This is a genomic window from Pandoraea soli, assembly GCF_902459595.1.
Taxonomy (GTDB): domain Bacteria; phylum Pseudomonadota; class Gammaproteobacteria; order Burkholderiales; family Burkholderiaceae; genus Pandoraea; species Pandoraea cepalis.
Window position 1 is genome coordinate 113,973 of record NZ_CABPSG010000004.1, and the last position, 226,148, is coordinate 340,120.

At 64.0% G+C, this 226,148-nt stretch carries 211 protein-coding genes, 1 tRNA gene, 1 other RNA gene and 3 pseudogenes (2 of these 216 cut by a window edge); 143 read left to right on the plus strand and 73 right to left on the minus strand.

Annotation, left to right across the window (positions count from 1 at the left end):
* The 3 genes from PSO31014_RS09105 to PSO31014_RS09115 all read right to left on the minus strand — a co-directional run.
* Window positions 1–1,663 carry the 5' portion of a molybdopterin-dependent oxidoreductase gene (locus PSO31014_RS09105; protein WP_150551339.1) on the minus strand. The gene continues 680 nt to the left of window position 1, outside the view, so 1,663 of the gene's 2,343 nt are visible here — the first part of the coding sequence; it begins with the start codon at window positions 1,661–1,663; its stop codon lies off the left edge, out of view.
* Window positions 1,660–2,562: a PCC domain-containing protein gene (locus tag PSO31014_RS09110; protein ID WP_150551340.1), complete on the minus strand. Its 903-nt coding sequence runs from the start codon at window positions 2,560–2,562 to the stop codon at window positions 1,660–1,662. Before PSO31014_RS09110 ends, PSO31014_RS09105 begins: the two co-directional genes overlap by 4 nt.
* A 72-nt stretch (window positions 2,563–2,634) precedes the next feature.
* On the minus strand, window positions 2,635–3,528 hold the full coding sequence (locus PSO31014_RS09115; protein WP_150551341.1) for an IclR family transcriptional regulator: 894 nt from the start codon (window positions 3,526–3,528) through the stop codon (window positions 2,635–2,637).
* Between the two features lie 253 nt (window positions 3,529–3,781).
* Here PSO31014_RS09115 and PSO31014_RS09120 point away from each other — a divergent pair, with 253 nt between their 5' ends.
* The 6 genes and pseudogenes from PSO31014_RS09120 to PSO31014_RS09145 all read left to right on the plus strand — a co-directional run bounded on the left by PSO31014_RS09120 (window position 3,782) and on the right by PSO31014_RS09145 (window position 10,299).
* Window positions 3,782–4,603, plus strand: coding sequence for an SDR family NAD(P)-dependent oxidoreductase (locus tag PSO31014_RS09120; protein ID WP_150551342.1), 822 nt, complete (start codon window positions 3,782–3,784; stop codon window positions 4,601–4,603).
* Window positions 4,604–4,729: 126 nt separating this feature from the next.
* On the plus strand, window positions 4,730–5,488 hold the full coding sequence (locus PSO31014_RS09125; protein WP_174976456.1) for an SDR family NAD(P)-dependent oxidoreductase: 759 nt from the start codon (window positions 4,730–4,732) through the stop codon (window positions 5,486–5,488).
* 35 nt (window positions 5,489–5,523) lie between these two features.
* On the plus strand, window positions 5,524–6,693 hold the full coding sequence (locus PSO31014_RS09130) for an acetyl-CoA acetyltransferase (protein WP_150551344.1): 1,170 nt from the start codon (window positions 5,524–5,526) through the stop codon (window positions 6,691–6,693).
* Complete coding sequence (locus PSO31014_RS09135) at window positions 6,690–8,288, plus strand: acyl-CoA synthetase (protein WP_150551345.1); 1,599 nt, start codon at window positions 6,690–6,692, stop codon at window positions 8,286–8,288. The genes PSO31014_RS09130 and PSO31014_RS09135 overlap by 4 nt, the downstream gene beginning before the upstream one ends.
* A 191-nt stretch (window positions 8,289–8,479) precedes the next feature.
* Window positions 8,480–8,914, plus strand: a pseudogene (locus PSO31014_RS09140) (Fic family protein); the annotation flags it as partial.
* 176 nt (window positions 8,915–9,090) lie between these two features.
* Window positions 9,091–10,299 (plus strand): hypothetical protein, encoded by a 1,209-nt coding sequence (locus PSO31014_RS09145; protein ID WP_150551347.1) that lies wholly within the window; start codon window positions 9,091–9,093, stop codon window positions 10,297–10,299.
* 361 nt (window positions 10,300–10,660) lie between these two features.
* Here PSO31014_RS09145 and PSO31014_RS09150 read toward each other — a convergent pair whose 3' ends face one another.
* The 7 genes from PSO31014_RS09150 to PSO31014_RS09180 all read right to left on the minus strand — a co-directional run bounded on the left by PSO31014_RS09150 (window position 10,661) and on the right by PSO31014_RS09180 (window position 21,081).
* Entirely contained in the window at window positions 10,661–12,022 is a 1,362-nt protein-coding gene (locus PSO31014_RS09150) for a Fic family protein (RefSeq protein ID WP_150551348.1), read from the minus strand.
* Window positions 12,023–12,415: 393 nt separating this feature from the next.
* Window positions 12,416–12,774: a transfer-messenger RNA gene (ssrA, locus tag PSO31014_RS09155) on the minus strand.
* Window positions 12,775–12,804: 30 nt separating this feature from the next.
* Window positions 12,805–16,809: a DUF748 domain-containing protein gene (locus PSO31014_RS09160; protein WP_150551349.1), complete on the minus strand. Its 4,005-nt coding sequence runs from the start codon at window positions 16,807–16,809 to the stop codon at window positions 12,805–12,807.
* Between the two features lie 111 nt (window positions 16,810–16,920).
* Window positions 16,921–17,646: an HAD-IA family hydrolase gene (locus tag PSO31014_RS09165; protein ID WP_150551350.1), complete on the minus strand. Its 726-nt coding sequence runs from the start codon at window positions 17,644–17,646 to the stop codon at window positions 16,921–16,923.
* A gap of 1 nt (window position 17,647) precedes the next feature.
* Complete coding sequence (ubiG, locus tag PSO31014_RS09170; RefSeq protein WP_150551351.1) at window positions 17,648–18,346, minus strand: bifunctional 2-polyprenyl-6-hydroxyphenol methylase/3-demethylubiquinol 3-O-methyltransferase UbiG; 699 nt, start codon at window positions 18,344–18,346, stop codon at window positions 17,648–17,650.
* A 209-nt stretch (window positions 18,347–18,555) separates the two neighbouring features.
* The gene (gene ald / locus PSO31014_RS09175; protein ID WP_150551352.1) at window positions 18,556–19,689 is read right to left on the minus strand and encodes an alanine dehydrogenase; all 1,134 of its coding nucleotides are present in this window, start codon (window positions 19,687–19,689) and stop codon (window positions 18,556–18,558) included.
* Window positions 19,690–19,794: 105 nt separating this feature from the next.
* Window positions 19,795–21,081 carry a D-amino acid dehydrogenase gene (locus tag PSO31014_RS09180; RefSeq protein ID WP_150551353.1) on the minus strand — a complete coding sequence of 429 codons (1,287 nt, stop codon included), beginning with the start codon at window positions 21,079–21,081 and terminating at the stop codon, window positions 19,795–19,797.
* 104 nt (window positions 21,082–21,185) lie between these two features.
* Here PSO31014_RS09180 and PSO31014_RS09185 point away from each other — a divergent pair, with 104 nt between their 5' ends.
* Window positions 21,186–21,674, plus strand: a complete 489-nt coding sequence (locus tag PSO31014_RS09185; RefSeq protein WP_017234859.1) for an Lrp/AsnC ligand binding domain-containing protein — start codon at window positions 21,186–21,188, stop codon at window positions 21,672–21,674.
* A 58-nt stretch (window positions 21,675–21,732) separates the two neighbouring features.
* Here PSO31014_RS09185 and PSO31014_RS09190 read toward each other — a convergent pair whose 3' ends face one another.
* The 5 genes from PSO31014_RS09190 to PSO31014_RS09210 all read right to left on the minus strand — a co-directional run bounded on the left by PSO31014_RS09190 (window position 21,733) and on the right by PSO31014_RS09210 (window position 26,673).
* Window positions 21,733–22,860 (minus strand): PA0069 family radical SAM protein, encoded by a 1,128-nt coding sequence (locus tag PSO31014_RS09190; protein ID WP_150551354.1) that lies wholly within the window; start codon window positions 22,858–22,860, stop codon window positions 21,733–21,735.
* A gap of 188 nt (window positions 22,861–23,048) precedes the next feature.
* Window positions 23,049–23,984, minus strand: coding sequence for a Rossmann-like and DUF2520 domain-containing protein (locus PSO31014_RS09195; protein WP_150551355.1), 936 nt, complete (start codon window positions 23,982–23,984; stop codon window positions 23,049–23,051).
* A 9-nt stretch (window positions 23,985–23,993) separates the two neighbouring features.
* Window positions 23,994–24,443, minus strand: coding sequence for a TM2 domain-containing protein (locus PSO31014_RS09200; RefSeq protein WP_150551356.1), 450 nt, complete (start codon window positions 24,441–24,443; stop codon window positions 23,994–23,996).
* Window positions 24,444–24,452: 9 nt separating this feature from the next.
* A complete protein-coding gene (locus PSO31014_RS09205) occupies window positions 24,453–25,271 on the minus strand; it encodes an META and DUF4377 domain-containing protein (RefSeq protein ID WP_174976457.1) in 819 nt (272 codons plus the stop codon).
* 196 nt (window positions 25,272–25,467) lie between these two features.
* Complete coding sequence (locus PSO31014_RS09210) at window positions 25,468–26,673, minus strand: PQQ-dependent sugar dehydrogenase (RefSeq protein ID WP_246176562.1); 1,206 nt, start codon at window positions 26,671–26,673, stop codon at window positions 25,468–25,470.
* A gap of 199 nt (window positions 26,674–26,872) precedes the next feature.
* Here PSO31014_RS09210 and rpsP point away from each other — a divergent pair, with 199 nt between their 5' ends.
* The 6 genes from rpsP (at window position 26,873) to PSO31014_RS09240 (ending at window position 31,218) form a co-directional block, all read left to right on the plus strand.
* Entirely contained in the window at window positions 26,873–27,124 is a 252-nt protein-coding gene (gene rpsP / locus PSO31014_RS09215; protein WP_017234865.1) for a 30S ribosomal protein S16, read from the plus strand.
* Window positions 27,125–27,253: 129 nt separating this feature from the next.
* The gene (rimM, locus tag PSO31014_RS09220; RefSeq protein ID WP_246176563.1) at window positions 27,254–27,904 is read left to right on the plus strand and encodes a ribosome maturation factor RimM; all 651 of its coding nucleotides are present in this window, start codon (window positions 27,254–27,256) and stop codon (window positions 27,902–27,904) included.
* 60 nt (window positions 27,905–27,964) lie between these two features.
* Window positions 27,965–28,735, plus strand: a complete 771-nt coding sequence (gene trmD, locus PSO31014_RS09225) for a tRNA (guanosine(37)-N1)-methyltransferase TrmD (protein WP_150551358.1) — start codon at window positions 27,965–27,967, stop codon at window positions 28,733–28,735.
* A 103-nt stretch (window positions 28,736–28,838) separates the two neighbouring features.
* Window positions 28,839–29,225 (plus strand): 50S ribosomal protein L19, encoded by a 387-nt coding sequence (gene rplS / locus PSO31014_RS09230; protein WP_130025501.1) that lies wholly within the window; start codon window positions 28,839–28,841, stop codon window positions 29,223–29,225.
* Between the two features lie 232 nt (window positions 29,226–29,457).
* Window positions 29,458–30,144 carry a CoA pyrophosphatase gene (locus tag PSO31014_RS09235; RefSeq protein ID WP_246176564.1) on the plus strand — a complete coding sequence of 229 codons (687 nt, stop codon included), beginning with the start codon at window positions 29,458–29,460 and terminating at the stop codon, window positions 30,142–30,144.
* 135 nt (window positions 30,145–30,279) lie between these two features.
* Window positions 30,280–31,218 (plus strand): CobD/CbiB family protein, encoded by a 939-nt coding sequence (locus PSO31014_RS09240; RefSeq protein WP_150551359.1) that lies wholly within the window; start codon window positions 30,280–30,282, stop codon window positions 31,216–31,218.
* An 87-nt stretch (window positions 31,219–31,305) separates the two neighbouring features.
* Here the strand turns inward: PSO31014_RS09240 and rsgA are convergent, their stop codons facing one another.
* Together rsgA and PSO31014_RS09250 are read right to left on the minus strand one after the other, a co-directional pair.
* Window positions 31,306–32,247 (minus strand): ribosome small subunit-dependent GTPase A, encoded by a 942-nt coding sequence (rsgA, locus tag PSO31014_RS09245; RefSeq protein WP_174976458.1) that lies wholly within the window; start codon window positions 32,245–32,247, stop codon window positions 31,306–31,308.
* Window positions 32,244–33,491, minus strand: coding sequence for a M48 family metallopeptidase (locus PSO31014_RS09250; protein ID WP_150551360.1), 1,248 nt, complete (start codon window positions 33,489–33,491; stop codon window positions 32,244–32,246). The genes rsgA and PSO31014_RS09250 overlap by 4 nt, the downstream gene beginning before the upstream one ends.
* Before the next feature lie 103 nt (window positions 33,492–33,594).
* Between PSO31014_RS09250 and orn the strand changes: the two genes are divergently transcribed.
* Window positions 33,595–34,233, plus strand: coding sequence for an oligoribonuclease (gene orn, locus PSO31014_RS09255; protein ID WP_150551361.1), 639 nt, complete (start codon window positions 33,595–33,597; stop codon window positions 34,231–34,233).
* Window positions 34,234–34,328: 95 nt separating this feature from the next.
* On the opposite strand, the gene mog is transcribed toward orn, so the two are convergent.
* Entirely contained in the window at window positions 34,329–34,949 is a 621-nt protein-coding gene (gene mog, locus PSO31014_RS09260; RefSeq protein ID WP_150551362.1) for a molybdopterin adenylyltransferase, read from the minus strand.
* Window positions 34,949–35,554, minus strand: coding sequence for a ribosome biogenesis factor YjgA (gene yjgA / locus PSO31014_RS09265; RefSeq protein WP_150551363.1), 606 nt, complete (start codon window positions 35,552–35,554; stop codon window positions 34,949–34,951). The genes mog and yjgA overlap by 1 nt, the downstream gene beginning before the upstream one ends.
* A gap of 115 nt (window positions 35,555–35,669) precedes the next feature.
* Here yjgA and pmbA point away from each other — a divergent pair, with 115 nt between their 5' ends.
* The 6 genes from pmbA to PSO31014_RS09295 all read left to right on the plus strand — a co-directional run bounded on the left by pmbA (window position 35,670) and on the right by PSO31014_RS09295 (window position 41,831).
* Window positions 35,670–37,028, plus strand: coding sequence for a metalloprotease PmbA (gene pmbA / locus PSO31014_RS09270; RefSeq protein ID WP_150551364.1), 1,359 nt, complete (start codon window positions 35,670–35,672; stop codon window positions 37,026–37,028).
* Window positions 37,029–37,246: 218 nt separating this feature from the next.
* Entirely contained in the window at window positions 37,247–38,398 is a 1,152-nt protein-coding gene (locus PSO31014_RS09275; protein ID WP_150551365.1) for an ABC transporter substrate-binding protein, read from the plus strand.
* Between the two features lie 130 nt (window positions 38,399–38,528).
* Complete coding sequence (locus tag PSO31014_RS09280; protein ID WP_150551366.1) at window positions 38,529–39,410, plus strand: branched-chain amino acid ABC transporter permease; 882 nt, start codon at window positions 38,529–38,531, stop codon at window positions 39,408–39,410.
* Window positions 39,411–39,423: 13 nt separating this feature from the next.
* Complete coding sequence (locus PSO31014_RS09285) at window positions 39,424–40,299, plus strand: branched-chain amino acid ABC transporter permease (protein WP_150551367.1); 876 nt, start codon at window positions 39,424–39,426, stop codon at window positions 40,297–40,299.
* Between the two features lie 18 nt (window positions 40,300–40,317).
* Window positions 40,318–41,121 carry an ABC transporter ATP-binding protein gene (locus tag PSO31014_RS09290; RefSeq protein ID WP_017234880.1) on the plus strand — a complete coding sequence of 268 codons (804 nt, stop codon included), beginning with the start codon at window positions 40,318–40,320 and terminating at the stop codon, window positions 41,119–41,121.
* Window positions 41,118–41,831: an ABC transporter ATP-binding protein gene (locus PSO31014_RS09295; RefSeq protein WP_017234881.1), complete on the plus strand. Its 714-nt coding sequence runs from the start codon at window positions 41,118–41,120 to the stop codon at window positions 41,829–41,831. Before PSO31014_RS09290 ends, PSO31014_RS09295 begins: the two co-directional genes overlap by 4 nt.
* A gap of 161 nt (window positions 41,832–41,992) precedes the next feature.
* Here the strand turns inward: PSO31014_RS09295 and PSO31014_RS09300 are convergent, their stop codons facing one another.
* Window positions 41,993–42,724, minus strand: coding sequence for a helix-turn-helix transcriptional regulator (locus PSO31014_RS09300; RefSeq protein WP_174976459.1), 732 nt, complete (start codon window positions 42,722–42,724; stop codon window positions 41,993–41,995).
* A gap of 598 nt (window positions 42,725–43,322) precedes the next feature.
* On the opposite strand from PSO31014_RS09300, the gene PSO31014_RS09305 reads away from it, so the two are divergent.
* Genes PSO31014_RS09305 through speD form a run of 3 tightly spaced genes read left to right on the plus strand, consistent with a single transcriptional unit; the run spans window position 43,323 to window position 46,494 of the window.
* A complete protein-coding gene (locus PSO31014_RS09305) occupies window positions 43,323–44,720 on the plus strand; it encodes a coproporphyrinogen-III oxidase family protein (RefSeq protein WP_150551369.1) in 1,398 nt (465 codons plus the stop codon).
* Between the two features lie 6 nt (window positions 44,721–44,726).
* Complete coding sequence (locus PSO31014_RS09310) at window positions 44,727–46,013, plus strand: MFS transporter (RefSeq protein WP_150551370.1); 1,287 nt, start codon at window positions 44,727–44,729, stop codon at window positions 46,011–46,013.
* Window positions 46,014–46,056: 43 nt separating this feature from the next.
* Window positions 46,057–46,494: an adenosylmethionine decarboxylase gene (gene speD / locus PSO31014_RS09315; protein WP_174976460.1), complete on the plus strand. Its 438-nt coding sequence runs from the start codon at window positions 46,057–46,059 to the stop codon at window positions 46,492–46,494.
* Here the strand turns inward: speD and PSO31014_RS09320 are convergent.
* From PSO31014_RS09320 to PSO31014_RS09330, 3 genes are read right to left on the minus strand one after another with little or no spacing between them, the layout of a single operon-like run.
* On the minus strand, window positions 46,479–46,967 hold the full coding sequence (locus PSO31014_RS09320; RefSeq protein WP_150551372.1) for a dihydrofolate reductase: 489 nt from the start codon (window positions 46,965–46,967) through the stop codon (window positions 46,479–46,481). The two genes, speD and PSO31014_RS09320, sit on opposite strands and share 16 nt — an antisense overlap.
* Complete coding sequence (locus tag PSO31014_RS09325) at window positions 46,964–47,758, minus strand: thymidylate synthase (RefSeq protein ID WP_150551373.1); 795 nt, start codon at window positions 47,756–47,758, stop codon at window positions 46,964–46,966. The genes PSO31014_RS09320 and PSO31014_RS09325 overlap by 4 nt, the downstream gene beginning before the upstream one ends.
* Window positions 47,759–47,817: 59 nt before the next feature.
* Window positions 47,818–48,927, minus strand: coding sequence for an ABC transporter ATP-binding protein (locus PSO31014_RS09330; protein WP_150551374.1), 1,110 nt, complete (start codon window positions 48,925–48,927; stop codon window positions 47,818–47,820).
* A 311-nt stretch (window positions 48,928–49,238) separates the two neighbouring features.
* On the opposite strand from PSO31014_RS09330, the gene PSO31014_RS09335 reads away from it, so the two are divergent.
* From PSO31014_RS09335 to PSO31014_RS09375, 10 genes are all read left to right on the plus strand, one after another.
* Window positions 49,239–50,960, plus strand: a complete 1,722-nt coding sequence (locus tag PSO31014_RS09335) for an ABC transporter permease (protein ID WP_150551375.1) — start codon at window positions 49,239–49,241, stop codon at window positions 50,958–50,960.
* A gap of 156 nt (window positions 50,961–51,116) precedes the next feature.
* Complete coding sequence (locus PSO31014_RS22825; RefSeq protein ID WP_281349082.1) at window positions 51,117–51,245, plus strand: hypothetical protein; 129 nt, start codon at window positions 51,117–51,119, stop codon at window positions 51,243–51,245.
* A 305-nt stretch (window positions 51,246–51,550) separates the two neighbouring features.
* Entirely contained in the window at window positions 51,551–52,462 is a 912-nt protein-coding gene (locus tag PSO31014_RS09340; RefSeq protein ID WP_150551376.1) for a LysR substrate-binding domain-containing protein, read from the plus strand.
* A 181-nt stretch (window positions 52,463–52,643) separates the two neighbouring features.
* Complete coding sequence (locus tag PSO31014_RS09345) at window positions 52,644–53,720, plus strand: ABC transporter substrate-binding protein (RefSeq protein ID WP_150551377.1); 1,077 nt, start codon at window positions 52,644–52,646, stop codon at window positions 53,718–53,720.
* A gap of 128 nt (window positions 53,721–53,848) precedes the next feature.
* Window positions 53,849–55,867 carry an aconitase family protein gene (locus tag PSO31014_RS09350; RefSeq protein ID WP_150551378.1) on the plus strand — a complete coding sequence of 673 codons (2,019 nt, stop codon included), beginning with the start codon at window positions 53,849–53,851 and terminating at the stop codon, window positions 55,865–55,867.
* Between the two features lie 12 nt (window positions 55,868–55,879).
* Window positions 55,880–57,163 carry a CaiB/BaiF CoA transferase family protein gene (locus PSO31014_RS09355; RefSeq protein WP_150551379.1) on the plus strand — a complete coding sequence of 428 codons (1,284 nt, stop codon included), beginning with the start codon at window positions 55,880–55,882 and terminating at the stop codon, window positions 57,161–57,163.
* Window positions 57,164–57,265: 102 nt separating this feature from the next.
* Window positions 57,266–58,348: a CaiB/BaiF CoA transferase family protein gene (locus PSO31014_RS09360; RefSeq protein ID WP_150551380.1), complete on the plus strand. Its 1,083-nt coding sequence runs from the start codon at window positions 57,266–57,268 to the stop codon at window positions 58,346–58,348.
* Between the two features lie 211 nt (window positions 58,349–58,559).
* A complete protein-coding gene (locus PSO31014_RS09365) occupies window positions 58,560–59,258 on the plus strand; it encodes a hypothetical protein (protein ID WP_150551531.1) in 699 nt (232 codons plus the stop codon).
* 176 nt (window positions 59,259–59,434) lie between these two features.
* Window positions 59,435–60,565 (plus strand): DNA polymerase IV, encoded by a 1,131-nt coding sequence (gene dinB, locus PSO31014_RS09370; protein WP_150551381.1) that lies wholly within the window; start codon window positions 59,435–59,437, stop codon window positions 60,563–60,565.
* Between the two features lie 88 nt (window positions 60,566–60,653).
* The gene (locus tag PSO31014_RS09375; protein ID WP_150551382.1) at window positions 60,654–61,163 is read left to right on the plus strand and encodes an MgtC/SapB family protein; all 510 of its coding nucleotides are present in this window, start codon (window positions 60,654–60,656) and stop codon (window positions 61,161–61,163) included.
* A 251-nt stretch (window positions 61,164–61,414) separates the two neighbouring features.
* Here PSO31014_RS09375 and PSO31014_RS09380 read toward each other — a convergent pair whose 3' ends face one another.
* Complete coding sequence (locus PSO31014_RS09380) at window positions 61,415–61,870, minus strand: hypothetical protein (RefSeq protein ID WP_150551383.1); 456 nt, start codon at window positions 61,868–61,870, stop codon at window positions 61,415–61,417.
* Window positions 61,871–61,967: 97 nt separating this feature from the next.
* On the opposite strand from PSO31014_RS09380, the gene PSO31014_RS09385 reads away from it, so the two are divergent.
* Window positions 61,968–63,464, plus strand: a complete 1,497-nt coding sequence (locus PSO31014_RS09385; RefSeq protein WP_150551384.1) for a cryptochrome/photolyase family protein — start codon at window positions 61,968–61,970, stop codon at window positions 63,462–63,464.
* A gap of 287 nt (window positions 63,465–63,751) precedes the next feature.
* Here PSO31014_RS09385 and PSO31014_RS09390 read toward each other — a convergent pair whose 3' ends face one another.
* The 3 genes from PSO31014_RS09390 to PSO31014_RS09400 form a co-directional block, all read right to left on the minus strand.
* Window positions 63,752–64,690 carry an urea transporter gene (locus PSO31014_RS09390; protein WP_150551385.1) on the minus strand — a complete coding sequence of 313 codons (939 nt, stop codon included), beginning with the start codon at window positions 64,688–64,690 and terminating at the stop codon, window positions 63,752–63,754.
* Between the two features lie 274 nt (window positions 64,691–64,964).
* Window positions 64,965–66,683, minus strand: coding sequence for a glutamine--tRNA ligase/YqeY domain fusion protein (locus PSO31014_RS09395; protein WP_150551386.1), 1,719 nt, complete (start codon window positions 66,681–66,683; stop codon window positions 64,965–64,967).
* 109 nt (window positions 66,684–66,792) lie between these two features.
* Window positions 66,793–66,990 carry a hypothetical protein gene (locus tag PSO31014_RS09400; protein WP_150551387.1) on the minus strand — a complete coding sequence of 66 codons (198 nt, stop codon included), beginning with the start codon at window positions 66,988–66,990 and terminating at the stop codon, window positions 66,793–66,795.
* A 154-nt stretch (window positions 66,991–67,144) separates the two neighbouring features.
* Between PSO31014_RS09400 and PSO31014_RS09405 the strand changes: the two genes are divergently transcribed.
* The 9 genes from PSO31014_RS09405 to PSO31014_RS09445 all read left to right on the plus strand — a co-directional run bounded on the left by PSO31014_RS09405 (window position 67,145) and on the right by PSO31014_RS09445 (window position 77,870).
* A complete protein-coding gene (locus PSO31014_RS09405; protein WP_150551388.1) occupies window positions 67,145–67,660 on the plus strand; it encodes a hypothetical protein in 516 nt (171 codons plus the stop codon).
* A 561-nt stretch (window positions 67,661–68,221) separates the two neighbouring features.
* Window positions 68,222–68,455, plus strand: coding sequence for a hypothetical protein (locus PSO31014_RS09410; RefSeq protein WP_017234901.1), 234 nt, complete (start codon window positions 68,222–68,224; stop codon window positions 68,453–68,455).
* 101 nt (window positions 68,456–68,556) lie between these two features.
* Entirely contained in the window at window positions 68,557–69,045 is a 489-nt protein-coding gene (locus tag PSO31014_RS09415) for a GNAT family N-acetyltransferase (RefSeq protein ID WP_150551389.1), read from the plus strand.
* 86 nt (window positions 69,046–69,131) lie between these two features.
* A complete protein-coding gene (locus tag PSO31014_RS09420) occupies window positions 69,132–71,063 on the plus strand; it encodes an ATP-binding cassette domain-containing protein (RefSeq protein WP_150551390.1) in 1,932 nt (643 codons plus the stop codon).
* A 295-nt stretch (window positions 71,064–71,358) separates the two neighbouring features.
* Window positions 71,359–73,338 (plus strand): DNA topoisomerase IV subunit B, encoded by a 1,980-nt coding sequence (locus tag PSO31014_RS09425; protein ID WP_150551391.1) that lies wholly within the window; start codon window positions 71,359–71,361, stop codon window positions 73,336–73,338.
* A 121-nt stretch (window positions 73,339–73,459) separates the two neighbouring features.
* Window positions 73,460–73,864 (plus strand): DUF4399 domain-containing protein, encoded by a 405-nt coding sequence (locus tag PSO31014_RS09430; RefSeq protein WP_150551532.1) that lies wholly within the window; start codon window positions 73,460–73,462, stop codon window positions 73,862–73,864.
* Window positions 73,848–74,810, plus strand: a complete 963-nt coding sequence (locus tag PSO31014_RS09435; protein WP_150551392.1) for a lytic transglycosylase domain-containing protein — start codon at window positions 73,848–73,850, stop codon at window positions 74,808–74,810. Before PSO31014_RS09430 ends, PSO31014_RS09435 begins: the two co-directional genes overlap by 17 nt.
* A gap of 259 nt (window positions 74,811–75,069) precedes the next feature.
* Complete coding sequence (parC, locus tag PSO31014_RS09440; RefSeq protein WP_150551393.1) at window positions 75,070–77,406, plus strand: DNA topoisomerase IV subunit A; 2,337 nt, start codon at window positions 75,070–75,072, stop codon at window positions 77,404–77,406.
* A gap of 11 nt (window positions 77,407–77,417) precedes the next feature.
* On the plus strand, window positions 77,418–77,870 hold the full coding sequence (locus tag PSO31014_RS09445; RefSeq protein WP_150551394.1) for a CopD family protein: 453 nt from the start codon (window positions 77,418–77,420) through the stop codon (window positions 77,868–77,870).
* Window positions 77,871–77,889: 19 nt separating this feature from the next.
* On the opposite strand, the gene PSO31014_RS09450 is transcribed toward PSO31014_RS09445, so the two are convergent.
* The gene (locus PSO31014_RS09450) at window positions 77,890–78,810 is read right to left on the minus strand and encodes a LysR substrate-binding domain-containing protein (RefSeq protein WP_150551395.1); all 921 of its coding nucleotides are present in this window, start codon (window positions 78,808–78,810) and stop codon (window positions 77,890–77,892) included.
* 131 nt (window positions 78,811–78,941) lie between these two features.
* On the opposite strand from PSO31014_RS09450, the gene PSO31014_RS09455 reads away from it, so the two are divergent.
* A complete protein-coding gene (locus PSO31014_RS09455) occupies window positions 78,942–80,210 on the plus strand; it encodes an MFS transporter (RefSeq protein ID WP_150551396.1) in 1,269 nt (422 codons plus the stop codon).
* A 130-nt stretch (window positions 80,211–80,340) separates the two neighbouring features.
* Here PSO31014_RS09455 and PSO31014_RS09460 read toward each other — a convergent pair.
* A pseudogene (locus tag PSO31014_RS09460) lies at window positions 80,341–80,715 on the minus strand (substrate binding domain-containing protein); the annotation flags it as partial.
* A 16-nt stretch (window positions 80,716–80,731) separates the two neighbouring features.
* On the opposite strand from PSO31014_RS09460, the pseudogene PSO31014_RS09465 reads away from it, so the two are divergent.
* Together PSO31014_RS09465 and PSO31014_RS09470 are read left to right on the plus strand one after the other, a co-directional pair.
* Window positions 80,732–80,935: pseudogene (locus PSO31014_RS09465) on the plus strand (SDR family oxidoreductase); the annotation flags it as partial.
* Between the two features lie 35 nt (window positions 80,936–80,970).
* Complete coding sequence (locus tag PSO31014_RS09470) at window positions 80,971–81,762, plus strand: SDR family NAD(P)-dependent oxidoreductase (RefSeq protein ID WP_150551397.1); 792 nt, start codon at window positions 80,971–80,973, stop codon at window positions 81,760–81,762.
* 152 nt (window positions 81,763–81,914) lie between these two features.
* On the opposite strand, the gene PSO31014_RS09475 is transcribed toward PSO31014_RS09470, so the two are convergent.
* From PSO31014_RS09475 to PSO31014_RS09495, 5 genes are all read right to left on the minus strand, one after another.
* A complete protein-coding gene (locus tag PSO31014_RS09475; protein ID WP_150551398.1) occupies window positions 81,915–82,370 on the minus strand; it encodes a RidA family protein in 456 nt (151 codons plus the stop codon).
* Between the two features lie 132 nt (window positions 82,371–82,502).
* Window positions 82,503–83,693: an aminotransferase-like domain-containing protein gene (locus PSO31014_RS09480; protein ID WP_150551399.1), complete on the minus strand. Its 1,191-nt coding sequence runs from the start codon at window positions 83,691–83,693 to the stop codon at window positions 82,503–82,505.
* A 140-nt stretch (window positions 83,694–83,833) separates the two neighbouring features.
* Complete coding sequence (locus PSO31014_RS09485) at window positions 83,834–84,730, minus strand: DMT family transporter (protein WP_150551400.1); 897 nt, start codon at window positions 84,728–84,730, stop codon at window positions 83,834–83,836.
* A 73-nt stretch (window positions 84,731–84,803) separates the two neighbouring features.
* Window positions 84,804–85,490, minus strand: coding sequence for a VOC family protein (locus tag PSO31014_RS09490; RefSeq protein ID WP_150551401.1), 687 nt, complete (start codon window positions 85,488–85,490; stop codon window positions 84,804–84,806).
* A 54-nt stretch (window positions 85,491–85,544) separates the two neighbouring features.
* Entirely contained in the window at window positions 85,545–85,898 is a 354-nt protein-coding gene (locus tag PSO31014_RS09495; protein ID WP_150551402.1) for a DUF2917 domain-containing protein, read from the minus strand.
* A 211-nt stretch (window positions 85,899–86,109) separates the two neighbouring features.
* Here PSO31014_RS09495 and PSO31014_RS09500 point away from each other — a divergent pair, with 211 nt between their 5' ends.
* The 4 genes from PSO31014_RS09500 to PSO31014_RS09515 all read left to right on the plus strand — a co-directional run bounded on the left by PSO31014_RS09500 (window position 86,110) and on the right by PSO31014_RS09515 (window position 91,016).
* Complete coding sequence (locus PSO31014_RS09500) at window positions 86,110–87,555, plus strand: aminotransferase-like domain-containing protein (RefSeq protein WP_150551403.1); 1,446 nt, start codon at window positions 86,110–86,112, stop codon at window positions 87,553–87,555.
* Window positions 87,556–87,809: 254 nt separating this feature from the next.
* Window positions 87,810–89,696 (plus strand): molecular chaperone HtpG, encoded by a 1,887-nt coding sequence (gene htpG / locus PSO31014_RS09505; protein WP_150551404.1) that lies wholly within the window; start codon window positions 87,810–87,812, stop codon window positions 89,694–89,696.
* A gap of 211 nt (window positions 89,697–89,907) precedes the next feature.
* Window positions 89,908–90,516 carry a chorismate--pyruvate lyase family protein gene (locus PSO31014_RS09510; protein WP_150551405.1) on the plus strand — a complete coding sequence of 203 codons (609 nt, stop codon included), beginning with the start codon at window positions 89,908–89,910 and terminating at the stop codon, window positions 90,514–90,516.
* A complete protein-coding gene (locus PSO31014_RS09515; protein WP_150551406.1) occupies window positions 90,504–91,016 on the plus strand; it encodes a DNA-deoxyinosine glycosylase in 513 nt (170 codons plus the stop codon). The genes PSO31014_RS09510 and PSO31014_RS09515 overlap by 13 nt, the downstream gene beginning before the upstream one ends.
* A 101-nt stretch (window positions 91,017–91,117) precedes the next feature.
* Here PSO31014_RS09515 and PSO31014_RS09520 read toward each other — a convergent pair whose 3' ends face one another.
* A complete protein-coding gene (locus PSO31014_RS09520) occupies window positions 91,118–91,798 on the minus strand; it encodes a methyl-accepting chemotaxis protein (protein WP_150551533.1) in 681 nt (226 codons plus the stop codon).
* 409 nt (window positions 91,799–92,207) lie between these two features.
* Between PSO31014_RS09520 and PSO31014_RS09525 the strand changes: the two genes are divergently transcribed.
* Complete coding sequence (locus PSO31014_RS09525) at window positions 92,208–93,050, plus strand: class I SAM-dependent methyltransferase (RefSeq protein ID WP_150551407.1); 843 nt, start codon at window positions 92,208–92,210, stop codon at window positions 93,048–93,050.
* 112 nt (window positions 93,051–93,162) lie between these two features.
* On the opposite strand, the gene PSO31014_RS09530 is transcribed toward PSO31014_RS09525, so the two are convergent.
* The 4 genes from PSO31014_RS09530 to PSO31014_RS09545 form a co-directional block, all read right to left on the minus strand.
* Window positions 93,163–93,501, minus strand: a complete 339-nt coding sequence (locus PSO31014_RS09530; protein ID WP_150551534.1) for a DUF2322 family protein — start codon at window positions 93,499–93,501, stop codon at window positions 93,163–93,165.
* 93 nt (window positions 93,502–93,594) lie between these two features.
* Window positions 93,595–94,791 carry a benzoate/H(+) symporter BenE family transporter gene (locus PSO31014_RS09535; protein WP_150551408.1) on the minus strand — a complete coding sequence of 399 codons (1,197 nt, stop codon included), beginning with the start codon at window positions 94,789–94,791 and terminating at the stop codon, window positions 93,595–93,597.
* A 79-nt stretch (window positions 94,792–94,870) separates the two neighbouring features.
* On the minus strand, window positions 94,871–96,046 hold the full coding sequence (locus PSO31014_RS09540) for a vWA domain-containing protein (protein WP_150551409.1): 1,176 nt from the start codon (window positions 96,044–96,046) through the stop codon (window positions 94,871–94,873).
* Window positions 96,047–96,059: 13 nt separating this feature from the next.
* Complete coding sequence (locus PSO31014_RS09545; protein ID WP_130025543.1) at window positions 96,060–96,902, minus strand: AAA family ATPase; 843 nt, start codon at window positions 96,900–96,902, stop codon at window positions 96,060–96,062.
* Between the two features lie 281 nt (window positions 96,903–97,183).
* Here PSO31014_RS09545 and PSO31014_RS09550 point away from each other — a divergent pair, with 281 nt between their 5' ends.
* A complete protein-coding gene (locus tag PSO31014_RS09550) occupies window positions 97,184–97,549 on the plus strand; it encodes a c-type cytochrome (RefSeq protein ID WP_150551410.1) in 366 nt (121 codons plus the stop codon).
* A 25-nt stretch (window positions 97,550–97,574) separates the two neighbouring features.
* Window positions 97,575–97,988, plus strand: a complete 414-nt coding sequence (locus PSO31014_RS09555) for a c-type cytochrome (protein WP_246176565.1) — start codon at window positions 97,575–97,577, stop codon at window positions 97,986–97,988.
* 233 nt (window positions 97,989–98,221) lie between these two features.
* Here PSO31014_RS09555 and PSO31014_RS09560 read toward each other — a convergent pair whose 3' ends face one another.
* Entirely contained in the window at window positions 98,222–98,653 is a 432-nt protein-coding gene (locus PSO31014_RS09560; protein WP_150551411.1) for a DUF1841 family protein, read from the minus strand.
* Window positions 98,654–98,856: 203 nt separating this feature from the next.
* Here PSO31014_RS09560 and PSO31014_RS09565 point away from each other — a divergent pair, with 203 nt between their 5' ends.
* A complete protein-coding gene (locus tag PSO31014_RS09565) occupies window positions 98,857–99,753 on the plus strand; it encodes a DMT family transporter (RefSeq protein WP_150551412.1) in 897 nt (298 codons plus the stop codon).
* Window positions 99,754–99,844: 91 nt separating this feature from the next.
* Window positions 99,845–100,438: a malonic semialdehyde reductase gene (locus tag PSO31014_RS09570; RefSeq protein WP_150551413.1), complete on the plus strand. Its 594-nt coding sequence runs from the start codon at window positions 99,845–99,847 to the stop codon at window positions 100,436–100,438.
* Between the two features lie 117 nt (window positions 100,439–100,555).
* Here the strand turns inward: PSO31014_RS09570 and nth are convergent, their stop codons facing one another.
* A complete protein-coding gene (gene nth / locus PSO31014_RS09575) occupies window positions 100,556–101,200 on the minus strand; it encodes an endonuclease III (RefSeq protein ID WP_017234932.1) in 645 nt (214 codons plus the stop codon).
* A 65-nt stretch (window positions 101,201–101,265) separates the two neighbouring features.
* Window positions 101,266–102,153, minus strand: a complete 888-nt coding sequence (gene rsxB, locus PSO31014_RS09580; RefSeq protein WP_246176566.1) for an electron transport complex subunit RsxB — start codon at window positions 102,151–102,153, stop codon at window positions 101,266–101,268.
* Between the two features lie 103 nt (window positions 102,154–102,256).
* Between rsxB and PSO31014_RS09585 the strand changes: the two genes are divergently transcribed.
* Complete coding sequence (locus PSO31014_RS09585; protein ID WP_150551415.1) at window positions 102,257–102,895, plus strand: TetR/AcrR family transcriptional regulator; 639 nt, start codon at window positions 102,257–102,259, stop codon at window positions 102,893–102,895.
* Between the two features lie 109 nt (window positions 102,896–103,004).
* On the opposite strand, the gene PSO31014_RS09590 is transcribed toward PSO31014_RS09585, so the two are convergent.
* Both PSO31014_RS09590 and PSO31014_RS09595 read right to left on the minus strand, forming a co-directional pair.
* Window positions 103,005–104,246, minus strand: a complete 1,242-nt coding sequence (locus tag PSO31014_RS09590) for a polyhydroxyalkanoate depolymerase (protein ID WP_150551416.1) — start codon at window positions 104,244–104,246, stop codon at window positions 103,005–103,007.
* A 218-nt stretch (window positions 104,247–104,464) separates the two neighbouring features.
* Window positions 104,465–105,664 (minus strand): amino acid aminotransferase, encoded by a 1,200-nt coding sequence (locus tag PSO31014_RS09595; RefSeq protein ID WP_130025547.1) that lies wholly within the window; start codon window positions 105,662–105,664, stop codon window positions 104,465–104,467.
* A 320-nt stretch (window positions 105,665–105,984) separates the two neighbouring features.
* Between PSO31014_RS09595 and uvrB the strand changes: the two genes are divergently transcribed.
* The 12 genes from uvrB (at window position 105,985) to iscX (ending at window position 116,918) form a co-directional block, all read left to right on the plus strand.
* Window positions 105,985–108,072 carry an excinuclease ABC subunit UvrB gene (gene uvrB, locus PSO31014_RS09600; protein ID WP_150551417.1) on the plus strand — a complete coding sequence of 696 codons (2,088 nt, stop codon included), beginning with the start codon at window positions 105,985–105,987 and terminating at the stop codon, window positions 108,070–108,072.
* Complete coding sequence (locus PSO31014_RS09605) at window positions 108,069–108,545, plus strand: low molecular weight protein-tyrosine-phosphatase (RefSeq protein WP_174976461.1); 477 nt, start codon at window positions 108,069–108,071, stop codon at window positions 108,543–108,545. Before uvrB ends, PSO31014_RS09605 begins: the two co-directional genes overlap by 4 nt.
* A gap of 79 nt (window positions 108,546–108,624) precedes the next feature.
* A complete protein-coding gene (locus tag PSO31014_RS09610) occupies window positions 108,625–110,733 on the plus strand; it encodes a site-specific recombinase (protein ID WP_150551418.1) in 2,109 nt (702 codons plus the stop codon).
* Window positions 110,734–110,849: 116 nt separating this feature from the next.
* Window positions 110,850–111,377 (plus strand): Fe-S cluster assembly transcriptional regulator IscR, encoded by a 528-nt coding sequence (gene iscR, locus PSO31014_RS09615; protein WP_017234962.1) that lies wholly within the window; start codon window positions 110,850–110,852, stop codon window positions 111,375–111,377.
* A 30-nt stretch (window positions 111,378–111,407) separates the two neighbouring features.
* Window positions 111,408–112,631, plus strand: coding sequence for an IscS subfamily cysteine desulfurase (locus PSO31014_RS09620; protein WP_150551419.1), 1,224 nt, complete (start codon window positions 111,408–111,410; stop codon window positions 112,629–112,631).
* Between the two features lie 18 nt (window positions 112,632–112,649).
* Window positions 112,650–113,057 carry a Fe-S cluster assembly scaffold IscU gene (iscU, locus tag PSO31014_RS09625; protein WP_017234964.1) on the plus strand — a complete coding sequence of 136 codons (408 nt, stop codon included), beginning with the start codon at window positions 112,650–112,652 and terminating at the stop codon, window positions 113,055–113,057.
* Window positions 113,058–113,088: 31 nt separating this feature from the next.
* Window positions 113,089–113,412 carry an iron-sulfur cluster assembly protein IscA gene (gene iscA / locus PSO31014_RS09630; RefSeq protein WP_017234965.1) on the plus strand — a complete coding sequence of 108 codons (324 nt, stop codon included), beginning with the start codon at window positions 113,089–113,091 and terminating at the stop codon, window positions 113,410–113,412.
* The gene (locus tag PSO31014_RS09635; RefSeq protein WP_150551420.1) at window positions 113,378–113,623 is read left to right on the plus strand and encodes a DUF3565 domain-containing protein; all 246 of its coding nucleotides are present in this window, start codon (window positions 113,378–113,380) and stop codon (window positions 113,621–113,623) included. The genes iscA and PSO31014_RS09635 overlap by 35 nt, the downstream gene beginning before the upstream one ends.
* 190 nt (window positions 113,624–113,813) lie before the next feature.
* Window positions 113,814–114,344: a Fe-S protein assembly co-chaperone HscB gene (hscB, locus tag PSO31014_RS09640; RefSeq protein ID WP_150551421.1), complete on the plus strand. Its 531-nt coding sequence runs from the start codon at window positions 113,814–113,816 to the stop codon at window positions 114,342–114,344.
* Window positions 114,345–114,430: 86 nt separating this feature from the next.
* The gene (gene hscA / locus PSO31014_RS09645; RefSeq protein WP_150551422.1) at window positions 114,431–116,308 is read left to right on the plus strand and encodes a Fe-S protein assembly chaperone HscA; all 1,878 of its coding nucleotides are present in this window, start codon (window positions 114,431–114,433) and stop codon (window positions 116,306–116,308) included.
* Window positions 116,309–116,331: 23 nt separating this feature from the next.
* Window positions 116,332–116,673: an ISC system 2Fe-2S type ferredoxin gene (gene fdx / locus PSO31014_RS09650; protein ID WP_017234968.1), complete on the plus strand. Its 342-nt coding sequence runs from the start codon at window positions 116,332–116,334 to the stop codon at window positions 116,671–116,673.
* A gap of 53 nt (window positions 116,674–116,726) precedes the next feature.
* Window positions 116,727–116,918: a Fe-S cluster assembly protein IscX gene (gene iscX / locus PSO31014_RS09655; protein WP_017234969.1), complete on the plus strand. Its 192-nt coding sequence runs from the start codon at window positions 116,727–116,729 to the stop codon at window positions 116,916–116,918.
* Window positions 116,919–117,037: 119 nt separating this feature from the next.
* Here the strand turns inward: iscX and PSO31014_RS09660 are convergent, their stop codons facing one another.
* Window positions 117,038–117,748, minus strand: a complete 711-nt coding sequence (locus PSO31014_RS09660) for a glycine zipper 2TM domain-containing protein (RefSeq protein ID WP_150551423.1) — start codon at window positions 117,746–117,748, stop codon at window positions 117,038–117,040.
* Window positions 117,749–118,076: 328 nt separating this feature from the next.
* Between PSO31014_RS09660 and PSO31014_RS09665 the strand changes: the two genes are divergently transcribed.
* Complete coding sequence (locus PSO31014_RS09665) at window positions 118,077–118,679, plus strand: DUF1444 domain-containing protein (RefSeq protein WP_150551424.1); 603 nt, start codon at window positions 118,077–118,079, stop codon at window positions 118,677–118,679.
* Window positions 118,680–118,717: 38 nt separating this feature from the next.
* Here the strand turns inward: PSO31014_RS09665 and lysS are convergent, their stop codons facing one another.
* The 5 genes from lysS to PSO31014_RS09690 form a co-directional block, all read right to left on the minus strand.
* Window positions 118,718–120,262 (minus strand): lysine--tRNA ligase, encoded by a 1,545-nt coding sequence (lysS, locus tag PSO31014_RS09670; protein ID WP_150551425.1) that lies wholly within the window; start codon window positions 120,260–120,262, stop codon window positions 118,718–118,720.
* Window positions 120,263–120,278: 16 nt separating this feature from the next.
* Entirely contained in the window at window positions 120,279–120,758 is a 480-nt protein-coding gene (locus PSO31014_RS09675; RefSeq protein WP_017234973.1) for an Ivy family c-type lysozyme inhibitor, read from the minus strand.
* A gap of 3 nt (window positions 120,759–120,761) precedes the next feature.
* Window positions 120,762–121,866 (minus strand): peptide chain release factor 2 gene (gene prfB, locus PSO31014_RS09680; RefSeq protein ID WP_174966640.1). Its coding sequence is split into 2 segments (ribosomal slippage): window positions 120,762–121,793 and window positions 121,795–121,866, totalling 1,104 coding nucleotides; the frame shifts between segments, so codons are not numbered across the junction.
* A 171-nt stretch (window positions 121,867–122,037) separates the two neighbouring features.
* Window positions 122,038–123,735 (minus strand): single-stranded-DNA-specific exonuclease RecJ, encoded by a 1,698-nt coding sequence (gene recJ / locus PSO31014_RS09685; protein WP_150551426.1) that lies wholly within the window; start codon window positions 123,733–123,735, stop codon window positions 122,038–122,040.
* The gene (locus PSO31014_RS09690) at window positions 123,732–124,811 is read right to left on the minus strand and encodes a regulator (protein WP_150551427.1); all 1,080 of its coding nucleotides are present in this window, start codon (window positions 124,809–124,811) and stop codon (window positions 123,732–123,734) included. The genes recJ and PSO31014_RS09690 overlap by 4 nt, the downstream gene beginning before the upstream one ends.
* Before the next feature lie 216 nt (window positions 124,812–125,027).
* On the opposite strand from PSO31014_RS09690, the gene PSO31014_RS09695 reads away from it, so the two are divergent.
* The 10 genes from PSO31014_RS09695 (at window position 125,028) to ftsB (ending at window position 137,165) form a co-directional block, all read left to right on the plus strand.
* Window positions 125,028–126,281 carry a lipoprotein-releasing ABC transporter permease subunit gene (locus PSO31014_RS09695; protein ID WP_130025562.1) on the plus strand — a complete coding sequence of 418 codons (1,254 nt, stop codon included), beginning with the start codon at window positions 125,028–125,030 and terminating at the stop codon, window positions 126,279–126,281.
* Window positions 126,274–127,011: a lipoprotein-releasing ABC transporter ATP-binding protein LolD gene (gene lolD / locus PSO31014_RS09700; RefSeq protein ID WP_246176567.1), complete on the plus strand. Its 738-nt coding sequence runs from the start codon at window positions 126,274–126,276 to the stop codon at window positions 127,009–127,011. Before PSO31014_RS09695 ends, lolD begins: the two co-directional genes overlap by 8 nt.
* Window positions 127,012–127,220: 209 nt before the next feature.
* Complete coding sequence (locus tag PSO31014_RS09705; protein ID WP_150551428.1) at window positions 127,221–128,096, plus strand: TatD family hydrolase; 876 nt, start codon at window positions 127,221–127,223, stop codon at window positions 128,094–128,096.
* Between the two features lie 44 nt (window positions 128,097–128,140).
* Window positions 128,141–131,116, plus strand: a complete 2,976-nt coding sequence (locus PSO31014_RS09710) for a DNA internalization-related competence protein ComEC/Rec2 (protein ID WP_150551429.1) — start codon at window positions 128,141–128,143, stop codon at window positions 131,114–131,116.
* Between the two features lie 304 nt (window positions 131,117–131,420).
* On the plus strand, window positions 131,421–132,251 hold the full coding sequence (locus tag PSO31014_RS09715) for an alpha/beta fold hydrolase (RefSeq protein ID WP_150551430.1): 831 nt from the start codon (window positions 131,421–131,423) through the stop codon (window positions 132,249–132,251).
* A 186-nt stretch (window positions 132,252–132,437) separates the two neighbouring features.
* On the plus strand, window positions 132,438–134,096 hold the full coding sequence (pyrG, locus tag PSO31014_RS09720; RefSeq protein WP_150551431.1) for a CTP synthase: 1,659 nt from the start codon (window positions 132,438–132,440) through the stop codon (window positions 134,094–134,096).
* A 37-nt stretch (window positions 134,097–134,133) separates the two neighbouring features.
* Complete coding sequence (gene kdsA, locus PSO31014_RS09725) at window positions 134,134–134,988, plus strand: 3-deoxy-8-phosphooctulonate synthase (protein ID WP_150551432.1); 855 nt, start codon at window positions 134,134–134,136, stop codon at window positions 134,986–134,988.
* Window positions 134,989–135,141: 153 nt separating this feature from the next.
* Window positions 135,142–135,303 carry a hypothetical protein gene (locus PSO31014_RS22385; protein WP_174976462.1) on the plus strand — a complete coding sequence of 54 codons (162 nt, stop codon included), beginning with the start codon at window positions 135,142–135,144 and terminating at the stop codon, window positions 135,301–135,303.
* Window positions 135,304–135,377: 74 nt separating this feature from the next.
* A complete protein-coding gene (eno, locus tag PSO31014_RS09730) occupies window positions 135,378–136,661 on the plus strand; it encodes a phosphopyruvate hydratase (protein WP_150551433.1) in 1,284 nt (427 codons plus the stop codon).
* Between the two features lie 72 nt (window positions 136,662–136,733).
* Window positions 136,734–137,165 carry a cell division protein FtsB gene (ftsB, locus tag PSO31014_RS22830; protein ID WP_343039577.1) on the plus strand — a complete coding sequence of 144 codons (432 nt, stop codon included), beginning with the start codon at window positions 136,734–136,736 and terminating at the stop codon, window positions 137,163–137,165.
* 87 nt (window positions 137,166–137,252) lie between these two features.
* On the opposite strand, the gene PSO31014_RS22390 is transcribed toward ftsB, so the two are convergent.
* The 3 genes from PSO31014_RS22390 to PSO31014_RS09745 form a co-directional block, all read right to left on the minus strand.
* A complete protein-coding gene (locus tag PSO31014_RS22390) occupies window positions 137,253–137,696 on the minus strand; it encodes a hypothetical protein (protein ID WP_174976463.1) in 444 nt (147 codons plus the stop codon).
* Between the two features lie 113 nt (window positions 137,697–137,809).
* Entirely contained in the window at window positions 137,810–138,745 is a 936-nt protein-coding gene (gene hslO / locus PSO31014_RS09740; RefSeq protein WP_150551434.1) for an Hsp33 family molecular chaperone HslO, read from the minus strand.
* Window positions 138,746–138,913: 168 nt separating this feature from the next.
* Window positions 138,914–139,438, minus strand: a complete 525-nt coding sequence (locus PSO31014_RS09745; RefSeq protein WP_150551435.1) for a gamma carbonic anhydrase family protein — start codon at window positions 139,436–139,438, stop codon at window positions 138,914–138,916.
* A 49-nt stretch (window positions 139,439–139,487) separates the two neighbouring features.
* Between PSO31014_RS09745 and PSO31014_RS09750 the strand changes: the two genes are divergently transcribed.
* From PSO31014_RS09750 to PSO31014_RS09795, 10 genes are all read left to right on the plus strand, one after another.
* Window positions 139,488–140,432 (plus strand): ferritin-like domain-containing protein, encoded by a 945-nt coding sequence (locus tag PSO31014_RS09750; protein WP_150551436.1) that lies wholly within the window; start codon window positions 139,488–139,490, stop codon window positions 140,430–140,432.
* Between the two features lie 81 nt (window positions 140,433–140,513).
* Window positions 140,514–141,404 (plus strand): alpha/beta fold hydrolase, encoded by an 891-nt coding sequence (locus PSO31014_RS09755; protein WP_150551437.1) that lies wholly within the window; start codon window positions 140,514–140,516, stop codon window positions 141,402–141,404.
* A gap of 88 nt (window positions 141,405–141,492) precedes the next feature.
* A complete protein-coding gene (locus PSO31014_RS09760; protein ID WP_150551438.1) occupies window positions 141,493–142,350 on the plus strand; it encodes a 3',5'-nucleoside bisphosphate phosphatase in 858 nt (285 codons plus the stop codon).
* 12 nt (window positions 142,351–142,362) lie between these two features.
* Window positions 142,363–142,989: an L-threonylcarbamoyladenylate synthase gene (locus PSO31014_RS09765; RefSeq protein ID WP_130025573.1), complete on the plus strand. Its 627-nt coding sequence runs from the start codon at window positions 142,363–142,365 to the stop codon at window positions 142,987–142,989.
* 73 nt (window positions 142,990–143,062) lie between these two features.
* Window positions 143,063–143,728, plus strand: a complete 666-nt coding sequence (locus PSO31014_RS09770) for a site-2 protease family protein (RefSeq protein WP_150551439.1) — start codon at window positions 143,063–143,065, stop codon at window positions 143,726–143,728.
* A gap of 25 nt (window positions 143,729–143,753) precedes the next feature.
* On the plus strand, window positions 143,754–144,956 hold the full coding sequence (locus PSO31014_RS09775) for a tryptophan--tRNA ligase (RefSeq protein WP_150551440.1): 1,203 nt from the start codon (window positions 143,754–143,756) through the stop codon (window positions 144,954–144,956).
* Window positions 144,953–145,591, plus strand: a complete 639-nt coding sequence (locus PSO31014_RS09780; protein ID WP_150551441.1) for a class I SAM-dependent methyltransferase — start codon at window positions 144,953–144,955, stop codon at window positions 145,589–145,591. Before PSO31014_RS09775 ends, PSO31014_RS09780 begins: the two co-directional genes overlap by 4 nt.
* Before the next feature lie 15 nt (window positions 145,592–145,606).
* Entirely contained in the window at window positions 145,607–146,524 is a 918-nt protein-coding gene (gene dapA / locus PSO31014_RS09785; RefSeq protein ID WP_150551442.1) for a 4-hydroxy-tetrahydrodipicolinate synthase, read from the plus strand.
* Window positions 146,525–146,575: 51 nt separating this feature from the next.
* The gene (gene bamC, locus PSO31014_RS09790; RefSeq protein WP_150551443.1) at window positions 146,576–147,718 is read left to right on the plus strand and encodes an outer membrane protein assembly factor BamC; all 1,143 of its coding nucleotides are present in this window, start codon (window positions 146,576–146,578) and stop codon (window positions 147,716–147,718) included.
* Window positions 147,719–147,726: 8 nt separating this feature from the next.
* The gene (locus tag PSO31014_RS09795) at window positions 147,727–148,518 is read left to right on the plus strand and encodes an MBL fold metallo-hydrolase (protein WP_150551444.1); all 792 of its coding nucleotides are present in this window, start codon (window positions 147,727–147,729) and stop codon (window positions 148,516–148,518) included.
* 120 nt (window positions 148,519–148,638) lie between these two features.
* On the opposite strand, the gene PSO31014_RS09800 is transcribed toward PSO31014_RS09795, so the two are convergent.
* Together PSO31014_RS09800 and PSO31014_RS09805 are read right to left on the minus strand one after the other, a co-directional pair.
* Entirely contained in the window at window positions 148,639–148,875 is a 237-nt protein-coding gene (locus PSO31014_RS09800; protein WP_083902237.1) for a hypothetical protein, read from the minus strand.
* 175 nt (window positions 148,876–149,050) lie between these two features.
* Window positions 149,051–149,914 carry a ribosomal protein uL16 3-hydroxylase gene (locus PSO31014_RS09805; RefSeq protein WP_425494865.1) on the minus strand — a complete coding sequence of 288 codons (864 nt, stop codon included), beginning with the start codon at window positions 149,912–149,914 and terminating at the stop codon, window positions 149,051–149,053.
* Between the two features lie 66 nt (window positions 149,915–149,980).
* Between PSO31014_RS09805 and PSO31014_RS22865 the strand changes: the two genes are divergently transcribed.
* On the plus strand, window positions 149,981–150,379 hold the full coding sequence (locus tag PSO31014_RS22865) for a hypothetical protein (protein ID WP_343039579.1): 399 nt from the start codon (window positions 149,981–149,983) through the stop codon (window positions 150,377–150,379).
* 25 nt (window positions 150,380–150,404) lie between these two features.
* A complete protein-coding gene (locus tag PSO31014_RS09810) occupies window positions 150,405–150,938 on the plus strand; it encodes an FKBP-type peptidyl-prolyl cis-trans isomerase (protein ID WP_130025580.1) in 534 nt (177 codons plus the stop codon).
* Window positions 150,939–151,089: 151 nt separating this feature from the next.
* Here PSO31014_RS09810 and PSO31014_RS09815 read toward each other — a convergent pair whose 3' ends face one another.
* Both PSO31014_RS09815 and mutS read right to left on the minus strand, forming a co-directional pair.
* The gene (locus PSO31014_RS09815) at window positions 151,090–152,469 is read right to left on the minus strand and encodes a hypothetical protein (protein WP_150551446.1); all 1,380 of its coding nucleotides are present in this window, start codon (window positions 152,467–152,469) and stop codon (window positions 151,090–151,092) included.
* Between the two features lie 11 nt (window positions 152,470–152,480).
* Window positions 152,481–155,204 (minus strand): DNA mismatch repair protein MutS, encoded by a 2,724-nt coding sequence (gene mutS / locus PSO31014_RS09820; RefSeq protein WP_150551447.1) that lies wholly within the window; start codon window positions 155,202–155,204, stop codon window positions 152,481–152,483.
* Between the two features lie 308 nt (window positions 155,205–155,512).
* On the opposite strand from mutS, the gene PSO31014_RS09825 reads away from it, so the two are divergent.
* The 24 genes from PSO31014_RS09825 to PSO31014_RS09940 all read left to right on the plus strand — a co-directional run bounded on the left by PSO31014_RS09825 (window position 155,513) and on the right by PSO31014_RS09940 (window position 178,067).
* Window positions 155,513–157,483 carry a sensor domain-containing diguanylate cyclase gene (locus PSO31014_RS09825; protein ID WP_150551448.1) on the plus strand — a complete coding sequence of 657 codons (1,971 nt, stop codon included), beginning with the start codon at window positions 155,513–155,515 and terminating at the stop codon, window positions 157,481–157,483.
* A gap of 146 nt (window positions 157,484–157,629) precedes the next feature.
* Window positions 157,630–158,001, plus strand: a complete 372-nt coding sequence (locus PSO31014_RS09830) for a response regulator transcription factor (RefSeq protein WP_150551449.1) — start codon at window positions 157,630–157,632, stop codon at window positions 157,999–158,001.
* A 424-nt stretch (window positions 158,002–158,425) separates the two neighbouring features.
* Window positions 158,426–159,430, plus strand: a complete 1,005-nt coding sequence (locus PSO31014_RS09835; RefSeq protein WP_150551450.1) for an NAD(P)H-quinone oxidoreductase — start codon at window positions 158,426–158,428, stop codon at window positions 159,428–159,430.
* 148 nt (window positions 159,431–159,578) lie between these two features.
* On the plus strand, window positions 159,579–160,379 hold the full coding sequence (gene tpiA, locus PSO31014_RS09840) for a triose-phosphate isomerase (protein WP_425494866.1): 801 nt from the start codon (window positions 159,579–159,581) through the stop codon (window positions 160,377–160,379).
* A 93-nt stretch (window positions 160,380–160,472) separates the two neighbouring features.
* Entirely contained in the window at window positions 160,473–160,841 is a 369-nt protein-coding gene (gene secG / locus PSO31014_RS09845) for a preprotein translocase subunit SecG (RefSeq protein ID WP_150551539.1), read from the plus strand.
* A 143-nt stretch (window positions 160,842–160,984) separates the two neighbouring features.
* Window positions 160,985–161,069, plus strand: a tRNA-Leu gene (locus PSO31014_RS09850).
* Window positions 161,070–161,199: 130 nt separating this feature from the next.
* Window positions 161,200–161,559 (plus strand): NADH-quinone oxidoreductase subunit A, encoded by a 360-nt coding sequence (locus PSO31014_RS09855; RefSeq protein WP_017233013.1) that lies wholly within the window; start codon window positions 161,200–161,202, stop codon window positions 161,557–161,559.
* Window positions 161,560–161,606: 47 nt separating this feature from the next.
* Entirely contained in the window at window positions 161,607–162,086 is a 480-nt protein-coding gene (locus PSO31014_RS09860) for a NuoB/complex I 20 kDa subunit family protein (RefSeq protein WP_010807413.1), read from the plus strand.
* 12 nt (window positions 162,087–162,098) lie between these two features.
* Window positions 162,099–162,698: an NADH-quinone oxidoreductase subunit C gene (locus PSO31014_RS09865; protein ID WP_150551451.1), complete on the plus strand. Its 600-nt coding sequence runs from the start codon at window positions 162,099–162,101 to the stop codon at window positions 162,696–162,698.
* Window positions 162,699–162,707: 9 nt separating this feature from the next.
* On the plus strand, window positions 162,708–163,961 hold the full coding sequence (locus PSO31014_RS09870; protein WP_150551452.1) for an NADH-quinone oxidoreductase subunit D: 1,254 nt from the start codon (window positions 162,708–162,710) through the stop codon (window positions 163,959–163,961).
* A 171-nt stretch (window positions 163,962–164,132) separates the two neighbouring features.
* A complete protein-coding gene (gene nuoE / locus PSO31014_RS09875) occupies window positions 164,133–164,633 on the plus strand; it encodes an NADH-quinone oxidoreductase subunit NuoE (protein ID WP_150551453.1) in 501 nt (166 codons plus the stop codon).
* Complete coding sequence (gene nuoF, locus PSO31014_RS09880) at window positions 164,630–165,922, plus strand: NADH-quinone oxidoreductase subunit NuoF (protein ID WP_150551454.1); 1,293 nt, start codon at window positions 164,630–164,632, stop codon at window positions 165,920–165,922. Before nuoE ends, nuoF begins: the two co-directional genes overlap by 4 nt.
* 29 nt (window positions 165,923–165,951) lie before the next feature.
* Window positions 165,952–168,264 carry an NADH-quinone oxidoreductase subunit NuoG gene (gene nuoG / locus PSO31014_RS09885; RefSeq protein ID WP_150551455.1) on the plus strand — a complete coding sequence of 771 codons (2,313 nt, stop codon included), beginning with the start codon at window positions 165,952–165,954 and terminating at the stop codon, window positions 168,262–168,264.
* Window positions 168,265–169,329 carry an NADH-quinone oxidoreductase subunit NuoH gene (nuoH, locus tag PSO31014_RS09890; RefSeq protein ID WP_150551456.1) on the plus strand — a complete coding sequence of 355 codons (1,065 nt, stop codon included), beginning with the start codon at window positions 168,265–168,267 and terminating at the stop codon, window positions 169,327–169,329.
* A 23-nt stretch (window positions 169,330–169,352) separates the two neighbouring features.
* Entirely contained in the window at window positions 169,353–169,844 is a 492-nt protein-coding gene (nuoI, locus tag PSO31014_RS09895) for an NADH-quinone oxidoreductase subunit NuoI (RefSeq protein WP_017233020.1), read from the plus strand.
* Window positions 169,845–169,923: 79 nt separating this feature from the next.
* Window positions 169,924–170,559, plus strand: a complete 636-nt coding sequence (locus tag PSO31014_RS09900) for an NADH-quinone oxidoreductase subunit J (RefSeq protein WP_150551457.1) — start codon at window positions 169,924–169,926, stop codon at window positions 170,557–170,559.
* A 9-nt stretch (window positions 170,560–170,568) separates the two neighbouring features.
* The gene (nuoK, locus tag PSO31014_RS09905; RefSeq protein ID WP_017233022.1) at window positions 170,569–170,880 is read left to right on the plus strand and encodes an NADH-quinone oxidoreductase subunit NuoK; all 312 of its coding nucleotides are present in this window, start codon (window positions 170,569–170,571) and stop codon (window positions 170,878–170,880) included.
* 17 nt (window positions 170,881–170,897) lie between these two features.
* Window positions 170,898–172,943, plus strand: coding sequence for an NADH-quinone oxidoreductase subunit L (nuoL, locus tag PSO31014_RS09910; RefSeq protein ID WP_150551458.1), 2,046 nt, complete (start codon window positions 170,898–170,900; stop codon window positions 172,941–172,943).
* An 18-nt stretch (window positions 172,944–172,961) separates the two neighbouring features.
* On the plus strand, window positions 172,962–174,443 hold the full coding sequence (locus PSO31014_RS09915; protein ID WP_150551459.1) for an NADH-quinone oxidoreductase subunit M: 1,482 nt from the start codon (window positions 172,962–172,964) through the stop codon (window positions 174,441–174,443).
* A gap of 20 nt (window positions 174,444–174,463) precedes the next feature.
* Window positions 174,464–175,933, plus strand: a complete 1,470-nt coding sequence (gene nuoN, locus PSO31014_RS09920; RefSeq protein WP_150551460.1) for an NADH-quinone oxidoreductase subunit NuoN — start codon at window positions 174,464–174,466, stop codon at window positions 175,931–175,933.
* A gap of 102 nt (window positions 175,934–176,035) precedes the next feature.
* Window positions 176,036–176,350: a DUF2818 family protein gene (locus tag PSO31014_RS09925; RefSeq protein ID WP_150551540.1), complete on the plus strand. Its 315-nt coding sequence runs from the start codon at window positions 176,036–176,038 to the stop codon at window positions 176,348–176,350.
* A 76-nt stretch (window positions 176,351–176,426) separates the two neighbouring features.
* Window positions 176,427–177,020, plus strand: a complete 594-nt coding sequence (locus PSO31014_RS09930; RefSeq protein WP_150551461.1) for an NUDIX domain-containing protein — start codon at window positions 176,427–176,429, stop codon at window positions 177,018–177,020.
* 65 nt (window positions 177,021–177,085) lie between these two features.
* Window positions 177,086–177,559, plus strand: coding sequence for a DUF1178 family protein (locus tag PSO31014_RS09935; protein WP_150551462.1), 474 nt, complete (start codon window positions 177,086–177,088; stop codon window positions 177,557–177,559).
* A gap of 52 nt (window positions 177,560–177,611) precedes the next feature.
* Complete coding sequence (locus tag PSO31014_RS09940) at window positions 177,612–178,067, plus strand: MaoC family dehydratase (protein ID WP_017233029.1); 456 nt, start codon at window positions 177,612–177,614, stop codon at window positions 178,065–178,067.
* A 52-nt stretch (window positions 178,068–178,119) separates the two neighbouring features.
* On the opposite strand, the gene PSO31014_RS09945 is transcribed toward PSO31014_RS09940, so the two are convergent.
* From PSO31014_RS09945 to PSO31014_RS09975, 7 genes are all read right to left on the minus strand, one after another.
* On the minus strand, window positions 178,120–178,455 hold the full coding sequence (locus tag PSO31014_RS09945) for a YegP family protein (RefSeq protein ID WP_150551463.1): 336 nt from the start codon (window positions 178,453–178,455) through the stop codon (window positions 178,120–178,122).
* Between the two features lie 253 nt (window positions 178,456–178,708).
* On the minus strand, window positions 178,709–179,401 hold the full coding sequence (locus PSO31014_RS09950; RefSeq protein WP_150551464.1) for a glutathione S-transferase N-terminal domain-containing protein: 693 nt from the start codon (window positions 179,399–179,401) through the stop codon (window positions 178,709–178,711).
* Window positions 179,398–180,672, minus strand: a complete 1,275-nt coding sequence (locus PSO31014_RS09955) for an acyl-CoA dehydrogenase family protein (RefSeq protein ID WP_150551465.1) — start codon at window positions 180,670–180,672, stop codon at window positions 179,398–179,400. Before PSO31014_RS09955 ends, PSO31014_RS09950 begins: the two co-directional genes overlap by 4 nt.
* Window positions 180,669–181,817: a phosphotransferase gene (locus tag PSO31014_RS09960; protein ID WP_150551466.1), complete on the minus strand. Its 1,149-nt coding sequence runs from the start codon at window positions 181,815–181,817 to the stop codon at window positions 180,669–180,671. The genes PSO31014_RS09955 and PSO31014_RS09960 overlap by 4 nt, the downstream gene beginning before the upstream one ends.
* Before the next feature lie 110 nt (window positions 181,818–181,927).
* The gene (locus PSO31014_RS09965) at window positions 181,928–182,686 is read right to left on the minus strand and encodes a histidine phosphatase family protein (protein ID WP_150551467.1); all 759 of its coding nucleotides are present in this window, start codon (window positions 182,684–182,686) and stop codon (window positions 181,928–181,930) included.
* 103 nt (window positions 182,687–182,789) lie between these two features.
* Window positions 182,790–183,569: an oxepin-CoA hydrolase, alternative type gene (locus tag PSO31014_RS09970; RefSeq protein WP_150551468.1), complete on the minus strand. Its 780-nt coding sequence runs from the start codon at window positions 183,567–183,569 to the stop codon at window positions 182,790–182,792.
* A gap of 16 nt (window positions 183,570–183,585) precedes the next feature.
* Entirely contained in the window at window positions 183,586–185,142 is a 1,557-nt protein-coding gene (locus PSO31014_RS09975; RefSeq protein WP_150551469.1) for a 3-hydroxyacyl-CoA dehydrogenase, read from the minus strand.
* A 589-nt stretch (window positions 185,143–185,731) separates the two neighbouring features.
* Here PSO31014_RS09975 and PSO31014_RS09980 point away from each other — a divergent pair.
* Window positions 185,732–186,388, plus strand: coding sequence for a glutathione S-transferase family protein (locus tag PSO31014_RS09980; protein WP_150551470.1), 657 nt, complete (start codon window positions 185,732–185,734; stop codon window positions 186,386–186,388).
* Window positions 186,389–186,496: 108 nt separating this feature from the next.
* Here the strand turns inward: PSO31014_RS09980 and PSO31014_RS09985 are convergent, their stop codons facing one another.
* Both PSO31014_RS09985 and PSO31014_RS09990 read right to left on the minus strand, forming a co-directional pair.
* On the minus strand, window positions 186,497–187,693 hold the full coding sequence (locus PSO31014_RS09985) for a pyridoxal phosphate-dependent aminotransferase (RefSeq protein WP_246176568.1): 1,197 nt from the start codon (window positions 187,691–187,693) through the stop codon (window positions 186,497–186,499).
* Between the two features lie 139 nt (window positions 187,694–187,832).
* Window positions 187,833–188,345 carry a putative toxin-antitoxin system toxin component, PIN family gene (locus PSO31014_RS09990; RefSeq protein ID WP_150551471.1) on the minus strand — a complete coding sequence of 171 codons (513 nt, stop codon included), beginning with the start codon at window positions 188,343–188,345 and terminating at the stop codon, window positions 187,833–187,835.
* A 47-nt stretch (window positions 188,346–188,392) separates the two neighbouring features.
* On the opposite strand from PSO31014_RS09990, the gene yaaA reads away from it, so the two are divergent.
* Together yaaA and PSO31014_RS10000 are read left to right on the plus strand one after the other, a co-directional pair.
* On the plus strand, window positions 188,393–189,172 hold the full coding sequence (gene yaaA / locus PSO31014_RS09995; protein WP_150551472.1) for a peroxide stress protein YaaA: 780 nt from the start codon (window positions 188,393–188,395) through the stop codon (window positions 189,170–189,172).
* A gap of 65 nt (window positions 189,173–189,237) precedes the next feature.
* Window positions 189,238–190,386, plus strand: a complete 1,149-nt coding sequence (locus PSO31014_RS10000) for a M14 family metallopeptidase (RefSeq protein ID WP_150551473.1) — start codon at window positions 189,238–189,240, stop codon at window positions 190,384–190,386.
* Window positions 190,387–190,430: 44 nt separating this feature from the next.
* On the opposite strand, the gene PSO31014_RS10005 is transcribed toward PSO31014_RS10000, so the two are convergent.
* Window positions 190,431–191,102: a BspC domain-containing protein gene (locus tag PSO31014_RS10005; RefSeq protein WP_150551474.1), complete on the minus strand. Its 672-nt coding sequence runs from the start codon at window positions 191,100–191,102 to the stop codon at window positions 190,431–190,433.
* 313 nt (window positions 191,103–191,415) lie between these two features.
* On the opposite strand from PSO31014_RS10005, the gene trmB reads away from it, so the two are divergent.
* Entirely contained in the window at window positions 191,416–192,105 is a 690-nt protein-coding gene (gene trmB, locus PSO31014_RS10010; protein WP_150551475.1) for a tRNA (guanine(46)-N(7))-methyltransferase TrmB, read from the plus strand.
* 101 nt (window positions 192,106–192,206) lie between these two features.
* On the opposite strand, the gene PSO31014_RS10015 is transcribed toward trmB, so the two are convergent.
* From PSO31014_RS10015 to PSO31014_RS10040, 6 genes are all read right to left on the minus strand, one after another.
* Window positions 192,207–193,385 carry a DUF2863 family protein gene (locus PSO31014_RS10015; protein ID WP_017233045.1) on the minus strand — a complete coding sequence of 393 codons (1,179 nt, stop codon included), beginning with the start codon at window positions 193,383–193,385 and terminating at the stop codon, window positions 192,207–192,209.
* A gap of 134 nt (window positions 193,386–193,519) precedes the next feature.
* Window positions 193,520–194,083, minus strand: coding sequence for a methylated-DNA--[protein]-cysteine S-methyltransferase (locus tag PSO31014_RS10020; protein ID WP_150551476.1), 564 nt, complete (start codon window positions 194,081–194,083; stop codon window positions 193,520–193,522).
* Window positions 194,080–195,567: a DNA-3-methyladenine glycosylase 2 family protein gene (locus tag PSO31014_RS10025; RefSeq protein WP_246176569.1), complete on the minus strand. Its 1,488-nt coding sequence runs from the start codon at window positions 195,565–195,567 to the stop codon at window positions 194,080–194,082. Before PSO31014_RS10025 ends, PSO31014_RS10020 begins: the two co-directional genes overlap by 4 nt.
* Window positions 195,568–195,773: 206 nt before the next feature.
* Window positions 195,774–198,482, minus strand: coding sequence for an aconitate hydratase AcnA (acnA, locus tag PSO31014_RS10030; protein WP_150551478.1), 2,709 nt, complete (start codon window positions 198,480–198,482; stop codon window positions 195,774–195,776).
* Window positions 198,483–198,692: 210 nt separating this feature from the next.
* Complete coding sequence (locus PSO31014_RS10035) at window positions 198,693–199,190, minus strand: hypothetical protein (RefSeq protein ID WP_130025609.1); 498 nt, start codon at window positions 199,188–199,190, stop codon at window positions 198,693–198,695.
* 573 nt (window positions 199,191–199,763) lie between these two features.
* Entirely contained in the window at window positions 199,764–200,747 is a 984-nt protein-coding gene (locus PSO31014_RS10040) for a malate dehydrogenase (RefSeq protein WP_150551479.1), read from the minus strand.
* A gap of 340 nt (window positions 200,748–201,087) precedes the next feature.
* Between PSO31014_RS10040 and PSO31014_RS10045 the strand changes: the two genes are divergently transcribed.
* The 24 genes from PSO31014_RS10045 to PSO31014_RS10160 form a co-directional block, all read left to right on the plus strand.
* Window positions 201,088–201,930, plus strand: coding sequence for a UTRA domain-containing protein (locus PSO31014_RS10045; protein ID WP_150551480.1), 843 nt, complete (start codon window positions 201,088–201,090; stop codon window positions 201,928–201,930).
* 192 nt (window positions 201,931–202,122) lie between these two features.
* Window positions 202,123–202,536: a succinate dehydrogenase, cytochrome b556 subunit gene (gene sdhC, locus PSO31014_RS10050; protein WP_026131781.1), complete on the plus strand. Its 414-nt coding sequence runs from the start codon at window positions 202,123–202,125 to the stop codon at window positions 202,534–202,536.
* Between the two features lies 1 nt (window position 202,537).
* On the plus strand, window positions 202,538–202,903 hold the full coding sequence (gene sdhD / locus PSO31014_RS10055; protein WP_150551481.1) for a succinate dehydrogenase, hydrophobic membrane anchor protein: 366 nt from the start codon (window positions 202,538–202,540) through the stop codon (window positions 202,901–202,903).
* Window positions 202,904–202,906: 3 nt separating this feature from the next.
* Complete coding sequence (sdhA, locus tag PSO31014_RS10060) at window positions 202,907–204,682, plus strand: succinate dehydrogenase flavoprotein subunit (protein ID WP_150551482.1); 1,776 nt, start codon at window positions 202,907–202,909, stop codon at window positions 204,680–204,682.
* A 12-nt stretch (window positions 204,683–204,694) separates the two neighbouring features.
* On the plus strand, window positions 204,695–205,399 hold the full coding sequence (locus PSO31014_RS10065) for a succinate dehydrogenase iron-sulfur subunit (protein ID WP_150551483.1): 705 nt from the start codon (window positions 204,695–204,697) through the stop codon (window positions 205,397–205,399).
* 10 nt (window positions 205,400–205,409) lie between these two features.
* On the plus strand, window positions 205,410–205,682 hold the full coding sequence (locus tag PSO31014_RS10070; RefSeq protein WP_026131783.1) for an FAD assembly factor SdhE: 273 nt from the start codon (window positions 205,410–205,412) through the stop codon (window positions 205,680–205,682).
* Window positions 205,683–205,711: 29 nt separating this feature from the next.
* Entirely contained in the window at window positions 205,712–207,013 is a 1,302-nt protein-coding gene (gene gltA / locus PSO31014_RS10075) for a citrate synthase (RefSeq protein WP_150551484.1), read from the plus strand.
* 281 nt (window positions 207,014–207,294) lie between these two features.
* Entirely contained in the window at window positions 207,295–208,704 is a 1,410-nt protein-coding gene (gene leuC / locus PSO31014_RS10080) for a 3-isopropylmalate dehydratase large subunit (RefSeq protein ID WP_150551485.1), read from the plus strand.
* A gap of 55 nt (window positions 208,705–208,759) precedes the next feature.
* The gene (locus PSO31014_RS10085) at window positions 208,760–208,888 is read left to right on the plus strand and encodes an entericidin A/B family lipoprotein (RefSeq protein ID WP_017233060.1); all 129 of its coding nucleotides are present in this window, start codon (window positions 208,760–208,762) and stop codon (window positions 208,886–208,888) included.
* Between the two features lie 121 nt (window positions 208,889–209,009).
* Window positions 209,010–209,660: a 3-isopropylmalate dehydratase small subunit gene (gene leuD, locus PSO31014_RS10090; RefSeq protein ID WP_150551486.1), complete on the plus strand. Its 651-nt coding sequence runs from the start codon at window positions 209,010–209,012 to the stop codon at window positions 209,658–209,660.
* 24 nt (window positions 209,661–209,684) lie between these two features.
* Window positions 209,685–210,752 (plus strand): 3-isopropylmalate dehydrogenase, encoded by a 1,068-nt coding sequence (gene leuB, locus PSO31014_RS10095; RefSeq protein WP_150551487.1) that lies wholly within the window; start codon window positions 209,685–209,687, stop codon window positions 210,750–210,752.
* 60 nt (window positions 210,753–210,812) lie between these two features.
* On the plus strand, window positions 210,813–211,943 hold the full coding sequence (gene asd / locus PSO31014_RS10100; RefSeq protein ID WP_150551488.1) for an aspartate-semialdehyde dehydrogenase: 1,131 nt from the start codon (window positions 210,813–210,815) through the stop codon (window positions 211,941–211,943).
* Between the two features lie 125 nt (window positions 211,944–212,068).
* Window positions 212,069–215,098: a motility hub landmark protein FimV gene (locus PSO31014_RS10105; RefSeq protein WP_150551489.1), complete on the plus strand. Its 3,030-nt coding sequence runs from the start codon at window positions 212,069–212,071 to the stop codon at window positions 215,096–215,098.
* Between the two features lie 97 nt (window positions 215,099–215,195).
* Window positions 215,196–215,996, plus strand: coding sequence for a tRNA pseudouridine(38-40) synthase TruA (truA, locus tag PSO31014_RS10110; protein ID WP_150551490.1), 801 nt, complete (start codon window positions 215,196–215,198; stop codon window positions 215,994–215,996).
* Complete coding sequence (locus tag PSO31014_RS10115) at window positions 215,993–216,649, plus strand: phosphoribosylanthranilate isomerase (RefSeq protein WP_150551491.1); 657 nt, start codon at window positions 215,993–215,995, stop codon at window positions 216,647–216,649. Before truA ends, PSO31014_RS10115 begins: the two co-directional genes overlap by 4 nt.
* Window positions 216,650–216,706: 57 nt before the next feature.
* Window positions 216,707–217,909 carry a tryptophan synthase subunit beta gene (gene trpB / locus PSO31014_RS10120; RefSeq protein ID WP_150551492.1) on the plus strand — a complete coding sequence of 401 codons (1,203 nt, stop codon included), beginning with the start codon at window positions 216,707–216,709 and terminating at the stop codon, window positions 217,907–217,909.
* A gap of 162 nt (window positions 217,910–218,071) precedes the next feature.
* Window positions 218,072–218,944: a DNA-methyltransferase gene (locus PSO31014_RS10125; RefSeq protein WP_150551542.1), complete on the plus strand. Its 873-nt coding sequence runs from the start codon at window positions 218,072–218,074 to the stop codon at window positions 218,942–218,944.
* Window positions 218,898–219,722, plus strand: coding sequence for a tryptophan synthase subunit alpha (gene trpA, locus PSO31014_RS10130; protein ID WP_017234684.1), 825 nt, complete (start codon window positions 218,898–218,900; stop codon window positions 219,720–219,722). The genes PSO31014_RS10125 and trpA overlap by 47 nt, the downstream gene beginning before the upstream one ends.
* A gap of 129 nt (window positions 219,723–219,851) precedes the next feature.
* Complete coding sequence (accD, locus tag PSO31014_RS10135; protein ID WP_017234685.1) at window positions 219,852–220,727, plus strand: acetyl-CoA carboxylase, carboxyltransferase subunit beta; 876 nt, start codon at window positions 219,852–219,854, stop codon at window positions 220,725–220,727.
* 189 nt (window positions 220,728–220,916) lie between these two features.
* Window positions 220,917–222,215, plus strand: coding sequence for a bifunctional tetrahydrofolate synthase/dihydrofolate synthase (gene folC, locus PSO31014_RS10140; RefSeq protein ID WP_150551493.1), 1,299 nt, complete (start codon window positions 220,917–220,919; stop codon window positions 222,213–222,215).
* Between the two features lie 45 nt (window positions 222,216–222,260).
* The gene (locus PSO31014_RS10145; protein WP_246176570.1) at window positions 222,261–223,277 is read left to right on the plus strand and encodes an SPOR domain-containing protein; all 1,017 of its coding nucleotides are present in this window, start codon (window positions 222,261–222,263) and stop codon (window positions 223,275–223,277) included.
* A 1-nt stretch (window position 223,278) separates the two neighbouring features.
* Window positions 223,279–224,160: a CvpA family protein gene (locus tag PSO31014_RS10150; RefSeq protein ID WP_246176571.1), complete on the plus strand. Its 882-nt coding sequence runs from the start codon at window positions 223,279–223,281 to the stop codon at window positions 224,158–224,160.
* A 55-nt stretch (window positions 224,161–224,215) separates the two neighbouring features.
* Complete coding sequence (gene purF / locus PSO31014_RS10155) at window positions 224,216–225,736, plus strand: amidophosphoribosyltransferase (RefSeq protein WP_150551494.1); 1,521 nt, start codon at window positions 224,216–224,218, stop codon at window positions 225,734–225,736.
* A 225-nt stretch (window positions 225,737–225,961) separates the two neighbouring features.
* Window positions 225,962–226,148, plus strand: partial view of an O-succinylhomoserine sulfhydrylase gene (locus PSO31014_RS10160; protein ID WP_150551495.1) — the 5' end (the start) only. 1,001 nt of this gene lie beyond the right edge of the window; 187 of the gene's 1,188 nt are visible here — the first part of the coding sequence; it begins with the start codon at window positions 225,962–225,964; its stop codon lies off the right edge, out of view.

Consider the following 226,148-nt stretch of genomic DNA (forward strand, 5'->3'; position numbering starts at 1 on the left):
GATCGACCATACCCACGTCGCGGAAGCTGTCGAAGTCCGGTAACGCGATGTCGGCGCGCGCATAGCGCTTGCGCGTCTCCTCGTACATGTGCCTTAACCACTGGTCGGCGTCGCGGCCCTCGGTAAATTCCGCGAAGACGCCGAGTCGTTGCGCGAGACCCGCGAAGACGGTGAAGTCATCGCGCGATTCGCCGACCGGCTCGTCGATCTTCGCCATCCACATCAGGATCGCTTCCTGTGACGCGTAGCCGAGGTCGTCGCGCTCCAGCGACGTGGAGATCGGCAGCACGATGTCGGCGTATCGCGCGGTTGCAGTCCACGATTGGTCGTGGACGACGATCGTGTCGGGCTTCTGCCAGGCGCGCAACAGACGATTGATGTCCTGGTGGTGGTGGAACGGATTACCGCCGGCCCAGTAGATCAGGTGCGTGTCGGGATAGCGATAGCGCTTGCCGTCGTAGTCGAACGGCTCGCCGGGCTTGAGCAGCATGTCGGCGATGCGCGCCACGGGAATGAACTCGCTGACCGGATTGCGGCCTTGCGGCAGCGTGGGTCCGCCGAGTTTGTCGTGCGGCGTGCCCAAGGTGTTCACGCAGCCGTAGCCGACGCCGAAGCCGCCGCCGGGCAGGCCGATCTGGCCGAGCATCGCCGCGAGGGTGACGACCATCCAGAACGGTTGCTCGCCGTGATGCGCGCGCTGCAACGACCATGCGACGTTGAGCATCGTGCGGCTCGCGTGCATGCGGCGCGCGAGGGCGGTGATCGTGTCGGCTGACACGCCGGTGATCGGTTCCGCCCACGCGGGCGTCTTCGGAATGCCGTCGACATGTCCGAGCAGATACTGCTCGAATTCGTCGTATCCCGTGCAGTGCGAGGCGAGGAACGCGGGGCTGTGCAGGTTTTCGTGACGCAGCACCCACGCGAGCGCGAGCATCAAGGCCGTATCGGTACCGGGGCGCGACGCGACCCATTCGACCTCGCCGCCGGTGTCGAGATTGTCCGAGACCGGGCCGACGTTGACGAACTTGACGCCGGCATCGTGCATCGCGCGCAGCCCACCAGGAACGCGGTGACGCCCGACGCCGCCCGGTGCCGACTGGGCATTCTTCTGTGGCACGCCGCCGAAGGTCACGAAAAGTTCTGTGTGTTCGGCGAGCACGTCCCACGAATGGTGATAGCTGATCAACTCGTTCATGTCGTCAACGACATGCGGCATGATCACGTGCGCCGCGCCGAGGCTGTACGAATCGCGATGGCGGACGTAACCGCCGACACAGTTCAGGAAACGATGCACCTGGCTCTGGGCGTGGTGGAACCGTCCCGCGCTCGCCCAGCCATAGGATCCGCCGAAAATCGCCGTGTTGCCGTAGGTCTCGCGAACCCGCGCAAGTTCCTTCGCGACGAGATCGAGCGCGACGTCCCATGGCACTTCGACGAAGGGCTCCTTGCCGCGCAGATGCGTGGCGCTTCCCGGTCCATTCTCTAGCCAGCCGCGCCGCACGGACGGACGGCGAACGCGCAATGCGCGCAGCGAATCGGCGGTCTGGTACGTGCCGATTGGCGAAGGGTCGCTGTCTTTCGCATACGGGCGCAGACGGGTCTTGCCCGTATCGTCGACGCCGGCCTCGTAGATGCCCCAGTGCGAGAGGGTGTATCGCGTCATGCGGCGCTCTCGACGGCGAGGGACTCCTCCAGGAACAGTTCGAAGCAGATCAGCACCGGATTGTCGCCGCGTGCCAGGCGGCCCTGATGAATGTTGCCGCGCGGGTCGATCAGTGCGATATCGAGCGTCGCACGCGGTCCGTTCGCGGCCTCGGCAACGACACCGTCGAGCACGAAGATCTCGGTGGCGATATCGTCGACCGGTGCGGCATTCTCGAAGCGCGCGCCGACGATGCTGCCGACACTGCCGCGAATCGTTGCCGCGCGCAGACCATGTTCGCGGCAAACCTGCTCGATGCTCTGCACGAGATCCTCGTTGGGACGAATGCGCGCGACCACGCATCGGCGGTCGGTAGACGTCGACACTGGCTTGCGCGGGGCCTCGATGGGCACCGGGCGGAACAGCGTGAAATTGGTTTCGGCATCGAAGTCCGCGCGCATCTCGGCGTTGGCGACGCCCCACGCGCGCGCCTCGGTGTCCTGCGCGACGATCACCTGGTCGGAGAAGATATGGCCCCCCTGCCAACGACCGTCGGCAGTGCGCCACATGGCGTGGCAATGAATGAACGGTCCGCCGTCGCGGCGTCCCACGGTCGCGCAGGCCAGCTCGATGGTGACGGGGTCGTCGATACGGTGCTGCTCGCTATAGAACGCCACGTGCTCGTCGTCGGGCGACGCCGCTGGGCGGACATAGCGCATCGAGCGCAGTCGCAGGCCTTCGATGCGCACGGTCGCTGCGGCTATGCCGGCGGCTTCGAGCGGCCCGAGAATGGCATCGCGCAAGCTTTGGCCTCCGGCCAGGGCGAAGGTGAGCGACAGGGCATCGCCGGCGATGGATTCGATCCGCTGCGCAGCTGGGGGGCCAGGCTGCTTCAGGTGTCGATGGGAGGGCAGATTCAAGGTGTCTCCAGGCGTTTTGTTGGCGCGTGCGAGGGGCGCTCGTTGTCGTCGCCGTCCGGCGACGGGCCTTGCTTACTTCGCGCGGCGACCGGCGCGAACTGCCGTCACCGACGCGTCGGCGGGGCGGGCGTCTGACCGTTGTTTCAGGCGTGTCTCGATATTGCGTACCTCGGACTGCAGCATGCGAACCAGCTTTTGCTGACGGTCCTCGCCCATTCGGCTCTCGATCGCGCCGATCGAGAGTGCGCCGGCCGGGGTGCCCGATTCGTCGTGGAACACGATGCCCAGGCCCCATGAGCCGGGGTGAACCAAGCCGCGATGCATCGAGTAGCCTCGTTCGCGCGTCTCGCGCACCAGCGCCCACAGCCCCTCGGGCGTGATCGACGGGTAATGTTCGCGATAACTCGCCGCGTTCGCGCTCAGCGTTTGCTCGACCTCGTCGTCGTCCAGTGCCGCCAATAGCGCGATGGCGCCGGCGCCCACGCCGAGCGGGTGGCAGTCCCCGATCGTTAGCACCTGCGCGCGCACCGGATACGCGCCCTCCTCACGATGGATGCAAACGGCGTAATCGCCGCGACGTACGGTCAGAAAAGCGGTGTCCTCCGACTGATGGGCGAGCCGCACCACGCTGCCCACGGCGATGCGATGCGCGCCGAAGCGCTCGGCCGCCAGCGTGCCCAACACGTAGCTTTCGATGCCCAGGTGATAGCGCTTGCTTTGCGGATCCTGCTCGATCAGGCGGGCTCGCGTGAGCGCGCCGAGCAGGCGGTGCACGGTGGGCTGCTTAAGGCCGCTTTGCGCGACCAGTTCACGCAACGGCATGCCGACCCGGCTCTGCGCCGACACCAGGTTGAGTAGCGCCATCGCGCGGTCGATGCTTTGTGAGCCGTCTCGTTCGATCGGCACTACGGCGGCCGTCGTGGCTTCGCCTTGCGGCGGCGTTTCATCGGCTGAAGATTGAATCATTTATAAAACTCCACATTGTGGATTGTTGATTCTGAATTTCATGTGTGAATTAATGGTTGATCAATTCACATTGTGGATGGCTTTTGTACGTAACCTTGCGAAAATTATAGGGATTACCTTTCCTTTATGAATCGTGGTTAACGAGCACTATTCACAAGTACGGGTAATCTCCTATCCTTCGATCAACGTATTCCGTTTTAGATAAAGTCCACATTATGGATTTATGAAGACTGATGAGGTCGAGAGGCGACGAATGAACGAATCCATGAACGCCACGGCGTCGATGCATGGCAAGACCGTCATCGTGTTCGGCGCGGGCTGCCGCGGCGATGGCTGGAACAATGGCAAAGCGGCGGCGGTCGCCTATGCGCGCGCTGGCGCTGGCGTGTGTTGCGTCGATCTCGACGGCGACTTGGCCGACGGCACGGCTGATGCGATCAAGCAGGCGGGGGGCACGGCGCTCGCCGTGCGTGCCGATGTCACGGACGCCACGTCGGTGGCACAAGCGGTTGCCGAGACGCTCTCGCGCCTTGGGCGCATCGACGTGCTGCACAACAACGTGGGCGTGACGCACATGGGTGGGCCTGTCGAGCTGGACGAAGCGACGTGGCACCTCGCCATCGAATTGAACCTGGGCTCGGTCTATCGCACGGCCAAGGCCGTCTTGCCACATATGATCGAGCGCGGCAGCGGTGTCATCGTCAATATCTCGTCGCTCGCGTCGCTGGGGTGGACCGGCTATCCGTACTTCGCTTACTCGGCCTCGAAGGCGGCCGTGAATCAGGCCACCGTCAGCATGGCGATGCAGTACGCGCGCCACGGCATCCGCGCCAATTGCGTGCTTCCCGGTGCGATTCACACCCCGTTGATCTATACGCAGATCGCGTCGCAGTACAGCAGCGTGGAAGCCATGATCGAGGCACGCAACAAGATGGTGCCGATGGGCCGCATGGGCGACCCGTGGGATGTGGCCAATGCGGCCGTCTTTCTCGCTTCGGACCAAGCCCGATTTATCACGGGCGTGTGCTTGCCCGTCGATGGCGGCCAGAGCTGCGCAATGGTCCCCATCACGTGATGCAAGACATGGGCGATGCGTGACATCACGCCCATACCCATCATCGATTCCGCAATTGATCCCACAATTTCATCGGCGCGCGCGACGTTTGGCGCGGACGTCTCGAATTCGACACAGGAGCAAGACATGCAAGCAGATTCACGGGTCGCGGTGATAACGGGCGGCGCGGGCGGCATCGGCGCGGCGATCGCTGAGCGGCTGGCCGACGACGGGTTCACGGTGATCGTCAGCGATCTGGAGCTGGAGGCTGCGCAGACCGTGGCGTCGGCGATCATGGCGCGCGGACATCGCGCCGACGCCATGACGCTCGATGTGGGTAACGACGATTCGATCGAACAGTTCTTCGCCGCGCTCGACGAACGTCATGGCCGGTGCGACGTGCTTGTCAACAACGCCGGTATCGCGAGCCTCAAGCCATTCATCGATTTCCCGCTCGACACGTTCCGCCGCATCATGGAGATCAATGTAACCGGTCCGTTGGCGCTCGCGCAGCACGCGGCGCGTCGCATGCGTGCGCGCCAGTGGGGCCGGATCGTCAACATCGCATCGACGAGCGGCATCCGCGCCGGCGCCGGGCGCACTGGCTACGGCACGTCGAAGACAGCGATGATGGGGCTTACGCGCCAGATCGCGATCGAGCTTGCCCAGTCGGGGATCACGGCGAATGCGATCGCGCCGGGACCGGTCGAGACGCCGCTCACCCGGCATCACTCGGCGCAGGCGCGCGAGACCTATCTGCGCCAGGTGCCGATGAAGCGCTACGGCCAGCCGAGCGAGATTGCCGCGGCGGTCGCGTTCTTCGCGTCGGAGGGGGCGAGTTTCGTGACCGGCCAAACGCTCGCGGTCGATGGCGGCTTCGTTGCCGCCGGCATCCTCGACGAATGACGTTGACCCGCGACTGAGCCTAAGGAAGAGACAAGATGAATACGGAACCCATGCTGGTCGGTTGGGCGCACTCGCGCTTCGGCAAGCTTGATGCCCCTGACGTGGAAACGCTGATGCGGGACGTGATCGACGACGCGCTGACGCATGCTGGCGTCGTGGCCGACGATATCGACGCCGTGATGGTCGGTGTGTACAACAACGGTCTTACCCCGCAGGGCTTTGAGGGCGCGCTCGCCTCGCTTGCGCAGCCGGGCTTGCGCTTTGCGCCTGCCATGCACGTCGAGAACGCCTGCGCGACCGGATCCGCGGCGCTGCATGCGGCGATGGATTTCATCGCGGCAGGGCGCGGCAAGCTCGCGTTGGTGATCGGCGCGGAGAAGATGACTGCCGTGCCGGGGCGTGCGATTCCGGACATTCTGATGAGCGGTTGTTATCGTCGTGAGGAAAGCAATCCCGACGGCTTTGCCGGCATTTTCGGACGGATCGCGCAGACGTATTTCGAGCGCTACGGCGACCACAGCGACGCGTTGGCGATGATCGCCGCGAAGAACCATGCGAACGGCATGCGCAATCCCTACGCGCACCTGCGCAAGGATCTGGGTTTCGCGTTTTGCAATACACCGTCGGAACAGAATCCGTTCGTCGCCGGACCGCTGCGCCGCACCGACTGCTCGCTGGTCTCCGATGGCGCTGCGGCGATGGTGATCGCGGCGCCCGAGGTTGCGATGACGATGCAACGCGCCATTCGATTTCGCGCACGCGTGCAGGTCAACGATTTCCTGCCGCTTGCGAAGCGCGATCCGATCGCGTTCGAAGGGGCGCGTCGCGCGTGGGGCAAGGCGCTCGGCAGCTCAGAGGTGACGCTGGGGGATCTAAGTCTCGTCGAGACGCACGACTGCTTCACCATCGCCGAGATGATCGAGTACGAGGCGATGGGGCTTGCCGCACCCGGTGAGGGGTGGCGGGCGATCGAGGAGGGGGTGACGTTGCGCGACGGGCGCTTGCCGGTCAACCCGTCGGGTGGGCTCAAGTCGCGCGGCCACCCGCTCGGCGCGACGGGGGTCTCGCAACATGTGATGGCGGCGATGCAGCTCGCGGGGGAGGCGGGCGAGATGCAGATCGCTGACGCCACGCTCGCAGGCGTCTTCAACATGGGGGGCGCCGCAGTGGCCAATTACGTCTCGATCATGGAGCGCGCCAAATGAGCTTCATCCACATGACGCCGACCTCGGCACGAGTGATGAACCTTGCGTATTTCGCGACGCGCAACGCGCGTCGTTTTCCGAAGCATCCCGCTGTCGTTTTCGGCGAACAGCAATGGACGTGGCAAGTGTTCGACGCGCGTGTCTCGGCGCTCGCGGCGGGCTTGCGCGCGGCGGGGGTGGGGGCAGGCGATACCGTGCTGGCCCACTCGCGCAACAGCAACGAGATGATCGAGGCGATGGTCGCCGTGTTTCGTCTGGGGGCGGTCTGGGTGCCGACCAACTTCCGGCTCGCGCCGGGCGAGGTGGCCACCATGGCCCGCGTGGCGGAGCCGACGGTATTTCTGTGCCAGACGGATTACCCGGAACATGCTGCGGCGGTTGTCGCAGAGCGTCCGGGCTGCAACATCGTCTGGTTCACTGGTGACAATGCGGTGCCCGACGAATCGCCGCACGTGAGCGCGCTGATCGATCGCCACCTGTCGGCCCCGGTGGCTAACGCGGTGGTCGAGCGCGACACGCCGTGCTGGCTGTTTTTTACCTCGGGCACGACCGGGAGTCCGAAGGGGGCGGTGCTCACGCATGGGCAACTGGCGTTCGTCATCAACAACCACCTGTGTGATCTCATGCCTGGCCTGACGCACGAGGATGGCTCGCTGGTGGTCGCGCCGATTTCGCACGGCGCGGGCATGCATCAGCTCAACGTGATGGCGCGTGGCGGCACGACGGTGATGATGCCGGCCCAGAAGCTCGATCCGGCGCAAGCGTTCGCGCTGATCGAGCGGTATCGGCTGACCAATATGTTCACGGTGCCGACGATTCTCAAGATGTTGGTCGAGCACCCGGCTGTCGATGCATACGACCACGCGAGTCTGCGCTACGTGATCTACGCGGGCGCGTCGATGTACGAGCAGGATCAGAAGCGCGCGCTGGCCAAGCTGGGACCTGTGCTGGTGCAGTATTACGGCCTGGGGGAAGTCACGGGCAACATTACCGTGTTGCCGACATACGACCACAACGACGAGACCATCGCGTTGCGACCGCGGACTTGTGGGGTCGAGCGCAGCGGCATGCAGGTGACGATTCAGGACGATGACGGCAACGAGCTTGGGCCGGGTGAGACGGGCGAGGTTTGCGTCATCGGTCCAGCGGTTTTCGCAGGCTATTACCGCAACCCTGAAGCCAACGCCAAGTCGTTCCGCGATGGCTGGTTCCGCACGGGGGACATCGGGCATATGGACGAGAACGGTTATGTGTATCTGACCGGTCGCGCTTCGGATATGTATATCTCGGGTGGGTCCAATGTGTATCCGCGCGAGATCGAGGAATTGATGTTGACGCACGGGGCGATCACCGAGGTTGCGGTGGTTGGCGTGCCGGATGCGCAGTGGGGCGAGGTCGGTGTGGCCGTCTGCGTTTTGCATGCCGGGGAGGGGCTGGACGAATCGGCGCTGCAGGATTGGCTCAAGACCCGAATCGCCAAGTACAAAGTTCCCAAGCGAATTGTCTTTTGGGACGCGCTGCCGAAGTCGGGCTACGGCAAGGTGCCGAAGCGGATGGTGCTCGACGAGTTGACGCGGCGCGATGAGGCCTCTTAGGAGGTGGAGATGCGGTCGGATTGAGGGGAGGGGGCGGTGCGGTGAACGGGCCGCACTATCACCGCATTACATGCGGTGAATAGCTTACGTTTGCGGAGATTACGGCCCATAATCTCCGCATGAAAAGCGGCGATTACACTTGTATCTGGCGGGTTGGCGACTGGCCATGTTGGCGCTACGATCTGGTTAGTCTGGCCCGCGCCGATGGCAGTCCTCAGCGCTTTTACAGTCTGTCGGCGCAAATCCAACGCGACCGCAAGGCCTACTACGACATCCTGGAGCGCACGCAGAAGCGATCGCTTGATGTCACGGAGTGGCTCGCCTGGTTCTTCGAGACGCTGCATCGCTCGGTCGATCAGGCACAGCACACACTTGACGCCGTGCTATCCAGGACTCGGTTTTGGCAGCGTTGGGCGGCAACGCCGATGAACGAGCGACAGGTGAAGGTGGTCAATCGCCTACTCGACGGCTTCGATGGCAAGCTCACCAGCAGCAAATGGGCAGCGATCGTCAAGTGTTCACAGGACACTGCGCTACGAGACGTTACCGAATTGCTGGCCCGCGGCGTCCTGCGCAAATCCGATGCGGGTGGACGCAGCACCAGTTACGAGTTGAGTGAATCGTGAGGGTCGAACGCCAATCGGGACTTGTCTTCGTTTAGCGGCGCAGGCGTGCCTTTCCGGGGAGTGTCCGGCGGGTCTCCACGGTTTCCGCTCACAAAGGCTCCCCTTGAACGTGGATCATCGGAGACTTGCCTGTAGTCATGGTCAGTACCCAGTGCGATATAAACGGAGCGTCGATCATGTCCGCCCACAAATGGCAGTTCGCCGCCCGATTCCGCCGCCATGCCTTTGGCTGGCGCTCGGACACACCGATCACACGCATCAAGGAAGCGCTTGCCGAAATCAAGCAGGTCGGCCGCAAGGAGCCCGTCCTGGCGGCAGAGGGTGCGATCATTCTGCTGGAAAAACTTTCGCCAGCACTGGAGCAGGTTGACAGTTCATCGGGCGCGTTGGGCTCGGCGGTCAACAAAGCCATTGGGACCCTGGTGTCGATTATCGCCGAGGCGGAGGTTGAGCCACGCATCCGCCAATGCTGGCTGGGACGTTTATGGTGGGCGCTCCAAGGCGATGACATGCCCTACATCGAAATGTTGGGCGACTATTGGGGAGAATTGTGTGTGACGCCGGAACTGGCATCGACCTGGGCCGATGAATTGTTACCGGAGGTCGAACGGGGGTGGAGCCCCCAGAGCACCGGGCATGGCTATTTCAAGGGAACCGGTGCCTGCTTTGCCTCGCTGTATACGGCAGGACGGTATGAAGACGTATTGGCCCTGTTGGAGAAGGCGCGCTTCAAGTGGTGGCATGATCGGCGCTGGGGTGTGAAAGCCTTGGCGGCGATGGGTAAGAAGGCCGAAGCGATCCGCTATGCCGAAACGTCACGAGGGGACAACGACCCAGGCTGGCAAATTGCACAGGCATGCGAGGAGATTCTTCTGTCGTCTGGACTTGCTGACGACGCTTACCGTCGTTACGCGATGGAAGCCAACCAGAGCACGACCCACCTTGCCACGTTCCGCGCCATTGCCAGAAAGTATCCGCACAAGCCGCAGGAAGCGATCCTGCGCGACCTTGTTGCCAGCACGCCTGGCGCGGAGGGCAAATGGTTTGCCGCCGCCAAGGGGGCGGGGATGCTCGAGGTTGCGACTGAGCTGGCCACCCGAAGCCCAACCGACCCACGCACATTGATCCGCGCCGCTCGCGATTTTGCCGAGAAGCAGCCCAACTTTGCGCTGGCATCCGGGCTCGCTGCACTGCATTGGATATCGCTCGGCCACGGCTATGAGATCACGGGCATGGATATACTTGATGCATACGCTGCCGCGCTGCAAGCAGCCGCCACTGCAGGCGCTTCTACTGATCGTGTCAAGGCGCAGATTCGGGAGATGAGCGCGCACACCACAAACCCGCTGCTGAAAACGATCTTGGCCCATCATTTGTCGGGCTGATCGGTATCGCCTGTTGAGGTCGCCAGCGCGCCTCGCAACGCCATCATGGTGTCGGTGACGGTTCATCCAGAGGAAAAGAAAACCCCCTAAGAGGCTTGCTCTATCGGGGTTTTACGGAAGACTGAGACAGTCTTCGGAAGTGTTGTTGGTGGAGGGGCGAAAGCCCGCACGCAACGATCGTTGAAAGTAGGCAACGAGATATTGGCGAGTTGCCAAAGCCTGCGGAAACAAGCAAAAACCGGGGATTGACACGTCAAAAGTTGCGGACAGTCAATGCCGTTATGACCGCAGACTGGTCGGCAATAACGCCCTACAGCCGCTTCCGATTCGATTCCCGTCTGCGGAATTAAATCCGCGTCCGTCAATGCCCATGCACTGCCTTCCAGGCCGCGTATTGAGAGGGCCGCAAACCATAGCGTGCCAGTACGCCCTCGTGCAGCCGCCGGAGTTCTTCGACAATCAGTGCCTGCACGTTGGGCTGCTCGTGCTCTGGAATACGCTCCGTCACGAATCGTTGAATGCTGGACAGTGGCTCGAGTTCGGGATGGGTGATGACCTCTCGGATGATCTGTTTGATGACGTCACGCCAAGCCAGGCGAAGGGGGTCTGGTTCAGCCAGATCCTGCTTGATAGCCAGATATTCTTGTGTCGAGCGCTCATAGGCCCAGACGTACAGATCGCGCAGTAGTTCCACTCGGGTCATTTCGTACACGCCGAGCGTGGCGCGGCTGTAGGCCTGCTCAGGTACGTCCAGGAAAGTCAGCGGACATAAATTGGCGCGAAACAGCGGCAAATTTGCGGCGAGTCGAGAGGTGCGTTTATTGATGTCAGCAAAGGGCTGCAGGTAGGGCAAATGCACCATCATGAAGAACGATTGCTCGAAAGGGTCACGAATCTGGTTTGCCTTGTTGAGCAGTGCATCCAATGCGTCCTCGATTTGCTGAGGTGTGGACAGTGGGCGATAGACACTTTTCCCAATGTCGACCGCATGCTGACGAATTCGCCCTTCATCCGCAGGGTTAGGTAGCAAGTTCTCCGCCAAGGAGCTGTGAAGGTTCATCAAGGTGTAGCGGTTGAACTCGGCACTGTCGATGTTTTCGACCAGCAGTTCGATCGCCGTCTTATGGTTCAGAATCATCTGCGTTTCGATGGCGGCCTTGCCACGCGCGGCCTTGCCGTGCTCAATGAGTTCACGCGTATCGAGACGTGAGTAGGTGTTGCCTTCCAGCTGGCTGGATGCCCATGACAAATCGATCAGCAACCGGTTCAAAATGGCCCGACTGTACGTGCCTGCAGGCGCATTAACGTCAGCGGTTCTGCCCATCTTGTGCAATTGACGGCGCAGTGATTCGGACAAGTACCAAGTCTCGTTGGGGCGGTATGCATCCAAATAATCACGCTGGTAGCCCACGGGCTTGCGCGCCTCCGGAGGTCGGTCGATATAGGCAAGGATGTCCCGGCTGTCAGCAGACAGGGGAATGAAGCTAGGGAAAATATCGACTGTGGCGGCAGGCGCTTCTCTGTCAGTTTGGGGGCCAGCTCCGAAATAGCGGCGTGCCCTGCCTTTACCCAGCGCGGTAACTTGGCCGCTCTGAATCAGCTTCGCTATCAGGCGTTGTGCCGTACGCCTGGCAATGTCTGGGCGCTGGGTCAGGAGTTCGGCTAACGTCAATCCGTTCCCGGATGCCTGAATGCTATTCAGTAGGTCTGCGGTGGGTGACATGACAGGTATGGCGCCGTTTTAGAGCGGTGTGGCGCAATTGTGGCGCAGTTTATAGAATCGCGCCAGATTTTCCCGTGAAGATGGCGCAGATCTCAAAACCGCGCCAATATGCATGCGGTTAAGTACATGCCTGCGGCATCACCCACGCGGTGTTGCTTGTCAGCCGGTCGGCGGCAACGTCAATAAGGGGCATCTCACGAGTGGGAATGGTCGTATCGGCTTGCCAGCCTAGCCCAGATACCACCAAAAATACCACCACGTACCACCGGAATACCACCACGTACCACCGGAAAAGCGCGAATGGCAATAAGCGCCGGAGGAAAAGAAAAACCCCGAAGAGGCTTGCTCTATCGGGGTTTTACGGAAGACTGAGATAGTCTTCGGAAGTGTTGTTGGTGGAGCCGGCGGGGATCGAACCCGCGTCCGCAAGTACTCTACGATCAGTTCTACATACTTAGTTCAGTCATTTGATTTAACCGTTTTGTCGCGGACGAACACGCTACGCAACAGCGATCCACTTAATTTTAGGCTCCGGCGCCGTGGCACCACCGAAGATTATCTGACGTGAATAACCTCGCTTGGTATTGCTACCCTAACCCGTCAGAGAGCTAGTGCGAGGCAGGCGCCCTTAGGCAGCCAGTGCGTACGAGTTATCGTTTGCAGTTACTAATTTTCCCATTGATTAACGAGGTGACGGGTCCTCGGTATGCCCTGATTCGCTTCGCTACCCACGTCGAAACCATGTCGGCCCCAGTGGTAACAGTGATTATGACACAGATGGCCTACTTAAGTTCAAAGTCCACCCGCGTCGTCGCCCCCTTGTCCTTGATGCCGTCCGCGCTGAGCTTCGGCGCGACCACGAACAGCCGATCCGACGCGATCTTGCCGTCCAGCCACGACCGCACACGTTGCGCCCGTCGATCCGCCAGCGCCCGCAGATCGTCGTCGCCCACCTTGACGTTCGTCTCCATGAGCTTTTCCATCTCGTCGTCCGGCAGCGATTTGGCAAACCCGATCATGTTGCGCGGCTTGGCAAAGTCCGCTGCCTTGTAAGCGGCCGTCAAGTACTTGCTGCGCTCCTCCGGACTCACCTTCACGGTGTCCACGTCGATGCTCTCGCCCTTGCCGACCATCGCCTTGACCTTCTGTGCCTTGATCGCGCGCTCCACCGCCACCTTGCGCAGACCGTCGGTATCCTTCGCCGGATCCACGCGGCCCTCGATATCCAGCTTCAACGCCGTACGATCCGTCAACGCTTTCACCAGCGTCTCCAGCCGCTTCTCGCTCTCCGGCGTCAGACGCGCGCTGCCTGGCGCGAACTCCACGTAGCCCAGCTCCTGGTCGCCGCCGCCAAACGCCGACGCCAGCAAACTGAACGGCGCCGTCGCCGCCTTGACGATCAGGTTCACGAACGCCCGGAAAATCACCCCGCCAAGGCTGAACTGCGGATCGTCTAGCGAGCCCGAGATCGGGATGTCCACATCGATTTCGCCGCGCGAATTCTTCAGCAGCGATACCGCCAGACGCACCGGAAGATTGGTCGCCGTCGGGCTGTCCACATGATCCCCGAACGTCAACTGGTCGATAAAGATGTGATTGTTCGCCGTCAGCTTCGCCTGATCGAGCAGGTAGTGCACATCGACCGTGAGCTTGCCCTTCTCGATGGGGTAGCCCGCGTACTTCGTGGAGTAGGGCGTGAGATTGGTCAGCTCGATACCGTCGGCCTTGGCACTCAGATCCACGAACGCCATCGGCGCGAGCGGATTGATCTTGCCGTTGATGCCGATCGGTGAATTCCGGTTGACCTTGCCTTGTAGCGAGACCGCGGCCGGCTCGGCCGTCGCCGTGCCGAATGCGCCGATTTGCCCACCAATATCCGTCAGGTTCGCTGTGTAGTTCGGCTTGACGAAGTTGTCCGTGAAGTTGATGTTTCCGCCTTGCAGCGTGATACGCCCGATGTGGACGTCCGCAGGCAGCGCCTTGCCGGCGCCGTAGCCCGGGCCGCGCTGTGCCGTCGTCTCGCCAGGCTTCTGCGCCGGCGTCTCGACGGCCGTCGGTTGTCCCGCTTCCACGGCGGACGCCGCCGCATCGAGCGGTGGCTTGGCCGTCGATCCACCGAGCGGCACGCCTTCATTCGCACGCGTCAGCGAACGCGGTGCCGCTTCCTTGTTGCCGACCACATCGGCCAGATTCAAGCGCCCGTTCGCGTTGATGATCAAACGCGCGTAGAAGCGCGACAACGCAATGCTGCCCAACTGGACGTTAGGCTTGCCGCTGCCCACCGCCAGATTGATCTGCTGCACCGCCAGCGCATTCCAGCGGATGAAGTCATCCGTCGTGACCTTGTCGAGTAGACGCACGTTGCCCAGCGTGGCATCGCCGCGATAGGTTGCCTGCGGGGTGTCGCCTTTCATAGCGAACGTGGCCCGCCCGTTGCTGGAGAGCAGCGCGCTCGCGATGCTCGCGTTCAATTGGTCACTCATGTACGAATCGAACGCCGCCAGATCGAGCTGCTGCGTCTTGATCTGAAGATCGGCCGCGAGCGGTTGCGGCGTGACGTGACCCGTGGCGTTGAGCGACCCCTTCTTATTGAGCGTGCCGCTGATGTCCACCTGCAACGGCTTGCTCATGTCCTGCGACGCGCCTTGCACCTTGACGTTGAGCGGTGCGAACGTCGCGTTGATCGGACGGCCTTTGACATCGCGGTCTTCAAACCCGAGGCTGGCGTTTTCCAACGCCACCTTGCCGACAGTCCATTGCCAGCCACCGGCGCTCGCCTGCGCGTTCGATGAAGTCGATGAGGCGGACGTCCGCCGGCCACGCTCCGTGCCGACGCGCGCTTTTATATCTTTGCCTTTGCCTTGGTTTGCGGCGGCTTTCGGCTGGCCGTCGCCGGTCAGGGCAAGCAGGTTGATCTTGCCGTCCTTGTCGCGCCGCGCCGACACCTGCAGCCCGTTGACGGTGACCTCGTCGACCGCCGCTTGCCGCGCGCCCAGATCGAAGTGTGAGAGTTTCACTTCAGCCTTGGCCAGTTTGACCGGCGCGTCGCCCTTGTGACCAGTCAACCACTCGATCTTATCGAGCGTGGTCGTGGCCGGCGCAATTTGGACGTTGGGCTGCTTGTCGGGGGCAAACGCCGCGCTGAACTTGGCCTGGGCGCCGAGCGTGCCACTCTTCAGATCGCCCGCGAGCGCGCCTTGCGCGAAGGGCAGCAGGGCGGCGAGCGCAATCGACTGGGCCTCGAGTTCGCCGCTCGCGTTGTACGCGGGCAGGCTGAACTGGCCGTGCGCTTTGAGCGAGCCGCCGCTCTGGATGCCCAGCGAGGCGTCGTACGTCGCGGGGTCCTTGCCGAGCGTCGAGAACTGCTTCACGCCGATCTGGATATTCTCCAGCGCAAGGCTCGCCGGTTTCGCGCCGCGCTCGTCGGTCAAGCGCACCTTGCTGTTGACGAGCGAGACGTCGCCGACCAGCAGGTCGAGCGGCGCGGGCTCGGCGGCAGCCAACGCTTTCGCCTGGGCCGCTTCGGCCGCCGACGCCGGCGACGCAGGACGTGCCGTCTGCTCGGCCGGCACCTTCGGTGCCGCCTTGGCGGCTTCGCTCGCTTGCGGCGACGCCGCAGCCTGATCCACCGCCTTGCCCACCGCCTTGATGACCTGACGCTGCGGCAGCAGCGCCTTTGCCACATTGACCGAGCCGTCTTTTTCCAGCGTGACGTGCTGGTCGAGGCCGTCGATGCGCACGCTGTCGATGTGATAGACGTTGCCCAGCGGTTCGACCTTGCCCAGCTTCACGTCGACCTGCTTGACGGCGACGAGCGGCGAGCCATCCGGCTCGTTGACCACGGCGTCGGACAATCCCGCCGTGCCCGTGAGCAGCACGTGATTGCCGTCCTTGTCGCGGGTGAAATGCAGCTTCAGATCGGTACTGATGGCGCCGCTCTTGATCTGCGCGGGCACGGTGACCGGCGAATACCCGAGGTACTTGGTCAGATCGAACCGGTCGAGCTTGATGTCGACCGTCGATTCCAGCGAATCGGCGAACGGCTTGGTCTGCCCCGAGATCCGTATCGGCGAACCGTCGACGGAGGCCTGCAGCAGCGGCTGCACGAAGATGTCGGTGTCGGCCGGCAGGTTCGCGATGAACGGCACGCCGACTTGCAGATGGTCGATGACGTGCTTTTCGTTCTGCACGGCATCGTCGAAGTGCACCGTACCGTTCTTGATCTGAACGTTATTCAGTGCAAATCTTGCGGGCTTCGACGGCTCGGGAGACGGCGGTCCCGACGTGGCGCGATCGATGATGTCGGAGAAGTTGAAGCGTTGCGGGGCCGTGCGCACGATGTTGAGCACCGGCGTGTCGACGTAAAGCTCGTCGACGACCGGTGCAAAGCGGAACAGCGAACCCCACGAGGCGTTCACGCGCAGCATGCCCACGTCCACGAATGGCTGCCCCGGCGTCTTGTCGCCAATGTGGACCTGATGCAGATCCAGGCGCAGCGTGTACGGGTTGAAGCTGACGTCGCCCACGCTCACCGGTCGTTCCAGATAGGCCGAGAGCTTTTCGACGGCGTAATGCTTGACCACCGCCGGCACGGTGAAATAACCGATGACGCCGAACACGGCGATCACCCCGGCGCTCCACAGGCTGGTCTTGCGCGCACGGCGGCGCACGTCTGGGTCGCGCCCGAGCGCGCGGGCCCGCACGAGGCCTTGTTGCAGACGAGTGCCGTCGGCGGACGATTCCGGTGAGGCTGAAGGGGGTTTGCGATCGTTCTCTTGCTCGGCCATGCGGTCTCCCGTAAGTCGCCAGTGACGCAGGCGCCGCGCCACTGTTGCGCGGCGAGACAGACCCGGGATCGGCTGCGGTGGCCCTGTCCCGGGAGGTAATGACCCGACCCGTCAGGCCGGCAACATTACCAGCGGGGCGATCGCCCCCGCGTGTTCGACGACAGCGTCCGCCTGCCACTCGGCAGGGGCCAGCGAGTCGCCGCAATAACCGTAGGCCGCCGCGACCGTCGCCATCCCTGCCGCCTTGCCCGCCTGAATGTCGCGCAGGTCGTCGCCGACATACACGATGCGCCCGGGCGCGATGCCAATGCGCTCGGCGGCGTACAGCAGAGGGGCGGGGTGAGGCTTGCTGTGCGGCGTCGTGTCACCCGATACCACGCACGCGGCGCCCTCGGCGAGCCCGAGCAGTTCGACGAGCGGATCGGTCAGACGCGCGGCCTTGTTGGTCACGATGCCCCACGGCATGCCACGCGCGGCCAAGGCCTCGAGCAGCGCGGGAATCCCGTCGAACAGGCGACTTTGCACGCACAAGGCTGCTTCGTAATTGGCGAGGAAGGCATCGCGCAAGGAGGGGAACGCCGCATCCTCAGGGGCGACGCCGAAGGCGCTGCCGATCAGTCCACGCGCGCCGTGCGACGCTTGTAATCGCAGCGTCTCAAAGGGGCCCGGCGCCAGACCGCGGTCGGTGCGGACCTTGTTCACGGCGGCGACGAGATCGAGCGCCGTGTCGGCCAGCGTGCCGTCCAGGTCGAACAGCACGGCGCGAACGTTGCCGTTGAGCAGTTGTGCATCGGCGCCGACGGGCGTGGCGGGGACTCGGGCGGGGGGCTCGAACATATCAGGCATCGCGGGTGCACGCGATCATGTAGTTGACGTCGGTGTCGCGGTTGATCGCGTAACGCTTGCTCAGCGGGTTGTAGGTCATGCCGCGCAGATCCCGTACCGTCAGGCCGCTGGCGCGGGCGAACGACGCGAGTTCCGACGGTCGGATGAACTTGGCGTAGTCGTGCGTGCCGCGCGGCAGCATGCGCAGCACGTATTCGGCGCCGATCACCGCCAGTAGCCAGGCCTTCGGGTTGCGGTTGAGCGTCGAGAAGAACACATGACCGCCCGGTTTGACGAGCGTTGCACAGGCCGCCACGACGGATGCCGGTGACGGCACGTGTTCCAGCATTTCCATGCAGGTCACCACGTCGTACGTTCCCGCGTCGCGCGCGGCGAGCGCCTCGGCGGAGATCTCTTCATAGTCGATGGACAGGCCGGCTTCGAGGCTGTGCAGATCGGCTACGCCGAGCGCCTTTTTCGACAGGTCGATTCCCTTAACGTGTGCGCCCTGGCGCGCCATCGATTCGGAGAGAATGCCGCCGCCGCACCCAATGTCCAGCACACGTTTGCCCTGGAGCGGCACATGCTGCTCGATCCAGTCGAGGCGCAGCGGATTGATCTCGTGCAGCGGCTTGAATTCGCTGTGCGGATCCCACCAACGGTGGGCCAATTCACTGAATTTATTAAGTTCTTGCGGGTCGGCGTTCATCACTTGCTCATGGACAGGGACGGCTTGGGGACAGGCAGAATGCCGCGCGGCAGCGCGTGCCTGGGTACCGGCTTGACCGGCGGGCGCCGTCGAGATGAGGCAAGTATAACGAAGGGAGTGCGCCCATGTCCAAAGCGCGAGGCGTGGCGCGGCGCCGGGTGTGAAGCTCCCCGGCGTCGCGCCGATGCACCTACGCGTCTGAGTCGTTGTGCCTACGCCGCGGCCGATAAGGTCGCCAGCACGGCATGCGGATCGTGATAGACCAGGCCAAGCGCGTCGGCGACACCACGGTTGGTCACCCTGCCGCGCGCCACGTTGAGTCCCGCAAGCAAGTGCGGATCGGCGCGCATCGCGGCGACCGGTCCGTGATCGGCCAGTTGCAGAATGAACGGCAACGTCACGTTGTTGAGCGCGAACGTGGAGGTGCGCGGCACGCCGCCCGGCATGTTGGCGACGCAGTAGTGCACGATCCCTTCCACGACGTAGACCGGATCCGCATGCGTCGTCGCGTGAGAGGTCTCGCAACAGCCGCCCTGATCGATCGCAACGTCCACGATCACAGCACCCTTGCGCATGAGGCCGAGCATCGCGCGCGTGATAAGTTTCGGCGCGGCGGCGCCCGGAATGAGCACGCCGCCGATGACGAGATCGGCGTCTTGCAAATGCGTTTCGATGGCGTGTCGCGTCGAGTAGACCGTCTGGACGCGGCCACCGAACTGCGCACTGAGGCGGCGTAACGCGTCGACCGATTTGTCGATCACCGTCACCTGCGCGCCAATGCCGACGGCCACCGTTGCGGCATTGGTGCCAACGACGCCACCGCCCAGGATCACGACTTTGCCGGCTTCCACCCCAGGAACGCCGGCGAGGAGCAGCCCAAGTCCGCCATGGGTCTTTTCGAGCGCGGTGGCCCCGGCCTGAATCGACATGCGTCCGGCGACCTCTGACATAGGCGCGAGCAGCGGAAGTCCGCCATTCGCGGATGTCACCGTCTCATACGCAATGCACGTGGCGCCGCTCTTGAGCAGGTCATGGGTCTGGTCGGGATCGGGAGCGAGATGGAGATACGTGAAGAGCGTGTGATGGGGCTGGAGCCAGGCGCGTTCGACGGCCTGCGGCTCCTTGACCTTCACGATCAGTTCGGCGCGGTCGAAAACATCGACCGCCGTTGCGGCGATGCGCGCACCGGCGGCGGCGTAGACCGTGTCGTCCATGCCGATGCCGGACCCGGCCTGGGTTTCGATCCACACTTCGTGCCCGCGGGCGACGACTTCGCGCACGGCGGCGGGCGTCATGCCGACGCGGTATTCGTGGTTCTTGATCTCCTTGGGTACACCGATTTTCATGATGCGTCTCCTTTTTTGTGATGTGACAGCAAAAAGTGACGACAGCGCACGCCAACGTTGCGGCGGCGCCAATCAAAACGGCACCCGAAGGTGCCGTCTGGAAGCTCAGGCGAAGGCCGGTTGGGCCTGCGTGTCGGGCGCGCGGCTGTAGCGCGCCACCGACAGATCGTCGGCCAGAATCGCGGGCCGCCGTCCCGACATCAGATCGGCCAGCAACTGGCCGGAGCCGCAGGACATCGTCCAGCCCAGCGTGCCGTGTCCCGTATTCAGGAACAGATTGCGCAGGGCGGTGGCACCCACGATCGGCGTGCCGTCGGGGGTCATCGGGCGGAGTCCCGTCCAGAACGAGGCGTCGGCCGTGTTGCCGGCGCCCGGATACAGATCGTTCACGACCATTTCCAGCGTGGCGCGGCGAGCCGGGTTGAGCGTCTTGTCGTAGCCGACCACTTCGGCCATGCCGCCAACGCGAATGCGGTCGTCGAAACGGGTGACGGCAATCTTGTAGGTCTCGTCGAGCACGGTCGACACCGGCGCGCGCGATGCGTCGGCGATCGGCACCGTAATCGAGTAGCCCTTGAGCGGATACACCGGAATGTCGACCAGGCCGCGCAGGAACGGTGTGGAGTATGACCCGAGCGCGACGACGTAGGCGTCGGCGCGTTGCACCGTGCCTGCGCAGACCACGCCATCGATCTTGTCGCCGACAACGTTCAAACCGTCGATCGGCATGTCATAGCGGAATTTCACGCCGAGTGCCTCGGCCATCGCCGCCAGACGCGTGGTGAACAACTGGCAGTCGCCGGTTTCATCGTTGGGCAGGCGCAGGCCGCCCGTGAGCTTGTGAGCGACGGCCGCCAATGCCGGCTCGGCGCTGGCAAGTGCCTGGCGATCGAGCAATTCGAACGGCACACCGGCCTCTTCGAGCACCGCCATGTCGCGCGCGGCGTTCGCCAGTTGCTCGTCGGTACGGAACAGTTGCAGCGTGCCCGCCTGACGACCTTCGTAAGGAATGCCCGTCTCCGCGCGCAGCGCACGGAAGCAATCGCGGCTGTACTCGGCGATCCGCACCATGCGTTCCTTGTTGACGGCATAACGCTCGGGCGTGCAATTGCACAGCATTTGATAGAGCCACTTGAGTTGCGTGAGCGTGCCGTCCGGACGGATGGCGAGCGGGGCGTGCTTCTGGAACAACCACTTGATGGCCTTCGTCGGAATGCCCGGCGCTGCCCACGGCGAGGCGTAGCCCGGCGAAATCTGGCCGGCGTTGCCGAAGCTGGTCTCGAGCGCCGGTCCGGCCTGACGATCGAGCACCGTGACGTCGTGCCCGGCCTTCGCCAGGTAATAGGCGCTGGTGACGCCGATGACGCCGCTACCGAGAACGATGACCTTCATTGCGTTGACTCCTGTAAAACCATGGTTATCCAGTAATAATTGGCATAGTATTATCTGATTAGTAGGTTTAGTTAATGTATATGGCCGTAATTCAGGAATAAATAATGAGAGTCCAGCAGCAATCGATCCGAACACTGGATCGGCTCGATCGGCGCATTCTCGCGCTGCTTCAGCAAGACGGGCGGATGTCGATGAAAGACCTCGCCGAGCAGGTTGGCCTGTCGATTACGCCCTGTATCGAGCGCGTGAAACGCATGGAGCGCGACGGCGTGATCATGGGGTACTACGCCCGGGTGAATCCGGCCGCGCTTGGCGCCGCGTTGCTGGTATTCGTCGAGATCACGCTCGATCACAAGTCCGGCAACATGTTCGATCAGTTTCGGCGGGAAGTGCTGCGGATCCCGGAGGTGATGGAGTGCCATCTCATCTCGGGCGATTTCGACTATCTGATCAAGGCGCGCATTCGGGAGATGTCCGAGTACCGTAAGTTGCTCGGCGACATCCTGCTGCAACTGCCAGGGGCCGTGCAGTCGAAGAGCTACGTCGTGATGGAGGAGATCAAGGAGACACTCACCATCCACGTCGAGGAGTGAGCGGGGCGGCGGGAGGGCGTCGAGAGACCCAAGTTGCCGTTGCGTCCGGCGTCGCTTTTCAGAAGAGCGGCATCTGCGGGTCGGCCTTGTCCGTCCCGGCCCCGGCGGCTTGCGCCGCGGTTACGGCGGCCGGGACCTTGAACTGATCGTTACGCAGCGGTGGTCGCGCCTGGTTGAGACCCAACTTGCGGGCGGCCAGATGAAAGCGCTGACGAATCAACTCCGCATGCAATCCGGTGCCGCGCATGCGCGTGCCGAATTCGGAACTGTTGTGTTTGCCGTCGCGCACCTGCTCGATCAGGCTCATGACGTGGCGTGCGCGTAGCGGATAATGCGCTTCGAGCCACGTCACGAAAACATCGTGAACTTCGCGTGGCAATCGAAGCATTACATAGCCTGCGTACGTTGCGCCGGCTTGCGCTGCCGTCCTCAATACCCGTTCGATATCGAAATCGGTGAGCGCCGGCACGATGGGCGCCACGATCACCCCGGTGGGGATCCCCGCGTCCGTCAGCTTGCGGATGGCCTCGATGCGACGTGCCGGGGTATTGGCGCGCGGTTCCATCTTGCGGGCGATTTCCGCATCGAGCGTTCCCACGGAGATGAATACGCGGGCCAGACCGCGCTGCGCCATTCGCGACAGGATGTCGATGTCGCGCGTGACCAGCGCCGATTTCGTCGTAATGCCGACCGGATGGCCGAAACGCTCCAGCACTTCCAGCACGCTTCGGGTGATGCCGTATTCACGTTCGATCGGCTGGTACGGGTCGGTGTTTGCGCCGAGTGCGAGCAGGGCGGGCTGATAGTCGCGCTTGCGCAACTCGGCGTCGAGGCGCTCGGCGGCGTTGTGTTTCGCGTAAAGGCGGGTTTCGAAGTCGAGCCCCGGCGACAGGCCGAGATAGGCATGCGTGGGACGCGCAAAACAATAGGCGCAGCCATGTTCGCATCCCCGATAGGGATTGATCGAACGGTCGAAGGGAATGTCCGTCGATTGATTGCGCGAGATGATCGTTCGCGCATTTTCCAGCGCGACTTGCGTAACGAACTTGACCTCGCATTCTTGGGCCGCATCCGATTCATGTCGGGTCTCATCGCTTTCGCGGCGGAATTCGGAAAAGCGCGATTCGAGATTGGCGGTAGCGCCTCGGCCCTTACGCGACGGGGGCGGCGCGAATGAGGAAGCCATGACTTGTCTCCTTGATGGCAGTCCGGGGCGCGAAGGCAAGCCGTTCGCGAGGAATGCTTGTCATTATACTGTGTTTTTATACAGTATTCGAGGAGGCAGGCATGACGCAGAACGGACTGGCGGGCGAGACGGGGTGGCGCGGGTGGACGGCGTCGAGCGACTGGATGGGCTGGGGACGCTGGATGTGCTTATGCGTCGCTTTCTGGGGCGGACGGCGGCAGATATGGCGCGATGGCGCGCGCGATGGCATCGAGCGCGGCGCGGTCAGCGTTCGGGCGTTGACGGGCGAGGTGAATCGCTCGGAGCGTCAGAAGCGAGTACAGCGTCGCGTGATTGCCGCCCATCGAGGCAAGCGCTTCGGTGTGGCGGGTGACGATGCCTGCGTCGCCGCGCGACACCGGGCCGGAGAGCGCTCCGGCGAGTCCACGCTCGCGGGCGGCGGTGAGGGTACCCATGACCAGCGGCCACATGGCGTCTTGGGCGTCGGCTTCCGGCATGCCGATCGCTTGCCAGAGCTGGGTAGCTTCATCGAGCAGGCACAGCAGAAAACTGGCGGCGTAATTGGCGCCGGCGTGATATCGCATCCGCTCGCCCGCTGGGATCGACAGGGCGCGGCAACGCATCGCGGTCGCGAGAGCGTGGAGCGTAGCGTTCAGCGGTGCGTCGGCTTCGAGGGTGATGGCGCTGCCCGACAGGCGTATCGCGTCGTCATCGAGACCGGCAAAAAGAAACAGCGGGTGGAAGCCGCCGATTTGCGCACCTTGGCGGGTGGCGGCCGCGAGCAGACCGACCTCCGAGGCGCCGCTGCAATGCACCAGTGCCTGACCGGCGCGCGGCGACAGATGCGCGGCGCACGTGGCGATGGCGTCATCGGGTACGGTCAGGAAGACAAGGTCCGCGTGGGTGAAGACCGCGTTCATGTCGTCCGGCCGGTCGATGGGCAGGGCCTTACACCCCGGCAGGGCGGACGCGACGCGTTGCGCCGCATCAACGCGCCGGCTAGCGATCGTTGTCACCTCATACCCTGCGCGTACCGCCGCGATCGCGAGGGCACGTGCGACGCGACCCGCGCCGATGAAGCCGAGTGTCGGTCGAGGGGGAGTGGCGGCGGAGAGTGGGGTCATGCCGACGCGTTACTGCGACAGGCGATTCGGCGTGTCGTGCGTTTCGAAATAGGTCTGGAACGCCACGGCGAGGCCGACCATCATCAACATCGCACCGATGAACAGCGACAGGCTTACGACGATGACGGCGATCCACCCCGAGCGCGATTTGCGCTGGGCGCTGGCGTTGAACTGGGCATCCCAGCGGTCGTCGGGGCGAAGCCCATAGACAATCGCCGCCAGGAATGCGGAAAACAGCGAGATGGCGCCGAGAATCGTCAGACCCCATCCGGCGGGAGACCGAAGCTCGCTCGTGACAAGAAGCCCCCAACCCGCCACACCGCAGGCCGATCCCACGATATGGGCCCACCCGAAGCGGTCGCGCACACCATACAGATAGAAACGATGCAGGCCCAGCGTGCCGAACAGCATTGCCAGGCCAGCGGTCAGGGTCTTGGATTTATAGGCGACTGCGTTCATTGGGATGGATTATCGGGCCGGCGTTTCGCGAATGACTTCCACCAGCGTCCAGCGCATGCTCGACGCATCGGCGGGCGGATTGACGATGGGTTCGCCGTGGATTTTCACGCGGTATTCTACGCCGGGCTTCCACGCGAAGCCATCGATGTGGGCGTACCAGAGTTCCCATGGCGCTTTCCCGGAATCGTCGGCATTGCGCACGCGCAGGCACTTTCGCGGCGCGACGCCCACGCAATCCGCCATTTGCGAATCGACATCGACAATACGGTCTTCTGTCTTGGTGGTGCTGGCGTTGCCTGTGGTGCTGGCGACCGGACGATCCAACAACGTTTGCGACGCGTAGGTCAGCGTCTCGCCATTCGGGGTGCGCAAGATCAACTGCGTGTCGCGGCGTTCGAAACGGGTGACGCGGGGAAGCGTCTTCAGGTAGCGGTCTTCGAAGGCCATCGAGTCCGGGCAAGCCATGCGCGTGGCGGCCGGCGCCTGAAGGCTGACCTGGCCCTTGGCCGGGCCCACCGAGTACTGACCGAAGATCCGGTTGCATCCGCCCGAGCCAGAGAACGCCCCCTTGTCATTGAAGGTCAGGTTGATGGCGCGGCTTTCCGGCAGACTTGGCACGTCGTCGACCCCTTCCCACCGCATTAGTTGCCAGGTGCCGAGAATGTCGGCGGGGGCGGTTGCTGCGGCTGGCGCGCCCGCCGACGCCGACGACGGACCGGCGCCGCCCGACGGCGCGGCGCAGCCGGCCAACATGGCCGCCGGCACGAGGAGCGTTGCCATATAAGTGGCGAACGAGGCGGGCAGGAAAGAGAGTCGGCGTTGGGTCATGATCATGTCTTGGTGAAATTGCCGAGCGTGCCGGGAGGGCACGATCAGCGAAAGTGTCGCGGCACACGGAGGCGGCGGACGCCGTGCGCAGCCCTGAGTCCATGAAAGGTTGACCGGATGGCGGTCAGTGCAGTTCCTCGCATCGTCATTGCCGTGCGATTCCCGAGTCGATGTCGGTCGTCGTCATGCGGCCGCCTCACGGTTTCCGATAAGTAATGCGGTAGATCGCGCCGGCCTCATCGTCACTGATCAGCAGTGAACCGTCTGGTAACGTAAGGAGGTCGACAGGGCGGCCCCAGACCGACTCGTCGTCGCCCAGCCAGCCTTGCGCGAAGATTTCCTGCCTGGCGACGTTGCCCTTGGCGTCGAGCACGACGCGTACGACCCGGTAGCCGACCTTGCGGCTCCGGTTCCAGGAGCCGTGCTCTGCGATGAACAGACTGCCACGATAGTCCTTGGGGAACTGCTTGCCGGTGTAAAAGCGCACGCCGAGGGCGGCCACATGGGCGCCTAGCTTTGCCACGGGGGGCGTGAAGTCCGCGCAGCGTTTCTCTCGCCCGTATTCAGGATCCGCGATGTCGCCGGCATGGCAGTAAGGAAATCCAAAGTGTTCGCCGAAGCGTGTGAGACGGTTCAGCTCGTCGTCCGGCACGTCGTCGCCTAGCTGATCGCGACCGTTGTCGGTGAACCAGAGCGCGCGTGTCCTGGGTTGCCAGTCGAAGCCTACGGTGTTGCGCACGCCACGCGCGACGACCTGCCAGTCGGTGCCGTCAGGCTTCATGCTGCCGATCATCGCGAAACGGTCGCCGTCGCGCTTGCAGACATTGCACGGTGCGCCCACGCCGACATACAGGCGCTGATCGGGGCCGAATGCGATGTACCGCCAGCCGTGGTGACTTTCGCCAGGAAGCTTGTCGTAGACGACGATCGGTTTGCCGGGATTGTCGAGCCGGCTTTCGATATTGTCGAGTTTGACGATGCGCGAGACGGCCGAGATATAGAGTGCGCGGTTGCGCAATGCCACGCCGACGGGCATGTTCAGCCCGGAGGCGACGGTCTGGACCCTGGCCGCATAGGCGCGCGACGGATCGAGTGTGATGGCATAGACGACGCCTTGTGCGCGGCTGCCGACGAACAAGGTGCCTTTGGGGCCAAGCGTCATGCCGCGAGCGCCGGGCACCCGGTCGGAGAGGACTTCCACGTGAAAGCCGGGCGGCAGGACGAGACGTTCGATGGGAAGCGCGTCGCGCGCCGTGGCGAGGAGCGGGATCAGCGCCAGCACGGCGCCGAAAAACAGACCGACCTGACGAATATGCTTCACGAGATGGATGACTCGCGCAGCGACCCGCACTGACCATTGCGGCCGAGCGAGGCGTTGCCATCCACCGGGAAATCGTTGCATGCTGGACTCGTTTCACGCACAGGATGCGTGCATTGTAGACCAGTGCCTGCCGGAGCCGACGCGGCCGTCTTGTCCCCCAATCCGGGCACGGCTTGGCGGGGCGCCGCCGGTGTCCGGGGAAGTGTTTGTTTTGACGAGGGTTTTGCGCTATAATGTCGCGTTTTCTGTCCGAACACTTCTGGATTCACAAGGATTTATTATGGTCGTTATCCGCCTGGCTCGCGGCGGCGCGAAGAAGCGCCCGTTTTACAACATCGTTGCAACCGACTCGCGTAACCGTCGCGATGGTCGCTTCATCGAGCGTATTGGCTTCTACAACCCGGTCGCTGCCGAAGGCACGGAAGGTCTGCGTATTGCTCAAGACCGTCTGACCTACTGGCAAGGTGTTGGCGCACAACTGTCGCCGACCGTGGCTCGTCTGATCAAGCAAGGCGCCAAGGCTGCCGCCTAAGCGCTTCGGCTAGTCAAGCTATCAGCATTGCCGTCGGTTTGCCGATGGCATGAGAATTGAACGGCGGTGCCTGCTCCCGAGCGATCTGGAGCGGTCATCGCCGTGTGTTCGTCACAACGTTGGATTGGCATGGTTCGTACCGCTCGACCCGCACGTGAGCGGGTACCGCTGAAAATCGGTGCTGAGGCGCGCCGCGCCGCCGGCATGCGTGCCGAGCAGGTGCTCGCCTCGGTGACCGAAGTGCCCGACGATCTCGTCGAGCTGGGTTACATTGGCGACGCCTACGGGATTCGTGGCTGGATCAAGGTGCAGCCGCATACGGGCGAGGGCGAAGGGCTCTTGTCCGCCGATTGTTGGTATTTTCGTCGTCCCGGTGAGTCGGCCTACACCAAGGCCAATGTGCTGCACAGTCGAGGGCATTCCGGTACCGTGGTCGCGCAATTGCGCGGCAGCGAAAACCGGTCGGCTGCCGAGGCGCTCAAGGGCCTTCAGGTCTGGGTGCCGCGCAGTGCGTTTCCGAGCGCCGGTGAAGACGAGTTTTACTGGGTGGACCTCATTGGCGCCCAGGTAACGAATCTGCAGGACGAATCGCTTGGCAAGGTCGTCGGGTTGCTCGACAACGGCGTGCACACCGTGTTGCGTGTCGCTTACGAGGCGCCTGCCGTCGACGACAAGTCGGCGAAGACCGCTGAGCGTCTGATCCCGTTCGTCGCCAAATATGTGCAATCCGTCGATATCGAGGCGGGGCGCATTGTGGTCGACTGGGGTCTCGACTACTGAGATACCGATTGATCGCCCGGCCGCTGTGGTGTCCGGGCACCTCTGGACGGAACCGGTTTGATGCAGTTTGACGTCGTCACGCTCTTTCCCGAGATGTTTCGGGCACTGACCGACTGGGGCGTCACCAGCCGGGCGCTCAAGCAGTCGCGCTACGGTCTGCGGTTTTGGAATCCTCGCGATTTCACGCATAACAGCTACCGCACGATCGATGATCGACCGTACGGCGGCGGCCCGGGCATGGTCATGCTCGCCAAGCCGCTCGACGACGCCATCGAGGCAGCAAAGGCTGCGCAGGCGAAAGCCGGCGTACCGCGCGGCCGGGTGTTGTTGATGTCGCCGCAAGGCAAGCCACTGACGCATCGCCGTGTCGTGGAACTGCGCGAACAGGAGCGGGGATTGATTCTGCTCTGCGGGCGCTACGAAGCCATCGATCAGCGTTTGATCGATCGCGTCGTGGACGAAGAGGTCAGCGTTGGCGATTTCGTGCTGTCGGGCGGGGAGTTGCCCGCCATGGCCTTGATGGATTCGCTTATCCGGCTGCTGCCGGGGGCACTGAACGACGAGCAGTCGGCCGAGCAGGACAGTTTCGTCAATGGCCTGCTCGATTGTCCGCACTACACGCGACCCGAAGAGTACGAAGGGGTGCGCGTGCCCGACGTGCTGCTGGGCGGGCATCATGCAGAGATTGAAAAATGGCGACGCCGCGAGGCGTTGACCAATACCTGGCGCAAACGCCCCGATCTGATCGAGAGCGCACGCGCCAACGGATTGCTCAGCCGTGCCGATGAGGCATGGCTGGCAAGCCTGCGGGTCGATACGTCGGCCAAGTAGGCAGCGGGTGTCGTCATGGGGACGGCATTCGGTTTGCACCCATCCTCTGTCGGGGCCGGCATGCCGGTATATAACGCCGATACGATGGCACAAGGAGTGGTAAATGAATCTGATCGCCAAGATCGAGCAGGAAGAAATCGCGCGTCTGACCGCGAACAAGACGATTCCCGAATTCGCCCCGGGCGACACCGTGATCGTCAACGTGAACGTGGTTGAAGGTACGCGCAAGCGCGTTCAGGCATACGAAGGCGTCGTCATCGCCAAGCGTAACCGTGGCCTGAATTCGGCGTTCATCGTCCGCAAGATTTCGTCGGGTGAAGGCGTTGAGCGTACGTTCCAGACGTACTCGCCGCTGATCGCCAGCATCGAAGTCAAGCGTCGTGGTGACGTTCGTCGCGCCAAGCTGTACTACCTGCGTGAGCGTTCGGGCAAGTCGGCACGTATCAAGGAAAAGCTCTCGTTCAAGAGCAAGACCGCTGCTGCCCAGTAAGTCGGACACCGCTACGCCTGGCGACCTCGTTGCCGGGCGCAGCCAAAGCCGTATGGAAAAGCACCCTTCGGGGTGCTTTTTTCGTTGTGCTGCCTTTCATCGATGCCGATGTTGCGGCGTGCCGTCGACATCGAACACCACGAATTGCCGTGCCATTGGCATTTTGTTTGCGTGTACGTGTTCAGAGCTTCCTCGCTAAAATAGCGAAGTTATCCATCCAGCAAAGGTTGACGTGGCGCCACCTCTGATCCTGCATCCTGAAGCGTTACCCATCGTCTCGACGGGCGAGGGGGAGCCTGCGGTGCCGGCGGAGCGGCTAACGCCCGCAGCGTTGCGCGACCGCCTCGCGTGTCCGCCGATCTGGACACCGGAGGCGGGTGCGATCGAACTTGCGCCGCCTGCGCAATTTACGCCGCGCGCGGCGGCCGTGCTCGTGCCCTTGGTGATGCGCGCGCATGGCACGACTGTGCTGCTGACGCAGCGAACCCAACATCTGAGCGCGCATGCCGGGCAAGTGAGTTTTCCTGGCGGCAGCCGCGAGCCCGATGATCTGTCGCCAATTGCCACGGCCTTGCGTGAGTCGCGCGAAGAAATTGGTCTCGATTCAGACGTGGTGGAAGTGATCGGATGCCTGCCCGACTACGTCACCGGAACCGGCTTTCGTGTTGCGCCGATCGTGGGTCTGGTCAAGCCGCCGTTCGATCTCATCGCCGATGCCGGTGAAGTCGACGAGATTTTCGAGGTGCCGCTGGATTTCCTGATGGACCCTGCACATCATCAGATCCGCGTCTTCCACTATCAGGTGGGCGAACGCCGGTTTTACGCGATGCCCTATCCGAAGCCCGCGGGAGGTGAATACTTCATTTGGGGCGCAACGGCCGGCATGCTACGTAATTTCTATCAACTCCTGCGGGCCTGACGCGAGAGACCGATCGTTTTCGCGAGTTGTCTGCCTATAGTGTGAAGTGAGTGCGTCGTGCAGGCGCCTGGGGCGGGCATTTGCGAGAAGCTGTGCTATCGTTACACCATTCCGTCTGGTGATCTGAACGCACGCATGACATTCTTTTCGGTACTCCTCGCGCTGATCCTCGAGCAGATGCGTGCCCTCTCCACGCAAAACCCGATCTACAACCTGATTCGCTCCCACGCGACCCATACTTCGCAATCGTTCGATGCCGGGCTTCCCCGTCATGGCGTGCTTGCGTGGCTGGTCGTGGTGCTGCCGTTTGTGTTGGCCGTCGGCGTCGTCTACTACCTGCTCATGCGGGTCAACATTTTCCTGGGCTTCGCGTGGAACGTGCTCATCGTCTACCTGACGATGGGATTCCGGCAGTTCAGTCATTACTTCACGGACATTCACGTTGCGCTGAACAACGATAACGTGAACGAGGCACGAGAAATCCTGCATCAGTGGATTGGCATCGACACGGTCGACATGCCGGTGGACGAGATTGTGCGTCACACCCTGTTGCACGCGGTCATTGCCTCGCATCGCCACGTTTTCGGTGTGTTCTTCTGGTTCCTGATGCCTGTGGGTCCGGCGGGCGCGGTCCTGTACCGTCTTGCCGAATATCTGTCGCGTCGCTGGACGGAGCCCGTGCCGGATCGCAGCCCGGCGTTCGGTGCCTTCGCGCGCAAGGTTTTCTATGTCATCGATTGGGTGCCGGCTCGTTTGACGGCCATCGGTTTCGCCATTGTCGGCAACTTTGAAGACGCCATTTACGCGTGGCGCCACTATGCGAAGCAGTGGCCGAACGAGAATGAAGGCATTCTGCTGGCCGCGGGTAGCGGCGCCCTCGGCGCACGATTGACCGGCCCGCTGGCGGAAGTCTCGAGCGTCGATGCGCTGAATCAAGGCGACGACGCAGTCCTGCCTGTCGGCAGCGAATGCACACCACGCACGCTTCAGGCGGCCGTCGGTCTGGTCTGGCGCGCGGTTTTACTTTGGATGCTCCTGTTGCTGCTGCTGACCCTCGCCGTGTGGTTGGGCTGAGGTTCAAGCGAGAACCGATAAAAAACCCGCGGAAGCGGGTTTTTTTATGGTCGATTCGCATGGATCGCTTCGCCGCTGACTGATGCGTCAGTAGGGAATCTGTTGCTCCGACTCGTGAACGAGCTGGGCATAGAGCATATGGCGCTGTTGCGAGATGCTTCCGTCGGACACGGCCGCGAGAATGGCGCAACCGGGCTCTTTCAGGTGATGGCAATTGTAGAACCGGCACCCGGTGAGCCGTGCACGGAACTCGGGGAACGCGCGCTCCAGTGCCCCTTCCTTGAGGTGGTGCAGACCGAATTCCTGGAAACCCGGCGAATCGATGAGCAGTCCGCCTTCGGGCAGGTGAAAGATTCGCGTGAAGGTCGTCGTGTGCTTGCCCGAGTTCAATACCGTGGAGATCTCGCGCGTTGCGGCATCGGCATCGGGGACGAGCAGGTTCACGAGGCTCGATTTGCCCATGCCCGACTGCCCGAGCAGCAACGACGCTTGATGTGCCAGGCGAGGCAGCAGCAGCGCCTTCGCCCCTTCCGGATCCGCCCGCACGGACAGCTCCAGCACGTCGTAGCCCAGTGCGCGATACGGCGCCAAGCGCTCGCGCGCCGCCGGCAAGGCGTCGGCGACATCGGTCTTGTTGAGTACGATCAGCGGCCGCAGTGCGTTGGCTTCCGAGGCGACCAGTGCTCGACCCAGCAAATCCTCGCTGAAGTACGGCTCGGTGCCCAACATGATGACCAACTGGTCGATGTTGGCGGCGAAGAGCTTGCTCTTGAACTGGTCTGAACGGTAGAGCAGGTTGCGGCGCGGCAGGATCTCTTCAATCACGCCCTGATCGCCGGTGCGCGCCCAGGCCACTTCGTCGCCGACCGCAATTTCGCTCTTCTTGCCGCGCGGAAAGCACAGCACCGTTTCGCCATCGTCGGCTTCCACGACATAGTGACGGCCGTGCGCCGCCGTGACTCGGCCGTGACGCCGGTCCAGCGCGGTGGTTTCGGCCGGCGCGGCTTTTCCCCTGAGGCTGCGCTTCATGCGTGCCCCAGCAAACGGTCGATGCGCTGGGATGCGGGCGGATGCGAATAGTAGAACGCGGTGTAGACGGGGTCGGGCGTGAGCGTCGACGCATTGTCCTGGTAAAGCTTGACGAGGGCGTTGACCAGATCGCTGGCTTGCGTCTGGCTGGCGGCAAAGGCATCGGCTTCGAACTCGTGCTTGCGCGACGTCAGGCTGCTGAGCGGGCTGGCGAAAAAGCCGAACACAGGCAGCACGAGGAAGAACAGCACCAGCGCCAGCGCGTTGTTGCTTCCGGTCAGCGACGGCATTACCCCGAGGTCGGTGTAAAACCATGTGCGGCCGATCAGCCAACCGAGCAGGGCAAGGAATGCCAGTGACAGCACGAAGGCGACGATCAGGCGCTTCGTGATGTGGCGACGCTTGAAGTGCCCCAGCTCGTGGGCCAGCACGGCTTCGATTTCGGCGGGCGAGAGCCGGTCGATGAGCGTATCGAAAAACACGATGCGTTTGGTGCGGCCGAAGCCGCTGAAATAGGCATTGCCGTGTGCCGAACGCTTCGAGCCGTCCATCACGAACAAACCGCGCGCCGCGAAGCCGCAGCGCTGCATCAGCCCCTCGATGCGCTGCGCCAGCGACACGTCAGAGAGCGGTTCGAACTTGTTGAACATCGGTGCGATGACGTGCGGGAAGATGAACTGCACGAACAGATTGAAGCCGACCCAGACCACCCACGTGTACAGCCACCACAACGGTCCTGCGCGCTCCATGAGCCACAGCACGGCGAACAGCAACGGCAGTCCGAGCAAGACGCCGATGGCGGTGGCCTTGATCATATCGGCGATGAACAGCCCGAGCGACATGCGGTTGAAGCCGAAACGCTGTTCGATCACGAACTGCCGCACATAAGTGAAGGGCAGATCGACGATGCCTGAAATCAACAGCACGGCGGCGATCAATGCGATCTGGCCCAGATAGCCTTCGCCGAGCCACTCGGTCACGCCGATATGCAGCAGGTTCAGCCCGCCGAGCAGCGTGAAAGCGACGAGCAGCACCGCCTGGGCAAAGATCTCGGCCATGCCCAGACGGGTGCGGGCGACCGTGTAATCGGCGGCCCGCTGATGGTCGGTCAGCGTGATCGTGTCGGCAAATCGCTCGGGAACGGCGGCCCGATGGGTGACCACATGGCGGATCTGGCGAGCGGCCAGCCAAAGCTTGGTCATGACCGTCGCCAGCAGGAAGATCACGAAGAGGTAAGTGAGCATGCGCTTAAGGAGAATCCGAAGTATGCGAGAATTATAAGTTCTTTCGACCGGCGGGGCGCCCTTGCCGGTCGCCTACCGACGCGTTTTCCAGAGTCTTCCGACCATGTCTGTCATTCCAGCCCAACATCCCACGTCTGCCGATGCCGAGACGACGCTTGCGCGCGCCGAGTTCAATCTGGTCTGGCTCGATATGGAAATGACCGGCCTTCAGCCCGATAGCGACCGAATCATCGAGGTGGCGGTAGTCGTCACCGATTCCGCGCTGACGCGCCGCATCGAGGGGCCGGTGTTCGCAATCCATCAATCGGACGCCGTGCTCGACGGGATGGACGACTGGAACAAGTCGACACATGGGCGCTCGGGGCTGATCGAACGCGTGAAGGCATCGACGTTCGACGAGGCGTCTGCCGAAGTGCAACTGATCGAGTTTCTCTCGCAGTACGTGCCGCCCAACAAGTCGCCGATGTGCGGTAATTCGATCTGTCAGGATCGCCGTTTCATGGCGCGTTACATGCCCAGGCTCGAGGCGTTCTTTCACTACCGGAACCTGGACGTCAGTACGCTCAAGGAGCTTTGCCGTCGTTGGGAGCCCACGGTCTACAAGGGCTTCACCAAGCGCGCCGCCCACACGGCGATGGCCGACATTCACGAGTCGATCGACGAACTGGTGTACTACCGAGAGCATTTCCTGAAGACGGTCGTGCCCGGTGCCCCCGAGGCGCCCATGGCCACGCCGGCCTGATCTTCGCCAGAGACCCATCACAACGCCAGCCACATCGCTGGCGTTTTGCTTTGGACGTTCGAACCCAATGGCTCGAACGTCCTGTCGTCAGGCCATCAGGCGGGTTTCGGCGCGCGAATGGCGCTCTTGGGGCGGAAGGCCTTGCACACGGCCTCGTCGGTCTCGATGTAAGGTCCGCCGATCAGGTCGATGCAATACGGGACGGCGGCAAAAATGCCGGGCACGATCGACGCGCCGTCCGTGTCGCGCAGCCCTTCGAGCGTTTCCTTGATCGACTTGGGTTGCCCGGGCAGGTTGATGATGAGCGCGGCACGCGCTGCCGTCTCGCGGATCACCGCGACCTGACGCGACAGGATGGCCGTCGGCACAAAGCGCAGGCTGATTTGACGCATCTGCTCTCCGAAGCCGGGCATCTCCTTCGTGCCCGCCCGCAATGTCGCCTCCGGCGTAACGTCGCGCCGTGCGGGGCCCGTGCCGCCGGTCGTGAGCACCAGATCGCACTGCATCGTGTCGACCAGGTCGATCAGCGTGGCGGTAATGCCGTCGGCGTCATCCGGAATCAGGCGAGTTTCGGCCACCCAGGGGGACCGGAGCGCGGCGCCAAGCCAGGCCTGGAGCGCCGGAATGCCCTGATCGTCATACGTACCCTGGCTCGCCCGATCGCTAATCGAGACGAGGCCTACGCGAAGTTCATCCGGATGGGAGCGGGCGACCATCACTCTTCCTCGCGGGTTGGGAATTCTGGCAGTTCGTTCTCGGCGTCGTCTGAAGTTTCGGCGCGGGACGTTGCGGTGCCCAGCAGGTCCTTGAGCGCCTGGAATAGCTCGCGGAAGGCCTTGGGCGGCTTTTGCGCGGCCTGCTCCCGGCGGGCGTTGCGAATCAGCGTGCGCAGTTGCTGGGCATCGGCTTGCGGGTGCTGGGCGAGCAGCTCGGTGAGCGCCTCGTCCTTGGCCAGCAGGCGCTCGCGCCAGCGCTCGAGCGCGTGCAGCTTGGCCGTTTCCGCCTTCGATACACCGTTGATGACGTCGAGGGCGCGGCGAATCGCTTCGACTTCCGACGCGTGCAGCGTGCGCATTTGCTTGCCCACATACTGCATCTGACGGCGGCGGCCTTCGTGTGCGGTGATCTTGCGGCAGTCTTTGACGGCCCGTTCGAGGTTCTCGGGCATCGGCACGCGGGCGAGCGCGTCCTTGGCCAGGTTGACCAGTTCTTCGCCAAGATCCTGCAAGGCATGCGATTCGCGCTTGCGTTGGGATTTACTCGGACCTTCGTCGGCAACGTCGGCGTGGGCGATTTGGTTAAAGCGTTGAATGTGCGTCATGGTCGCTATTGTAGCGCGGCGGGCGGCGTCCAAATAGTTGCCGTGCCGACGCACGACGGCGGGGAAGTCGCGCTAAGATGGCGGTTCCTATTCAGCCACTGACCGAATCGCGCCGATGTCCCAAGCGACCCAGCATTTCACGCATACCCAGGATCAACTCAAGGAAATCGTCAGCGACGTGCTGCAGTACGCCCGTTCGCTCGGCGCCACCGATGCCGCGGCCGAGATCTCCGAGGGCGACGGCCTGTCGGTCTCGGTGCGGCGCGGCAAGGTCGAGACCATCGAGCGCAACCGCGACAAGCTGGTGGGCGTGACGGTATTCATCGGCCAGCGCCGCGGCAACGCCAGCACGTCCGACTTCTCGCGCAAGGCGCTGCACGACACGGTCGATGCCGCCTATAACATTGCCCGCTTTACGGCCGAAGACGACTGCGCCGGGCTTGCCGAGTCCGAACTGCTGGAAACGCATCCGCAGGACCTGTCGTTGTTTCACCCGTGGCGCATTTCGGCCGACGACGCGGTCGAGCTGGCGCGTCGCGCCGAGACGGCGGCGTTCGAGGTGAGCCCGCTCATCCGGAATTCCGAAGGCGCCGGCGTGTCGGCCCAGCACTCGCAATTCATGCTGGGGACGACCCGCGGCTTCCTGTCGGGATATCCGTATTCGCGCCATTACCTGTCGGTCTCGCCGATTGCCGGATCGGGTCGCCATATGCAGCGCGACGATTGGTATTCGTCCAAGCGCGCTGCCGAAGACCTGGCCTCGCCCGAGGCAGTCGGCCGATACGCCGCCGATCGCGCGCTGGCCCGCCTGCATGCGCGCAAGCTGTCTACGCGCAAGTGCGCGGTGCTGTTCGAGGCGCCGCTCGCGGCCGGCCTGCTGGGGGCCTTCGTGCAGGGCGTGAGCGGTGGCGCGCTGTATCGCAAGGCCACGTTCCTCGTTGACACCCTCGGCAAGCCGGTGTTTGCCGATCATGTCGGCATTTACGAAGATCCGCACGTGCCGCGCGCCATGGGCAGCGCCCCGTACGACGAAGAAGGCGTGAGAACGCGCGCCCGAGACGTTGTGAGCGATGGCGTGGTGCAGGGCTACTTCCTGTCGACTTATTCGGCCCGAAAGCTCGGCATGCAGACGACCGGCAACGCGGGCGGCTCGCACAACCTGCGCATGTACAGCAAGCTCACGGTGCCGACGGACGACTTCCGCGCGATGCTGCGCAAGCTTGGCACCGGCCTGCTCGTGACCGAACTGATGGGGCAGGGCGTGAACTATGTCACGGGCGACTATTCGCGCGGCGCCTCGGGCTTCTGGGTGGAGAACGGCGAAATTCAGTATCCGGTCGAGGAGATCACGCTGGCCGGCAACCTGAACGACATGTTCCGCCAGATCGTCGCGATTGGGGCCGATGCGCTCGTGCGCGGTACCAAGGAGGTCGGGTCAATCCTGATTGAACAAATGACCATCGCCGGTCATTGATGCTGCGAATCGCCGTTGCGACGCCATAATCGCGTTGCATTTGTGCGCCGCAACGGGGCAAAACCCCATTTGCCGTGTCCGGTACAGGTAGTTTGCGTTATGCTTAGGGGTTTTCTTAAGCCGTGGCTTAAGAACAGACGCGGTAGTTAGGGTAATGGGCGCGCTCACAAGGCGCGCCTTCTCATAACTAGAGACCAGGAATTGGAGGAAGAAGACTCATGAAAAGCACCATGACCAAGTTGCTGAGCGCGCTTGTCGCTACCGGGATGGTGGCTGCGGCCCACGCAGCCGATCTGAAGATCGGCGTGGCCGAGGCACTGTCGGGCGGTGCGGCGCAATATGGCGCCGCCATCAAGAACGGTTTCCAGCTTGCGGCGGACGAAATCAACGCCGCCGGCGGCATCAACGGCAACAAGCTCGTACTGCAGGTCGAAGACGAGCAGGGCAAGAAAGAAGAGGCGATCAACGTCTTCAAGAAGCTGATCTTCCAGGACAAGGTGCTGATGGTTTTCGGCCCGACGTTGTCGAACTCGGCGCAGGCGGCCGATCCGATCGCGCAAGCGGCCAAGACCGTGGCGTTCGGCACGTCGAATACGGCTGACGGTATTACGTCCATCGGTGACTACATCTTCCGCAACTCCGTGACGGAAGCCGACGTGCTGCCCGAGACCATCAAGGTCGCGACCAAGCACACGGGCATCAAGAAAGTCGCGGTGCTTTACGGCAACGACGACGTGTTCACCAAGAGCGGCTACGACAACTTCAAGAAGGCGCTGGCCGATCTGAAGATTCCGGTCACGACGACCGAGACGTTCGCCAAGGGTGACGTGGACTTCAAGGCACAGCTCACGAAGATCAAGGCGAGCAACCCGGACGCCATCGTGCTGTCGGCACTGATCGCCGAAGGCGCGCCGATCATGGTGCAGGCCCGTCAATTGGGGATCAACGTGCCGTTCATCGGCGGCAACGGCATGAACTCGGTCAAGGTGTTCGATCTGGCCAAGGGCAGCTCGGATGGCCTGTGGGTGGGTAGCCCGTGGTCGATCGAGAACGGCACGCCGGCCAACACGAAGTTCATCAGCGCCTACAAGGCGAAGTACAACGTGGCCCCGGACCAGTTCGCGGCGCAAGCCTATGACGCGATGTATATCGCGGCGGGCGCAATCAAGAACGTGAAGATCTCGGGCAACCTGGATGCCGACCGCAAGGCGCTGCGCGACGCGCTGCCGAAGGTCACGCACGACGGCGCCACGGGCAAGTTTGCGTTCCGTCAGGCCATGGGCAAGAACGGCAAGCCGGCCGGCTACGATGCACAACAGGCGCCTATCGTCAGCGTGACGAAGGGTACCAAGTACGTCATCGAGAAGTAAGCAGCCCGGCAGTACTTGAAGAAGTCCGCATGGGCGTAGAGCTGAAAGGCGCTACGCCCATCGGCGTTTCTGGCGCACGCCGTACCCCCGTGCGGCGCGTGTCCCCGTCCCTCAGGCTGGAATAGACACCATGCTGGAACAGCAACTCGTCAACGCGCTCTCTCTCGGGTGCGTGTACGCCTTGTTCGCGCTCGGGTTCACCCTCGTGTTCGGCATTCTCGGCGTTATCAATCTCTCGCACGGCGCGGTCTTCATGGTCGGCGCCTATGCGGCGCTGCAAGCCGTCGTGCGTCTTCATCTGCCGCTGTGGGCCGCTATCGTCACGGCGGTCGTCGTGGCTGGCCTGGTCGGCCTGCTCATCGACGTGCTGGTGCTCAAACCGCTGCGCAAACGCGGTGCGCCTCACCTGATTCCGATGATTGCCACCATTGGCGTGGGCATTTTGCTCAACAACGGTGTGCAAGGTATTTTCGGCGCGGAGAACCTGCGATTCCCGTACGAACTCGTGCCGCAGGACACCCTGACGGTGGCCGGCGTGCACATGACGGTACTGGAACTCGCCATCATCTTCATCTCGTTTGCGCTCATGGCCGTGCTCATTACCACGATCAAGCGGACGCAACTCGGACGCGCGCTGCGCGCCATTGCCGAGTCGCCGAAGGCCGCCTACCTGCTCGGGATCAACGTCGAGGGCCTGTTCCTGGCGACGTCGTTCGCCGCGGCGGGGCTGGGCGGCATGGCGGGGGTGCTGATCGGGCTTTACTCCAACGCCGTCTTCCCGCTGATGGGCCAGCCGATGCTGCACAAGGGGATCGCGGTCATCATTCTCGGCGGCATGGGCGACATTCGCGGCGCGATGATCGGAGGCCTCTTCCTCGGCTTCGCGGAAGTGTTGTCGGTCGCATATATCGGCTCGAACATGCGCGACGCCGTGGCGTTCGGCCTGTTGTTCCTGATCCTGCTGGTGCGTCCGCAGGGGTTGTTCGGCAAAGTGCTCGAACGCAAAGCGTAATCACGGGGGCGCAATGGACTGGTTTAACAATTTCTGGGCGGTTTATAGCAACCTGGTGCTGACCTTCGGCACCAACGCGCTGCTGGCCCTGTCGATTTACCTCACGCTCTCGTGCGGCATGCTGGCGATGGCCAATGCCGCGTTCATGGGCATCGGTGCGTACACGGCGGCGTTGCTCACGATGAACTACGACACGCCGTTTGCGGTGTCGTTGGCCGGTGGCATGGCGGCGCCTGCGCTCATCGCGTTTATCATCGGCAAGCCGACGCTGCGTCTGTCGGGCGTGTACCTCGCGATGGCGACGCTGGGCTTCGGCGAAGTCGTGCGCGTGCTGACGCTCAACGCCGAGGGTCTGACCGGCGGTGCGCTGGGCCTGAACGGCATTCCTCAGCTCACGCAGTGGTGGCACGTGGCGGGGGCCGTGGTGATCTCGCTTGCCGTGTTGTGGCGCCTGCGCCGCTCCAAAGTGGGCCGTGCCTTCGAAGCCATCAAGGAAGACGAGACGGCGGCGGGCCTCATGGGCATCAACGTCACGGGCTACAAGATGCTGGCGTTCGTGCTGGGGGCGGTGCTCGCCGGGCTGGCCGGGGCACTCAATGCGCATCTGACCTTCTTCATCGGACCGAACGAATTCGGCTTCGACCGTGGCGTGGAGATTCTCACCATGGCGATTCTCGGTGGTATCAACGGGCTCGCGGGACCGGTGATCGGCAGCACGATTCTTACGCTGCTGCCCGAATTGCTGCGCGCGTTCGACGCCTTCCGTCTGGTGGTCAACGGCCTGATTCTGGTGCTGATTGTGCTGTTCCTGCCCAAAGGCATTTGGGATCCGGTGCGTTTTCGCCGCTGGTTCCGTGCCGGCAAGACGCGCTCGGCCTCTTCCACGTAAGCGGACGAGGGATACGACATGCTCAAGCTTTCCAATATTTCCAAACGATTCGGTGGTCTGCACGTTCTCCAGGACGTGAACATCGAGGTGCCGCAAGGCACGATCTTCGGCCTGATCGGCCCGAACGGGGCGGGTAAGACGACCGTCTTCAATCTGATCACCGGACTGTTGCAGCCCACGGGCGGCAGCATCACGTTCGACGGCGAGAGTCTCGTGGGGCAGAAGCCGCACAAGATTACGCAGCGCGGCATTGCCCGCACGTTCCAGAACATTCGCGTATTCAAGGAGATGACGCTGATCGAGAACGTGGTGGTCGGCATGCACCGGCATCTCTCGTATGGTCCGGCGGGCCTGCTGTTCTCGCTGCCGGGGTATCGAGAGATGGAGAAGCGCTCGCGCGAACGCGCGCATGAGTTGCTCTCTTGGGTGAAGCTCGATCACAAGGCGCATGACATTGCCGACAACCTGTCTTATGGCGATCAGCGCAAGCTCGAACTGGCCCGGGCGCTGGCGACCGAGCCCAAGCTGTTGCTGCTCGACGAGCCGGTGGCCGGCATGAACACGGGCGAGAAGGTCGATCTCATGAGCGAGATCGAGAACATCAAGGCGCGCGGTTACACGATCTTCATGATCGAGCACGACATGCGTTTTGTGATGGGCTTGTGCGAACGCATCGCCGTGCTGAACTTCGGACGCATCATCGCCGAAGGCAGTCCCGACGAGATCAAGCATAACCCGCAGGTCATCGAGGCCTATCTCGGCCGCGATGACGATGACGACGATGCGGCTGCCCTCGCGGCCGGCGCGGAGGACAAGGCATGAGCGCGCTGCTCGAAGTGAAGGGCCTGAAGGTGGCCTATGGGCATATCGAGGCCGTGAAGGGCGTCGATTTTTCGTTGCGCGAGCACGAGATCACCTCGCTCGTCGGCGCCAATGGCGCGGGCAAGTCCACGACGCTGCTCGCCTTGTCGGGTCTCATCAAGAAGCAGGCGGGCACGATTCTCTTCGAAGGCGAGGATGTCGGTGGTCTGGCGCCGAACAAGATCGTGCAGCGCGGTCTGGTGCAGGTGGCCGAGGGACGCGCCACGCTCACGACGATGTCCGTGCGCGAGAACCTGGAGCTTGGTGCTTACACGCGTCGCGACAAGCAGAACGTGAAGGCGGATCTGGACAAGGTGCTGGGGCGCTTCCCGCGGTTGGCCGAGCGTATCGAGCAGATGGCCGGGAACTTGTCGGGGGGCGAGCAGCAGATGTTGGCCATTGGTCGTGCGTTGATGGCGCGGCCGCGTCTGTTGCTGCTCGATGAACCGTCGATGGGGCTCGCGCCGATCATCGTGCAGGGCATTTTCAGCACCCTGAAGGAAATCAACGCCGAGGGGCTGACCATCTTCCTGGTGGAGCAGAACGTGCGTCAGGCGCTGAAGATTGCGCAACATGGCTACGTGCTCGAGACCGGCAAGGTGGTGCTCGAAGACACGGGACGCAATCTGCTGGGCAATCCTCGCGTGCTCGAAGCGTATCTGGGCGGTTGAGGTCCGGCGGTGGAGCAGGGGCGTGCGTGCTTGCCCCGAGCTTCACTGAGGGGCAGGGACGACGCCGCTTTTTCTATGTTTTTACGCAACGCCGCGTAGGCCACGACCGAGCGCGTGTACCTGCGGCCCTATGCGTTCGGCATGAGCGTTGTCGCTGCGCGTCATGCTGAACTCAGCATCAGTGACAACTGCCGATTGAATAGCGATGCGGGAATTCTCGTGAAGTGTCCAGCGACGATGGCCGCGTCAATCAGTTGCGAGCGATTGTGAACCTGAAATGCCTGCCGCAGGGCGTCAATATGCGCCTCTACCGTTCTCGGAGATAGGGCCAGGACTCGGGCGATCATCTTGGCGCTCCATCCCCGCAGGGTAAAAAACAGCACCTCACGCATACGAGGACTGAGTGCCGGCTCGAAGGTGCTGCAGGTGTCGACAACATAGCTGGTCTGCGCATTTGCCTCGCTACGACTTCCCGCATGATGCCCGCGGGATAGCAGTGTCCCCAGCAAATGGAAACTGGGAAATTGCGATAGATCCTCACCGTGAAAAATCGTGCCGGCCACTTCACCAACCGAGTTCATCAACGGGATCTTGCTGAATACGTGTGCCTGCCACTCTCCATCACGGTAGGGGTGCCAGTCAAAAATGCGCCGCGCGCAGCGACTGTCCATGACTACGCGGTCTTGCGCCTGAAATTCTGCAGCACATTCGACCGTCTTTCCCGGCATATCGAAGTCGGAACGGCCGATCACATCGAGATGCGACGGCAATCCGATCAGCCGACCGTATGCGGCATTCGCATAAAGAAACGACGAATTCGTGTCCTTGCATCCCCAACATCCGGGAGCATCGTCGAAGAATTTCTGGAGTTCGGCGGGTAGGTCGGCTGGCATGTCATCTCCTCTCCTTGGCCGCGCGGGCCGTTGATGTGAATTTGCCTCCCATTTGAGCGATTTACCGGCTGGCGTGCCCATGCCGCATGCATCGCGATGAATCGACGAATCCGCTTCCGCGCTCGATTTTTCAACGCGGCCGTCGAAGCCTTCGGACGATAACGCGCCAAGGAATTCGGATGTTTCCCTATTGTGGTTGTGTCAGCACTTTCCGAAAGACGGTCGGACCCCCGTCACCGTATTTGTTACGTATTGGCGAAGTGCCGCCGTGCGCTTAGTCTGACCCTGCGTTCTCTGAACGTGACGCAGCCGACGATCAACTCACGTTCTTTGGCCGTATGCCTCGAACTGAAGGCTCGTCTGTCGACACACTTCAAGGACGCCAACGTGCATTGGCAATACTCACGTAACTCTCATTCATTCAATCATTGCGAGGTAATGGCATGGACATGATCCTGAACGAGTTTGATTTTTCGGACGCTGGCGAAATGGACGACGTTCGCGCGGTCGCCTGGTAACCCGTCCAACGGGCGCGTCTTCCTTCATGTGGGAGACGCGCACACGACTCATCGGCAGGCCGCTTTTCATTGAGGATCCCATGCAATTGTTCTCGGATGCGCCGTTGCTCAAGTTCGACAGGCAATTTCCGATCTACAACTTCTTTTTTCCCGGACAGCGGGCTGCACGCGAGGGCGCGTCTGTGCGAAAGGCATTGCAGTCCGGGAGCCAGCACGCCACATCGCGCGCCTTGTATTTTCATATTCCGTTTTGTGAGACGATTTGCAGTTTTTGCCCGTTCACGCGAGGGACATTTCGTAACGCCGATGTCATTGAGAATTATGTCGCGGACTTGCTCAAAGAGATCGAGTTAAAGGCGGCGATGGTCGATCTTCGAGCGGTTCCTGTGCGGGCAATCTTTTTCGGTGGCGGTACGCCGAGTTTGTTATCGCCGGAGCAAATACGACGTATTGGCGAAAGTATTCGGCATCACTTTGATCTTTCTCGGATCGAGGAGTATTCCTTTGAAATCGAGGTGAAAAGTCTGACGGAAGAGAAGGCGAGCGCCATGCAGGACATTGGCGTTACGCATCCACGTTTCGGTTTGCAGACGTTCAATCCGCATTGGCGAGAGATGTTTGACCTGACGGCCACATTGGATCAGGTGCACGCGGCCACGCAGTGCCTGACGTCGCGCTTTCCCCACCAATCGTTCGACCTGCTCTACGGTATGAGCGGAACGGATGAGGACATGCTGTTGCGCGATCTGGAGCAGGCAGTCGCGATGCGCACAACCAACATTGACGTCTATCCGATTGATAACGTCATGACGCAGGTGACGTTGCATCGCAAGATCGCCAAGGCGGGGTATTCTCCGACGTCGGCCGCGCGCAAGTTTTCGATGCGTCTTCTCGCTGACGAATTCATGAGGCATGCGGGATTTTCGCCGCATAACGGACATGGCTACGTCCGAGGCCGATGCTCTCCCGATACGGTTGTCAGTGCCGAATACTCCTTTGTGTACCACGAGCACGTCTATGGCTATGACGATTGCGATTTGCTGGGTTTTGGCGTCAATGCGATTAGCGCTGTTTTCGGCCACGTCATGACGAACACGCATTCGAGAGCGATCTATCATCAGACGCTCGGGCAAGGGCAATTGCCGACGGCCGTCAGTGAGCATGAGCCCGCGCTGGACTATGCACGTCCCCTAATCTTGCGATTGCCATATCACGGTGCCGTGGAAAAACGTCTCGTGGACTTGTCTAAAGTCCCGGAGGATGTATGCGACCGACTGCGTCGTCTGATCGAAGCGGGGCTGGTCGACGACGCTGCCGAGAGCTATCGGTTGACCCGGCTGGGTTGGCACTGGTACGTGAACATGATGGTGTACCTGATGCCGTCGCGCGAGCGGGCCATGCTCAATCGTCTCGTGGTTACGCAGTTGGCGCCAGGCGAGCGATCCATGGACATCAGCGAACTTCGCTTTGCACATTGACGATCGATGACGGCTCCTTTAACCACTCTTGTGCGGGCGGAACCGCTGTTCACCCGAGTATTGATCGCCGATCTCATCTCCAAGACCGGGGACGGCGCGCACGAACTCGCCTTCGTCCTACTCGCGTTGGCCGTGACGCAGGGCAATTTGCAGTGGGTCGGGTGGATCTATTTCCTACGCTTCGTTCCGTATTTCGTTGCGGGCCCATTGGGGGGAAGACTCGCCGACGTCATGGATGCCAGACGCGTGATGCTCGGTTGCGACGTGGCTCGCGGCGCGATTACGGCGGTTTTGGCAGGCGCGATCGCCTGTGACGGACTCGGACCGCTGGGGCTGGCGCTGGCGGGCTGCGCCATGACCACGTTCCGAACGCTCTTCCAACCGGCGTTTCAGGCGAGTGTTCCACGGCTCGTGATGCAGCGGCACCTCGTGGCGGCCAACGGCATGACGCAGATATCGGTGGAGGTGGGCGCTGCGGCGGGGCCGGCGCTGGCGGGGTTGCTCCTGTGGGGCGGTTCGCTGACGTGGGTCGTGGCGTTCGACGCGCTGACCTACGTCGTTGCCTGCTGGATCCTGTGGCGCATTCCGCGCGGCGCGCGTGCACGCTTCGCGCCCGCTCCCACACCCGACGAGGCGAACGAGGCAGTGGTGGCCAGTTGGCGGCTGCGCGTAGGCCGTGCGTGGACATCGTGGTGGGTGGCATGCCGCGACATTGCGCGCAGCCCGGCGCTGTTCAGTGCGATTGTCATGTCGTCTGTCTGCATCTTGTTCGTCGGGGCGGCGCTGCGCGTGATGATTCCGGCGTGGGCCATGCAGGTCGGCGAAACGACCGGCGCCGCAGCGCTGGTCGCGAGCGTTATCGCCGCCGGCACCATCGCCGGCGCTGCCGTATTTGCCCGACGTCCCCGACGCATCGGTCCTATCAAACTGCTTGGCTACTGGTCGATTTACGGTGGCTTTCTGGCGCTGATGCCGCTCACCGACAAATTGCCGTGGCTGTTATCGATCGCTTTCGCGATGGGCATTTCCGGCGCCTGTGTCGACGTTGTACTGGCGACGTTGATACAACGGTATTCGCCGCCACAGCGCATTGGCACCCACTTCAGCGTGTTCTCCACGCTCGCCAACGCGGGGGAAGCGTTCTCGGGGTTGCTGGCCGGCCTGTTGGTCGGTATCGGCAGCCTGTCTGGCGGTTTGGTCTGCAATGGACTGCTGGTGATCGGCGCGTGCGCAGTGGGTGCGTTATCGGTTGCTCGTCGGGAGAGCAGAGGGCGCGAGGTGATCGATGCATAGTGAGCGACGCGCTTCGGCCGGCGGGGCTCATGGAGTGCTCGACGTGCCCGCAGGTCCGCACGAGGGGGAGGACGGTCAATGTGGCCGGGATGCCGCCTACGGTTTTCACGGCAGGCATGTACTCGCTGACCTGCACGGACTTGACTCCGGAGCGCTCGACGACGCCCCATATCTGTGCTCGCTTCTGGAGATGGGCATCGCGCGCTCGGGGGCGACGTTGGTCAAAACCATGGACTTTCAATTCGCGCCGGTGGGCGTCACGGTGCTGATGCTGCTCGCAGAGTCACATGTCTCGTTACATACCTACCCCGAGGAAGGGCGGGCATTTTTCGACGCCTTCACATGCGGTGACGCTTGCGATCCGGAGAAGATACTTCGCACGTTTTGCGACGCCTTCCCACAGTGCACCCTGCGCATGACCGCCGTCATGCGAGGTGAGCCGCGTGCGACCTGCGCCCCATCACATCAAATCCGTTCGTAAGTCACGAACGCGTAGTCGAAGTCATTGGGCGCCGGCGAGTGATGGGTCTCGCGCGTCGCTTCGCGCCATTGTTCGGCAGGCAAATCCGGGAAATACGCGTCGCCTTCGAACGCCTTGGCAATCTCCGTGACGATCACCTTGTCCGCGCTTGCCAGCGCCTCCGCGTATAACTGCGCCCCGCCAATCAGGCAGATTTCCTCGACACCCACGCACAGCCGCATCGCGTCGACGAGCGACCCGGCCACGTCGCAGCCATCGATCTTCAAATCGGGATTGCGTGACACCACGATATTGCGGCGGCCCGGCAACGGACGACCGATCGAATCGAACGTCTTGCGTCCCATCACGATCGGCTTGCCCAGCGTCGCGCGCTTGAAATGAGCGAGATCTTCCGGCAGACGCCACGGCAATTGATTGTCCCGCCCGATCACGCCATTCTCGGCACGGGCGACCACCAGCGTCAGGATCGTCATACGGCCACCGGCGCCTTGATATGCGGATGCGTTTCGTATCCGGTGATATGGAAGTCTTCGAAACGGTAATCGAAGATCGAATCGGGCCTGCGCGAGATCTCGAGCGTCGGCAGCGCCAACGGCTCGCGCGCAAGCTGCGTGCGGACCTGCTCGAGGTGGTTGTTGTACAGATGGCAGTCGCCGCCCGTCCAGACGAAATCCCCCACTTCGAGCCCGGTCTGCTGCGCCATCATGTGCGTGAGCATCGCGTAGCTCGCGATGTTGAACGGCACACCCAGGAAAATATCCGCGCTGCGCTGATAGAGCTGGCACGATAACTTGCCGTCAGCCACATAGAACTGGAAGAACGCATGACACGGCGGCAGCGCCATGCGCGGAATCTCTCCGACATTCCAGGCGGACACGATCAGACGGCGCGAGTCGGGCGTCGTGCGGATTTGCTCGACGAGCTGTGTGATCTGGTCGATATGGCCGCCATCGGGCGTCGGCCACGAGCGCCACTGCGCGCCGTAGACAGGGCCGAGTTCACCCTCGGCATCAGCCCATTCGTTCCAGATGGACACGCCGTTTTCCTGCAGATAGCGCACGTTGGTGCTGCCCTGCAGGAACCACAGGAGTTCGTGCACGATGGACTTGATGTGCACTTTCTTGGTGGTGACGAGCGGGAAACCTTCCTGCAGGTCGAAGCGCATCTGGTAGCCGAACACCGAGCGCGTGCCCGTGCCGGTGCGGTCGGTCTTGTCTGTGCCATGTTCAAGTACATGGCGCATGAAGTCTAGGTACTGTTTCATAGGCCCATCCGTTTTGCCGGATTTTACCAGCCTCCGGGGAACGCCGTGCTGCGCGAGGGTCAGACGGCGGCGACACTCGCCGCGAAAGCCACCGGATGCTCGACCGTCAGGCGTACGCCCACGCGCTCGCCCGCCTCGTGGGCCAGTTCACTATCCACGCGAGCGATCACCTCGCGACCCGACGCCAGACGAAGCGTGTAAATCTGATCCGCCCCGCGGAACGCACGCCGTACCAGCGTCGCTTCGAACGGGCTCGCCGGGTCGTGGGCAATGTCATCTGCGCGCAGCAAAACGTCGACGCTCACGGGATACGTGTCCTTGGCGGCGCTGCGCAGCAGCTTGTCGGCCAGCACCGGCGAGACGGCCAGTTCCCCAAGTTCGAGCGAGATGCCGCCACCGTCGGCATTGCCTCGGAAGGTGCCGGGTATCAAGGCGCCGCGTCCGATGAAATCCGCCACCACACGATTGGCGGGCATGCGCCATAACTCGCGCGCGGGCGACCACTGAGCGATGGCCCCCGCATGCATCACCCCGATGCGATCGGCCATCGCGAACGCTTCATGCTGGTCGTGGGTGACCAGGATCGCCGTCGCGCCGCTCGCCCGGATGATCTCCCGCACCTCGACCGCCAGACGCTCGCGCAGATCGAGATCGAGGTTCGAGAACGGTTCGTCGAGCAACAGCAGTGCCGGGGCAGGGGCCAAGGCTCGGGCAAGCGCCACGCGTTGCTGCTGACCGCCCGAGAGTTCGTGAGGGTACTTCTTCAACGCCCCCGCCAGCCCCACGCGCTCCGCGAGTCCCTCCACCCGTGCCCGACGCTCGCCCCGCGGCATGCGCCCGATGCCGAAGCCGATGTTCCGCGCAACGTCCAGATGCGGGAACAGCGCGTAGTCCTGAAACACAACACCGACGTGGCGACGCTCCGGTGGTTCGCTCAACTGCGCATTGGCGACTTCGTGACCATCGAGCACGATGCGCCCGCCCGCCAACGGCTCGAAGCCGCACACGGCGCGCAGCACCGTCGTCTTGCCGCAGCCGGACGGGCCGAGCAGGCAGCCGATCTCGCCACGCGCCAGCGATAGCGACAAGTCGCGCACCGCGGTGTGGACGTGGCCGGCAGTCTCGTAATTCACACAGAGCTGGTCGAGCAGCAGGTAGGGCAGGGGCATCGGCGTGGATAAGCGTGAGTCGACGCAAGCACGTCGACGAAGCAGATTAATGGAAACGAGCGGACGCGAATGGCCACGAATGGCCACGAATGGCCGCGAGGCGGCATTTTCGCGGGCGGCCGGGCACTTTCTGCGGCCGTCCGCGTCAGAGTCGCAATCGCGAATGCGTATAATTTACAACGCTTTAGACCGGCAAGTGTCTGCCGGTTCCCTGAAGTGACGCGACGGGGCAACGGCCGTGAGCCGTCGCCCGGGTGTTTTCCCGCCGCTCGCTCGTCCGTCCCATTTCCGCTACCCACTACGATTTGCCGATGTCATCGACGCCCCCGTCACGCGCTGCCGCCGATTTTGCCGCCATCGATCCCGTCTTGGCCGACCGTTCGCCCCCCGTCGCCCGACGCAGGCGCGCCGCGCGTCTGTCCGGCGCCTGGGCGTGGCGGCTGGTCGCATGGGTTCCCGCGCTGGTCGTGCTCGTGCCGATGTTCGGCATCGTGGCGGCGCTTGGCACGGGCGACGCGAATACGCATGCCGTGCTCGCGCATATGGTCGATACGGTGCTGCCCGAGTACCTGCTCAACTCGCTTCGCATCTCGATGGCCGTGAGCGCCGGCGTGCTGGTGATGGGCGTGGCCAGTGCGTGGCTGGTCGTGCACTGCGCCTTCCCCGGCCGCCGCGTGCTGGAGTGGGCGTTGATTCTGCCGCTGGCGATGCCCGCCTACGTCACCGCTTACGCCTATACCGATTTCCTGCAGTTCGCCGGGCCGGTGCAGAGCGCGTTGCGAACGCTGCTCTCGGTCGAACGTCTTGCCGGCTTCCCTGAAGTTCGCTCGTGGTACGGCGCCGCTTGGGTCTTCGCCGGCGCCTTCTATCCTTATGTCTATCTGTTGGCACGCACGGCCTTTCTGGAGCACAGCCAACGGTACCTCGAAGCCGCCCGCACGTTGGGATGTACGCCTGCGCAGGGGTTTTGGCGCGTGGCGTTGCCGCTGGCGCGACCGGCCTTGGTTGCGGGGCTGGCGCTGGTGCTGATGGAGACGCTCGCCGACTACGGCGCGGTGGCGTACTTCGGGGTGCCGACGCTCACGACCGGCATCTACCGCGCGTGGTTGTCGATGGGCGATCGCGTGGCGGCCGCGCAACTCTCCGCCTGTCTGCTGCTCGCCGTCCTCGTCTTGCTGATCGCGGAAGCGCGCAGCCGCACGCGCCTCCGGTTCTACGGGGCGCCGGGCCGGGCGCCGTCGACGTCGCGGCGTGCGCGTCTGTCCGGGGCGCGCGCCGCGCTGGCAACCCTCGCGTGCGCGCTGCCGCTCATCATCGGCTTCGTGCTGCCCGTGCTCATCATGCTGCGGTTGGCGGTCGCCGAGCTCGATCAGGTGCCTTGGCATCGGTACGGCGAGTGGGTCTTCAATACCGTGCGCCTCGCGGCGCTGGCGGCGCTCGTCGCGAGCGTCTTCGCCGTGGTGCTCGGGTACGCACAGCGACTGGCCCCAGGACGCGTCACGCGCATCGCCATCCGGCTCGTGGGCGTGGGCTATGCGATCCCGGGCGCGGTCATCGCCCTGGGCATTCTCACGCCGGTGCTCCGGCTCGACACGTGGCTGGGCCATGTGTTCGGCGCCGACGGTCTGGTGCTTGCCGGCACCAGCGGCGTGTTGATCTATGCCTATCTCGTGCGATTCCTGCCGGCGGCGCTGCAGAGCGTGGACGCTGGCTTCGCCCGCATCCCGCCAAATCTTGATGCCAGCGCCCGCAGCCTCGGCGTGGGCGGCTGGGCGATGCTGCGCCGGGTGCATCTACCGCTGCTGCGCGGCAGCGTGTTGACGGCCGCGCTGCTGGTGTTCGTCGACGTGATGAAGGAGCTCCCCGCGACGCTTGCGCTGCGGCCGTTCAACATGGACACGCTGGCCGTCGTTGCCAGTCATCTGGCCGCCGACGAACGCCTCGCCGAGGCGGCCGTGCCGGCATTGACGCTCGTGCTGGTGGGTCTGTTGCCGGTGCTGCTGCTGGCGCGCGCCATCGCGAAACGCGCCTGAATGGAGAGGGCGGCGGCATCGAGGCCGCGCGCGACTTGTGGCGGGAACCCCGATCGAATTCCCGTTTGAAACGTTTCGTGGTTGCCGCTCCGATAGTGCCGGACTATAGTCAAAGCAGACCCGGCAACGAAGCCGGGATGATCGAGCGTCAACAAAATGATAGCGATCGTCATTTGCAAATGTTGGCTGTTCATGGCCTTGGCGTCGGCACCGCCACCCGAGGCACCGCTGAACACGGCAGACGGCGGCTGGAGCGCCGTGCTGCTGGCGGGAGCGATGCGCTAACGGGTGTCTCGGGAGGAACCGGCACCGGCACTTCGAGACGGATGCGCGACGTCCGATGGGAGCGTGTAGCCCCGGGGCTCGACGTCGGCTTCACTGCCTCCCGCGCTCGACGAGTGGCTCCCCCCTGAGCCGACTCGCCGCTTCCCCGCATGTCGTAGTCGTTTGCCGTCGTGCAGCAGGGTGGTTGATGTCGCGCGTTGGCGTTTCGAGGGTGTTTTCGGTGTCGTCGGGGGCGGTAGACAGTGGCGTTTTCGCCACACGCGCCGCGGAATCGCTGTCAATGCAGTGCCTTCGGGAGACCAGGCATGGCGCTATGGCGGATCGATCTAGTCTCGTTGCGACTGTTCGTCGCCGTTTGCGAAGAAAGCAGCATTGCACGGGCGGCCGAGCGCGAATTCATCGCGCCCTCTGCCGTCAGCAAGCGGATCAATGACCTGGAGGTCCTGGTCGGTTCGGCGTTGCTCCAACGTCATAAGTGGGGCGTGCGGGCGACCCCGGCAGGCGAGGCCCTCCTGCACCACGCGCGCAATGTGTTGCGCAGCCTCGAGAAGATGCAGGGCGATCTGTCCGAGTACACCAGCGGTGTGCGCGGCCATATTCGCATCTTCGCCAACGTTTCCTCGATCGTCGAAACCCTTCCCGATGAACTCGGCGCGTTCCTGCGTCGCCACGACGGCGTGAAGGTCGACCTGGAAGATCACACCAGCGCACAGGTCGTGCGCGGGGTGGCGGAGGGGGCCACCGACATCGGCATCTGCTGGGACGCCGTGGATACCCGCGACGTCGAGGTCTTCCCCTATCGCAACGACCAGATCGTGACCGTACTGCACAACGACCACCCACTGGCCGGAAGGGAACAGGTCGCCTTTGTCGACACGCTCGATTTCGATCACATCGGCGTGCATCCGGACAGCGCGATGTACACGGTGCTGCGGCGCGTGGCGGCCGAGCAGAGCAAGACGGTCAAATTCCGCATCCATGTGTCGACGTTCGAGGCAGTGTGCCGCATGGTGCGCGCCAACCTCGGGCTGGCCGTGGTGCCGCGCGAGGCTGTCGGCAGCTACTCGCAAGCGACTGACGGGGAGGCGCTGCGCATCGTGCCGCTGACCGATCCGTGGGCGCTGCGCCGGCTGATCGTGTGCGTGCGACGCTACGACGCCTTGCCCGTCGCCTCGCGCATGCTCGTCGATCACCTGTGCGCTCGCAACATCGCGTAAAGCATAGGAACACCGAAGATTCGCCCTTGGCGGGGCAAGCGTCGCGAACGGCGATGTCTGGCATGCCGAAACACAACTTGTCGGCGCTTCAGGGGCAGCGGATGCTCTCAGGGCCGATAGCGATTCCGGCCGACGAGCCGGAGCGCGCCGATTTCCCGCATGAGGCGGGAGGAGACACGCGATGACACATACCGAAGCGCGCCGCGTGCGCGTTGCCGTACGACGTTGGGCTCTCGTCTTCTCGCTGGTGGCGTCAGGCCTCGCATCGTTGGGTCTGAGCACCGGGGCGTATGCCGCGCCCGTACAGGCGCTCGAAAAGCCGAAGCTCACGATTGCCGTGGGCGGAAAACCCGGCCTCTACTATCTGCCGTTGACCATCGCCGAACAACTCGGGTACTTCAAGGACGAAGGACTCGACGTCACCATCGACGACTTCGCCGGCGGCTCCAAAGCCTTGCAGGCGGTTGTCGGCGGAAGCGCCGACGTGGGCGCCGGGGCTTTCGAGCACACCTTGCTCATGCAGACCAAGGGCTTGACCTATCAAGCGTTCGTGGTGCTCGGCGCGGCCCCTCAGTTGGTGCTCGGCGTGGTCAAGGCCAAGGCGGCGGAGGTGAAGTCGGTCAAGGATCTGAAGGGCATGCGCATCGGGGTGAGCGCGCCGGGGTCGAGCACGCATATGCTCGTGAACGTGGCGCTCGCGAAAGCCGGGCTCAAACCGAGCGACGTGTCCATCGTGGGCGTCGGCAGCAATGCGACGGTCGTCGCCGCCGCACGTGGCGGGCAGGTCGATGCCGTCTCCAACGTCGATCCGATGATGACGCTGCTGCAGTCGTCGGGCGACATCAAGGTACTCGTCGACACGCGTACGCAGGCGGGTACCCGCGCCATGTTCGGCGGGCCGATGCCGGCGGCCGTCATGTACGCGCCGCAGAGCTTCATCGAGAAGAATCCGCGCACCGTGCAGGCCGTCGCGAACGCCATCGTGAGGGCGGACAAATGGCTTCAGCACGCCACCGCCGCCGAACTGATCAAGACCGTGCCGGAGTCCTATCTGCTGGGCAACAAGGCACTTTACCTGGAAGCGTTCGCCAACTGCCGCGAGGCGTTCTCGCCAGACGGCATGATGCCCGCCGGCGGTCCGGCCACGGCGCTCAAGGCGCTCGCGTCGTTCACGCCCGAGGTCAAGCCGTCGCAGATCCGGCTCGGCGATACGTGGACCAACGTTTTTGCGACACAGGCCAATCGGCAGTACCCCTGATGGTTTCCAGACGAATGCGCGTCTGGATGTCATGACCTCACGTCCGTCCCGCGGCCGCCCGCGGACTCGGTACGGACCGTGCGATCGAAACGGGTGAACCCCTTGGGGAACATTCGAGGAGCGATCTCATGCAAGCCACTGTGCAACTCCACGGACGTGTGCTGTGGTTGAGCGACCGGGCCGACGTCATGGCCCGGCAACTGGCGGGCGAATCGTTGACGCGCAACGAAGCCGGCCCGTTGCGCGACCAGATTTCCACGGATGAGATGACGCCCGCATGGGCGTGTCTGGCGTTCGATGAGACGCTCGGCGACTACGTCTATATCGGATTGCGATGCAGTGCGGACGCGACGAATCCGGCCGGCGTGTTTCCCGTTACGCAGAAGGCGGTGCGCGAAGGCGGCTTCGCGTTGTCGGTCGCCGGAATGCGCCGTGGCAAGGGGTCGTCGCGCGAGGCGAGTCCGTTCGCCGAGTGGTGCGCGGGCATCCGGATCGTAATCGCCGAGAGTTTCGAGCGCATTTATGCGCAGAACTGCCAGAACCTCGGGCTGCTGATGTCGACCGACTTGGCGCTCGCGGAGCGGCTGCAAGCGGGGGAGACGGTCGCCATCGACGCCTTTCTCGAAGACTGCGATCCATTGGGCGAGGAGATCGTGCGCAGCGGGGGATTGTTCGGTTACACGCGGCGTCGGCTGGCGGGGGACGTCGTGGCGCCGCGGCCCGCCCATGCGCCGGGACCGATGACCTACGGCGAGAAGATCATCGCCAGGGCGCTCGGCGTGCCTCGTGTGCGCGCAGGCGACGCCGTGTTCGTGCCCGCCGACTGGCGTTTTTCCCACGAATACGTGACGCCGATGGCCGTGAGCTTCCTGCGTCACGCCTTCGGCGACGCGGTGCCGGCGCTGCACGACCCGGCGTCGATGCTGTGCTTTGAGGATCATCTGACTCATCTCGATGCGGTGTCTGTCGGCGCTGGCAAGCCGCCGCCGCTGGTGGATGCGGCGCAGCGTTTGGGTTCGGTCCAGCGCGAGTTCTGCGCGCAGCACGATCTGCGTCTGCACGGACGCGCGGCGGGCGGTGGCTCGGAAGGCATCTGCCACGCCTTGATGCTCGAGCGCTACGCGCTGCCGGGACAGGTCATCGTTGGCACCGATTCGCATACGCCGCATTGCGGCGCGGTCGGTGCGTTCGCGTTTGGCGTGGGGGCCACGGAAATGGCGAACGCCTGGTTGACGGGCGACGCGCGGCTGGCGGTGCCGGGCACCTGTCTCGTGCATCTGCGCTCGCGCTTGCCGGCGGGCGTGGGGGCGAAGGATCTCGCGCTGCACCTGCTGCATCTGCCGTACATCCGCGACGGTCGCGCCATCGGTCAGGTCATCGAATTTTCCGGCGAGGCGGTGGCCCACCTGTCGACCGACGAGCGGGCGACGCTGACCAACATGGTGGCGGAAATCGGTGGACTGACCGGGCTCATCGTGCCCGATGCCGAGACCGTGAGATACCTGCGTGAACGGCGCGGCGTCGACGCTGCGTTGGCGCCGTGGATGACAAGCGATGCGCAGGCCGCTTACGCCCACGTCATCGAGATCGATTGCGCCCGACTCGGCGCGATGGTGGCGAGTCCCGGCGATCCGGGCAACGGCGTGGCGCTCACCCAGTTGTCGGCGGAGGTGCCGATCGATATCGCGTACGGCGGATCGTGTACGGGCAGCAAGCGCGACGACCTGCGCGCGTGCCATGACGTGCTCGCATGGGGCCTGTCGCAAGGGCACAAGGTCGCCGATGGCGTGCGCTTCTACTTGCAGTACGGCAGCGAAGACGTACGCGCCTGGTGCGAGGCACAGGGCTACGCGGACGTGTTCGCGGCGGCCGGCGTCAAGGTACTCTCGCCGGGGTGTGGCGCGTGTGTGAACGCTGGCCCGGGCGTGTCGCGCGGGCCCGATGAAGTGGTCATCAGCGCGCAGAATCGGAATTTCCCGGGCCGTTCGGGACCGGGGCAGATGTGGCTGGGCAGTCCAGCGACCGTGGCCGCGAGTGCCTTGGCGGGGTACATCGTCGGCTTCGATCAATTACGACGCAACGGCTTCGCGGCGCATGCCGCGCGCCTGCCGGATCGGCGGCGTGCCGACGCGTTGCGCGCGGGTTGAGGAGAATAGCCGATGCCGGACGTGTCCCCTGCAACGCCAATGCCGTTGAAAGGCATTCGGGTTGTGGAGTTTTCTCATATGGTCATGGGTCCCACCTGCGGCATGGTGCTCGGCGATCTCGGTGCCGACGTCATCAAGGTGGAACCGGTCGGCGGCGACCCCACGCGGTGCCTGCTGGGCACGGGCGCGGGCTTCTTCCGTGCGTTCAATCGCAACAAGCGCAGTCTTGCCGTGGATGTCACACGGCCGGAGGGACGTGAGCTGATTCTGCGTCTGGTGAGCACGGCGGACGTGCTGACCGAGAACTTCAAGCCCGGGCGCATGCGCCAGTTCGGCCTGGATTATGCGACGCTATCACGCTTGAATCCGGCGCTTGTCTACGTCTCGCTCAAGGGGTTCCTGCCCGGTCCGTACGCCGCACGCACCGCGCTCGACGAAGTCGTGCAAATGATGGCGGGGCTCGCGTATATGACGGGGCCGCCCGGTCAGCCGCTGCGTGCGGGGGCCTCGGTCAACGACATCATGGGTGGCGTGTTCGGCGCGCTCGCCGCACTGGCCGCGCTATACGAGCGCAAGAGCACCGGGCGCGGACAGGAGGTGCAGGGTGCGCTGTTCGAGAACTGCGTGCTGCTGGCGGCGCAACACATGCAGCAGTTTGCGGTGACGGGCGTGGCGCCCGACCCGATGCCCGCCCGCTTGTCGGCCTGGGGGATTTACGATGTGTTTACGGCGCGCGACGGCGTGCAAATCTTCCTCGCGGTGGTGAGCGACACCCAGTGGCGCATCTTCTGCGACGTGTTCGGCCGGCAGGATCTCGCGGACGACGCGCGACTCGCGACGAACAACGATCGGGTACTCGCGCGTGACTGGCTGCTGCCTTTGCTGCGCGAGATGATGCAGGGGTTCGACGCGAGTTATCTGGCGGCGGCGTTCGAGCGGCACGGTTTGCCGTTCGCGCCGATCGTCACGCCCCAGGCGCTGTTCGACGACCCGCATTTGCGCGCGAGCGGCGGACTGGGCGATCTGGTGACCGAGCAAGGCGAACACACGCAGGTGCCGCTGCTGCCGATCGCGATGTCGGGGCAGCGCTTGCCCGCGCGGCGGCCGTTGCCCGCGGCGGGCGAGCATACGTATGAAATCTTGCGGGATCTGGGGTATCTCGACGGCCAGATCGCGCGGCTGCTGACGGACGCGGTGGTGGCCGGTCCGTTGGGCAACGGTTCGGCGGGCGAGACACCGAGGCGCGGCGACGCCACCGGTCCCGTTTTACGCGAAGACGGCACGGATCGAGGCTGATTTCGGAAGTGTCCGAGTCAAGAAGGCGTGTCGTCCGCTTGCCCGCGGACAGTGCGGCGCGGTACGGTGTGGACATCCCCCTTCATCCCTTGCTCGCACGCCATGACCGAATCGCTCGATTTCCCTGAAAGCCCCGAAGCCCGTGAATCGTCTTTCTTCGCCGACGCACCGCTGGCCGGCGTCACGGTGCTGGATCTCACGCGCTTGCTGCCCGGTCCGCTCGCGGGACTGCGCCTCGCGGAACTGGGGGCGCATGTCGTCAAGATCGAAGACACCGGGGCCGGCGACTACGCCCGCGAGATGATGCTCAACGATGGCGAGCCGCCACCGAGTGCATTCTGGCGTTTGCTCAATCGCGGCAAATCGGTCGAGCGACTCGATCTCAAACGCGATAGCGACCGCGCGACGTTCCTCGATTGGGTCGTTCGCGCCGACGTGTTGCTGGAGGGGTTTCGCCCAGGGGTGATGGCGCGGCTCGGTTTCGATTATGAGACGCTGGCGCGCCTCAGGCCGTCGTTGGTGATGGCGTCGATCACCGGGTACGGACAGCATGGGCCGATGGCGCAGGCCGCCGGACACGACATCAATTACATCGGCTACGCGGGCGTGCTCGACCAACTGGGTGATTCAAACGACGCGCCAATCGTGCCGAATTTCCAGATTGGCGACCTGTACGGTGGCGGGCAGGCGGCGGTGCAAGCCGTGCTGGCGGCGCTGGTCGCGGCACAGCGCACCGGCCGTGGCCGGTGGCTGGATGTCTCGATGACCCACGAGGTGTTCCGCGCGAATCTCATTCCGGCCGTCGCTCTGCATCGGCAAGGGCATGCGCCGCGGGCGGGCGCGGACCTGCTCAACGGTGGTGTGCCTTGCTATCAGGTCTATCGCACGCGGGATGGACGTTACATGGCCGTGGGCGCTCTCGAACTCAAATTCTGGCAAACGTTGTGCGACGTGCTCGGCCGCAGCGAATGGAAGGTGCGGCATTGGTCGCTCGGACAGGCGATCGGCGGCGACGACGCACGTGCGCTTCAGGCTGAACTGGCGGCGGTATTTGCGAGCGCGTCGCAGGCCGACTGGACGTTGCGTTTTGCCGATGCCGACTGCTGCGTGACGCCAGTGCTTCGGCTGGAGGAGGCCATGAACCACGCGCTGTTCGCGCAGGCGCGCGAGGCGCTGACACCCTGACGCCCTGACGCCGGACGAGGGTGCGTTACCGAATGTCACAACTTTTCAGGAGGCGACGACACGAAGTGGGTCCATTGTTCGCGTAGAGTCATCGCTTGCCCACCCTGATACCGCCATGACACGACGGCTCGCCTTGCGCCAAGCACGAAACGGGATAGCCCATGCCGCGGCAGGGCGAATGACGGCGGTGGCGGTCATGGTTGCGGTAGTGATGGCGGCGATGTGTACGGGATGCGCTTCCTATCAAGACGCGCCCATCGATCATGGCAAAGTGCGCTCGACTGCAATGACGACCGCCGATCTTGCACAGACGGACATCAATCGCATGGCGACGCTAGGCATGCGGGCCAACCTCGAGGGCTTGTACCGGCTTGCCGACAAGCTCTACAAGCGCAACCCGCGCGAATGGCGCAAGGGCGGGGCTGCGACACAGGCGCAGGCGATGACGCAATTGCGCGCGGCCATCGAAGAGCGACGAAGCCTGCCGGCGCTGCGGAATTTGCGCGACGTGAAGGCGTTATCCCTCTCGCTCGACCCGGCGTTCAGTGGCGATCGCGTGGCCGCGTTCGTCTACAGTCTTTCCGACACGATCGTCGCGGCGCATGGCGGGACGACGGTCTTCTACCTGAGCGATGGCCTCGACGCACAGCGAATCTACAATGCGGCACGCAACGTCGAGATCGCGGCGTGGCTGCTGTCGAGTCGTCACGACATGACGGGCAAGCCGCTGCTGCTGGCGAACGAACTTACCGACGTGCGCAACGTGAGCTTCGAGCGAGAGTTCGGCAAGATCATCGGGCGGCTCGACCTGCTCGCGGAGATGCTCGACGAGAAGTATCGGCGCGCCGGCATCGGGTACGTCCAAAACATGCTCGGTGCGCAGTTTCTCCAGTTCCTGCCTGTGCGATGAGGCGCTGAGGTGGCGCGTTGCGGATGTGCAGACGTGTAGCGTTGCCGACGAGTTGAGGGGCAGAGGGGCTGAGGTGAAGAGGCGGGTGATGCGGTCAGGCGCTGACGCGATGTCACGAGTGGGGCGCATATGCGGCGTGAATGCTGTATATTTACACAGTGTTTCCATTGCGAGCCATGTCCTCCTCTACGCGCAAGATCATTCACTGCGACGCCGACTGCTTCTACGCCTCTGTCGAGATGCGCGATGACCCGTCGTTGCGCGGAATTCCGCTGGCCGTCGGCGGCCAGCCCGATCAGCGAGGTGTGGTCGCAACGTGCAACTACGAGGCACGCGCCTTCGGGGTGCGCTCGGCCATGCCGTCGGCACAGGCGCTCAAGCTCTGTCCGGAGTTGCGCATCATTGCGCCGACGATGCGCCGGTATCAAGAGGCATCGCAGCGCATCATGGCGATCTACCGCGATTACACGGATCTCGTCGAACCGCTTTCGCTCGACGAGGCGTATCTCGATGTCTCGCACAGCGAGCGTTGCGACGGCTCGGCCACATTGATCGCCCGCGAGATTCGCGCACGGGTCGCCGAGGAGGTCGGACTCACCGTCTCGGCCGGCGTTGCCCCCAACAAGTTCATCGCCAAGATCGCCAGCGACTGGCGCAAGCCCGACGGCATGTTTGTCGTGAGACCGGCAGAAATCGACGCCTTCGTGGCCGCGCTCCCCGTCGAGCGCCTGTTCGGCGTGGGGAAGGTCACGGCGGAGAAGCTCCGGGCGCTGGGCGTGCAGTCCTGCGGCGATCTGCGCAGCCATTCGATGGCCGATCTTGCCGAGCGTTTCGGCGTGTTCGGTCAGCGGTTGTACGAGCGCTGCCGCGGCATCGATACGCGCGATGTCAGCCCGGACCGGGAGCGCAAGTCGATCAGTGTCGAGACCACCTACACGCGCGATCTGCGCACGCTGGCTGACTGCGAGGCGGCCCTTGAGCCGCTGCTTCGTCAGTTATCCGAGCGGATCGAGCGGGCGCGCCGCAGCGAGCCGCTGGCCATCGCCAAGGTGTTCGTCAAGATTCGTTTCGCCGACTTTTCAAGAACCACGGCGGAAGCCGGTGCGCTGAGTGTCGATCCCGCGCAATGTCGTGAATTGCTGACCGAGGCCGTCGGCCGGAAACGCCGGCCGGTGCGCCTGATGGGCGTGGGGGTGCGCCTGCTCGAAGCCCAGGCCGCGCGCCAGCTGCGCTTGTTCGACGACGAGGTCGACACGACCCGACTCACCCTGCCCGGGACGGGCGATAATGCATCACCGCAGGCATAGATCGCTCGGAGGAGCCGGGCGAGCGAGACGCGTGAAACGAGCAGAAGGCGCGGAAAGCGTGGAAAGCGCAAAACGAGCGAGGTGAGGGATGGCGGAGATCATCGAAGTCACATTGCGGCTGGTGGCAGCGCTGGTGCTGGGCGGACTCGTCGGGCTCAATCGAAATCTGCATCACAAGTCTGTCGGCTTGCGCACACTGGCGATTGTGTCGTTCGGATCGGCGTTGTTCGTGCTGGCGGTCGTGCCGTTTCCCGGGTCGGCGCTGGTCTATGACACGTCGTCGGTCAGCCGGGTGGTGCAGGGCATTGTGGCCGGGATCGGTTTTCTGGGCGCGGGCTGCATCGTTCGGCCGAGTCGCAGCGCGTCGGTGCATGGATTCACCACGGCGGCGGCGCTCTGGAGTACCACGGGGATCGGCATCATCTGCGGCTTGGGCCGTTGGCATATCGCGCTGGCGGCGATGGTCCTGCTGCTCGTCGTATTGGCGATCGGCGGGCGTATCGAAGACGTCGCGCATCGATGGCTGGGACACGACGAGCTGCCGGGGCCGCTGTCCGACACGGACACGCCGGCGCCGCGCGAGCCCGAGGACAAGTAAGTGCCATCCGGCGTAACCGGGACGGGGCACGTCGACGTCGCTCCCCGGTGGACGTCATCGGAAGATCCTGCGGATACCAAAGAAAATGCCCGCCGAGGCGGGCAAATGACGTTGTCGCAGTACCCCCAAAAGGACGTAAGAGGGCGATTGCATTTTGGTCAGCGGCCGGTCGTTCGCCAATCGGGGCTTGCCCGATTAGGGAAAGCACGCCCATGAGACGCCGTCGGTTCTATGCGAGACCGGCGAGACGCTCACCGCAGCGCCCGCAACTCCCTGGCACGTGCGCGCGCCACGCGCAGGCCGTCGGCTTGAAGCGTGAGCGTGGCGGCATCGGCTTGCTGTGAGGCGTCGGTTGCTGAGGTGTACGTCACAACGGCCGCCTGTCGCTCACGTCTGAAGCGCCCGGTGATCGGGGCGCACTCGGCGGCGGCTTCGTCCGCCAGCCGGATCGGGTCCGGCACGAGGTCGACGTAACGGGCGACGTGGCCGTATAGGCATGTGCGGTACTGGTCGGCAGCGGCGTCGGCAGCCGCCAGATGATGTTCACGCAACTGGGCGGCATCGGGCGCGCCAGAACGTGCCGAGGTCGATGCACCGCGCGGCGCCGACGAGGTGGCGCAACCGGTCACGAGCAGCGCGGCCGCGAGGCAGAACAGGGCCGGCACCACCCCGCGAGTGCGAGCCAAAATCGGAAGCTTCCGAATCATAAGGTAATCGAGGCCGATGGCATAAAGTCCGCGATATCGCTATGGTACGGGATTGGACAGAACCTACAATGGCGCGCATGTGTTGCGCCGATCTGACATGAGTGAATTCCAGAAGGGGTTGGTTTGGATCCGGCGCGATTTGCGCTGCACTGACAATGCAACGCTTGCGCACGCACTCGCCACGTGCCGAGAGGTGTATGTCGTGTTTGTGTTCGACACAACGATTCTCGACGTCCTGCCGCGCGACGATCGTCGTGTCGCGTTCATCCACGACAGCGTGGGCGAATTGGCCACCACGCTGACGCATGCCGGAGGCGCATTGATCGTGCGGCACGGGGATCCGGTGACGGAGATTCCGTGGCTGGCGAAGTCGCTTGGCGTACAGGCCGTGTTCGCCGGGCGCGATTACGAGCCGGCCGCCGTGGCACGCGATCGCTCGGTGGCGCGCTCGCTCGACGAACTCGGCATTGCCTTCGAGGGCATCAAGGATCAGGTGATCTTCGAGGCGAGTGAGATTCTCACGGCGCAGGGCGAGCCCTACAGCGTGTTCACCCCGTATCAGCGCGCTTGGTTGAAGCAAGTGAGACCGGTCGATTTGGCGCCGCACGGACGCGCCGCCGATCGGCAGCGATTGGCGGTGCCACCGACGGACAACGGTGTGCTTCCGTCACTGGCGTCGTTGGGTTTCGAGGTGTCCGACGCGCGCCGGATGGCCATCCCTGCCGGGGAGTCCGGCGCCCGCCAATTGCTGGACGATTTTCTGCCACGCATGGCGCATTACCATGAGCGGCGCGATTACCCTGCCGTACGCGGGCCGAGCTACCTGTCGGTACATCTGCGTTTCGGCACGATTTCGATCCGCACGCTCGCCCGCGAGGCGCACGCGGTCATGTTGCGAGGGGGGGACGCCGGTAGCGGCGCGCAAACGTGGCTCAGCGAGCTGATCTGGCGCGAGTTCTATTTCATGATCCTGCACCATCATCCGAGCGTCGTGGCACAGGCGTTCAAACCCGCCTACGACGCCATCGAATGGGCCACCGGCAAAGCGGCCGATGCCGATTTTCAGGCCTGGTGCGAGGGTCGCACGGGGTATCCGCTCGTCGATGCCGCCATGCGCCAGATCAACCAGACCGGCTATATGCACAACCGCCTGCGCATGGTGACGGCGAGCTTCCTGGTCAAGGATCTCGGTATCGATTGGCGGCGCGGGGAAGCCTACTTTGCGCACGCGCTCAACGACTTCGACCTTGCGGCGAACAACGGCGGCTGGCAGTGGGCGGCGTCCACGGGATGCGACGCGCAACCGTATTTCCGCATCTTCAATCCGGTGACGCAGTCGGAGAAGTTCGACCCGCAAGGGCGCTTCATTCGGAAGTACGTGCCGGAGCTGGCCAATCTGCCCGACAAGGCGCTGCATGCTCCCTGGCGGGCCGATGCGCAGACGCTGCTCGATGCGCATGTGGAGCTGGGACGCGACTATCCGCCGCCGCGGGTGGCACACGACGTGGCGCGCAAGGAAACGTTGGCACGATATGCGGTCGTGAAGACACCGGCGGTTTCCGGCAAGCGCGACGACGGTCCGGATGCCGACTGAGCAACGATGGGTGTATACCCCCGTCAACTTTTCCCGCGTCTCACCGTTGATAGAGGTAAGGCACGCGAGAGGGCCGGGCTTCGGTGGTGCGTCGGCAACGTCGGGGAGGCGTTCCCGGGTGTCAGGGGAGAAGCCATACAACAACGACAGCACGGCTCGGGAACGAGCACGGGCAAGCCAAAACCACACGGGACAGCGAGCGGATGCTTCGCCGCGCAGACGGTAGTCTCGCAATACGGGGTTAGCGATGAGCGAGTGCCCGGAACGGTAGCGTTTCGGGCACTTTTTTATACGGACACCAGCGGCTTCGGCTGGGCGGTCGCGCGCAGCACGGCCCACACCGCCAGATTGAACGGCAACGTAAAGTACGGCCAACCGAGCGGACCGAGCACGATGCCGAGCGCAACGCAAACGACACAGGCCAGGAAGGCGCCCGCGAAGCGTACGGCTGGGCGATGTCCGAACATCCCCAGGCCGAGTGCGGCGAGAAACGCGTTGATGCCGATGCCCCCCGCGTGCGTGGTCATTGCCGGCCAAAGTGTGGCCAATGAGGTAAGACCCGCCCAGACGGTGAGGCCCGCCGCGAGCGCCCACAGCGTGGCACGGGGGTTCCAGAGGGCCAGGATGTACCAGGCCAGCAGACCCAGCACCAGTGGGGCAACGAAAACGACCTGACCGACCGAGCAGAAGACGAACCCCGGCGTGCCGGTGTCGCAGGCGAGTGCCCCGGCCCGCGGTAACCAATGCAGCCACGGGTGCATCGCCCAGGTGAGCGCCATCACACCCACGAACGGGCCGGTGAGGGCAGGAAGTGCATGACGCGAGAGGGCCGCCGTTGCGATCACGGTCAGGCAAACACAGACCGCCAACCATGCGACGAACGTGGCGTCAGGCTGCCATAACGCGCCGAATGCAATGCCAGTGAGGGTCGCGTTGTATCCCAATTGCCCGTTACGAAGCAGCGCTTGTGGCAGCCGTAGCGCAACCGCGAGGCACGACGCGGCGACGCTTGCCGCCAGACCGGTGATCGCAGCCGGGAGGTCGGCGAGGGCGAGTAGAAGGAACAGCAACAATCCGGCACTGGCCGAAGGGACGAAATAAATCTGCGCAAAGTTCGCCGCCATGCCGGACAGCGCATCGATCCACCCTTGGCGCTTGGCAGCGGCACGCGGCGGGACCACCGTCGCTGGCGACGCAGGCGTTGGCGAAGCGTGAAGGATTGGCATGGGGGATCGTCTCGGCTCGGGCGAATCGCGGGCTCGCGGTAGCCGGTGCACAGCGTCTGAGCGGCGGGCGAGCAATGGGCGCGAGCTTACGCCGAACTGGCGTTCCCGGGCGCGTCGGCGCCTTATAGTCGGTATAGCGTTGGTATTGTGTCGGTCGTGCTTCGGTCGCGCGCTGGTATGGCGGCTGAGGCCGCGCCTGTCCGGCGCCCCATAAAACAAAACCCGCGCACGAGGGCGCGGGTTGAGTGCTACGCGGAGAATTGCCGCGACGCGTTTACTTGCCGCCGCCCTTGGCCGGCTTGACCGCCCAACTGTCCTTAAGCGAGACGATGCGGTTGAACACCGGCTTGCCCGGTGCCGAGTCCTGACGGTCGGCCACGAAGTAGCCGTGGCGCTCGAACTGCACGCGATCTTCCGGCGCAACACTCATCAGGCCCGGTTCGACATAGGCCTGCGTGACGCGCTTGGCGTTCGGATTGATGGCGTCGAGGAAATTCTTGTCTCCCGCATCCGGATTCGGATCGACGAACAGACGGTCGTAAATGCGCACCTCCGCTGCAAGCGCGTGCGGCGCGCTCACCCAGTGGATGTTGCCCTTGACCTTGTAGTTGTCGGCGCCCGGCGTACCTGATCGGCTGTCCTCGAAATACTGGCAATGTACGGCAGTGACGTTGCCATCGGCATCGGTATCGAAGCCCGTGCACTCCACCACGTAACCGTAGCGCAGTCGCACCTTGTTGCCGGGGAACAGGCGGAAGAAGCCCTTGACCGGCTCGGCCTGGAAGTCTTCGCGCTCGATCCAAAGCTCGCGCGAGATCGGGAACGTGCGCATGCCTCGCTCCGGCGCGTGAGGATGCACCGGCGCCTGGCAGTCTTCCTGCTTGCCTTCCGGATAGTTGTCGATGATCAGCTTGAGCGGGTCGAGCACCGCCGTCGCACGCGGTGCCTTCGGGTCGAGGTCGTCACGCAGGGCTTGCTCGAGAACGCTCATGTCGATCCACGATGCCGACTTGGCCACGCCGATGCGCTCGCAGAACAACTGCAGGCTCTCGGGCGAGAAGCCGCGACGGCGCAGGCCGACGAGCGTGGGCATGCGTGGGTCATCCCAGCCGTCGACGTGCTTTTCGTCGACCAGTTGGCGCAGCTTGCGCTTGCTCGTAATGGCGTAAGTCAATTGCAGGCGCGCAAATTCGATCTGCTGCGGCATCGGCCGCTTGAACATGCCCGCGTCGGCCAGCTCGCCGAGTACCCAGTCGTAGAACGGACGCTGATCTTCGAATTCCAGCGTGCACAGGCTGTGCGTGATGTTCTCGATGGCATCCTCCAGCGGATGCGCATAGGTGTACATCGGGTAGAGGCACCACGCGTCGCCGGTGCGGTGGTGGTGCGCGTGACGGATCCGATAGATCGCGGGGTCGCGCAGATTGATGTTCGGCGAAGCCATGTCGATCTTGGCGCGCAGCACATGCGTGCCGTCGGCGAACTCGCCCGCGCGCATGCGACGGAACAGATCGAGGTTCTCCTCGACCGAGCGGTTGCGGAACGGCGAATCCTTGCCCGGCTCGGTGAGATTGCCGCGGCTGGCGCGCATGTCGTCGGCGCTTTGGCTGTCAACGTACGCCTTGCCGCGTTGGATCAGGATCTCGGCGCCCTGATACAACTGCTCGAAGTAGTCGCTCGCAAAGTAAAGGTGTTCCTTTTGCGGCGTCTGGTAGCTGAAGCCGAGCCACTTGACCATGTCGATGATCGAATCGACGTATTCGGTCTCTTCCTTCTCGGGGTTGGTGTCGTCAAAGCGCAGATGGCACACGCCCTCGTAGTCGCGCGCCACGCCGAAGTTCAGGCAGATGGCCTTGGCGTGGCCGATGTGCAGATAACCGTTCGGCTCCGGCGGGAAGCGCGTTTCGACGCGTTGGCCCCATTTGCCCGAGCGATTGTCTTCGTCAATGATATTGCGGATGAAATTGGATGCCGCGTTCAGCTCTGTGCTCATGCCAGTCCAGTGTTCGGAGTTTGGCGAATATTCTACCGTACCGCACTGCACCACGGGCAGGCGTCGACGCGCCCCGTCGACAAAGGCAATCGATCTCGGCCCGCAGGCGTTACCCGTTGGAGACTTGGACCGATGTCCGCTGGCCCGGCCAAGTGGCGTAGGACAACAACCAGAGGGAGATGATGTTGACGACCGGGATGAAGGCCAGCACCGTGAACCAGGGCGACAGGCCGAGGCGGGTCAGAATCCGCCAGACGGGAATACCCACGAGCACGATCGCGACGAGCAAGCCAATGAGACTGGACATACGGTATCTCCCGATGGTCCCGCCGGCGGCGGGGCGTGGCGCCAGATCCAAGTATATCGCGCGGATCCGCCGTCGCCCCGCCTGGATTGTTCTATCCTGAAAGCACTGCCGGTCCTGCCGGCGGCTCCAAGAGTCACCCTCAAGGGAGAACATCATGGAACTGCACCTCCACTCGCATCGCTACACGCACCGCTCGCCCGACTGGGCGGCCGCCGCCGTTTCCGGCTTTGTCGCCTGCGCCTTCTTCTCGGCGGTGGAAATGCTGATGGTGCTGCTGGTCTCCGGCCAGAGCCCATGGGTGCCGCCCCGCATGGTCGCGGCCATCGCGCTGGGGCCGGGCATTCTGACGCAGCCTGCTACGTTCGACGTGTCCATTGTCGCCATGGCGCTCATTGTCCACGCGGTCATCGGTGTCGCGCTGGGCGTGGTGCTCGGCGCGATCGTCGCTCCCTTCCGGCTGGATTCGGACGTGGTGACGGTGTCGGTGGCGGGGGCGATCTTCGGGCTGGCCGTGTACGCCGTCAATTTTTACGTGATGACGCAGTGGTTCCCGTGGTTCGTCGCCTCGCGTGGCTGGACGATGGTGGCGGGACACGTGATCTTCGGCGCGTTCGCGGGCTACATGTATTGGGTGCTCGCCCAAATTGACGACCGTGCGGCCGCGTCGTGACCTGACTTCGGCGTCGGTCTGCTTTGGTGTCGAGACGGTAATTTTCTGTTATCATTCGCTATCTGCACCGTTTTTTTCGTCAATTTCGAATCGAACGGATGGCAGTCACGCGAGGCATGAATGGCGGGACCGGCTGAGAGGCTGTCCCGAGGTGGCCGGCGTGTGGCACGATTATCACTACAAATGTGCCGCACGACTTTGCTACCGCATGCCACGCTGAACGCTTGGCGTGAATCCGCGCGTCCTACGTTCTTGCCGTCGCCCTCGACTGGGCGGCAGCGCATCGTTCCCCGAAACTGGAAGTCGTACAGAACGCCCTCATTGCGTCTACATTGTGCAATGCCGGTGCGCATGTGGCCTTGTGCCTTGTGCCACGTGACGCGTTCACCTGCACCGCCTGTCGTATGTCAGTCACGCGAATGTCGTGTGGTTGTCACATTGAGCAGATAGGCTGCGTGCACTTCACGGAAACATTTGTGCAAATTTGCACTCTCATCACCGTAAGCCGATTCGAGAGGAATATTTATCAGTCATATTTTTTGCAGTAAGAAGGATACAAAAATGAAAACAACACAATTTCAAGAATTTCAGTACAGCGTGCGTGCCGTCGAGCGCGACAACGCCCGTTGGGACGCGTTCTACGAGATTCATCGCCCGACCCATGGCGGGTTGGAAAAAGTCGGGGCCTACCAGGTCCAGACCGCCTACGGCTTTGCCACACAAGGCAACGCCCTCGACGACGCCGAGCGTAATGCCCGTGCCGACATCGAGCAGGGCATCGTCTACTTCCAGTAAGTCGATCTCCCCCATTCATTCCCTGTGCGCGATGCCGGCATCGTTGTGTGGCGACGGTGCTATAGTCCCGCCTTTCGCAACGTATGGCCGGAGAGTCGGGAATGGAATGGATGTGCAAGTCGTTCGATGCGCTGGGCAGTTCCCTGCTTTACCGTATTCTGGCCGCGCGAAATGCCGTGTTCGTGGTCGAGCAGCAATGCCCGTATCAGGACATCGACGGACGCGACCGTCACAGCCTGCATCTCATCGCGCAAGTGCGCGATGCGGCGGATGCGCTGCAGATTGCCGCGTATTTGCGCCTGTTGCCGCCCGGACTGGCCTACGACGAAGCGTCGATCGGGCGTGTGATCACGGTGGCGTCGCATCGGGGCACCGGGCTCGGGCGCGAATTGCTGACGCGGGCCGTGGCGATTGCCGATGAGGCCTGGCCGTTGGCATCGCTGCGCATCGGCGCCCAGGCGCATCTCGAAGCGTTCTATGGCGCCTTCGGCTTCGTCAAGGCCAGTGAGCCGTATGACGAAGACGGCATCCTGCATATCGAAATGCTGCGTCCGCCGGCGGCGTCCAACGGGACAACAGTCACGCCATAGCCAAACCGTAGCAGTGCAATATCGGCCGGGCCCTCACGCCCGGCACTACAATATCTCCCATCGTAGTTCTCGCGTTCCCCCGACACATGGCCTTGTATTCCATTTCGGGCGCCCAATTGGCGTTCGGTCACGTGGCATTGCTCGACAATGCCGATTTTTCGCTCGAAGCCGGTGAGCGCGTTGGGCTTATCGGCCGCAACGGCGCCGGTAAGTCGTCGCTGCTCAAGATCGTGGCGGGGCTGACGGTCCCCGACGACGGCCTCGTGGCACGGCAGGCCTCACTCAATACCGTCTACGTGCCGCAGGAGCCTGAGTTCGATCCCGAACTGACGGTGTTCGACGCCGTCGCGCTTGGCCTCGGCGAAATGCACGGGCTGCTCTCCGACTACGAACGCACGGTGGACGCGCTTGCCGATGCCCCTGAGGGGGGCGAGCACGACGCGCTGCTTGCGCGGTTGAATACGTTGCAGTCGTCGCTCGACAACGCGGATGCGTGGCAATTCAAGACGCGGGTGGAAACGACGGTCGCGCAACTCGGCCTCGATGGACACGCGCGCGTCGGGTCGCTCTCGGGCGGTATGCAAAAGCGTGTCTCGCTCGGGCAGGCCTGGGTGGCCAAACCCGACGTGCTGCTGCTCGACGAACCGACCAACCACCTCGATTTCGAAGCGATTCGCTGGTTGGAGGACTTGCTCATCGGCTATCGTGGCGCGCTGTTATTCATCACGCACGATCGTAGTTTCCTGGATCGTGTGGCCACGCGTATCGTTGAACTGGATCGCGGGCGCCTGCTCTCCTATCCGGGCAACTTCACACAGTTTCAGGAGCGCAAGGCCGCGCAGCTCGAGATCGAGCGCGTGGAGAACGAGAAGTTCGACAAGCTGCTCGCGCAGGAAGAGGTGTGGATTCGCAAAGGGGTCGAAGCACGCCGTACGCGCAGCGTGTCGCGCATCGAGCGCCTGAAGACGATGCGTAACGAGCGCGCCGATCGCCGCGAGATTCAGGGCAACGTGCGCATGGATGTGGCGCAGACCGAGAAGTCCGGCAAGATCGTGGCGGAGCTGACCCATGTCACGAAGGCTTACGGCGACCGTGTCATCGTGCGCGACTTCACGGCGACGCTCATGCGCGGCGACAAGGTCGGTCTGGTGGGCCCGAACGGCGTGGGCAAGACGACGATGCTCAAGCTCATTCTCGGTGAGATCGCGCCGGACAGCGGACAGATTCGCGTCGGTACCAATCTTCAGGTGGCGTATTTCGACCAGATGCGCGCGCAACTCGATCCCGAGAAGAGTCTGCTCGACACGATCAGCCCGGGCAGCGAATGGATCGAAATCAATGGCGCGCGCAAGCATGTCATGAGCTATCTCGGTGACTTCCTGTTCTCGCCGGAGCGCGCGCGCTCACCGGTGAAGTCGCTCTCGGGCGGCGAGCGAAACCGACTGCTGCTCGCGCGCTTGTTCGCGCGTCCGGCCAACGTCCTCGTGCTCGACGAACCGACCAACGATCTGGACATCCCGACGCTCGAACTGCTCGAAGAGCTGCTCGAGGAATACAGCGGCACGGTGTTCCTCGTGAGCCACGATCGTACGTTCCTGGACAACGTCGTGACCTCGGTCATCGCGGCCGAAGGCGACGGTAACTGGCGCGAGTATGTCGGCGGGTTTACCGATTGGCAGGTACAGAGCCATCGGTCCGCTGCACTTGCCGCGCAACGCGCCCCCGTCGAAGTCGTCGCAAAGGACGCGGCAGGCGCATCAAAGCGCAGTACGAACCGCACCGCCAAACTGAGCTACAAGGAGCAGCGCGAACTTGACGGCCTGCCGGCGCGCATCGCTGCGTTGGAAACCGAGCAACAGGAAGTGGGTGCAAAGCTCGAAGACGGTTCGATCTATGCGAAAGATCCGGCCGCCGGTGCGGCGTTGTCCGAACGTTTCGACGCGATTGAACTGGAGTTGCTCGAAGCGCTCGAACGCTGGGAAGTGCTCGAAGCCAAGCAGCGCGGCGAGGGCGCGTAAGCGCCGGCGTCCCATCCGGTCGGCGGGGACCCGGTCGCGTTGCACGGGCCCATTGGCGTTGTCGCCCGATCGCATCGGGAGTGACAGTACAATAGGTCGCGATGCATCGGGCGCGGCTCGCCTCCGGACAACTCATGCCGGGCGCTGGGCGTGCTCAGCGTGCCCATTCTGTGGGCGCCGCAACTCAAGTCGTTGATACGGCGTCACTTTTGTCATGTGTTCATGGGTTTTCCCCGTGGTTGTCCACAGGAACTGTGGATAATCGCCGGGCCTCGTACCCTAATTCAGTCACGCTATGTCGAAAAAAAATACGCCTGCCCAATACAGCGAAGCGTCCATCAAGGTCCTGAAGGGCCTTGAACCGGTCAAGCAGCGCCCGGGCATGTACACCCGCACCGAGAATCCGCTGCACATCATCCAGGAAGTCATCGACAACGCCTCTGACGAAGCGCTTGGCGGTTACGGCAAGCAGATCCTCGTCACGCTGAACAAGGATGGTTCGGTGAGCGTCGAGGACGACGGCCGAGGCATTCCCGTCGGCATCCACCCGGAAGAGGGCGTGCCAGTTGTCGAAATCGTCTTTACGCGTCTGCATGCGGGAGGCAAGTTCGACAAGGCCGCCGGTGGCGCCTACACCTTTTCGGGCGGCTTGCATGGGGTTGGGGTGTCGGTGACGAACGCCCTGGCAACGCGACTGGCCGTCACGGTCTGGCGCGACGGCCAGGTCTCCGAACTGGAATTCGCCGATGGCGGCAATGTCGACGTGGCATTGCACTCGCGCGCTGCACAGCGCGGCGAGAAGAAGAGCGGCACGCGCGTCACCGTCTGGCCCGATTTGAAGTACTTCGATAATCCCACGCTGCCGCTGGGCGAGCTGCAACGTTTGCTGCGCTCGAAGGCGGTGCTGCTGCCGGGCGTGCGCGTCACGTTGCGTCAGGAGAAGACCGGCGACGAGCAGACGTGGTGCTATGAGCACGGCTTGCGCGGCTATCTTGTCGAATCGCTGGGTGGCGCCGAGCCGCTGATCCCGCTGTTCGAAGACGAGCGCTTTGCCGATGGCAACGAGGACAGCTTCGCCGAAGGCGAGGGCGCGGCCTGGGTCGTGGCATGGACCGAAGACGGCGCGCCGGTGCGTGAGTCGTACGTCAACCTGATTCCGACACCGGCCGGCGGCACCCACGAATCGGGTCTGCGCGAAGGGTTGTTCCAGGCGGTGCGCGGTTTCATCGAACTGCACAATCTGCAGCCCAAAGGCGTGAAGCTGCTGCCGGAAGATGTCTTCTCGCGCGTGTCTTTCGTATTGTCCGCGAAGGTGCTCGATCCGCAGTTCCAGGGCCAGATCAAGGAGCGACTGAACAGCCGCGACGCGGTGCGTCTGGTGTCGTCCTTCACGCGCCCGGCGCTCGAGTTGTGGCTCAACCATCATGTCGAGCATGGCAAGAAGCTGGCCGAACTGGTGATTCGTCAGGCGCAGGCGCGCACGCGCGCGGGCCAGAAGATCGAGAAGAAGAAGAGTTCGGGCGTAGCGGTGCTCCCGGGCAAGCTGACGGATTGCGAGACTGAAGATATCGCGCGCAACGAACTGTTCCTGGTCGAGGGCGACTCGGCGGGCGGCTCGGCGAAGATGGGGCGCGACAAGGAGTTCCAGGCGATTCTGCCGCTGCGCGGCAAGGTCCTCAATACGTGGGAGACCGAGCGCGACCGGCTCTTCGCGAACAATGAAGTGCACGATATCGCCGTGGCCATCGGCGTCGATCCGCATGGCGCGAACGACACGCCTGATCTGTCGAATCTGCGCTACGGCAAGATCTGCATCCTCTCGGATGCGGATGTCGATGGCTCGCATATCCAGGTGCTGCTGCTCACGCTCTTCTTCCGCCATTTCCCGCAACTGATCGCGACAGGGCACGTGTATGTGGCACGACCGCCGCTGTATCGCGTGGATGCGCCGGCCCGTGGCAAGAAGCCCGCGCAAAAGCTCTACGCGCTCGACGAAGGCGAACTCGAAGCGATCCTCGACAAGCTGCGCAAGGATGGCGTGCGTGACACCGCATGGTCGATCAGCCGCTTCAAGGGGCTGGGCGAAATGAGTGCCGCGCAGTTGTGGGAAACCACCATGAATCCCGACACGCGCCGGTTGAGCCCCGTGGCGCTCGGCGGACTCGATTTCGATGCGACCGTGGCGCGCATGAACATGCTCATGGGCAAGGGTGAGGCGGCGCAGCGTCGCAGTTGGCTCGAGGCCAAGGGCAACGAAGTGGAAGCCGACATCTGAGCGGGTTCCCGGGCGTCGGTCCTGTGGCGGGGGCCTCACGCGCGGGCAGGCCAGCGTGAGCGCTCACATCGTGGGATAATCCAGCCTTCACCCTACCGGGAGTCGCGTTATGTTGCGTTCCATGCGTTGCATTTTCGTGCCATTGCTGCTTGTCGGCGCAAGCGCCACCGCGTTGGCGCAGTCGGCTCAGCCGCGCGTCTTCTTTGTGGTGCCCACGGACGGCGCAACGGTGTCGAACCCGGTCGTGGTCAAATTCGGCGTCGAGGGCATGGCGATCAAACCGGCGGGCGACATGACGTCCAATGCCGGTCATCACCACCTCATCATCGACGGCGACCCCATTCCCGCAGGTCAGGTCGTCCCCACGGACGACACGCACCTGCATTTTGGTAAAGGTCAGACCGAAACGAGCGTCAATCTGACGCCCGGCGATCACACGTTGACGTTGCAGTTCGCCAATGGTGCTCATCAATCGTACGGTCCCGCCATGAGCCAGACCATCAAGGTGCATGTCAAAGGTCGGTAACTCCAACGTTTCGACGGCGGGCCGCATTCGAGCGATCCGCCGACATTCCGCGCTGCGACGTTTCGCCGGGCCCGTGCTGGCCGCCGTGCTGCTCGTCGCGACGCCATTCGCACACGCCGAACTCTACGGTTATGTCGATGAGAACGGTGTCGCCCATCTCGCGGCGCGCAAGCTCGACGCGCGTTATCGCCAGGTCGTCGGGGCGGGCGGCAACGTCGATCAGCGCGCGTCGCACGGCAATACGGTCAGTGGCGTGGATCGCTCGCGCCTGTACGATGCCCTTGCCCGACATCCCAATCTGAAGACGCTCGCCCCCGTGATTGCGCAGGCGGCGCAGCGTTATCACGTCGACGTGGCGTTGCTCAAAGCGGTCATTGCGGCCGAGTCGGGGTTCGATAGCGCCGCAGTGTCACCCAAAGGCGCCGTCGGCTTGATGCAAGTCCTTCCGGCAACGGGCGAGCGCTATGGCGTGCGCGCGGACGCGCGGCGCACCGTCGCCGACAAGCTCGCGGATCCGCGGACCAATGTGCTGACCGGAGCCCGCTATCTGCGTGATCTGCAAGCGCGTTATCCCGATCGTCTCGAACTGGTGCTCGCGTCGTATAACGCGGGTGAGGGCGCCGTGGCGCGTCACGCCGACCAGATCCCGCCGTATGCCGAAACGCGTGACTACGTGGCGACCGTGCTCGAACTTTATCGACGCTTCGACCCCGATGCACCTGCCCTCGGGCAGGGCGGCGGGGCGATACGCGTCAGCCGGTCGAGCGCAGGGGGCGCTTACGTGGGTCACGTCGGCGGTGCCCGTGTGAGCGGTTCGCGCGACGGCCGCATCCACGTCATTCTGGGCGCGCCGTCCGGCTTGCCGGTCGTGCCTGCTGCCCTGCCGAACGCGCCGGTCCGTGAATCGGCGCAAGGGGCACTCTCGTCTTCGCCAACGATTGACTGACGTACCCCGGCAACATTGCCGGAGGGGGCATGACGGCGGCGTCGGTATTGGCGCATGTCGATTCCCGCGACCTGACGCTCGGATTCGTCCGAAACGCGTGCGCAATCACGCCGATTCCGGCGTCCTCTCATCCGAAAACACGCCTCGCTTTGCCAATCGGACGTGTTTTTGCCGAAATGTGCCGACGAGCTTGGTATGATCTCGCGGTCAACGCCTCCCTGAACGCTCGTCAAACGTTCGCAGCAAACCCATAGGTTTTATGGAACAAGTAGAAGATCTCTTTACGCAACCGTCGGATGACGACACGCTGACGCTCGGCGCCTATGCCGAGCGTGCCTATTTGGATTATGCGATCAGTGTTGTCAAAGGCCGTGCACTGCCGGATGTGTGCGACGGCCAGAAGCCGGTGCAGCGCCGGATTCTGTTTGCAATGAATGAAATGGGCCTCGCGGCCGACGCCAAGCCGGTGAAGTCGGCGCGCGTGGTCGGCGATGTGCTCGGCAAGTTTCACCCGCACGGCGACCAGTCCGCCTATGACGCGCTGGTGCGTCTCGCGCAGGACTTCTCCATGCGCTATCCGCTCATCGATGGTCAGGGCAATTTTGGCTCGCGCGACGGCGACGGCGCGGCGGCCATGCGTTACACCGAAGCGCGTCTGACGCCGATCGCGAAGCTGTTGCTCGACGAGATCGACGCGGGCACCGTGGACTTCGTGCCGAATTACGACGGCTCGACACAGGAGCCGCGGCTGTTGCCGGCGCGCCTGCCGTTCGTGCTGCTCAACGGGGCGTCGGGGATTGCCGTGGGGCTCGCGACGGAAATTCCGTCGCACAACCTGCGCGAAGTCGCGTCGGCGGCGGTTGCCCTGATTCGCAACCCGAAGCTCGACGACGCCGAATTGATGACGCTCGTGCAGGGCCCGGACTTCCCGGGCGGCGGCCAGTTGATTTCGAGTGCGGCGGACATACGCGCGGCCTACGAAAGCGGCCGTGGCAGCCTCAAGATGCGCGCGCGCTGGAAGATCGAAGAGATGGCGCGAGGCCAGTGGCAGGCGGTGGTCCATGAGCTGCCGCCGAACACGTCGGGTCAGAAGGTGCTCGAGGAAATCGAGGAAATCACCAATCCGAAGGTCAAGCTCGGCAAGAAGACGCTGACGCCCGAGCAGCAGAATCTCAAGCAGTCGATGCTCGGCATGCTCGACGCGGTTCGCGACGAATCGGGCAAGGACGCCCCCGTGCGACTGGTGTTCGAACCGAAGTCGAGCCGCATCGACCAGCAGGAATTCATCACGATGCTGCTCGCGCACACGAGCCTGGAGTCGAGCGCGTCGGTGAACCTCGTGATGGTCGGCGCCGACGGCCGCCCGACGCAGAAGTCGCTGCGCGACATCCTGACAGAGTGGATCGGATTCCGCTTCGCGACGGTCACGCGCCGCTCGCGCCACCGTCTGGGCAAGGTGGACGACCGGATCCACATTCTCGAAGGCCGGATGATCGTCTTCCTGAATATCGACGAAGTCATCCGCATCATTCGCGAGTCCGACGAGCCGAAGGCCGCGCTGATGAGTGCGTTCGGGTTGAGCGAGCGTCAGGCGGAAGACATTCTGGAAATCCGTCTGCGTCAGTTGGCGCGTCTGGAAGCGATCAAGATCGAGCAGGAACTGGCGTCGTTGCGCGACGAAAAGGCGAAGCTGGAAGAATTGCTCGCCAACGACAGCACGATGAAACGTTTGATCATCAAGGAAATCGAAACCGACGCGAAGCAGTTCGGTGACGATCGCCGCACGCTGATTCAGGAAGAGAAGCGAGCCGTGGCCGAAGCGCGAGTGGTCGACGAGCCGGTGACGGTCGTGGTGTCCGCCAAGGGGTGGGTGCGCGCGCTCAAGGGCCATGGCCTGGATGCACAAGGTTTCTCGTTCAAGCAGGGCGACGCGCTGTATGGCGCGTTCGAATGCCGCACCGTCGATCCGCTGATCGCGTGGGGCAGTAATGGCCGTGTCTATTCGGTGCCCGTGGCGCTACTACCGGGCGGGCGGGGTGACGGCGTGCCGCTCACGTCGTTGATCGAACTGGAGTCGGGCTCGCGCTTGCTGCATTACTACGCGGCGTCGGGCGAGCAACCGCTGCTGCTTGCTACGTCGACGGGCTTCGGATTCACGACGAAGCTGGGCGATATGGTCAGCCGAGTGAAGGCCGGCAAGTCGTTCATGACCATCGACGAAGGTGCGGCACCGCTGGCCCCCACGCCGATCTGGCAGGGTGCCAGCGCGGTGGCGTGCCTGTCGAGCGACGGTCGTCTGCTCGTGTTCGGCATGGACGAAATGAAGTCGCTCACGGGCGGCGGACGCGGTGTCACGCTGATCGGGCTCGACGACAAGCAGACGCTGGTGTCGGTCGTGCCGATCGGCGAAGCCGGCGTCATCGTGTATGGCGAAGTGCGTGGAGGCAAGCTTCAGGCCGAAACGCTCTCGGGGGCGTCGCTGGCCCCGAACATCGGCAAGCGCGCCCGCAAGGGACGTGCGCCGGCGGTCAAGTTCGCGACGTTCAAGCCGCGTTCGCTCGAGCCGGTGCTGCCGGCCGCCCCTTCGGCATCCTGACGGAGTCACGCATGAACGTTTATGCCTTGAGTTTGTTCTTGCATCTGGTGAGTGTGGCTGTCTGGATCGGGGGAATGTTCTTTGCGCTGGCCTGCCTGCGTCCGGCGTCCTCCGAATTGTCGCCGCAGCAACGTCTGCCGTTATGGGAAGCGGCGCTCTCGCGCTTTTTCACCTGGGTAGGCGTGGCCATCGTTCTGATCCTGCTGTCGGGCGGTCACATGATGCTCGAGATGGGCGGCATGCGCGCCCGTTGGCCGGTGCATGCGATGGCCGGCATCGGCGTGGTGATGATGCTCGTCTTCGGTCACATTCGCTTTGCGCTGTTTCCGCGTCTGCAACGCGCGGTGCAGGCGCAGTCGTGGCCGGACGGCGCTGCCGCGGTCAACGGGATCCGGCGGCTCGTGATCCTGAATCTTGTGCTGGGCGTCGTGGTCATCGGTCTGGCGGCGTCACTGCGCGGCTGATCGCGGGTTGCGCGGGGCCTCATGCCCCTGGCGGCGTCTCGTGAAGGCGGCCCGCCACTTCACGGCAAATCGCGACGAACGCCTGTACTAACGGGCTCGTGTCGTCGCGACGCTTGGCCAGCAGCAGGGGCGTGTGCGCGTCGGGCTCGCTGAGATCCATGAAGCATGCGCCCTCGATCTGGATGCATCGCACGGCGGCTGGGAGTATCGCCACTCCCAGCCCGCTCGCCGCGAGTGCGACGATGGTGGTCGACTCGCGTGCTTCCTGCACGACGCGCGGCGCAAATCCTGCACGCTCGCACATCCGCCGTATTTTTCCATCGATTGCCGTACCCACATCGTGCGGATGCATGATGAACGCCTCATTGGCCAGGTCGGCCATGGACAGGCTTGCGCGCCCTGACAGCGCATGACCCTGGTGCAAGACTACGACCAGGGCCTCGTCGATCAACGTCTCGAAGCTGAGGCCCGCGATCGGCGGCGCATCATCCGCCTGACGTACCAGACCGATGTCCAACGTGCGCTCGGTGAGCGCGTCCCGTTGCCGCTCCGAAGGCGATTCGATCAACGTCAGCGTCACACGTGGATATCGCAGGCGATAGCCGGTAAGGACCCGTTTCATCAGGTTCGTCATCGGTGCGGACGTCGTGAACGCGATGCGCAATTCCCCGGCCTCGAGTCCCGCAATCTGTTGCACCTCCTGACGGGCGGCTTCCGCGTCGGCGAGGATCTGACGCGCCCGCACGAGGAACGCCCGCCCGGCGGTGGTCAGGAAGACGCGTCGCTGCGAGCGCTCGAAGAGCGCCACGCCCAATTCGTCCTCCAGCGCGCGGATCTGCATGGAGAGCGGCGGCTGGCCGATATTGAGCTTTTGCGCCGCACGGCTGAAATGCAACGCTTCAGCGACGGCCACGAAGTAGCGCAGATGACGCAGTTCCATCCCTCAGTCCTCGATTGATCTTTTTTATATATGGAAATATCGCTTAAATATATATTGGACGCGGGGTAACGGCAAACCTATGATTCGTTGTATACATTTCCCCCCAGACTCGCGTGAGCCGGTCCAGCGTCATGGCATCAACGAACTCCCTTGCTCTTCCCAGCGGCGTCGCCGCGGGCGTCGGTACGCCGGCATCCAAGCTTCCGGCCGGCGTCGCGCGCGGCACTCGTGAGTACGCCGTCATCAGCCGGGCGCTCTTTTTCGGTGGCTTTTCGACGTTCGCCCAGTTGTACTGCATGCAGTCGCTGTTGCCGCTGCTGACCACGACATTCGGTATCACACCGGCACAGGCGAGTTGGTCGGTCTCGGCAGCCACGATGATGATGGCGCTAGGTCTGCTCGTGACTTGTGTCGCCGCGGACCGTGTGAGCCGCAAGCGGATGATGACCATTGCGCTGCTCAGTTCCTCGGTGCTCACGCTCGCGAGTGCGTTCTCCACCAACTTCGGGACGATCGTCATCCTCGGCGCCCTCAAGGGCTTGGCGCTCTCCGGACTGCCCGCCATCGCAATGGCGTACCTGAGCGAGGAAATCGATCAGCGCTCGCTCGGAATGTCGATGGGGCTCTATATTGGCGGGAACATTCTCGGTGGTATGGCCGGACGCGTGCTGTCCGCGTTCATCGCCGACCTGTTCTCGTGGCGCGTGTCGGTGGCGGTCATCGGGCTGGTCTGTTTGGCGATGGGGCTGGAGTTCGCCCGCAGCCTGCCGCATTCGCGTCGTTTTTCGCCGCGCGACATGACGGTGCGCGAAGCGATCGGACATGCACGCCGCCACCTCGGTGATCCCGCGCTGCTGGGTCTGTACCTGTTCGCCGGCCTGATGATGGGCAGCTTCGTGAGTGTGTACAACTATCTGGGCTTTCACCTGTCGGCGCCGCCATTTCATTTGCCGCACGCCGCCATTGGTGCAATCTTTGCGATGTATCTGATCGGCGTGATTGGCTCGTTCATCGCGGGACCGCTGTCGGACCGCGTGGGACGTCCCCGACTGCTGTGGGTGCTGGTGGCGTTGGCGTTCGTGGGACTGTTGACCCTGCTGGCGTCGCAAGTGCTGGGCGTGGTGATCGGTCTCGCGATCTTTACGTTCGGCTTCTTTGGGGCGCACACCGTCGCCAGCAGTTGGGTGGGACGCCGCGCGACCGAAGGGCGGGCGATCGCCTCGGCGCTGTACCTGTTTTTCTACTACATGGGCTCCAGCCTGCTCGGCAGCTACTCGGGCGTGATGCTCAAGGCGCACGGCTGGCACGGCGTGATTGCCCTGCTGGCGGTGGCGGTCGTGCTGTCGCTCGCTGTCGCGATAGCCATGCGGCGCGCATACGGCAGCGGCAAGCCGCGCTGATCCTCACCGGCAACGCGCGCCAACGCGCAGAACGATTCCCCGGTCCCTGAACCGGAACGTCCGCGCACGCCGAACATAAGCGCGTGACGCGCGATCGGCGCGTGGCCGGCGCGATGCCCACCTCGTTTCCGTCACCCCGATTCCATGGGGGCACACCGCCGAACGCACCGACCAGAAAGTCGATCATGACGCGCACGCGCGCGCTGAGGTGTCGGCGGCTCGGGTACATGGCGAGTATGTCGATTTCAGGCAGACGATAGCCGGGCAGCACCTGAACGAGCTTGCCCGAACGCAGATCGTTGCCGATCAGGAACGTGGGTTGCCAGATGATGCCTTGCCCGGCCAGCGCCGCCGCGCGCGCCGTATCACCGTTATTGGTATGCATGTGGCAGTCGACCCGCACGGCGTGGGTCTTGCCGCCACCGTCGATCAGTTGCCACTCGTCGCCGGTGGCCGCATACGTGTACCCGATACAGCGATGCGTGATCAGGTCCGCCGGCACGGTTGCGTGTCCGACGCGGTCGATCATCTTCACGTCGGCGTTCGTGGGTTACTCGTTCGCCTTTCCCGGCACGGCAGCCTACGCGGTGAGCAAGGCCAGGCTGATCGGGTTGACGCAGGCGCTTTCCGCCGAGTACGTTGAGCAGGGTGTGCGCGTCAGCGCCGTGTTGCCCGGCCCCGTGGACACGGAGATGTATCGTGACATGAACGACACCGACGCGTCGCCATCTGAATGCATTCACTGAAAAGGAAATCACTCATGGACCTGCAATTGAAGGGCAAACTCGCGCTGGTCAGCGGAAGCACGGCCGGCATTGGTCTCGCCATTGCTCGCACATTGGCGGAGGAAGGCGCGCGCGTGATCGTCAATGGTCGCGCCCAGTCATCGGTCGACGACGTGGTTGCGCAACTCAAAGCGAACACCGGCGGCGACGTGTACGGATTTGCGGGGGATCTGAGTACCGCGGCGTCAGCGGACGAACTCGCGCGGCGCTATCCGAACGTGGAGATTCTGGTCAATAACCTGGGTATCTTCGAGCCCAAGCCGTTTGAAGCCATTCCCGACGAGGACTGGCAGCGTTTCTTCGACGTCAACGTGCTGAGTGGCGTGCGTTTGGCGCGTCTGTTCCTGCCGGCGATGCGGCAGGCCAACTGGGGACGCATTATTTTCATTTCGAGCGAAAGCGCCGTACAGATTCCCGCTGAAATGATCCACTACGGGATGACGAAGACCGCGCAGCTTGCGGTCTCGCGTGGGCTCGCGGAAGCGGTTGCCGGCACGGGCATTACCGTCAATAGCGTGCTGCCGGGGCCGACCAAATCGCGGGGCGTGGGGGAATTCGTGGAGACCCTCGCAAAGGCCGATGGCAAATCGTTCGAAGCGTTCGAGAAGGAATTCTTCGAAACGGTACGCCCTACATCGCTCATCAAGCGATTCGGTTCGCCGCAGGAAATTGCGTCCCTTGTGGCTTATGTCGCCAGTCCGCTGTCGTCGGCGACGACAGGCGCTGCGTTGCGAGCCGATGGGGGCGTGATCAAGAGTGCCTTCTAGACCCACACGAGCATTGCGCCGGCGCTGCCCAGTGCTTGCTCGATGAAGGATCGGCGGGGGCGGTTGTGGTTCGGGGAGGGAGACGGCCGTAAGGCGGCACGCCTCCCATCACAACACCATTCGCCGAGCGTCAGACGGCCATCGAACGATGGTCAGGCGAGTTCGGCGATCAGCTCGATCTCGACGCAGGCGCCCAGCGGGATCTGTGCGACGCCGAAGGCCGAACGCGCGTGCTTGCCGGCATCGCCGAAGACTTCCGCGATCAGTTCCGACGCACCGTTCGTCACCAGGTGCTGATCGGTGAAATCCTGCGTCGAGTTGACCAGGCTCATCAGCTTCACGACACGCTTGACCTTGTTCAGGTCGCCCGTGTGCGCGTGGAGTGTGGCAATCAACTCGATGGCCACGGCGCGTGCCGCGGCCTTGCCTTCGTCGACGCTCACGTCCTGGCCGAGCTTGCCCGCCCAGATCTTGCCGTCTTTCTTGGGCAAGTGGCCCGAGAGGAACACGGTGTTGCCGGTCTGCGCGCTCATCACGTAGGCGGCAGCGGGCGCACCAGCGGTCGGCAGTTCAATACCCAGTTGCTTCAGTTTGTCGTAGACGGACATGTACGGCTTCCTTGCAGATACGTTGGGCCGGACCGAGACATCGGCCCGACAGGTGGGTTGAGAGTGGGTCGATGACCGCGTCCGTCGGCGACCGGCCTGAATCGCTTCAGGCCGGCAGAGGCGACAAACGGATCAGGCGGCGTGCCGCGCGAGCGCCTCGGCTACGAGGGCTCCGAGGCGCGCAACGCCTACCTCGATCTTCTCGGGCGGCACGGTGACGAACGACAGCCGCAGCGTATTCGAGGGCGGCGTGCCGACATAGAACGGCGCACCGGGCACGAAGGCGACGTTCTGCGCAATCGCTTTATCCAGCAACTGCATGGTGTCGATGCCGGCGGGCAATGTCAACCAGATGAACATGCCGCCGGCCGGCGGGGTCCAGGTGGTGCCCGTCGGCATGTGCTTGGCCAGTGACGCGAGCATCGCCTTCGCCTGCGCGGCGTAGAGCGTGCGGATCGACGGGATGTGCGTGTCCAGGAAGCCGTCCTTCACGACCTCGTAGGCGATGCGCTGCGTGAGACTCGGTGTGTGCAGGTCGGCGGCCTGTTTGGCCTGCACCAGCTTGGCGATCACTGCCTGTGGGCCGATGATGAAGCCGAGGCGCAGCCCCGGCGCGAGCACCTTCGAGAACGATCCCATGTAAAGCACGTGCGCCGGGGCGAGCGACATGAGGCTCGGCAGGCGCTCGCCTTCGTAGTCGAGTTCGCCATACGGATCGTCTTCGATGATCGCCAGGCCGTCGCGCTTGGCAATGGCGGCCAGCGCTTCGCGGCGCGCCATCGGCAGGCGACGTCCGGTCGGGTTCTGGAAGTTCGGCATGGCATACAGGAACCGCGCACCCTTCGTTTGGTCGGGCGTGAGCGCCTCGGGCAGCAGACCGTGCTCGTCGGTCGGCACCGGCACATACGTCGGGGCGAACAGCGAGAACGATTGCAGCGCACCCAGGTAGCTCGGCGCTTCGACCAGCACGCGGCTGCCTTCGTCGATGAAGATCTTGCCGATCAGGTCCAGGCCCTGCTGTGACCCGGTGGTGATCATCACGTTCTCGGGCGCGAGCGTCAGGCCGTCGCGCGAGTAGCGCTTCGCGATCCATTCGCGCAGCGGGGCGAACCCTTCGGTGGCGCTGTATTGCAGTGCGGCCTGCGGCGAGTCGGTCAGTACGCGCTCGGCGGCCGCGCGCATGCGCTCGATGGGGAAGGTCGCGGGCGACGGCAGGCCGCCGGCGAACGAAATGACGTCCGGGCGCTCCGTGACCTTGAGGATTTCGCGAATCGCCGAGCTGGTGAGATGGCGGGCACGTTCGGAATATTGCCAATCATGCATGAGGGTCTCGCTTTGAGAGGGCGGCCGGATCGACCGGCCGCTGATATCGGGCGTTGCGCGTGCCGAGCGCGTGGGGGCTGGCGCAAGCGCCGGGGGTAGACGCGTCGCGGCGCAGGGATCGCATGCGCCGTGGCGTGCCTTCAGACCGGTTTGCCCGTGAGTCGCGAGGCGCCGATCTTCATGTTCTTGCCGAGTGCGATGGTCAGGACGACGCCCGCGGCGAAGAGCCACGTTGCCGTGTCGACGTGTTCGCCAAAGAAGAGGGCGGACAGCGCAATCGTAAAGAAAATCTGAAGCAATTGTACTTGGCCCACGCGTGCGATTCCGCCCATGGCGAGACCGGCGTACCACGCGAAGAAGCCAATGAACTGTGAGAAGAGGGTGACGTAGGCGAACGCGCCCCATGCCTTGCCGCTCACCGGCCACGGCTGATGCCACGCCAGCCAGCCCACCGGCAGCAGCAGCACCGGCGCCGACACCACGAGCGCCCAACAGATCACTTGCCACCCGCCCATCTCGCGGGCGAGCTTGCCGCCCTCGGCGTAGCCGAGCGCACCGATGACCACCGCCAGCAGCATCAACCCGTCGGCCGCATGCAGGCTGCCACCCCCGGCGCGCAGCGCGAAGGCGATCACCAGCACGCTGCCGATCAGGGCGCAGCCCCAGAAGCCGCGCGACGGACGTTCGCCGCCGAGCCAATAGGCGTAGATCGCGACGCAGAACGGCTGCAAGCCGTTGACGACCGCGCCGTGCGACGCCGGAATCGTCTTCATCGCCCATGCGGAAAACACCGGGAACGCAATGATCACGCCCAACGAGGTGATGGCAAGACTCTTGATCTGGCGTGGCGTGGGCCACGCCTCGCGACGCCACCAGAGCAGGGCGCCCGCGAACACGGAGGCGACCAGCGCGCGCCCCAGTCCGTTGAGCAACGGGTTGACTTCCGCGACGACGATGCGCGTCATCGGCAACGTCAGGCTGAAGATCAGCACGCCGATCAGTCCGATCAGCATGCCCCGGGATTCACGCGAATTCATGGTGTCGCCTCGTATGTCTCGTTCTGGGTTATCCGCCCGCCATGCGGTGTGCCGGGCGCTCGGTACCGCGGGCCTAGCGCAGCGTGCGCGGCCCGTCGGGGGTTTCGATTTCGGCGGTGAGCGACGGCTCGACCAGCGTGGCTTCGACGTTGACGAGCGCGTCGGCCCCAAGCCACTGCAATTGCGCCTGGATCGCCGCCGCCTGCGGATGGAAGCCGCGCAACGCGGTAACGGCACAATCGGCGCTCGGCAGCGCATCGCTCGGGTGCTGCGCCGAATCCCATTGGATCAGCGTCGGCAGCAGACCTTGTCCGGCGCCTTGCCAAGCGGGCAGGCTGCCGTCGTCGGGCACGCCGATCCGCCACGACAGCGCGCCGCGCTGCATCGCCATGACCGGGGCCAACCGCTGCGGATACTGCGCCTGCCACCGTGGCAGCGAGCGCGGGCGCTCCACGCGCGCCACCCAGTGCGCGAGGTAGGGGCCGCGCTCGAGGCGCGCCTGAACGGCCTCGTCGTCGAGGCCGAACCAGCGCGGCCGGTCCGGCGGCGGCGCGTCCGGATCGATGGCGATGATCTCGAGGTAAGCGCCGCCCCACAGTCCCAGCAAACTGTTGTGCGTGCCCATGCGCGCATGCTTGCCGCCGCGCTGCGGCACGACCTCGGTGAGTCCGAGCTGCTCGATGACATGGGCTTCGCCCGCCTCCAGCGTTTGCGCGGCAACGACGAGATGATCCAGTTTCAGGGCTTGGGGTGCGGTCATGGCGGGTTCAGGCGGCAAAATCGATAGCTTACTCCGCCTGGTTCCTTCCTCGGGTCATCCGCGCGAGAGTCGCGTCATGGTCCGATTGGCCATGCGCACCGCCAGATCGCGCCACCCCAGTCGCAAGCCGGTGCGCGCGAGTCGCTTTCCGGCGGACGCGGTGAGTGTCGCCGCAGGATGGCTCACGCGCAGACGCACACCGTCTTGCCATGTGCCCAGCCACACGCGCTGACCGGCCCGAATCTCGAAAGTCTCGCCGGCGTGCAGCCAATGGTCGGCGGGCTCACCTTCGACGGTCAGCCACAGGACACCTTGCAGCACCTGAAGCGATTGCGGCAGGTCGGCAGCCGAGGCCTGCCAGAAAACGGTCCGTTCCCGGTCCAGTTCGAAGAGTCGGATTTCACGCATGGCGGTCTCCAGTTGAGAGGACACTTTATCGGTTAACTCCGGTACAGTACCGGTACAGATGGCAAAGTAATTTTCGGTACAGTTCAGGATTGACAGCGAATTTGGCTGGCGTAGAGTGGCGACCGATGGATAATCCCCGCGATACCGGGCCGACGCGCAGCAGACACTTTGACCGCGAAGCGGCGGTCAGCTTTGCCCAGGTGGATAGACGATGACGACAACGACCCCCATTTCTCCGCTGGTGCTGGCCGACAACGCCGCGCTCGACACGTCGCGCATGACGCTTGTCGATCAGCTCGTGCATTGGGCGAGCCTGCGCATCGAGGAGCGAGTCTTCTTGCCCGGCATGCGCATGCCGTCGATTCGCTCGCTGGCGGAAGACAAGCGTGTGTCGCGCTTTTCCGTCGTCGAGGCGTATGAGCGGCTGGTCGCGCAGGGCTATCTCGAGGCGCGGCGCGGCTCGGGCTTTTATGTGCGCGAGCGGCCCGTGATGCCGCCGCAGAATGCAGCGGCGCCGATGGTTGCGCAAGGGCCCATCGACGTGGCCTGGCTCGTGCGCAGCATGCTTCATTCGGTCGCGCCGGAGCGCGGCCCGGGCATGGGTTATCTGCCGCCGAGCTGGCTCGATGCCGACATGATGACGTCGGCCATGCGCTCCATGAGCCGTCAGTCGAGCGCGCATCTGCTGCAAAGCGGTAACCCGCATGGCTTCCTGCCACTGCGCGTGCAACTTCAGACGCAACTCGCGGATCTCGAAATCGGCGCGCGCCCCGAGCAGATCGTGTTGACGTCGGGCATTACGCAGGCGGTGGACTTTCTGCTGCGTCTGTACGTGCGCGCGGGTGATACGGTGCTGGTGGGCGACCCGGCATGGTTCGTCATGTTCGGCCGCATCGCGTCGCAAGGCGCCCACACCATCGGTGTGCCGTACACCCCCGACGGACTCGACATGCCGGCGCTGGAGCGCCTGGTGCAGCAGCATCGGCCCAAGTTGCTGATCCTCAATTCGATCCTGCAGAATCCGACTGGAACGTCGCTGACGCCGGCGCGCGCTTTCCAGATCCTGCGCCTGGCCGAGCAGTACGATTTCATGGTGCTAGAAGACGATATCTACTGTGACCTGTGTCCATCGCACCAGCCGGTGGCGCGTCTGGCGAGCCTCGATCAGCTCAAGCGCGTGATCTACATGGGCAGCTTCTCGAAGACGCTCGCCGCGAATCTGCGCGTGGCGTTCGTGGCGTGTTCGCCGGCGCTGGCGAAGACTTTCGTCGATCACAAGATGCTGTCCGGCTCGACGACGCCCGAGATCAACGAGCGGATCGTCTACAAGGCGCTGACCGAGGGGCATTACCGGCGTCACGTAGAGCGCTTGCGTACGCGTCTCGATGAGGTGCGCGACACCACGCGCCGGCGTCTGGAGCGCATCGGCCTGCGCATGTTCGGCGAACCGACGTCGGGCATGTTTTTCTGGGTCGACACTGGTGTCGATACCAGCGCGGTCGCCGCCGCGGGGCACGAAGCGGGCTTCCTGTTTGCGCCGGGGGCGTTGTTCTCGCCGCGTCAGGCGCCGAGTACCTGGATGCGCATGAATATCGCCTGTTCCAGCGATCCCGCCATGCTGACCTTCCTCTCGCGGCAGCTCGAACTGGCCGCCTGAGCGGGTGTGGGCGCGAGCCCGATGGTGGCGGTTCGACCGTGTCGCTGGCATCGCGCGTCGCCAGGTTTTGCCGTAATTTTCCGTATCGTCGCGCAAGCTGCCGCGAAATAACCCTTCTGCCGGCCTTGAAATGCCGGCCCGCCGTCCCTATTTTCATCGGGTACCGCCGCTCCGGCAGCGCGCGCGCAAGTGCGCCGGCCGGCGGTCAGTGTCGATATTCCATCCATCTCACCGATTCACGAGGATTCCCGACCATGGCGCAAGACACCATGAGCTTTCAGGCAGAAGTCAAACAGCTTCTGCAACTGATGATTCATTCGCTGTACAGCAACAAGGAAATCTTCCTGCGCGAACTGATCTCCAACGCTTCCGATGCCGCCGACAAGCTGCGCTTCGAGGCGATCAACGACGCCGCGCTGTACGAGCAGGATCCGGAACTCAAGATTCGCGTGTCGTTCGACAAGGACGCCCGCACCGTCACCATCGAGGACAACGGCATCGGCATGAGCCGCGAGGAAGCCATCGAGCATCTCGGCACGATCGCCAAGTCCGGCACCAAGGAGTTCTTCTCGCGCCTGTCGGGCGATCAGCAGAAGGACGCCGCGCTCATCGGCCAGTTCGGCGTGGGCTTCTACTCGGGCTTCATTGTGGCCGATCGCATGACGGTCGAGTCGCGCCGCGCCGGCCTGCCGGCTTCGGAGGGCGTGCGCTGGTCGTCGGCGGGCGAGGGCGACTTCACGGTCGAGACCATCGAGCGCGCCCCGCGCGGCACCGCCATCACGCTGCATCTGCGCGACGGCGAAGACGAACTGCTCTCGTCGTGGCAACTCCAGTCGATCATCCGCAAGTATTCGGATCACATTTCGCTGCCGATCGTCATGCGCGGCGAGACGTGGGACGAAGAGAAGAAGGCGATGGTGCCCGCCGAGACCGACGAGACCGTCAACCAGGCGAGCGCGCTGTGGACCCGCAGCAAGAGCGAGATCACGGACGAGCAGTACACGCAGTTCTATCAGCACATCGCGCACGATATGCAGGCGCCGCTGGCGTGGACGCACAACCGCGTTGAAGGGCGCAGCGAATATACGCAACTGCTGTATGTGCCGGGCCATGCGCCGTACGATCTCTGGGATCGCAATTCGCAGGGCGGGCTGAAGTTGTACGTCAAGCGCGTGTTCATCATGGACGACGCGGAACAACTGCTGCCGAACTACCTGCGCTTCGTGCGCGGGGTGGTCGACTCCGCCGATCTGCCGCTCAATGTGTCGCGTGAAATCCTGCAGGAAAGCCGCGACGTGAAGGCGATCCGCGAGGGTTGTGCAAAGCGCGTGTTGGGACTGCTGGAAGATCTGGCCGAGAACCAGAAGGACAAGTACACGCAGTTCTGGGGCGCGTTCGGGCAGGTGCTCAAGGAAGGTACCGGCGAGGATCAGGCGAACCGCGAGCGCATTGCCAAGCTGTTGCGCTTTGCGAGCACGCACAACGATTCGGCCGAGCAGAACGTGTCGCTGGCCGACTACGTCAGCCGCATGAAGGACGGTCAGGACAAGATCTACTACGTCACGGCCGAGAGCTGGGTGGCGGCAAGCCATAGTCCGCATCTGGAAGTGTTCCGCAAGAAGGGCGTGGAAGTGCTGTTGCTGACCGATCGCGTCGACGAGTGGATGCTCTCGTACGTGCACGACTTCGACGGCAAAGCGCTGGTGAGCGTGGCGCGCGGCGACCTGGATCTGGGCGCGCTGGAAGATGCCGGGGAGAAGGCCGCGCAGGAGAAGACCAGCGACGCGCTCAAGCCGCTCATCGAGAAGATGAAGGAAGTGCTGGGCGACAAGGCCAAGGACGTGCGCGTGACGTTCCGTCTGACCGATTCGCCGTCGTGCCTGGTGTCGGATGAGAACGACATGAGCGGCACGCTGCAGCGCTTGATGAAGGCGGCGGGGCAGAAGATGCCGGAATTCCGTCCGATTCTCGAAATCAACCCGGAGCATGCGTTGATCCAGCGTCTGACGGCAGAGCGTGCCGATCTGGCGGACTGGGCGCAACTGCTGTTCGATCAGGCGCTGCTGGCCGAAGGCGGCAGCCTGGAAGACCCGGCGGCGTATGTGAAGCGTACGAACGCGTTGCTGCTCGCCGCGCAGTGAGCGCGCCAGTGCAGACCGCGCAGCGCTGACCATGGCGTTGCCGATGGGCCCCCGCGTCGATATGTCGCGGGGGCTTTTTGTTTTTGGGTGCGAGCGTTACGGGGCGGCGGATCAAGGGTGTCGGGCCGGTGTCCGTAGACCGGCTCCAATGCCGCCGCTGTGTCACGTGTGGGCGATGCGCCGTCGCCTTGCGCCTTTATAATGCCGAGCCATGACTTTCCGATTTGATGTGGGGGGGCGGCGCTGGCAGGCTGTCCCGTCGCCGGCGCTTTCGCGTCGTCATAAAGATTGGCTTACGCGGGGCGGCGCGCTCACGCGCCATCTGTCGACCCTGGGGCGCGTGAGCGTGCGCGTCGTGGCGGAACGAGTGATGCCCGCCGACGCGGACCAGTGCCGCGCCATCGGTGTGCCATTGCGCACGCCGATGTGGGCCCGCGACGTCATCCTGCTGGTCGACGGCGAACCGGTGGTCGTGGCGCACAGCGTCACGCCGCTCGCTAATAGCCGCTCGATCTGGCAGGCCATGCGTCGCTTGCGCACGCGGCCGCTGGCCGATTTGCTCTATCACGATCCCACCGTCACGCGGTCCATGCTGGTGTCGTGCCCGCTTGCGCCGCGCCACCTGTTGCACGGCCGTGCGCGTCATGATGCGCGCGACCCGCTTGTCGGTGCGAATCCACGTGCGCGGTTGTGGGCGCGTCGTTCGGTCTTCGTGCGCCGTGGCGCGCCGTTGCTTGTCACCGAAGCGTTCCTGCCGCGTTTCTGGCGGCGTTTGGAAGCGACGCACGGCGTGCTGGCTCACGACGGATGCGTGTCATGACGACGCACCTCATCCCCGAACGCAAACGCAACTTTCCGCCGGTGGTGGACGCGCAAACGCGCGTCCTGATTCTCGGCAGCCTGCCCGGCGACGTCTCGCTGGCGCACCAGCAGTATTACGCGCATCCACAGAATCGCTTCTGGCATCTGGTGGGCGATACGATCCGCGTCGACCTGCCGTCGCTCGCCTACGATGCGAAGCTGCAGTCGCTGCTCGCGCATCGCATCGGGTTGTGGGACGTGGTGGCCGAGGCGCGACGCGAAGGCAGCCTCGACAGCAACATCCGCGACCATACGGGCAACGACCTGATCGGTCTCATCGAGACGCTGCCCGATCTCGAGGTGATTGCATTCAATGGCGGCACGGCAGCACGGTTGGGCATGAAAGCGCTGGCGCAACATGCGCAGCGGTACCGGATCGTGATGCTTCCCTCCAGCAGCCCGGCCTACACCTTGGCCTACGCGGAAAAGCTGCGCACGTGGCAGGCATTGACCGCGTGACGGCCTGTCGAGTTGCGCGTTCCGGCGTAGCTCGGTCATGCCCGCACGTGGCTGCACGCAACTGTGCGAGGCGCGGGGGGGGCGATCCAGGGGGCGGTGCATCAAACCCTGGCTGAACCTTTGGACGTGTCGTTCGAGCCGACGACGTTGCGGATCAACTGATCCATCTCCTTGATGATGTCCGCCAGCACCTGTGTGATCACCGCGAACTCCCTGCCATGCTCGCCCGCCCGCGCCGCCGAGATGCGCGCATTGAGCGCAACGATGTTGGCTTGCATCGAAATACCGCTGAGGCGTTCCACGAGGTCGGTCTGGCGTTTGCGAACGGCGACTTCGCAACGGTGCATTTCCTCCTGATAGGCCTGCGTGACGGTCTGTAGCAGGTCAAGTAGCGGGGTGGCCTGTGCGACCAGCGCATCGAGGGATGACGCTTGCCGATGGGGGTCCGCCAAAGGGGCGTTTATCGCGGCTCTGACCTGGGCGATGAAATCACGGATACGCGCGTCGGCGCGCGGACTGCCGAAATAAAGCTGCTGCAAGGCGCTGGAGAACGCGCCAGGAAAACGCTCATTGCCCGTCGCGAGATCCGAATGCGCCGACTCGAACATCGACAGACACTGGCGTGCGATATCGAGCGCAGCCGTGTCCCCACGCGAAGCGAGCAACAACTGAAGGATGATCCGTTGCGACAGCATGCGCTGCCTGCCGGAGAGGTTGATCAATGTGCCGAGGGTTTCAGCGGACACTTCGGCCTCGGTTGACTGCGTGGAGAAAGCGTTCATGCCATGCCTTACAGAGAGTGTCGACGCAGAGGCGCGCCGCGCTGAACGGCAAAGCAAAAGCGCCCCGAAGCGAGATGCCTGCGAGCCGGTTGCCCGGTGCGTGGTCATCTCGCTTCGGGGCGCCATTGCCCGGGACGCTCCTTTTCGGAGCATGTCATCGCGACTTGCCAGTTTGTTTTCAGGCCGCCGTTGGCCTGTGCGTGTCTTCTGCAATATCCATGCCATCGCTCATCGCAGTGGCCCTGGGCGTCGGGGCGCAGCGAAATGGTGCGGCGGATCCTGCCCGGGGCACTGATCTTGTGCCGGATGCGTCATCGCGACGCGTGCGTTGCGGCGTCTCGACGGGGCGGGAAGCGAACCCGGTACAATGCGTTCCCATCGGAATCTCCCGAGTTTCATTGAAGGACACATGACCCTCATCAAACGCAAATCCATCGAAGCCGAAGCATTCGTCAGCGACGAGCGCACCGCCCGTTCCCCCCGTCCCGCGTACAAGCCGCGTTTCGCGCCGGTGACGTTTTCCGAAATGGGTGGCGTGCGTTACCTGCACTTCGGCACCCCGTGGGTGCAAGGGGCAATGCGTCTGTCCAAGCCTGACCGGATCGAGCTGGAATACGCGCAACAGATGATGGCCTGGCTGCTGTTCATGCGTGCACCCAAGCACGTGGTGCAACTGGGTCTCGGCACTGGGTCGCTCACCAAGTTCTCGCATCGCCAGTTCCCGCGTACACAGGTCACCGCCGTGGAGCTGAACCCGGCCGTGGTCGTGGCGGCGCGCACCATGTTCAGCCTGCCCGATGACTCGCGCCGATTGAAGGTGCTGGAAGCGGATGCCTGGGATTTCGTCACCGACCCGGCGAGGCATGGCACGGTCGACGTGTTGCAAGTCGATCTCTACGACGCGACCGCACGTGGCCCGGTGCATGACACGCCCGCGTTTTACAAGGCCTGCCGCGCCACGCTGAGCGCACCAGGCATGCTGACGACGAACTTGTTCGGCGATCACGACAGCTATCCGAAGAACATCCGTCGCCTGCGTCAGGCTTTCGATAATCGCGTGATCGAATTCCCGGAAGTGCACGACGGCAACGTGATCGTGCTGGCCTTCAACGGTCCGCTGCTCTCGGTGGAGTGGAAGGATGTGGAAGCCCGCGCGAAGGTGGTGGAAGCCGCCACGGGCCTGCCGGCCAAGCGTTGGGTCAAGCAGCTTCGCTCGGCCAACGGCGACGGTGGTCCGGTGCTGACGATCTGACGTCAGAGCGTCGGCGCAGCTCTGCGCATCTCGGCGCGGCGATGCCTGTCGTGGATGTAAAAAAGCCAGCCGCGAGGCTGGCTTTTCGTTGCGCACGACGGACGTGGCCTTCTCAGGCTGCGACTTCCTCGATGCTCAGCGTCTCGCCGCCGGCCACGATCGCCAGCAGGCGGTCGACGTTCGGGTGCGCGCCCGGACGATTGCGGGCATCGGCCGTGTGCTCGCCGAAGACCGCCAGCCCGTGCTCGGCCGCCTTGGCGTCGAGCGTGCCGAAGGCCTGCTTCAGGTAGTGGTACACGGCGAGCGAGCCTTGCTTGCCCGGTGCGTTCTCGATGGTCGCCACGACTGCGCCCGTGCCGTCGCGCAGCGCAATGCGTGCGATGCCCTCGATGCTGCCGACAGCGGCCATCTGTGCGAGGTTGTCCTTGAAGACCGGGGTCGGTTCGATCATTGCCATGGGGTGCGGCTCCTGCGGTTACGTTGCGTTCGAAAAATGTTGCGGGCCGAATGGTATCACTCCGGCCCGCGCGGCTTCACACAACGCTCACGCGCGCCGCCATTGCAGGATCGTCAGCGTCAGCACGCCTGCGATCAGGCCCCAGAACGCCGAGCCGATGGACAACAGCGTCAGGCCCGACGCCGTCACCATGAACGTGATGAGCGCCGCTTCGCGCTGGCGCATGTCGTGCATGGCGTTGGCCAGGCCGTTCATGATCGAGCCGAACAGGGCGAGCGCGGCAATCGAGACCACGAGGGCCTTCGGAAACGCCGCGAACAAGGCGGCGATGGTCGCCCCGAACGTGCCCGCGATCAGATAGAACGCGCCGGACCATACGGCGGCCGTGTAGCGCTTGGCCGGGTCCTCGTGGGCTTCGCGTCCGGTGCAGATGGCTGCCGTGATGGCCGCCAAATGGATACCGTGCGAGCCGAACGGCGCGAGCAGCACCGAGGCGATGCCCGTCGTCGAAATGAGGGGAGAGGCCGGCACGGTGTAACCGTCGGCACGCAGCACGGCGAGCCCGGGCACATTTTGCGAGGCCATCGCCACCACGAACAACGGGATCGCGATGCTGATCGTGGCCGACAGCGAGAACGAGGGCGTAGTCCACACGGGCTTCGCAAGCGCGATGTGGAAATGGCTGAAATCGAGCAAGCCTGCGCCGCCCGCGACCGCGGTGCCTACGATCAGCGCCAGCAGAATCGCGTAACGCGACGCGAAGCGCTTGACGACGAGATACGTGAAGAACATCGCGAGCACAAGCGCCGTCTGGTGCTGCGCCGCGACGAAGATCTCCAGCCCGATGCGAAACAGGATCCCCGCGAGCAGTGCAGACGCCAGCGCGGGCGGTACGCGGCGCATGATCGTCTCGAAGCCCCCGGTCAGCCCGCACAGGGCGATGAGGGCATTGCAGACGATGAAAGCCCCGATGGCCTCGCCATAGGGCACGCCCGGTAGCGAAGTGATCAGCAGCGCGGCGCCCGGCGTGGACCACGCCACGACCACCGGCGTGCGATAGCGCAGCGATAGCCCGATGGTCGTCACGCCCATGCCGATGGAGAGCGCCCAGATCCACGACGAAATCTGCGCGGGGGTGAGATGGGCGGCCTGTCCGGCCTGGAACATCAGGACGAGCGAGCTGGTGTAGCCCGTCATCATGGCCACGAAGCCGGCAACGACGGCGGACGGCGAGGTGTCCGCCAACGGTCGAAGCGGTGGCAGGGGAGTCGTGCTGGACGTCATGATGGGAAGCGGTCTCTGGGTTCTTGTTACGTTGTTGGTGCGTTGCCTTGCCGCGCCCTGCGACGCCGGGCGGCGAGCCTTACTTGCTCAGCGCGCGCATGGCCGACTCCAGTCCGGCGAGCGTGATCGGATACATGCGGCCCGCGAATAGCTGACGAATGACCGAGATCGACTGGCGATATTGCCATATCGCCTCGGGCTCCGGATTGAGCCAGGCGTGACGCGGGTAGCGGTCGATGAAGCGACGTAGCCATACCGCCCCGGCTTCCGCGTTGTTGTACTCGACCGAGCCGCCCGCCTGCAGCACTTCGTAAGGACTCATCGTCGCGTCGCCCACGAAGATCAGTTTGTAGTCGGGCGGGTATTTGCGCAGCACGTCCCATGTGTCGAAGCGTTCGTTGTGGCGGCGTCGGTTCTGCCGCCACAGGTAGTCGTAGACGCAGTTGTGGAAGTAGTAGAACTCGAGATGCTTGAATTCGGACTTCGCCGCGGAGAACAGCTCTTCGGTACGCGCGATGTGGTCGTCCATCGAACCGCCCACGTCGAGCAGCATCAACACCTTCACGTTGTTATGACGCTCCGGCACGAGCTTCAGGTCGAGCCAGCCGGCGTTGGCCGCCGTCGAGCGAATGGTGTCGTCGAGGTCCAGCTCCTCCGCGGCTCCCTCGCGCGCGAACTTGCGCAGACGCCGCAACGCCACCTTGATGTTGCGCGTGCCGAGCTCAACGGCGTCGTCGTAGTCGCGGTAAGTGCGCTGGTCCCACACCTTCACCGCCGTGCGATTGCCGTTGCTCTCGCCGCCGATACGGATGCCTTCGGGGTTGAAGCCGCCATTGCCGAACGGCGAGGTGCCACCGGTGCCGATCCACTTGTTGCCACCTTCGTGGCGGCCTTTCTGCTCGTCGAACAGTTGCTTCAGGCGCTCCATGAGCTTGTCGATCCCACCCAAAGCCTGAATGCGCGCCTTGTCTTCGGGCGACAAATCACGCTGCATGCGCTTCTTGAGCCATTCGAGCGGCACCTCGCCCGAGGCGTCGACGATTTGTTGCACGCCTTTGAAATAGGCGCCGAAGGCCTGATCGAACTTGTCGTAGTGCTTCTCGTCCTTGATGAGCGAGAGACGCGCCAGATAGTAGAACTCGTCGAGCGAGGGCGCGATGACCTGACGCTGCAACGCTTCGAGCAGCGTCAGGTATTCCTTGACCGAGACCGGCAGTTTCGCCGCGCGCAAGGTATAGAAGAAGTCGATCAGCATGACGGAGGCGCGCTTACCGATTGGCGCGATTCATGAAGACGAGACGCTCGAACAGATGCATGTCCTGTTCGTTCTTGAGCAGCGCGCCGGCCAGCGGCGGAATCGCGAGCTTGTTGTCGGCGCTGCGCAGTGCTTCCGGGCCGATCTCCTCGGCCATCAGCAGCTTGAGCCAGTCGATCAGCTCCGAGGTCGACGGCTTCTTCTTGAGTCCGGGAATATCGCGCACCTCGAAGAAGGTCGCCATCGCGGCGTTCACCAGCTCGCGGCGAATGTTCGGGAAATGCACGTCGATGATCGACTGCATCGTCGACGGCTCGGGGAACTTGATGTAGTGGAAGAAGCAGCGGCGCAGGAAAGCGTCGGGCAGCTCCTTTTCGTTGTTCGACGTGATGATGACCAGCGGGCGGTGGCGTGCCTTCACGAGCTGGCGCGTCTCGTACACATAGAACTCCATGCGGTCGAGTTCGCGCAGCAGGTCGTTGGGGAATTCGATGTCGGCCTTGTCGATTTCGTCGATCAGCAGCACGACGGGCTGGTCGGCCTCGAAGGCCTGCCAGAGCACGCCCTTGACGATGTAGTTGGCGATATCGCGCACCCGCTCGTCGCCCAGCTGCGAATCGCGCAGTCGCGAGACGGCGTCGTATTCGTAAAGGCCTTGCTGGGCCTTGGTGGTGGACTTCACGTGCCATTGCAGCAGCGGCATGTCGAGCGCGGCGGCGACTTCCTCCGCAAGCATCGTCTTGCCGGTGCCGGGTTCGCCCTTGATGAGCAGCGGTCGTTGCAGCGTGGCCGCCGCGTTCACGGCGAGCTTGAGGTCGTCGGTCGCGACGTACTGGGAAGAGCCTTCGAAGCGCATTGTCTGAGCCGTCCGCAAACAGCCGGCCAACCGGCCGGGCAGGGAAAAAGTTCAGTATAAGACATTGCGCATACGGCTCGCTTGGACAGTGGAAATTGGCTGTGACATCAAAGGCTTGCGGGAAAACTTCGGAGAACTGTGCGGGTCAGCCCCGAGTTTGCGGACCGAAGGCTGTGGGTTACAATCGATTGCTTTTTTCACAGGACGGTGGCCTTGGAGTCGGGCCGTCGACCTGCGTGTTGCGGGCCGGTATTCCAACCAAAAACGTTCCCAAGAAGACCATGAAAAAGTTCCTCACGATGATGGCGCTGGCGCTCGGCAGCACGTCGTTCATGTCGCTCGGCGCGGCGCATGCGGCCGATCTCAAGCCCAATCTCGACGCGGCGAAGGACAAGGTCGCCATGTGTATTGGCTGCCACGGCATTCCCGACTATCGCACCGCGTTTCCCGAGGTTTACCACGTGCCCCGGCTCGGCGGACAGAATGCGAAGTACCTTGAAAACGCCCTGAAGGAGTACGCCAAGGGCGACCGCAAGTTCCAGACGATGCATGGCATCGCAGCCACGTTGACCGATCAGGACATCGTCGACATTGCCGCCTATTACGCGGCGCAGACGGCGTCGACGCCGGTCAATCCCCAGAAGTAAAACGTGCGTGGCTGAGGAGAACACGATGAAGCATTCGATGGTAAAGGCCGCCGTGGCGGCATCCCTGGCGCTCGGCGCCATGCTCGCCGGTGGAGCCGGCTCGGCGTTTGCCGCCGGCAACGTCGCCAATGGACGTGCGCTCGTCGAGAAAGGCATGTGTGTGAGCTGCCATGGCGCCAATCTGAACGCGCCGATCAGCCCCGAGTATCCGAAGCTGGCCGGTCAGTATGCAGACTACGTTTATAACGCGCTGCGGGCGTATCAGAACGAAACCAGCCTGATTTACGGTCGCAGCAACGCGATCATGAAGACGCAGGTCATGTCCAATCCCGCCACGGTCGGTAAGGACGGCAAGCCGCGTCCGTTCACCTCGCAGGAGTTGAGGGACATCTCGGTCTATGTGGAATCGCTGCCCGGCGATCTCGTCACGAAGAAGTAAGCGGTCCGGCCGCGATATCCGGCATCGGCATCAGGCACGACGGTGACCCTTGGGGGGACCGTCGTTGCTTTTCGTGGGGGGTGATGGGGGGGCGTCGTTGTCATCGGGGCTGCCGGCCGGCATTCGTCGCTCACGAGCCGCCGATACGCCGACGTGCCGACGTGCCGATATGCCTGCGTCCCGATGTGTCGATCCACTTATCCACCGATAAGCCGGTCCGTCGACGTTGGCGCTCAGCGCGACGCTTGCTGCTCGATGCGCTGCAGGTAGGCGTCCGAGTCGGGCGGCTGGCCGCTGCGTTGCGCTTCCCAGAGCGTTTGTCCCAGGCACTCCATGATGCGGTGCTGCGCCTCGTGGGGTGAGTCCAGCCGTTGGCTCAGTTTCTCGTAGGCGGCACGAATGCCCGGCGGCTGGTCGATCGAGACCTGCTCGCTGATCGCCAGATGCATCGACAGATGCAGGAACGGGTTGGTCTGCCCGGCCTCGGGCGAGTAGTCGCGCGCGCTGGCGTCTTCGGTGTCGGACAGTGCGTCGTGATACTCGGGATGTGCGTGGATCCAGTCGGCGGCCATGGTCTCGAGCGGCGTGAGAATGCTGCCGCTGCGCTGCTTTTGCCAGGTGGTGCAGAAGAATTGCCGGACTTCGTCGCGGCTGGGATTGAACATGGGGACTCCGTGGGGTTCTGATGCGGCCGCTTGCGGCGCGCCATGCCTTGACTACAATGGCGGATCGATGGCCGCCCAGCAGTGGGCTCGGCGCATGGGTAACGCGCCGGTAACGCCCGAAATTCACGCCGTATTGTCGCTCAATTTTCCTAATCATGTCGCAAAGCCCCCGCGCGCACGCACCCTCCGGCGACCTCGCTGTCATGCCTCAGGCACCCCGGCCCTCGGCCTGGGCCGGCGTCGCACTGATCGCCGTATCGGCATCCGCGTTCGGGGCCATGGCCATCTTCGCGCGGGCGGCGGCGACGTCCGGCGCCGACATCTTCGCGATGCTGCTGTTTCGCTTCTTTATCGCCGCCGTCCTGTTGTTGGTCTGGTGCCGGTTGCAGCGGGTGCGCTTCCCGTCGCGCCGTCAATCGCTCGGCATCGCGCTGATGGGCGGCATCGGCTACGTCGGCCAGTCGCTTTGCTATTTCGGGGCGCTGCAGTATGCGCAGGCGTCGCTCGTCGCGCTGCTGCTCTATCTCTATCCGGTCTTTGTGACGATTTTGGCGGCCATCTTCCTCCATGAGCGTCTCACGCCCGTGACGCTCGGCGCGCTCGTACTCTGCTCACTGGGCACGGCCCTCACCGTCGGGGGCGGGCAGGGGCAGCCGCTGGGCATGGCGCTGGCCGTGGCGGCCGCGTTGATCTATTCGGGCTACATCGTGATCGGCGCACGGCTGACACGGGGTGTCGATGCGCGCGCGACAGCAACGCTCGTCTGCCTGGCGGCCACCGTTTCCTTCGGCGCGATGGCGGCGGTGCGTGCCGCACAAGGGCTGCCGCTGCAATGGCCAGCGGGCGCCGGGGGCTGGGCGGCGCTCGCCGCCATTGCCGTGTGTTCGACGGTCGTCGCCATTCTGACCTTCTTCGCCGGTTTGCAGCGCCTGGGGGCGGGACGCGCCTCCATGCTCTCGACGCTGGAGCCGGTCGTCACAGTGCTGCTCGCGGCGATGCTGTTGGGCGAAACGCTCACGGCGGCACAGTTGGGCGGCGGCGTGCTGATTCTGGCGGGCGTGGTCTGGCTGTCGGCGCGCGGCGCCGCCGCAACCCCCTGATCCCGCAGGCATTTTTGCCACGTCAGCGCGTGTCGCGCGGCAACGGTACAATCGCCGGTCATTCGCCACTCATCTCCCGAGGTCCATTGCCATGAGCATCATCGCCAAAGAAGCCATCGCCCAACTATTCACCGATGCCCGCACGCACAATGTGTGGCTCGACAAAACGGTCAGCGATGAAACGCTGCGTGAGCTGTACGACCTTGTCAAATGGGGCCCGACGTCGGCCAACACCACGCCCGCGCGCGTGGTCTTCGTGAAGAGCCCGGAGGCGAAGAACCAGCTGCTTGAATGCATGGCGCCGGGCAACGTGGACAAGACCCGTACGGCGCCTGTGACGGCCATCATCGCGTACGACCTGAAGTTCTACGAGCACCTGCCCAAGCTGTTCCCGAACGGTGCCGACAAGATGGTGCCGATGTTCTCGAGCGACCCCGCCAAGGCTGCCGGTGCCGCGCACATGAACAGCTCGCTGCAAGGCGGCTACTTCATTCTCGCCGCTCGCGCGCTGGGTCTCGACTGCGGCCCGATGGCCGGTTTCGACGCCCAGAAGGTCAACGACACCTTCTTCGGCGGCACCGAGTGGCGCGTGAACTTCATCTGCAATCTGGGCTATGGCGATCACGGCAAGCTGTTCCCGCGCAATCCGCGTTTGTCGTTCGACGAGGCGGCTCGTATCATCTAAGCAGGATTTGCCGCCCCGAGCGGCTTGTCAGCGAGTCCAGAACAAACGGGCGGTCCCAGTGTCGGGGCCGCCCGTTGTCGTTTGTGTTGTTCGGGATGTCGTTGTCCGGCGAGTGGATCAGCCCTTCGGCGCGGGCGTCTTGGGGCGGAAGTCGCACAGCGGCTCGATGGCGCAATGCCAGCACTCCGGCTTGCGCGCCTTGCACACATAGCGGCCGTGCAAAATGAGCCAGTGGTGGGCATCGTGCTTGAACTCGCGCGGAATGACGCGCTCCAGCGCCAGTTCCACGGCCAGCGGATCCTTGCCAGGCGCGAGACCCGTGCGGTTCGCCACGCGGAAGATGTGCGTATCGACGGCAATGGTGTCTTCGCCAAACGCGGTATTGAGCACCACATTGGCCGTCTTGCGACCGACGCCCGGCAGCGTTTCGAGCGCTTCGCGCGAGCGGGGCACTTCGCCGCCGTGCGCGTCGAGCAGCAACTGGCAGGTGGCGATGACGTTCTTGGCCTTGGTGCGGTACAGCCCGATTGTCTTGATGTAATCGGCAACCCCGGCCTCGCCCAGCGCAAGCATCTTCGCCGGGGTGTTGGCCACCGCGTAGAGCTTGCGTGTGGCCTTGTTGACGGAGACGTCGGTCGCCTGGGCCGAAAGCAGCACGGCGATCAACAACTCGAATGGCGACGTGTACTCCAGCTCCGTCGTCGGATGCGGATTGAGTTGCTGCAACGTTTCGAACAGGGCGCGGCGTTTGGCGTCGTTCATGGCGGGTGGCGCGTGGGTTGGGGCGTCTGTCTTGTTATCAGGTGACGGCGTGTGCGGCCGCCCGCCTAGCCTTTTTGTGGGGCGCTGTCGGCACCCGAGGGTGCGGCATCGTCGTCTGCGGTGAGGCCCAGGCGTTTGCGACGAGCTTCCGCTTCGTCGATCTGTGCCTGCACGGCGGCCGAAACGTGCGTGGTGTTCTTCGGCGCGAGCCCTTCGGCCGCCAGCGCAGCCTTTTTCTCTCTCGCGCGCGCCAAAGCCGCTTGAATGATGGCCTGCTTGCGAGCCGCCGCCGCAGCGGCTTCATCGGCTACGGGCGCCGGCGCCACGTCGCCCGTTTGCTCGACCGGCGACACATCTTGCCCGGAGGCGGGCGCCGAAGGCGTGCCGGGCGCTGCGGGGGCAACCCGCGCCGCGCGCGCGGCCAGGCGCGCTTCCCGCGCCGCCCGATCCTTCGCGAGACGGGCCTGATTCACCTCGAAATGCGAGCGCGCGTCGTCGGCTTGCGTTTGCGACCAGGCGTCCCAGCCGGTGCGCTCGCCGGTCACCGGCACCATGTCGATGCAGTCGACAGGGCAGGGCGGCACGCAGAGATCGCAGCCCGTGCAACGGTCCTCGATCACGGTGTGCATCAGTTTGGCGGCGCCGACGATGGCGTCGACCGGGCAGGCCTGCAGGCAGAGCGTGCAACCGATACACAGCGATTCGTCGATGACGGCGCGTGGCCGGGGACGCTCTGCGCCATTGTCCGGATTCAGCGCGATGATGGGGCGATCCAGCAGCTTGGCCAGACGCGCCACGCCCTCGGCGCCGCCGGGCGGGCATTGGTTATAGCTGGCCTGGCCGCTGGCGATGGCGTCGGCATACGGACGGCACCCGGCGTAACCGCACTTGGTGCACTGCGTCTGGGGCAAAAGGGCATCGATGCGCTGCGCGAGCGCGCTAACTTCGGACACGTCGTTTGAGGGGATTCGGCGGAAAGTCGAATTATCCTGCATTTTCCGGAAACACTGAAACCGATGTGCCATAATTCCGCCCGATGAGAACGACCGGCCGATCATGACTACATCTCAAACCAAGATCAAACGCGACCCCGAACGCACGCGTCAGCGCATTCTTGCGGCGGCGATCGAGGAGTTTGCGGAGCGGGGTTCAAGCGGTGCGCGCGTGGACAGCATCGCACGCCGAGCCGACATCAACGAGCGCATGTTGTATTACTACTTCGGCAACAAGGACCAGCTCTATCTGGCGGTGCTCGAGGAGGTCTATGGCGAATTCAACCGCGCCGAACACGCGCTCAGGCTCGACGTGCTGGCGCCGCTCGACGCCGTGGCCGAACTGGCCCACTTCGTGTGGGACTATTACGCCGACCATCCGGAACTGATTCGGCTCATCAACAACGAGAATCTGCACGACGCGAAGTCGATGCGTCAGTCGACCGAGATTCGCCAACAGGTCTCGCCGATTGTCGAGCTGCTCGCGCAGACGCTCAAGCGCGGCGAAGCCAGCGGCGAAATCCGGTCGGGCGTCGATCCGGTCGATCTGTACGTGACGATCTCGGCGATGGGCTATTACGTGATGTCGAACCGCCACACGCTGTCCATCGTGATGGGGCGTGATTTCATGGCCGGCGATGCGCGCAAGTCGTATTCGTCCTTCAATACGCAAATGCTGCTGGATTCATTGCGTACGCGATGACTGGGTGATCGCGTACGACGCATGCCGAACGCGCGTCAAAACAACACCGCCGCGAGGGCCGAAGCCCCGCGGCGGTTTTGTCATGGCCGTTCGGGTTACCGATGACGGTTCAAGCGTGCTTGGCGATGAAGTCGCGAATCTGCGGATAGATCACATTGCGCCAGCGGCTGCCCGAGAAAATGCCGTAATGGCCACAAGCCGGGGCGGTGAAATGCGCCCGCTGTTTGGCGGGGATGCCGACGCAGAGTTCATGCGCGGCCTGCGTCTGGCCACTGCCGGAGATATCGTCCAGCTCGCCTTCGATGGTGAAGAGCGCCGTGGTCTTGATGTCTTGCGGACGAACGCGTTGGCCGGCCACATCCCACGTACCGCGCGCGAGGCTGAAGTCCTGGAAAACGGTCTTGATCGTGTCGAGGTAATACTCGGCGGCCATGTCGAGCACCGCGTTGTACTCGTCGTAGAAACGACGGTGCGAGTCGGCGTCGTCGTTGTCGCCGCGCACCAGGTCCAGATAGAAATCCCAGTGCGACGTCAGGTGACGGTCGGGGTTCATCGCCACGAACCCGGCATGCTGGAGGAAGCCCGGGTAGACCAGTCGCCCCGAGCCCGGATAGTTGGCAGGCACCGGATGGATCACGTGATTCTCGAACCACTCGTACGACTTGTTCGTCGCCAGCGAGTTGACCGACGTCGGGCTCTTGCTCGCGTCGATCGGGCCGCCCATCATTGTCATGGTCTTGGGTGTCGTTTCGCCGTTCGATGCCATGAGCGAGATCGCGCCGAGCACCGGCACGGTGGGTTGGCACACCGAAATGACGTGCAGGTTCTCCGCGCCGATGTGGCGAATGAACGCCTGGATGTACGCGACGTAGTCGTCCAGATGGAACGCGCCGGCCTCGAGCGGCACCATGCGGGCATCGACCCAGTCGGTGATGTAGACCTTATGGTCCTTGAGCAGCGTTTTGACGGTGTCGCGCAGCAGCGTGGCGTGGTGGCCGGAGAGCGGCGCGACCACGAGCACGACCGGGTCGTCCTTGAGCTGCCCGACGGCGCCGGCGTCGTCGGCGTACCGCTTGAAGCGCAGCAGGCGGCAGAACGGCTTTTCCATCGCCGTGACTTCCACGACCGGAATATTGTGACCGTCGACTTCGACAGCCTTGATATTGAATTCGGGCTTTTCGTAATCCTTGCCGAGCCGGTAGAGCAACTCGTATCCCGCGGCGATGCGGGGCGCGCCCGGCATCATGGCCAGCAGGCTGCCCGGATTGACGAACGTGGTCGCCGCTGCCTTGGCCCAGGTGGTCAGGGGGTTCAACCACGCACGGTTGTATTCGTGAATCTGATACAGCATGTTGTGTGCCCAGAGGCGGATGATGAGCGAATTATGCAACCGTTTATCGCGGCTGTGCAACGCAGCATAACCCTGATATATGGCATTTCTGCATCATTGCGATAGCTTTTGACTATTTTGACAATTGTTTTCAATTATCGTTGCTGCGTCGCAACAAATTTGGGCGCAAAAAAAGCCCGCCGGGTGGCGGGCTTCGACTTCGACGATGCCGGATGGGCTTAGCGCAGCACTTGGGCGATGGCCGAGGCGACGCGGTCGATGTTCTTGTCGTTGAGCGCGGCCACGCAGATACGGCCGGTGCTCACGGCATAGATGCCGAACTCTTCACGCAGGCGTTCGACCTGGTCGGCGGTGAGGCCCGAGTAAGAGAACATGCCGCGTTGTTTGATCACGAACGAGAAATCGCGTTCCACGCCATGCGCACGCAGCTTCTCGACCAAGGCGAGACGCATCGCGCGGATGCGCTCACGCATTTCGGCCAGTTCCTCTTCCCACAGCGCGCGCAGTTCGGGGCTGCCCAGCACGGCGGCGACGACCGAGCCGCCATGCGTCGGCGGGTTCGAGTAGTTGGTGCGGATCACGCGCTTGAGTTGCGAGAGCACACGGGCCGATTCGTCCTTGCTGCCCGTCACGATCGACAGGGCACCCACGCGTTCACCGTACAGCGAGAACGACTTCGAGAACGAGCTGGACACGAAAAAGTCCAGGCCGGTGGAGGCGAACAGGCGCACCACGGCGGCGTCGGCATCGATGCCGTCACCGAAACCTTGATAGGCGATGTCGAGGAACGGCACCAGTTTGCGGGCCTTCACGACCTCGACGACTTGCGCCCACTGGTCCATCGACAGGTCGACGCCGGTCGGGTTGTGACAGCAGGCGTGCAATACGACGATGGTGCCTTCGGGTTCCTTGCCGAGCATGTCGAGCATGCCCGCCAGGTTCACGCCATGCGAGTCGGCGTCGTAGTACGGGTACGAGACGACGTTGAAGCCGGCTTGGCTGAACAGCGCGCGGTGGTTTTCCCAGCTCGGATCGCTGATGGCGACGGTGGCATTCGGGTTCAGTTGCTTGAGGAAGTCAGCGCCGATCTTGAGGGCGCCGGTGCCGCCCAGGGCTTGCGCGGTCACCACGCGGCCTTCGGCCAGCACGGGCGATTCCTTGCCGAACAGCATTTCCTGCACGGCCTTGTCGTAGGCGGCAATGCCTTCGATCGGCAGGTAGCCGCGCGGCAGACCGGCGGCGACGCGTTGTTCTTCGGCTGCCTTCACGGCCTTGAGCAGGGGCAGCTTGCCTTCCGCATTGAAATACACGCCCACGCCCAGGTTCACCTTCTCGGTGCGGTGATCGGCGTTGTAGGCTTCGTTCAGGCCAAGGATGGGGTCGCGCGGGGCGAGTTCGACAGCGGAGAACAGGGTCATTTCGACGGCTCGAGGCAGGTAGTAGGAAAACGCGGCGGGTCGGCGGTATCAGACGCGCGATCAGCTCAACGCGACATTTTAACGAAGATTCCCCACGCTTGTGGGAAACACAGGCGCGCGCCGCGCGAAATCGCGGCCTTTTGACACGAAAACTGCCACGTATTGCCAGAAATTGACGACATTGACGTGCCATGCGTCAGGGGGCGACCTCGTCGGCCCGGCCTCGCGCCGCAGTCGGATAGGTTGTCACCCATGGGCCTCAGGGAATCGTCCGACGCGCTAAAATGCCGGATTACGTCCCTCACGCTTGCGCCCTCGCCATGACTCCTGCGGCAGACAACGATCTCGACGAAAGCAAGTTCCTGACGTTTCCGGATTCGCCTTATCAGCTCTACTGCCCATTTGCCGCGGCCGGCGATCAGCCGGCGGCCATCGCCCAGTTGACCGAGGGCGTGGAGGACGGGCTCGCCTTCCAGACCTTGCTCGGCGTCACCGGCTCCGGCAAGACGTTCACCATGGCGAACGTCTTGGCGCGGCTTGGGCGGCCGGCCATCGTGTTCGCGCCGAACAAGACCCTCGCCGCGCAGCTCTACTCGGAATTCCGCGAGTTCTTCCCGCGAAATGCGGTGGAGTACTTCGTCTCGTACTACGACTATTACCAGCCGGAAGCGTACGTTCCGCAGCGCGATCTCTTCATCGAGAAGGATTCGTCCGTCAACGAACACATCGAGCAGATGCGTCTGTCGGCAACGAAGAGCCTGCTGGAGCGGCGAGACGTGGTCATCGTGGCGACGGTCTCGGCGATTTACGGTATCGGCAATCCGAGCGAATACCATCGGATGATTCTGACGATTCGGCAGGGCGACAAGCTCGGGCAGCGCGAGATCATCGCGCGCCTGATCGCCATGCAGTACACCCGCAACGAGACCGACTTCGGCCGCGGCACGTTCCGAGTGCGCGGCGACACCATCGACATCTTCCCGGCGGAACACGCCGAACTGGCGTTGCGCGTGGACCTGTTCGACGACGAAGTCGATACGCTGCAACTGTTCGATCCGCTCACGGGACGCGTGCGGCAGAAGGTGCCGCGCTTCACGGTCTACCCGTCCTCGCACTACGTGACGCCGCGCGATACCGTGCTGCGCGCCATCGAGACAATCAAGGACGAACTGCGCGAGCGCCTCGACTTCTTCTACAAGGAAGGCAAGCTGGTCGAGGCGCAGCGCCTTGAGCAGCGTACCCGTTTCGATCTGGAGATGCTGCAGGAGCTGGGCTTCTGCAAGGGCATCGAGAACTATTCGCGGCATCTGTCCGGCGCGGCGCCGGGCGAGCCGCCGCCGACGCTCGTCGACTACCTGCCGCCCGACGCGTTGATGTTCCTCGACGAATCGCACGTCCTCATCGGGCAGTTCAACGGCATGTACAACGGCGACCGGGCGCGCAAGGAGAACCTCGTCAACTACGGCTTCCGGTTGCCGTCGGCGCTCGACAACCGTCCGCTCAAGTTTGCCGAATACGAACGCAAGATGCGTCAGGCCATCTTCGTGTCGGCGACCCCGGCCGATTACGAGGCAAAGCGCACCGGACAGGTGGTGGAGCAGGTGGTGCGTCCGACCGGATTGATCGACCCGATCATCATCGTGCGTCCGGCCCAGACACAGGTCGACGATGTGCTGAGTGAGATCAACAAGCGCGTGGCCGTGGGAGAGCGCGTGCTCGTGACCACACTCACCAAGCGCATGTCCGAGCAGCTCACCGATTATCTGTCGGATAACGGGGTGAAGGTCCGCTATCTGCACAGCGACATCGATACCGTCGAGCGCGTGGAGATCATTCGCGATCTGCGTCTGGGTGCGTTCGACGTGCTGGTCGGGATCAACTTGCTGCGCGAGGGGCTGGATATTCCGGAGGTGTCGCTGGTGGCGATTCTCGATGCGGACAAGGAGGGGTTCCTGCGTTCCGAGCGGTCATTGATCCAGACGATCGGGCGCGCCGCGCGTAACATCAACGGAATGGCCATCCTCTACGGCGACAAGATGACGGACTCGATGACGCGCGCCATCGGGGAGACGGAGCGTCGCCGTGCCAAGCAGATGGCGCACAACGAGGCGCATGGCATCGTGCCGCAGGGGGTGAAGAAGCGCATCAAGGACATCATCGATGGTGTCTACGACCCGCAGGACGCCAAGGCGGAATTGGCTGAAGCCAAGGAGCAGGCGCACTACCAGGACATGTCGGAAAAGCAGTTGGCGCGCGAGATCAAGAAGCTCGAAAAGCAGATGCAGGAGCATGCGCGCAACCTGGAGTTCGAGAAGGCCGCCAAGGCGCGGGACCAATTGCTGCACGTCAAGGCCCTGGTCTTCGGCACCGATGGGGCGAGCGAGGCGGAGTTGGGGCCGAAGGCATGAGAACGACCTCTGTCCTCTTCGTCTGCATGGGCAACATTTGCCGCTCCCCCAGCGCCGACGGCATCTTTCGTCACCGGCTGGCCACCGCTGGGCTCACTGACGTGATCGCCGTCGATTCGGCGGGCACGCACAGTTATCACCTCGGTCACGCCCCCGACGAACGCACGCAGGCCGCTGCCGAGCGGCGAGGCTACGACCTGAGCGCACTGCGTGCGCGCCGCGTCGAAGCGGATGACTTCGTGCGCTTCGAATGGATCGTGGCGATGGACGACGCCAACGTCGCCGAACTCGTGGCGCGCTGTCCGGCTGAGTATCGTCACAAGATCGTGCGTCTGATGGACTTTGCCACGCGGCACGACGCCACCGAAGTGCCTGATCCGTATTACGGCGGTGCAAAGGGCTTCGAGACGGTGCTCGACTACATCGAAGACGGACTCGACGGCCTGCTCGCCCATCTGGAAAAGCACGTCTGAGCGACGGCGACGTTGCGTTGCGCGGTCTGTCCTGTAGTACTGTGCTTTTCTCCTCCCCCCTTCACCTCGTCTCCCATCGATGCTCACTTCGCTCACTTCGTACTGGCGTAAATGGCGTGCCTCGCGTCACGCCGGTCATCAGCTCGACGAACTGCTTGCGCACGCCGATCCGTCTGCGCCGCTGGCGGTCCGCAACCAATGGCTGATCGAATTGGCGCACTGGGTGCAAAAGCGCGGCGCCCTCGTCAACGAGGCGCGCGGAGAAGGGGAGGCGGCGCGCTATCGCCCGCACACGCGGCTGCGCTATTTGCTGCAGATGCTCGAGCGAAACCCCGCATGGCGACTCCCAGTGGCGCGCACGCTGCGTAGCGTCGTTGCCGAGAGCGACGCCATTTCGCTGCTGTGCGATACCGGCATGCCGGTGCGCCCGGGATTCTGGGGGGCGCTGGTCGAGCGCGTGGAGAAGGCGCTGATTCCGCCACCCCCGACGCGGCGCGATCTCTCGGCGTTGTGCTCGCTGATGTTTCCCGATGGCGACGCCGCCGACTGGATCGCCGCCATGCCGCCGGCATTGCTGGCCGACCTTATCGCACTCTTGCATGAGGGCGAGGACGAGGATGACAACGCCGACTGGAATCTGTTCGGCGAAGACTTGCTCGTCGCGATGCACCACCTTGTCGACCAGATTGGGTCGACCGGGCTGTCGCAGGCGGTGCGCTCGCGCCTGGCGTATCCGCGCGCCACCGAATCGCCGTTCTACCAGATCGGGCGCGCCATGCAGGCGCTCGAATCGGCTGGGCAGGCGTTCGCGGACGGTGCGCCGCCGTCGCAGCACTTCGTGCAGCAGATCAACGTGTTCCGCGCGCTGATCGACGACTGCGCGCGCGCAGTACGTCAGGTCTATGCCCATCTGGACGAAAACGGCGTGAGCGTGGATATCGTGTTTCAGGTTGAACGCACCAAGGCGCGGATCCGTCGGCTCGAGCGTCTGCTCGAAGCGTGGCTGACGCACGGCGAGCGAGGCGATCGTGCCGTCGCGCGAGTGCAACTCCTCGCCGACCTGGTGCGTGCCAACCGGGCGAGCCAAAGCGTGAGTGAGTTGGCGCGCACGTCGTTCGGGCTGCTGGCGCGCAAGGTCGTCGAGCGCAGCGCCGAGACGGGCGAGCATTACATCGCCCGCAACCGCGGCGAGTACTTCACCATGCTGAAGATGGCGTGCGGCGGCGGTCTGGTGACGGTGGTGACCGTCTACGTCAAGTTCCTGATTGCGAGCGCGCACCTGCCGAGCGTCGTCGAGGGCTTCCTGGCCGGGGCCAATTACGCGCTCTGCTTCCTGTTCATGCACTTCTGCCATTTCACGCTCGCGACCAAGCAGCCGGCCATGACCGCGCCGGCCATCGCCCGCAAGCTCGATGATGTCGACACGCCCGCCGGTATGGACGCCTTCGTGGGCGAGGTCATCGCTCTCGTGCGTACGCAAGCGGCCGCTATTTTCGGCAACCTGGCGGTGGTGTTCCCGTTCTGCCTGCTGGTCCAATGGACGGTGTCGGCGGCGCTTGACATGAACACGATTCCGCCCGAAAAAGCCCATGCGACGCTCAATTCGTTCTCGATATTGGGTATCACGCCGCTATTCGCGGCGATGACGGCGGTGCTGTTGTGGTTCTCCAGTCTGATTTCAGGCTGGGCCGACAATTGGTTTGCGCTGCACGGCATCGGGGATGTCCTGGCCTACAACCGACGACTGCGCTTCGTCTTCGGACGGAACGGGGCGGCGCGGCTGGCGGACGCGTGCCGTCGTCACATTGCGCCGGTGCTCGGGAATCTGACGCTCGGCTTCATGCTGGGGCTCGTGCCGGCGGTGCTGACGGCGTTCGCGCTGCCGTTCGAGGTGCGCCACGTCACGCTGTCGACCGGCGCGATCGCGACGTCGATCGGCGTGCTGGGCATGCCGGTGCTGCGCGATCCGGCGCTCTGGCTGGCCGTTGCCGGTGTCGGGTCGATGGCGCTGCTCAACGTCGGTGTGAGTTTCGCGTTAGCATTCCACATGGCGCTCAGATCGCGTCCCCTGCGCATTGGCGACCGCCGGCACATTCACCGTGCCCTCTGGCGCGCCGTGCTGCGCAATCCGCTGGTGCTGCTGTTCCCCCTGCGCGCCCCCCAGGCGAACGCGCGTCCCGAAAATTAGCAAATTTCCCAAATGGACGGCGGAACTTTTGCAAAAAATGGGCCAGAAGTACTTGACTGATTTCGTAGGGAATTTATACTTGACGAAAATAGTCGAGATTAATCCCCTGCATCCTCATGAGACTTACCACGAAAGGCCGTTTCGCCGTCACGGCGATGATCGACCTGGCCATGCGCCAGGACGCGGGTCCCGTGACGCTTGCGGGCATTAGTCAGCGTCAACGGATTTCCCTCTCTTACCTGGAACAGTTGTTCGGCAAGCTGCGCCGCCACGAGATCGTGGAGAGCGTGCGCGGGCCGGGCGGCGGATACAGTCTGGCGCGTCGCGCGGAAGAGGTGACGGTCGCGGACATCATCATCGCGGTCGACGAACCGCTCGACGCCACGCAGTGCGGCAGCAAGGGCAATTGCGAGAAGGGCCAGGACGGTCATCGCGGCCACTGCATGACGCACGAGCTGTGGGCGACGCTCAACCAGAAGATGGTCGAGTATCTCGATTCGGTTTCGCTGCGCGACCTCGTCGAGCAGCAGCGCAGCAAGCAGGCCCAACAGGCCGTGCTGCACGACACGCGCGAGTCCGGCACACCCAGCCAGACCATTGCCACGCGCATTCCCAATTCGGTCTTCGATATGGCCCGTTCTTAACTGGCGCCACGGCACGATCCTGGAGCACCCATGAAAAACGACACCCTCAACCTCCCCATTTACATGGATTACAGCGCCACGACGCCGATTGACCCGCGCGTCGTGGACAAGATGTTGCCGTACCTGCGCGAGCAGTTCGGCAACCCGGCATCGCGCAGCCACTCGTTCGGCTGGGCCGCCGAGCAGGCCGTGGAAGAGGCACGCGAGGAAGTCGCCAAGCTGGTGAACGCCGATCCGCGCGAGATCGTCTGGACGTCGGGTGCCACCGAGTCGAACAACCTCGCCATCAAGGGCGCGGCGCACTTCTACCAAGGCAAGGGCAAGCACCTCATCACGGTGAAGACCGAGCACAAGGCAGTGCTCGACACAACGCGCGAACTGGAGCGCGAAGGCTTCGAAGTCACGTATCTGGATGTCAAGGACGACGGTCTGCTCGATCTCGACGTCTTCAAGGCCGCGCTGCGTCCGGACACGATTCTCGTGTCGATCATGGCCGTGAACAACGAAATCGGCGTGATCCAGGACATCGAGACGATCGGAGAGATCTGCCGCGAGAAGGGCATCATCTTCCACGTCGACGCCGCACAGGCCACGGGCAAGATGCCCATCGACCTGGCCAAGCTGAAGGTCGACCTGATGTCGTTCTCGGCGCACAAGACGTATGGCCCGAAGGGCATCGGCGCGCTGTACGTGCGTCGCAAGCCGCGTGTGCGCATCGAGGCACAGATTCACGGCGGCGGTCACGAGCGCGGTATGCGTTCGGGCACGCTCGCCACGCACCAGATCGTGGGCATGGGCGAGGCGTTCCGTCTGGCGCGTGAAGAGATGGCGACGGAAAACGAGCGCGTGCGCATGCTGCGCGATCGTCTGCTGCGCGGTCTGACGGAAATGGAAGAAGTGTATGTGAACGGCGACATGGAAAAGCGTGTGCCGCACAACCTGAACATCAGCTTCAATTTTGTCGAAGGCGAGTCGCTGATCATGGCGATCAAGGATGTCGCGGTGTCGTCGGGCTCGGCGTGCACGTCGGCCTCGCTGGAGCCTTCGTATGTATTGCGTGCGCTGGGTCGCAACGACGAACTGGCGCACAGCTCGATTCGCTTCACGGTGGGCCGTTTCACGACAGAGCAGGAAGTCGACTACGTGATCGACCTGCTCAAGGCCAAGATCGGCAAGCTGCGCGATCTGTCGCCGCTGTGGGAAATGTACAAGGACGGGGTCGATCTGAATTCGATCCAGTGGGCCGCACACTGAGCATTCAAGGAGTTAGCCATGTCTTACAGCAAGGAAGTTCTGGATCACTACGAAAACCCGCGCAACGTCGGTTCGTTCGAAAAGGGCGATGACGCCGTCGGCACGGGCATGGTCGGCGCACCGGCGTGCGGCGACGTGATGAAGCTGCAGATTCGCGTGAACGAAGCCGGCGTGATCGAAGACGCCAAGTTCAAGACCTACGGCTGCGGCTCGGCGATTGCGTCGTCGTCGCTGGTCACCGAGTGGGTCAAGGGCAAGACGCTCGATCAGGCGCTCGATATCAAGAACACCCAGATCGCGCAGGAACTGGCGCTGCCGCCGGTGAAGATTCACTGCTCGATTCTGGCCGAAGACGCCATCAAGGCGGCCGTGGCCGACTACAAGCAAAAGCACGGCCAGACGGCCGAGCCGGCCAAGGCTGCGTAAGCGGCACGACGGATAAAGGAATCAGGCAACCATGGCCATTACATTGACCGAGAAGGCCGCGCAGCACGTTTCGCGTTATCTGACGCGGCGCGGCAAGGGCGTGGGCCTGCGGCTGGGCGTGAAGACGACCGGCTGCTCGGGCCTGGCCTACAAGCTGGAATACGCCGACGACGTGGCGGGCGAGGACACGGTCTTCGAGAGCCACGGCGTGAAGGTGATCGTCGATCCGAAGAGTCTGCCGTATATCGATGGCACCGAGCTGGACTTCGCGCGCGAAGGCTTGAACGAAGGGTTTCGCTTCAACAATCCGAACGTCAAGGATGAGTGCGGCTGCGGCGAGTCGTTCCGGATCTGACACTGCGCCGTTGCGCGAGATCGTCGGGTTCCGGCAGGACGACGAAGGCCAATGGGTCGCGCGTCTGGCGTGCGGGCATGGGCAACATGTCCGGCATCTTCCCCCGTGGCAGATCCGGACATGGACGCAAAGCGCGGCGGGCCGCGACGCGATGCTTGGTGGCCGGTTGCGCTGCCGCAAATGTGAGCGCGGCGAGCCGCCCGATGCGTGAGGCGGTGGGCCTCGCCTGACGGCGGTCGCCATGGCAACGAAATAGGTCGCCGGACGGTTCGGCGCCAAAGCAGCAGCGTAGGCAACCAGGCGGCGCGAGCCGCTTTTTTTACGGGCCGACGGCGGGTGGCATGGCGCGCATGGCGCGACGTCCCCTCGCATGGGCGCCCTGGATGGATGATGAGTGCGCGATGAGTGCATTGACTGACAACTACTTCACGCTGTTCGATCTGCCGCAGCGCTTTGCGCTCGACGCAGACGCGCTCGACGCGGCCTACCGTGCCGTGCAATCGCGCGTGCATCCGGATCGATTCGCGAGTGCGAGCGATGCCGAGCGCCGCGTGGCCATGCAATGGGCCGCGCAGGCGAACGCCGCCTACCGCACGCTGCGCGACCCGCTGCAACGCGCGACGTATCTGCTCACGCTACAGGGCATCGATGTGGGCGCGGAGAACAACACCGCGATGGCCCCCGATTTCCTGATGCAGCAGATGGAGTGGCGCGAAGCCATCGACGACGCCGTGGACGCGCGCAATATCGGCGCTCTGGAAAACCTTGCCAAATCGTTGCGCGAGGATCGTCGCGTGCGGCTCGCCAAGCTGGGCGACTGGCTCGAAAGCCAGGCGTGGCAACCGGCCGCCGAAGCCGTGCGGCAACTGATGTTCATTGCGCGCGCCGACGAAGACATCGCGCAGCGCATCGAAATGCTGGAAAACGCGTGACGGCCCGGTGCGGCGCCGTCACATGTCATTGAGAACTGCTTGAGAACAGGGCGGCCGCGCGAGCGCGTCGCCCGCATTGCAAAGTCATGGCCCTTCTGCAAATTTCCGAACCCGGCATGTCCCCCGCGCCGCATCAGCGGCGACTCGCCGTGGGTATTGACCTGGGCACGACGCATTCGCTCGTGGCCTCCGTACGTAGCGGTGTGGCCGAAGTGCTCCCGGACGAACAGGGCCGCGTGCTGCTGCCGTCCGTCGTGCGTTATCTCGGCGGTCCCCGTACCCAGATCGGCTACGACGCCCGAGCGGCCGCCGCCAGCGATCCGCGCAACACCATCGTCTCCGTCAAGCGCTTCATGGGCCGTGGTCTGGCCGATGTTGCCCATGCCGACAACGCGCCGTACGATTTCGTCGACGCGCCGGGCATGGTGCAGATGACGACGGCCGGCGGCGTCAAGAGCCCGGTGGAAGTGTCTGCCGAAATTCTCGCCACGTTGCGTCAGCGCGCCGAAGACACGCTCGGCGACGACCTGGTGGGCGCCGTGATCACCGTGCCCGCGTACTTCGACGACGCGCAGCGTCAGGCCACCAAGGACGCCGCGCGTCTGGCCGGCCTCAATGTGCTGCGTCTGCTCAACGAGCCGACGGCGGCCGCGATCGCCTACGGTCTCGACAATGCGGTGGAAGGCCTTTACGCGGTCTACGACCTGGGTGGCGGCACGTTCGACATCTCGATTCTGCGACTGACGAAGGGCGTGTTCGAAGTGCTTGCAGCAGGCGGCGATTCCGCGCTCGGCGGCGACGACTTCGATCAGGCGATCTACCGCTGGGCGGTGGACGCGGCCGGTCTCGACGCGGCCTCGCTCACGCCTGAGGACGTGCGGGGCTTGCTCGATCACGCACGCACCGCCAAGGAAGCGTTGACCGACGCCGCGCAAGCGACGATCGCCCTGACGCTGTCTGGCGAGCGCCCCCTCGCGCTGACGCTCACGCGCGAGCAATTCACGGCGCTGGGTGCGCCGCTCGTGCAACGCACGATCGGCCCGATGCGCAAGGCGCTGCGCGACGCCGGCATGGGCCCGGAAGACGTCAAGGGCGTCGTGCTCGTCGGCGGCGCCACGCGCATGCCGCAAGTGCGTGCCGCCGTGGCGACCTTCTTCGGACGCGAACCGCTGATCGATCTCGATCCAGATCAGGTGGTGGCGCTCGGCGCGGCCGTGCAGGCGAACCTGCTGGCCGGCAATCAGGCCGAAGGTGACGACTGGCTGCTGCTCGACGTGATTCCGCTGTCGCTCGGCGTCGAGACGATGGGTGGCCTCGTCGAGAAGATCATCCCGCGTAACGCCACGATTCCCGTGGCGCGTGCGCAGGAATTCACCACGTTCAAAGACGGGCAGACGGCAATGGCCGTTCACGTGCTGCAAGGTGAGCGTGAGCTGGCGTCCGATTGCCGCTCGCTGGCCCGGTTCGAATTGCGGGGCATTCCGCCGATGACGGCCGGCGCCGCGCGTATTCGCGTGACGTATCAGGTCGACGCCGACGGGCTGCTCTCCGTCTCCGCCCAGGAGTTGCACTCGGGCGTGGCGGCCTCCATCGAGGTCAAGCCGTCGTACGGTCTGGCGGACGACGATATCTCGCGCATGCTGCAAGACAGCTTCGGTTCGGCCGAGGCGGATATGCGCGCCCGTGCGCTGCGCGAGCAGCAAGTGGAAGCCGAGCGTCTGCTGGTCGCGATCGACAGCGCCTTGCAGGCGGACCCGGAACTGCTCGACGCCGACGAGCGCGCACAGATCGACGGCTTGCTGGCCGAGTTGCGCCAGAAGGCGTCTGGCGACGATCAGATTGCCATCAAGACGGCGACCGAAACGCTCTCGCATGCGACCGACGCGTTTGCCGCGCGCCGCATGGACAAGAGCATCCGCGCGGCGCTGGCCGGCCGGCGCGTGGCGGACATCGACAAACTGTAAGACACACACGGAAAGCCAAAGCCATGCCTCAAATCGTTGTATTGCCTCACGTCGAGCTGTGCCCTGAGGGCGCGGTGCTGGACGTTCCGACGGGTACCACCGTGTGCAGAGCGTTGTTGGACAACGGCATTGAAATCGAGCATGCGTGCGAGTTGTCGTGCGCGTGCACTACGTGCCACGTGATCGTGCGCGAGGGTTTCGAGGCGCTGGAGCCGGCCGAAGACGAGGAAGAGGATCTGCTCGACAAGGCCTGGGGCCTGGAGCCGACGTCGCGCCTGTCGTGCCAGACGAAGATGCCCGCCGACACCGATCTGGTCGTCGAGATTCCGAAGTACACGATCAACCACGCCAAGGAAAGCCACTGAGCGATGCCGTTAGGCGTTGCGTGGCGACACGTCACAAGAAGAGGACCCTGCCCATGAAATGGACCGACATTCAGGACATCGCGATTGCGCTTACCGAGGCGCATCCCGACATCGACCCGCAATACGTGCGTTTTACCGACCTGCATCAGTGGGTGATGGCGCTCGACGGCTTCGACGACGCACCCGACCGCGCCGGTGAGAAGGTGCTCGAAGCGATTCAGATGGCGTGGATTGACGAGGTCTGACCCGACTCGCGCAGGGCGCGCGACGCTGCCGCAGAAACAAAAGCCGCTCATGACGAGCGGCTTTTGCGTTAACGCGAGATCCGTCGCGGCAGGAACGGTGTGACGCGGATCTCGTTCCCTTAGCCCGCGCGCACCAGCCCGTTGTTTTCGAGCCGCACGCGATCCCCCGGCTGCACGCCAGGGGCGGACTGATAGGTCCAGTAGCGCGTCTTGCCGGTATCCATGCGCACGTACACGCGATACACGGTTTCGGAGCGAACGCGCTTCTCGACTTCGTTGCCGGCCAGACCGCCGCCCAGCGCGCCGACCACGGTCATCGCCGTGCGGCCGTTACCCGCGCCAAACTGGTTGCCGAGCAGACCGCCTGCAACGGCACCGCCGACGGCGCCCAGGCCCGAGGCCTGACCTTGCGTGCTGATGGGTTCCACCGACTGCACCGTACCGCACGTCGAGCATGTCGCCGCCTGACGCTGTGCGGGCGCGGCCGACGATTGGGCATATGACGGCTGCGGCGCCGGGGCCCGTTGTGCCGGTGCCCGCTGCGGCGTGTACTGAGCTTGCTGCGGCGCGTATTGCGCCTGCTGGGCCTGCTGCTGGGTCGGCTGTGCCTCCGTCACCTGCGCGCTGCGCATTGCGTTCGAAGACGGCTGTTGGGCCGACGTCAGCGCGTACTGCGAATGATCGACGGTTGTTGTGGGGCCGTCGGTGCTTTTGGCGACAGGGAGCACGCCCGTGATGGCGGCAACGCCGAGCAGGCTGACGACCACGATGCTGCCGGCAGCGGCTGCGACCAGCGGATGCATGCGGCGCGGTTGAAGATCGTTATTCATGTGGTTTTTCTCCATCGTGCGGTTGTCGCGAACCCCATTCTTCGTGCTGACAGGCACGGGAGGCTTCGCATGAGAAAAGTCTCCGTCATGGCAGGCGCGGCATCCGTTTCATTTTGTAACGCGATGTAAGATGTGCATCGCGGCAGTCCCGGGCGAGTGCCCTTCGGTTGACTGCTAATCCATTGAAAAATATGAGGTTTTTTCTCGGTTGACGGCGCGCTTCGCCGTCATCGTGCGCGGTTGTCATCACAATTGAAACAAGTCGCGCCGCGCGCATAATGGCACGCATTGCCCGTCAACGTCCTTCTTGCCGATTCGTCCCAACGCCATGATCGATACGCTGCCGCCGCTGGATACCCCGCTCGACGTCGCAAGCCACCCGCACCTCTATCCGTACGTAGTACAACGCGCGTGGGTCGACGTCCACGATCCACAAGGGGAGGTCAGCGAACCGTTTTCGGACGACGTTTTCGTGACGCTCGTGCTCGATGGCACGGCTGGACTGCGCCGGCTGCAGGGCGAGGATTTGCGCGCGGCCGGTCTGACGTTCGAGGCGGCATTTGCGCAAGCCGCGTCGAATCTCGCGCGCGCATGGAAGGCGGGGCATTTCGAGTTCGGCATTGCGCGGCTCGACGATGGCACGCCGATTGCCGGCTGTCGCGGCAATTGGATGGCACCGGCCGGCGGCCTGGTGCTGGGCAATCTCTACCAGTCGATGGTCGAGCATTTCGAGGTGACGGACTTCGCGGCCGTCCCCGTCAATCGCACATTGCTTCTCGCGTTTCCGACCGATGCCAAAACGCTGTCGTCGCTGGCGTTACGGCAATTGATCGAAGGGGCGGCGAGCGGTGCGATTCTCCCCATCGCGCGCACTTGGTTGCGGCTCGATGGGGAGTGGCCGTCCGCCTATCGCGGCGTTCCGGCCTTCTAAGCGTTAAGACTTTCTGAGCCTTAAGCCTTCCAACCGGCTCAGTCTTCGCGGCGCAGGTGCGGGAAGAGCAGCACGTCGCGAATGTTCGGGCTGTCGGTAAGCAGCATGATCAGACGGTCGATGCCGATACCGCAGCCGCCCGTCGGGGGCATGCCGTATTCGAGCGCGCGAATGTAATCGGCGTCGTAGTACATGGCCTCTTCATCGCCCGCGTCCTTCTGCTCGACCTGCGCACGAAAGCGTGCGGCTTGGTCTTCCGGATCGTTCAGCTCCGAGAAGCCGTTCGCGATCTCGCGGCCCGTGATGAACAGCTCGAAGCGCTCGGTGATGCCCGGTACGGTATCGGACTCGCGCGCGAGCGGCGAGACTTCCACCGGATAGTCGACGATGAAAGTCGGCTCCCACAGTTGGCTCTCGGCCGTCTCTTCGAACAGGGCCAGTTGCAGCGCACCGAGGCCCGCGTTCTTGAGCTGCGGCGCATCGACCTTCACGCCATACTTGCCCAGCGCGCCACGCACGAATTCGATGTCGGCCAGTTGCGCTTCGGTGAACTCGGGCGCGTACTTGCGGATCGCTTCGACGATCGTCAGGCGGTGGAACGGCTTGGACAAATCCAGTTCGCGGCCCTGGTACTCGATGGTCGCGGTGCCGCGCGCGTCGAGTGCGGCGTTACGGATCAGCGCTTCGGTGAAGTCCATCAGCCAACGGTAGTCCGTGTAGGCCGCGTAGAACTCCATCATCGTGAATTCCGGATTGTGGCGCGGCGACACGCCTTCATTGCGGAAGTTACGGTTGATCTCGAACACACGCTCGAAGCCGCCGACGATCAGGCGCTTCAGATACAGCTCCGGCGCGATACGCAGATACATCTGCATGTCGAGCGCGTTGTGGTGCGTGATGAACGGCTTGGCCGCGGCGCCGCCCGGAATCGGGTGCAGCATCGGCGTTTCGACTTCCATGAAGTCGGCGTCCGTCATGTACTTGCGCATCGACGCAATGGCCTTCGCGCGGGCGCGAAACGTGTTGCGCGTCTCGGGCGAGGTGATCAGGTCGACGTAGCGCTGACGGTACTTCGTCTCCTGGTCGGACAGGCCGTGGAACTTGTCCGGCAGCGGGCGCAGCGCCTTGGCGAGCAGACGCAGTGCCTTCACCTTGACCGACAGTTCGCCGGTGCGCGTACGGAACAGCGTGCCGGTGGCGGCGACGATATCGCCGATGTCCCAGCCTTTGAAGGCGGTCATGGCATCGGCGCCGACGTCGTCGCGGCCAATGAAGAACTGGATCTGTCCGCTGCCGTCCTGCACGGTGGCGAACGCGGCCTTGCCCATCACGCGCTTGAGCATCATGCGACCGGCCACCGACACGGGGACGGGCTCGGCTTCGAGCGCCTCGTTGTCCACGTCCTGATAGCGCGCCTGCAGGTCGCCGGCGTGCTGTTCGGGGCGGAAGTCGTTCGGGAACGCCACGCCGTTGGCACGCAGCGCCTGCAGTTTCTCGCGACGCTCCGCGATGAGCTTGTTGTCGTCGTGCGGCAGGTCGCCCGCCGGGGTGCCCGTATGGGCCGGAGTATTGTGATCGGTCATGGTGCGAGCGATGAGGTTATTCGGTAAAACGCAGCGTGTGCAGCAGGGCATTCTTGAGCAAGCCGTCGGGCGTGCCCAGCCAGATCAATTCGGTGCGGTCCTGATGCGGTCCGGCATTGGCCGCGGCACTCGGGTCCCGCACGAACAGCGCCGCGATCGCCTGTGAGCGCGGCTCATACAAAATATGGACATACTCGCTCGGGCAATCGTGCGGCTTGCAGCTCTGCACCAGTAACCAGGGCTTGCCGGCGACGCTCACGCGTTGCGACGGCGTCGATGTGCCACCCTGGCGCACCCACGCGGGAACGTTGCGTGGCGTGGTGATGCGCGCATAGGCCCCCGAGAAGTCCGGGCGCTTGAGCAATTCATGCAGGTACGGTCCCGTCTCGGGATTGGCTCCCGGTGCGCCCGGTGTACTGGCCGGGGCAGCAACGGCGGCGCACTGCAGACACAGCGCGCTCACCCCCCACACGGCTAGCGTGCGGACAAACGCCATTCCTTACACTCCCTGCTTGAGACTCGCGGAGATGAAGTCGTCCAGGTCGCCGTCGAGTACCTTGCCGGTATTACCGGTTTCCACGCCGGTGCGCAGGTCCTTGACGCGTGACTGGTCGAGCACGTACGAGCGAATCTGATGGCCCCAGCCCACATCGGTCTTGCTCGACTCCAGCTTGTCCTGCTCGGCACGACGCTTGCGCATTTCATGTTCGAACAGGCGCGAGCGGAGCATGTCCCACGCTTCGGCGCGGTTGCGGTGCTGCGAACGGTCGTTCTGGCAGGCGACGACAATGCCGGTCGGGATGTGTGTCAGGCGAACGGCGGAATCGGTCTTGTTGATGTGCTGGCCGCCTGCACCGGAGGCGCGATACGTGTCGGTACGCACGTCGGCCGGATTGATTTCGATGTCGATCGAATCATCCACTTCCGGGTACACGAACAAACTGGCGAACGACGTATGGCGACCGCCCGACGAGTCGAATGGCGACTTGCGCACCAAACGATGCACGCCGGTTTCCGTACGCAGATAGCCGTAAGCGTAGTCGCCAGTGACCTTCAGCGAGGCGCTCTTGATGCCCGCGACATCGCCGTCCGACACTTCGAGCACTTCGGCCTTGAAGCCCTTGCGTTCGCAGTAGCGCAGATATTGGCGCAGCAGCATGCCGGCCCAGTCGTTGGCCTCGGTGCCGCCGGCGCCGGCCTGGATGTCGATGAAGCAGTTGTTCGGGTCGGCCGGGGTGTTGAACATCCGGCGGAACTCCATCTCGCCCACGCGAGCGGCGAGACCCTGCGTGTCGCTCTCGAGCGCCAGCAGCGAGTCTTCATCGCCCTCGTCGCGGGACATTTCGAACAGTTCCTGCGTATCGGAAAGGCTGGCGTCGAGTTCGGTCAGGTTGCTGACGATGCTGTCGAGCGCCTTCTTTTCCTTGCCCAGTGCCTGAGCACGCTTGGAATCGTTCCAGATGTTGGGGTCTTCGAGTTCTTTGTTGACTTCAATCAGGCGAGCTTGCTTGACATCGAAGTCAAAGATACCCCCTGAGCTCGCCAACGCGGGTGCGCAGGTCGGCGAGCAGGGATTCAAGTGCGTTTAGGCGTTCGGCTTCCATGAGCTTTGACAGGGGCGAATTCGGGGAAACGAGGATTATAGCGCAGCGAAGCCCCCGTTTCCCCACTTTTCCCGGGCGGATGACGCGTTCCGGACGGCGGGTGACCGCCAGCCGCACTGGCCGGATTTCGCTGTCGGCGCGCAGGACCGGCGGTCCTGGCGCCGCAGACGGTCAGCCCTGGGCGTGTTCGACGATCATCTGCACGCGCGAGACGCCGTTGAAGGTGTCGGCGGCCAACCGATAGGCGAATCGCGCACGGCTCGGCAAGGTATCGGCGTGATTGAACCAGATGGCGTTGAAGCGCATGCGCCCGCGACCGAGCTGCAACTTCAGGTGCTTGTCCTTGAGGATGGCTTGCGAGAGCACATCGAACTCGCCCGAGAACACGGGCGGCGGGAACCCCTGTCCCCACACTTGTGCGTCGAGCAGGGCGACAAAGGGCGGCACGAAGCACTCGTCGCCGATGTCGCCGTCGGTCTCGATCACGCGCGAGAGCGCCTTTTCGTCGAGCCACGCCTGTCCCACGGCTTCGAATGCCGACTGGAAGCGTGGCAGGGCGTCGGCGGCGATCGTGAGGCCCGCGGCCATCGCGTGGCCGCCGAACTTGCCGATGAGACCCGGTTCGCGCTTGGTGACGAGATCGAGCGCGTCGCGCAAGTGAAAGCCGGGGATCGAGCGGCCGGACCCCTTGATCTGGCCGTCGTCGCCGGGGGCGAACACGATGGTCGGACGGTAGAACTTTTCTTTCAGCCGCGCGGCCACGATCCCGATCACGCCCTGGTGCCAGGTCTCGTTGAACGCGCACAGCGTGGTGGCGGCGCGAGGGTCGAAGCGCGCCAGATCGGCCAGGGCTTCCTGCTGCATCCCCGCTTCGATCTCACGGCGCTCGCGATTCATCGCGTCGAGTTCTTGCGCGAGCGTCCAGGCGCGGGCATCGTCGTCCGTCAGCAGGCACTCGATGCCGAGCGACATGTCGGCGAGGCGTCCGGCGGCGTTCAGACGCGGCCCGAGGCCGAAGCCCAGATCGAAACTGCCCGCCTGACGCGCATTGCGGGCGGCCGCGCGAAACAGCGCATTGATGCCCGGATGCATGCGCCCGGCGCGCATGCGCGACAGCCCTTGCGCCACGAGGATGCGGTTGTTGGCGTCGAGCTTGACCACGTCCGCGACCGTGCCCAGCGCGACCAGGTCGAGCAACGTATCGAGCCGGGGTTGTTCGCTCGCCTCGAACGCCCCGCGCGTGCGCAGCTCGGCGCGCAGCGCGAGCAGAACGTAGAACATCACGCCGACACCGGCCAGATTCTTGCTCGGGAATGCGCAGCCCGGCTGGTTGGGGTTGACGATGCAACGCGCGTTGGGCAATTCGTTGCCCGGCAGATGGTGATCGGTCACCACGACTTCGATGCCGAGCGCCTGCGCGGCGGCCACGCCGTCGAGGCTGGCGATGCCGTTGTCGACGGTGATCAGCACGTCGGGCGGTCCCGCTTTGCCTTGCGCGGCCAATGCCACGATTTCGGGCGTGAGACCATAGCCGTATTCGAAGCGGTTCGGCACCAGGTACTCGACCTTCGCACCGAACATGCGCAAGCCGCGCACGGCCACGGCGCAGGCAGTCGCGCCGTCGCAATCGTAGTCGGCCACCACGAGCATGCGCTTGCCGGCGGCGATGGCGTCGGCAAGGAAGGCGGCGGCCTCCTGCGCGCCCTTGAGCTGGGTCGGGGGGATCAAACGGGCCAGCGCCGTTTCGGTCTCGGCGGTCTCGGCCACGCCGCGCGACGCGAACAGGCGGGCGAGCACCGGGTGGACACCGTCGCGCGAGAGGGCGTCGGCCGTCGCGTCGTCGACATGGCGGGTGACGATGTCGGTCATGCGACTTCCTCGCCAAGCCGCGCGAGCGGCACCATGCGGGCGGCGAGCGCCTGACGGCGCCAGAACTTGCGCAAGTCGCCGCCGCGTGAGCGCATCGTCACGCTATGACTGTCGCCGCACAAAGTGAGCGAGACTTCGCGGGCCTGGCCCTGGGCGACACGCGCGAGCGCCGGCGCCAGCCAGTCGCGGTCGATGTCGACGAGGGCATCGCGCCAGCGCGCCCAGTCTTCCGTCAGGAAATACGGCGTCAGCGTGTCGAGTTGCACAACGGTTCTGCCGTTCGCGGCGGCAATGCCGGCGTCCGTGCCGTGCAAGGCGATTTGCAGATGGTTCGCCAGGCCGCGGGTGGCGGGGGCGTCTGCCAGGATCGTCACGCAGGGCCGGTTCAGGCGCGGCGCGGCAATGCGCTGACCGCCGCCGTACAGCCAGATGGCATTGACCGGCGGCAGGCCGCGGGCTTCGCGCGCCTGATTGGCCGGATGGTCGTACCACGCCATCTGGACTTCGTTCTGCCATTTGCGCCACGTCAGTTCGGCCTTGCCTTGCGGCAGCCAGATGTCGACGTTGCGGCCGGCCGCGCGCGCGGGCGACGCGGTGAGCAGGTCACCCAGCGCCGGCGCGCTCAGGTACCACCGGTCCGGGCGCGGGGCGACCAGCTCGCCGCCGACCTCCGCGAACAGGGCGTGCGCGGTGGCGAACAGGGCGGCTGAATCCTCGTGGCTCAACGCCAGTTCGGTGGGATCGGTCAGCACCAGATGGTCGGTGGCGATGTGGATGTGCGCGGGCTGCGCGCAGTACCAGAACCGGGTGTCGAGCGCGCCGCTGTCCTCGAACAGCATGAACGGCGCGAGCGGCGCGCGCGACGGCCCGCCGGGCAGGCCGAAGGCTTCGGTCAGCCAGCGTTCATGGGGCAGCGTGGGGACAAACGGGTCGGCCGGCACGTCCTGCGCCGCCTGGACGCCACGCGCGAGCAACTTTTCGAGCGCAGGCAACTCCAAGTTGGCCAGCAGTGCGGGCAAATGGGCCGACGCGGGCAGCGCGAACGGCAAGAGAAAGTGCAGGGCAGGTGTATCCATGTCGAGGCGAATTGTATGGCAAACTTCGCGCTGGCAGTTGGCTGACCCTCACGTCAGGGGCTGAACGTGCCATGTATCGAGCCGGGTTCAGGTCAGGTGGCGGCCGGGTCTTGACGACACGGCGGCCACGTGGCGGTCAGATACATGGGGCTGGGCGCCGGTGCGGACTGGCTTCGGTACGCTCCGATCGATCCTTATCAAGAATCAGGAATCCGTTTGAAATTCCCATACGAATGGCAGATCGGCTGGCGCTATACGCGCACCGGCAAGCGATCATCCGGCAACGGTTTCATTTCCTTCATTTCATTCATCTCCATGGCCGGCATTGCGCTCGGCGTGGCGGCGCTCATCGTGGTGCTCTCGGTGATGAACGGTTTTCAGAAGGAAGTTCGGGACCGCATGCTCTCCGTGCTTGCGCACATCGAAGTCTTCGCGGTCGACGGCAATCTGCCCGACTGGCACCGCACGGCGGCTGAAGCATTGCAGAACAAGAACGTGATTGCGGCGGCGCCCTACGTGGGCGAGCAGGCCATGCTCACGCGCGAGGACAACGTGCGCGGCGTGGTGTTGCGCGGCATTGTCCCGAGCGAGGAAGCCAAGGTGTCCGATCTCGGCAAGCAGATCACCGAGGGCTCGCTCGCCAACCTCACGCCGGGCAGCTTCGGTATCGTGCTCGGTCGCGAACTGGCGCGGGCGTTGGGCGTGAGCATCGGCGACAAGATCACGCTCGTCGCCCCGCAAGGGACGATCACGCCCGCGGGCGTGTTGCCGCGCGTGAAACAGTTCACGGTGGTGGCCGTTTTCACGGCGGGGCACTACGAATACGACAGCTCGCTGGCGCTCATCGATCTGCACGATGCCGAGACGCTCTTCCGACTCGACGGCCCGACCGGCGTGCGTCTGAAGATCCATGACATGGAGCGGGCGCCGCTCGTGGCCCGCGAGCTGGCCAAAACCCTGTCCGGCAATATGTGGGTGCGCGACTGGACGCAGCAGAACAAGAACTGGTTCATCGCTGTGCAGACCGAAAAGCGCATGATGTTCATCATCCTGACGCTCATCATCGCCGTGGCGGCCTTCAATCTGGTGTCCTCGCTGGTGATGACGGTGACCGACAAATATGCGGACATCGCCATTCTGCGCACGCTGGGCGCACAGCCCGGCTCGATCATGAAGATATTCATTGTGCAGGGCGTGACGATCGGTTTTGCCGGGGCGCTGCTCGGCGTGGCGCTGGGCTGCCTGATCTCGGTGAATATCGGCACCATCGTGCCGTTCATCGAGCACTTGCTGGGTATCCACTTCCTGCCGCAAGACATCTATTTCATCTCCGAATTGCCCTCGGATCTGCAGTCGTCGGACGTGATCCGCATCGGGGTGATTTCGTTCATCCTCTCGGCGCTGGCGACGATCTACCCGAGCTGGCGCGCCTCGCGCGTCAAACCGGCGGAGGCCCTGCGCTATGAGTAACGCCAAGAATCACGCAAATCCATCGTTGGCCGGTGTGCCGAACCTTGCCTATGACGGTCCGGTGCTGCGCGCGCGCGATCTGCACAAGACGTTCCGTCAAGGCCAGCTCAATGTGACGGTGCTCAACGGCGCGAGTCTCGACGTGGCCCCCGGCGAGAAGGTGGCCATCGTGGGCGCGTCGGGATCGGGCAAGAGCACGTTGCTGCACGTGTTGGGCGGGCTCGACGATCCGTCGCGCGGCGAGGTGTCGCTGCTCGGCAAGCCGTTTTCGTCGTTGCGCGAGCGCGAGAAGACGTCGCAGCGCAATCAGTCGCTGGGCTTCGTCTATCAGTTTCACCACCTGCTGGCCGAGTTTTCGGCGCTCGATAACGTGGCGATGCCGCTGCGCATTCGCCGCTTGCCGACCGAGCAGGCGCAAGCGGTGGCGCAGGCCATGCTCGAGCGTGTCGGACTCGGCTCGCGCGTGAAGCACCGTCCGTCGGAGTTGTCGGGGGGCGAACGTCAGCGCGTGGCCATGGCGCGGGCGCTGGTCACGCAGCCGGCGTGCGTGCTGGCTGACGAGCCGACCGGCAACCTCGACGGGCATACCGCCGAGACCGTGTTCGAACTAATGCTCGAGTTGTCGGAGACGCTGAAGACCAGTTTCGTGATCGTGACGCACGACATCGATCTGGCGAAGCGCTGCGATCGTGCCCTGCGGCTGCGCGACGGGGTGCTGGAACCGGCATGACCGTGGTGCAAGCGCGTTAGCGCGAGCGGCGGCTGAAGTCGGCGAAACGCCGGGGTTCTCCCCGGCGTTTCGCATTTCACGAGGCGGCGGCCGGGGGCGATTTCGGCAACGTCCTAGACCGTAACGCGGTGTCGTCCGATGGTCATCGCGAGAACAGTGTGCGAGCCTTGTCAACGACCCGTAGAATTGACGTTCAAGGACCTTTGACCATGTGGATCGATACCCATTGCCATCTCGATGCGGCCGAGTTCGACGCAGACCGTGCGACCGTGATCGCTGACGCCACTGCCGCCGGTGTGGTGGGGCTTGTGGTGCCCGCCGTCGAATGCGCAACGTTCGACGCGGCGCGGGCCGCGGCACGCGCGATCCCCGGGGGCGCATATGCGCTCGGCATTCATCCGCTCTACACACCACGCGCGCGCGACGAGGACATCGCCACGTTGCGCCGTGCCGTTGAGCGGGCGATGGGCGATCCGCGCTTCGTCGGTATCGGCGAGATCGGTCTCGACTTCTTCGTGACGACGCTGGACCCCGAGCGTCAGCAATTCTTCTACGTCGAGCAGTTGAAGATCGCGCGCGACTTCGACTTGCCCGTCATCCTTCACGTGCGTCGCTCGCAGGATGCCTTGCTCAAGCAACTGCGCATCTTCACCCCGCGCGGCGGCATCGCGCACGCGTTCAACGGCAGCCGGCAACAGGCGGACAAGTTCGTCGAGCGTGGCTTCTGCCTGGGGTTTGGCGGACAGATGACGTTCGAGCGCGCCCTGCAGATTCGGCGTCTCGCCGCGGATCTGCCGCTCGATGCGCTCGTGCTGGAGACCGATGCGCCCGATATTGCGCCGCAATGGCGCTACAAACAGCGTAATAGCCCGGTCGAGCTGCCGCGTATTGCGCAGGTGCTGGCGGACCTGCGCGGGGTGACGACTACGGCCTTGTCGCAGGCGACGTGCAGCAATGCTTGGCGCGTGCTGCCGCGTCTGTCGGGCGCCATGGCCATGGCGCCGGGCGACGGGCCGGCTACCGGCATTTCTCTCACCGCCGACACCTCCGATATTTCCGATATCCCCGACGGTCAAGCGCGCTGACGCTGCGGCGTTGCGCGGTCGCGAATACATGACGTGGTGACGTCATGAGACTGGTGCTGCTTGCGTGGGTCGCTGGCGTCTGGTGGTTGCAGCAGGCGTCCGTATTGCCTCAGGGGAGAGCGTTCGGTGCCGCGCTCGGCGTGGCCGCTGGCGTGTTTGCCGTATGGTCGGCTTGGGCGGTTTGGGGCGTAGTGCGGCGCGATCCTGGTGCTGCGGACGCCGGCGTGGTGACATGGGTCGGTGGCGCTCGCCTCGCACGAGATTGCGTGCACGCCGGCGAGCGCTGGCGTCATCGGAGCGTGGTGGCCGTACTGGCGCTTTGTGCGGGTGTCTTCGGCTATTCATGGGCGGCGCTTCGGGCGGAGGCGCGGTTGAGCGATCGGCTGCCCGTCGAACTGGAAGCGCGCGACGTGATGGTCGTCGGTGTCGTGTCCGGACTCCCTGCGTCGACCGATGATGGACGGCGGTTCGCGTTCGATGTGGAGCGCGCGTACGTCATAGACGACGGATGTGAGGCGCCGGTGTCCGCGACGGTGCGCTCAACGTCTGACATGCGCGGCGATCGACGCGACGCCGATACCCGCGCAGCGCTGTGCCGGGAGGTGCGCGTGCCGAGACCCATCGAGTTGGTGTGGCCGGGGCGCTCGCGATTCGGCGGCAAATGGGGCCCGGGTGGAGCGGCGGCGGGAAGTCCGCACGCGGGTGAGCGGTGGCGATTGCCGGTGCGGCTCAAGGCGCCGAGAGGTTTCGCGAATTGGCACGGCGCCGATACCGAGTTGACGGCGCTGGTGCGCGGCATTCGCGCGACGGGATACGTGCGGGCGTCGGGCGGCAGAGGCGAAGCGACAACGACAAAGGGCCCACTTCGTCTGCAAGCCGAGACGGTGCCGGGGTATCGATTCGTCGCCTGGCGAGAACGACTGCGAGACAAGCTTCGTGCCGGACTCGGGCCGTCGGCGCGATACGGCGGCGTCTTGATCGCGCTGGCGTTGGGGGAGCGGGGCGATATCGCCGCCGACGACTGGCAGGTTTTTGCCGATACCGGTGTGAGTCACTTGCTGGCGATTTCCGGGTTGCATGTGTCGCTCGTGGCGGGTGTGCTCGCGGCACTGGTTGGCACGCTCTGGCGGCGCGCTTGCGGTCGGCGCTTCAGTTTGCCGCTATGGTGGCCTGCGCCCAAGGCGGCGGCCGTTGCCAGTCTGCTGGCGGCGGTGGCATACGGGGCGGTGGCGGGTTGGGGCGTTCCGGTGCGGCGCGCCGTCGGCATGGTGGCGATTCTGGTCTTCGCCTTGCTCAATGGCCGTATGGCGGCGCCATCGTATGTGCTGGCGTGGGCGTTGGCCACCGTTGTCGCGCTCGATCCTTGGGCCGTGGTGACGCCTGGCCTGTGGCTCTCGTTTGGCGCGGTCGCGGCACTGGTCCTGGGGGCTGGACGGGAGCAAACACCGCGGGTGGCACGTCGACGCGGCATCCCGGCGGTGGCGCGGTCGCCGTCAACAGCGAGCGCGATGGGGCGCGCGTTGGCGGATTCGCGTCATCCAGACGAATGTCAGGACGTCCAGCATTACGGCGGCGAGCGTCAGAGCGGCGAGCGTCATGGCGGTGAGCGTCAGCAGAGCGACTGTCGGGATGGCGGGCGTCAGGCTGGCACATTTCGGGATAGGAAGCATCAGGCAGGCAAATGTCGTGGCGCTGACCGTCAGGACGCTGAACCTCAGGAGGGCGCGATACGTCGCTGGCGAGCGGCGGCCCTGGCCCGTCTGTGGCCTGCGGCGCGGGCACAATATGCGGTCACGATCGGACTGGTGCCATTGACGTTGGCATGGTTCGGGTCGGTGCCACTGCTGGGTCCAGTGGCCAATGCGATTGCCATACCGGTGATGACGTTGATTGTGACACCGCTGGCGCTGGCGAGCCTGATGCTGCCCGCGACGATGGCCCATTGGGCGTTGGCGGTAGCGCACGCGGTGGTCGTCTGGCTGGCCGATTGGCTCGGCATGCTGGCGGCGTGGCCCTGGGCGGTGTGGCGAGCGGCCGTTGCGCCGCCCTGGGCGCAGGCGGCCGCCGTCGGCGGCGTATTGCTCTGTCTGATGCCATTGCCAGCCGCGATGCGTCGGCCAAGCGGGTGGCGCGTGGGGGTCCGCTTCGCCGGTTTCGCGTTGCTGGGGCCGGCGTTGCTCGCGTCGCCACCCCGGCCCGGCACCGGAGAATTTCGGGTCACGCTGCTCGATATTGGGCAGGGCAATGGGGTGCTCGTCGAGACCGCGACGCGTACGCTGCTGTTCGACACCGGGCCACCGCTGGGGCGATTCAACGATGCCGGGCGCCGCGTGATCGTTCCCTATCTGCGCGCGCACGGCATCCGGCGGCTGGATCGGCTCGTCATCAGCCACGCGCATGACGATCATTTCGGCGGCGCGCTGAGCGTGCTGCGGGCGTATCCGTCGGCGCAGGTAATGTCGTCGCTGCCGGCGACGCATGGCGTGCGCCGCGCCGCAGCGTCCCATCGCACTTGCCTGGCCGGGCAGCAATGGACGTGGGACGGCGTCACGTTTCGCTTCCTGCACCCTGATAAGGGGGCGTTACGCGAGGGCTGGGGGGGACGGGCGGGGCCGAACAGCGTCAGTTGCGTGCTGCGCGTATCGAACGCCCGGCATAGTGCGCTGCTCGCGGCGGATGCCGAAGCGCCGCAGGAGCAGGCCATGCTGGCACGCTTCGGTGCCGGCTTGCGCTCGGACGTCCTATTGGCACCGCATCACGGCAGTCTGACGTCGTCGACGGCCGTGTTCATCGAGGCCGTATCGCCAACCCATGTGGTGTTTCAGGCCGGCTATCGCAATCGCTTCGGGCATCCAAGGCCCGGGGTCGTGGCCCGTTATCAGGCAGTCGGCGCGCGGATTTGGCAGAGCGTGACGCACGGGGGCGTCCGGTTTTCGTTCACGAACGATGGGATCGAGGCGCAGTCCTACCGCGAGCAATATCGACGGTACTGGCACGCGGAAGTGCCGGATACGTCATGACATCGATGTCCTGTGACCGGCCGGCAGGGGCATTTTGCCGCTTCGCCACGTGCTCACGGGGTGTGTCCGGGCGTCGCGATTCGACGGAAACCTCTACCGGTACTTAACGAGCGGTTCGCTAGAATGGCCCGATGCGCCGGATTGCGGTCCGCTCGTGCATGCACCGGCTGGTCCTGACCCTCACAGTGATTCCCGTCGATCGGCACCGATTGCCGCGGGCCGCCGTCCCTGGTTTTCAGTGGCCGCCGGACGGCCGGTTTCAGCACATTTCGCACAAGGCCGGCTCGCCACGACATCGAATGCCATGACAAGAGACATCCTTCATTTTTCGCACGGCAACGGCTTTCCCGCCGGCGTCTATCGCAAGCTGCTGGGCGCGCTGACCGACGAGTACGACGTTCGCGCCATCGACCGCATCGGCCACGACCCGCACTATCCCGTCACGCCGGGCTGGCGCTATCTGCGCAACGAACTGGTCGATACCCTCATGCGCGAATATCGCGGTGAGCCGGTCTGGCTCGTGGGACATTCGCTGGGCGGCTTCCTGAGCCTCATGGCGGCGCTCAAGGCGCCGCAGTGCGTGCGCGGGGTGGTCATGATCGATTCGCCCATCGTTACGCCCGGCTGGCGCACGCAGATGCTCCGCTTGGGCATGCTCACCGGGCTGTACGAGCGGATGTCGCCTGCGGGCGTGACCAAGCGGCGCCGCGATCACTGGCCCGACTGGGAAACGGCCTGGCAGCATTTCGCGAGCAAGCCGACGTTCGCCGGCTGGGATTCGGACGTGCTGCGTGACTACATCGACTGCGGCACGATGCCGACCGGCGAGGGCGAGGCCCGGCGCCTGGCGTTTGCGCGTGACATCGAATATCGGATCTACCTGACGCTGCCGCCGCTGCTCGCCGTGCGTGCGATGCGCGGCGTGCCGGTGCCGGTCGGCTTTCTCGCGGGCACCGAGTCACGCGAGCTACGGCAGGCCGGGATCGGGGCGACGCGTCGTATCGTAGGCACCCATCTGCGTTACGTGCAGGGCACCCACCTATTTCCGATGGAGCGTCCGCTGGAGACGGCCGGCGCCGTGCGCGACATGCTCGCGGAACTGCGCGGCGAGCGCAGGCGTTCGCTGGCCGCCTGAGACACCCGGGCGGGGCTCGCGTCGCGGGGTGTCCGATCCGGGCGCCTGCTTGCCGGGTGCGAGGGATGCCCCGGCCGTGCGGAGCGGCGCGCAGGGCGCCTGTCAAGGTCAAAATTTGCCGCGCCGCACGTCGAGGGCGGGGCCGCTTTCGGGTATAATCCGGCTTTCCCGCGAGCAATTACTGCGATGACCAAATTTGTTTTTGTCACGGGCGGCGTGGTTTCCTCTCTTGGTAAGGGAATTGCTGCCGCATCTCTGGCCGCGATCCTCGAATCACGTGGCCTCAAAGTCACCCTCCTCAAGCTTGATCCCTACATCAACGTCGACCCGGGCACGATGAGCCCGTTTCAGCACGGCGAGGTGTTTGTCACCGAGGACGGTGCGGAAACCGACCTCGACCTGGGCCATTATGAGCGCTTCATCAGCGCCAAGATGCGTCGTGCGAACAACTTCACGACGGGCCAGATCTACGAATCGGTGATCCGGAAGGAGCGCCGTGGCGAGTATCTCGGCAAGACCGTTCAGGTCATTCCGCACATCACCAACGAAATTCAGGCGTTCGTCGAGCGCGGTGCGCGTTCGACGTGGGACGGCCATCCCGACGTCGCCATCGTTGAAATCGGCGGCACGGTCGGCGATATCGAATCGTTGCCGTTCCTTGAAGCCGCGCGTCAGATGAACCTGCGCCTGGGCCGCAACAGCGTGGCCTTCGTGCACCTGACGCTCGTGCCGTACATTGCCACGGCCGGCGAACTGAAGACAAAACCGACCCAACACAGCGTGCAGAAGCTGCGCGAGATCGGCATTTCGCCCGACGTGCTGCTGTGCCGTGCCGACCGTCAGATTCCGGAAGACGAGTGCGCCAAGATTTCGCTGTTCGCGAACATCCCGCAGGACGCCGTCATCTCGGTCTGGGACGTCGACACGATCTACAAGATTCCGCAGATGCTCCATGACCAGGGCATGGACAAGATCATCTGCGACGAACTGAAGATCGAAGCCAAGCCGGCCGACCTGTCCATGTGGACGCATCTGGTACACGCCGTCGAGAATCCGAAGCACGAGGTCACTGTCGGCATGGTCGGCAAGTACGTCGATCTGACCGAGTCGTACAAGTCGCTTATCGAAGCGCTGCGTCACGCCTCGATTCACACGGAAACGCGTGTGAACATCGAGTACATCGATTCCGAACAGATCGAGAAGGACGGCACGGACGCGCTCAAGCATCTGGACGCCATTCTCGTGCCGGGCGGTTTCGGCCGACGCGGTACCGAAGGCAAGATCAAGGCGATTCGTTACGCTCGCGAGAACCGCGTGCCGTATCTGGGCATCTGCCTGGGTATGCAGCTCGCCGTGATCGAATTCGCGCGTGACGTGGCCAAGCTGTCCGACGCCAACAGCACGGAATTCGAGCCGTCGACGCCGCATCCGGTCGTTGCCCTCATCACTGAGTGGCAGGACCGCGACGGCAAGATCGAGCAGCGCACCGAAAATTCGGATCTCGGCGGCACCATGCGCCTGGGCTCGCAGCGCGTGCCCGTCAGGACGGAAACGCTCGCGTCGCGCATCTATGGCGAATCGGTCAACGAGCGTCACCGGCACCGTTACGAAGTCAACAATCATTATGTCCCGCAGCTCGAATCCGCCGGTCTGGTGATCTCGGCGCGCACGCCGACCGAGAACCTGCCGGAGATGATGGAGTTGCCGCAGCAGGTGCACCCGTGGTTTGTGGGCGTTCAGTTCCACCCCGAGTTCACCTCGACGCCGCGCGATGGCCATCCGCTGTTCAAGGCGTACGTCGAGGCGGCGCTGGCGGTTCAGCAGGCGCGCAAGAAGGCCGCCTGAGGCCCCGCCCGCCGCGAGCGAGACATAAGGAGTTTCCATGAAACTGTGCGGTTTCGATGTTGGTCTGGACAAGCCGTTTTTCCTGATCGCGGGTACCTGCGTCGTCGAATCGGAGCAAATGACGATCGACGTCGCGGGGCAGCTCAAGGAAATAACGAGCGCGCTGGGCATTCCGTTCATTTACAAGTCGTCGTTCGACAAGGCGAATCGCAGCTCCGGCAAGTCGTTTCGCGGCCCCGGCCGTGAGGCAGGCCTGAAGATCCTCGAGGAAGTGCGCCGCCAACTCGGCGTGCCGGTGCTCACCGACGTGCATACCGAAGAGGATGTGGCCGTGGCCGCGCCTATCGTCGATGTGCTGCAAACGCCGGCGTTCCTGTGCCGCCAGACCGATTTCATTCGTGCCTGCGCCCAGTCGGGCAAGCCGGTGAACATCAAGAAGGGGCAGTTTCTTGCCCCGCACGACATGATCAATGTCATCGACAAGGCCCGCGACGCCGCGCGCGAAGCCGGCCTGCCCGATGACGTGTTCATGGCTTGCGAGCGTGGCGTTTCGTTTGGCTACAACAATCTGGTCTCGGACATGCGCTCGTTGGCGATCATGCGCGAGACCCGCGCGCCGGTTGTGTTCGATGCGACGCACTCGGTGCAGTTGCCCGGCGGCCAGGGCACCAGCTCGGGCGGTCAGCGCGAGTTCGTGCCGGTGCTCTCGCGTGCCGCCGTGGCCGTGGGCGTGTCGGGCCTGTTCATGGAGACGCACCCGGATCCGGCCTGCGCCCTCTCGGACGGCCCCAACGCCGTGCCGCTCGGGCGCATGCGCGAATTGCTCGCCACGCTCAAGACGATCGATGCGGCGGTGAAGCAGGGCGAGTTCCTGGAAAATAATTTCAATTGAAATGAGACACGCCGTCCTGGGGCCACTATCAGCACGCCCACAGGACGGGTATAGCGCTCGGATGCCTTGGCAGCGTGGCGTCGAGTCGTTAAGCTTGTCGCGCAGCGGTCGTCGGAAGTCGCCGCGAGGGCAAGCCCACAAGGAGATGCCCGCGTGCGGTACGCCGAGCGCACCGTCGACATCGATGTCATCCCGCAGGCCGCCGTACCTTATTTCGAGGTGCCGTTTTTTCCCGTCCATGCAGTACCCCGTCGTTGCGCGCTCGAGCGCCGCACCGGCGTCCACGTCAGGGTTCGGCGCGAGCGCCCGACGTGAGCGGGGCAGGTGACGGGCCGCGGCGCGAAGCAGGTTCCCTTTAGCGTTTTTGTCATACAGATACCGAGGAATACATGAGTGCAATCGTAGATATCATCGGGCGCGAAGTGCTGGACTCGCGCGGCAACCCGACGGTCGAGTGCGACGTGCTGCTGGAGTCGGGCGTGATGGGCCGTGCGGCAGTGCCGTCGGGCGCATCGACCGGTTCGCGCGAAGCGATCGAATTGCGTGATGGCGACAAGGGTCGCTATCTCGGCAAGGGGGTGCAGAAGGCAGTCGAGCACATCAATACCGAGATTTCGGAAGCGATCATGGGCCTGGATGCGGCGGAGCAAGCCTTCCTGGACAAGACCCTGATCGAACTCGACGGCACGGACAACAAGTCGCGCCTCGGCGCGAACGCCATGCTGGCCGTGTCGATGGCCGTGGCCAAGGCCGCGGCGGAAGAAGCCGGCCTGCCGCTGTACCGCTACTTCGGCGGTTCGGGCGCCATGCAAATGCCGGTGCCGATGATGAACATCGTCAACGGCGGCGCGCACGCCAACAACAGCCTGGACATCCAGGAATTCATGGTGATGCCCGTGGGCCAGTCGAGCTTCCGCGAAGCCCTGCGTTGCGGTGCTGAAATCTTCCATGCGCTGAAGAAACTCATCGCCGAGAAGGGGATGAGCACGGCCGTGGGCGACGAAGGCGGCTTCGCACCGAACTTCGCATCGAACGAAGAGTGCCTGACGACGATTCAGCAGGCGGTCGAGAACGCCGGCTACCGCATGGGCGACGACGTGCTCCTGGCGCTGGACTGCGCCTCGACCGAATTCTTCAAGAACGGCAAGTACGAGCTGGCCGGCGAAGGCCTGTCGCTGACCTCGGAAGCGTTCGCCGACTACCTCGCCAACCTGTGCGACAAGTTCCCGATCGTCTCGATCGAAGACGGCATGTCGGAAGACGACTGGGCCGGCTGGAAGGTCCTGACCGAGAAGCTCGGCCACAAGGTGCAGCTGGTCGGTGACGACCTGTTCGTGACCAACACCAAGATCCTGAAGCAAGGCATCGAGCAGGGCGTCGCCAACTCGATCCTCATCAAGATCAATCAGATCGGTACGCTCACCGAAACGTTTGCCGCCATCGAAATGGCCAAGCGCGCCGGCTACACGGCCGTCGTGTCGCACCGTTCGGGCGAAACCGAAGACTCGACGATTGCCGACATCGCCGTTGGCACGAACGCGGGCCAGATCAAGACGGGCTCGCTCTCGCGCAGCGACCGTATTGCCAAGTACAACCAGCTTCTGCGCATCGAAGAGGATCTCGGCGACACCGCGTCGTATCCGGGCAAGGAAGCGTTCTACAATCTGCGCTAATTCCGTTTCCCGGGAGGTTGCGCCCCGACGGCTGTCGAGGCGCGCTTCTCGGCATTCTTGCCAGGCGAAAGCATGCGAATGGTGACCTTGGTGCTGGTGCTGCTGCTGGCGGTGATCCAGTACCCGCTCTGGTTCGGCCACGGTGGTTGGCTGTACGTGCACGAACTGCGCGACGAGCTGAGCGCCGAACAGCAGAAGAACGAGCAGTTGAAAGAACGTAACGATCGTCTTGCTGGCGAAGTGCAGGATCTGCAGGACGGCACGTCGGCGATCGAGGAGCGTGCGCGTTTCGAGCTGGGCATGGTCAAGGACGGCGAAGTGTTCGTTCAGTTCGTGGCGCCGGACGGCTCGGGCGGTCCGCAGGCCGCTTCCGCCGCGGGTGCCCCACTGGTCTCGTCGACCGAGCCGGCACACAAGTCGGTCGCGGCGGCGCCCCCGGCAGCGCCGACTTCGTCGCCAGCAAAGCGCGGGGCGCAGGCGGCGCACAAGGCTCGGCATCACTGACCGTCACCGGTACGACGCGCAGACAGTACAACAAAATGGCGTTCCCGCGGGAACGCCATTTTTTATGCCATCTCGCGGTGTCGCAAACTAGAAGCCGATGCCCACACCCACCGATGCGCGTGGGCCGTATCCGCCATATCCGCCTGGTCCGTACCATCCCGGTCCGTACCATCCCGGGCCATACCACGCAGGGCCACCCCAACCACCGTAGAAATACGCGTTGTTGGCGTTGCTGCGCAGCGCGGCTTCGATGGCGCGCTGTGCGCGTTCGTGCTCGATGGTCGCTTCCTGCTCGTCGTAGATGCGCTTGTTCAAGCGTGTCAGGTCCTGCTTCTGGGCATCGGTCATTGCCGGGATGTCTTGCGTCTGCGGCAGACGTGCCGCGGGCGCGTCAGGCGGTGGCAGTTGCGCACAGCCGGCGGCGAGCATCAGGAGCAGCGCGCCGAGGACACCGCGGGCGCCGACGACAAGCCGAGGGGGCCGTTCACGCATGGAGCGTGTAGCGCTGACGTTGAATGCGAGTCGCGGCATGAGCGATGCGCCGAGGGAGATAGCGGGGTGGCGAGCCGAATGACCGCACGCCACATCCCGCATGCGGTGCCTGGTGACGTCGGTCCGGCGCATGCCCGCGGTCTCCGCGTCGCTCAATGTTGTGCGGACGGCGCGGCGTGCAGTTGCTCCGTAAAGAGCTGCGCCGCATCCACCTTGTCGAAACGATAGGTCTGGCGGCAGAACTCACACGCCACTTCAAGATCGGGACGCTCGTCGAATACGCTCATGACTTCTGCTTCGCCGAGCGTGCGCAGCATGTTGGTGACCCGCTCCTGTGAGCACGTGCAGCGAAACGCCGTGACCGCCGGCTCGAACACACGCACCGTTTCTTCCCAAAACAAGCGCTGCAGCAGCGTTTCCCGATCGATGCTCAGCATCTCGTCTCGCTTGAGCGTATTGCCGAGCTGGCAGACGCGATTCCACATGTCCTCGTCTTGCTCGGGCGCACGCTCGGCACCGGTGCCGGCCGTGCCGCCATGGCCGGGCAGCTTCTGCAGCAGCATGCCCACCGCGTGGCGGTCGTCCGACGCGAGCCACAGGCGTGTGTCGAGCTGCTCCGAATGATGCATGTAGTGTTCGAGCACCGACGCCAGATCGGGCAGGGGGCCGTGTTCATCCGACAGCGGCACCACGCCCTGGTAAGGCTGTTGGCCCGGTTGCTTCACGCGCGGGTCGAGCGTAATGGCAAAGCGAGCGCGGCCGTCGACGTTGACGAGCGCTTTGAGGGTCGCGTCGTCGGGGATTTCGCCGCTGTACTTAGCCGTAGCGCGCATCGTCAGGTCGGCGTTGCATTCGACGACGATCATGGCGACCGGGCCATCGCCGTGCAGTTGCAGGATCAGGGCGCCGTCGAATTTGACGTTGGCCGTGAGCAGCGCGGCCGCGGCCATCATTTCACCGAGCAGATGACGTACCGGCGCCGGGTAGTCGTGACGTTCGAGCACGGCGCGCCACGTCGCGTCGAGGCTGACGTATTCGCCGCGCACCGGGGCGGCGTCGAACATGAACTTCTGAAGTTGATCGGACACGGTTGAATTCCTGAAAAATGCGGCAACGGCGGTCGTCGTGGCGGGCCGCGTCGCGCGGTAACGACCGCGCTGATACGCGCCGGATGCTGCACGAACGCCGGTGGTTGGCGCGTCAATACTGCGTAATCTGGGGGCGCGTACCGCATTTTCAACACGCCGGCGGGGCAATCAGCCGATGCGCACCAACTGTTCCTTGAAGACCTGACGGCGCGCCGCATAGCCCTCGGCGTTGCGTTTGAGGTTCGCGACTTCCTCGTCGGTCAGTTCGCGTACGACCTTGGCGGGCACACCCAGAATCAGGGAACGGTCAGGGAACGTCTTGCGCTCGGTGACCAGCGCGCCCGCACCGACCAGGCTGTCGCGGCCGATGACCGCGCCATTGAGCAGCACCGCCTGAATGCCAATGAGCGAGTTTTCGCCCACGGTGCAGCCGTGCAGCATCGCCTGATGGCCGATACTGACGCCGCTGGCCAGCGTGAGCGGGTACCCCGGATCGGCGTGCAGAACGGCACCTTCCTGCACGTTGGTCCCCACGCCGACCTTGATCGGCTCGTTGTCGCCGCGAATCGCGACCCCCGGCCACACGCTGCTGTTCTCGGCTAGGATCACGTCTCCGATGATGCTGGCGGTGTCGGCCACGAAAGCACTCTCGTGGATCTGGGGGGTCTTGTCTCCAAGTTTGTAGATCGGCATGGCGGCTTCGGTTCGCGGTTAAAATCGATGAATTAGCTATTGTAACGTCATGACCGATTTCACTCCCGCGCCCAGCGGCGCTGCCGCGCGCAACGCCGACCCCGGCCATTCCTCCGAAGCCTGCGCCTCCGGCAGCGCGCATCTCGCGTTCACCGGTTCGGCTTGTGCCCGCGAGCACGCGCTTACGCTCCTGCGTCTGTGCGATCCGTATGAGAAGGCCCACGGCGTGACGGCGCTGCGCGACGCAGTGCGAGACGGCCGTGCGCGCTGGCACCCCGAGCGTCACTGCGAGGGGGGCGAGCCAGCAACGCAGGCGCGCGCCGGGGAGGCCGGCATTCCCGGACGTCCCGCCGTGCCCCGGCTGGTGTCGCCGCGCGAGTTGAAGCACCGCGCCGCGACGTCGGTCGAGGGCCGCGCCGCCTTGCTGCACGCGCTCACCCACATCGAATTCAACGCGATCAATCTTGCGCTCGACGCCCTGTGGCGCTTCGACGGCTTGCCTGCCGATTACTACGACGACTGGCTTCAGGTCGCGGCGGAGGAGGCGTATCACTTCTCTCTGCTTGCCCAGCATTTGGAGACGCTCGGCGAACCTTACCGCTACGGCTATTTCCCGGCGCACGACGGCTTATGGGAAATGGCGCGAAGGACGTCCGGCGACTGGCTGGCTCGCCTCGCGCTGGTGCCACGCACGCTGGAGGCGCGCGGGCTCGACGCCAGCCCACCGATCAGGGCCAAGCTGGCGAGCGCGGGCGATGCCGCCGGGGCCGCCATTCTCGATATCATCCTGCGCGACGAAATCGGGCATGTCGCCATCGGGAACCGTTGGTATCGCTGGGGGTGCGAGCGCGCCGGATGCGATCCCATCGAGACCTATGCCCGGCTCGCGGCGCAATATGGTGCGCCGCGTCTGCGCGGGCCGTTCAACCTGGAGGCCCGTCGGGCGGCGGGCTTCGACGACGACGAACTGGCCGCGCTGCAGGCGCTCGCGTAACGGCGTGGCCGATTCGTCATTTTTGACGCTGATAGACTCGGCGTTCCTCAATCGTTTAGATCTTCACTTTCTGCCTGCGCCATGACCGATTCGCGATCCGAATTTCTGACGGTGCGCGGCCTGCGCCACCATGTCCGGCAGTGGGGTACGCCCGGCGCGCCGAAACTGTTCGCGCTGCACGGCTGGATGGACGTGTCGGCATCGTTCCAGTTCGTCGCGCAAACGCTGGCGCAGCGCTGGCATGTGCTCGCCCCGGACTGGCGCGGCTTCGGCCTCACCGACTGGCCGGTGGCGGACGGCCGCTGCGGCAGTTACTGGTTTCCAGACTACCTCGCCGATCTCGACGCCCTGCTCGACGTCTACACGGAGCCCGGCGAAGCTGTCCACCTGATTGGCCACAGCATGGGCGGCAATGTCGCGTGCCTGTACGCCGGGGTGCGGCCCTCACGGGTTCGGCGTCTCGTGAATCTGGAGGGCTTCGGCCTGCCGCCGTCGCAGCCGATCGCGGCGATCCGTCAGCTCGGCCGTTGGCTCGACGACTTGCAGCATGCACCGACGTTGCGCCCCTATGCCACGCTCGACGCGGTGGTGGCGCGGCTGCGCAAGACCAATCCGCGCCTCACGCAGGGGCGGGCGGACTGGCTGGCGCAACGATGGGCACGCCAGGCCCCCGACGGGCAATGGCATTTGCTTGCCGATGCGGCGCACAAGATCGCCAATCCCTACCCCTACCGGCTCGATGAAGCGATGGCGGTATGGAGCAACGTGAGTGCCCCCGTCCTGCATGTGGAGGCAACGGACTCGGACGTGCTGCGACACTTCGTCGGGGCGCAGGGCACGGCGGCGTTCCGGGAGCGCTTCGAGGTCTTTCCGAATTTGACGGAAGCCTTCGTGGACGATGCCGGTCATATGCTGCATCACGATCAACCCGACGTCGTGGCCCGGTTGATCGACGACTTCTGCCGGGAGTGAGGCCGCAGGTCACTCGCGCCGCGGGCACTTGAGCGGTAGAATGAAGGCGTCACAACCACGTCATACGGCGGTGCCGGGCGGACGCGATATGTCATCCCCCCGGCGGCTCATCATGCTTAACGCGGATCTTCATTGTCATTCCCGAGTGTCGGACGGCACGCTAGCACCGTCCGAGGTGGCGCAGGTGGCGTTTGAGGCCGGCGTCGACCTCTGGTCGCTGACCGACCACGACGAGATCGGTGGCCAGCGCGAAGCGCGCGCGGCGGCCGAAGCGCTCGGCATGGGGTACGTGAGCGGTGTGGAGATCTCCATTACGTGGGCCAATCGCACGGTGCATATCGTCGGGTTGAACCTCGATCCCGATAATCCCGCGCTGATCGATGGACTGGCGGCCACGCGCGGCGGCCGGGCGGCGCGAGCCCAGCAGATGAGCGAGCAATTGGCGGCTGCGGGCATTCCGCACGCCTACGAGGGCGCGTTGCGTTTTGTCGGGAATCCCGATCTGATTTCGCGCACGCACTTCGCCCGGTATCTGGTGGCGATCGGCAAATGCGCGTCGGTTTCCGATGTGTTTTCGAAATATCTTGCGGAGGGGCGTCCAGGCTACGTGCCGCACCGCTGGGCCACGCTGGAGAATGCCGTGACCTGGATCCGCGGGGCGGGCGGCATTGCCGTCGTGGCGCACCCGGGCCGCTACAAATTCACGCCGCTCGAATTCGGGGTACTGTTCGATCAGTTCCGCGAACTGGGGGGAGAGGCCATCGAAGTGGTGACCGGTAGCCATACGCCGGATCAGTACCGCGAGTATGCCGACGTCGCACGCCGCTACGATTTTCTGGCGTCGCGCGGCTCGGATTTCCATGGACCGTCCGAGAGCCGCGCGCTGCTCGGCAAGCTGCCTGCGCTGCCCGACGATCTCACCCCGGTCTGGAGCCGCTGGCAGTAACTTTCCGACGCTATGTCGCAATTCTTCCAGATCCATCCGGAAAATCCTCAGTCACGACTCATCAAGCAGGCCGCCCAGATCATCGATAAGGGCGGCATCGTGGCGTTGCCGACCGACTCCAGCTACGCGATCGCCTGTCACATCGACGACCGGCAGGCCGTCGAACGCCTGCGTCGTATTCGAGGTCTCGACGACAAGCAACTGCTCTCGCTCCTGGTCCGCGATCTCTCGGAGCTGGCCGAGTTCGCCATGGTGGATAACCGGCAATACCGGTTGATCAAGGCGACGACGCCGGGGCCCTACGTGTTCATTCTCGAAGCGACGAAGGAGGTGCCACGCCGGCTCTCGCATCCGTCGCGAAAGACGATCGGTCTGCGGGTGCCGGATCATGCCATCACGCTGGCGCTGCTCGAGGCGCTGGGGCAGCCGTTGCTCGCCACCACCCTGATTCTGCCGGGCGAAACCGAACCGCTGAACGACCCCGACGAGATTCGTGAGCGCCTGGAAAAGCAACTGGACCTGGTGATCGACGGCGGGGCCTGTCCTAAAGAACCGTCCACGGTGGTCGACCTGACGGTGACGCCGCCCGAGGTGCTGCGTCGCGGTCGCGGCTCGCTGGCGCCGTTCGGCCTGTCGTGACGGGGCGCGCGTCGCTCGCTTTGCAATACGCGGTAATACTGGCGTGCGGGTCGGCTTGCTACAATACTCGGCTATGAATGCAGACCTGATCCAGACCGTTGCGGTCTACGCGCTCCCCGTCCTCTTCGCGATTACGCTGCACGAGGCCGCGCACGGCTACGTCGCGAAGTATTTTGGCGACCCCACGGCGTATCTGATGGGACGCGTGACGCTCAATCCCCTCAAGCACATCGATCCGATCGGCACGGTGCTCGTGCCGCTTGCCCTCTATTTCATGACGAGCGGGGCGTTTCTGTTCGGCTATGCCAAGCCGGTGCCGGTGGCGTTCGGCAGCCTGCGCAATCCGCGCGTCGATACGATCTGGGTGGCGCTGGCCGGTCCGTTGTGCAACTTCGTCCAGGCGATGCTGTGGGCCGTTTTTGGCGTGGGGCTGCAAATCGCCGGCGTTCACGAGCCGTTCTTCATGATGATGGCGCAGGCCGGTCTTCTGGTGAACCTCGTGATGTGCATGTTCAACCTGTTTCCGGTGCCGCCGCTCGATGGCGGCCGCGTGCTCGTGTCGCTGCTGCCGGCGCGCGCAGCCTATCGCCTCTCCCGCGTCGAGCCCTACGGGTTCTTCATCGTGATGGCCCTGGTGGTGAGCGGTGTGCTGGGCCGCGTCTGGCTGTGGCCGCTGATTCAGTGGGGGCGTGACTTCATCGTCTGGATGCTCACGCCGCTGTTGTCGCTGATTTCCTGAAGTTTTTGCAGAATATAACGAGACCATGTATCCCGAACGCGTTTTCTCCGGCATGCGACCGACCGGTCGTCTCCACCTCGGCCATTATCATGGCGTGCTCAAGAACTGGATTCAGCTTCAGTCGGAATACCCGTGCTACTTCTGCGTGGTCGACTGGCACGCGCTCACCACGCACTACGAGACGCCGGAAGTCATCGAACAGAACGTATGGGACGTGCTGATCGACTGGCTCGCCGCAGGGATCGATCCGAATCAGGCCACGCTCTTCATCCAGAGCAAGGTGCCCGAACATGCGGAGCTGGCGCTGCTCATCGGCATGAGCACGCCGTTGGGGTGGCTCGAACGCGTGCCGACGTACAAGGAGCAGATCGAGAAGCTCAGGGAGAAGGATCTCTCGACATACGGCTTCCTGGGATATCCGGTGCTGATGGCCGCCGACATTCTGCTCTACCGCGCGCTTCACGTGCCGGTGGGGGAGGATCAGGTGCCGCACGTCGAAATGACGCGCGAAATCGCGCGCCGCTTCAACTATCTCTACGGCCGCGAAACCGGTTTCGAGGAAAAGGCATTGGCGGCCGCACGCAAACTTGGCGGCAAGCGCGCGAAGCTGTATCTCGAACTCCGGACGGCATACCAGGAGCAGGGCGACGACGAGGCGCTCGAACAGGCACGCGCGATGCTCTCCGAGTCGCAGTCGCTGTCCATGGGCGACCGCGAGCGGCTCTTCGGCTATCTCGAAGGCGCGCGCAAGCTGATTCTGGTCGAGCCGCAGGCGTTGCTCACGCCGGCGTCGCGCATGCCGGGACTCGACGGTCAGAAGATGTCGAAGTCGTACAACAACACCATTGGCTTGCGCGAAGACGCGGAATCGATCACCAAGAAGGTGCGCACGATGCCGACGGATCCTGCGCGCGTGCGTCGTACCGATCCGGGCGACCCGGAGAAGTGTCCGGTGTGGCAACTGCATCAGGTCTATTGCGACAACGACACGCGCGATTGGGTGCAGAAGGGGTGTCGCAGCGCCGGGATCGGCTGCATCGAGTGCAAGCAGCCGGTCATCGAAGGCATTCTGCGCGAGCAGCAGCCGATGCTCGAGCGCGCCCAGAAGTATGTGGACGATCCGTCGCTGCTGCGCGCCATCGTGGCCGATGGATGTGAGAAGGCGCGACGGTCTGCGCAGGAGATCATGCGCGACGTGCGTGAAGCGATGGGGCTGCAATATTCATGACGAACGCGGTCGCTCCCGGCGTGCTGCAAGGCGGTAGTGCGCACGGTACTGGCGCGCCGTCGCCGTGGCTGGTGCGCTGGGCGCATCTGATGCCGTCGGGCGGCCGCGCACTCGATCTGGCCTGCGGTCAAGGACGCCACGCGCGTTGGCTCGCGTCCCGCGGCATGCACGTCATCGCCGTGGATCGCGACGAGGCGGCGCTTGCCACGATGTCAATGCTGGCGAACGTGACGACGCTGACGGCCGACCTGGAAGGCGCGCCGTGGCCGTTGGCCGAGGGCGAGCGCTTCGATGCCGTCATCGTGACGAACTATTTGCATCGGCCGCTCTTCTCGCGTATCGCGGCCAGCGTCGCGCCGGGCGGCGTGCTGATTTACGAAACCTTTGCGCAGGGAAACGAACGGTACGGAAAGCCGTCCAATCCGCAGTTTCTGTTGGCGCCCGGTGAATTGTTCGACGTGGCGCGCGAGGCCGGCCTGCGTGTGGCGGGTTTCGAGGATGTTACGTTGGCGGCGCCGCGTGCGGCGTGCGTGCAGCGCGTGTGCGCCACGCGTGCCGCCCCCGGGGAAAACCCCGGCAATGCCGCCCTGTACGAGCCGGCGGCGGAATCCGCTACAATCCACCCTTATCGCTGAATTGTTCGATCAACCATGACTACCCAAACTCCGATGCAAGGCAGTATCGTCGCGATTGTCACCCCGATGGCAGAGGACGGCAGCCTTGACCGTGAAGCACTGCGTAACCTGATCAACTGGCACGCCGACGAAGGCACCGACGGCATCGTGATCGTCGGCACGTCGGGCGAATCGCCGACGGTCAACGTCGAGGAGCACTGCGAACTCATCGAGATCGCCGTGCAGCAAGCCGCGCAAGCCGGCGAGTCGCGCGGCCGCAAACTGCCGGTCATTGCCGGCACGGGCGGCAACTCGACGGCGGAAGCCATCGAACTCACGAAGCATGCGAAGCAGGTGGGCGCCGACGCGTCGCTGCAGGTCGTGCCGTACTACAACAAGCCCACGCAGGAAGGCCAGTACCAGCACTTCCGCGCCATTGCCGAAGCCGTCGAGCTGCCGGTCATTCTCTATAATGTGCCCGGCCGTACCGTGGCGGATGCCAGCAACGACACGCTGCTGCGTCTGGCGCAAGTGCCTGGCATCGTTGGCGTGAAAGACGCCACGGGCAATCTGGATCGCGGCATTGACCTGATCCGGCGTGCCCCGAAGAGCTTCGCCGTATACAGCGGCGACGACCTGACGGCTGTTGCGCTCATGCTGATGGGCGGTCAGGGTAATATCTCGGTCACTGCCAACGTGGCACCGCGTGCGATGCACGAGTTGTGCGTGGCTGCGTTGGCCGGCAATGTGGCCAAGGCACGGGAACTGCAATTCCAGTTGTTCGAACTGCACCGCGCCATGTTCGTCGAAGCCAATCCGATCCCCGTGAAGTGGGCGCTGCAACAGATGGGCATGATCGCGTCGGGCATCCGCCTGCCGCTCACGCCGCTGGCGCAGCCCTACCACGACACGGTGCTTGGTGCCCTCAAGTCGGCCAACATCGCCGTTGTCTAACCTGTCGTTCCGGCACCCGGGTTCGATTGCCCACCCCTTTTTTTGCGACTCATGAAACGAATCGTCAGTAATTCCGTAGCTCGTCCCGTGCTGGCATGGGCCGCTATTGCCTCGTTGGCCCTCGTCGCCGGATGCAGTTCGCTCTCGAGCGCCTTGTCCTCCGACAAGGTCGATTACAAGAACTCGAAGACCGGCCCCTCGCTTGACGTCCCGCCGGATCTGACGAACGTCCAGGCGACCGACCGGAAGTACGTGTCGCCGGCCGGCATCGCCACGCTGTCGACCTACGAGAACCAGCAGAAGGTCGTCGCGGCCAACCCGACGGACACGGTGCTGCCGGCGGTGCCGGGCATGAAGGTCGTGCGCGACGGCAACGAGCGCTGGCTGGTGATTCAAAAGGCACCGAGCGACCTGTGGCCGACGTTGCGTGAATTCTGGCAAGAGAACGGCTTTGTGCTGACGATCGATTCGCCGGACACGGGCGTGATGGAAACCGATTGGGCGGAAAACCGCGCCAAGCTGAATCAGGACATCATCCGCGATCTGCTCGGCAAGGTGCTCGACAGCCTGTATTCGACCGGCGAACGCGATCGCTTCCGCACGCGCGTGGAACGTGATCCGAATGGCGGTACGGACGTCTACATCACGCACCGCCGCATGGTGGAAGTGTTCACGAACGCGCAGAAGGACACCACCAAGTGGGAGCCGGCGCCGAACGATCCGGGTCTCGAAGCGATCTTCCTGACCAAGTTGATGCAGCGCTTTGGCGTGCAGGCCGATCAGGCCAAGGAGCAAGTCGAAGGCGCCAAGGCGGGCGGCCCGTCGAGCCAGATCGTGAAGACGGCCGACGCCGCGTATCTCGACATCAACGAGCCGTTCGATCGGGCCTGGCGCCGTGTCGGCGTGGCGCTCGATCGCGGTAACTTCACCGTGGACGATCGCGACCGCGAGAAGGGCATTTACTTCGTGAGTTACGTGGATCCGGCATCGCTGGCGAAGGACAATGGTTTCTTCTACAGCTTGTTCCATGCGAAGGAAGTGCAGGACAGCAAGAAGGCCAAAAAGCTTAGCGTGAACGTTCAGGGGCGCGGCGATAACCAGAGCCGTGTGCAGGTGCTCGACGATAAGGGTAACGTCGATAACTCGCAGATCGCACAGACGATCATCAATGTGATCGGCAACCAACTCCGTTAAGGCGGGGCGTGCGGTTCGCCAGTCTTGGCAGTGGCAGCGAAGGTAATGCCCTGCTGGTGGAGGCGTCGGAAGGCGCCTCCACGACACGCATTCTCCTCGATTGCGGTTTCTCGATGCGGGAGGTCGAGCGGCGCCTGACGGCACGCGCGATCGATGTGGCGTCGCTCGACGCCATTGTCATCACCCACGAACATGCCGACCACATCGGCAGCGCACTTTCCCTCACTCGCAAGTACCGGATTCCCCTCATCATGAGCTGGGGAACGGGGCAGGCCGTCAAGGTCCACACCACGCTCAAGGGCGAGGGTGACGCCGCACTCGTGCGCTGGTGCCGTGCCGAGGAGCGGCTTGCCGTGGGCGATATCGAGCTTCATCCTTACACGGTGCCTCACGACGCGCGCGAGCCGCTGCAGTTCGTGTTTTCCGACGGCGCGCGCCGTTTGGGTGTGCTCACGGATGCGGGGTGCGCGACGGCGCATCTGGTCGCAGCACTGGGTGGCTGCGATGCCCTGGTGCTCGAGTGCAACCACGACCGCGACATGCTGGCGAACAGCAAGTATCCACCATCGCTCAAGGCGCGCATTGGCGGTACTTATGGGCATCTGGCGAACGACTCGGCGGCGGAGATTCTGGGCGCGATCGACCGGAGGAAGCTGCAGCGCGTGATCGGTGCGCATTTGAGCGAGCAGAACAATACGCCCGAGCTGGCGATGGCGGCGATGGCGTCAGTCATCGGCTCAGCGGCGACCGAGATCCTCGTGGCGACGCAGGCGGGGGGCTTTGATTGGCTGACGTGCTAGCGATGCAGGGCGTGCCGGGAAGCGGGCAGGGTGCCTGAGTTGGACGCGAAGCGTTGCGACAAACAAAAAAGCCGGTCGAAAGACCGGCTTTTTTCTCAACTGCCTTGCGGCAGCGAGAGCTTACTTGCTGGCAGCAGCGTCAGCAGCCGAAGCAACGGCATCAGCAGCAGCGCCGGCAGCCGAAGCAGCCGAGTCAGCAGCAGCGCCGACAGCCGAAGCAGCCGAAGCGGCCGAGTCAGCAACAGCAGCAGCAGCAGCCGAAGCCGTGTCAGCGGCCGGTGCAGCGGCTTCTTCCTTCTTGCCGCAGGCGGTCAGGGCGATAGCCAGCAACGAAGCGACGAGGAGAGACTTCTTCATGATCACGTCCTTTTATGGTAGATGACAAGCGAATGAATATTAATTACGGTAATACGCTCTTGCCAGCGCAAAGCCGATTGCGAGACATTGGCAATTAAGGATTACCCTTGGTCATGCAAGCTGCTTGGCGAGAAATTATATTGGGTTTTCCCCAACCCGTCACGTCAATCTCGCGTCATTTCCCCGCTTTTTTCCTTACGGCGCGCAACTTTAGCCGGGGCTCCGGGTCACTTTCCAGTTGCAGCCACCCGGAAGCATACCAATCGTACAGAATTTCGACGATTTCTTGGTCTTTTTGCCTCAAATTCGCACATTCCCCCGCATTTAACTGACGATGATCGGCGAGGCGCCGTAAGTTTGCGCGCGCATCGACAGGGACGTCGAGCGGCTCGCCGTTGACGTAATATCGGTTGCGTCGATACAACAATTGCGTCTTGGGCGAGAGCGCCAAGCCACGCGCGGCGGCTTCGCGCACGAATTTCGTCACCGAAAGCGGGGTTTCTGGCGGATCGAAGAATACGTGCGACTTCGGCTCGCTCAGCCAACGCCCGAGAAAATCCTCGACCTCTTTTTGTCCCCAGCGCACTTTTTCGAGCTGCGCGACAAGCGTCTCGATCATGGCATCGGGCAGCGCGGCCGGATGTTTCACGGCCGATTGTCCCGGATCGGCGTAACGACCCGCGAAATGGCGCGCGAACGGTAGCGCTGGCGCATTTTCCGCAAGGTAGTACAGAAAGTTCTGAAGCATTTCCTGCTCCAGCGGCGCGCGAAAGCCGATTGAGTAGGTCATGCACTCGCCTTGCGCGATGCCATCGTGCGCATAGCCCGGCGGCAGGTACAGCATGTCGCCCGGTTCCAGCACCCACTCCTCTTCGGGCTCGAAGTGTTTCAGGATGCGCAGCGGCACGCCATCGAGCCACGTGGTATCGCGCTGCGGCCCGATGCGCCAGCGTCGCTGGCCATGCGCCTGCAGCAGAAAAACGTCGTAAGAATCGAGGTGCGGGCCGACGCCGCCGCCGTCGGTGGCGTAGCTGATCATCACGTCGTCCAGACGCGCGTCGGGAACGAAGCGAAACTGTTGCATGAGTGCGTCGACGGCCGGCGAGTGGAGATTCGCCCCCTGCACGAGCAGCGTCCATTGCTTGCGACTGAGCGGCGGCAACTCATCGGCATCGAACGGCCCATGGGCGAGCTGCCAACGCTTGCGGGCATGGCTGATCAATCGGGATTCGACGTCGTCCTGCGCCGCCAGCGCGAACAATGCATCGCGCGAGAGCGGCGCCGTGAAGCCGGGAATGGCCTGGCGGATGAGGAGCGGGCGCTTGTGCCAGTAGCGCTTCATGAATGCGTCCGGCGCGAGGCCGCCGAGCAGGGGCGAGGGGGAGCGGGCTGTCGTCATGAGTGGATCAATACATTGGGAGAGGGCCGCGCCATGCCCGCCGTGGTGCGATTCGAGGTGGCGTCGGTTCGCGCGCGGGGCGATGTCATGCGGCTGCGCGTATAATGCGGGCTGTTTTTCGGAGAGTTTGATGAAGATCGAAAAGAATACCGTCGTCTCGGTGACTTACAAGTTGTCGGACGCTCAGGGCAACCTGATCGAAGAAAGCGGCGCCGAGCCGATGGTTTACCTGCACGGCGGATATGATGGCACGTTCCCCAAGATCGAGGAAGCGCTCGACGGCCAGGACGTAGGCTATGAAACGCAACTGCAACTGGAACCGTCCGACGCCTTCGGCGACTACGATCCCGAGATGATCAAGATCGAAGCGCGTGGTCGTTTCCCGGATCCGCTCGAAGTCGGCATGCAGTTCGAAGGCTCGCCGGAAGATGGCGACGAGGAGGCCGACACGCTGATCTACACGGTGACCGACGTTGCCGAAGACAAGGTCGTGCTCGACGGCAATCACCCGCTTGCGGGCATGGCACTGCGTTTCGACCTGAAGGTGGCCGACGTGCGTCAGGCGACGGAAGAAGAAATCGAGCACCAGCACGCCCACGGCGCGTCGGGGCTTGAAGTCGTCGACGAAGACGAAGATCAGGACGACGCTCCCACGCTGCATTGACGCTGAGGCGTTGCGCTGCCCGCTGCCGCCTTACGGCGCACGGCCGGGCCGGTGACGCACGACGCGCGAGCAGTACCCGGGCATCTGCCGAGTCAGGCGCATTGTGAAACGCAATGCGCCTGACTCGGCGTTTTCGTTTTCAGGCGAGCAGTCAGTTGCCGTGCCGGGGGGCACGCGTACCGGTGCTCGGGCGGAGCGCAGGCCCGATGGGCATGACTCCTTGGTTAGGATCCGACGCGGCCGCGCCCTGGTCGCTCGACATGCCGGACGACGGATAGAGTGCCGAATAGGGGGCTGCGTAGGGCATTGCGTGGGACACGCTACCGGGCGTCGGCGCTGCCGCACCGGCGGAGGTTCCGCCGGGCACCGGTATTGCGCCGCCACCGCGCGGGCTCGTCAGTGCCGCCGCGTTGTTGGACGGTAGTGTCACCCCCTCGAAACGGAAGAGTGATGGCGTGCCCGGATCGACGTGCACGCGCACCCACCGATTCGTGGTCGGCGACCCGTAGGTGCTCAGTTGGGTGAACGACTTCACCGGTGCGCCGTGGGCATCGCGCAGCGGTTCCACGTGGCGCATCGTCTTGCCGCTGTCGATGAGCAGGACCGGTCTTTTGAAGCGATTCGTGAGTCGTAGCAACTGCGTGCGGAATTCCTTGAAGCCGTCGACGCCGCGGCGTCCCGCGCGATCCGAGAAAAGGCTCCCCAGTCCTGCGCGTCGCGCCGGTTCGAACGCCGGATCGGCCTGCGCGACGATGACCATGCCGACGGCCTCCTTCTGCTTCGCGTAGACCAGCGCATGTTGCAGCCAGACGCGCGTCGCCACGACTCGATCCTCGAATTCGCCGTTACGTCCCCCCGCCGAGCGGTAATTGTTGTTGTTGCCGGGCAGATTCAGGCCGACAAATACCACGCCGTTATAGAACCATCGCACATTCTCGTGATATTGACGAAAGCGCGCCATGTCGCTCTGTCGCGTGAGATCGAATGGCGCGTGACCCACGGGGCCGGGGCCGAGCAACGCATCGTCGTTGAACGCCTGATCGCGCAGGAAGTCGAGGCGCTCCACGGGGTTGTAGCCGCCCTCGGTGGCGCGTTGGCAATCGGCCCAGTCGTTCGCCCCCGGTACGTAGATGAGTGGCTTGGGCGAACTGGCGAGCAGTCTCAGACGCTGCGTGATGAGTTCGTCGCGACACGACTCCGCCACGCTTTTGAGATTGCCTGCGTGGACGACGAACACGGCCTCACTGTCACCGATGCTGGCGAGCACGTTGCGCACCACCGGCACATCCGCGCTGCCGAAGGGGGTGTTGCCCAGCACCGCGAATTCGAACGGCGGTGGCTTGCGTGGGCCTTTGGCGCCGGGTTTGGCCGTTGTTTTTCCCTTGGACGTCGTGGTCAGCTTGGCGTTTGCCGATGCGGCCGTCGTCGGTGCGGTCCCCGTCACGAGCGCGAACGCGAGCGCCAAGAGGCACACGGCGCGCAGGCCGTGGCTTGTGTGACGAGGGGCGCGCAGGTGAGGCAGGCTCGGCATGAGGGGCGACGTCAGTGCTTGCGGCCGTCCATCAGGCCGCGCAGTTCATACAACAGGTCAAGCGCTTCGCGCGGGCGCAACTCGTCGGGATCGATCTGCGACAGACGTGCCAACGTAGCCTCGGCGGCAGGATCGAGGGCGGCGGCACCGTGTGTCGCGCCAGGGCTGCCCTGCATCGCGAGCCGGCCGTTCGGCGCGCTTTCCGAAGTGTCCTCCGATGCGTCATCGATGTCGGCATCGACCGGCGCTCGCGGTGCAAACAGATCGAGTTGTGGGGCGGCCGGATCGAGCGCCTGCTGCTCGAGTAACGCGAGATGCTTGCGCGCCGCGCGAATGACCGGCATCGGCACCCCGGCGAGTTGCGCGACCTGCAATCCGTAGCTCTGGCTCGCCGGGCCATCCTGCACCGCGTGCAGGAACACAATCCCTTCGCCATGCTCCACGGCCGACAGATGCACATTCGCGCATTGCGCAAATTCGTCGGGCAATTGCGTCAGTTCGAAGTAATGGGTGGCGAACAGCGTATAGCTGCGATTGTGCCCAAGCAGATGCCGCGCAATCGCCCAGGCCAGCGCGAGACCGTCGAACGTTGACGTGCCGCGCCCGATCTCGTCCATCAGTACCAGACTCTGGTCGGTCGCCGTATGCAGAATCGCCGCCGACTCGGTCATCTCGACCATGAACGTCGAACGTCCGCCCGCGAGGTCGTCCGACGCGCCAATTCGCGTAAAGATGGCGTCGAGCGGGCCCAGTCGCACCGCCTCGGCGGGCACGTAGCCGCCGACGTACGCGAGCAGGGCGATGAGAGCGGTCTGACGCATGAAGGTCGACTTGCCGCCCATGTTCGGGCCGGTGATGAGCAGCAGGCGGCGCGCATCCCCCAGCGAGCAGTCGTTGCCGATGAAGCGCTCCACTTGCTGTTCGACGACCGGGTGGCGACCCTGACGAATGTCGACCACGCGATCCTCCACCAGCTCGGGCTTGACCCAGCCCAGCGTTTCGGCCCGCTCGGCCAGCGCGGCGAGAACGTCCAACTGGGCGAGCGCCTGCGCAATGCGCTTGAACTCGGTGATGTGGGGCAGCAGTGCTTGCATCAGTGCGTCGTACAACAGCTTCTCCCGCGCGAGCGAGCGCTCCTGCGCGGACAATGCCTTGTCCTCGAACGTCTTCAGCTCTGGCGTAATGTAGCGCTCGGCATTCTTGAGCGTCTGGCGGCGGCGATAGTCGTCGGGCACCTTGTCGGTCTGGCCGCGCGTGACTTCGATGTAGAAGCCATGCACCTTGTTGAACTCCACCCGCAAATTGTTGATGCCGGTGCGCGTACGCTCGCGCGTTTCCAGATCGACGAGGAACTGGCCGCAGTTCTCCGAGATATCGCGCAACTCGTCGAGATCGGCATCGTGACCGCGCGCGATGACGCCGCCGTCGCGCAGCATGGCCGCCGGTTCTTCGGCGATGGCGCCCGTGAGCATTGCCAGCGCGGCCTCGGGAATCGCAAGGTCTTCGTGCAGCATCGCGAGCAGCGGCGAGCGTGCTTCGACGGCACGCAGCGTGGTGTGCAGTTCGGGCAGGCGGCGCAACGCGTCGCGCAGGCTCGATAAATCGCGTGGCCGCGCGGTGAGCAGCGCCAGACGCGCCGTGATTCGCTCGACGTCCGCCACGTGCCGCAATTCGCTGTTCAGCGCGCGCCACGCGCCCGGGCCTTCGAGCAGCGTGGCAATGGCCAGTTGGCGCGACTGCGGCACCTGCTGATCGCGCATCGGATGATGCAGCCAGTGGCGCATCAGACGGCTGCCCATCGTCGTGCCGCAAGTGTCGAGCAGCGAGAGCAGCGTCGGCGATTCGGTGCCGCGCAGCGTCTCGGTGAGTTCCAGGTTGCGCCGCGTGGCGGCGTCCAGGCCAATATAGGCGGCTTCCCGCTCCACGTTCAGACTTTGCACATGACGCAAGGACTGGCCCTGCGTGGCGGCTGCGTACTGCAGCAAAGCGCCCGCCGCGCCGAGCGCCGGGTTCAGGCCGTCGCAGCCGAAGGCGGTGAGGCTCGCGACGCGAAGTTGATCGCGCAGGCGTTGCGTGCCGGCAGACGTGTCGAAATGCCAGTCGGGCACGCGCGTCGTGGTGCCGAGGGAGAAGCCCTCGAAGGCTTTGAGGGCGCTGTCGGGCACGAGCGTCTCGGCCGGGCGGATGCGCTCCAGCTCACGCGGCAGCTTATCGGCGGCCACTTCCATCAAGCGCAGCTCGCCACTGGCGAGCGACAGCCAGGCGAGGCCGGCGACGCGCTCGCTGGCGCGTCGCGCCGGCGGCATGTGCACGGCAAGCAGATACTGGTCGACCTTGTCGCTGAGCAATGCGGCGTCGGTCAGCGTGCCGGGCGTGACGATGCGCACGACCTTGCGCTCGACCGGACCCTTGGCGGTGGCTGGGTCGCCGATCTGCTCGCAGATGGCCACCGACTCACCGAGCTTGACGAGCTTGCCGAGGTATTGCTCCACGGCGTGATGCGGCACACCGGCCATGCGAATCGGTTGTCCGCCCGACTGGCCGCGCGCGGTGAGCGTCAGGTCGAGCAGTCGTGCCGCTTTGGCCGCGTCGTCGTGGAAAAGCTCATAGAAATCGCCCATGCGATAGAAGACGAGCATGTTCGGATGGTCGGCCTTGATACGCGTGTACTGCTGCATCATTGGCGTCATCGGTGCGGCGGCGGCGGGGGTGGCTTGGGCTTGGGTGCTCGTCATGAATTCAGTCGGGTCGGGCAAATCGGGTCACGAGGGGGGCGGGGGGAACCGGCCGGCGTGCGATATCGCGCTCATCCAGCATGGCGCGTGCCGCGTCGCTCCCTCGTGGCGCGTTGGATGCGCAATTTTACGACGGGTTCGGCGAACATCGTTAGCCGCCGTCCGGCAATGTCGCATGCGAGTGTCGATGAGTTTGTTACACGAGGGCGGCAAATTTTGCTCAAGTTTCCAGAAAATGTGCCGTTTCGGGGATAAGCACCCGCAAAAATTAACAAAAAGCATCGCAAGCTACTTTCGCACGGGCCAGTATGGTGAAGTCATTGAAGGGACGGGTCGCGGCCACGACGGCCCTGGTCTCGATGATACTGATCGTCGGCGTCGCCGTCGGCATCGAATTCTTCGTCTATGGGGAGTTGCGAAGCGCGATGCAGGCGCAGCTCGACACCCAGGTCCAGCTCGTGGCCGAACAGCTCGACGACAAGATGCGCGGGAAGTTTCTCGCCCTGCATCGCATGGCGCGCCACCTTGGCAATCCGGACGCGATGACGCTGGCACAGTTCGACGCCTTCGCCCACATGTCGGTGTCGATGCCCGAGACCTTCAACACGATTTTCGTGGCCGCGCCCGACGGCCGTATGCGCTACGACTCGACGTTCCCCGCCACGGCGATCAACATTGCCGATCGCGACTATTTCCGGCAGTTGCTCGCGGGCGCGCCTCAGGCGGTGTCTGGACTGATCGCGGGCAGGATCACCCGCTCGCCGGGCATTATCCTCGCGGTACCCGTCGTGGACACGCAGGGCAAGACGATTGCCGTGATCGGCGGCGCGATCAATCTGCTTCGGCAAAACTTCATGGTCGATCTGGCGAGCAATGCGGTCGGCACAAGTGGCCGCTACTGCGTGACGACGAATGAAAATCCCGCGCGCTATATCATTCAGGCGGACGTCACGAAGATTCTCTCGCCCGTCGGCCCGGCGCAGACCTTGTGCGGCGTGCACGATCCGGCGCCGAACCCTCTCTTGCACATGCATCCGTTGGTGGCGCGCGCCACCATGACCACGACCGGTTGGTCGGTAGTCGCGGTGTTGCCCGGCGCCGAAGCGTTCGATCCGCTTGCGCGCGTGCGGCGTCGCGTGATGCTGCTCGCGATCGCCGCGATCGGGCTGGCCGCGTTCGCGATGTGGTGGATGGTGCGGCACATGTTGCTTCCGCTCGATACGCTGCGCGACCTCGTGCAGCGCAGCGCCAGCGACATGCGCGCAGTGCAGTCGCTGCCCGTTCAGCGTGCCGACGAGATCGGGGCGCTCGCGAACGCGTTTCGCGACATGATGGAGCAACTGAGCGATCGTACCGAGGCGCTCGAGGGCTCGCGCGAGGCGGCGCGGGCGAGTGTGCGGCGCATGCAGGAAATTGCGGATCGCGTGCCCTATCTCGTCGTGTTTCTCGACAGCAACGAGCGCTTTGCGTTCGTGAATCGGGCGTGTGAACTGCGGTTGCGGCGGCCGCGTGAACGCATTCTCGGGGCGACGGCGAGCGAGCTGCTCGGCCCGTCGCTCTATCGCGAATTCGCGCCGCATCTCGCCCGGGCATTCGCGGGCGAAGCCGCCACGTTCATCTGGGATTTTGGCGACGGCGCCGCGTTCCGGTGCTTCGAAGTCACCTATCAGCCGGAATGGGCCTTGCACGATGTGCTCGTCGGCGTGCATGTGTTTGTCCGCGATATCACCGTCGAGCGCACGAATGAGCGGCGCTGGCGGCGCGAATCGCACACCGATCACCTGACGGGCCTGCTCAATCGCAAGGGCTTTGATCAGGCGCTGACGGGGGCATTGCGCGTTGCGCGCGAGGGGGGCGGCGCGCAGGCGCTGCTGTTCGTCGACCTGGATCGCTTCAAGCTCGTCAATGACACGTGGGGGCATGCGCTCGGCGACGAGTTGCTGCGGCGTCTGGCCAAACGGCTGGTCGCGAGCGTGCGCGAGGGCGACGTCATTGCCCGCTTCGGTGGCGATGAATTCGCCGTCATCATGCGTGACGTACAGGATATTCTCGATGTGGAGCGCACGGCCATGTCGATTCTCGATGCAACGTCGCGGCCGATGTCGCTGTCCGTCGGGGCCGTTACGGTGGGCGCGTGCGTGGGCGTGGCGATGGTCGCGAGCGGTGAGGTCAAGACGCCCGACATGATGTTCGACGCGGCGGACCGCGCGCTATACGACGCCAAGCATGGCGGCCGCGGCCGCTTCGTGCTCGGCGACGGCGCGTGCGTGGCAGATTAGGCACAACCAATCAAGTACGCGACGGCGATCAGCTTCCCCGAAGATACGAGCGTGAATTGTCTGACGCACAATAGGCGACGTCCTCCGTTCGCCTCGACGTACGGCAGACGGTTCGGGCGTGGGACGTTTCTTTACAGGAGGCGGGCATGAAACTCGAGGGCGGACGAAGCCGGGCAGCATCGCGGGCGGCTTCCGACGCAGGGTGGCGCGAACCCGGGGCGCGCCGTGAGCCACCGCAGGCTTCGCATCGGGGGCCGCGGGTGCGGCACGACGCCGATGCGCACGACGACAAGTCGAGGCACCTGAGCTTGTCGATTCGCGAAAATGAAGTGTTTCATATGCTGGTCGACGGCCTGGCCGTCAATGAAGTCGCGCACGCGATGCATCTGAGCGAGCGGACGATTGCATCACACGTTGCACAAATTCTGCACAAACTCGCGCTTGACGATTGTGCGGAGCTGACCGACTACGCCATACGGCACGGGCTGATCGACGAAGGGTCGGAAGGCGTCGCCTGACGGCGCCAGAGCGAGGCGGCGGCGCCGAGCGGCCTGCGGGCAGCCGGCACCCCGCCTTTGGGGCTAACCCGGCGCGTCGCGCGCGGTTTCGAGATCGCACGCGACGCGCCCGTCAAACGGCGCACGTGCCGGTGCCTTTGCGTCCGCGCGTGTTCCCTGTCTCGCCCCAGTTTCGCAGTTGCCCCTCAGTTGTCCCGAATAATCCTGTTTGATCCTGAATGCGGCCGAGGCCTGCGTCGGCGGCCGACGCGATCGCGCCGTCGGTGATAAGGTACGGCTCGACACCATTTTTCAATGCGAGGTCTGTGGCATGGCACGCGCAGCGTTTGACTCGCGGGCGGCCGCACGACTCGCGACCCCACGAAACGAGACGGGCGGCCGGCGCTGATGCGGCGCGTCGTCCAGACAACCGAGGACAGACACGATGAAGGCGATCGAGATCACCCAATACGGCGCACCGGAGGTGCTCAAGCCCACTGAGCGGCCGCGCCCCGAACTCAAGCCGGGCGAAGTGCTCATCAAGGTCACCGCGTCGGGCGTGAACCGTCCCGACGTGCTCCAGCGCATCGGGCAGTACCCCGTGCCGCCGGGTGCCTCGGACCTGCCGGGGCTCGAAGTGGCCGGCGAGATCGTCGATGGCAAGCTCGACGGCCCGGATAACCGCTGGGGATTGAAGGTCGGATCGCGCGTCTGTGCGCTGGTGCAGGGTGGGGGCTATGCCGAGTTCTGCGCCGCGCCGCTCTCGCAGGTGCTGCCGGTGCCGCAAGGGCTCTCGGACGTCGAGGCGGCGTCGCTGCCGGAAACGTTCTTCACCGTCTGGAGCAATGTGTTCGATCGCGCTCACCTCGGCGAGACCGAGTCGGGCGAAAAGGAGACGTTGTTGGTGCAGGGCGGCACGAGCGGTATCGGCGTGACGGCGATCCAGCTCGGCGTGGCAATGGGCCATCGCGTGTTCGCGACCGCGGGTTCCGATGAGAAGGCTCGCGCGTGCGAAGCGCTCGGCGCGGAGCGAGGCATCAACTACAAGACCGAGGATTTCGTCGCCGTCACGAAGGCGCTCACCAGCGATCGCGGCGTGGACGTCGTGCTCGACATGGTGGGGGGCGACTATCTGCCGCGTGAAGTGCAGGCGCTGGCATTCGATGGGCGCATCTCGATCATCGCGCTGCTCGGCGGCAGCAAGGCCACGCTGGATATGGGCGCGCTGCTGCGCCGCCGTCTGACGGTGACTGGCTCGACGCTGCGTCCGCGCTCGGTGGCGTTCAAGGCGGCGATTGCCCAGAACCTCTACGAGAAGGTCTGGCCGCTGTTCGCGGCTGGCAAGATCCGGCCTGTGATTTATCAGACGTTCCCGGCCGACCAAGCGGACAAAGCCCATGCGTTGATGGAAACGAGTACGCACGTCGGGAAGATCGTCCTGACCTGGTAAGCCATGTCGCGTCGGTTGACGAGGCGAATCCGCGTGAAACCCCCATTTCATGCGGATTCCCACGTTTGAAAGTCGGCGAAATTGACCCCCATGCCCCTGACGCACTAGAATGAGAGGTTTTTCGTCCTTACGCATTGGGGGATCTCGCGTGACAATCGGTACTGCGGCTTCGGCTCGCACCCTTGGCCGCAAGGCTGGCAAGCTCGTCGTGGGCAATTGGAAACTGCATGGCAGTCTGGCCGGCAACGAGGCGCTGCTGGGCGACTTGCTGGCGTCGCCGGTGTTGAGCGCCCCGGGCGTGACGGCGGCCGTGTGTGTGCCGTTCCCCTATCTCGCACAATGTCAGGCTCGCCTCTCGGGGCAGGTACTGGGCTTCGGCGCGCAGGAGGTCTCGGCGCAGGTGAGCGGTGCCTACACGGGCGAAGTCTCCGCTGCGATGATTGCCGAGTTCGGTGCGCAGTTCGTGATCGTGGGGCATTCTGAGCGTCGCACGTATCACGGCGAGACCGATGCGGGCGTTGCGGCAAAGACCTTGCGTGTGCTCGATGCGGGCATGACGCCGATCGTGTGTGTTGGCGAAACGCTCGCCGAGCGTGAAGCCGGCGAGACGAAGGCGGTCGTGACGCGTCAGCTCGAGACGGTGCTCACGGCGCTGACGGTGGCGCAGGCGGCGCAGATTGTTGTGGCCTATGAGCCGGTCTGGGCGATTGGCACGGGCAAGACGGCAACGTCGGCCGAGGCGCAGGAAGTGCATGCGCATTTGCGCTCGCTGCTGCGCGCGAAGGGCGAGGCGGTAATGGATGTGGCGGTGTTGTACGGCGGCAGTTTGAAGCCGGATAACGCGGCCGAGCTGTTTTCCATGGCGGATGTCGATGGTGGGTTGATCGGCGGGGCGGCATTGAAGGCGGTCGATTTTCTGGCGATTTGCGAGGCGGGTCTGTCGCGCTGACGCCGATGCCGTGTTTCGTAACGGCACGAAATAGTCATGATGCAGTGCACCAAAAATGCACGGCAAATCGGATTCTTCTATACGGGTGATGAGATGGGGTTGTTGAAAACGTTGTTGATCGTGGTGCAGGTGCTTTCCGCGCTGGGCATCATCGGTCTTGTGCTGCTCCAGCATGGCAAGGGTGCCGATATGGGCGCTGCATTCGGTAGCGGTTCGTCGGGCAGTCTCTTCGGTGCGTCGGGTTCCGCAAACTTCCTGTCGCGGACCACGGCAGTGCTCGCGGCCGTGTTCTTCGTGACCACGCTGGGTCTCACGTATCTCGGTTCGTACAAGCCGGCGGCAAACATCGGTGTCCTTGGTAATTTGCCGACGGCAACGTCGCCGATTACGGCGTCGGGTGCGGCGGCGGCAAGTGCGCCGGTAAGCGCTCCCGCAGCCAATCCGCAGGACGTGCCGAAGTAAGCCACAGCACGGTTTGCGACGTGTAATAAGCTGTAAAGAAAATCGAAAAAAAATCGATTTGTGCGTTGAACAAAATGCTGAAGAGCGCTAATATAGCGGTCTTGAAGCGATTCGTAAGTGACAGCGGATTGCAGAATTTGAATGCCGACGTGGTGAAATTGGTAGACACGCTATCTTGAGGGGGTAGTGGCGAAAGCTGTGCGAGTTCGAGTCTCGCCGTCGGCACCACAGTTCTCCGATGCCAGCCTTGCGTTTATGCTTTGGCTGGCATTTTATTTTGTGCTCACTGTTCATCCGCTTTTTGGCCCCCACGCCAATGACGAAAGCGGTTTTTGGACTAACCAAAAAGAGGGTAGAGTTGAACCTCGGAACCTATTATCCCGTCCTGCTGTTTATTCTGGTAGGTGGCGGTCTTGGGGCGCTACTGATTGGGGTCGGTAAATTCCTCGGCCCCAACAAACCTGACAGCGCAAAACTCTCTCCGTACGAGTGCGGCTTCGAGGCATTCGAAGACGCGCGCATGAAGTTCGATGTGCGCTACTATCTCGTCGCCATCCTTTTCATCCTGTTCGATCTCGAAACGGCATTTCTGTTTCCGTGGGGCGTCGCCCTGCGCGATATCGGCTGGGTGGGCTTTATCTCCATGATGGGTTTCCTGCTTGAGCTGCTGATCGGTTTCGTGTTCCTGTGGAAGCGCGGTGCGCTCGACTGGGAATAAGGCCGGCATCGATTGGGTAGCATTGCAGAAGGATTCAGGGTAAGCATATGAGCATCGAAGGGGTTTTGCGCGAAGGGTTCGTCACCACCACGGCTGACAAACTCATCAACTGGACGCGCACGGGTTCGCTGTGGCCGATGACGTTCGGCCTGGCCTGCTGTGCCGTCGAAATGATGCACGCCGGCGCGGCGCGTTACGATCTGGACCGGTTTGGCGTGGTGTTCCGCCCGAGCCCGCGTCAGTCGGACGTGATGATCGTGGCCGGTACGCTGTGCAACAAGATGGCGCCCGCGCTGCGCAAGGTGTACGACCAGATGGCCGAGCCGCGCTGGGTGATCTCGATGGGGTCGTGCGCCAACGGCGGCGGCTACTATCACTATTCCTACTCGGTGGTGCGCGGTTGCGATCGCATCGTGCCGGTCGATGTCTACGTGCCCGGCTGTCCGCCGACGGCCGAGGCGCTCGTCTACGGCATCATCCAGTTGCAGTCGAAGATCAAACGGACTGCGACGATCGCGCGTAAATAACCGCTCCCGCCCATGTCTAAACTAGAACAACTCAAGACCACCCTGCAAAACGTGCTTGGCGCCCGCGCCGAGCAGTTGGTGGAAGCCCTCGACGAGCTGACGCTGACCGTCAAGGCGAGCGACTATCTCGAGGTGGCGCGCACGCTGCGCGATCATCCCGAGCTCATGTTCGAGCAGTTGATGGACGTTGCCGGCCTGGACTACTCGGCCTATGGCGACGGTGCCTACGACGGCCCGCGCTACGCCGCCGTCTCGCATCTGCTCTCGCTGACCCACAACTGGCGTCTGCGCGTGCGCGTGTTCGCCCCGGACGACGATCTGCCGGTGGTGGCGTCGCTGATCGATCTGTGGAGCTCGGCCAACTGGTTCGAACGCGAAGCTTTCGATCTGGTCGGTATCGTGTTCGAAGGGCACCCGGATCTGCGCCGCATTCTGACGGACTATGGCTTTATCGGTCACCCGTTCCGCAAGGACTTCCCGACGTCGGGGTATGTCGAAATGCGTTACGACCCCGAGCAGAAGCGGGTGATCTACCAGCCGGTGACGATCGAGCCGCGCGAAATTACGCCGCGCATCATCCGCGAATCGCATTACGCCGGTCTGAAACATTAAGGTGGCCTTGTGGCAGACATCAAGAACTACACTCTGAACTTCGGTCCGCAGCACCCGGCAGCGCACGGCGTGCTGCGCCTGGTGCTCGAGCTGGACGGCGAAGTGATCCAGCGCGCCGATCCGCACATCGGCCTGTTGCACCGTGCGACCGAAAAGCTCGCCGAGTCGAAGACGTTCCTGCAATCCGTGCCGTACATGGATCGTCTGGACTACGTCTCGATGATGTGCAACGAGCACGCCTATGTGATGGCGATCGAGAAGTTGCTCGGCGTCGACGTGCCGATTCGCGCGCAATACATTCGTGTGATGTTCGACGAAATCACGCGGATTCTGAATCACCTGATGTGGATTGGTTCCCATGCACTCGACGTGGGCGCGATGGCGGTGTTCCTGTACGCCTTCCGTGAACGCGAAGACCTGTTCGACGTGTACGAAGCCGTCTCGGGTGCCCGTATGCACGCGGCCTACTACCGTCCGGGCGGCGTGTATCGCGACCTGCCGGACACGATGCCGCAGTATCGCGCATCGAAGTTCCACAACGAGCGCGCCATCAAGAAGATGAACGAAGCACGCGAAGGCTCGCTGCTCGATTTCATCGAAGACTTCATCACCCGCTTCCCGAAGTGTGTCGACGAGTATGAAACGCTGCTCACCGACAACCGTATCTGGAAGCAGCGTCTGGTGGGGATCGGCGTGGTGTCGCCCGAGCGTGCCATGCAGCTCGGCTTCTCCGGCGCTATGCTGCGCGGCTCGGGCATTGCCTGGGATCTGCGCAAGAAACAGCCGTACGAAGTGTACGACCGTCTCGATTTCGACATTCCGGTGGGTAAGGAAGGCGATTGCTACGACCGCTATCTGGTGCGCGTGGAAGAAATGCGCCAGTCTGTGCGACTGATCCGCCAGTGCGTGACGTGGCTGCGTGCCAATGAAGGTCCGGTGATTACGGACAATCACAAGGTGGCGCCGCCCTCGCGAGTCGAAATGAAGTCGAACATGGAAGAGTTGATTCACCATTTCAAGCTCTTCACCGAAGGCTTCCACGTGCCCGCCGGCGAGACGTATGCCGCCGTCGAGCACCCGAAGGGCGAGTTCGGCATCTACCTGGTGTCGGACGGCGCGAACAAGCCGTACCGCCTGAAGATTCGTGCGCCGGGCTTTGCCCATCTTTCCGCGCTCGACGAGATGGCAAAGGGTCACATGATTGCCGATGCTGTGGCGATCATCGGGACCCAGGACATCGTGTTCGGCGAGATTGATCGCTAAACGCGCAGCGGGCGCCTCTGGCGCCCGAAAGTTTTAATTCGGCAGGGTTTCGCAGGTCGATGCCATTGCCGTTCCAGTTGCCGTGCCTGTGAGTCGCGGGTGGCCGAAAAAACCGGTCTGCCAGCGCTGGCGCGAGCGGGGATAACGTTTTAAAGAACCGTCGGATCGGAAATGCTTTCTCCCGAAGCCCTGAAGAAAATCGACCGTGCCGTTGCCAAATACCCTGCCGACCAGAAACAGTCGGCGGTGATGCACGCCCTTGCCGTAGCGCAGGTCGAAAAAGGCTGGTTGTCGCCCGAAGTGATGCAATTCGTGGCGGACTACCTCGAGATGCCCGCAGTCGCGGTGCAAGAGGTCGCAACCTTCTACACCATGTTCAACACGCGCCCCGTGGGCAAGTTCAAGTTGACCGTGTGCACGAACCTGCCTTGTCAGCTCACGCGTGGCGAAGAGATGGCGAAGTACCTGAAAGAGAAGCTGGGTGTCGATTACAACGACATCACGCCGGACGGTCTCTTCACGGTCAAGGAAGGCGAGTGCATGGGCGCTTGCGGCGACGCACCCGTGCTGCTGGTGAACAACCATCGCATGTGCGGCTTCATGAACGAAGCCAAGGTCGACGCGCTCCTCGATGAGCTCAAGGCACAGGGCGTTGCGGGAGAGAAAGCATGACGTCGCTGCACAACCGTCACATCAAACCGCTGATCCTCGCCGACCTCAATGGCGAGAACTGGCACCTCGAAGATTACGTCAAGCGCGGGGGTTACCAGCAGCTTGCCCGGATCCTGAAGGAAGGCCTCACGCCGGAGCAGGTCATTGCCGACGTCAAGGCATCGGGTCTGCGTGGCCGTGGAGGCGCAGGCTTCCCGACGGGGCTGAAGTGGAGCTTCATGCCGCGTGCGTTCCCGGGACAGAAGTACCTTGTCTGTAACTCGGACGAAGGCGAACCCGGTACGTTCAAGGATCGCGACATCCTGCGCTACAACCCGCACGCGTTGATCGAAGGCATGGCCATCGGCGGTTTCGCCATGGGCATTACCGTCGGGTACAACTACATCCACGGCGAAATCTACGAAGTGTACGAACGCTTCGAAGAGGCGCTCGAGGAAGCACGCGCTGCCGGTTATCTGGGCGACAACATTCTCGGCACGGACTTCTCGTTCGAGCTGCACGCGCACCATGGCTATGGCGCGTACATCTGCGGCGAAGAGACCGCGCTGCTCGAATCGCTTGAAGGCAAGAAAGGCCAGCCGCGTTTCAAGCCGCCTTTCCCGGCCAGCTTCGGTCTGTACGGCAAGCCGACGACCATCAACAACACCGAGACGTTCGCCGCGGTTCCGTTCCTGCTGGCCACTGGCCCGCAGCAGTACCTGGAAATGGGCAAGCCGAACAACGGCGGCACCAAGATATTCTCGGTGTCGGGCGACGTCGAGCTGCCGGGTAACTACGAAGTGCCCCTGGGCACGCCGTTTGGCGAATTGCTGGAACTGGCCGGTGGCATGCGCGGTGGCAAGCAGCTCAAGGCCGTGATTCCGGGCGGCTCGTCGGCACCGGTCGTGCCGGCCGGGCTGATGATGGAAACGACGATGGACTACGACAGCATCGCCAAGGCTGGATCGATGCTGGGTTCGGGCGCCGTGATCGTCATGGACGAGACACGCTGCATGGTGCGCTCGCTGTTGCGCCTGTCGTACTTCTACTACGAAGAATCGTGCGGTCAGTGCACGCCGTGCCGTGAGGGCACTGGCTGGCTGTGGCGCGTGGTCAATCGAATCGAGCATGGCGAAGGCCGCAAGGAAGATCTGGACCTGCTCAACTCGGTGGCCGAGAACATCATGGGCCGCACCATTTGCGCGCTGGGCGACGCCGCAGCGATGCCAGTGCGCGGCATGCTCAAACACTTCTGGGACGAGTTCGCCTACCACGTCGAGCACAAGCATTGCTTGGTCGGCGCTCACTAATCCCTTTTGACGCTTGGCATTGAACCGCTATGGTTGAAATCGAAATTGACGGCCAAAAGGTCGAGGTGCCCGAAGGCAGCATGGTGATCCAGGCTGCCAAGAAGAACGGCACCTACATTCCCCACTTCTGTTACCACAAGAAGCTGTCCATCGCCGCGAACTGCCGCATGTGCCTGGTCGAGGTCGAGAAGGCCCCGAAGGCGGTGCCGGCCTGTGCAACGCCGGTGGCCAACGGCATGATCGTGCGCACCAACTCCGAAAAGGCTGTGAAGGCGCAGCAATCGGTGATGGAGTTCCTGCTGATCAACCACCCGCTCGATTGCCCGATCTGCGATCAGGGCGGCGAGTGCCAACTGCAGGACCTGGCCGTCGGCTACGGCAAGTCGGCTTCGCGGTATCAGGAAGAGAAGCGCGTGGTGTTCCACAAGAACGTGGGCCCACTCATCTCGATGGAAGAGATGTCGCGCTGCATTCACTGCACCCGTTGCGTGCGTTTCGGCCAGGAAGTGGCCGGCGTGATGGAGTTCGGCATGCTGGGGCGCGGCGAGCACTCGGAAATCACGTCGTTCGTCGGCAAGACGGTCGACTCCGAACTCTCGGGCAATATGATCGACCTGTGCCCGGTCGGTGCCCTGACCTCGAAGCCGTTCCGCTACAGCGCCCGGACGTGGGAGCTGTCGCGCCGCAAGTCGGTGAGCCCTCACGACGGCGTGGGTGCGAACCTCGTGGTGCAAGTGAAGAACAACCAGGTCATGCGCGTTGTGCCGCTCGAAAACGAAGCGCTCAACGAATGCTGGATCTCGGACAAGGACCGTTTCTCGTACGAAGGTCTGAACAGCGACGAGCGCCTCACCAAGCCCATGCTCAAGCAAGGCGGCGAGTGGCACGAAGTCGACTGGCAGACGGCGCTCGAGTATGTCGGGCACGGTCTGACGGACATCATCCGCGACCACGGCGCCGATGCCGTCGCCGGGCTGGCCTCGCCGCACGCCACGATCGAAGAACTGCACCTGCTGCAAAAGTTCGTGCGCGCCTTGGGGAGCGATAACGTCGACTTCCGTCTGCGTCAGACGGACGTGTCGGGTGGCACCCAGGGCGCTCCGTGGCTCGGCCTGCCGATCGCGGACCTCGACACGCTGCAAAGTGCGCTGGTCGTCGGCTCGTTCCTGCGCAAGGATCATCCGCTGTTTGCCTCGCGTCTGCGCTCCGCCGTGAAGGCCGGTGGCCAATTGCACGTGCTGCACGGCTCGGACGACGATCTGCTGGTGAAGCTTGCCAACAAGATCATCGCCGCACCGAGCGCATGGGTGAGCGAGCTGGCCGGTATCGCGCTTGCTGCTGCGGCGGCCAAGGGCGTTGCCGCCCCGGCCGAACTCGCCGGCGTGAACGTCAGCGATACGGCCAAGGCCATCGCCGCCTCGCTGGTCAACGGCGAGCGTCGTGCCATCCTGCTGGGCAACGCCGTGGTACAGCATCCGCAATTCGCACAACTGCACGCCATTGCGCAAGTGATCGCCGATATCACCGGCGCCACGCTGGGCTTTCTCACCGAAGGCGCCAATACGGTGGGCGCCTACGCGGTGAAGGCCACGAATGCCAAGGGCGCCGCTGCGCTGTTCGCGCAACCGCGTCAGGCGTATCTGCTGCTGAACGCCGAGCCGGAGTACGACTCGGCCGATGCGAAGCAAGCGCTCACGGCACTGAACGCCGCGAAGATGGTTGTCTCGCTCTCGCCGTTCAAGCACGGTCTCGAGTACGCCGACGTGCTGCTGCCGATCGCCCCGTTCACGGAGACGGCCGGTACGTTCGTCAACGCCGAAGGGCTGCCGCAACACTTCAACGGTGTGGTGCGTGCGCTCGGCGAGACGCGTCCGGGCTGGAAGGTGCTGCGCGTGCTGGGCAATCTGCTCAAGCTGCAAGGTTTTGCGCAGGACACCGCGGAACAGGTGCGCGACGAAGCGCTCGCCGGATTCTCGGCCGCCTCGCTCGACAACCGCGCCAAGGCCGTGCTGGCCGCACCGACGGCCGCGGGGCAGGGCCTGGAGCGTCTGGCCGACGTGCCGATCTACTCGGCCGACGCGCTGGTACGCCGCGCCCCGTCGCTGCAACTGACCAACGACGCCAAGGCCGCGCTGCGTGCCACGCTCCCGGCGGCGCTGTTCGATCGCCTGGGCCTCGCCGTGGGCGATGCCGTGCGCCTGCGTCAGGGCGATGCGGTGGTCACGCTGCCGGCCGCGCGTTCGGAAACGTTGCCTGCCAATGTGGTGCGCGTGCCGGCGGCCACGCCGGCATCGGCCGCGCTTGGCGCGATGTTCGGTGAAATTTCGGTGGAGAAGGCGTAAATGAGCCTGAACGAAGTCATCAATCAATACGGCACGCAACTGCTGGGCATGGCCTGGCCGACGGTGTGGGCGCTGGTCCGCATTCTCGTCGTGGCCGTGGTCCTGCTGCTGTGCGTGGCGTATCTGATTCTGTGGGAGCGCAAGCTCATCGGTTGGATGCACGTGCGTCTGGGGCCGAATCGCGTGGGTCCGGCCGGTTTGCTCCAGCCGATCGCCGACGTGTTGAAGCTGCTGCTCAAGGAAGTCATTACGCCGTCGCAGGTGAGCAAGGGCATTTACGCCATTGCGCCGGTGATGGCCGTGCTGCCGGCCTTCGCGATCTGGGCGGTGATTCCGTTCCAGCCGGGCGCCGTGCTGGCCGACGTGAACGCCGGGCTGCTCTACGCCATGGCGATTTCGTCGATCGGCGTGTACGGCGTGATTCTCGCCGGCTGGGCATCGAACTCGAAATACGCTTTCCTTGGCGCCATGCGCGCGTCGGCCCAGATGATTTCGTACGAAATCGCCATGGGCTTCGCGCTGGTCACGGTGCTGATGACGGCCGGCTCGCTCAACCTGTCGGACATCGTGCGCTCGCAAGAGCACGGCATGTTCGCGGGCTTGGGGCTGAACCTGCTGTCGTGGAACTGGCTGCCGCTGCTGCCGATGTTCGTCGTCTACTTCATCTCGGGCATTGCCGAAACGAACCGCCACCCGTTCGACGTAGTGGAAGGCGAATCGGAAATCGTGGCCGGTCACATGATCGAATACTCGGGCATGGGCTTCGCCCTGTTCTTCCTGGCCGAGTACATCAACATGATCATCATCTCGGCGCTGGCCTCGGTGCTGTTCCTGGGTGGCTGGAGTGCGCCGTTCGGCTTCCTGTCGTTCATCCCGGGTGTGTTCTGGCTGGCGTTCAAGGTGTTCCTGCTGCTGTCGGTGTTCATCTGGGTGCGTGCGACGTTCCCGCGCTACCGCTACGACCAGATCATGCGTCTGGGCTGGAAGGTATTCCTGCCGCTGACGATCATCTGGGTGATCGTGGTGGGTGTCTGGATCATGTCCCCCTGGAACATCTGGGGCTGAGGCGAACGGAGTAGAGGAATCCCATGGTAAGGGCAATCAAAGACTTTTTCGGCAGTTTCCTGTTGTTGGAACTGCTCAAGGGCATGGCGCTCACAGGGCGCTATACGTTCGCACGCAAGGTGACGGTGCAGTTTCCAGAAGAGAAAACGCCGATGTCGCCGCGTTTTCGCGGTCTGCATGCGCTGCGCCGTTATCCGAACGGTGAAGAGCGCTGCATCGCCTGCAAGTTGTGCGAAGCGGTGTGCCCGGCAATGGCCATCACGATCGAGTCGGATGTGCGCGACGACGGCACCCGCCGTACCACGCGCTACGACATCGATCTGACCAAGTGCATTTTCTGCGGCTTCTGCGAAGAAAGCTGCCCGGTGGACTCGATCGTCGAGACGCACATTCTCGAGTACCACGGCGAGAAGCGTGGCGATCTGTACTTCACCAAGGAGATGTTGCTCGCGGTGGGCGATCGTTACGAAAACGAGATCGCGGCGGCCAAGGCGGCCGATGCGCCGTACCGTTAAGCAGGGCAGGGCGCAGCGCAGCGACGGTGCGCCCGGTACGGCAATTGACGTTGGCTAATTCTCGCAACACCCGGTGATTATGGAATTCACAACCTTTCTTTTCTACGTGTTTGCGCTGATCCTCGTGATCTCCGGCCTGAAGGTCGTGACCGCGCGCAACCCCGTACAGTCGGCACTGTTCCTGGTGCTCGCCTTCTTCAACGCCGCGGCGATCTGGATGCTGCTCGAGGCCGAGTTCCTGGCCATCATGCTGGTGCTCGTCTATGTCGGCGCGGTGATGGTGCTGTTCCTGTTCGTGGTGATGATGATCGACATCAATCTCGACGAACTGCGGCGCGGTTTCGGCAAGTTCATTCCGCTGGCGAGCGCCGTCGGCGCGATCATGATCGTCGAAGCGGCACTGGTGCTCATGCGCGGCTACGGTGCCACGCGCGCGCCGGTCAAGGCCGTCTCGGCCCCGGACGTGGCGAACACCAAGGCGCTCGGTATCGCGCTGTACACCGACTATATCTTTGCCTTCGAAGTGGCAGGTCTGATCCTGCTGGTGGCGGTCGTGGCGGCAGTGGCGCTCACGATGCGTACCCGTAAGGACCACAAACAGACCGACCCGAGCCAGCAGGTGCGCGTGAAGGCGCGCGACCGCGTGCGTCTGGTGTCGATGCCCGCCGAAGCCCGGCAGCAGTCCACCGGCACCGACGCGCCGGCGGCGGAATAAGGAGACAGCATGATCTCGTTGTCGCTAGCGCATTACCTGGTGTTGGGCGCGATTCTCTTCGCGATCAGCATTACCGGTATCTTCCTCAACCGCAGAAATGTGATTGTGCTGCTCATGGCCATCGAGCTGATGTTGCTCGCGGTCAATCTGAACTTCGTCGCGTTTTCGCATTACCTGGGCGACATTGCCGGTCAGGTATTCGTGTTCTTCATTCTTACGGTGGCCGCGGCGGAAGCCGCGATCGGGCTGGCCATTCTGGTCACGCTGTTCCGTAAGCTCGAAACGGTCAACGTCGAAGATCTCGACCGCCTCAAGGGTTAACCAAAGCGAACGCTGTTATGGCATCCACATTGAATCCCAACCTGCTGCTCGCGATCCCGCTGGCGCCGCTCGTCGGCTCCTTGATTGCCGGCCTGTTCGGCAAGCAAGTCGGACGCGCGGGCGCCCACACGGTCACGATCCTCGGCGTGCTGGTCGCGTTTGTCCTGTCGGTCATGACGTTCATCGACGTCATGAACGGGGCGAGCTTCAACGCCACCGTCTACGAATGGGCCCGCATCGGCGACCTCAAGCTCGAGATCGGCTTCCTCGTCGACACGCTCACCGTCACGATGATGTGCGTGGTCACTTCCGTCTCGCTGATGGTGCACATCTACACCATCGGCTACATGGCGGAAGATCCTGGCTACCAGCGCTTCTTCTCGTACATCTCGCTGTTCACGTTCTCGATGTTGATGCTCGTGATGAGCAACAACTTCCTGCAACTGTTCTTCGGCTGGGAAGCGGTGGGCCTGGTCTCGTACCTGCTGATCGGTTTCTGGTACACGCGTCCGACCGCGATCTACGCCAACATGAAGGCGTTCCTGGTCAACCGTGTCGGCGACTTCGGCTTCCTGCTCGGTATCGGGCTGCTGCTGGCCTTCACCGGCACGCTGAATTACGGCGAAGTGTTCGCCAAGGCCAACGAGGTCGCGGCCCTGTCGTTCCCGGGCACCGACTGGCGCCTGATCACCGTGGCCTGTATCTGCCTGTTCATCGGTGCGATGGGTAAGTCGGCGCAGTTCCCGCTGCACGTGTGGCTGCCGGACTCGATGGAAGGCCCGACCCCGATTTCGGCACTGATTCACGCGGCCACGATGGTGACCGCGGGGATCTTCATGGTGAGCCGCATGTCGCCGCTGTTCGAACTCTCGGACACCGCGCTGTCGTTCATCACGATCATCGGTGCGATCACGGCGCTGTTCATGGGCTTCCTGGGCATGATCCAGAACGACATCAAGCGTGTCGTGGCTTACTCGACGCTCTCGCAGCTCGGTTACATGACGGTCGCGCTCGGCGTGTCGGCCTACCCGGTCGCCATCTTCCACCTGATGACGCACGCGTTCTTCAAGGCGCTGCTGTTCCTCGGCGCGGGCTCGGTCATCATGGGCATGCACCACGATCAGGACATGCGCAACATGGGCGGCCTGTGGAAGTACATGCCGATCACATGGATCACGTCGCTGCTGGGCTCGCTCGCGCTGATCGGGACACCGTTCTTCGCCGGTTTCTACTCGAAGGACTCGATCATCGAAGCCGTGGCCGCCTCGCATCTGCCGGGCTCGGGCTTCGCGTACTTCGCCGTGGTCGCCAGCGTCTTCGTCACGGCGTTCTACTCGTTCCGCATGTACTTCATGGTCTTCCATGGCAAGGAGCGTTTCGGTCAGGTGCATCATGACCATAACGAGCATCACGAGGAAGAAGAGGAAACCGCCGATCACCACCACGGTCTGGCCCCGGGTCAGAAGCCGCACGAGTCGCCGGCCGTTGTCACGATCCCGTTGATTCTGCTGGCGATTCCGTCGGTCATCATCGGTGCCATCGCGATTGCCCCAATGCTGTTCGGCAGCTTCTTCAAGCAAGGCGTGGCGTTCAAGGACGTGATCTACGTTGGCGAAAACCATCCGGCGATGGAAGAGCTGAGCCACGATTTCCACGGCTGGCTGGCGATGGCGTTGCACTCGTTCGGCACGCTCCCGATCGCCCTGTCAGCGCTGGGCATCGTGCTCGCGGCGTTCTTCTACCTGAAGCGCCCGGATATTCCGGAAGCGCTGAAGAATCGGTTCTCGGGCATCTACAACCTGCTCGACAACAAGTACTACATGGACAAGATCAACGAAGTGGTCTTCGCCAAGGGCGCGCTCAAGATCGGTCGCGGCCTGTGGAAGGCGGGCGATCAAGGTCTCATCGATGGCGCGGTCGTGAACGGCAGCGCGCGTCTGGTGGGCTGGTTCGCCGGTGTCATCCGCTTCGTCCAATCCGGTTACATCTACCACTACGCGTTCGCCATGATCCTCGGCATGCTCGGGCTCCTGACGCTGTTTGTGACGTTGAACGGCAAGTAATAGGGGGAGCCAACAATAATGCAATCGCTACCGCTTCTGAGTCTGGCCATCTGGCTACCCATCATCTCGGGGATCGTTGTCCTCGCGGTGGGGAATGACCGCAACCCGGGGGGCGCACGTGTGCTGTCGCTCATCGGGTCGCTGATGAGCTTCCTGGTCACGCTGCCGCTGATCTCGAACTTCGACGCCAATACGGCGGCGTTCCAGTTCGTTGAGAAATCGAGCTGGATCGACCGCTTCCACATCAACTACTTCCTCGGCATCGACGGCATCTCGCTGTGGCTGATCGTGCTGACCTCGCTGATCACGGTGATCGTGGTGATCGCGGGCTGGGAAGTGATCACGGAGCGCGTCGCCCAGTACATGGCCGCGTTCCTGATCCTCTCGGGTCTGATGATCGGGGTGTTCTCCGCGCAAGACGGCCTGCTGTTCTACGTCTTCTTCGAGGCCACGCTGATCCCGATGTACCTGATCATCGGCGTGTGGGGCGGCCCGAACCGGGTGTATGCCGCGTTCAAGTTCTTCCTGTACACGCTGCTCGGCTCGTTGCTCATGCTTGTCGCGCTGATCTACCTGTACAACGTGACGCACTCGTTCACGCTGACCGACTGGTACGCCGCGAAGCTGCCGATGAACGTGCAGATATTGCTGTTCGCGGCGTTCTTCATGGCCTTCGCCGTGAAGGTGCCAATGTGGCCGGTGCATACCTGGCTGCCGGACGCCCACGTGGAAGCGCCGACCGGCGGCTCGGTCGTGCTGGCCGCGATCATGCTCAAGCTCGGGGCCTACGGCTTCCTGCGCTTCTCGCTGCCGATCGCCCCGGACGCCAGTCACTACCTGTCGGGCTTCATGATCACGCTCGCGCTGATCGCCGTGGTCTACATCGGCCTCGTGGCCCTGGTGCAGACCGACATGAAGAAGCTGGTGGCGTATTCGTCGATCGCTCACATGGGCTTCGCGATCCTCGGCTTCTTCATGTTCAGCGAAATCGGCATGCAAGGCGCGCTGGTGCAGATGATCTCGCACGGTTTCGTCTCGGGCGCCATGTTCCTGTGTATCGGTGTGCTGTACGACCGCATGCACTCGCGCAACATCGCCGACTACGGCGGCGTGGTGAACACGATGCCGAAGTTCGCGGCGCTGTTCATGCTGTTCGCGATGGCCAACAGCGGTCTGCCGGCGACGTCGGGTTTCGTGGGCGAATTCCTGGTGATCCTGGGCGCCGTGAAGCTGAACTTCTGGGTGGGCCTGCTCGCTGCGACTTCGCTGATCACCGGTGCGGCTTATTCGCTGTGGATGTACAAGCGCGTGATTTTCGGCGCGATCGCCAACGATCACGTGCGCGAGCTGGTCGACATCAACAAGCGAGAGTTCTTCATGCTGGCCGTGCTGGCGGCGCTCACGCTGTTCATGGGTATCTATCCGAAGCCCTTTACCGACCTGATGCACACCTCCGTCGTTAACCTCCTCGCCCACGTGGCGCAGACCAAGCTGCCTTAATCGGGGAGGATATCCAGATCATGCAAAACATCAATCTGCTGCCTGCGTTGCCGGAGGCCATCCTGTTGCTCATGATCCTCGTGATCATGATGTGCGACGCGTTCCTCGGCCAGACGCGCAAGCTCAACTACGTGCTGGCGCTCATCACGTCCGCGGCCGTGTCCGTGCTGTGGGCATGCAACGCCAGCGATCCGGCGTCGCACTATCTGTTCGGCAATGTGTTCGTCGCCGATCCGATGTCGAACCTGCTCAAGGCCTTCGGTGGCCTCGCCACGTTCGTCACGTTCGTCTACGGTCAGAAGTATCTGGAAGCCCGCGGTCTCGCCCGCGGCGACTTCTACGTCCTCAGCCTGTTCTCGCTGCTGGGCCTGTCGGTGATGATCTCGGGCAACAACTTCCTGACCTTGTACCTGGGGTTGGAACTGATGTCGCTGTCGCTGTACGCGCTCGCCGCCGTCTGGCGCGATTCGACGAACGCGACCGAATCGGCCATGAAGTACTACGTGCTGGGTGCGCTCGCCTCGGGCTTCCTGCTGTACGGCATGTCGATGATGTACGGCGCGACCGGGTCGCTCGAACTGTCCAAGGTCTTCGAAGTCATCGCCTCGGGCGCTGTGAACAAGGTCGTGCTGGTGTTCGGTGTCGTGTTCGTGGTGGCCGGTCTGGCGTTCAAGCTTGGCGCCGCGCCGTTCCACATGTGGGTGCCCGACGTCTACCAGGGCGCGCCGACCCCGGTCACGCTGCTCATCGGTGGCGCGCCGAAGCTGGGCGCCTTCGCGCTGCTGCTGCGCTTGCTCGTCGAAGGCATGCTGCCGCTGGCGATCGACTGGCAGCAGATGCTGATCATCATGGCGGTGCTCTCGCTGGTGATCGGTAACCTGACCGCGATCGTGCAGACCAACGTCAAGCGCCTGCTGGCCTACTCGACCATCTCGCACATGGGCTTCGTGCTGCTGGGCATGCTCTCGGGCGTGGTGGGCGGCAAGATCGACGGCATCGCCGACGCCTACGGTTCGTCGATGTTCTATAGCGTGATCTACCTGCTCACGACGCTGGGCACGTTCGGTATCGTGCTGCTGCTCTCGCGTCAGGGCTTCGAAGCCGAGAATCTCTCGGATCTGAAGGGCCTGAACCAGCGTAGCCCGTGGTTCGCATTCGTGATGCTGATGCTGATGTTCTCGCTGGCCGGCATTCCGCCGCTGGCAGGCTTCTACGCCAAGCTGGCTGTGCTGCAAGCCGTGGTGAACGCGGGCATGGTGTGGTTGGCGGTCGTGGCGGTGATGGCTTCGCTGATCGGTGCGTTCTATTACCTGCGTGTCGTCAAGCTGATGTATTTCGACAAGGCCGACGACCAAAACGCGCTGCAGGGCAGCGGCACGATGCGTTTCGTGCTGTCGCTCAACGGTCTGGTCCTGCTGTATCTGGGCCTGATGCCGGGCCCGTTGATGGACTGGTGTCTGCGTACCATCAAGCTGACGCTGGCCAGCTAAGCGGCTCAGCGCGTTAGACCACACGAAGAGGGGGCCGGACGGGTCGAAATGACCGGCCCGGCGCTCGACAGACGAACCGGCGGAGGGGGAATATCGATGGGTATGTCTGCAGGCGGTATGCTGGTGATTCTGCTGTCCCTGCTGGGTGCGAATCTGCCGTTCGTGAACCAGCGCCTGTTTGGCGTCATCGCGCTCAAGCGAGCGGTCAAGCCGCTGTGGTGGCGTCTTGTCGAGATGGCGGTCGCTTACTTCGTGGTGGGTGCGCTCGGTTATCTGATCGAGTCGGGCATCGGCAACGTGTTTTCGCAGGGCTGGCAGTTCTATGCGGTCACGGCCAGTCTTTTTGTCGTGTTCGCGTTTCCGGGCTTCGTGTACCGGTATTTGTGGCGTCATCGACCGGCTGCCGCTGTGGCCTGAGATGTTTGCTTCGCAAGACGCCGCCCTTGGGCGGCGTTTTGTTTTGGGTTCGCCAATTTTCAGCCGTGGAGGGCTTATGACCCAGCGTCAATTCGACGATCGACATCTGATTGAGACGTGTCTTGAGAGCGATACGGTCTATGACGGTTCGTTCCTGACTATCAAGCGCGACCGCGTACGTCTGCCCGACGGCAAGACGGCAACGCGCGAATACACGACCCATCCGGGGGCCGTCATGGTGATCCCGCTCTTCGAAGACGGCCAGGTGCTCATGGAGCGTCAGTATCGATATCCGCTCGAGCGCGTGATGACGGAGCTGCCCGCCGGCAAGCTCGACGATGCGGAGGGCGGTCTGGCGTGCGGCCAGCGCGAGCTGCTGGAAGAGACGGGGTATCGCGCCGAGCGCTGGGATTACCTCACGCGTATCCACCCGGTGATTTCGTACTCGACGGAATTCATCGACATCTGGCTCGCGCGCGACCTCACGCTTGGCGAGCAACGCCTCGACGAGGGCGAGTTTCTCGACGTGTTCAAGATGCCGGCCACCGAACTGCTGCAATGGGTGCGGGACGGGCGTATCACGGACGTCAAATCGATCATCGGCGCGTTCTGGCTGGAAAAGATATTATCGGGCGTGTGGCAGCCGAACGAGCGGTCGCCACAACGCTGATCCATCGTCATTTTTTCGATCCCACGGTCTCGTGACCCACGGGGTCGGGATATACCCATTGCGTCATGAAGGTTTTTGACTTGCGTTGTGCACACGAGCACACCTTCGAGGGCTGGTTCGGCTCGGAGGACGATTACCTGTCGCAGCAAGCGCGGGGGCTGGTGACATGCCCCGTCTGCGGCGACGCGCAGATTGCCCGCATGCCGTCTGCGCCGCGCCTGAATCTGTCGGGGGCGACGATGCGTGCCGAAGGCACGCCCGTATCGCGACCGCACGACGACACTGCCCCGCGGGACGTCGCCAAAGCGAAAAGCGAGCTGCAGTCGCTCTGGATGAAGGCGGTGCGTCACGTCATGGCGAACACGGAAGACGTGGGCAGCCAGTTTGCCGAGGAAGCCCGCAAGATCCACTATGCGGAAGCCCCGGAGCGCAATATTCGCGGCACGGTGTCGCGCGAAGAGAGCGAAGCGCTGGCGGAAGAGGGCATCGACGTGATGCCGCTGCCGATTCCCGACGGCTTCAAGGATACGTTGCAGTAAGCCCGTAATCGTCTGGCGGATGACGCCAGCACGCCGCATGCAGGAGCTAGTGATGGCAACTCTCGAGTACTACTTCGAAGACTTCACGGTCGGTGACACCTTCGATCTGGGCGAATACACGTTCACGGCGGACGAGATCGTGCATTTTGCCCGGCAATTCGACCCCCAGCCGTTTCACATCGACGAAGCGGCCGGGCGCGAGTCGCATTTCGGTGGACTGGTGGCCAGCGGCTGGCACACGTGCAGCATCATGATGCGGATGAACGTCGACCAACTGCTTTCGCGCTCGTCGAGCATGGGATCGCCGGGCGTCGAGCAGATCGAGTGGCTCAAACCGGTGCGTCCGGGAGACACGATCACGGTCACGAGCAGCACGCTGGAAGTGCGCGCGTCGAAAAGCCGTCCCGATCGGGGCATCGTACGCCAGCTCTGGACGGCGACGAATCAGCACGGCGAAGAAGTGTGCCGGTTCCGGGGAACCGGGCTCTATTTGAAGCGCGGCGACTGAGTCACGCGAGCGTCGGGCTCACCCGCGCTCGCGTCGGCCTGCCGCGGCGGTCTCAATGTGACAGATCGCTCACCGAGGCCGCCGGGGCATCGCGTTTGACCTGCGTGATGCCATCTTCCATCTGCTCGGCGCTCGAAAACATCTGGCTTTGGCCGATGATCTCGCCATTGCGCGCCTTGAGCACGAAATACGGGCGGCCGGACGTCGACGTCTTGCGCTCGAAACGGTGATCCTCGGCCGAATTCTTGCGAACGGACTCGATGCCGTTCTGCGCGGAGGCCCGCGCCTTGTATGTCTCGGACGAAAGGATAATGTGCCCGCCGTCGGCCATCAGGTGAAAGTGGAATTCACCGTTGGGACTGCGCTTGAGTTCGAACTTGCCTGACATATGTGGATCTCCCGGATCTTCCAAAAGCCAGCGGCGAGGGACTGCGAACTGCAAGGGGACGACGGCGGCCAGCCGCGTCGCAGACGTTTGAAAAACGTCTGCAGGTACGTGTTCGGTGTGTTCGACGCGCCTACGCATCGAGCGTAATGCGCCTAGATTATCACCGCCAGCGTCGCGGCGAAACCGCAGTCTGTTGCGAAGTGTCAACCACTTCGCGCTACGCCCCGCCGGACCGCCACCGCTCGCCCGCGGCCTAATGGCGCGCGTATTGCGTCGCGCCGAACAGTATCTCGCGGGCCTTGGCGTCCTCTAGCGGCTTGCGCGCGTCGGCCAGCACCTTGATGCCGCGCTGCACGGCCGGACGGGCCTCGATGGCGTCGAACCAGCGCTGCACATTGGGGAAGTCCGACATCACCACACCTTGATTCTTCCACGAGCGCAGCCACGGCCAGATCGCAATATCCGCAATGGTGTACATGTTGCCCGACACGTAGGGGTGATGATCGAGCTGCTTGTCGAGCACACCATACAGGCGCCGGGCCTCATTGGTGTAGCGCTTGATGGCGTAGTCGATTTTCTCGGGCGCGTAGATCCGAAAATGGTGCGCCTGACCGAGCATCGGCCCCACGCCCCCCATCTGGAACATCAGCCATTCGAGTGTCTCGTACTTGCCGCGCACGTCCTCGGGCAGGAAGCGCCCGGTCTTGCCCGCCAGGTACAGCAGGATCGCTCCCGACTCGAACAGTGAGATTGGCTTGCCGTCCGGCCCGTCCTCGTCGACGATGGCCGGAATCTTGTTGTTCGGCGAGATGGCGAGGAAGGCGTCCTTGAACTGGTCACCCGCCCCGATATCGACGGCATGTGCGTGGTAGGGCAACCCGCACTCTTCGAGCATGATATGGACCTTGTGGCCGTTGGGCGTGGCCCAGGAATAGAGCTGAATCAATTGTGGCTCCTTGTTGGGGTGTCGGTCGACAACGGGGTGCCGGAGGCGCTCGGCACGCTCGCGTAGCGCGCCAGTTCCAGCTTGGCGATGGCGTTGCGATGGACTTCGTCGGGGCCGTCCGCGAAGCGCAACGTGCGCGCGCTCGCATACGCATAGGCCAGCGGAAAGTCTCCCGAGAGCCCCGCCGCGCCATGGGCCTGCATCGCCCAGTCGAGCACTTGACACGCCATGTTCGGTGCCACGACCTTGATCATGGCGATCTCGGCCCGCGCAGCCTTGTTGCCGACCGTATCCATCATATACGCGGCCTTGAGCGTGAGCAGGCGCGCCTGTTCGATCAGGCACCGGGCTTCGGCAATGCGCTCTCGCGTGACGCCCTGCGCCGCGATCGGCTTGCCGAACGCCACCCGCGAGAGCGTGCGCTGGCACATCAGCGAAAGCGCCCGCTCGGCCAGCCCGATGAGCCGCATGCAGTGGTGGATACGCCCCGGGCCGAGACGCCCCTGCGCGATCTCGAAGCCGCGTCCCTCGCCGAGCAGGAGGTTGCTGGCCGGCACACGAACCTCATCGAGCACGATCTCCATATGGCCGTGGGGGGCGTCGTCGTAGCCGAAGACGGTGAGCGGGCGCACGCGCGTCACGCCCTTGGCGTCGGCCGGCACGAGAATCATCGACTGCTGGGCGTGCTTCGGGGCGTCTGGATCGGTCTTGCCCATCACGATGTAGAGCGCGCAACGAGGGTCGCCCGCGCCCGTCGACCACCACTTGCGGCCATTGATGACGTAGTCGTCGCCGTCGCGGCGAATGCGGCACTGGACGTTGGTGGCGTCGGACGACGCCACGTCCGGCTCCGTCATCAGAAAGGCGGAACGGATTTCGCCGCGCAGCAGCGGTTCGAGCCATTGCGCCTTTTGTGCGTCGGTCGCGTAGCGCTCGAGCGTTTCCATGTTGCCGGTGTCGGGGGCGTTGCAATTGAAGACTTCCGGCGCCCACGGGACTTGCCCCATGATCTCGCACAGCGGTGCGTATTCGACGTTGGTCAGGCCCGCGCCGCGCCCCGAGTCGGGCAGGAACAGGTTCCACAGTCCGGCCTGCTGCGCGAGCGGCTTGAGGCGCTCGATGACCGGCGAGGGCTGCCACGCGTCGCCTTGGCGCCGCGCCACCTCGATCGCTTCGAGATAGCGATGTTCGTTGGGGAAGATGTGCTCGTCGAAGAACGCGGTGAGGCGCTCCCGCAATGCCTCGACTTTCGGGCTGTAGCTGAAATTCATGAGGTCTCCGTTCCGTGACTGCCTGCGTGATCGAGATCCCCGGATCCGCACTGCGCGGCATCCGTGCTGCGCTGCGCGTACGTCCAGGCGAGTTCGGCCATCGGCCGCGCGCGCTGGCCGGCATCGAGCGCCTGCTGGCTGACGGCCGTGCCGTCGGCGACACGTTTCATGATGCCTTGCAGAATCGCGGCGATACGAAACATGTTATACGCGAGATAGAAATGCCACTGCGCGGGCCGGGCGATCCCCGTGCGCTCGCTGTAGCGGGCGACATAGGTGTTTTCGTCCGGTATGCCGAGGGCGGCCCAGTCGAGGCCGGCAATCCCGCGAAACACCCCGGGGCTGACGTGCCAGGCCATGCAGTGATAGCTGAAGTCGGCGAGCGGGTCGCCGAGCGTCGACAGTTCCCAGTCGAGCACGGCGAGCACGCGCGGCTCGCTCGGATGGAAGATCAGATTGTCGAGGCGGAAGTCGCCGTGCACGATGCTCGTGCGCTCGGGCACGCCAGACGGTAAATGCGCCGGCAGCCACTCGATGAGGCGGTCCATCGCGTCGATCGTCTGCGTCTGTGAGGCGCGGTATTGCTGGCTCCACCGGGCGATCTGGCGCGCGATGTAGCCGCCAGGCTTGCCGTAGGACGCAAGGCCGATGGCCGCGTAGTCGACCCGATGCAGGGCCGAGATGACGCGGTTCATCTCGTCGTAGATGGCACCGCGCTCGGCCGGTGTCATGCCGGGCAGCGAGGGGTCCCACAACACGCGCCCCGGCACGAAGTCCATGACATAGAACGCCAGCCCGATCACGCTTTCGTCCACGCACAGGCCCCGCATGCGGGCGACGGGGACATCGGTGCCTGCGAGGGCATCCATCACGCGATATTCGCGCTCGATGGCGTGGGCGGACGGGAGCAGTTTGGCGGCCGGTGCGGGCTTGGTGCGCAGCACGTAGGCGGCGTTGGGGGTCGTCAGGCGATAAGTCGGGTTGGATTGGCCGCCGTTGAATTGCGTGATCGTCAGCGGCCCGGCAAAGCCGTCGACATGCGCGGCGAGCCAGCTTTCGAGCGCAGCGGCATCGAAGGGCACGCGCGCATCCAGCGGGCGTTCGCCGACAAATGTGGAATAGTCCTGCGCGAGCTCCTCGGCCATGCTGTCTCCTGCATTCCCGGTGCTACGTTGATCGTGACGATTTCGACAGTTTCGACTGCGACGCTGGGTGCTCATGTGGACGCTTCACGTCGCGCGAGCGCCCGATGGGCCTATCCTCGCGCTCGCGTGCGCACGAACGACGCGAAGATCTTTTCCATGACGGTCAGCCGGTTGTCGCGATGCAGCAGTTGCGGCGGCGCGAAGTTCATCAGGCGCACAACCCAATCTTCGGGCTTGTCGCCCACGTCGAGCGCGTTGATGCAGGCGGGGGTCTGAGCGAGCTGACCCAGGAAGAGGCGTCCCAGCGGATGCATGGCATGCGAGAGAATCGCCCGATTCACGCCGCCGTGCAATACCAGCAGTACCGTGTCCCATGACGTATCGGAGCGCAGTTCCGCCAGCGGCGGCACCACGCGGTCGAGCAACTCGCGCACCGACTCGCCGTTCATGAAGCGGGTGCTCTCGGGTACGAGGCCGTCGAACGCGCCGAGAAACGCCTGCGCGATCTCGCCTGGCGGCAGGTCGGAAATCTTGCCGGCGCGAATTTCCTGCCAGCAGGTCCACGTCTCGATGTCGATCTGTTGTCCGGTCTCGGTCAGCACGCGCTCGGCCGTCTCGCGGGTGCGCGGCAGGCCGCTCACGATCACGCGATCGAAGTGGATGTTCTCGGCGGCAAAGGCGCGTCCGGCGGCGCTGGCTTGTGAGCGCCCCAGGTCGTTGAGTGCGACGGTGTCGGCGTCGATGGGCTTGCCGCTGTCGTCGAAGTAGGTGACGTCGCCATGACGCATCAGATAGATGCGGCGGCGCTGTGGTGGCGTGAATACCAAGGGACCGGCGGCGGAGCCGGATTGGCCGAGTGAGTCGCGCATGCGGTAACTCTCCTGAGAGGGACGCCGGCAGTCTGATGGGGCGCTGCGGCACGGCATTGACCGACGGTGCGCGTCCGACGTTCGCGCGCGGTCGGTCAAGCCGTCAGGCGTATTTTGCCGGACGTTTCTCAAGGAAGGCACTGATTCCTTCCAGACCGTCCGCATGGTGAAGCGACGCGACGAAACTATCGCGCTCGGCGCCCAACTGCGAGGTGAGCGTCTCGCAGGCGCCGCTTTCGATGAGCGACTTGATCCGGCCGACGGCGTTCGGCGAGAGCTGCGCGAGATCGGTCGCCCAGTTCAGCGCCTCGGCACGGGCCTGTCCCGGCGCGACCACGCGGTTGACGAGACCGGCCGCGGCCAGGCGCGTCGCCGCCACCGGCTTGCCTTCGAGCAGGATCTCGGTGGCGAGCGGGCGGGGCAGGGCCTGCGAGAGGAACCACGAGCCGCCGCCATCGGGCGTGAGGCCGACTTTGACGTAGGCCATCACGAACTTGGCGTTGTCGGCCGCCACGAGCAGGTCGCACGCGAGCGCAAGCGAGAAGCCCGCCCCGGCGGCGGCGCCCTCGACGGCCGCGATGACCGGCTTCGGACACGCACGCAGCGCCTCGATCCATTCGGCCAGCGCGTCGATGCTTGCGGCCTGTACCGATGGGTCCTTCTGGCGATTCTCCAGCAGCCGGTTCAGGTTGCCGCCCGCGCAAAAGAAGTTGTCGGCACCGGTGAGCACCACGGCGCGCACGGACGGATCGCGCTCGGCCGTAGTCAGCGCTTCGACCCCGGCGGCGTACATGTCGGGGTGCAGCGCATTGCGCGCCCCCGGGTTCGACAGCGTCAGCACCAGCGTGTGGTCGACGCGTTCGGCAAGCAGTTCGGCGCTCATGAGGCGAGTCTCCAGATCACTGTTCTTCGGTCAGCAGTGACACACCCAGTTGCGCGCGGCGCGTGAGCCACGGCGACGGACGATAGCGCTGATCGCCATAGAACGATTGCAGATTGCGCAGCACGGTGAGTAGTTGGCGTGCGCCGACGGCATCGCCGAGTGCGAGCGGCCCTTTGGCGTAGCCCAGGCCCAGCGTCACAGCGCGATCGATGTCGCCGGGCGCTGCAATGCGTTGCTGCGCGATGTCGGCGCCGATGTTCACGATGGTGGCGATCACGCGCTGGGCGACGAAGCCCGCCGAGTCGCGAATCACCGTCACGGGTGTGCCGCCGTGCGCAAACAGGGCGTGCGCGGCGTTGCGTGTCGCGGGCGTGGTGATCGGTGTGGTCATCAGCGTGTGGCGCTTCGCGCCGGCGAGCGGCAGCAGCGTGTCGACGGCCACCGTGCGCGCCGCGTCGAGACCTTGCTCGACGGCGCAGGTCGTGGCGTCGAGGCCGAGCGGCGTGACAACAATCAGCGCTGTCGCCGACGGCTTGTCGCCGCTTTCGAGGGTCACGCCCGTCGCCCCCAGTAATTCGACCACGGCCGCGAAGCCGCGCGTATCGGCCCGGCTCACCCAGACGCTGGCGGGCAGGGTGTCGGGCGCAGGGGCTTCAGGCGGCACCTGCTGTTTGCCGTCGACGTATCGATAGAAGCCTTCGCCGACCTTGCGGCCAAGCAGACCGCCCGCGAAACGCACGGCCGTGATCGGCGACGGACGGAAGCGGGCTTCTTCGTAGAACTGGTGGTAGATCGACTCCATCACCGGGTGCGAGACGTCGAGTGCCGTGAGATCGAGCAGCTCGAACGTGCCGAGACGAAAGCCCGCCTGCTCGCGCAGGATGCGGTCGATGTCGGCAAAGCTCGCCACGCCTTCGCTCGCCACGCGCAGGCCCTCGGTATTCATGCCGCGCCCGGCGTGGTTGACGATGAAGCCCGGCATGTCCTTGCAGCGCACGGCCGTGTGCCCCATGCGCCGACCCAGCGCGAGCAGCGCATCGCCGACCTCGGGGGCGGTGCGCAGGCCGTCGATCACCTCCACCACCTTCATGAGCGGTACCGGGTTGAAGAAGTGGTAGCCGGCCACGCGCTCCGGACGCTCGCACGCGGCGGCGATCGCCGTGATCGACAGCGACGACGTGTTCGACGCGAGAATCGCGTCTGTCGCAACGATGCCCTCTAGCGAGCGGAACAGATCGCGCTTGATGTCGAGTTTCTCGATAATGGCTTCGACCACGAGTTGGCAATCGGCCAGATCCTCAAGGACGCTGCATGCCTGCAGACGGCCCATCGTCGCCTCGACACTCGACGCTTCGATCTTGCCCTTTGCCGCAAGCTTGTCCAGCGTGTCGCGCAGGGTACCCAGTGCGGCTTGCACGGCGCTGGCGTTGGTGTCGTAAAGCTTCACGCGCAGGCCGGCCTGCGCGGCGATCTGGGCGATGCCACGGCCCATGGCACCGGCGCCGACGATACCCAGCACGTCGATAGCCTTGCCGGAGGAGTTCGCGCAGGCCTGGGGGGAGGATGCAGTCATTCGGAGTGTCTCGAAATTGGTGTCGATGGTCGTCGATCGGTGTCGCGCGGTGGGCGCGCCCGGCGCTGGTGCGGAGGGGATGCAACATTCTATCGTCCGACCGGTCGGTCTGGAAATGAATTTCCTGACGACTCGCCGAGCAATGCAAACCGGTGCCCATATCGCGTTGGCGCTATTGTCGCCGATCTTGCGGCGGCTGCCAGCGCTTGTTCCGCTGCGCGGTCGGCCGGGAGCATCGCTAATCGGACAGATCGTGGGCCTGCCGTTGCGCTGGGCGGCAGATTTCGGGACGTCTTCCAGTGTGCGCGTCTCACGACCGATCGCGCGATGCCGTTACACTGCGTGTGGCCGCCAGTTGCGTCGGTTGCACGCATCGCCAAGGTTGACGCCGTGGCGCTCGCGGCATGACGCGGCGAGTGTGTGGATCGACAACGATGCTGCAACCGTCGCACCATCGTCGCGCGATCGGCCGACAACGAGGCGCTACCGCTCCATCGGCGGCAGCGCACCAGGGACGCATCATGACACTGCGCACGCGCCGCTGCCTCGACGACAACCGAGGCGCTCGCCGTGACGCATCGGAGACATCATGTTGAAGCTGTACGGTTTTCCCATCAGCAATTATTACAACAAGGTCAAGGTAGTACTGTACGAGAAGGGCTTGGCGTTCGAGGAGTCGGAGTCGATTCCCTGCCAGGATGAGTCGCTGCTGCAATGCTCGCCGCTCGGCAAGGTGCCGTATCTGGAGACGGAGCAAGGGTTCCTGTCCGAGTCGCAGGTGATCTGCGATTTCCTCGAAGCGACGCATCCGTCACCCGCGCTTTTCTCGAAGGATCCGTGGCGGCAGGCGAAGGAGCGCGAACTGCTCACGATGGTGGAGTTGCACCTGGAGCTGGTCGTGCGCGACATCTACGGGCAGGCGTTCTTTGGCGCGACGGCCTCGGATGGCACGCGTCAACGCACCGAGAAGCTGCTGCGCCGGAACATCGTGGCGTTCAAGCGGCTGGCAAAGTTTGCGCCTTACCTTGCCGGAGATACCTTCTCGATGGCCGACGTCGCCGCGGGCATCCATCTGCCGATCCTGGGGATGGCCACACAAGCCGTGTATGGGGAGGATTTCCTGCAAGCGGCCGGCATCGACTGGAAGGCGTATGGCAAGGGGCTCGCCGAACGTGAGTCGTTCCAGCGTACGCGCGCCGAGCAGAAGGCGTACCAGCAGGCACAGCAGGCAAAGAAAGCGGGGTAATTACGCCGGACCTGCCACTGCCGCGCATCACGCGTCGAGGCAAAAACGAAAGGGCCGCGATTTGAAAAAGATCGCGGCCCTTTTTGCGTCTTGCTGAAGCGGTTCGCCTCAGATCTTTGCGAGTCTTGCCAGCGCCTCGCGCAGCGTGTCGTCTTGCTTGGCGAAGCAGAAGCGCACCACCCCCGATTCATGCGGCTCATGGTAGAACGCCGAGACGGGAATGGCGGCCACGCCGATCTCGCCCGTCAGCCACAGCGCGAAGTCGGCTTCGGTCATGTCGCTGATCGCACTGTAATCCACGCACTGGAAATAAGTGCCTTCGCACGGCAGCAGCTTGAAGCGTGTGCCCGCAAGCCCCTCGCGGAACAGGTCGCGCTTCTTCTGGTAGAAGCCCGCGAGTTCGAGGTAAGGGGCGGGATCGCGCATGTAGTCGGCCAGACCGACCTGCATTGGCGTGTTGACCGTGAACACGTTGAACTGATGCACCTTGCGGAATTCGGCCGACAGTGACGCCGGCGCCGCCACGAACCCGACCTTCCAGCCCGTCACGTGATACGTCTTGCCGAAGCTCGACACGATGAAGCTGCGGCGCGCGAGTTCGGGATGGCGCGCCACACTCTCATGCCGCTTGCCGTCGTACACCATGTGTTCGTAGACCTCGTCGGAGATCAGCAGGATGTCGGTGCCGGCCACGATCTCGGCGAGCTTCTCGAGATCTTGCTCGTGCCACACGGTGCCGCTGGGATTGTGCGGCGTGTTGAACAGGATGAGACGCGTGCGCGGCGTGATCGCCGCCGCCAGCTTGTCGAACGGAATGCGGAACTCGGGCGCGTCGAGCGTGATGAACACGGGCTTGCCACCGGCCAGCTCGATCGAGGGGACGTAACTGTCATACGTCGGCTCGAACACAATCACCTCGTCGCCCGGATGCACGCACGCGAGAATGGCCGTGAGCAGGGCCTGCGTGGCACCGGCCGTCACCGTGATTTCCGTGTTCCAGTCGTAAGGCTGCCCGTAAAGCCGGCCGATCTTGTCGGCAATCGCCTGGCGCAATGCCGGCACGCCGGCCATCGGCGGGTACTGGTTGTGGCCGTCGCGCATCGCGCGCGAGACGGCATCGACGATCTTCGGATCGCACGCGAAATCGGGGAAGCCCTGCCCGAGATTCACCGCCTGCTTCTCGGCGGCGAGCGCCGACATCACGGTGAAAATGGTGGTGCCGACGTTCGGCAGACGTGACGCAAGCGGCGGGGCAACCAACGCCTGAGCGGCAGGCGCGACAGATGCGGTGTGGGGCGCGTTCATGTAGGCAGTGGACGATGCAGTGATCAGGCCGCCATTCTACCGCCGCTGCGCCCGGCCTGCGGGCGACGCCGGAGGTTGAGCCGTGTTTTCGGACATGCCGCAGCCATTCGTCCGCCGATTCCGATCGGGCTTTCGGACATCACCCGTTCGCGTCGAGCAGCGACGCGAACGCGCTCGCCGTCACGATACGAAAGCCGAACTGGCGTGCCACTCGGCTGCGCAGCTTGAGCACGGCTTTGTCCTTGCTGACGAGCCAGTGTGCATGACCGTCGCGTGCGGCCTCGAGGAACTTCTGATCGTCGCGGTCGCGGCACAACGGCAGCGGGGCGCCTGGCGCAGCGTCTTCCGGGACGACGATGCGATGCGTGTTGGCGTCGACCCAGGCGAGCGCGGCGTCGTTGTCGATTTCGCGCGGCGCAAATTGCGGGTAAGTGAGCACCACGGCGAGTTCGTCACGGCAGCGCGACGCCATGAGCGCCGTGAGGCGGCGCTCGACGAGGGCATCGCGGACCGGACGCACAATAGGGTCGTCGAAGACGAGCAGGTCGATCCAGACATTGGTGTCGAGCACCACGCGCGGCGGCGTGGCGAGCGTATCGAGATGTTCGGCGAAGGCCCGTTCGGCGGGCGTGGCAACAGCGTTCTGAAGCATTGGATAGAATGTCGGTTTCTCGTTTTCGCAGGGACGCTGCACCCGATATGATAATTGTTCTCTCGCCGGCCAAATCACTCGACTACGAAACGCCGCCGCACGTGAGCACGCACACCGTGCCACAGTTCGTCGACGACGCGGCCGAACTGATCGACGGTCTGCGCGAACTGAGCCCGGCACAGGTGGGCTCGCTCATGAGCATTTCCGATCAACTTGCCGCGCTGAACGTCACCCGCTACGCCGACTGGAACGCGCGCTTCGATACGAGCAATGCCAAGCAGGCCGTGCTCGCCTTCAACGGCGACGTCTACGAGGGCCTCGCGGCGCGCACCCTGAGCGCCACGCAGCTCGACTTCGCCCAGAAACATTTGCGCATTCTGTCGGGCCTCTACGGCGTGCTGCGCCCGCTCGATCTGCTGCAGCCCTATCGCCTGGAGATGGGCACGCGCTTCGCCAATAGGCGCGGGCGTGATTTGTACGCGTTCTGGGGCGAGCGTGTGACACAGACGATCAACGCGTCGCTCGCGGAACATGCCGAGACGCGTCGCGTGCTCGTGAACCTGGCGTCCGAAGAGTATTTCAAGGTCATCAAGCGCCGTCTGGTGGCCGCGCCGGTGATCACGCCGGTGTTCGAGGACTGGAAGAGCGGCAAGTACAAGATCATCAGCTTCTATGCCAAGCGCGCGCGCGGCCTGATGGCGCGTTACGCCATCGAGCGCGGCGTGACCGACGTGCAGCAGCTCAAGGCCTTCGACAGCGAAGGCTACGCGTTCGACGACACGGTCTCGAACGATGCGCTCTGGGTCTTCCGCCGTCGCGTGGCCTGAGGTTCGTGAGCCTTCGACCCTGGGCAAGTGCCCGGGGTTTTTGATTTCCGCCAGCGAGACAAGTCATGACTGTCCAGATCAGCAGCAAGTTCGATAGCGGCGCCATCGAAGTGGTGAGTGCCGAGCGTGCCGACGACATTCACGTGCGTATTGCCCGGGACGGTGCCGCCGAGTTTGCGCAGTGGTTCCATTTCCGTGTGCAGGGGGTGGGCGGCGCGCCGTGCCGTATCGTGTTCGATAACGCGGGGCAGACGTCGTATCCGCGCGGCTGGGAGAACTACCGCGCGGTGGCGTCGTACGATCGCGTGACCTGGTTTCGCGTGCCGACTTCGTACGACGCGAAGGTCATGACGGTGTCGTTCACGCCGGCGCACGACAGCGTGTATCTGGCATATTTCGAGCCGTACGCGGAGGAGCGTCATCTGGCGCTGCTCGGCACGGCGCAAAACTCGCCGAGAGTGAGTTCGCGCTCACTAGGGCAGACCGTCGACGGGCGGGATATGACGTTGCTCACCGTGGGCGAGCCGCGCGCGGGCAAGCGCAATCTCTGGGTGATCGCGCGTCAGCATTCCGGCGAGACGATGGCGGAGTGGTTCGTGGAAGGGCTGTTGCGCCGCCTGCTCGGGGCGGGCGACTGGGCGGGCGATCCGCTCGCCACGGCGGTGCTCGACGAAGCGGTGCTGCATATCGTGCCGAACATGAATCCGGACGGCTCGGCGCGCGGCCATCTGCGCACCAATGCGGTGGGCGCGAATCTCAATCGCGAGTGGCTTGCACCGGACCCGATGCGCAGCCCCGAGGTGTACCACGTGCGCGCGGCCATCGAGACGCTCGGCTGCGACATGTTCTTCGACATTCACGGCGACGAAGCGCTGCCCTACGTATTCCTGGCGGGCAACGACGGCGTGGAATGGGCGACCGACGAGACACTCGCGCGCGAGAAGGCGTTCGGCGAACGCCTGAAGGCGGCGAGCCTCGATTTCCAGGACAAGTTCGGCTATCCGCCGGGCAAACACGGGCCGGATTCACTCAAGCTCGCGTCGAAGTGGGTCGCCCATCGCTTCGGCTGCCTGTCGCTCACGCTCGAGATGCCGTTCAAGGACAACGCGAACCGTCCCGATCCGAACGTCGGGTGGAGCGGCGCGCGAAGCGCCGCGTTGGGCGCGTCGATGCTTGCCGCGATCTGGGCACAGATGCAGGCCGATAACGCGTGAGAGGGGACAGACGCTCAGCGCGAGCGCTGACCGTCACCCGGCGCTCAGTGCGATTTCTTTTTCGTCACGGGCTTCTTGGTGCTGCTCGACTTCGCCGACGACTTGCCGCGCGACGCCTTGGACGAGGCACCATGCCGGCCCGATTTCGCGGCCGCGTGCTTCACCTTGCCGTGTGAGCTGCCGCGTTTGGCGCGCTTCACCGGCTGTTCGACCTGTGATAGCGGCGACGTATAGTTGAAGCCCATCATGCGACCGTCGGCGTAGCCGCAGCGAATATGGATGTTGTCCGTTTGGCCGCTGGTGCGCTTGCCGATGCCGTCGAGTTCGACCATCTGCGTGACGTCCACACGTTGCTTGTGGTCGTCAAACGGTCCTGACCACGGCAAGACCTTGGCGTGCTCCGAATCGAGCGCGTTGTCGGCATACTCGACGCTCTCGTATCCGGGCAGCGTGGCAACGACGAAACTGGCGTGCGCGGCGCAATCGGCCACGAGCGGATCGGCGTGACGCGTGTTGACGAACTGCTCGACCAGCGCGCGATGTTGTTCGAGGGTGAAGGCCTGTGCCGGGGCCGCAACGACGGACAGGCAGAGAGGGACAGCGACGGACACGACGGACGCGACGGATGCGATGGGGGCTGCCTGTGCGGCGGCGACGACCTGTCGCGCGGCGCGCATCACGACGCCGGCGGCGCGTTGAAAAAATCGATTCGACATTGCTTGAAGTATTCTCGGGGGCGCTAAGGCATTGCAGAGCAATGCGGGCATGCGATGACCCATCGTAGGAGTCTTCGGCACGCGCCGCTCGCGAAGAGGCTTGACCGCATTATGATAGACAACGGCAAAGCGGCTCCCATCTTAACCGAAAAAAAGTCGCCGACGCCCGCCGGGTAAGCTCTCGGACGTAACAGGACTGACCGCGAAAGTTACAGAGCGCTACAATGCGGGCCTGACCGACGCGTCGCCGCGCAGGAAACCTCGTGCATGCGGCAGGCACGCCTTTCGTTCGCCCGCGTTTCTTCATTTCAGCATGTTCGCAAATTCACGCACCGTGGCCAGTGCTCAAACCGGCCCGCACGACAGACTGGCGGCGCTCGTCAGTCGTCATCGCACCGCGGTCTTTCGCAAGCCGCTCGCCGCCTATAGCGCGGGGGCGTTCGAGGCCGCTATCGTCGCGTGGCGCAGCGCCGGCGCCGCACCGCTGATCATCGATGCGGGATGTGGTGTCGGCGAAAGCACGTTGCGCCTGGCCACGCAGTTTCCCGATCACTTCGTCATTGGCATCGATCAATCGGAGAGCCGCATCGTGCGCGGCAAGGATTGGTGGGACGGCGAGTGGCCCGAGAATTTCGTGTGGGTGCGGGCTGACCTGGTCGACTTCTGGCGACAACTGTTCGAGGCCGGCATTCGCCCGGCACGTCATTACCTTCTCTATCCGAACCCGTGGCCGAAGATCGGCCAACTCGCCCGACGCTGGCATGCGCACGCGGTGTTCCCCACGGTGGTAGCGCTCGGCGGCGTGCTGGAGTGCCGCAGCAACTGGGATCTCTACATCGAGGAAATGGCGTTGGCCGTCGAGTGGCTCAGCGGTGTGCGTCCGGTCGTGGAGGTCTGGTCGCCCGAGGGGGAGGTTGCCCCCATGACGCCGTTCGAGCGCAAGTATCTGGCCTCGGGGCATGGGCTGCATCGATGTGTCGTGACGTTGCCGTCGGCGGGTTAGGCGGAGCACGCCGAACGCGTCGCCCAAATAAAATGGCCGTGCGCTGATCGGGCACGGCCATTGTCTTGCTGTCGTCACGCGTCGCTTTGACGCGCGGCCGATCAGTGGAAATGCGGACGGCTTGGTTCGGCGTCCTCCGGCATTTCCGCATGCACGATTTCGCCCACCGGATCCGGATACAGCGGCACGCCGCAATCGTCGCAATACTCCGGATCGAAGCGCCCCGGGTGCTTGCGAATCTCGGTCACACCGCAGGCCTTGAGCAGATCGGCGACTTCCTCGAGCGCGCCGCCTTCGATCTCGCCATTCTCGCGACCGTACAGCGGCCACACGACCCCATAGATGACGTCGTTGCTGCCCCGCTGCGTGAAGCCGATGCGGTACTCGTCAATGTTCTGCTCGCCGAAGCCCGCCACCACGGCGCGCAGCTCGGCCGGCGTGAGGGTGAGCACGTCTTCGAGATAGCGCAGCGCCGTGCGGATCGTGTGGGGCCGGATGCGCTCGTCGGCTTCGCGGCAGCTCGCGTAATAGGCGTCGGGCAGCAGGCACTCGATTTCGCAGCCGGGCAGCAGCGCATTGAGGTTCGGGCCGCCCTGCGTCGACCATGCCTCCTGGCATTGACCGCGTTCGGCGTGGCGCGCCCCTTCTTCCTGCCAACGGAACATCGGCGCGCCCTTGGGTACGCTGACGGCCGCGAGCAGGAAGCGCGGGTCGGCGAGAATCGGGGCCGTTTCCGGCAGGTCGCTGCCGGGTTGCTTGACTTCGGTGTTCTCGACAGCCGCGCGTACCAATTGCTGCGTGACCTTCCACGACTCGCAGTGCGTGCGCGGTAGTTGGTCGATGCTGTAGAGATAAGGCGAAATGGTCACGCGCGCCGGTTCGGCCAGCACGTGAGCGTGCAGGTGCGCGCGAACGGGCATGAGCGCGTCGGCTTTCACCGGCCCCGAGGGGATCGCGTAACGGGTCCAGGCGAGGATGGGGATGGCGACGAGCAGACCGTCCCACACCTGACCTTCGGCTTCCGGTTCGGCGGATTCGCTTTGCGACTCGATCAGATCGGCGAGCGCGCCATAGGCCTCGCTGTGGTTGGCCTGAAGATGGTCGAGGGCGGCGTCGATGGCCGGTTGGTTACCGGTGCGCAGCACGCGCGTGAGCAACGTGTCGAGTTGGGCTTCCCAGAAACGGTCTTCGATACGGCTGCCGGAGGCAGCGAGCGCGAGCGCGTGGCCGACCAGCTTTTCAGCGTCGGGCGTGAGTCGTTTGGCGGTGCGTGAGCGCATAGTCGTGCAAAGCAGAAATACATGGACTCACGATTGTACGGCATGCGTGAACGCGATTGATGGGACGCGCGCACCTATCGCATCGCGCCGGTCCTGAAAATGACGACATGGCGTGACCGCGTCGCCCCTGGCCGTCAGAAATCGAACGCGAGATTGGCGGGCGCCGAGAGTCGGGTTCGACGCGTGGCCGCGAGCGCGGCGCCTGTCACCGGGGCGAGCGCGGCCCCTTCCAGCGAGAGCAAGGCAAGCTTGCGCTCGACGCCGCTGGCGTAGCCGGTGAGGGTGCCGTCTGCGCCGATCACGCGGTGGCACGGCACGATGATCGCGATCGGATTTCGGCCGTTCGCGGCGCCGACCGCGCGCGATTTGTTGAGGTCGCCCAACGCGTGCGCGAGGTCGCCGTAGCTGCGTGTCTCGCCAAACGGAATGCGTTGCAGTTCGGCCCAGACGCCTTGCTGAAACGGCGTGCCCTGCGCCGCCAGCGTCAGATCGAAGGTGCGTCGTCCTTCGTGAAAATACTCGTCGAGCTGGCGCTTCGCGTCGCGCAGGACCGCGACGTCGGCGCCATCGCGGCGCGTGTCGCCCGCTGGCGGAAAATACTTCTGATGCGAGAAATACACGCCGGTGAGGGCGTCGCCGTTGGCGACGAGCAGCATGTCACCCAGCGGGCTGTCGTAATACGTTTCGTAGTGGGTCATGCGCACACCTCCTGCAAAGTCTCGACCGGCTGGCCCGCCGGTCCCTGTGCTGCCGCGCGCCAGACGTGCAGCGCGGCATACGCCCGCCATGGCGCCCATTGTGCCGCCCGCGCGGCGACCGCACGACCATCGGCTGCGCCCAGTGCCTGACGCAGGACCAGATCGTCGACGGGCATTGCATCGGGCGAGCCGAGCGCGCGCATTGCGATGTACTGCGCCGTCCAGGGGCCAATGCCCTTGATCGCGAGCAGACCGTCGAGCGTGGCGTCCAGCGGTACCAAGGGATCCAGCCGCAAGCGGCCGTTGACCATCGCCTGCGCGACCCCGTGAATGGCGGCGATACGACTTCGAATGATACCGGCTTCGCCGAGGGCGTCGGGGGGGACGGCGAGGAGTTGCGCGGCACTTGGAAACGTGTGCGTCAGACCGTGCGCGGGGGCGGGCAGTGGTGTGCCGAAGCGTTGCGCGAGCCGGCCGAGCAAGCGTCGGGCACCTTTGACGGTGATCTGCTGGCCGACGATGGCGCGCACGGCGATCTCGAAACCATCGACCGCCCCTGGGACGCGCAGGCCGGGCGTCGCCGCGGCGAGTGGGCCGAGGTGCGTGTCGATCACGTCTGGACGCGCGCCGAGATCGAACAAATGTCGAAGCTTGGCCAGCACCTGCGGCACACTGCCGGCCAGCGTGGGCGGCAATGTCACCTGAAGCGCATGGCGATCCGGCAGTGGGGTGACGCGGCACCAGCCCATGATCGTCTGTCCGTCGGGCTGTTCAAGGCTCAGCGTGCGGGTGTAGACGTCTTCATCTCGCCGCTCGACCCCTTCGATGGCGCGGTCGCCGAGAAAGTCGAGCAGGGCATGCCAGGCGAAGGGCGGACGATACGCGAGCTGGAACACGAGATCGCTGCCGCGCAGGGCGTCGTGGTTGGCGTTCAGGCGGAGCCGGCCTGGGGGGAAGCCGTATCGGGTCTTGAAGAGTCCGTTGAAGCGCCGAACGCTGCCAAAGCCGGCGGCGAGCGCAACATCGGTGACGGGCATGGCCGTATCGGTCAGCAGACGCTTGGCGAGCAGGAGTCGTTGCGTCTGCGCGTATTCCACGGGGGAGACGCCGAATTCGTCAGCGAAGATGCGGCGCAGGTGGCGTTCGGTGATGCCGATTCGGTCGGCGAGGGCAGGGAGGCTGGCGTGATTGAGGAAGCCTTCGTCGATCATGGCGGCTGCGGCGTCGGCGAGTTCGCGGGTGGCGTCGAAACGGGCGAGGCCGGGCGCGAGTTCGGGACGGCATTTCAGGCACGGACGAAAGCCAGCCTTCTCTGCGGCGGCGGCGCTGCCATGGAACGAGCAATTTTCAAAGCGGGGTGTGCGCACGTTGCACACCGGCCGGCAGTAGATGCCGGTCGATGACACGCCGACGAAGAACCACCCGTCGAAGCGCCGGTCGCGTGCGGAGACGGCCTTGTAGCAGACTTCGGGGTCGAGGTTCATGGACATCGGGCGGCGTGGGTCCGGCGGCAAGAGGGCAGAGTCTATGCCCGCCACTCTACGCGCGAGGCGCATAAGGTGCTAGTCATTTTCGGACATGACAGCGACACATCGCCCCAACAAGACAAAACCCGGCACGAGGCCGGGTTTTGCAGACTGCCGGGCAACGAATCGTCATCCGGCAGTGTGGGTCATGACAGCGTGGCTGATCAGGCAGCGGCCAGCAACTGACGCAGCACGAACGGCAGAATGCCGCCGTGCTTGTAGTAATCCACTTCGATCGGCGTGTCGATACGCAGCAGGACTTGCACCTTTTGCGTATCGCCGTTCTTGCGATGAATCACCAGCGTGACATCCTGTTGCGGCTTGATATCGGCCGACAGACCTTCGATGTCGTACGTTTCTTCGCCCGTGATGCCCAGCGACTCGGCACTGTCCGAACCCTTGAACTGCAGGGGCAGCACGCCCATGCCAACGAGGTTCGAGCGGTGGATGCGCTCGAACGAGCGGGCGATGACCGCCTTCACGCCAAGCAATTGCGTACCCTTGGCCGCCCAGTCACGCGACGAACCCGTACCGTACTCTTCGCCACCGAACACCACCGTCGGGGTGTTCTCGCCAACATACTTCATCGCGGCGTCGTAGATCGACAGCTGTTCGCCGCTCGGCTGGTGAATCGTCAGACCGCCTTCCACGCGCGAGCCGTCAGCCTGCACCGGGATCATCAGGTTCTTGATGCGCACGTTGGCGAACGTGCCGCGCATCATCACTTCGTGGTTACCGCGACGCGAGCCGTAGCTGTTGAAATCGGCCTTGAGCACGCCGTTCTCGAGCAGCCACTTGCCAGCCGGCGAGCTTTCCTTGATGGAGCCTGCCGGGCTGATGTGGTCGGTCGTGACCGAGTCGCCAAACACACCCAGGGCGCGTGCGCCATGGATCGGCTTGATGTCGGCGTTCGGCTCCATCGTGAAGCCTTCGAAGAACGGCGGCTCGGCGATGTACGTCGAACCCGGCCAATCGTAGACCTGGCCCTTCGAACCCTTGACCTTGGCCCACAGCGGGCTCGGATCCTTCACTGTCTCGTAGTTCGCCTTGAAGGTCTTCGCGTTCATCGCGAACTTCATCAGCTTCTGGACTTCTTCGCTGGTCGGCCAGATGTCGCCCAGGAAGATCTCTTTTCCGCCTCGGCCCTTGCCGACCGGCTCGGTCATCAGGTCGCGCGTGACGTTGCCGGCGATGGCGTAGGCAACGACCAGCGGGGGCGACGCCAGGAAGTTGGCGCGAATGTTCGGGTGAATGCGCGCTTCGAAGTTGCGGTTGCCCGACAGTACGGCGGCAGCGACCATGTCGTTCTTCACGATCACGTCGTTCAACTCGGCCGTCAGATCGCCGGCATTGCCGATACAGGTCGTGCAGCCGTAAGCCGCCACGCCGAAGCCCAGCTTCTCAAGGTACGGCAGCAGTCCGGCCGCTTCGAGGTACTCGGTCACCACACGGCTTCCCGGGGCGAGCGACGTCTTGATGTGCGGCGCAACCTTCAGACCGGCTTCCACGGCCTTCTTGGCCAGCAGGCCGGCCGCGAGCAGCACGCTCGGGTTCGACGTGTTCGTGCACGACGTGATGGCCGCGATCAGCACGTCGCCGTTGTTCACGTCGATGCCGCCGGCGGTTTTGTAGGTCGTGTCGAATTGCGCTTCGGTCTTGTTGAAACCGTTCTCGGCGACCGGCTTCGTGAACAGGTCCTTGAACGTCGACTTCACGTTGCCGATTTCGATACGGTCCTGCGGACGCTTCGGACCGGCCAGCGACGGTGCAACCGTGCCCAGATCCAGCGACAGCGTCTTCGTGTAGTCGATGTCGTTTTTCTTCGGAACGCCGAACAGCTTTTGGGCCTTGAAGTACGATTCGAAGGCGTCGATTTCCGACTTGGTGCGACCCGTACCCTTGAAGTAGTCGATCGTCTTTTCGTCGACCGGGAAGAAGCCCATCGTGGCACCGTATTCCGGCGCCATATTGGCGATGGTGGCACGGTCCGGCAGCGCCAGGCTCGTCGTGCCTTCGCCGAAGAATTCGACGAACTTGCCGACGACCTTCTCGCGGCGCAGCATTTCCGTGATCGTCAGCACCAGATCGGTGGCGGTCACGCCTTCGCGCAGACGGCCCGTCAGCTCCACGCCAACAACGTCAGGCGTGAGGAAGTACACCGGTTGACCCAGCATGCCGGCTTCGGCTTCGATGCCACCCACGCCCCAGCCCACCACGCCGATACCGTTGATCATGGTCGTGTGGCTGTCGGTGCCCACCAGGGTATCCGGGTAGAACACGTTGTCCTTCTTGTGCACGCCGCGTGCGAGGTACTCCAGGTTCACCTGGTGCACGATGCCGTAGCCCGGTTGCACGACGCCGAACGTGTCGAACGCCTGCATCCCCCATTTCATGAACTGGTAGCGCTCGTTGTTGCGCTGGAATTCCAGCTTCATGTTCAGGTCGAGCGCCTTCTTCTCGCGGAAGTGATCGATCGTGACCGAGTGGTCAACCACCAGATCCACCGGCACGAGCGGCTCGATGCGCTTCGGGTTCTTGCCCTGGCGCTCGGCAACGTTACGCATCGCGGCCAGGTCGGCCAGCAGCGGTACTCCCGTGAAATCCTGCAGCACGACGCGTGCCACGACGAACGGGATTTCGTCGACGCGCTCGGCATTCGGCTTCCAGTTGGCCAGTTGCTGAACGTGCGCTTCGGTGACCTTCTTGCCGTCGCAATTGCGCAGCACCGACTCGAGCACGAGGCGGATCGACACCGGCAGGCGTTCGACGTTCACACCCAGGGCTTTACCCAGTTGGGGCAGCGAGTAGAACTTGCCTTTCTTGTCGCCGCCGAGCTTGAACTCTTTAAGCGTTTTGTGGAGGTTGTGGGCCATGATCTTTCCTTGAGTGATACAGAAAAACGAAGCGGTGGTAATGCCATTCGATGAAACCCGACATCGCAGGGGCACTGGCTTGGGCGCCCGTGTCGATGCCGGTACGGCAAGCGACCGGCGTAACCGGTACGCCGGGGACTGCATGTCATGCCGAGGCGGCAACAGGAAAGCGGCCGGCGCCTCGAGCGATCGATGTCAACCGAGCGCGGCTCAGTTGGTCACATTGATCAGTTGGACCGATTGCGTCGGGGCGAGCTTGTCGTGCTCCGCCATCTCGCGCGTCAGGCATTCGTCGGCCAGTCGGCTGCCGCCATCGCGGTGCGTGAACAGCATGGCCTTGGCCGGAATCACCACCAGGTCCAAACCGCTGGCGGCGTCGTAGAAACGGTCTGCGCCGGTCGTCGTCTGCTGACGCGGCAGTTTGTAGTTGCGGCCTTCCCAGAACATGGTGAGTACCTGGTCGCGCTTCATGTCGCCCTTGATAAAGAGCTTCTCGTTTTCCTTGCAGCTCCACAGTTCCGAACCGTCGACCGGCTGGACCGGCGCAGCGGCAACGGTTGCCTTCTTCTTGGCCGGCGCCCGCTTCAGCTTCTTCTTCGGTGCGGCCTTCTTGGCCGCAGTATGGCTGGCCGGTTCAGCGGCAAACGCGGCAGGCACAACGGCGGCAGAGCAGAGGGCGACCAACACGGTCAGGCAAAGCTTCTTCATGGTGAATCTCCAAACAATAGGTAGGGTGCGACAAAAACGCAGATTATCGTACGAAGTTTGCGTTGGTCGGCGTCACCATACAAATTTTTTCAATTCCTTCGTGCCAAGCGCCATTGGCGTCGGCGGTACGGACCGGCGTCGCTGAGCGGGGTGTTGCAGTGCGGAATTCGAGAGGGCGCGAGGCCGGACGGCACTCAAGCGTGAAACCGTTGTCGAGCGAGGACATGGCGGGTGTCGGGCGGGAAGCTTGGCGAAGCCAACGCCGGGAATCATGCGGCGCGCTCGCTGCGGGCATTGCGCGTTCACCGGTCGTCCGGTGTGGCGCGCGGGGTGCGGCAGTCTGGCGTGGCATTGGCTTGGCCAAGAAATCGCTCGGTGTTGCGTGACGTCGTGCCGGGGTCATAGCGCGATAGATGGCGCGGACCTTTGCGCAAAATGTCGTCACTGGGCTGCGGACGTTAAAGCCGTTCCGTCGATCGCGGGAGTTGCGCCGGCAGTGGGGGTAAGCCGCCGGCGCAGTTTCGGCCCCCGACGACGCTTGTGGCGCCGTCCGGGGTCGAGTCCCTGGGGGGCTTAGCCCAGCAGATGTGCCACGCCAGCGCGCTCTTCTTCGAGTTCGTTGAGCGTGAAGTTCATCTTTTCGCGCGAGTAGGCGTCGATCTCGAGGCCTTCCACGCGCTTGTACTTGCCGTTTTCGCAGATCACCGGCACGCCGTAGATCACGTCTTGCGGAATGCCGTACGAGCCATCCGACGGGATACCCATCGTGACCCACTTGCCGTTCGTGCCCAGCACCCAGTCATGGATGTGGTCGATGGCAGCGTTGGCCGCCGAAGCCGCCGACGACAGGCCGCGGGCTTCGATGATGGCGGCGCCGCGCTTGCCGACCGTCGGCAGGAACACGTCGTTGTTCCACACGTCGTCGTTGATCATCGACTTGACGCTCTGGCCGTCGACCGTGGCGAAGCGGTAGTCGGCGTACATCGTCGGCGAGTGGTTGCCCCACACGGCCAGCTTCTCGATGCTCGCGACCGGCTTGCCGGTCTTGGCGGCGAGTTGCGACAGGGCGCGGTTGTGGTCCAGGCGCAGCATCGCGGTGAAGTTTTCCTTCGGCAGGTTCGGTGCCGACTTCATGGCGATATAGGCGTTGGTGTTGGCCGGGTTGCCGACGACCAGTACCTTGACGTCACGCTTGGCGACTTCATCCAGGGCCTTGCCCTGCACCGTGAAGATTGCACCGTTGGCTTCGAGCAGATCCTTGCGCTCCATGCCCTTCGAGCGCGGACGGGCACCCACCAGCAGGGCGACGTCGGCATCCTTGAAGGCAACCTTCGGGTCGTCGGTCACAACCACGCCGGCGAGCAGCGGGAATGCGCAGTCTTCCAGCTCCATCACGACGCCCTTGACGGCGGCTTGAGCTTGCGGGAGGTCGAGCAGTTGCAGGATGACGGGCTGATCCTTGCCGAGCATGTCGCCATTGGCGATGCGGAACAGCAGGGAGTAGCCGATTTGGCCAGCGGCGCCGGTGACGGCGACACGCATTGCGGGTTTTGCCATGAGAATCTCTCCAGACGTGTACAAATTCCTGCGAAGCTCGGAGTAAGCTCGCCGTCCGGGTGGCATTTTCGCCAGGCTGACAGCGCCGCGTCACACAAAGCCCCTAAAATTCCTTGACCTACGGAAGCTTGCGGGCTGCGGGGTCGACTGCCGTCAATAAGTGCGAAGCGCCGGACTCTCTTATAAGATAGCCGTGCTGCGTCTGCAGGCCCCTGTTAGCCCGCGCCAGTGTAGGAGTCGCCACAACGAATGTCAACTGTATCTTATGTCTTATATAAGACATAGGATTATTGCTGTTATTCGATAGACGAAGGTCTTGATTTGTGGTCAAATCGCCGCCATGAATGCGAATGTTCGCGACACATCCAACCCTACGACGCCTGTCGATGCTCCGCAGCGACCGGACAGCGCGCGTGACGCCGCACCGGCCTCCCAGGCCCCGCAGAGTGCGGCTTCGGCAGGTGCGTCGCCGACCTTCAGCCCGCTGTACCAGCAGATCAAGGGGCTCATTACCCAGGGTCTGCAAGCCGGCGAATGGAAGCCCGGCGAAATCATTCCCAGCGAAGTCGAACTGGCGGCCCGTTTCAAGGTAAGCCAGGGAACGGTGCGCAAGGCCATCGACGAGTTGGCCGCCGAAAATCTGCTTGTGCGCCGTCAGGGGCGCGGCACGTTCGTTGCGACCCATCATGAGGACCGGGTGCAGTTCCGGTTCCTGCGTCTCGCGCCCGATTCGGGCGAACCCCATCACCCGCCCAGCCGCCTGATCGAGTGCCGCCGCATGCGTGCACCGGCGGAAATCGCGCGCCAGCTCGATTTGCGCGCAGGTGATGGAGTCATTCTGATCCGCCGCATGATGGATTTCTCGGACCGTCCGACGGTGCTCGACGAAATCTGGTTGTCGGGCGCGCTGTTCCGCGGGTTGACGGCGGAAAGGCTGAATGAATACAAGGGGCCGATGTACGGCCTGTTCGAAGATGAATTCGGCACACGCATGATCCGCGCCGTGGAAAAAGTTCGCGCCGTGGCCGCGGACGACATGACCGCCGATCTGCTCAAGGTGCCGAAGGGATTTCCGCTGTTGAGCGTCGAGCGCGTTTCCTACACTTATGGGGACAAGCCGGTGGAAGTGCGCCGGGGCTGGTACGTGACGACGGAACATCATTACCAGAACGAATTGAGTTGACGCATTGAGAGGGTGGGCGACTTCCCAGGGGCGAGCCGGCGTCGTGGTCGGCAAGTGCCTGAAAGTCCAGGCAAGAGAGGCGGCGACGTGTGCGCTGCCGGCAGGAATTTCCGGAGCATTGGAACCGGTATGGTGCAACGCACTAGAATCGGCGCTAAAATCTGGGGCTGATGTAACTACATGGGGTCTAGCATGGCTGAAGTGGTAAAAAAAGAGCGGCCAGTCTACAGGAATATCGGTATCGGACAGATTGTCTCGTACCGTCTCCCGCTGGCTGGGATCGTGTCCATTCTGCACCGTATTAGCGGTGTGATCTTGTTCCTTCTGTTGCCGTTCGCACTTTACTTGTTCGAACAGAGCCTCACGTCGGAACTCAGCTTCGACGTTCTGCGAAGCATCGCCTCCAACTGGTTTGTCAAACTCGTCATCCTGGCACTGTCGTGGGGCTTCCTGCAGCACTTCTGCGCCGGCGTGCGCCATCTGCGCATGGACTTCAATCACGACGCCGTGAGCAAGGAAGGCGGCAAGAATTCGGCCGTGGTCGTGCTGGTCGTGTCGCTGGTGCTGACGCTGGCCGTCGCCCTCAAGCTGTTCGGAGCGTTCTAAGATGGCACAGAACAATATCGGTTCGAAGCGCCTGGTTGTCGGCGCCCACTACGGCCTGCGCGATTGGATGGCGCAGCGTCTGACCGCGGTCATCATGGCCGTGTACACCGTGATCCTGCTGGTGTGGTTCTTCACCGCCAAGGATTTCTCCTACGAAGGCTGGGCAAGCATCTTCTCGCATCAGTGGATGAAGCTGGCGACGTTCGTCACGCTGCTCGCGGTGTTCTATCACGCGTGGGTCGGTGTGCGCGACATCTGGATGGACTACGTCAAGCCGGTCGGTGTGCGACTGGTGCTGTACACGTTGACGATCGTCTGGCTGCTGGCTTGTGCTGGCTATGCCGCGCAGATTCTGTGGAGAGTGTAAAGAATGGCTGCAATTAAAAATTCGCTGCCGCGCCGCCGCTTTGACGTTGTCATCGTGGGCGCAGGTGGTTCGGGCATGCGCGCGTCGCTGCAACTGGCCAAGGCCGGTCTGTCGGTCGCCGTGCTGTCCAAGGTGTTCCCCACCCGTTCGCATACCGTGGCCGCTCAGGGCGGCATTGGCGCCTCGCTCGGCAACATGAGCGAAGACAACTGGCATTACCACTTCTACGACACCATCAAGGGCTCCGACTGGCTCGGCGACCAGGATGCGATCGAGTTCATGTGCCGTCAGGCGCCGAACGCCGTCTACGAACTGGAACACTTCGGCATGCCGTTCGACCGTAACGCGGACGGCACGATCTACCAGCGTCCGTTCGGCGGTCATACGGCCAACTACGGTGAGAAGCCGGTCCAGCGCGCTTGCGCGGCCGCCGACCGTACCGGTCACGCGCTGCTGCACACGCTGTATCAACAGAATGTGGCCGCCAAGACGCACTTCTTCGTGGAGTGGATGGCGCTCGATCTGATCCGTAACGAAGCGGGCGATGTGCTCGGCGTGTCGGCGCTCGAACTCGAAACCGGCGACGTCTACCTGCTCGAAGCCAAGTGCACGCTGTTCGCGACTGGCGGTGCCGGCCGTGTGTACGCCGCTTCGACCAACGCGTTCATCAACACCGGCGACGGTCTTGGCATGGCCGCGCGTGCGGGCATTCCGCTCGAAGACATGGAATTCTGGCAATTCCACCCGACCGGCGTGGCCGGCGCGGGCGTGCTGATTACCGAAGGCGTGCGCGGTGAGGGCGGTATTCTGCGCAACTCGAACGGCGAGCGCTTCATGGAGCGCTATGCCCCGACGCTGAAGGACCTGGCGCCGCGTGACTTCGTGTCGCGTTCGATGGACCAGGAAATCAAGGAAGGCCGCGGCTGCGGCCCGAACGGCGACTACGTGCTGCTCGACCTCTCGCACATCGGTGCCGAGACGATCATGAAGCGCCTGCCGTCGATTCGCGAAATCGCGCTGAAGTTCGCCAACGTCGACGCGATCAAGGAACCGATCCCCGTCGTGCCGACCATCCACTATCAGATGGGCGGTATTCCGACGAACTACAACGGCCAGGTCGTCGTGCAGCAGAACGGCGAATCGACGCCGGTCAACGGCTTCTACGCCGTGGGCGAGTGCTCCTGCGTGTCGGTCCACGGTGCCAACCGTCTGGGCACGAACTCGCTGCTCGACCTCGTGGTGTTCGGCCGCGCGGCCGGTAACCACATCGTCGACTTCGTGAAGAATCACGGCGAGCACAAGCCGCTGCCCGCCGATGCCGGCGACAACGCCATGGCGCGTCTGGGTCGTCTGGAAGCCTCCAGCTCGGGTGAATACGCACAGGACGTCGCCAACGACATCCGCGCGACGATGCAGAAGCATGCCGGCGTGTTCCGCACGTCCGACCTGCTCAAGGAAGGCGTGGACGAGATCAAGCAAGTGGCCGAGCGCGTGTCGCACGTTCACCTGAAGGACAAGTCGAAGGTGTTCAACACGGCGCGCATGGAAGCGCTGGAAGTGGACAACCTGATCGAAGTGGCCAAGGCCACCATGATCGCAGCCGAAGCCCGCAAGGAAAGCCGGGGCGCGCACGCGCACAGCGATTATCCAGAGCGCGACGATGCCAACTGGATGCGCCACTCGCTGTTCTTCAGCGAAGGCAACCGTCTGGATTACAAGCCGGTGCAGTTGAAGCCGCTGACCGTCGACTCGGTTCCGCCCAAGGCGCGGACGTTCTAAGGGATTCGCAAGATCATGAAACGTATTTTTGAAGTCTACCGCTACGATCCGGACAAGGATGCCGCACCGTACATGCAGACCTACGAGGTCGAACTCGACGGTCATGAGCGCATGTTGCTCGACGCCCTGGTCAAGCTCAAGAAGCTCGATGAAGGCATCGCGTTCCGCCGCTCGTGCCGCGAAGGCGTGTGCGGCTCGGATGCGATGAACATCAACGGCAAGAACGGTCTGGCCTGCCTGACCAACATGAACGATCTGCCGAACAAGATCGTGCTGAAGCCGCTGCCGGGGCTGCCCGTCATTCGCGATCTGATCGTCGACATGACGCACTTCTTCAACCAGTACCACTCGATCAAGCCGTACCTGATCAACCCCGAGCCGGCACCGGAGAAGGAGCGTCTGCAGTCGCCCGAACAGCGCGATGAGCTCGATGGTCTGTACGAATGCATTCTGTGCGCGTCGTGCTCCACGTCGTGCCCGAGCTTCTGGTGGAATCCGGATAAGTTCGTCGGTCCGGCCGGTCTTCTGCAGGCGTACCGCTTTATTGCGGATAGCCGCGACATGGCCACCGGCGAGCGTCTGGACAACCTGGAAGATCCGTACCGCCTGTTCCGCTGCCACACGATCATGAACTGCGTGGATGTGTGCCCGAAGGGTCTGAACCCGACGAAGGCCATCGGCAAGATCAAGGAGCTGATGGTGCGTCGCGCCGTCTGACCTAGCGATCATGCCGGATATCAATCACCAGTCCGATCCGGTCAAACGTGCCCGCCTGCGTTGGCGGGCACGCCGCGGTTTGCTGGAAAACGACCTCATTCTCGAACGCTTCTTCGCGAAGTACGAAGCCTCGATGACCGACGAGGATGTGGGCGCCCTCACCAGGTTGCTCGATTTGAGCGACAACGATTTGATGGATCTGCTGCTAGCGCGTAAAGAGCCCGACGCGGATCTGGACGGGCCGGACGTGCAGCGCCTGCTGGCGCTATTGCGCGCCGTGTAGGGGTTTAAGTATTTTTTTGAGGAAGCGATATGACTCCGTCTGATGTTAAAGCCACCCTATCTTTCTCTGACGGTTCGCCCAGCGTCGAACTGCCGATCTATCAGGGAACGATGGGCCCGGATGTAATCGACATCCGCAAGCTGTACGGCCAGACCGGCAAGTTCACGTATGACCCGGGCTTCATGTCGACGGCGTCGTGCAATTCCGCCATCACGTATATCGATGGCGACAAGGGCGAGCTGCTGTATCGCGGCTACCCGATCGAGCAGTTGGCCACTCACTGCGACTTCCTCGAGACCTCCTATCTGTTGCTCAAGGGCGAACTGCCGAACGCCGAGCAGAAGGATGAATTCGTCAAGACCGTGACCCGTCACACGATGGTGCACGAGCAGATGAACTTCTTCTTCCGCGGGTTCCGTCGTGACGCGCACCCGATGGCTGTGCTGACCGGTTCGGTCGGCGCCTTGTCGGCGTTCTATCACGACTCGCTGGACATCAACAATCCGACGCACCGTGAAGTCTCGGCCATCCGCCTGATCGCCAAGCTGCCGACGCTCGTCGCGATGGCGTACAAGTACAGCATCGGCCAGCCGTTCGTGTATCCGCGTAACGACTTGTCGTACAGCGCGAACTTCATGCGCATGATGTTCGCGAACCCGTGCGAAGATTATGAAGTCAACGACGTGCTGGTGCGCGCCCTCGACCGCATCCTGATCCTGCACGCCGATCACGAGCAGAACGCCTCCACGTCGACCGTGCGTCTGGCCGGTTCGTCGGGCGCCAACCCGTTCGCCTGTATCGCTGCCGGTATCGCGTGTCTGTGGGGCCCTGCGCACGGCGGTGCGAACGAAGCCGCGCTGACCATGCTCGAGCAGATCGGTTCGCCGGACAAGATCCCCGAATTCATCAGGCAGGTGAAGGACAAGAACTCGGGCGTGAAGCTCATGGGCTTCGGTCACCGTGTGTACAAGAACTACGACCCGCGCGCCAAGCTGATGCGCGAGACGTGCTACGAAGTGCTCAACGAACTGGGCCTGCACGACGACCCGCTGTTCAAGCTGGCCATGCAGCTCGAGAAGATCGCCCTGGAAGACGAATACTTCGTGTCGCGCAAGCTGTACCCGAACGTCGACTTCTATTCGGGTATCGTTCAGCGCGCGCTGGGCATCCCGACGTCGATGTTCACCTGCATCTTCGCACTGGCCCGTACGGTGGGCTGGATCGCGCAGTGGAACGAAATGATCGGTGAACCGGACCAGAAGATTGGTCGTCCGCGTCAGCTGTTCATCGGCCACACGCCGCGCGAAGTCGCGACGATCGACAGGCGCTAAGCCTGTCGGAGGCGTTCGGCGCGGCCCCTCCTTGCCGCGCCGGCACCGCAACCTTGCCGAAACGGCAAGGCGGTGCGGCGCCCCAACGAGCCCTCGTTGCGCTATATTCGAAGCCACGGCACAAGCTGCCGTGATTCGCACAAATCCCCGGTTGATCGTGCGTTTACCGCCCGGTTTCCCGGGGATTTCGTATTCCGCCGGCGCGAAAGCGCTATGGCATAATCAAAAGTTCACGGAACGATGTGTGTTCCTACAACGATATTTAGCCCCGCGTTTTTATCATGGCCAAGACGCTGTATGACAAATTGTGGGATGCACATGTCGTGCATACCGAGGACGATGGCACTACGTTGCTCTACATCGACCGTCATCTGTTGCACGAGGTGACCAGTCCGCAGGCGTTTGAGGGGCTAAAACTCGCGCAGCGTCCGGTCTGGCGACTGTCCGCGAACCTCGCGGTGTCGGATCACAATGTGCCGACCACCGACCGCACGCAAGGCATCGCCGATCCGATTTCGCGTCTGCAGGTCGATACGCTCGACAACAACTGCGACCGCCTCGGCATTACCCAATTCAAGATGAACGACCTGCGTCAGGGCATCGTGCACGTGATCGGCCCGGAGCAGGGCGCCACGCTGCCCGGCATGACGGTGGTCTGCGGCGATTCGCACACGTCCACGCATGGCGCGTTCGGCGCACTGGCGTTCGGCATCGGCACGTCTGAAGTCGAGCACACGCTCGCCACGCAGACGCTGCTCATGAAGAAGAGCAAGAACATGCTCGTGAAGGTCGAAGGGACGCTGCCGCGCGGTTGCTCCGCCAAGGACATCGTGCTGGCCGTCATCGGCAAGATCGGCACGGCCGGCGGCACGGGCTACACGATCGAATTCGCCGGCTCGGCGATCCGCTCGCTCACGATGGAAGGCCGGATGACCGTGTGCAACATGGCCATCGAGGCCGGTGCGCGTGCCGGTCTGGTGGCCGTGGACGACACGACGATCCAGTACGTGAAGGGCCGACCGTTCGCACCCTCGGGCGTGGAATTCCAGCAGGCCGAAGCCTACTGGCGTACGTTCCACACCGATCCGGGCGCCGCGTTCGACCACGTGGTCGAGATCGACGCGAACACGTTGCGCCCGCAAGTGAGCTGGGGCACGTCGCCGGAGATGGTCGTGAGCATTGAAGACCGTGTGCCGGATCCCGAGAAGGAAAAAGACCCGGTCAAGCGCAGTGCCATGGAGCGTGCGCTCGAGTACATGGCGCTGACGCCGAACACGCCGATGTCCAGTGTCAACGTCGACAAGGTGTTCATTGGCTCGTGCACCAACTCGCGTATCGAAGATATCCGCGCGGCGGCATATGTTGTGAAGACGCTCGGTCGCCGTGTGGCACCGAACGTGCGGCTGGCGATGGTCGTGCCGGGGTCCGGACTGGTGAAGCATCAGGCTGAGCAGGAAGGGCTGGATCAGGTCTTCAAGGCCGCGGGCTTCGAATGGCGCGAGCCGGGCTGCTCGATGTGTCTGGCGATGAATGCCGACCGTCTGGAGCCGGGTGAGCGTTGCGCCTCGACCTCGAATCGTAACTTCGAAGGCCGTCAGGGCGCGGGCGGGCGTACGCACCTCGTGAGTCCGGCGATGGCCGCGGCCGCCGCCATCGAAGGCCATTTCGTCGACGTGCGTCGTCTGGTCTGACGCGCTCGCATCGATATAACCGTCGTTTGACATCGTCTTTGACAGAGAAAAAACCATGAAGAAGCTGTGGATGCTGATCGGTGCGATGCTGGTGCTGGGCGTGGCGGGCTGCAACACGATGGCGGGCCTTGGCAAGGATACGCAAGCCGCCGGCTCGGCCCTCGAGAACGCCGCGAAGAAGTGATGCGACGGTGCGCATCGCGCGGGCAATCGCCGTGCGTGCGCACCTACGAAATTTCCGGTTTTGACGGCCAGGGCTCTCTGGAACCGGCCGCAGCCGAACTGTTTTGATCAGGTGGTTCGTGATGGAAAAATTTACCGTCCATACGGGGTTGGTGGCGCCGCTGGATCGCGAAAACGTCGATACCGACGCGATCATCCCCAAGCAATTCCTGAAGTCGATCAAGCGCACGGGCTTCGGTCCGAACCTGTTCGACGAGTGGCGTTATCTCGATGTCGGCCAGCCGGGCCAGGATTGCAGCGGGCGTCCGCTCAACCCGAACTTCGTGCTCAACCAGCCGCGTTATCAGGGCGCCACGGTGCTGCTCGCACGCAAGAACTTCGGCTGCGGCAGCTCGCGTGAGCACGCCCCGTGGGCGTTGCAGCAATTCGGCTTCCGCGCCGTCATCGCGCCGAGCTTCGCCGACATCTTCTTCAACAACTGCTACAAGAACGGGCTGTTGCCGATCGCGTTGTCGGAGATGCAGGTCGATCATCTGTTCAACGAGACCGCCGCGTTCAACGGCTTTCAGTTGACCATCGATCTGGACAAGCAAGCGGTGATGACGCCCGACGGTCGCGCTTACGAGTTCGACATCGCGCCGTTCCGCAAGTACTGCATGCTGAACGGTTTCGACGACATCGGCCTGACGCTGCGTCACGCCGACAAGATTCGCGCCTACGAGGCCGAGCGGCTCGCCAAGCAGCCGTGGCTCGCAACGCGTCTGCCGGGCTGAGGCCCGCACGCACAAGGAGATCGCATGAAAATTGCAGTGTTGCCGGGTGACGGCATTGGTCCGGAAATCGTGGCGGAAGCCGTCAATGTGCTGAACGCACTTGGCGAGACGTTTGAACTGGAAGAAGCGCCCGTGGGCGGCGCCGGCTACGAGGCGGCGGGTCATCCGCTGCCGGACGCCACGCTCAAGCTCGCCAAGGAAGCGGATGCCATTCTGTTCGGCGCCGTGGGCGACTGGAAATACGATTCGCTCGAGCGCGCACTGCGTCCCGAGCAGGCGATTCTGGGGCTGCGCAAGCATCTGCAGCTGTTCGCCAACTTCCGTCCGGCGATCCTGTACAAGGAACTGGCCGACGCATCGAGCCTGAAGCCTGAAATCGTGGCAGGGCTCGATATCCTGATCATTCGCGAGCTGAACGGCGACATCTACTTCGGTCAGCCGAAGGGCTTCCGCCAGTCGCCCGATGGCGCTTTCGAAGGGGCGCGCGAAGGTTTTGATACCATGCGGTATAGCGTGCCGGAAGTGGAGCGCATCGCGCACGTCGCGTTTCAGGCCGCAGCCAAGCGCGACAAGCGCTTGTGTTCGGTGGACAAGGCCAATGTGCTCGAGACGTCGCAACTGTGGCGCGACACCATGATCGAGGTTGCCAAGCAGTATCCGGAGGTCGAACTCTCGCACATGTACGTCGACAATGCCGCGATGCAGCTCGTCAAGGCACCGAAGAACTTCGACGTCGTGGTGACCGGCAACATGTTCGGCGATATTCTGTCGGATGAGGCCGCGATGCTCACAGGGTCGATCGGCATGCTGCCGTCGGCGTCGCTGGATGCCAATAACAAGGGGCTGTACGAGCCGTCGCACGGTTCGGCGCCCGATATCGCCGGCAAGGGTGTTGCCAATCCTTTGGCCACGATCCTGTCGGCGGCCATGATGCTGCGTTACACGCTGGGCCGCGCGGAACAGGCCGATCGCGTGGAGAATGCGGTGAAGAAGGTGCTGGCGCAAGGTCTGCGCACGCCCGACATCTGGCAGGAAGGCGCGACCAAGGTCGGTACGCGCGAGATGGGTGCGGCAGTGGTTGCCGCGCTATAACGTTGACGGGGCGTCGTGAGACGCCCCTCGGCGCAATTGCAACGATAAGAGAGTGGATAAATGAAAACCGTAGGTCTGGTAGGTTGGCGGGGCATGGTCGGTTCGGTTCTGATGCAGCGTATGCAACAGGAGAACGACTTCGCCTTGATCGAGCCGGTGTTTTTCAGCACCAGCAACGCGGGCGGCAAAGCCCCGTCGATGGCGAAGAACGAGACTTCGCTGAAAGACGCCAATGATGTCAACGAGCTGAAAAAGTGCGACATCGTCATTACCTGCCAGGGCGGTGATTACACGACCGAGATATTCCCGAAGCTGCGCGCCGCGGGCTGGGACGGTTACTGGATCGACGCGGCCTCGACGCTGCGCATGAAGGACGATGCGATCATCGTTCTCGATCCGGTCAACCTCGACGTGATCAAGAACTCGCTCAGCAAGGGCACGAAGAACTTCGTCGGCGGCAATTGCACGGTGAGCTGCATGCTGATGGGGCTGGGCGGTCTGTTCCAGCACGGTCTGGTCGACTGGCTCACGTCGATGACGTATCAGGCGGCATCGGGCGGCGGTGCACAGCATATGCGTGAGCTGCTCACGCAGTTCGGCAGCATCAACGCCGAAGTCAAGGCGCTGCTGGACGATCCGCAGTCGGCCATTCTCGAGATCGACCGCAAGGTGCTCGCTAAGCAGCATGCACTTACGGCCGACGAGACCCAGCAGTTTGGTGTGCCGCTGGGGGGCAACCTGATTCCGTGGATCGACAAGGATCTGGGCAACGGTCAGTCGAAGGAAGAATGGAAGGGCGGCGCCGAGACCAACAAGATCCTGGGGCTGGGCGACGGTTTCCCGAACACCCGCGCCATTCCGGTGGACGGTCTGTGCGTGCGCATCGGCGCAATGCGCTGCCACAGCCAGGCGCTGACCATCAAGTTGACCAAGGATGTGCCGTTAGACGAACTGACGGACATCATCGGCCAGGCCAATGACTGGGTGAAAGTTGTGCCGAACACCCGCGAGGCGTCGATGACCGATTTGACGCCTGCGGCCGTGACCGGCACGATGACGATTCCGGTCGGTCGCCTGCGCAAGATGTCGATGGGACCGGAGTATCTGTCGGCGTTTACCGTCGGCGATCAACTGTTGTGGGGCGCGGCGGAACCGCTGCGTCGCATGCTGCGTATCCTGCTCGACGCTTGAGCGTCGCAGCGCATCGGTAAGGCGTGAAGAACGGCGGCCCGCGAGGCCGCCGTCCGCGCTTTGGGAGGCACCCCTTGTAGCCGGGGCGGCCAGTGACAAACGACTGACAGGCCTGACAAGACACAGTGCGGAAATACTCGATCGGCAAGCGTGCAAACTCGTCCCGTAATTCGTTCCGCCTGAGCGCGGCAGCGGCCGTCTTGTGGAGCCTCGGGCTGCTCAACGCCGGTGCGGCGGAGTTCGGCCCGCAGCAGGTGCGCTCGGGCCCGGGCCAGCCATTGCGTGCTGTCATCGTGCTGGGCAACGTGTCGCAGGCGGAAGCCGACGGATTGTCGGTGAAGCTCGCGCCGCGCGACGCCTTCAAGCAGGCCGGTCTGCGCTACGACCCCACGCTCGAGAAGCTTTCCGTGTCGGTCTCGCCGACGGCGGGGCGCGCGCCCGGTTACAGCGGCACGTATCTCGTGCATGTCGATTCGGCCGAGCCGATCAGTACGTCGTTCCTCGACCTGTTGCTGGTGCTCGAATGGCGCACCGGCCGTCAGTCCAATGCGCTCACGCTGTCCGCCATACCGGAAGCGAGCGCGACCCAAGCCGAGGCCGTCGTGCCCGCAGCGGCGGCGAGTCAGACCCCGCCCGCGGCGTCCTCCTCGGCCACCGCTTCCACCTCGTCCTCCTCCGCGTCCGCAACATCTGTCCAGCCGGGCAAGGCGTCTGCCGCCGGCGTCGGGGGCGAGCGCAAGGTGGGGCATGGCGAATCGCTGTCGTCGATTGCGCGTGAATTCACGGGCGGCGAAGGCGGGGTGACGCTGGCGCAGATGATGAGCGCGCTGTTCGAGGCTAACCGCTCGGCGTTCATCGGCGACGATCCGAATCGGCTGCGTCAGGGGGCGACGCTGACGCGTCCGTCCGACGCACAGGTGCAAGGTATTCCTCCCGCGCAAGCACGCAAGTTCGTGTCGGCTGCACGGGAACAGTTCGACGCGTATCGCGCGCGGCTGGCCGAATCGACGGCGCAGCAGGCAGCACCGGCCGGTGGCCGCAGTGCACAGGGCGCGATCGAAGCGGGCAAGGCGCCGGAAGCTGCCACGCCCGCGACACGCGATGAATTGAAGCTGTCGCGACCCGAAAAGGGCGGGGCGGGCGGCACGGCCGGTCGAACCGGCGGCAGCGAAGAAGCACAAATCGCCCAGGGCAAGGCGCAGGCCGAGGCTCAGGGCAGGGTGAACGAGTTGCAGAAGAACGTTGCAGATCTCCAGAAGTTGTTGGCGATGAAGAATCAGGCCGTCGCCAACCTGGAACAGCAGGCCGCCACCGCTTCCGGGGCGACTGCGCAGGAAAAGACGCCGAAACCCGCCAACGACAAGACGACTGTCGCGGCGGCAGCGGCCAAAACGGCACCGAATACCGCCAACGGCAATGGCACGAAACAAACCGACGCCGCTGCCCGCGCTGACAGTGCGGGTGCGACGGCCGTGGCTTCGGAGGCTGCCGTGACCGAGGCCGCGGCCGCCTCCGCCGCATCGGCGGGCGCGGCGGCGTCAGAGGCGACGGCTGCGGTGGCGGCACCGGCAAGCGATGTCGCCGCGATGGCCGCGGCCCGCGCCGTGGTCGCGCCGGCCAAGCCGGCGTCGAACGGCGCGATGAATTGGCGTGCCGTGAGCCAGAATCCTTACGTGCTGCCGGGCGCTGGCGTGCTGGTGGTGCTGCTCGGCCTGTGGACGTTGTTGCGCCGCCGTCGCGCGGCGGCACCGGTGGGGCAGCCCGGGCCGTATGACGACGGGCGTGATGCACCTGAAGGCCACGAGGGCCACGATGAGCCGCATGACGGTGCGCCGGGCGCTGCGTCGGCGTCGGGCGGCATGGCCACGGCGGGTGCCGCAGGCGCCGCGGCACTGTATGCGGCCAATCAAGCGCAAGCCGAAGCGCGGCAGCCAGCGGCCGACGATGCCTGGTCGGCATCGGACGAGGGCGTTGCCGCCGTCGACGCGATTCAGCACGAGTCCGCGGCAGATGAGGCTGGCGGACCCGATGCCTGGAACCCCGAGCCCGTACCGCTGAACGACGCGTTCGTCGACGAACATGACGAAGGCCGCGACGCGTCGCCGGCGGCGTCGGCCTCGGCGGAGTCATCTGAATCGTCTGAATCGATGGCTGAGCCGCTCGTGGCCGATGCGACGATCCCCGCGCCGGACACATCGGCCGAAGCCGTCGGCGAGCCGGAAATCGATTGGGGCGCCGCGTTTGCCGAGGAAGCCGGAAAGGCCGTCGGGGACGCCCAGGAAACGCCTGCCGCCCATGACGACTCGGCGGCGACCACCTTGTCGGCGCTCGAAGCGCTGGGCGCCGCCGCTGTCGGCGGTGCTGCCGCGACGTCGGTGCATGCACCTGAGTCGAACGTCTTGGCAGCACCGACAGAGCCCGCCGACGCTTCGCTCGACGGCAGCGTAGCCGGCATGCTGGGCGACCTGGATCTGGCGATCCCGGGACAGTCGGCGCATGTGGGCACGATTTCGAGCGATGCCTTGCCGTCGCTCTCGAAGGGGATGGGCTCGGTGCAATTCAAGATGGCGCCGATGGACGATCCGCTGCGCTCGAATGCGAGCGCGGACGAGGCGTCCGACGAGCCGGACGGCGAACTGAGCGATGCCGACTTCGACGCCGCGATGCAGCAGGCGAGCCACTCGAGCGCCGCGTCGCGCAGCTATACGGACACTGCGCACGAGGCGCCGTCGCTCAAGCCGTTGTCGTTCGATCTGTCGGACTTCAGCCTCGATCTGAAGGGAGACGACGCACAGGCGAGCCCGGCGTTCGTGAGCGCGCCGACGCTGGCAGCCGACATCGGGACAGAAGCCCTGATCGAGCACGAGGTGCTGCATACACCGGCCCCGGACACGCCGTATGCGGCCGAACCTGCGGCGCCGCAAATGCCGCAAACGGTTGCGCCGGTGCCTGCCATGCCGGCATCGCCCGTCGCCGCAGCGTCCGTCGAGCCGGGTGTGCCGGACGAATACCATACGAAGCTGGAACTGGCGACCGCCTATCAGACCATCGGTGACGACGAAGGCGCGCGCGAACTGCTCGAAGAGGTGATTGCCGGCGGCGACGCGGCGCAGCAGTCCGTCGCCCGCACAAGGCTCGCCGAGCTTGGCAAGTGACGCCGAAAAGTTGACGCCACGACAGGCTGACGAACCCACCACAGATTGACCGTAGTTTGGGGCGCTCGTAGGTTGAGCGCCCATTTTTCTTTTTCATATGCGAATCGCACTGGGCATCCATTACGACGGCACGGCGTTCTCCGGCTGGCAATCGCAGCCGCATGGCAACACCGTGCAACAGACGCTCGAAGCCGCGTTGCGGGAATTCGGCGGCGTTGCGCTGCCCACGACTGTCGCGGGCCGCACCGATACCGGTGTGCACGGCATCGGTCAGGTGGCGCATTTCGACACCGACCTGGACCGCGCGATGTTCTCGTGGGTGCGCGGCGTCAACGCGTTTCTGCCCAAGATGGTCGCCGTGCAATGGGCGCAGGCGATGCCGGACGACTTCCACGCCCGATTTACCGCCTTCGAGCGCACGTATTTCTATGTGCTGTACGTGCACCCCGTGCGTTCGCCGTTGCTCGACGGTCGATGCGGCTGGCTGCACACACCGCTCGATCTCGAGGCCATGCGCGCCGCGAGCCGGGTGCTGGTCGGCGAGCACGACTTCTCGGCGTTCCGCTCGTCCGAGTGTCAGGCCAAGACGCCGGTGAAACATCTGTATGCCATCGACGTCGAGCAGCAAGGGCACTTCTTTGTGTTCCGCTTCCGGGCGAGCGCGTTCCTGCATCACATGGTGCGAAATATCATGGGCTGTCTGGTCGCCGTGGGCCGAGGCCGCCAGCCGGCGAGCTGGATGACGGATGTGCTCGCGAGTCTCGACCGTCGTCAGGCGGCCCCGACGTTCATGCCGGACGGGCTGTATCTGGCGCGGGTGGGGTATCCTGAGCGTTTCGCGGTCCCCGAGCCCAACTGGGCGGCGTGGCCGTTCCCGATGCCGTGGGCAAGTTCATGAAATCCCGTACCCGAATCAAGATCTGCGGCCTGTCGCAGCCGGCCGACATCGATCACGCGGTGGCGCTGGGCGCCGACGCCATCGGCCTCGTCTTTTACCCGCCGAGCCCGCGCTACGTGGATCTGGCGCGCGCGACCGAGCTGGCTCGCCGGGTGCCGCCGTATGTGAGTCTGGTCGGCCTGTTCGTGAACGCGACGGCCGACGAGATTGCCCGGACGGTCGAGGCCGTGCCGCTGACCACGCTGCAGTTCCATGGCGACGAAACGCCGGCGCAATGCGCGGTGTTGGCCGCCGCGGCGGGCAATCGTCCTTACATGCGCGCCATGCGTATCGGCCCGGAGACGAAAGACAGTGGCGATTTGCTACAATTCGCCAATGCATACACCGCTGCGCAAGGCATCTTGCTCGATGCTCTGGTCGAAGGCTACGGCGGTGGGGGAAAGGTTTTCGATTGGTCACTTATTCCAAAAGACATCGCGCGTCGGGCCGTTTTGAGTGGTGGCTTGAACGCACACAACGTTGCTGAAGCCATCGGCCGGGTGACGCCTTACGCCGTCGACGTGTCGAGCGGTGTAGAGGCGTCGCGTGGCGTGAAGGATCACGCCCGCATGACGGCGTTCGTGCACGCAGTGCGTGCCGCCGACGCCGAATGAGCAACCCGCCGGAGCGCCCGCCTGCGCTGCGCACCGGTACTGCGAAGATTGACAACCATGTACGATTTCCCTGACGCCCGCGGCCATTTCGGTCCGTACGGCGGTGTCTTTGTGGCCGAGACGCTGATCCACGCGCTCGACGAGTTGCGCGAGGCCTATGCGAAGTATCAGCACGATCCGGCCTTCCTCGAAGAATTCCATTACGAACTGAAGCACTACGTCGGCCGTCCGTCGCCGATCTATCACGCCAAGCGCTGGAGCCAGGAACTGGGCGGCGCACAGGTGTACCTCAAGCGCGAAGACCTGAATCACACCGGCGCGCACAAGGTGAACAACGTGATCGGGCAGGCGCTGCTCGCGCGTCGCATGGGCAAACGCCGCGTGATTGCGGAGACCGGCGCCGGTCAGCATGGCGTGGCAACGGCGACCATCGCCGCGCGCTTCGGCATGGAGTGCGTGGTCTACATGGGCTCGGAAGACGTCAAGCGTCAGGCGGCCAACGTCTACCGCATGCAACTGCTGGGCGCGACCGTGGTGCCGGTGGAATCGGGCTCGAAGACCCTCAAGGACGCGCTCAACGAAGCCATGCGCGACTGGGTGACCAACGTCGAGAGCACGTTCTACATCATCGGCACCGTGGCCGGGCCGCATCCGTATCCGATGCTCGTGCGCGATTTCCAGTGCGTGATCGGCGAGGAGTGCAAGGTGCAGATGCCCGAGCTGGCCGGCCGTCAGCCGGATTATGTGCTCGCCTGCGTCGGTGGCGGCTCGAACGCCATGGGTATTTTCTACCCGTATATCGATGTGCCGGACGTCAAGCTGGTGGGCGTGGAAGCGGCGGGCGACGGCATCGAGACCGGCCGTCATGCGGCGTCGATCATCGGTGGCACGCCCGGCGTGCTCCATGGCAACCGCACCTATCTGCTGCAGGACGCCAACGGTCAGATCACCGAGACGCATTCGATCTCGGCAGGTCTGGACTACCCGGGGGTGGGCCCGGAGCACGCGTGGCTGCATGACATCAAGCGTGCCGAGTACGTGGGCGTGACCGATACCGAGGCGCTGCGCGCGTTTCATGACTGCTGCCGGATCGAAGGCATCATTCCGGCACTGGAGTCGAGCCACGCGCTGGCTTATGCGTGCAAGCTGGCGCCGACGCTGCCGAGCGATCAGATCGTGCTAGTCAATCTCTCGGGGCGCGGCGACAAGGACATGCACACCGTGATGGCGCTGCCCAGGCCGGCGTCGGGCGGGGTGTAGGCGACATAAGCGACATAAGCGAGATCGGCGGCGTCGCGAGACGCCGTCGATGGCAGATCCTAAAATCCTCAGATTCCAAGATCCATCAAGGACACCCGAACCAGCATGACCGATCTGACTGATCGCAAGGCGCCACTTGACGTCCTCGGGGCCGAGCGCCCCATGGACGCCACCGAAGCTGCCGCCGCGCGTCTCGAGGCCAGGGAAGCGGCCGGCGAGCTGCGCGCGCGTTGGGCGCCGGGCGACATCACCTTGCGTCATGCCGACTTCCTGGAGCACCTGCACGAACTGGACGACGGCAGCGTCGACCTGATTCTTGCCGATCCGCCTTACGGGCTCGGCAAGGATTATGGCAACGATTCCGACAAGCGCTCCGGCGAGGATTTCCTCGGCTGGACGTATGGCTGGCTCGAAGCGGCGATACCGAAGCTCGCGCCGCGCGGCTCGCTGTACCTGTTCTGTACGTGGCAGTACGCCCCCGAGCTGTTCGTGTTCCTGAAGCGGCGCATGCTGATGATCAACGAGATCATATGGGATCGCCGCGTGCCCAGCATGGGCGGCAGCACCCGGCGGTTCTCGTCGGTACACGACAATATCGGCTTTTTCGCGGTCTCGAAGGATTACTACTTCGACCTCGATGCGGTGCGGGTGCCGTACGACGCCGCGACGAAGAAGGCGCGCTCGCGCCGTATCTTCGAGGGCAGCAAGTGGCTGGAACTGGGTTACAACCCCAAGGATCTGTGGTCGATCTCGCGATTGCACCGGCAAGACCCCGAACGCGTCGATCATCCGACGCAGAAACCGCTGCATATCATCGAGCGCATGGTGCTGGCCAGTTGCCCGCCCGGCGGTCTCGTGCTCGACCCGTTCATGGGCAGCGGCACGACGGCCGTGGCATGCGCGTTGCACGGCCGGCGTTTCGTCGGCTTCGAGCTGAACGCGCATTACCACGCGCTCGCCCACCAAAGACTTCAGAGACTTTCCGATCATGTCCCGCATTCAAGCGACGTTCCAAGCCTTGCAAGCGCAGGGTAAAAAGGGCCTCATCCCGTTCATCACCGCCGGCGATCCCGAACCGGGCTGGACGGTCAAGCTGATGCATGCGCTGGCCGACAACGGCGCCGACGTCATCGAACTCGGCGTGCCGTTCTCCGACCCGATGGCCGACGGCCCGGTGATTCAACGCGCCTCCGAGCGTGCGCTGGCCCGCGGCGTGAGCCTGGCGGAGGTGCTCGGCTACGTGGCGGTGTTCCGTCAGACGAACGACCGCACGCCGGTCGTGCTCATGGGCTATGCCAATCCGATCGAGGCGATGGGCCTCGACACCTTCGCCGAGCGGGCCGCCAAGGCCGGTGTCGACGGCGTGCTGGTCGTCGACTATCCGCCCGAGGAGGCCGAGACCTACGCCGGGGCCGTGCGTGCGCATGGCATCGATCCGATCTTCCTGCTCGCACCGACCTCGACCGAAGCGCGGATTGCCGCCGTGGCGCGTCAGGCCAGCGGTTATCTCTATTACGTCTCGCTCAAGGGCGTGACGGGGGCGGCGAGCCTGGATCTGGAAAGCGTGGCCGCGAAGATTCCTGAAATCAAGGCCGTCGCGCCCCTGCCGGTCGGGGTGGGCTTCGGTATTCGCGACGCCGCGACGGCGCGCGCCATCGCGAGCGTGGCCGACGCCGTAGTCATCGGCAGCGCCATCGTTCAGCGCCTGGAAAACACGCCGCGTGATCTGGAAGGCCATAACGCGGTAAAATCGCTCGCTGAATTCATCGGCGGTATTCGCCAGGCGCTCGACGAGGGCGCCAAATCGGCGTAGATTTGCGGCGTTTGTTCGCGGGGTCGATTCGTCGAACCGCCCGGTGAAACGCTGAATTGACACGGCCGTGTTGCACGGTCGCCAGAAACGCCCGCCCCGCCTGGTGCGGGCGTTTGCCAAGGAGAAACTATGAGCTGGCTCGATAAGCTGCTGCCCCCGAAGATCAAGCAAACCGATCCGACGCAGCGCAACAAGAGCATCCCGGAAGGGCTGTGGATCAAGTGCCCGTCGTGTGAGGCGGTGCTGTATCGCAACGACGTGGAAGCGAATCTGCACGTTTGCCCGAAGTGCGATCACCACATGCGTATCGGTGCCCGTGCACGTCTCGACGCGCTGCTCGATCCGGAAGGCCGTTACGAACTGGGACAGGAGATCGTGCCGGTCGACGCGCTGAAGTTCAAGGACAGCCGTAAGTACCCGGACCGCATCAAGGAAGCGATGGACGACACCGGCGAGACCGACGCAATGGTGGTCATGGGCGGCGCGATCCATACGCTGCCGGTTGTGGTCGCCTGCTTCGAGTTCGCCTTCATGGGCGGCTCGATGGGGTCGGTGGTTGGCGAGCGCTTCGTGCGTGGCGCGCAGAACGCGCTGGAGCAGGGGGTGCCGTTCGTCTGCGTGACCGCTTCGGGCGGTGCGCGCATGCAGGAAAGCCTGCTCTCGCTCATGCAGATGGCCAAGACCACGGCCATGCTCACCAAGCTGGCCAATGCCAAGCTGCCGTTCATTTCCGTGCTGACCGATCCGACGATGGGCGGTGTGTCGGCCAGCTTCGCCTTCCTCGGCGATGTGGTGATCGCCGAACCCAAGGCGCTGATCGGCTTTGCCGGCCCGCGTGTGATCGAGCAGACCGTGCGTGAAAAACTGCCGGAAGGCTTCCAGCGTTCGGAGTTTCTGCTGCAGAAGGGCGCGATCGACATGATCGTCGACCGTCGCAAGATGCGTGAAGAGATTGCTCGCCTGATCGCCCTGATGCAATGCCAGCCGGCGGACGCCGTCGCCTGAGCACGGAAAATTCACGGGCGCGATGGCGTCGCGCGCACTGCCGCGGTGCCCCAAAGGGCGGTGCAACGGCGTAGAATGTCGCAACGCCACGCCGTGCCGCTCATGCGGCGCTTGAACGCATCACTCAGCAGGATAGAAAGCGCGGACGTTACGTGACGTCCGCGTTTTTGTTTTTCTGCCCGACCATCCATGCCGACCTACTCCACTCTCGACGCCTGGCTCGCCCATCTGGAAACCGCTCACCCTGTGGGCATCGATATGGGTCTCACGCGCATTGGTCGCGTGAAAGAGGCGCTCGGGCTGCAATTCCCGTGCCCCGTCTTCACGGTGGGCGGGACCAACGGCAAGGGATCGACCTGCGCGATCATCGAAGCCATTCTGCTCTCGGCGGGTTATCGCGTGGGCTGTCACACGTCGCCGCATCTGATCTCGTTCAACGAGCGCGCGCGCCTGAATGGCGAGAACGTCGACGACACCACGCTGCTGAAGCATTTCGAGGCGGTCGAGGCCGCACGCACGAGCTTCGATACGCCTGTCTCGCTGACGTATTTCGAGTTCACGACGCTGGCGATCATGCACTTGTTCGCCACCGCCGGGCTCGATGCCGTGATTCTGGAAGTCGGCCTGGGCGGGCGTCTCGATGCGGTGAACATCATCGACCCCGACTGCGCCGTCGTCACCAGCATCGACATCGATCACGCCCAGTACCTGGGCGACACGCGCGAGGCGATTGCCATCGAGAAGGCGGGCATCTTCCGCGCGGGAAAGCCGGCGATCTGTGGCGATCCCATGCCCCCGGCCTCGCTGCTGGCCGAGGCGGAGCGCATCGGCGCGGATCTGTGGCTGTTCGGGCGCGACTTCAACTATCAGGGCGACAAGCAGCAGTGGAGCTATGGCGGACGCCAGATGCGCCGTCCGTCGCTCGCCTATCCGGCCTTGCGGGGCGCGAACCAGTTGCTCAACGCGTCGGCGGCGCTGGCCGCGCTCGAATCGATGCGCGACACGCTGCCGGTGTCGGCGCAGGACATTCGGCTGGGGCTCTCGTCGGTCGAGTTGCCGGGGCGGTTCCAGGTGCTGCCGGGGCGTCCGGCCGTGGTGCTCGATGTGGCGCACAACCCGCACGCCGCTGCCGCGCTTGGCCACAATCTCGACGGCATGGGCTACTTTCCGTACACATACGCCGTGTTCGGGGCGATGGCCGACAAGGATATCGAGGGGGTGCTTCGGCATCTCGTCGACAAAGTGGATCACTGGCGTCTGTGCGCGCTGCCGACCGAACGTGCCGCGAGTCCACAGAAGCTGGAAGCGAGTCTGCGGGCGGTGGGGTTCGTGCCGGATGCCGATCATTCGGTCGAGACCTTCGAATCTCCCGAGAAAGCCTATGCCGCCGCGCTCGAGCAGTGCGGGGAGAATGATAGAATTGTGGTTTTTGGATCGTTCTTTACGGTAGCCGGTGTCATGTCGCACCGCAAATTACAGCGCCATTAAGGCATGGCGGGGCGTTAGCCGTGACATTTGCTTACGAGAAATGTCATGCGCGGTACGCCCCCGATGCGCGATCATCATCCGTCCAACGACGCGAGTTACGACCAGAGCCAAGGGCCTATGGGATTGTTTTCCTTCCGCAAGAAAGTCGCCGAAGCCGTTCCCCCCAAGCGCGGTAGCGGCCGAACCGGCGCCCGTGCGGCGGGAGGGGGCGAATACAGCGAGCACGAGCAACTCGACCCGCTGCTGCCCGAGAAGCAACGCGCGCGCCGCCGTCTGGTGGGGGCATTGGCGCTGGTGCTCGCCGCCGTCATCATCCTGCCGATGGTGCTGGCCCCTGAGCCGAAACCGTCGGCTGACGACATCGCGATTCAGATCCCCGAAAAGGACACCAGCTCGCCGCCCGTGCGCGTGAAGCCGAAGGCTGCCACGCCGCCGACCGATGCGTCGCTCGACAAGGGCGAAGTCGCGCTCGACAGCAATGCACTGGCCGGAGCGAATGCCGCCAAGCCGGCGGTCTCGACGCCCGCCCCGGCACCGACGGCCGTGCCGCCGGCCGCCGCGATGGCCCCCGCGCCGAGCACGGTGCCGGAACCGGCGGTGGCGCAAGCGAAGCCGGAGATCAAACCCGACGTCAAGAAACCCGAGCCGCACGCGGAGGTGAAGCCGGCCGCGAAGCCGGAGTCGCACGACACGGCCAAGGCGCAAGCCAAGGCGCAGCCGAACAACAACGTCGCCGATCCAATTGCACAGTTTGCCCAGAACAACACGACGGCCAAACCCGCCAAATCGGCGGATGGCCACGACAGTGCGCAGAAGCCGGCGGCATCGAGCGGCAAGTACCAGGTGCGCATTGGCGCATTTTCGACGCAGGACCGGGCGCAGGCCTGGCTCGTCAAGCTCAAGCTCGTGAATGTGCCGAGCTACATGGTGAAAAGCAAGGTGGGGGGGCGTGAGCTTTACCTGCTGCGCGCGGGACCGTTCGCCGATCGCGCGAGTGCGGAAGCAGCGGGCAAGAAGATTCGCGACGCCGGACTGACGGCGCAGGTCGCCGAGGCAGGCTGAGTTGAGCGATCCGGTGCATGGCGGTCTGCTGACCGTGGTGGATTACGCGGCCATCGCAATTCTGCTCGGCTCGATGCTGCTGGGCATGTTGCGCGGTCTGGTGCGCGAGTTGTTCAATCTGGTGGGCTGGGTCGTGGCGTTCTTCGTGGCCCGCGCCTTCGGCCCGGCGCTTGCGCATTGGTTGCCTGCCGATCTGCCCGGCGGCGAGATGACGCAAGGCGCCCTCGGCTTCCTGCTGGTGCTGGTCGCGGTGGTGTTCGGCGCCGGTATCGTCAGCGCGCTCGTGGGGCGCATGACCGATCTGATCGGGTTGCGTCCGGCCGATCGCGGACTGGGCATGGTATTCGGCATCGTGCGCGGCATGTTGCTCTTGATGTTGTTGATGGTCGCCGCCAAGTTAACGTCATTGCCGCAACAACCGGTGTGGCAGCAGTCGCTGGTGCGTCCGTGGGTCGAGGCGGGATTGTCGCGGCTCATGCCGTACCTGCCCGAGCCGGTGCAGCACTATCTGCACAATCCCGAAGCGGCGGTGCCGAGTGTCAATCCGCTGGGAACACCGATTCCCTTGCCGCAGTTGACGCCATATCGTGGCGCGCCGGACGCGGGTGGGCGTGGTTCGCCGGGCCCTTCGACCGGTGAGCGTACCGACGGGACTTCCGGGATATCGGGGACGTCAGGCGCAATGGGCGGTGGCGCCCTTCGCGGCGGTAGCAGCGGTAGCAGCGGTAGCCTCGGCACGGGACTGACGGGCGATGGCCTGAGCGGCCAAGGCGCGCTCGGTCAGTCGCAGGGGTGGGGCATGCGTAGCGGCGGGGCAGCAGGTGCAGGAGCGGCGGGCGGATCGGCCACGCCGTCGACCGGCCTGCACAAGGTTTCCGAATGACGGATAATACGGTCCGTTAGTTGCAGATTTCGATGTTTTTTGAAGGATTCATGCCATGTGTGGCATCGTCGGTGTAGTTTCCAAATCCCCGGTCAACCAGTTCATCTACGATAGTCTGCTGCTGCTGCAGCACCGCGGCCAGGATGCCGCCGGTATCGCGACGACGGATGGCCAGTCCTTCTACATGCACAAGGGCAACGGCATGGTGCGCGACGTGTTCCGCACGCGCAACATGCGCGACTTGCCGGGCAACGTCGGTATCGGCCAGGTGCGCTACCCGACCGCCGGCTCGTCGAGCGCCGCACAAGCCCAGCCGTTCTACGTGAATGCGCCCTACGGCATCGTGCTCGCCCACAACGGCAACCTGACGAACTGGGAACAGCTCAAGGACGAGATGTTCCGTGTCGACCGCCGTCACATCAACACCACGTCCGATTCCGAAGTGCTGCTCAACGTGCTTGCGCACGAGCTGCAGGAAAGCTCGCGCAGCGGCCTGAGCGTCGAGTCGCTGTTCGAGGCGGTGGGCAAGGTGCACGGCCGTTTGCGCGGCTCGTACGCCATTGTCTCCATCATCTCCGGCTTCGGTCTGCTCGCCTTCCGCGACCCGCACGGCATTCGTCCCCTGTGCATCGGCCGCTTCGATGGCCCGAACGGCACGGAGTGGATGGTGGCGTCGGAGTCGGTGGCGCTCGAGGGCATGGGCTTCGCGTTCGATCGCGACGTCAAGCCGGGCGAGGCGGTCTTCATCAGCAACGACGGTGAGCTGACGTCGCAGTTGTGCGCCGTCGCCGCATCGTTGCATCCGTGCATTTTCGAACTCGTGTATCTGGCGCGTCCGGATTCCGTGCTCGACGGCGTGGCGGTCTACGACGCGCGTCTGCGCATGGGCGACTACCTCGCCGAGAAGATCCGTCGCGAGATCGACTATCAGGACATCGACGTCGTCATGCCGATTCCGGACTCCAGCCGTCCGGCCGCGATGCAGGTCGCCAAGCGACTGGGCCTGAATTATCGCGAAGGCTTCTTCAAGAACCGCTACGTCGGCCGTACCTTCATCATGCCCGGCCAGGCGATGCGCAAGAAGTCGGTGCGCCAGAAGCTCAACGCCATGCGCGTCGAGTTCAAGGACAAGAACGTGCTGATCGTCGACGACTCGATCGTGCGCGGCACGACCAGTCAGGAAATCGTGCAGATGGCACGTGACGCCGGTGCGCGCAAGGTGATCTTCGCGTCGGCCGCGCCGCCCGTGAAGTTCCCGAACGTGTACGGCATCGACATGCCCACGCGTAGCGAGCTGGTGGCGCATGACCGCAGCGACCAGGAAGTGGCGCGCATCATCGGCGCCGACGCACTGATCTATCAGGACGTCGAAGACATGAAGGCCGCCGTGCGTGACATCAACCCGGCGCTCGCCGATTTCGATGCTTCATGCTTCGACGGCAAGTACATCACGGGCGACGTCACGCCGGAGTATCTGACCCGTCTGGAGCAGCAGCGCAAGGCGCCGAAGGCCCCGGTGGTGGAGTCCGGTGAAGGCGACGACAACGAGCCGCGCGGATCGCAGCTCGGCCTCTGAGCCGACCTTGGCGCAGCGGGCGGCGGGGATTTTCCCTCCCCGTCGGCAACGTGCTACACTCGTTTTCACGTCGATTTGATTTCAGCTTGCGGACGTGGGGGAACTTCCCCGAAACAGCTAAAGCGAGGCCTAGACAGATGGATTTCGAGCCCGTTTTGCTGACCAGCGAAACGGGCTTTTCTTTTTTTGGCCGGCGGGCGGGCCAACCTAATGACGAGACACACGATGGACTCCTTCGACTTCGATACCCTGGCGGTGCGCGCTGGCACGCAGCGCTCCGAATTTGGTGAGCATTCCGAGGCGCTTTACCTGACCTCGAGCTTCGTATTCAAGAGCGCGGCCGAGGCCGCCGAACGCTTTGCGCATTCGGAGGAGGGCTTCACCTACTCGCGCTTTACCAACCCGACCGTGT

Excerpts from the sequence above, each read along its gene's own strand:
- PSO31014_RS09115 (WP_150551341.1), bottom strand. The coding sequence starts at position 3,528 with ATGATTCAATCTTCAGCCGATGAAACGCCGCCGCAAGGCGAAGCCACG.
- PSO31014_RS09120 (WP_150551342.1), top strand. The coding sequence starts at position 3,782 with ATGAACGAATCCATGAACGCCACGGCGTCGATGCATGGCAAGACCGTC.
- PSO31014_RS09125 (WP_174976456.1), top strand. The coding sequence starts at position 4,730 with ATGCAAGCAGATTCACGGGTCGCGGTGATAACGGGCGGCGCGGGCGGC.
- PSO31014_RS09130 (WP_150551344.1), top strand. The coding sequence starts at position 5,524 with ATGAATACGGAACCCATGCTGGTCGGTTGGGCGCACTCGCGCTTCGGC.
- PSO31014_RS09135 (WP_150551345.1), top strand. The coding sequence starts at position 6,690 with ATGAGCTTCATCCACATGACGCCGACCTCGGCACGAGTGATGAACCTT.
- PSO31014_RS09145 (WP_150551347.1), top strand. The coding sequence starts at position 9,091 with ATGTCCGCCCACAAATGGCAGTTCGCCGCCCGATTCCGCCGCCATGCC.
- PSO31014_RS09150 (WP_150551348.1), bottom strand. The coding sequence starts at position 12,022 with ATGTCACCCACCGCAGACCTACTGAATAGCATTCAGGCATCCGGGAAC.
- PSO31014_RS09160 (WP_150551349.1), bottom strand. The coding sequence starts at position 16,809 with ATGGCCGAGCAAGAGAACGATCGCAAACCCCCTTCAGCCTCACCGGAA.
- PSO31014_RS09165 (WP_150551350.1), bottom strand. The coding sequence starts at position 17,646 with ATGTTCGAGCCCCCCGCCCGAGTCCCCGCCACGCCCGTCGGCGCCGAT.
- ald (WP_150551352.1), bottom strand. The coding sequence starts at position 19,689 with ATGAAAATCGGTGTACCCAAGGAGATCAAGAACCACGAATACCGCGTC.
- PSO31014_RS09180 (WP_150551353.1), bottom strand. The coding sequence starts at position 21,081 with ATGAAGGTCATCGTTCTCGGTAGCGGCGTCATCGGCGTCACCAGCGCC.
- PSO31014_RS09185 (WP_017234859.1), top strand. The coding sequence starts at position 21,186 with ATGAGAGTCCAGCAGCAATCGATCCGAACACTGGATCGGCTCGATCGG.
- PSO31014_RS09190 (WP_150551354.1), bottom strand. The coding sequence starts at position 22,860 with ATGGCTTCCTCATTCGCGCCGCCCCCGTCGCGTAAGGGCCGAGGCGCT.
- PSO31014_RS09195 (WP_150551355.1), bottom strand. The coding sequence starts at position 23,984 with ATGACCCCACTCTCCGCCGCCACTCCCCCTCGACCGACACTCGGCTTC.
- PSO31014_RS09200 (WP_150551356.1), bottom strand. The coding sequence starts at position 24,443 with ATGAACGCAGTCGCCTATAAATCCAAGACCCTGACCGCTGGCCTGGCA.
- PSO31014_RS09205 (WP_174976457.1), bottom strand. The coding sequence starts at position 25,271 with ATGACCCAACGCCGACTCTCTTTCCTGCCCGCCTCGTTCGCCACTTAT.
- PSO31014_RS09210 (WP_246176562.1), bottom strand. The coding sequence starts at position 26,673 with ATGCAACGATTTCCCGGTGGATGGCAACGCCTCGCTCGGCCGCAATGG.
- rpsP (WP_017234865.1), top strand. The coding sequence starts at position 26,873 with ATGGTCGTTATCCGCCTGGCTCGCGGCGGCGCGAAGAAGCGCCCGTTT.
- rimM (WP_246176563.1), top strand. The coding sequence starts at position 27,254 with ATGGTTCGTACCGCTCGACCCGCACGTGAGCGGGTACCGCTGAAAATC.
- trmD (WP_150551358.1), top strand. The coding sequence starts at position 27,965 with ATGCAGTTTGACGTCGTCACGCTCTTTCCCGAGATGTTTCGGGCACTG.
- rplS (WP_130025501.1), top strand. The coding sequence starts at position 28,839 with ATGAATCTGATCGCCAAGATCGAGCAGGAAGAAATCGCGCGTCTGACC.
- PSO31014_RS09240 (WP_150551359.1), top strand. The coding sequence starts at position 30,280 with ATGACATTCTTTTCGGTACTCCTCGCGCTGATCCTCGAGCAGATGCGT.
- rsgA (WP_174976458.1), bottom strand. The coding sequence starts at position 32,247 with ATGAAGCGCAGCCTCAGGGGAAAAGCCGCGCCGGCCGAAACCACCGCG.
- PSO31014_RS09250 (WP_150551360.1), bottom strand. The coding sequence starts at position 33,491 with ATGCTCACTTACCTCTTCGTGATCTTCCTGCTGGCGACGGTCATGACC.
- orn (WP_150551361.1), top strand. The coding sequence starts at position 33,595 with ATGTCTGTCATTCCAGCCCAACATCCCACGTCTGCCGATGCCGAGACG.
- mog (WP_150551362.1), bottom strand. The coding sequence starts at position 34,949 with ATGGTCGCCCGCTCCCATCCGGATGAACTTCGCGTAGGCCTCGTCTCG.
- yjgA (WP_150551363.1), bottom strand. The coding sequence starts at position 35,554 with ATGACGCACATTCAACGCTTTAACCAAATCGCCCACGCCGACGTTGCC.
- pmbA (WP_150551364.1), top strand. The coding sequence starts at position 35,670 with ATGTCCCAAGCGACCCAGCATTTCACGCATACCCAGGATCAACTCAAG.
- PSO31014_RS09275 (WP_150551365.1), top strand. The coding sequence starts at position 37,247 with ATGAAAAGCACCATGACCAAGTTGCTGAGCGCGCTTGTCGCTACCGGG.
- PSO31014_RS09280 (WP_150551366.1), top strand. The coding sequence starts at position 38,529 with ATGCTGGAACAGCAACTCGTCAACGCGCTCTCTCTCGGGTGCGTGTAC.
- PSO31014_RS09285 (WP_150551367.1), top strand. The coding sequence starts at position 39,424 with ATGGACTGGTTTAACAATTTCTGGGCGGTTTATAGCAACCTGGTGCTG.
- PSO31014_RS09290 (WP_017234880.1), top strand. The coding sequence starts at position 40,318 with ATGCTCAAGCTTTCCAATATTTCCAAACGATTCGGTGGTCTGCACGTT.
- PSO31014_RS09295 (WP_017234881.1), top strand. The coding sequence starts at position 41,118 with ATGAGCGCGCTGCTCGAAGTGAAGGGCCTGAAGGTGGCCTATGGGCAT.
- PSO31014_RS09300 (WP_174976459.1), bottom strand. The coding sequence starts at position 42,724 with ATGCCAGCCGACCTACCCGCCGAACTCCAGAAATTCTTCGACGATGCT.
- PSO31014_RS09305 (WP_150551369.1), top strand. The coding sequence starts at position 43,323 with ATGCAATTGTTCTCGGATGCGCCGTTGCTCAAGTTCGACAGGCAATTT.
- PSO31014_RS09310 (WP_150551370.1), top strand. The coding sequence starts at position 44,727 with ATGACGGCTCCTTTAACCACTCTTGTGCGGGCGGAACCGCTGTTCACC.
- PSO31014_RS09320 (WP_150551372.1), bottom strand. The coding sequence starts at position 46,967 with ATGACGATCCTGACGCTGGTGGTCGCCCGTGCCGAGAATGGCGTGATC.
- PSO31014_RS09325 (WP_150551373.1), bottom strand. The coding sequence starts at position 47,758 with ATGAAACAGTACCTAGACTTCATGCGCCATGTACTTGAACATGGCACA.
- PSO31014_RS09330 (WP_150551374.1), bottom strand. The coding sequence starts at position 48,927 with ATGCCCCTGCCCTACCTGCTGCTCGACCAGCTCTGTGTGAATTACGAG.
- PSO31014_RS09335 (WP_150551375.1), top strand. The coding sequence starts at position 49,239 with ATGTCATCGACGCCCCCGTCACGCGCTGCCGCCGATTTTGCCGCCATC.
- PSO31014_RS22825 (WP_281349082.1), top strand. The coding sequence starts at position 51,117 with ATGATAGCGATCGTCATTTGCAAATGTTGGCTGTTCATGGCCTTGGCG.
- PSO31014_RS09340 (WP_150551376.1), top strand. The coding sequence starts at position 51,551 with ATGGCGCTATGGCGGATCGATCTAGTCTCGTTGCGACTGTTCGTCGCC.
- PSO31014_RS09345 (WP_150551377.1), top strand. The coding sequence starts at position 52,644 with ATGACACATACCGAAGCGCGCCGCGTGCGCGTTGCCGTACGACGTTGG.
- PSO31014_RS09350 (WP_150551378.1), top strand. The coding sequence starts at position 53,849 with ATGCAAGCCACTGTGCAACTCCACGGACGTGTGCTGTGGTTGAGCGAC.
- PSO31014_RS09355 (WP_150551379.1), top strand. The coding sequence starts at position 55,880 with ATGCCGGACGTGTCCCCTGCAACGCCAATGCCGTTGAAAGGCATTCGG.
- PSO31014_RS09360 (WP_150551380.1), top strand. The coding sequence starts at position 57,266 with ATGACCGAATCGCTCGATTTCCCTGAAAGCCCCGAAGCCCGTGAATCG.
- PSO31014_RS09365 (WP_150551531.1), top strand. The coding sequence starts at position 58,560 with ATGGCGGCGATGTGTACGGGATGCGCTTCCTATCAAGACGCGCCCATC.
- dinB (WP_150551381.1), top strand. The coding sequence starts at position 59,435 with ATGTCCTCCTCTACGCGCAAGATCATTCACTGCGACGCCGACTGCTTC.
- PSO31014_RS09375 (WP_150551382.1), top strand. The coding sequence starts at position 60,654 with ATGGCGGAGATCATCGAAGTCACATTGCGGCTGGTGGCAGCGCTGGTG.
- PSO31014_RS09380 (WP_150551383.1), bottom strand. The coding sequence starts at position 61,870 with ATGATTCGGAAGCTTCCGATTTTGGCTCGCACTCGCGGGGTGGTGCCG.
- PSO31014_RS09385 (WP_150551384.1), top strand. The coding sequence starts at position 61,968 with ATGAGTGAATTCCAGAAGGGGTTGGTTTGGATCCGGCGCGATTTGCGC.
- PSO31014_RS09390 (WP_150551385.1), bottom strand. The coding sequence starts at position 64,690 with ATGCCAATCCTTCACGCTTCGCCAACGCCTGCGTCGCCAGCGACGGTG.
- PSO31014_RS09395 (WP_150551386.1), bottom strand. The coding sequence starts at position 66,683 with ATGAGCACAGAGCTGAACGCGGCATCCAATTTCATCCGCAATATCATT.
- PSO31014_RS09400 (WP_150551387.1), bottom strand. The coding sequence starts at position 66,990 with ATGTCCAGTCTCATTGGCTTGCTCGTCGCGATCGTGCTCGTGGGTATT.
- PSO31014_RS09405 (WP_150551388.1), top strand. The coding sequence starts at position 67,145 with ATGGAACTGCACCTCCACTCGCATCGCTACACGCACCGCTCGCCCGAC.
- PSO31014_RS09410 (WP_017234901.1), top strand. The coding sequence starts at position 68,222 with ATGAAAACAACACAATTTCAAGAATTTCAGTACAGCGTGCGTGCCGTC.
- PSO31014_RS09415 (WP_150551389.1), top strand. The coding sequence starts at position 68,557 with ATGGAATGGATGTGCAAGTCGTTCGATGCGCTGGGCAGTTCCCTGCTT.
- PSO31014_RS09420 (WP_150551390.1), top strand. The coding sequence starts at position 69,132 with ATGGCCTTGTATTCCATTTCGGGCGCCCAATTGGCGTTCGGTCACGTG.
- PSO31014_RS09425 (WP_150551391.1), top strand. The coding sequence starts at position 71,359 with ATGTCGAAAAAAAATACGCCTGCCCAATACAGCGAAGCGTCCATCAAG.
- PSO31014_RS09430 (WP_150551532.1), top strand. The coding sequence starts at position 73,460 with ATGCGTTGCATTTTCGTGCCATTGCTGCTTGTCGGCGCAAGCGCCACC.
- PSO31014_RS09435 (WP_150551392.1), top strand. The coding sequence starts at position 73,848 with ATGTCAAAGGTCGGTAACTCCAACGTTTCGACGGCGGGCCGCATTCGA.
- parC (WP_150551393.1), top strand. The coding sequence starts at position 75,070 with ATGGAACAAGTAGAAGATCTCTTTACGCAACCGTCGGATGACGACACG.
- PSO31014_RS09445 (WP_150551394.1), top strand. The coding sequence starts at position 77,418 with ATGAACGTTTATGCCTTGAGTTTGTTCTTGCATCTGGTGAGTGTGGCT.
- PSO31014_RS09450 (WP_150551395.1), bottom strand. The coding sequence starts at position 78,810 with ATGGAACTGCGTCATCTGCGCTACTTCGTGGCCGTCGCTGAAGCGTTG.
- PSO31014_RS09455 (WP_150551396.1), top strand. The coding sequence starts at position 78,942 with ATGGCATCAACGAACTCCCTTGCTCTTCCCAGCGGCGTCGCCGCGGGC.
- PSO31014_RS09470 (WP_150551397.1), top strand. The coding sequence starts at position 80,971 with ATGGACCTGCAATTGAAGGGCAAACTCGCGCTGGTCAGCGGAAGCACG.
- PSO31014_RS09475 (WP_150551398.1), bottom strand. The coding sequence starts at position 82,370 with ATGTCCGTCTACGACAAACTGAAGCAACTGGGTATTGAACTGCCGACC.
- PSO31014_RS09480 (WP_150551399.1), bottom strand. The coding sequence starts at position 83,693 with ATGCATGATTGGCAATATTCCGAACGTGCCCGCCATCTCACCAGCTCG.
- PSO31014_RS09485 (WP_150551400.1), bottom strand. The coding sequence starts at position 84,730 with ATGAATTCGCGTGAATCCCGGGGCATGCTGATCGGACTGATCGGCGTG.
- PSO31014_RS09490 (WP_150551401.1), bottom strand. The coding sequence starts at position 85,490 with ATGACCGCACCCCAAGCCCTGAAACTGGATCATCTCGTCGTTGCCGCG.
- PSO31014_RS09495 (WP_150551402.1), bottom strand. The coding sequence starts at position 85,898 with ATGCGTGAAATCCGACTCTTCGAACTGGACCGGGAACGGACCGTTTTC.
- PSO31014_RS09500 (WP_150551403.1), top strand. The coding sequence starts at position 86,110 with ATGACGACAACGACCCCCATTTCTCCGCTGGTGCTGGCCGACAACGCC.
- htpG (WP_150551404.1), top strand. The coding sequence starts at position 87,810 with ATGGCGCAAGACACCATGAGCTTTCAGGCAGAAGTCAAACAGCTTCTG.
- PSO31014_RS09510 (WP_150551405.1), top strand. The coding sequence starts at position 89,908 with ATGACTTTCCGATTTGATGTGGGGGGGCGGCGCTGGCAGGCTGTCCCG.
- PSO31014_RS09515 (WP_150551406.1), top strand. The coding sequence starts at position 90,504 with ATGCGTGTCATGACGACGCACCTCATCCCCGAACGCAAACGCAACTTT.
- PSO31014_RS09520 (WP_150551533.1), bottom strand. The coding sequence starts at position 91,798 with ATGAACGCTTTCTCCACGCAGTCAACCGAGGCCGAAGTGTCCGCTGAA.
- PSO31014_RS09525 (WP_150551407.1), top strand. The coding sequence starts at position 92,208 with ATGACCCTCATCAAACGCAAATCCATCGAAGCCGAAGCATTCGTCAGC.
- PSO31014_RS09530 (WP_150551534.1), bottom strand. The coding sequence starts at position 93,501 with ATGATCGAACCGACCCCGGTCTTCAAGGACAACCTCGCACAGATGGCC.
- PSO31014_RS09535 (WP_150551408.1), bottom strand. The coding sequence starts at position 94,791 with ATGACGTCCAGCACGACTCCCCTGCCACCGCTTCGACCGTTGGCGGAC.
- PSO31014_RS09540 (WP_150551409.1), bottom strand. The coding sequence starts at position 96,046 with ATGCTGATCGACTTCTTCTATACCTTGCGCGCGGCGAAACTGCCGGTC.
- PSO31014_RS09545 (WP_130025543.1), bottom strand. The coding sequence starts at position 96,902 with ATGCGCTTCGAAGGCTCTTCCCAGTACGTCGCGACCGACGACCTCAAG.
- PSO31014_RS09550 (WP_150551410.1), top strand. The coding sequence starts at position 97,184 with ATGAAAAAGTTCCTCACGATGATGGCGCTGGCGCTCGGCAGCACGTCG.
- PSO31014_RS09555 (WP_246176565.1), top strand. The coding sequence starts at position 97,575 with ATGAAGCATTCGATGGTAAAGGCCGCCGTGGCGGCATCCCTGGCGCTC.
- PSO31014_RS09560 (WP_150551411.1), bottom strand. The coding sequence starts at position 98,653 with ATGTTCAATCCCAGCCGCGACGAAGTCCGGCAATTCTTCTGCACCACC.
- PSO31014_RS09565 (WP_150551412.1), top strand. The coding sequence starts at position 98,857 with ATGCCTCAGGCACCCCGGCCCTCGGCCTGGGCCGGCGTCGCACTGATC.
- PSO31014_RS09570 (WP_150551413.1), top strand. The coding sequence starts at position 99,845 with ATGAGCATCATCGCCAAAGAAGCCATCGCCCAACTATTCACCGATGCC.
- nth (WP_017234932.1), bottom strand. The coding sequence starts at position 101,200 with ATGAACGACGCCAAACGCCGCGCCCTGTTCGAAACGTTGCAGCAACTC.
- PSO31014_RS09585 (WP_150551415.1), top strand. The coding sequence starts at position 102,257 with ATGACTACATCTCAAACCAAGATCAAACGCGACCCCGAACGCACGCGT.
- PSO31014_RS09590 (WP_150551416.1), bottom strand. The coding sequence starts at position 104,246 with ATGCTGTATCAGATTCACGAATACAACCGTGCGTGGTTGAACCCCCTG.
- PSO31014_RS09595 (WP_130025547.1), bottom strand. The coding sequence starts at position 105,664 with ATGACCCTGTTCTCCGCTGTCGAACTCGCCCCGCGCGACCCCATCCTT.
- uvrB (WP_150551417.1), top strand. The coding sequence starts at position 105,985 with ATGACTCCTGCGGCAGACAACGATCTCGACGAAAGCAAGTTCCTGACG.
- PSO31014_RS09605 (WP_174976461.1), top strand. The coding sequence starts at position 108,069 with ATGAGAACGACCTCTGTCCTCTTCGTCTGCATGGGCAACATTTGCCGC.
- PSO31014_RS09610 (WP_150551418.1), top strand. The coding sequence starts at position 108,625 with ATGCTCACTTCGCTCACTTCGTACTGGCGTAAATGGCGTGCCTCGCGT.
- iscR (WP_017234962.1), top strand. The coding sequence starts at position 110,850 with ATGAGACTTACCACGAAAGGCCGTTTCGCCGTCACGGCGATGATCGAC.
- PSO31014_RS09620 (WP_150551419.1), top strand. The coding sequence starts at position 111,408 with ATGAAAAACGACACCCTCAACCTCCCCATTTACATGGATTACAGCGCC.
- iscU (WP_017234964.1), top strand. The coding sequence starts at position 112,650 with ATGTCTTACAGCAAGGAAGTTCTGGATCACTACGAAAACCCGCGCAAC.
- iscA (WP_017234965.1), top strand. The coding sequence starts at position 113,089 with ATGGCCATTACATTGACCGAGAAGGCCGCGCAGCACGTTTCGCGTTAT.
- PSO31014_RS09635 (WP_150551420.1), top strand. The coding sequence starts at position 113,378 with ATGAGTGCGGCTGCGGCGAGTCGTTCCGGATCTGACACTGCGCCGTTG.
- hscB (WP_150551421.1), top strand. The coding sequence starts at position 113,814 with ATGAGTGCATTGACTGACAACTACTTCACGCTGTTCGATCTGCCGCAG.
- hscA (WP_150551422.1), top strand. The coding sequence starts at position 114,431 with ATGGCCCTTCTGCAAATTTCCGAACCCGGCATGTCCCCCGCGCCGCAT.
- fdx (WP_017234968.1), top strand. The coding sequence starts at position 116,332 with ATGCCTCAAATCGTTGTATTGCCTCACGTCGAGCTGTGCCCTGAGGGC.
- iscX (WP_017234969.1), top strand. The coding sequence starts at position 116,727 with ATGAAATGGACCGACATTCAGGACATCGCGATTGCGCTTACCGAGGCG.
- PSO31014_RS09660 (WP_150551423.1), bottom strand. The coding sequence starts at position 117,748 with ATGAATAACGATCTTCAACCGCGCCGCATGCATCCGCTGGTCGCAGCC.
- PSO31014_RS09665 (WP_150551424.1), top strand. The coding sequence starts at position 118,077 with ATGATCGATACGCTGCCGCCGCTGGATACCCCGCTCGACGTCGCAAGC.
- lysS (WP_150551425.1), bottom strand. The coding sequence starts at position 120,262 with ATGACCGATCACAATACTCCGGCCCATACGGGCACCCCGGCGGGCGAC.
- PSO31014_RS09675 (WP_017234973.1), bottom strand. The coding sequence starts at position 120,758 with ATGGCGTTTGTCCGCACGCTAGCCGTGTGGGGGGTGAGCGCGCTGTGT.
- recJ (WP_150551426.1), bottom strand. The coding sequence starts at position 123,735 with ATGACCGACATCGTCACCCGCCATGTCGACGACGCGACGGCCGACGCC.
- PSO31014_RS09690 (WP_150551427.1), bottom strand. The coding sequence starts at position 124,811 with ATGGATACACCTGCCCTGCACTTTCTCTTGCCGTTCGCGCTGCCCGCG.
- lolD (WP_246176567.1), top strand. The coding sequence starts at position 126,274 with ATGAGTAACGCCAAGAATCACGCAAATCCATCGTTGGCCGGTGTGCCG.
- PSO31014_RS09705 (WP_150551428.1), top strand. The coding sequence starts at position 127,221 with ATGTGGATCGATACCCATTGCCATCTCGATGCGGCCGAGTTCGACGCA.
- PSO31014_RS09710 (WP_150551429.1), top strand. The coding sequence starts at position 128,141 with ATGAGACTGGTGCTGCTTGCGTGGGTCGCTGGCGTCTGGTGGTTGCAG.
- PSO31014_RS09715 (WP_150551430.1), top strand. The coding sequence starts at position 131,421 with ATGACAAGAGACATCCTTCATTTTTCGCACGGCAACGGCTTTCCCGCC.
- pyrG (WP_150551431.1), top strand. The coding sequence starts at position 132,438 with ATGACCAAATTTGTTTTTGTCACGGGCGGCGTGGTTTCCTCTCTTGGT.
- kdsA (WP_150551432.1), top strand. The coding sequence starts at position 134,134 with ATGAAACTGTGCGGTTTCGATGTTGGTCTGGACAAGCCGTTTTTCCTG.
- eno (WP_150551433.1), top strand. The coding sequence starts at position 135,378 with ATGAGTGCAATCGTAGATATCATCGGGCGCGAAGTGCTGGACTCGCGC.
- ftsB (WP_343039577.1), top strand. The coding sequence starts at position 136,734 with ATGCGAATGGTGACCTTGGTGCTGGTGCTGCTGCTGGCGGTGATCCAG.
- PSO31014_RS22390 (WP_174976463.1), bottom strand. The coding sequence starts at position 137,696 with ATGCCGCGACTCGCATTCAACGTCAGCGCTACACGCTCCATGCGTGAA.
- PSO31014_RS09745 (WP_150551435.1), bottom strand. The coding sequence starts at position 139,438 with ATGCCGATCTACAAACTTGGAGACAAGACCCCCCAGATCCACGAGAGT.
- PSO31014_RS09750 (WP_150551436.1), top strand. The coding sequence starts at position 139,488 with ATGACCGATTTCACTCCCGCGCCCAGCGGCGCTGCCGCGCGCAACGCC.
- PSO31014_RS09755 (WP_150551437.1), top strand. The coding sequence starts at position 140,514 with ATGACCGATTCGCGATCCGAATTTCTGACGGTGCGCGGCCTGCGCCAC.
- PSO31014_RS09760 (WP_150551438.1), top strand. The coding sequence starts at position 141,493 with ATGTCATCCCCCCGGCGGCTCATCATGCTTAACGCGGATCTTCATTGT.
- PSO31014_RS09765 (WP_130025573.1), top strand. The coding sequence starts at position 142,363 with ATGTCGCAATTCTTCCAGATCCATCCGGAAAATCCTCAGTCACGACTC.
- PSO31014_RS09770 (WP_150551439.1), top strand. The coding sequence starts at position 143,063 with ATGAATGCAGACCTGATCCAGACCGTTGCGGTCTACGCGCTCCCCGTC.
- PSO31014_RS09775 (WP_150551440.1), top strand. The coding sequence starts at position 143,754 with ATGTATCCCGAACGCGTTTTCTCCGGCATGCGACCGACCGGTCGTCTC.
- PSO31014_RS09780 (WP_150551441.1), top strand. The coding sequence starts at position 144,953 with ATGACGAACGCGGTCGCTCCCGGCGTGCTGCAAGGCGGTAGTGCGCAC.
- dapA (WP_150551442.1), top strand. The coding sequence starts at position 145,607 with ATGACTACCCAAACTCCGATGCAAGGCAGTATCGTCGCGATTGTCACC.
- bamC (WP_150551443.1), top strand. The coding sequence starts at position 146,576 with ATGAAACGAATCGTCAGTAATTCCGTAGCTCGTCCCGTGCTGGCATGG.
- PSO31014_RS09800 (WP_083902237.1), bottom strand. The coding sequence starts at position 148,875 with ATGAAGAAGTCTCTCCTCGTCGCTTCGTTGCTGGCTATCGCCCTGACC.
- PSO31014_RS09805 (WP_425494865.1), bottom strand. The coding sequence starts at position 149,914 with ATGATCAGCTACGCCACCGACGGCGGCGGCGTCGGCCCGCACCTCGAT.
- PSO31014_RS09810 (WP_130025580.1), top strand. The coding sequence starts at position 150,405 with ATGAAGATCGAAAAGAATACCGTCGTCTCGGTGACTTACAAGTTGTCG.
- PSO31014_RS09815 (WP_150551446.1), bottom strand. The coding sequence starts at position 152,469 with ATGCCGAGCCTGCCTCACCTGCGCGCCCCTCGTCACACAAGCCACGGC.
- mutS (WP_150551447.1), bottom strand. The coding sequence starts at position 155,204 with ATGACGAGCACCCAAGCCCAAGCCACCCCCGCCGCCGCCGCACCGATG.
- PSO31014_RS09825 (WP_150551448.1), top strand. The coding sequence starts at position 155,513 with ATGGTGAAGTCATTGAAGGGACGGGTCGCGGCCACGACGGCCCTGGTC.
- PSO31014_RS09830 (WP_150551449.1), top strand. The coding sequence starts at position 157,630 with ATGAAACTCGAGGGCGGACGAAGCCGGGCAGCATCGCGGGCGGCTTCC.
- PSO31014_RS09835 (WP_150551450.1), top strand. The coding sequence starts at position 158,426 with ATGAAGGCGATCGAGATCACCCAATACGGCGCACCGGAGGTGCTCAAG.
- secG (WP_150551539.1), top strand. The coding sequence starts at position 160,473 with ATGGGGTTGTTGAAAACGTTGTTGATCGTGGTGCAGGTGCTTTCCGCG.
- PSO31014_RS09860 (WP_010807413.1), top strand. The coding sequence starts at position 161,607 with ATGAGCATCGAAGGGGTTTTGCGCGAAGGGTTCGTCACCACCACGGCT.
- PSO31014_RS09865 (WP_150551451.1), top strand. The coding sequence starts at position 162,099 with ATGTCTAAACTAGAACAACTCAAGACCACCCTGCAAAACGTGCTTGGC.
- nuoE (WP_150551453.1), top strand. The coding sequence starts at position 164,133 with ATGCTTTCTCCCGAAGCCCTGAAGAAAATCGACCGTGCCGTTGCCAAA.
- nuoF (WP_150551454.1), top strand. The coding sequence starts at position 164,630 with ATGACGTCGCTGCACAACCGTCACATCAAACCGCTGATCCTCGCCGAC.
- nuoG (WP_150551455.1), top strand. The coding sequence starts at position 165,952 with ATGGTTGAAATCGAAATTGACGGCCAAAAGGTCGAGGTGCCCGAAGGC.
- nuoH (WP_150551456.1), top strand. The coding sequence starts at position 168,265 with ATGAGCCTGAACGAAGTCATCAATCAATACGGCACGCAACTGCTGGGC.
- nuoI (WP_017233020.1), top strand. The coding sequence starts at position 169,353 with ATGGTAAGGGCAATCAAAGACTTTTTCGGCAGTTTCCTGTTGTTGGAA.
- PSO31014_RS09900 (WP_150551457.1), top strand. The coding sequence starts at position 169,924 with ATGGAATTCACAACCTTTCTTTTCTACGTGTTTGCGCTGATCCTCGTG.
- nuoK (WP_017233022.1), top strand. The coding sequence starts at position 170,569 with ATGATCTCGTTGTCGCTAGCGCATTACCTGGTGTTGGGCGCGATTCTC.
- nuoL (WP_150551458.1), top strand. The coding sequence starts at position 170,898 with ATGGCATCCACATTGAATCCCAACCTGCTGCTCGCGATCCCGCTGGCG.
- PSO31014_RS09915 (WP_150551459.1), top strand. The coding sequence starts at position 172,962 with ATGCAATCGCTACCGCTTCTGAGTCTGGCCATCTGGCTACCCATCATC.
- nuoN (WP_150551460.1), top strand. The coding sequence starts at position 174,464 with ATGCAAAACATCAATCTGCTGCCTGCGTTGCCGGAGGCCATCCTGTTG.
- PSO31014_RS09925 (WP_150551540.1), top strand. The coding sequence starts at position 176,036 with ATGTCTGCAGGCGGTATGCTGGTGATTCTGCTGTCCCTGCTGGGTGCG.
- PSO31014_RS09930 (WP_150551461.1), top strand. The coding sequence starts at position 176,427 with ATGACCCAGCGTCAATTCGACGATCGACATCTGATTGAGACGTGTCTT.
- PSO31014_RS09935 (WP_150551462.1), top strand. The coding sequence starts at position 177,086 with ATGAAGGTTTTTGACTTGCGTTGTGCACACGAGCACACCTTCGAGGGC.
- PSO31014_RS09940 (WP_017233029.1), top strand. The coding sequence starts at position 177,612 with ATGGCAACTCTCGAGTACTACTTCGAAGACTTCACGGTCGGTGACACC.
- PSO31014_RS09945 (WP_150551463.1), bottom strand. The coding sequence starts at position 178,455 with ATGTCAGGCAAGTTCGAACTCAAGCGCAGTCCCAACGGTGAATTCCAC.
- PSO31014_RS09955 (WP_150551465.1), bottom strand. The coding sequence starts at position 180,672 with ATGAATTTCAGCTACAGCCCGAAAGTCGAGGCATTGCGGGAGCGCCTC.
- PSO31014_RS09960 (WP_150551466.1), bottom strand. The coding sequence starts at position 181,817 with ATGGCCGAGGAGCTCGCGCAGGACTATTCCACATTTGTCGGCGAACGC.
- PSO31014_RS09965 (WP_150551467.1), bottom strand. The coding sequence starts at position 182,686 with ATGCGCGACTCACTCGGCCAATCCGGCTCCGCCGCCGGTCCCTTGGTA.
- PSO31014_RS09970 (WP_150551468.1), bottom strand. The coding sequence starts at position 183,569 with ATGAGCGCCGAACTGCTTGCCGAACGCGTCGACCACACGCTGGTGCTG.
- PSO31014_RS09975 (WP_150551469.1), bottom strand. The coding sequence starts at position 185,142 with ATGACTGCATCCTCCCCCCAGGCCTGCGCGAACTCCTCCGGCAAGGCT.
- PSO31014_RS09980 (WP_150551470.1), top strand. The coding sequence starts at position 185,732 with ATGTTGAAGCTGTACGGTTTTCCCATCAGCAATTATTACAACAAGGTC.
- PSO31014_RS09985 (WP_246176568.1), bottom strand. The coding sequence starts at position 187,693 with ATGAACGCGCCCCACACCGCATCTGTCGCGCCTGCCGCTCAGGCGTTG.
- PSO31014_RS09990 (WP_150551471.1), bottom strand. The coding sequence starts at position 188,345 with ATGCTTCAGAACGCTGTTGCCACGCCCGCCGAACGGGCCTTCGCCGAA.
- yaaA (WP_150551472.1), top strand. The coding sequence starts at position 188,393 with ATGATAATTGTTCTCTCGCCGGCCAAATCACTCGACTACGAAACGCCG.
- PSO31014_RS10000 (WP_150551473.1), top strand. The coding sequence starts at position 189,238 with ATGACTGTCCAGATCAGCAGCAAGTTCGATAGCGGCGCCATCGAAGTG.
- PSO31014_RS10005 (WP_150551474.1), bottom strand. The coding sequence starts at position 191,102 with ATGTCGAATCGATTTTTTCAACGCGCCGCCGGCGTCGTGATGCGCGCC.
- trmB (WP_150551475.1), top strand. The coding sequence starts at position 191,416 with ATGTTCGCAAATTCACGCACCGTGGCCAGTGCTCAAACCGGCCCGCAC.
- PSO31014_RS10015 (WP_017233045.1), bottom strand. The coding sequence starts at position 193,385 with ATGCGCTCACGCACCGCCAAACGACTCACGCCCGACGCTGAAAAGCTG.
- PSO31014_RS10020 (WP_150551476.1), bottom strand. The coding sequence starts at position 194,083 with ATGACCCACTACGAAACGTATTACGACAGCCCGCTGGGTGACATGCTG.
- PSO31014_RS10025 (WP_246176569.1), bottom strand. The coding sequence starts at position 195,567 with ATGAACCTCGACCCCGAAGTCTGCTACAAGGCCGTCTCCGCACGCGAC.
- acnA (WP_150551478.1), bottom strand. The coding sequence starts at position 198,482 with ATGGCCCACAACCTCCACAAAACGCTTAAAGAGTTCAAGCTCGGCGGC.
- PSO31014_RS10035 (WP_130025609.1), bottom strand. The coding sequence starts at position 199,190 with ATGAAGAAGCTTTGCCTGACCGTGTTGGTCGCCCTCTGCTCTGCCGCC.
- PSO31014_RS10040 (WP_150551479.1), bottom strand. The coding sequence starts at position 200,747 with ATGGCAAAACCCGCAATGCGTGTCGCCGTCACCGGCGCCGCTGGCCAA.
- PSO31014_RS10045 (WP_150551480.1), top strand. The coding sequence starts at position 201,088 with ATGAATGCGAATGTTCGCGACACATCCAACCCTACGACGCCTGTCGAT.
- sdhC (WP_026131781.1), top strand. The coding sequence starts at position 202,123 with ATGGCTGAAGTGGTAAAAAAAGAGCGGCCAGTCTACAGGAATATCGGT.
- sdhD (WP_150551481.1), top strand. The coding sequence starts at position 202,538 with ATGGCACAGAACAATATCGGTTCGAAGCGCCTGGTTGTCGGCGCCCAC.
- sdhA (WP_150551482.1), top strand. The coding sequence starts at position 202,907 with ATGGCTGCAATTAAAAATTCGCTGCCGCGCCGCCGCTTTGACGTTGTC.
- PSO31014_RS10070 (WP_026131783.1), top strand. The coding sequence starts at position 205,410 with ATGCCGGATATCAATCACCAGTCCGATCCGGTCAAACGTGCCCGCCTG.
- gltA (WP_150551484.1), top strand. The coding sequence starts at position 205,712 with ATGACTCCGTCTGATGTTAAAGCCACCCTATCTTTCTCTGACGGTTCG.
- leuC (WP_150551485.1), top strand. The coding sequence starts at position 207,295 with ATGGCCAAGACGCTGTATGACAAATTGTGGGATGCACATGTCGTGCAT.
- PSO31014_RS10085 (WP_017233060.1), top strand. The coding sequence starts at position 208,760 with ATGAAGAAGCTGTGGATGCTGATCGGTGCGATGCTGGTGCTGGGCGTG.
- leuD (WP_150551486.1), top strand. The coding sequence starts at position 209,010 with ATGGAAAAATTTACCGTCCATACGGGGTTGGTGGCGCCGCTGGATCGC.
- leuB (WP_150551487.1), top strand. The coding sequence starts at position 209,685 with ATGAAAATTGCAGTGTTGCCGGGTGACGGCATTGGTCCGGAAATCGTG.
- asd (WP_150551488.1), top strand. The coding sequence starts at position 210,813 with ATGAAAACCGTAGGTCTGGTAGGTTGGCGGGGCATGGTCGGTTCGGTT.
- truA (WP_150551490.1), top strand. The coding sequence starts at position 215,196 with ATGCGAATCGCACTGGGCATCCATTACGACGGCACGGCGTTCTCCGGC.
- PSO31014_RS10115 (WP_150551491.1), top strand. The coding sequence starts at position 215,993 with ATGAAATCCCGTACCCGAATCAAGATCTGCGGCCTGTCGCAGCCGGCC.
- trpB (WP_150551492.1), top strand. The coding sequence starts at position 216,707 with ATGTACGATTTCCCTGACGCCCGCGGCCATTTCGGTCCGTACGGCGGT.
- PSO31014_RS10125 (WP_150551542.1), top strand. The coding sequence starts at position 218,072 with ATGGACGCCACCGAAGCTGCCGCCGCGCGTCTCGAGGCCAGGGAAGCG.
- trpA (WP_017234684.1), top strand. The coding sequence starts at position 218,898 with ATGTCCCGCATTCAAGCGACGTTCCAAGCCTTGCAAGCGCAGGGTAAA.
- accD (WP_017234685.1), top strand. The coding sequence starts at position 219,852 with ATGAGCTGGCTCGATAAGCTGCTGCCCCCGAAGATCAAGCAAACCGAT.
- folC (WP_150551493.1), top strand. The coding sequence starts at position 220,917 with ATGCCGACCTACTCCACTCTCGACGCCTGGCTCGCCCATCTGGAAACC.
- PSO31014_RS10145 (WP_246176570.1), top strand. The coding sequence starts at position 222,261 with ATGCGCGGTACGCCCCCGATGCGCGATCATCATCCGTCCAACGACGCG.
- purF (WP_150551494.1), top strand. The coding sequence starts at position 224,216 with ATGTGTGGCATCGTCGGTGTAGTTTCCAAATCCCCGGTCAACCAGTTC.